General features: G+C 66.7%; 204 protein-coding genes, 3 pseudogenes and 2 riboswitches (2 of these 209 only partly in view). Of the genes and pseudogenes, 98 read left to right on the forward strand and 109 right to left on the reverse strand.

Going from position 1 to position 229008, the window contains the following annotated elements:
- The 5 genes from rpsR to pbN1_RS05985 all read right to left on the reverse strand — a co-directional run.
- Nucleotides 1-110, reverse strand: the 5' end (the start) of a protein-coding gene (gene rpsR / locus pbN1_RS05965; protein WP_053421062.1) for a 30S ribosomal protein S18. Its footprint begins 166 nt before the window's first position; only the first 110 of its 276 coding nucleotides appear in the window; the start codon lies at nt 108-110; its stop codon lies beyond the left edge, outside the window.
- A complete protein-coding gene (priB, locus tag pbN1_RS05970) occupies nt 70-426 on the reverse strand; it encodes a primosomal replication protein N (protein ID WP_169203760.1) in 357 nt (118 codons plus the stop codon). The genes rpsR and priB overlap by 41 nt, the downstream gene beginning before the upstream one ends.
- A 1-nt stretch (nt 427) precedes the next feature.
- Nucleotides 428-814, reverse strand: a complete 387-nt coding sequence (gene rpsF / locus pbN1_RS05975; RefSeq protein ID WP_011238126.1) for a 30S ribosomal protein S6 — start codon at nt 812-814, stop codon at nt 428-430.
- Nucleotides 815-937: 123 nt separating this feature from the next.
- A complete protein-coding gene (hrpA, locus tag pbN1_RS05980) occupies nt 938-5014 on the reverse strand; it encodes an ATP-dependent RNA helicase HrpA (protein WP_169203774.1) in 4077 nt (1358 codons plus the stop codon).
- 249 nt (nt 5015-5263) lie between these two features.
- Entirely contained in the window at nt 5264-5863 is a 600-nt protein-coding gene (locus tag pbN1_RS05985) for a Yip1 family protein (protein ID WP_169203761.1), read from the reverse strand.
- 225 nt (nt 5864-6088) lie between these two features.
- Between pbN1_RS05985 and pbN1_RS05990 the strand changes: the two genes are divergently transcribed.
- Together pbN1_RS05990 and pbN1_RS05995 are read left to right on the forward strand one after the other, a co-directional pair.
- Nucleotides 6089-6589, forward strand: coding sequence for a DNA-deoxyinosine glycosylase (locus pbN1_RS05990; RefSeq protein ID WP_169203762.1), 501 nt, complete (start codon nt 6089-6091; stop codon nt 6587-6589).
- Nucleotides 6586-7884 carry a TIGR03862 family flavoprotein gene (locus tag pbN1_RS05995; RefSeq protein WP_169203763.1) on the forward strand — a complete coding sequence of 433 codons (1299 nt, stop codon included), beginning with the start codon at nt 6586-6588 and terminating at the stop codon, nt 7882-7884. The genes pbN1_RS05990 and pbN1_RS05995 overlap by 4 nt, the downstream gene beginning before the upstream one ends.
- Before the next feature lie 12 nt (nt 7885-7896).
- Here pbN1_RS05995 and crcB read toward each other — a convergent pair whose 3' ends face one another.
- Nucleotides 7897-8292 (reverse strand): fluoride efflux transporter CrcB, encoded by a 396-nt coding sequence (crcB, locus tag pbN1_RS06000; protein ID WP_211161518.1) that lies wholly within the window; start codon nt 8290-8292, stop codon nt 7897-7899.
- Nucleotides 8293-8529: 237 nt separating this feature from the next.
- On the opposite strand from crcB, the gene pbN1_RS06005 reads away from it, so the two are divergent.
- The 6 genes from pbN1_RS06005 (at nt 8530) to pbN1_RS06030 (ending at nt 15097) form a co-directional block, all read left to right on the forward strand.
- Complete coding sequence (locus pbN1_RS06005) at nt 8530-10263, forward strand: glutamine--tRNA ligase/YqeY domain fusion protein (RefSeq protein WP_169203764.1); 1734 nt, start codon at nt 8530-8532, stop codon at nt 10261-10263.
- A 122-nt stretch (nt 10264-10385) separates the two neighbouring features.
- Nucleotides 10386-11558 carry an efflux RND transporter periplasmic adaptor subunit gene (locus tag pbN1_RS06010; RefSeq protein WP_169203765.1) on the forward strand — a complete coding sequence of 391 codons (1173 nt, stop codon included), beginning with the start codon at nt 10386-10388 and terminating at the stop codon, nt 11556-11558.
- A 7-nt stretch (nt 11559-11565) separates the two neighbouring features.
- The gene (locus pbN1_RS06015; RefSeq protein WP_169203766.1) at nt 11566-12264 is read left to right on the forward strand and encodes an ABC transporter ATP-binding protein; all 699 of its coding nucleotides are present in this window, start codon (nt 11566-11568) and stop codon (nt 12262-12264) included.
- On the forward strand, nt 12265-13473 hold the full coding sequence (locus tag pbN1_RS06020) for an ABC transporter permease (RefSeq protein WP_169119066.1): 1209 nt from the start codon (nt 12265-12267) through the stop codon (nt 13471-13473).
- Nucleotides 13470-14669: an ABC transporter permease gene (locus pbN1_RS06025; RefSeq protein WP_169203767.1), complete on the forward strand. Its 1200-nt coding sequence runs from the start codon at nt 13470-13472 to the stop codon at nt 14667-14669. The genes pbN1_RS06020 and pbN1_RS06025 overlap by 4 nt, the downstream gene beginning before the upstream one ends.
- Nucleotides 14670-14827: 158 nt before the next feature.
- Complete coding sequence (locus pbN1_RS06030) at nt 14828-15097, forward strand: hypothetical protein (protein WP_169203768.1); 270 nt, start codon at nt 14828-14830, stop codon at nt 15095-15097.
- Here pbN1_RS06030 and pbN1_RS06035 read toward each other — a convergent pair.
- From pbN1_RS06035 to pbN1_RS06085, 11 genes are all read right to left on the reverse strand, one after another.
- Nucleotides 15074-16303, reverse strand: coding sequence for a pseudouridine synthase (locus tag pbN1_RS06035; RefSeq protein WP_244857177.1), 1230 nt, complete (start codon nt 16301-16303; stop codon nt 15074-15076). The two genes, pbN1_RS06030 and pbN1_RS06035, sit on opposite strands and share 24 nt — an antisense overlap.
- Nucleotides 16304-16350: 47 nt before the next feature.
- Complete coding sequence (locus pbN1_RS06040) at nt 16351-16758, reverse strand: Na+/H+ antiporter subunit G (RefSeq protein ID WP_244857178.1); 408 nt, start codon at nt 16756-16758, stop codon at nt 16351-16353.
- Nucleotides 16755-17024 (reverse strand): K+/H+ antiporter subunit F, encoded by a 270-nt coding sequence (locus pbN1_RS06045; RefSeq protein WP_169203769.1) that lies wholly within the window; start codon nt 17022-17024, stop codon nt 16755-16757. Before pbN1_RS06045 ends, pbN1_RS06040 begins: the two co-directional genes overlap by 4 nt.
- Complete coding sequence (locus pbN1_RS06050; RefSeq protein WP_169203770.1) at nt 17021-17536, reverse strand: Na+/H+ antiporter subunit E; 516 nt, start codon at nt 17534-17536, stop codon at nt 17021-17023. Before pbN1_RS06050 ends, pbN1_RS06045 begins: the two co-directional genes overlap by 4 nt.
- On the reverse strand, nt 17533-19056 hold the full coding sequence (locus pbN1_RS06055; protein ID WP_169203771.1) for a monovalent cation/H+ antiporter subunit D: 1524 nt from the start codon (nt 19054-19056) through the stop codon (nt 17533-17535). Before pbN1_RS06055 ends, pbN1_RS06050 begins: the two co-directional genes overlap by 4 nt.
- A complete protein-coding gene (locus tag pbN1_RS06060) occupies nt 19056-19403 on the reverse strand; it encodes a Na+/H+ antiporter subunit C (protein WP_169203772.1) in 348 nt (115 codons plus the stop codon). Before pbN1_RS06060 ends, pbN1_RS06055 begins: the two co-directional genes overlap by 1 nt.
- Before the next feature lies 1 nt (nt 19404).
- Complete coding sequence (locus tag pbN1_RS06065; protein ID WP_210147671.1) at nt 19405-22248, reverse strand: monovalent cation/H+ antiporter subunit A; 2844 nt, start codon at nt 22246-22248, stop codon at nt 19405-19407.
- Nucleotides 22249-22402: 154 nt separating this feature from the next.
- On the reverse strand, nt 22403-23659 hold the full coding sequence (locus pbN1_RS06070) for a putative Na+/H+ antiporter (RefSeq protein ID WP_169203070.1): 1257 nt from the start codon (nt 23657-23659) through the stop codon (nt 22403-22405).
- 79 nt (nt 23660-23738) lie between these two features.
- Nucleotides 23739-24392 carry a LutC/YkgG family protein gene (locus pbN1_RS06075; protein WP_169203069.1) on the reverse strand — a complete coding sequence of 218 codons (654 nt, stop codon included), beginning with the start codon at nt 24390-24392 and terminating at the stop codon, nt 23739-23741.
- An 88-nt stretch (nt 24393-24480) separates the two neighbouring features.
- A complete protein-coding gene (locus pbN1_RS06080; RefSeq protein WP_169203068.1) occupies nt 24481-25923 on the reverse strand; it encodes a LutB/LldF family L-lactate oxidation iron-sulfur protein in 1443 nt (480 codons plus the stop codon).
- Nucleotides 25923-26663, reverse strand: coding sequence for a (Fe-S)-binding protein (locus pbN1_RS06085; RefSeq protein WP_210147672.1), 741 nt, complete (start codon nt 26661-26663; stop codon nt 25923-25925). The genes pbN1_RS06080 and pbN1_RS06085 overlap by 1 nt, the downstream gene beginning before the upstream one ends.
- Before the next feature lie 134 nt (nt 26664-26797).
- Between pbN1_RS06085 and pbN1_RS06090 the strand changes: the two genes are divergently transcribed.
- Complete coding sequence (locus pbN1_RS06090) at nt 26798-27532, forward strand: IclR family transcriptional regulator (RefSeq protein WP_211161481.1); 735 nt, start codon at nt 26798-26800, stop codon at nt 27530-27532.
- A gap of 24 nt (nt 27533-27556) precedes the next feature.
- Here pbN1_RS06090 and pbN1_RS06095 read toward each other — a convergent pair whose 3' ends face one another.
- From pbN1_RS06095 to pbN1_RS06105, 3 genes are all read right to left on the reverse strand, one after another.
- Nucleotides 27557-28630 (reverse strand): serine hydrolase, encoded by a 1074-nt coding sequence (locus tag pbN1_RS06095; RefSeq protein WP_169203067.1) that lies wholly within the window; start codon nt 28628-28630, stop codon nt 27557-27559.
- A gap of 159 nt (nt 28631-28789) precedes the next feature.
- A complete protein-coding gene (locus pbN1_RS06100; protein WP_169203066.1) occupies nt 28790-29920 on the reverse strand; it encodes a patatin-like phospholipase family protein in 1131 nt (376 codons plus the stop codon).
- 174 nt (nt 29921-30094) lie between these two features.
- On the reverse strand, nt 30095-32371 hold the full coding sequence (locus pbN1_RS06105) for an NADP-dependent malic enzyme (RefSeq protein WP_169203065.1): 2277 nt from the start codon (nt 32369-32371) through the stop codon (nt 30095-30097).
- 322 nt (nt 32372-32693) lie between these two features.
- Between pbN1_RS06105 and pbN1_RS06110 the strand changes: the two genes are divergently transcribed.
- Complete coding sequence (locus tag pbN1_RS06110) at nt 32694-34538, forward strand: phosphoenolpyruvate carboxykinase (GTP) (RefSeq protein ID WP_169203064.1); 1845 nt, start codon at nt 32694-32696, stop codon at nt 34536-34538.
- Nucleotides 34539-34845: 307 nt separating this feature from the next.
- Here the strand turns inward: pbN1_RS06110 and pbN1_RS06115 are convergent, their stop codons facing one another.
- On the reverse strand, nt 34846-37905 hold the full coding sequence (locus pbN1_RS06115; protein WP_169203063.1) for a sensor domain-containing protein: 3060 nt from the start codon (nt 37903-37905) through the stop codon (nt 34846-34848).
- Nucleotides 37906-38174: 269 nt separating this feature from the next.
- Nucleotides 38175-38789, reverse strand: coding sequence for a TetR/AcrR family transcriptional regulator (locus pbN1_RS06120; RefSeq protein ID WP_169203062.1), 615 nt, complete (start codon nt 38787-38789; stop codon nt 38175-38177).
- Between the two features lie 161 nt (nt 38790-38950).
- Here pbN1_RS06120 and pbN1_RS06125 point away from each other — a divergent pair.
- The 5 genes and pseudogenes from pbN1_RS06125 (at nt 38951) to pbN1_RS06145 (ending at nt 45811) form a co-directional block, all read left to right on the forward strand.
- Nucleotides 38951-40158, forward strand: a pseudogene (locus pbN1_RS06125) (efflux RND transporter periplasmic adaptor subunit).
- 10 nt (nt 40159-40168) lie between these two features.
- Nucleotides 40169-43330, forward strand: coding sequence for an efflux RND transporter permease subunit (locus pbN1_RS06130; protein WP_169203061.1), 3162 nt, complete (start codon nt 40169-40171; stop codon nt 43328-43330).
- Entirely contained in the window at nt 43330-44763 is a 1434-nt protein-coding gene (gene adeC, locus pbN1_RS06135) for an AdeC/AdeK/OprM family multidrug efflux complex outer membrane factor (protein ID WP_169203060.1), read from the forward strand. The genes pbN1_RS06130 and adeC overlap by 1 nt, the downstream gene beginning before the upstream one ends.
- Before the next feature lie 188 nt (nt 44764-44951).
- Entirely contained in the window at nt 44952-45323 is a 372-nt protein-coding gene (locus tag pbN1_RS06140) for a DUF6152 family protein (protein ID WP_169203059.1), read from the forward strand.
- Between the two features lie 8 nt (nt 45324-45331).
- Nucleotides 45332-45811, forward strand: a complete 480-nt coding sequence (locus tag pbN1_RS06145; RefSeq protein ID WP_169203058.1) for a hypothetical protein — start codon at nt 45332-45334, stop codon at nt 45809-45811.
- Nucleotides 45812-45874: 63 nt separating this feature from the next.
- Here pbN1_RS06145 and pbN1_RS06150 read toward each other — a convergent pair whose 3' ends face one another.
- The 4 genes from pbN1_RS06150 to pbN1_RS06165 form a co-directional block, all read right to left on the reverse strand.
- Nucleotides 45875-46402 (reverse strand): Dps family protein, encoded by a 528-nt coding sequence (locus pbN1_RS06150; protein ID WP_169203057.1) that lies wholly within the window; start codon nt 46400-46402, stop codon nt 45875-45877.
- Nucleotides 46403-46543: 141 nt separating this feature from the next.
- On the reverse strand, nt 46544-49312 hold the full coding sequence (locus tag pbN1_RS06155) for an Hsp70 family protein (protein ID WP_169203056.1): 2769 nt from the start codon (nt 49310-49312) through the stop codon (nt 46544-46546).
- Between the two features lie 5 nt (nt 49313-49317).
- Nucleotides 49318-51162 (reverse strand): Hsp70 family protein, encoded by a 1845-nt coding sequence (locus tag pbN1_RS06160; RefSeq protein WP_169203055.1) that lies wholly within the window; start codon nt 51160-51162, stop codon nt 49318-49320.
- Entirely contained in the window at nt 51159-51707 is a 549-nt protein-coding gene (locus pbN1_RS06165) for a DUF2760 domain-containing protein (protein ID WP_169203054.1), read from the reverse strand. The genes pbN1_RS06160 and pbN1_RS06165 overlap by 4 nt, the downstream gene beginning before the upstream one ends.
- A gap of 398 nt (nt 51708-52105) precedes the next feature.
- On the opposite strand from pbN1_RS06165, the gene pbN1_RS06170 reads away from it, so the two are divergent.
- The 6 genes from pbN1_RS06170 (at nt 52106) to pip (ending at nt 56199) form a co-directional block, all read left to right on the forward strand.
- Complete coding sequence (locus tag pbN1_RS06170; protein WP_169203053.1) at nt 52106-52834, forward strand: glutathione S-transferase; 729 nt, start codon at nt 52106-52108, stop codon at nt 52832-52834.
- A gap of 158 nt (nt 52835-52992) precedes the next feature.
- Nucleotides 52993-53928 carry a pyrroloquinoline quinone biosynthesis protein PqqB gene (gene pqqB / locus pbN1_RS06175; RefSeq protein WP_169203052.1) on the forward strand — a complete coding sequence of 312 codons (936 nt, stop codon included), beginning with the start codon at nt 52993-52995 and terminating at the stop codon, nt 53926-53928.
- Complete coding sequence (gene pqqC, locus pbN1_RS06180) at nt 53925-54692, forward strand: pyrroloquinoline-quinone synthase PqqC (RefSeq protein WP_210147673.1); 768 nt, start codon at nt 53925-53927, stop codon at nt 54690-54692. The genes pqqB and pqqC overlap by 4 nt, the downstream gene beginning before the upstream one ends.
- Nucleotides 54693-54798: 106 nt before the next feature.
- A complete protein-coding gene (gene pqqA / locus pbN1_RS21120) occupies nt 54799-54873 on the forward strand; it encodes a pyrroloquinoline quinone precursor peptide PqqA (RefSeq protein WP_081455968.1) in 75 nt (24 codons plus the stop codon).
- 61 nt (nt 54874-54934) lie between these two features.
- On the forward strand, nt 54935-55219 hold the full coding sequence (pqqD, locus tag pbN1_RS06190; protein WP_169203051.1) for a pyrroloquinoline quinone biosynthesis peptide chaperone PqqD: 285 nt from the start codon (nt 54935-54937) through the stop codon (nt 55217-55219).
- Nucleotides 55219-56199 carry a prolyl aminopeptidase gene (pip, locus tag pbN1_RS06195; protein ID WP_169203050.1) on the forward strand — a complete coding sequence of 327 codons (981 nt, stop codon included), beginning with the start codon at nt 55219-55221 and terminating at the stop codon, nt 56197-56199. Before pqqD ends, pip begins: the two co-directional genes overlap by 1 nt.
- Before the next feature lie 154 nt (nt 56200-56353).
- On the opposite strand, the gene pbN1_RS06200 is transcribed toward pip, so the two are convergent.
- Genes pbN1_RS06200 through pbN1_RS06215 form a run of 4 tightly spaced genes read right to left on the reverse strand, consistent with a single transcriptional unit; the run spans nt 56354 to nt 60705 of the window.
- A complete protein-coding gene (locus pbN1_RS06200; RefSeq protein WP_169203049.1) occupies nt 56354-56674 on the reverse strand; it encodes a DUF3325 domain-containing protein in 321 nt (106 codons plus the stop codon).
- Entirely contained in the window at nt 56667-58226 is a 1560-nt protein-coding gene (locus tag pbN1_RS06205; RefSeq protein ID WP_210147675.1) for a PepSY-associated TM helix domain-containing protein, read from the reverse strand. Before pbN1_RS06205 ends, pbN1_RS06200 begins: the two co-directional genes overlap by 8 nt.
- Before the next feature lie 9 nt (nt 58227-58235).
- On the reverse strand, nt 58236-58556 hold the full coding sequence (locus pbN1_RS06210; protein ID WP_210147676.1) for an iron transporter: 321 nt from the start codon (nt 58554-58556) through the stop codon (nt 58236-58238).
- 10 nt (nt 58557-58566) lie between these two features.
- Nucleotides 58567-60705 carry a TonB-dependent receptor gene (locus pbN1_RS06215; RefSeq protein WP_169204216.1) on the reverse strand — a complete coding sequence of 713 codons (2139 nt, stop codon included), beginning with the start codon at nt 60703-60705 and terminating at the stop codon, nt 58567-58569.
- A 262-nt stretch (nt 60706-60967) separates the two neighbouring features.
- On the opposite strand from pbN1_RS06215, the gene pqqE reads away from it, so the two are divergent.
- From pqqE to pbN1_RS06240, 5 genes are all read left to right on the forward strand, one after another.
- Nucleotides 60968-62113: a pyrroloquinoline quinone biosynthesis protein PqqE gene (gene pqqE, locus pbN1_RS06220; RefSeq protein ID WP_169204215.1), complete on the forward strand. Its 1146-nt coding sequence runs from the start codon at nt 60968-60970 to the stop codon at nt 62111-62113.
- 194 nt (nt 62114-62307) lie between these two features.
- Nucleotides 62308-62727: a urate hydroxylase PuuD gene (locus pbN1_RS06225; RefSeq protein WP_244857179.1), complete on the forward strand. Its 420-nt coding sequence runs from the start codon at nt 62308-62310 to the stop codon at nt 62725-62727.
- A gap of 4 nt (nt 62728-62731) precedes the next feature.
- Nucleotides 62732-63823, forward strand: a complete 1092-nt coding sequence (serC, locus tag pbN1_RS06230; RefSeq protein ID WP_169204214.1) for a 3-phosphoserine/phosphohydroxythreonine transaminase — start codon at nt 62732-62734, stop codon at nt 63821-63823.
- Nucleotides 63820-64623 carry a dihydroorotate dehydrogenase gene (locus pbN1_RS06235; protein WP_210147677.1) on the forward strand — a complete coding sequence of 268 codons (804 nt, stop codon included), beginning with the start codon at nt 63820-63822 and terminating at the stop codon, nt 64621-64623. The genes serC and pbN1_RS06235 overlap by 4 nt, the downstream gene beginning before the upstream one ends.
- Nucleotides 64624-64784: 161 nt before the next feature.
- The gene (locus pbN1_RS06240) at nt 64785-66683 is read left to right on the forward strand and encodes a sensor domain-containing diguanylate cyclase (RefSeq protein ID WP_169204143.1); all 1899 of its coding nucleotides are present in this window, start codon (nt 64785-64787) and stop codon (nt 66681-66683) included.
- 5 nt (nt 66684-66688) lie between these two features.
- On the opposite strand, the gene pbN1_RS06245 is transcribed toward pbN1_RS06240, so the two are convergent.
- Nucleotides 66689-68320, reverse strand: a complete 1632-nt coding sequence (locus tag pbN1_RS06245; RefSeq protein ID WP_169204144.1) for an isovaleryl-CoA dehydrogenase — start codon at nt 68318-68320, stop codon at nt 66689-66691.
- A 290-nt stretch (nt 68321-68610) separates the two neighbouring features.
- Here pbN1_RS06245 and pbN1_RS06250 point away from each other — a divergent pair, with 290 nt between their 5' ends.
- Together pbN1_RS06250 and pbN1_RS06255 are read left to right on the forward strand one after the other, a co-directional pair.
- Complete coding sequence (locus pbN1_RS06250) at nt 68611-69048, forward strand: MbcA/ParS/Xre antitoxin family protein (RefSeq protein WP_169117971.1); 438 nt, start codon at nt 68611-68613, stop codon at nt 69046-69048.
- Nucleotides 69045-69518 carry an RES family NAD+ phosphorylase gene (locus tag pbN1_RS06255; protein ID WP_169204145.1) on the forward strand — a complete coding sequence of 158 codons (474 nt, stop codon included), beginning with the start codon at nt 69045-69047 and terminating at the stop codon, nt 69516-69518. The genes pbN1_RS06250 and pbN1_RS06255 overlap by 4 nt, the downstream gene beginning before the upstream one ends.
- 5 nt (nt 69519-69523) lie before the next feature.
- Here the strand turns inward: pbN1_RS06255 and pbN1_RS06260 are convergent, their stop codons facing one another.
- A complete protein-coding gene (locus pbN1_RS06260; protein ID WP_169204146.1) occupies nt 69524-70597 on the reverse strand; it encodes a tellurite resistance/C4-dicarboxylate transporter family protein in 1074 nt (357 codons plus the stop codon).
- A 303-nt stretch (nt 70598-70900) separates the two neighbouring features.
- Here pbN1_RS06260 and pbN1_RS06265 point away from each other — a divergent pair, with 303 nt between their 5' ends.
- On the forward strand, nt 70901-71239 hold the full coding sequence (locus tag pbN1_RS06265; protein ID WP_169204147.1) for a nucleotidyltransferase domain-containing protein: 339 nt from the start codon (nt 70901-70903) through the stop codon (nt 71237-71239).
- A 45-nt stretch (nt 71240-71284) separates the two neighbouring features.
- On the opposite strand, the gene pbN1_RS06270 is transcribed toward pbN1_RS06265, so the two are convergent.
- Nucleotides 71285-72796 (reverse strand): extracellular catalytic domain type 1 short-chain-length polyhydroxyalkanoate depolymerase, encoded by a 1512-nt coding sequence (locus pbN1_RS06270; protein WP_169204148.1) that lies wholly within the window; start codon nt 72794-72796, stop codon nt 71285-71287.
- A gap of 202 nt (nt 72797-72998) precedes the next feature.
- Entirely contained in the window at nt 72999-73562 is a 564-nt protein-coding gene (locus pbN1_RS06275; protein ID WP_210147678.1) for a tetratricopeptide repeat protein, read from the reverse strand.
- Between the two features lie 286 nt (nt 73563-73848).
- On the opposite strand from pbN1_RS06275, the gene pbN1_RS06280 reads away from it, so the two are divergent.
- The 5 genes from pbN1_RS06280 (at nt 73849) to pbN1_RS06300 (ending at nt 78256) form a co-directional block, all read left to right on the forward strand.
- Nucleotides 73849-74268: a pilin gene (locus pbN1_RS06280; protein ID WP_169204301.1), complete on the forward strand. Its 420-nt coding sequence runs from the start codon at nt 73849-73851 to the stop codon at nt 74266-74268.
- 163 nt (nt 74269-74431) lie between these two features.
- Entirely contained in the window at nt 74432-75301 is an 870-nt protein-coding gene (locus pbN1_RS06285; protein WP_169204302.1) for an alkaline phosphatase family protein, read from the forward strand.
- A 36-nt stretch (nt 75302-75337) separates the two neighbouring features.
- Nucleotides 75338-76507 (forward strand): transposase, encoded by a 1170-nt coding sequence (locus tag pbN1_RS06290; protein WP_169204314.1) that lies wholly within the window; start codon nt 75338-75340, stop codon nt 76505-76507.
- Nucleotides 76508-76626: 119 nt separating this feature from the next.
- Nucleotides 76627-77793: a sulfatase-like hydrolase/transferase gene (locus pbN1_RS06295; RefSeq protein WP_169202982.1), complete on the forward strand. Its 1167-nt coding sequence runs from the start codon at nt 76627-76629 to the stop codon at nt 77791-77793.
- 106 nt (nt 77794-77899) lie between these two features.
- The gene (locus pbN1_RS06300) at nt 77900-78256 is read left to right on the forward strand and encodes a type II toxin-antitoxin system prevent-host-death family antitoxin (RefSeq protein ID WP_244857180.1); all 357 of its coding nucleotides are present in this window, start codon (nt 77900-77902) and stop codon (nt 78254-78256) included.
- Here the strand turns inward: pbN1_RS06300 and pbN1_RS06305 are convergent.
- From pbN1_RS06305 to pbN1_RS06315, 3 genes are all read right to left on the reverse strand, one after another.
- On the reverse strand, nt 78202-78540 hold the full coding sequence (locus pbN1_RS06305) for a nucleotidyltransferase domain-containing protein (protein WP_169202981.1): 339 nt from the start codon (nt 78538-78540) through the stop codon (nt 78202-78204). The genes pbN1_RS06300 and pbN1_RS06305 overlap by 55 nt on opposite strands.
- Nucleotides 78541-78601: 61 nt before the next feature.
- Nucleotides 78602-79198, reverse strand: a complete 597-nt coding sequence (locus tag pbN1_RS06310) for a GNAT family N-acetyltransferase (protein WP_244857181.1) — start codon at nt 79196-79198, stop codon at nt 78602-78604.
- On the reverse strand, nt 79195-79476 hold the full coding sequence (locus pbN1_RS06315; protein ID WP_169202980.1) for a type II toxin-antitoxin system TacA family antitoxin: 282 nt from the start codon (nt 79474-79476) through the stop codon (nt 79195-79197). Before pbN1_RS06315 ends, pbN1_RS06310 begins: the two co-directional genes overlap by 4 nt.
- A 139-nt stretch (nt 79477-79615) precedes the next feature.
- Here pbN1_RS06315 and pbN1_RS06320 point away from each other — a divergent pair, with 139 nt between their 5' ends.
- The 5 genes from pbN1_RS06320 to pbN1_RS06340 all read left to right on the forward strand — a co-directional run bounded on the left by pbN1_RS06320 (nt 79616) and on the right by pbN1_RS06340 (nt 81742).
- Nucleotides 79616-80272, forward strand: a complete 657-nt coding sequence (locus pbN1_RS06320; RefSeq protein ID WP_210147679.1) for a nucleotidyltransferase domain-containing protein — start codon at nt 79616-79618, stop codon at nt 80270-80272.
- Nucleotides 80273-80438: 166 nt separating this feature from the next.
- Nucleotides 80439-80741 carry a type II toxin-antitoxin system Phd/YefM family antitoxin gene (locus tag pbN1_RS06325; RefSeq protein WP_169202979.1) on the forward strand — a complete coding sequence of 101 codons (303 nt, stop codon included), beginning with the start codon at nt 80439-80441 and terminating at the stop codon, nt 80739-80741.
- Nucleotides 80742-80743: 2 nt separating this feature from the next.
- The gene (locus pbN1_RS06330; RefSeq protein WP_169202978.1) at nt 80744-81028 is read left to right on the forward strand and encodes a type II toxin-antitoxin system RelE/ParE family toxin; all 285 of its coding nucleotides are present in this window, start codon (nt 80744-80746) and stop codon (nt 81026-81028) included.
- 130 nt (nt 81029-81158) lie between these two features.
- Entirely contained in the window at nt 81159-81362 is a 204-nt protein-coding gene (locus pbN1_RS06335; protein WP_011236957.1) for a type II toxin-antitoxin system VapB family antitoxin, read from the forward strand.
- Nucleotides 81359-81742 carry a type II toxin-antitoxin system VapC family toxin gene (locus pbN1_RS06340; RefSeq protein WP_169202977.1) on the forward strand — a complete coding sequence of 128 codons (384 nt, stop codon included), beginning with the start codon at nt 81359-81361 and terminating at the stop codon, nt 81740-81742. Before pbN1_RS06335 ends, pbN1_RS06340 begins: the two co-directional genes overlap by 4 nt.
- Before the next feature lie 91 nt (nt 81743-81833).
- Here the strand turns inward: pbN1_RS06340 and pbN1_RS06345 are convergent, their stop codons facing one another.
- Nucleotides 81834-82439, reverse strand: coding sequence for an EAL and HDOD domain-containing protein (locus pbN1_RS06345; protein WP_244857182.1), 606 nt, complete (start codon nt 82437-82439; stop codon nt 81834-81836).
- 446 nt (nt 82440-82885) lie between these two features.
- Between pbN1_RS06345 and pbN1_RS06350 the strand changes: the two genes are divergently transcribed.
- The 3 genes and pseudogenes from pbN1_RS06350 to pbN1_RS21125 form a co-directional block, all read left to right on the forward strand.
- Nucleotides 82886-83164: a type II toxin-antitoxin system TacA family antitoxin gene (locus pbN1_RS06350; RefSeq protein ID WP_169202975.1), complete on the forward strand. Its 279-nt coding sequence runs from the start codon at nt 82886-82888 to the stop codon at nt 83162-83164.
- Nucleotides 83161-83664 (forward strand): GNAT family N-acetyltransferase, encoded by a 504-nt coding sequence (locus tag pbN1_RS06355; protein WP_169202974.1) that lies wholly within the window; start codon nt 83161-83163, stop codon nt 83662-83664. The genes pbN1_RS06350 and pbN1_RS06355 overlap by 4 nt, the downstream gene beginning before the upstream one ends.
- Before the next feature lie 107 nt (nt 83665-83771).
- A pseudogene (locus tag pbN1_RS21125) lies at nt 83772-84026 on the forward strand (patatin-like phospholipase family protein); the annotation flags it as partial.
- Here the strand turns inward: pbN1_RS21125 and nudC are convergent.
- From nudC to pbN1_RS06370, 3 genes are all read right to left on the reverse strand, one after another.
- Nucleotides 83987-84826, reverse strand: coding sequence for an NAD(+) diphosphatase (nudC, locus tag pbN1_RS06360; RefSeq protein WP_169202973.1), 840 nt, complete (start codon nt 84824-84826; stop codon nt 83987-83989). The pseudogene pbN1_RS21125 and the gene nudC overlap by 40 nt on opposite strands.
- Nucleotides 84827-84904: 78 nt before the next feature.
- Nucleotides 84905-86302: a heavy metal sensor histidine kinase gene (locus pbN1_RS06365; protein WP_169202972.1), complete on the reverse strand. Its 1398-nt coding sequence runs from the start codon at nt 86300-86302 to the stop codon at nt 84905-84907.
- A complete protein-coding gene (locus tag pbN1_RS06370; protein ID WP_169202971.1) occupies nt 86299-86979 on the reverse strand; it encodes a heavy metal response regulator transcription factor in 681 nt (226 codons plus the stop codon). Before pbN1_RS06370 ends, pbN1_RS06365 begins: the two co-directional genes overlap by 4 nt.
- A gap of 310 nt (nt 86980-87289) precedes the next feature.
- Between pbN1_RS06370 and pbN1_RS06375 the strand changes: the two genes are divergently transcribed.
- The 4 genes from pbN1_RS06375 to pbN1_RS06390 are packed head-to-tail and all read left to right on the forward strand — an operon-like array spanning nt 87290 to nt 89869.
- A complete protein-coding gene (locus pbN1_RS06375; protein ID WP_169202970.1) occupies nt 87290-88615 on the forward strand; it encodes a hypothetical protein in 1326 nt (441 codons plus the stop codon).
- A gap of 12 nt (nt 88616-88627) precedes the next feature.
- Entirely contained in the window at nt 88628-89038 is a 411-nt protein-coding gene (locus pbN1_RS06380; protein ID WP_169202969.1) for a helix-turn-helix domain-containing protein, read from the forward strand.
- A 14-nt stretch (nt 89039-89052) separates the two neighbouring features.
- A complete protein-coding gene (locus tag pbN1_RS06385; protein ID WP_169202968.1) occupies nt 89053-89325 on the forward strand; it encodes a hypothetical protein in 273 nt (90 codons plus the stop codon).
- A gap of 16 nt (nt 89326-89341) precedes the next feature.
- Entirely contained in the window at nt 89342-89869 is a 528-nt protein-coding gene (locus pbN1_RS06390) for a GIY-YIG nuclease family protein (protein WP_169202967.1), read from the forward strand.
- A 172-nt stretch (nt 89870-90041) separates the two neighbouring features.
- On the opposite strand, the gene pbN1_RS06395 is transcribed toward pbN1_RS06390, so the two are convergent.
- From pbN1_RS06395 to pbN1_RS06410, 4 genes are all read right to left on the reverse strand, one after another.
- Nucleotides 90042-92729, reverse strand: a complete 2688-nt coding sequence (locus pbN1_RS06395; protein WP_169202966.1) for a winged helix-turn-helix domain-containing protein — start codon at nt 92727-92729, stop codon at nt 90042-90044.
- Between the two features lie 65 nt (nt 92730-92794).
- The gene (locus tag pbN1_RS06400) at nt 92795-93016 is read right to left on the reverse strand and encodes a cysteine protease (protein WP_169202965.1); all 222 of its coding nucleotides are present in this window, start codon (nt 93014-93016) and stop codon (nt 92795-92797) included.
- On the reverse strand, nt 93013-93501 hold the full coding sequence (locus pbN1_RS06405) for a hypothetical protein (protein WP_169202964.1): 489 nt from the start codon (nt 93499-93501) through the stop codon (nt 93013-93015). Before pbN1_RS06405 ends, pbN1_RS06400 begins: the two co-directional genes overlap by 4 nt.
- Nucleotides 93502-93537: 36 nt before the next feature.
- Entirely contained in the window at nt 93538-94200 is a 663-nt protein-coding gene (locus tag pbN1_RS06410) for an acyl-CoA thioesterase (protein WP_244857183.1), read from the reverse strand.
- A 155-nt stretch (nt 94201-94355) separates the two neighbouring features.
- On the opposite strand from pbN1_RS06410, the gene pbN1_RS06415 reads away from it, so the two are divergent.
- Complete coding sequence (locus pbN1_RS06415) at nt 94356-94631, forward strand: coiled-coil domain-containing protein (protein ID WP_169202963.1); 276 nt, start codon at nt 94356-94358, stop codon at nt 94629-94631.
- 157 nt (nt 94632-94788) lie between these two features.
- Here pbN1_RS06415 and pbN1_RS06420 read toward each other — a convergent pair whose 3' ends face one another.
- Together pbN1_RS06420 and pbN1_RS06425 are read right to left on the reverse strand one after the other, a co-directional pair.
- Nucleotides 94789-96804 (reverse strand): 3-hydroxyacyl-CoA dehydrogenase/enoyl-CoA hydratase family protein, encoded by a 2016-nt coding sequence (locus pbN1_RS06420; protein WP_169202962.1) that lies wholly within the window; start codon nt 96802-96804, stop codon nt 94789-94791.
- A gap of 196 nt (nt 96805-97000) precedes the next feature.
- Nucleotides 97001-97909, reverse strand: coding sequence for a TetR/AcrR family transcriptional regulator (locus tag pbN1_RS06425; RefSeq protein ID WP_169202961.1), 909 nt, complete (start codon nt 97907-97909; stop codon nt 97001-97003).
- 250 nt (nt 97910-98159) lie between these two features.
- Between pbN1_RS06425 and pbN1_RS06430 the strand changes: the two genes are divergently transcribed.
- From pbN1_RS06430 to pbN1_RS06490, 13 genes are all read left to right on the forward strand, one after another.
- Nucleotides 98160-98849 carry a GntR family transcriptional regulator gene (locus tag pbN1_RS06430; RefSeq protein WP_169202960.1) on the forward strand — a complete coding sequence of 230 codons (690 nt, stop codon included), beginning with the start codon at nt 98160-98162 and terminating at the stop codon, nt 98847-98849.
- A gap of 117 nt (nt 98850-98966) precedes the next feature.
- Nucleotides 98967-100172 (forward strand): thiolase family protein, encoded by a 1206-nt coding sequence (locus pbN1_RS06435; protein ID WP_169202959.1) that lies wholly within the window; start codon nt 98967-98969, stop codon nt 100170-100172.
- A gap of 145 nt (nt 100173-100317) precedes the next feature.
- On the forward strand, nt 100318-101850 hold the full coding sequence (locus tag pbN1_RS06440) for an acyl-CoA synthetase (RefSeq protein ID WP_169202958.1): 1533 nt from the start codon (nt 100318-100320) through the stop codon (nt 101848-101850).
- A complete protein-coding gene (locus pbN1_RS06445; protein ID WP_169202957.1) occupies nt 101850-103976 on the forward strand; it encodes a hydantoinase/oxoprolinase family protein in 2127 nt (708 codons plus the stop codon). The genes pbN1_RS06440 and pbN1_RS06445 overlap by 1 nt, the downstream gene beginning before the upstream one ends.
- Nucleotides 103973-105670, forward strand: coding sequence for a hydantoinase B/oxoprolinase family protein (locus pbN1_RS06450; RefSeq protein WP_169202956.1), 1698 nt, complete (start codon nt 103973-103975; stop codon nt 105668-105670). Before pbN1_RS06445 ends, pbN1_RS06450 begins: the two co-directional genes overlap by 4 nt.
- The gene (gene iaaF, locus pbN1_RS06455) at nt 105667-106800 is read left to right on the forward strand and encodes a benzylmalonyl-CoA dehydrogenase (RefSeq protein WP_169202955.1); all 1134 of its coding nucleotides are present in this window, start codon (nt 105667-105669) and stop codon (nt 106798-106800) included. The genes pbN1_RS06450 and iaaF overlap by 4 nt, the downstream gene beginning before the upstream one ends.
- Nucleotides 106797-107213, forward strand: a complete 417-nt coding sequence (locus tag pbN1_RS06460; protein ID WP_169202954.1) for a cobalamin B12-binding domain-containing protein — start codon at nt 106797-106799, stop codon at nt 107211-107213. The genes iaaF and pbN1_RS06460 overlap by 4 nt, the downstream gene beginning before the upstream one ends.
- Nucleotides 107210-108823 (forward strand): acyl-CoA mutase large subunit family protein, encoded by a 1614-nt coding sequence (locus pbN1_RS06465; RefSeq protein ID WP_169202953.1) that lies wholly within the window; start codon nt 107210-107212, stop codon nt 108821-108823. The genes pbN1_RS06460 and pbN1_RS06465 overlap by 4 nt, the downstream gene beginning before the upstream one ends.
- Before the next feature lie 10 nt (nt 108824-108833).
- On the forward strand, nt 108834-109709 hold the full coding sequence (locus pbN1_RS06470) for an FAD binding domain-containing protein (RefSeq protein WP_169202952.1): 876 nt from the start codon (nt 108834-108836) through the stop codon (nt 109707-109709).
- Entirely contained in the window at nt 109693-110166 is a 474-nt protein-coding gene (locus pbN1_RS06475) for a (2Fe-2S)-binding protein (protein WP_169202951.1), read from the forward strand. Before pbN1_RS06470 ends, pbN1_RS06475 begins: the two co-directional genes overlap by 17 nt.
- Nucleotides 110167-110177: 11 nt before the next feature.
- Nucleotides 110178-112595, forward strand: coding sequence for a xanthine dehydrogenase family protein molybdopterin-binding subunit (locus pbN1_RS06480; RefSeq protein ID WP_169202950.1), 2418 nt, complete (start codon nt 110178-110180; stop codon nt 112593-112595).
- The gene (locus pbN1_RS06485; RefSeq protein ID WP_169202949.1) at nt 112592-113785 is read left to right on the forward strand and encodes a CaiB/BaiF CoA transferase family protein; all 1194 of its coding nucleotides are present in this window, start codon (nt 112592-112594) and stop codon (nt 113783-113785) included. Before pbN1_RS06480 ends, pbN1_RS06485 begins: the two co-directional genes overlap by 4 nt.
- Nucleotides 113786-114002: 217 nt before the next feature.
- Complete coding sequence (locus pbN1_RS06490; RefSeq protein ID WP_169202948.1) at nt 114003-115151, forward strand: ABC transporter substrate-binding protein; 1149 nt, start codon at nt 114003-114005, stop codon at nt 115149-115151.
- 104 nt (nt 115152-115255) lie between these two features.
- Here the strand turns inward: pbN1_RS06490 and pbN1_RS06495 are convergent, their stop codons facing one another.
- Both pbN1_RS06495 and pbN1_RS06500 read right to left on the reverse strand, forming a co-directional pair.
- Nucleotides 115256-115960 (reverse strand): PRC-barrel domain-containing protein, encoded by a 705-nt coding sequence (locus pbN1_RS06495; RefSeq protein WP_169202947.1) that lies wholly within the window; start codon nt 115958-115960, stop codon nt 115256-115258.
- 269 nt (nt 115961-116229) lie between these two features.
- Nucleotides 116230-116940, reverse strand: a complete 711-nt coding sequence (locus pbN1_RS06500) for a YlmC/YmxH family sporulation protein (protein ID WP_169202946.1) — start codon at nt 116938-116940, stop codon at nt 116230-116232.
- Nucleotides 116941-117154: 214 nt separating this feature from the next.
- On the opposite strand from pbN1_RS06500, the gene pbN1_RS06505 reads away from it, so the two are divergent.
- From pbN1_RS06505 to pbN1_RS06560, 13 genes are all read left to right on the forward strand, one after another.
- Nucleotides 117155-117688, forward strand: coding sequence for a TRAP transporter small permease (locus pbN1_RS06505; RefSeq protein ID WP_169202945.1), 534 nt, complete (start codon nt 117155-117157; stop codon nt 117686-117688).
- Between the two features lie 155 nt (nt 117689-117843).
- The gene (locus pbN1_RS20930; RefSeq protein WP_280516177.1) at nt 117844-118626 is read left to right on the forward strand and encodes a TRAP transporter large permease subunit; all 783 of its coding nucleotides are present in this window, start codon (nt 117844-117846) and stop codon (nt 118624-118626) included.
- Complete coding sequence (locus pbN1_RS20935) at nt 118623-119159, forward strand: TRAP transporter large permease subunit (protein ID WP_280516178.1); 537 nt, start codon at nt 118623-118625, stop codon at nt 119157-119159. The genes pbN1_RS20930 and pbN1_RS20935 overlap by 4 nt, the downstream gene beginning before the upstream one ends.
- A 61-nt stretch (nt 119160-119220) precedes the next feature.
- The gene (dctP, locus tag pbN1_RS06515; RefSeq protein WP_169203807.1) at nt 119221-120192 is read left to right on the forward strand and encodes a TRAP transporter substrate-binding protein DctP; all 972 of its coding nucleotides are present in this window, start codon (nt 119221-119223) and stop codon (nt 120190-120192) included.
- Between the two features lie 23 nt (nt 120193-120215).
- Complete coding sequence (locus pbN1_RS06520) at nt 120216-122387, forward strand: ferredoxin family protein (RefSeq protein WP_169203806.1); 2172 nt, start codon at nt 120216-120218, stop codon at nt 122385-122387.
- A gap of 10 nt (nt 122388-122397) precedes the next feature.
- Nucleotides 122398-123987 carry an indolepyruvate oxidoreductase subunit beta family protein gene (locus pbN1_RS06525; protein ID WP_169203805.1) on the forward strand — a complete coding sequence of 530 codons (1590 nt, stop codon included), beginning with the start codon at nt 122398-122400 and terminating at the stop codon, nt 123985-123987.
- 81 nt (nt 123988-124068) lie between these two features.
- Complete coding sequence (locus pbN1_RS06530) at nt 124069-125304, forward strand: NnrS family protein (RefSeq protein WP_169203804.1); 1236 nt, start codon at nt 124069-124071, stop codon at nt 125302-125304.
- 335 nt (nt 125305-125639) lie between these two features.
- Nucleotides 125640-125858, forward strand: a complete 219-nt coding sequence (locus pbN1_RS06535; protein WP_210147680.1) for a hypothetical protein — start codon at nt 125640-125642, stop codon at nt 125856-125858.
- Nucleotides 125859-126073: 215 nt separating this feature from the next.
- Nucleotides 126074-127234 (forward strand): glycosyltransferase, encoded by a 1161-nt coding sequence (locus tag pbN1_RS06540; protein ID WP_169203803.1) that lies wholly within the window; start codon nt 126074-126076, stop codon nt 127232-127234.
- 161 nt (nt 127235-127395) lie between these two features.
- The gene (locus pbN1_RS06545) at nt 127396-128571 is read left to right on the forward strand and encodes a DUF3616 domain-containing protein (RefSeq protein WP_169203802.1); all 1176 of its coding nucleotides are present in this window, start codon (nt 127396-127398) and stop codon (nt 128569-128571) included.
- 343 nt (nt 128572-128914) lie between these two features.
- Complete coding sequence (locus pbN1_RS06550; protein ID WP_169203801.1) at nt 128915-129172, forward strand: hypothetical protein; 258 nt, start codon at nt 128915-128917, stop codon at nt 129170-129172.
- Nucleotides 129173-129362: 190 nt separating this feature from the next.
- Entirely contained in the window at nt 129363-129875 is a 513-nt protein-coding gene (locus pbN1_RS06555; RefSeq protein ID WP_169203800.1) for a phasin family protein, read from the forward strand.
- 419 nt (nt 129876-130294) lie between these two features.
- The gene (locus pbN1_RS06560; RefSeq protein ID WP_244857184.1) at nt 130295-130978 is read left to right on the forward strand and encodes an HAD family hydrolase; all 684 of its coding nucleotides are present in this window, start codon (nt 130295-130297) and stop codon (nt 130976-130978) included.
- 168 nt (nt 130979-131146) lie between these two features.
- Here pbN1_RS06560 and pbN1_RS06565 read toward each other — a convergent pair whose 3' ends face one another.
- From pbN1_RS06565 to pbN1_RS06610, 10 genes are all read right to left on the reverse strand, one after another.
- A complete protein-coding gene (locus pbN1_RS06565; protein WP_169203798.1) occupies nt 131147-131551 on the reverse strand; it encodes a ribonucleotide reductase subunit alpha in 405 nt (134 codons plus the stop codon).
- Between the two features lie 70 nt (nt 131552-131621).
- Nucleotides 131622-132035 carry an iron-sulfur cluster assembly scaffold protein gene (locus pbN1_RS06570; RefSeq protein WP_169203797.1) on the reverse strand — a complete coding sequence of 138 codons (414 nt, stop codon included), beginning with the start codon at nt 132033-132035 and terminating at the stop codon, nt 131622-131624.
- Nucleotides 132032-133726 (reverse strand): NTP transferase domain-containing protein, encoded by a 1695-nt coding sequence (locus pbN1_RS06575; RefSeq protein ID WP_169203796.1) that lies wholly within the window; start codon nt 133724-133726, stop codon nt 132032-132034. Before pbN1_RS06575 ends, pbN1_RS06570 begins: the two co-directional genes overlap by 4 nt.
- 45 nt (nt 133727-133771) lie before the next feature.
- Nucleotides 133772-134488 (reverse strand): XdhC family protein, encoded by a 717-nt coding sequence (locus pbN1_RS06580; protein ID WP_169203795.1) that lies wholly within the window; start codon nt 134486-134488, stop codon nt 133772-133774.
- Nucleotides 134485-135621, reverse strand: coding sequence for a methylmalonyl Co-A mutase-associated GTPase MeaB (gene meaB / locus pbN1_RS06585; RefSeq protein WP_210147681.1), 1137 nt, complete (start codon nt 135619-135621; stop codon nt 134485-134487). The genes pbN1_RS06580 and meaB overlap by 4 nt, the downstream gene beginning before the upstream one ends.
- A 74-nt stretch (nt 135622-135695) precedes the next feature.
- Nucleotides 135696-136082 (reverse strand): hypothetical protein, encoded by a 387-nt coding sequence (locus tag pbN1_RS06590; protein WP_169203794.1) that lies wholly within the window; start codon nt 136080-136082, stop codon nt 135696-135698.
- Nucleotides 136083-136136: 54 nt separating this feature from the next.
- Complete coding sequence (locus tag pbN1_RS06595; RefSeq protein ID WP_169118408.1) at nt 136137-136529, reverse strand: RidA family protein; 393 nt, start codon at nt 136527-136529, stop codon at nt 136137-136139.
- A gap of 91 nt (nt 136530-136620) precedes the next feature.
- Nucleotides 136621-138591 (reverse strand): oxidoreductase, encoded by a 1971-nt coding sequence (locus tag pbN1_RS06600; protein WP_169118409.1) that lies wholly within the window; start codon nt 138589-138591, stop codon nt 136621-136623.
- A gap of 149 nt (nt 138592-138740) precedes the next feature.
- Entirely contained in the window at nt 138741-138986 is a 246-nt protein-coding gene (locus tag pbN1_RS06605; RefSeq protein WP_169203793.1) for a hypothetical protein, read from the reverse strand.
- 114 nt (nt 138987-139100) lie between these two features.
- Nucleotides 139101-140111, reverse strand: a complete 1011-nt coding sequence (locus pbN1_RS06610) for an AraC family transcriptional regulator (RefSeq protein WP_169203792.1) — start codon at nt 140109-140111, stop codon at nt 139101-139103.
- 170 nt (nt 140112-140281) lie between these two features.
- On the opposite strand from pbN1_RS06610, the gene tnpA reads away from it, so the two are divergent.
- From tnpA to pbN1_RS06625, 3 genes are read left to right on the forward strand one after another with little or no spacing between them, the layout of a single operon-like run.
- Nucleotides 140282-140587, forward strand: a complete 306-nt coding sequence (gene tnpA, locus pbN1_RS06615) for an IS66 family insertion sequence element accessory protein TnpA (RefSeq protein ID WP_169204298.1) — start codon at nt 140282-140284, stop codon at nt 140585-140587.
- A complete protein-coding gene (gene tnpB, locus pbN1_RS06620; RefSeq protein ID WP_011236213.1) occupies nt 140587-140946 on the forward strand; it encodes an IS66 family insertion sequence element accessory protein TnpB in 360 nt (119 codons plus the stop codon). The genes tnpA and tnpB overlap by 1 nt, the downstream gene beginning before the upstream one ends.
- A 28-nt stretch (nt 140947-140974) precedes the next feature.
- Nucleotides 140975-142591 (forward strand): IS66-like element ISAzo19 family transposase, encoded by a 1617-nt coding sequence (locus tag pbN1_RS06625; RefSeq protein ID WP_169204297.1) that lies wholly within the window; start codon nt 140975-140977, stop codon nt 142589-142591.
- Between the two features lie 153 nt (nt 142592-142744).
- Here the strand turns inward: pbN1_RS06625 and padI are convergent, their stop codons facing one another.
- Genes padI through pbN1_RS06675 form a run of 10 tightly spaced genes read right to left on the reverse strand, consistent with a single transcriptional unit; the run spans nt 142745 to nt 153518 of the window.
- Nucleotides 142745-144145, reverse strand: a complete 1401-nt coding sequence (gene padI / locus pbN1_RS06630) for an NADH-dependent phenylglyoxylate dehydrogenase subunit beta (protein ID WP_169203909.1) — start codon at nt 144143-144145, stop codon at nt 142745-142747.
- A gap of 4 nt (nt 144146-144149) precedes the next feature.
- Entirely contained in the window at nt 144150-145475 is a 1326-nt protein-coding gene (padH, locus tag pbN1_RS06635; protein WP_244857185.1) for an NADH-dependent phenylglyoxylate dehydrogenase subunit epsilon, read from the reverse strand.
- Nucleotides 145476-145497: 22 nt separating this feature from the next.
- Nucleotides 145498-146724, reverse strand: coding sequence for an NADH-dependent phenylglyoxylate dehydrogenase subunit alpha (gene padG / locus pbN1_RS06640; RefSeq protein ID WP_169203910.1), 1227 nt, complete (start codon nt 146722-146724; stop codon nt 145498-145500).
- Nucleotide 146725: 1 nt separating this feature from the next.
- Complete coding sequence (gene padF / locus pbN1_RS06645; RefSeq protein ID WP_169203911.1) at nt 146726-147016, reverse strand: NADH-dependent phenylglyoxylate dehydrogenase subunit delta; 291 nt, start codon at nt 147014-147016, stop codon at nt 146726-146728.
- Nucleotides 147013-147585, reverse strand: a complete 573-nt coding sequence (gene padE / locus pbN1_RS06650; RefSeq protein WP_169203912.1) for an NADH-dependent phenylglyoxylate dehydrogenase subunit gamma — start codon at nt 147583-147585, stop codon at nt 147013-147015. Before padE ends, padF begins: the two co-directional genes overlap by 4 nt.
- A gap of 29 nt (nt 147586-147614) precedes the next feature.
- On the reverse strand, nt 147615-148403 hold the full coding sequence (locus pbN1_RS06655; protein WP_169203913.1) for a cyclase family protein: 789 nt from the start codon (nt 148401-148403) through the stop codon (nt 147615-147617).
- Between the two features lie 11 nt (nt 148404-148414).
- Nucleotides 148415-149443, reverse strand: coding sequence for a formate dehydrogenase accessory sulfurtransferase FdhD (gene fdhD / locus pbN1_RS06660; RefSeq protein ID WP_169203914.1), 1029 nt, complete (start codon nt 149441-149443; stop codon nt 148415-148417).
- Nucleotides 149443-150345 (reverse strand): DmsC/YnfH family molybdoenzyme membrane anchor subunit, encoded by a 903-nt coding sequence (locus pbN1_RS06665; protein WP_169203915.1) that lies wholly within the window; start codon nt 150343-150345, stop codon nt 149443-149445. Before pbN1_RS06665 ends, fdhD begins: the two co-directional genes overlap by 1 nt.
- Nucleotides 150346-150369: 24 nt before the next feature.
- A complete protein-coding gene (locus pbN1_RS06670; protein ID WP_169203916.1) occupies nt 150370-150984 on the reverse strand; it encodes a 4Fe-4S dicluster domain-containing protein in 615 nt (204 codons plus the stop codon).
- Complete coding sequence (locus pbN1_RS06675) at nt 150984-153518, reverse strand: molybdopterin-dependent oxidoreductase (RefSeq protein ID WP_244857186.1); 2535 nt, start codon at nt 153516-153518, stop codon at nt 150984-150986. The genes pbN1_RS06670 and pbN1_RS06675 overlap by 1 nt, the downstream gene beginning before the upstream one ends.
- 1 nt (nt 153519) lies before the next feature.
- On the opposite strand from pbN1_RS06675, the gene pbN1_RS06680 reads away from it, so the two are divergent.
- A complete protein-coding gene (locus pbN1_RS06680; RefSeq protein WP_169203908.1) occupies nt 153520-153804 on the forward strand; it encodes a hypothetical protein in 285 nt (94 codons plus the stop codon).
- A gap of 22 nt (nt 153805-153826) precedes the next feature.
- Here the strand turns inward: pbN1_RS06680 and pbN1_RS06685 are convergent, their stop codons facing one another.
- The 13 genes from pbN1_RS06685 to pbN1_RS06745 all read right to left on the reverse strand — a co-directional run bounded on the left by pbN1_RS06685 (nt 153827) and on the right by pbN1_RS06745 (nt 170937).
- Nucleotides 153827-156619: a DEAD/DEAH box helicase gene (locus tag pbN1_RS06685; RefSeq protein WP_169203918.1), complete on the reverse strand. Its 2793-nt coding sequence runs from the start codon at nt 156617-156619 to the stop codon at nt 153827-153829.
- Nucleotides 156616-156804 carry a hypothetical protein gene (locus pbN1_RS06690; RefSeq protein WP_210147682.1) on the reverse strand — a complete coding sequence of 63 codons (189 nt, stop codon included), beginning with the start codon at nt 156802-156804 and terminating at the stop codon, nt 156616-156618. The genes pbN1_RS06685 and pbN1_RS06690 overlap by 4 nt, the downstream gene beginning before the upstream one ends.
- Before the next feature lie 65 nt (nt 156805-156869).
- Nucleotides 156870-158597 carry a site-specific DNA-methyltransferase gene (locus tag pbN1_RS06695; protein WP_169203920.1) on the reverse strand — a complete coding sequence of 576 codons (1728 nt, stop codon included), beginning with the start codon at nt 158595-158597 and terminating at the stop codon, nt 156870-156872.
- 72 nt (nt 158598-158669) lie between these two features.
- On the reverse strand, nt 158670-159710 hold the full coding sequence (locus pbN1_RS06700; RefSeq protein WP_169204321.1) for an IS630 family transposase: 1041 nt from the start codon (nt 159708-159710) through the stop codon (nt 158670-158672).
- Nucleotides 159711-159729: 19 nt separating this feature from the next.
- Nucleotides 159730-160041: a BRO family protein gene (locus pbN1_RS06705; protein WP_210147683.1), complete on the reverse strand. Its 312-nt coding sequence runs from the start codon at nt 160039-160041 to the stop codon at nt 159730-159732.
- A complete protein-coding gene (locus pbN1_RS06710) occupies nt 160034-160402 on the reverse strand; it encodes a HepT-like ribonuclease domain-containing protein (RefSeq protein ID WP_169202642.1) in 369 nt (122 codons plus the stop codon). Before pbN1_RS06710 ends, pbN1_RS06705 begins: the two co-directional genes overlap by 8 nt.
- On the reverse strand, nt 160395-160685 hold the full coding sequence (locus pbN1_RS06715; protein WP_169202641.1) for a nucleotidyltransferase family protein: 291 nt from the start codon (nt 160683-160685) through the stop codon (nt 160395-160397). The genes pbN1_RS06710 and pbN1_RS06715 overlap by 8 nt, the downstream gene beginning before the upstream one ends.
- A gap of 160 nt (nt 160686-160845) precedes the next feature.
- Nucleotides 160846-163851, reverse strand: a complete 3006-nt coding sequence (locus pbN1_RS06720) for an SNF2-related protein (protein ID WP_210147684.1) — start codon at nt 163849-163851, stop codon at nt 160846-160848.
- 46 nt (nt 163852-163897) lie between these two features.
- A complete protein-coding gene (locus pbN1_RS06725) occupies nt 163898-164092 on the reverse strand; it encodes a hypothetical protein (RefSeq protein ID WP_169202640.1) in 195 nt (64 codons plus the stop codon).
- 107 nt (nt 164093-164199) lie between these two features.
- The gene (locus tag pbN1_RS06730) at nt 164200-165504 is read right to left on the reverse strand and encodes a DUF1329 domain-containing protein (RefSeq protein WP_169202639.1); all 1305 of its coding nucleotides are present in this window, start codon (nt 165502-165504) and stop codon (nt 164200-164202) included.
- Nucleotides 165505-165522: 18 nt separating this feature from the next.
- On the reverse strand, nt 165523-167478 hold the full coding sequence (locus pbN1_RS06735; protein WP_342343976.1) for a DUF1302 family protein: 1956 nt from the start codon (nt 167476-167478) through the stop codon (nt 165523-165525).
- Between the two features lie 102 nt (nt 167479-167580).
- Nucleotides 167581-169956 (reverse strand): efflux RND transporter permease subunit, encoded by a 2376-nt coding sequence (locus pbN1_RS06740; RefSeq protein ID WP_169202638.1) that lies wholly within the window; start codon nt 169954-169956, stop codon nt 167581-167583.
- A gap of 9 nt (nt 169957-169965) precedes the next feature.
- A complete protein-coding gene (locus pbN1_RS06745) occupies nt 169966-170937 on the reverse strand; it encodes a YCF48-related protein (protein ID WP_169202637.1) in 972 nt (323 codons plus the stop codon).
- A gap of 437 nt (nt 170938-171374) precedes the next feature.
- Here pbN1_RS06745 and pbN1_RS06750 point away from each other — a divergent pair, with 437 nt between their 5' ends.
- The 3 genes from pbN1_RS06750 (at nt 171375) to pbN1_RS06760 (ending at nt 174040) form a co-directional block, all read left to right on the forward strand.
- Nucleotides 171375-172175 (forward strand): SDR family oxidoreductase, encoded by an 801-nt coding sequence (locus pbN1_RS06750; RefSeq protein WP_169202636.1) that lies wholly within the window; start codon nt 171375-171377, stop codon nt 172173-172175.
- Between the two features lie 150 nt (nt 172176-172325).
- Nucleotides 172326-173498 carry a methyltransferase gene (locus pbN1_RS06755; RefSeq protein ID WP_169202635.1) on the forward strand — a complete coding sequence of 391 codons (1173 nt, stop codon included), beginning with the start codon at nt 172326-172328 and terminating at the stop codon, nt 173496-173498.
- Nucleotides 173495-174040 carry a hypothetical protein gene (locus tag pbN1_RS06760; RefSeq protein ID WP_169202634.1) on the forward strand — a complete coding sequence of 182 codons (546 nt, stop codon included), beginning with the start codon at nt 173495-173497 and terminating at the stop codon, nt 174038-174040. Before pbN1_RS06755 ends, pbN1_RS06760 begins: the two co-directional genes overlap by 4 nt.
- A 258-nt stretch (nt 174041-174298) precedes the next feature.
- Here pbN1_RS06760 and pbN1_RS06765 read toward each other — a convergent pair whose 3' ends face one another.
- Both pbN1_RS06765 and pbN1_RS06770 read right to left on the reverse strand, forming a co-directional pair.
- Entirely contained in the window at nt 174299-174745 is a 447-nt protein-coding gene (locus pbN1_RS06765) for an SRPBCC family protein (RefSeq protein ID WP_169202633.1), read from the reverse strand.
- A gap of 621 nt (nt 174746-175366) precedes the next feature.
- A complete protein-coding gene (locus tag pbN1_RS06770) occupies nt 175367-175777 on the reverse strand; it encodes a hypothetical protein (RefSeq protein WP_169202632.1) in 411 nt (136 codons plus the stop codon).
- 61 nt (nt 175778-175838) lie between these two features.
- Here pbN1_RS06770 and pbN1_RS06775 point away from each other — a divergent pair, with 61 nt between their 5' ends.
- On the forward strand, nt 175839-176996 hold the full coding sequence (locus pbN1_RS06775; protein ID WP_169202631.1) for an ISAs1 family transposase: 1158 nt from the start codon (nt 175839-175841) through the stop codon (nt 176994-176996).
- Nucleotides 176997-177580: 584 nt separating this feature from the next.
- Nucleotides 177581-177856, forward strand: coding sequence for a hypothetical protein (locus pbN1_RS06780; protein WP_169202630.1), 276 nt, complete (start codon nt 177581-177583; stop codon nt 177854-177856).
- Nucleotides 177857-177872: 16 nt separating this feature from the next.
- Here the strand turns inward: pbN1_RS06780 and pbN1_RS06785 are convergent, their stop codons facing one another.
- The 4 genes from pbN1_RS06785 to pbN1_RS06800 form a co-directional block, all read right to left on the reverse strand.
- Nucleotides 177873-178343 (reverse strand): hypothetical protein, encoded by a 471-nt coding sequence (locus pbN1_RS06785; RefSeq protein ID WP_169118746.1) that lies wholly within the window; start codon nt 178341-178343, stop codon nt 177873-177875.
- Between the two features lie 262 nt (nt 178344-178605).
- On the reverse strand, nt 178606-179088 hold the full coding sequence (locus tag pbN1_RS06790; RefSeq protein ID WP_169202629.1) for a hypothetical protein: 483 nt from the start codon (nt 179086-179088) through the stop codon (nt 178606-178608).
- Nucleotides 179089-179135: 47 nt separating this feature from the next.
- A complete protein-coding gene (locus pbN1_RS06795; protein WP_169118748.1) occupies nt 179136-179561 on the reverse strand; it encodes a hypothetical protein in 426 nt (141 codons plus the stop codon).
- 36 nt (nt 179562-179597) lie between these two features.
- Complete coding sequence (locus pbN1_RS06800) at nt 179598-179885, reverse strand: hypothetical protein (protein WP_169118749.1); 288 nt, start codon at nt 179883-179885, stop codon at nt 179598-179600.
- 514 nt (nt 179886-180399) lie between these two features.
- Between pbN1_RS06800 and pbN1_RS06805 the strand changes: the two genes are divergently transcribed.
- The 3 genes from pbN1_RS06805 (at nt 180400) to pbN1_RS06815 (ending at nt 185216) form a co-directional block, all read left to right on the forward strand.
- On the forward strand, nt 180400-181014 hold the full coding sequence (locus pbN1_RS06805) for a tyrosine-type recombinase/integrase (protein WP_169118750.1): 615 nt from the start codon (nt 180400-180402) through the stop codon (nt 181012-181014).
- 349 nt (nt 181015-181363) lie between these two features.
- On the forward strand, nt 181364-183127 hold the full coding sequence (locus tag pbN1_RS06810; RefSeq protein ID WP_210147685.1) for an AIPR family protein: 1764 nt from the start codon (nt 181364-181366) through the stop codon (nt 183125-183127).
- 913 nt (nt 183128-184040) lie between these two features.
- A complete protein-coding gene (locus pbN1_RS06815) occupies nt 184041-185216 on the forward strand; it encodes an SRPBCC family protein (protein ID WP_169202628.1) in 1176 nt (391 codons plus the stop codon).
- Between the two features lie 144 nt (nt 185217-185360).
- Here the strand turns inward: pbN1_RS06815 and pbN1_RS06820 are convergent, their stop codons facing one another.
- The 19 genes from pbN1_RS06820 to pbN1_RS06910 all read right to left on the reverse strand — a co-directional run bounded on the left by pbN1_RS06820 (nt 185361) and on the right by pbN1_RS06910 (nt 204195).
- Nucleotides 185361-186656: a cobyrinic acid a,c-diamide synthase CobB gene (locus pbN1_RS06820; protein ID WP_169202627.1), complete on the reverse strand. Its 1296-nt coding sequence runs from the start codon at nt 186654-186656 to the stop codon at nt 185361-185363.
- A gap of 11 nt (nt 186657-186667) precedes the next feature.
- Nucleotides 186668-187267: a cob(I)yrinic acid a,c-diamide adenosyltransferase gene (gene cobO / locus pbN1_RS06825; protein WP_169202626.1), complete on the reverse strand. Its 600-nt coding sequence runs from the start codon at nt 187265-187267 to the stop codon at nt 186668-186670.
- A gap of 97 nt (nt 187268-187364) precedes the next feature.
- On the reverse strand, nt 187365-188396 hold the full coding sequence (cobD, locus tag pbN1_RS06830) for a threonine-phosphate decarboxylase CobD (RefSeq protein ID WP_169202625.1): 1032 nt from the start codon (nt 188394-188396) through the stop codon (nt 187365-187367).
- A complete protein-coding gene (cbiB, locus tag pbN1_RS06835; protein ID WP_169202645.1) occupies nt 188389-189351 on the reverse strand; it encodes an adenosylcobinamide-phosphate synthase CbiB in 963 nt (320 codons plus the stop codon). The genes cobD and cbiB overlap by 8 nt, the downstream gene beginning before the upstream one ends.
- A 76-nt stretch (nt 189352-189427) precedes the next feature.
- Complete coding sequence (gene cobJ / locus pbN1_RS06840; protein ID WP_169202624.1) at nt 189428-190369, reverse strand: precorrin-3B C(17)-methyltransferase; 942 nt, start codon at nt 190367-190369, stop codon at nt 189428-189430.
- The gene (locus pbN1_RS06845; protein ID WP_210147687.1) at nt 190369-190815 is read right to left on the reverse strand and encodes a cobalamin biosynthesis protein; all 447 of its coding nucleotides are present in this window, start codon (nt 190813-190815) and stop codon (nt 190369-190371) included. The genes cobJ and pbN1_RS06845 overlap by 1 nt, the downstream gene beginning before the upstream one ends.
- The gene (locus pbN1_RS06850) at nt 190812-191576 is read right to left on the reverse strand and encodes a cobalamin biosynthesis central domain-containing protein (protein WP_169202623.1); all 765 of its coding nucleotides are present in this window, start codon (nt 191574-191576) and stop codon (nt 190812-190814) included. The genes pbN1_RS06845 and pbN1_RS06850 overlap by 4 nt, the downstream gene beginning before the upstream one ends.
- Entirely contained in the window at nt 191573-192355 is a 783-nt protein-coding gene (cobI, locus tag pbN1_RS06855) for a precorrin-2 C(20)-methyltransferase (protein WP_169202622.1), read from the reverse strand. Before cobI ends, pbN1_RS06850 begins: the two co-directional genes overlap by 4 nt.
- Nucleotides 192352-193656, reverse strand: coding sequence for a precorrin-6y C5,15-methyltransferase (decarboxylating) subunit CbiE (cbiE, locus tag pbN1_RS06860; RefSeq protein ID WP_169202621.1), 1305 nt, complete (start codon nt 193654-193656; stop codon nt 192352-192354). The genes cobI and cbiE overlap by 4 nt, the downstream gene beginning before the upstream one ends.
- Nucleotides 193653-194813: a cobalt-precorrin-5B (C(1))-methyltransferase gene (locus pbN1_RS06865; RefSeq protein ID WP_169202620.1), complete on the reverse strand. Its 1161-nt coding sequence runs from the start codon at nt 194811-194813 to the stop codon at nt 193653-193655. Before pbN1_RS06865 ends, cbiE begins: the two co-directional genes overlap by 4 nt.
- A 7-nt stretch (nt 194814-194820) precedes the next feature.
- Nucleotides 194821-195501, reverse strand: a complete 681-nt coding sequence (locus pbN1_RS06870) for a precorrin-8X methylmutase (RefSeq protein ID WP_169202619.1) — start codon at nt 195499-195501, stop codon at nt 194821-194823.
- Between the two features lie 5 nt (nt 195502-195506).
- Nucleotides 195507-196388 (reverse strand): sirohydrochlorin chelatase, encoded by an 882-nt coding sequence (locus tag pbN1_RS06875; protein WP_169202618.1) that lies wholly within the window; start codon nt 196386-196388, stop codon nt 195507-195509.
- The gene (gene cobM / locus pbN1_RS06880) at nt 196381-197196 is read right to left on the reverse strand and encodes a precorrin-4 C(11)-methyltransferase (protein ID WP_425305755.1); all 816 of its coding nucleotides are present in this window, start codon (nt 197194-197196) and stop codon (nt 196381-196383) included. The genes pbN1_RS06875 and cobM overlap by 8 nt, the downstream gene beginning before the upstream one ends.
- 4 nt (nt 197197-197200) lie before the next feature.
- The gene (locus tag pbN1_RS06885) at nt 197201-197827 is read right to left on the reverse strand and encodes an energy-coupling factor ABC transporter permease (protein WP_169202616.1); all 627 of its coding nucleotides are present in this window, start codon (nt 197825-197827) and stop codon (nt 197201-197203) included.
- 152 nt (nt 197828-197979) lie between these two features.
- Nucleotides 197980-198192, reverse strand: a riboswitch (cobalamin riboswitch).
- Nucleotides 198193-198269: 77 nt separating this feature from the next.
- Nucleotides 198270-199718: a peptide-modifying radical SAM enzyme CbpB gene (cbpB, locus tag pbN1_RS06890; RefSeq protein ID WP_169202615.1), complete on the reverse strand. Its 1449-nt coding sequence runs from the start codon at nt 199716-199718 to the stop codon at nt 198270-198272.
- 11 nt (nt 199719-199729) lie between these two features.
- A complete protein-coding gene (gene cbpA, locus pbN1_RS06895) occupies nt 199730-199906 on the reverse strand; it encodes a modified peptide precursor CbpA (RefSeq protein WP_169202614.1) in 177 nt (58 codons plus the stop codon).
- Between the two features lie 108 nt (nt 199907-200014).
- Nucleotides 200015-200173, reverse strand: a riboswitch (cobalamin riboswitch).
- A 208-nt stretch (nt 200174-200381) separates the two neighbouring features.
- The gene (locus tag pbN1_RS06900) at nt 200382-202760 is read right to left on the reverse strand and encodes a xanthine dehydrogenase family protein molybdopterin-binding subunit (protein WP_169202613.1); all 2379 of its coding nucleotides are present in this window, start codon (nt 202758-202760) and stop codon (nt 200382-200384) included.
- Nucleotides 202757-203272, reverse strand: a complete 516-nt coding sequence (locus tag pbN1_RS06905; RefSeq protein ID WP_169202612.1) for a (2Fe-2S)-binding protein — start codon at nt 203270-203272, stop codon at nt 202757-202759. Before pbN1_RS06905 ends, pbN1_RS06900 begins: the two co-directional genes overlap by 4 nt.
- Nucleotides 203273-203325: 53 nt before the next feature.
- Nucleotides 203326-204195 (reverse strand): FAD binding domain-containing protein, encoded by an 870-nt coding sequence (locus pbN1_RS06910; RefSeq protein WP_244857187.1) that lies wholly within the window; start codon nt 204193-204195, stop codon nt 203326-203328.
- 491 nt (nt 204196-204686) lie between these two features.
- Here pbN1_RS06910 and pbN1_RS06915 point away from each other — a divergent pair, with 491 nt between their 5' ends.
- From pbN1_RS06915 to pbN1_RS06930, 5 genes and pseudogenes are all read left to right on the forward strand, one after another.
- The gene (locus pbN1_RS06915; RefSeq protein ID WP_169202611.1) at nt 204687-207635 is read left to right on the forward strand and encodes a chemotaxis protein CheB; all 2949 of its coding nucleotides are present in this window, start codon (nt 204687-204689) and stop codon (nt 207633-207635) included.
- Nucleotides 207636-207637: 2 nt separating this feature from the next.
- Nucleotides 207638-209872, forward strand: coding sequence for a putative bifunctional diguanylate cyclase/phosphodiesterase (locus tag pbN1_RS06920; protein WP_169202610.1), 2235 nt, complete (start codon nt 207638-207640; stop codon nt 209870-209872).
- A 118-nt stretch (nt 209873-209990) separates the two neighbouring features.
- Nucleotides 209991-210296, forward strand: a pseudogene (gene speD / locus pbN1_RS20745) (adenosylmethionine decarboxylase); the annotation flags it as partial.
- Between the two features lie 93 nt (nt 210297-210389).
- Entirely contained in the window at nt 210390-211265 is an 876-nt protein-coding gene (speE, locus tag pbN1_RS06925) for a polyamine aminopropyltransferase (RefSeq protein WP_244857248.1), read from the forward strand.
- Between the two features lie 359 nt (nt 211266-211624).
- A complete protein-coding gene (locus pbN1_RS06930) occupies nt 211625-212623 on the forward strand; it encodes a BON domain-containing protein (protein WP_169202608.1) in 999 nt (332 codons plus the stop codon).
- Nucleotides 212624-212729: 106 nt separating this feature from the next.
- On the opposite strand, the gene pbN1_RS06935 is transcribed toward pbN1_RS06930, so the two are convergent.
- A complete protein-coding gene (locus pbN1_RS06935; RefSeq protein WP_169202607.1) occupies nt 212730-213539 on the reverse strand; it encodes a proteasome-type protease in 810 nt (269 codons plus the stop codon).
- Between the two features lie 179 nt (nt 213540-213718).
- On the reverse strand, nt 213719-216016 hold the full coding sequence (locus tag pbN1_RS06940; RefSeq protein ID WP_169202606.1) for a bifunctional salicylyl-CoA 5-hydroxylase/oxidoreductase: 2298 nt from the start codon (nt 216014-216016) through the stop codon (nt 213719-213721).
- Between the two features lie 379 nt (nt 216017-216395).
- Between pbN1_RS06940 and pbN1_RS06945 the strand changes: the two genes are divergently transcribed.
- The 8 genes from pbN1_RS06945 to pbN1_RS06980 form a co-directional block, all read left to right on the forward strand.
- Complete coding sequence (locus pbN1_RS06945; RefSeq protein ID WP_210147688.1) at nt 216396-216752, forward strand: copper-binding protein; 357 nt, start codon at nt 216396-216398, stop codon at nt 216750-216752.
- A 156-nt stretch (nt 216753-216908) separates the two neighbouring features.
- A complete protein-coding gene (locus tag pbN1_RS06950; RefSeq protein WP_169203196.1) occupies nt 216909-218213 on the forward strand; it encodes a TolC family protein in 1305 nt (434 codons plus the stop codon).
- Nucleotides 218210-219781, forward strand: a complete 1572-nt coding sequence (locus pbN1_RS06955) for an efflux RND transporter periplasmic adaptor subunit (protein ID WP_169203195.1) — start codon at nt 218210-218212, stop codon at nt 219779-219781. Before pbN1_RS06950 ends, pbN1_RS06955 begins: the two co-directional genes overlap by 4 nt.
- Nucleotide 219782: 1 nt before the next feature.
- Nucleotides 219783-222956: an efflux RND transporter permease subunit gene (locus pbN1_RS06960; protein ID WP_169203194.1), complete on the forward strand. Its 3174-nt coding sequence runs from the start codon at nt 219783-219785 to the stop codon at nt 222954-222956.
- Nucleotides 222953-224275, forward strand: a complete 1323-nt coding sequence (locus pbN1_RS06965) for a TolC family protein (RefSeq protein WP_169203193.1) — start codon at nt 222953-222955, stop codon at nt 224273-224275. The genes pbN1_RS06960 and pbN1_RS06965 overlap by 4 nt, the downstream gene beginning before the upstream one ends.
- Nucleotides 224272-224901 (forward strand): hypothetical protein, encoded by a 630-nt coding sequence (locus pbN1_RS06970; RefSeq protein ID WP_169203192.1) that lies wholly within the window; start codon nt 224272-224274, stop codon nt 224899-224901. The genes pbN1_RS06965 and pbN1_RS06970 overlap by 4 nt, the downstream gene beginning before the upstream one ends.
- Nucleotides 224902-224924: 23 nt before the next feature.
- Nucleotides 224925-226061, forward strand: a complete 1137-nt coding sequence (locus tag pbN1_RS06975; RefSeq protein ID WP_244857188.1) for an efflux RND transporter periplasmic adaptor subunit — start codon at nt 224925-224927, stop codon at nt 226059-226061.
- 10 nt (nt 226062-226071) lie between these two features.
- A protein-coding gene (locus pbN1_RS06980; protein WP_169203190.1) for an efflux RND transporter permease subunit crosses the window boundary here: on the forward strand, nt 226072-229008 show its 5' portion. Its footprint extends 183 nt past the window's final position; only the first 2937 of its 3120 coding nucleotides appear in the window; its start codon is at nt 226072-226074; the stop codon falls past the right edge of the window.

Genomic DNA, 229008 nt, shown 5'->3' on the forward strand with positions numbered 1-229008 from the left:
ACTTCCTCGATCTTCTCCGCGGTGAAGCGGCAGAACTTGCGACGCTTGAACAGACCGCGGTTGCCGCGATCATCCTTTTTCTTGAACTTCGACTTGGGCTTGAAAGCCATTTTCATTTCCTTCCAGAAATTCGATCTTGCTCAGGTGCAGCACCGGTACCCGACTGCGAAGACTCTTCGCTGCGAGAAAGCCGGTGGCCCGTATCCTCATGCCGGGAGAGGCGCCTGCCAGCACGCTGGCCAACTCGCCGACCGCGACCGCCTGCAGTTCCACCGAAACGTCGCGGGCGATGCCACCCTCGTCCTGTTTCGATTCGTGCGCGAGGCCGCAAGCGGCGATCGGCACTCCTGCCGGGGTTCGACGCAACGGCAGCATCTCGGCTATCCGTGCATCGAGGCGCAGTTCGTTCGCCCCGGGCTCAGCCACCTCAGGCGGATTCGGCCTCGGCCGGCTTCGCTTCGTCGGTGGCCGGTGCGGCGGTCAGCGAACGCGACTTCTCTTCCTTCATCATCGGCGACGGAGTGGTCACGGCGGCCTTCGTCTTGACGACCAAGTGGCGCAGCACGGCGTCGTTGAACTTGAACGCATGCTCGAGTTCGCCGAGGGCTTCGCCGTCGCACTCGATGTTCATGAGCACGTAGTGGGCCTTGTGCACCTTCTGGATCGGGTAGGCCATCTGGCGGCGCCCCCAGTCTTCAAGGCGATGGATCTGGCCATTGCGCGCGGTGACGATCGCCTTGTAACGCTCGATCATCGCCGGGACCTGTTCCGACTGGTCCGGGTGAACGATGAATACAACTTCATAATGTCGCATGCAGACTCCTTGCGGGTTGATGTCAGCTCCCCGGCATGCGGACCGGTGGAGCAAGGGAAAGCCCAGCAGGATAGCAGGAAAGGCGCAGGGAATCAAAAGGCACGATCCGACCTCACGCTGCTGTCAACGCGGTCGCGCATCCCAGATCTTCTGCAGCCGCTTGACCGACATCGGCATCGGCGTCTTCAGTTCCTGAGCGAACAGCCCGACGCGCAACTCTTCGAGCAGCCAGCGGAATTCCTCGAGCGCCGGATCGGTGACGCCCGCCTTGCGTTTCGCGAGCAGCTCGCGCTCGAACGGCTGCGCGAGCGAGCGCCAGTCGGCGGCGAGTTGGGCGTCGCGCACCGGATTGTTGCGCAGCTTGTCGAGTCGCACGCCGGCCGCTTTCAGGTAGCGGGAAAATTCCGCCAGGCGCTCCCACGGGAACGCGAGCAGAAAGTTCTTCGGCAGCAGTTCGCGCACTTGCGACTGGATATCGGCGGCGACCTCGGGAAACGCGCGCAGCCCGGTCAGCCGTTTCTGCAGCGCCGCGTGCTCGGCGATCAACGCCGCGGCGAGGCGCGTGAATTCCTGCGCGACGAGCGTGACGCGCGGCTTGGCCTCCGCGCAGCGCCGCTCGAAGCTTGCGGCGTCGGGTGGCAGCGGATCGAGCAGGCAAGTGCGCGCGAGAGTTGCGGCGACGAGTTGCGCCTTGAGTTCGGCCTCGGTGCCGAACGGGATGAACGCGAGCGCCAGGTCACGCAGGCCCGGCAGCTTCTCGATCGCCCTGACCTGATCCTTCAGCACGAGCGTGAAGAGCCGCGCGAGCCCCTTGCGATGGACTTTCGCCGCTTCCTCGGGCGTATCGTAGGGGCGCAGCGAAACGCTGTCGCCGTCATCATGCAGCGCCGGGTAGCCGATGACGTCATGCCCGGCGACCTTTACTTCAAGCAGCTCGGGCAGCGGGCCGAAAGTCCATGCCGTGAAGCCTCCCAGAGCTGGGGATGCGGGAGATGAGGGCGGCTGGCGCTCCGCGCCCCCCATGGCGGCGCCGGTTTTTGCGCGTGCGACGCGGCTCGCGGGAGGCGTTGCTCCGCGAGGCAAAGCGTTGGACTGCTTCGCCGCTTCGTGTTCCGGCAACGCGATGCGCGCCGCGCGGAAGCGCTCGGCGACCTGGTCGCGCAGCCTCGTGCGCAATTCCGCGAGGTTGCGCGACTGGCCGAGCACGCGGCCATGCTCGTCGACGACGCGGAAGTTCATGAAGAAATGCGGATTGAGGTTTTCCGGGCGGAAGGACTCCATCGGCAGCTTCAGCGACACGCGCTCCTCGACGAAGCGTTGCAGCGCGCGCAGCAGCGCTTCGTCGCCATTGAACTCGCCCGCCTCGAACTGTTCGACGAAAGCTGCGGCGCTGTCGGCGATCGGCTGCAGCCGGTGGCGATGCCTCTGCGGCACGGTGCGCAGCAGCGCGGCGGCCTTTTCCCCGAGCAGGCCGGGCACGAGCCACTCGCAGCGATTCGCCGGCACCTGGTTCAGCATCGCCAGCGGCACGGTGAGCGTGACGCCGTCGTCGGGCTCACCGGGCTGGTGAAGGTACGTCAGTTTCAGCTTCTGGCCGAGCACGTCGAAGCTCGACGGGAAGCGGTCGGTCGTGATGCCTTCGGCCTCGTGGCGCATCAGCTGGTCGCGCGTCAGGTGCAGCAGCTTCGGCTCGGCCTGCTCGGCCGTCTTGCGCCAGCGCTCGAAGCTCGCGACATCCACGACGTCGGGCGGGAGCTTCGCGTCGTAGAAAGCAAAGATCAGCTCCTCATCGACGAGCACGTCCGGCCGCCGCGACTTGTGTTCGAGCCGTTCGATCTCGGCGACGAGCCGCCGGTTGTGTTGCAGGAAGGCCATGCCGCGCGCCGGCCCCTCGGCGATTTCGCCCTGCACGAGACCTTCACGGATGAAGAGTTCGCGGCACAGCGCCGGATCGGTGTCGCGGTAGCCGACCCCGCGCCGCGGGTAGAGCACGAGCCCGTGCAGCGTGCCGCGCTCCCACGCGCGCACCGCTCCCGACGCCTTCGACCAGTGCGGCTCGAAGACCTGACGTTTGACGAGATGACCGCCGACCTCTTCCAGCCATTCCGGCTCGATCCTCGCGAGGCAACGGCCGAAGAGCCTTGAGGTCTCGACGAGCTCGGCGCAGACGATCCACTTGCCGGCCTTCTTTGCCAGCGCCGACCCGGGATGCGGCCAGAAGCGGATGCCGCGCGCGCCGAGATAGCTGCCCGCCTGCGGGCCGCTCGCGTCCTCGATCTTGCTACCGACGTGACCGAGCAGGCCGGTCAGCAGCGCCGTGTGGAGCGGTTCGTACTGCGCCGGTTGCTGGTTTTCCTTCCAGCCATGCTCGGCGCACAGCGTCAGCAGCTGGCTATGCACGTCGCGCCATTCGCGCAGCCGCATGTAGGACAGGTGATGGCGCTTCGCCCACGCTTTCTGCTTGGCTCCGGACTCGTGCCGCAGCACTTCGTCCCAGGCTTTCCACAGGTTCCAGTACCACAGGAATTCCGAGCGCTGGTCCTGCTCGCCGCCGCGAAATTTCGCGTGCGCCTGGTCGGCGGCGCCGGGGCTCTCGGGCGAGCGCTCGCGCGGATCCTGCACCGACAGCGCGGCGGCGATCACGAGCACTTCTTTGATGCAGCCGCGGTCGCGTGCGGCAAGGATCATGCGACCGATCTTCGGGTCGAGCGGCAGCTTCGCGAGTTCGCGGCCAATCGGCGTGAGCTCGCGGACTTCGCCGTCGCGGGATGGCTCGTTCAGGGCGCCGAGTTCGACCAGCAGCTGGTAGCCGTCGGCGATCATGCGCGACAGCGGCGCATCGAGGAAGGGGAAATCCTCGACTTCGCCCAGGTGCAGCGACTTCATGCGCAGGATCACGCCGGCGAGCGACGAGCGCAGGATCTCCGGGTCGGTGTGCGCCGGGCGTTTCTCGAAATCCGCCTCGTCGTACAGCCGGAAGCAGATCCCGTCCATGACCCGGCCACAGCGCCCGGCGCGCTGCTTCGCGGCCGACTGCGCGATTTTCTCGATCTGCAACTGCTCGACCTTGTTGCGATGCGAGTAGCGCTTGACGCGCGCGAGGCCGGTATCGACGACGTAGCGGATGCCCGGCACCGTCAGCGACGTCTCGGCGACGTTCGTCGCGAGCACGACGCGCCGCCCGCGCCCCGGCGCGAACACGCGCGACTGCTCCTGCGCCGACTGTCGCGCGAAGAGCGGCAGAACCTCGGTACTGCCGGCGTGGTGCGCCTTGCGCAGCGCCTCGGCAGCCTCGCGGATTTCGCGCTCCCCGGGCAGGAACACCAGCACGTCGCCCGGCCCGCTGCGATGCGCCTCGTCGACGGCGTCGACGATCGCGTCGAAGAGATCCCGCCCCTGTCCCTTATCGCGGCGCGCAGCCTCACGGCGCGGGTCCGTCGCGGGCTCGTCGTCGTTCTCGACCGGCCGGTAGCGCATCTCGATCGGATACAGCCGCCCCGAAACCTCGATCACCGGCGCCGGCTTTTCGGGCGTGCCGAAATGGCGCGCAAAGCGGTCCGCGTCGAGTGTCGCCGACGTAACGATCACTTTCAGGTCGGGACGGCGCGGCAGCAGCGTCTTCAGGTAGCCGAGCAGAAAGTCGATGTTGAGGCTGCGTTCGTGCGCCTCGTCGATGATCAGCGTGTCGTACGCGGCGAGCAGCGGGTCGCCCTGAGTCTCGGCGAGCAGGATGCCGTCGGTCATCAGCTTGATGTGAGTCGCCGCGCCGATGCGGTCGGTGAAACGGATCTTGTAGCCGACCGCCTGGCCGAGCTCGGATTTCAGCTCCTGCGCGATGCGCGTCGCGGTCGCGCGCGCGGCAAGGCGGCGTGGCTGGGTGTGACCGATGAGCCCCGCGGCGCCGCGGCCGAGCGCGAGGCAGATCTTCGGCAGCTGTGTTGTCTTGCCCGAACCGGTTTCGCCACTGACGATGACGACCTGATGCGCAGCGATGGCGGCGGCGATCTCGGCGCGCTTCTGCGTGACCGGCAGCTCCGGCGGGAAGTCGGGGCGCGGCAGCGCCGACTTTCGTTCGGCGAGGGCTGCGCGCGAGCGCGTCAGCAACGCCTCGAGATCAGCCTGCGCGCGCTCCCGCCGGGCGCCCTGTGCTCGTCCGAGGTCGCGGGCGAGGCGCTGCAGTCGCGGGCGATCGGCGCTCAGGCAGTCGGCGAAGGATTGCCGTTCGCCGGCGTGGGCGGAAAGCGTGTCTATGGTTTTCAATATCGGGGTTGCCGGACAATAAGCGCGTCCGACGCCGGAAGAGGGAAATCGTTCCGGACGAGCCGGCGAGGACGGCCTTTCCGGTGGCGAGGCGGGATTATGCCAGAACGCGGCGGGGCCGCCGCATGGCGTGGGGTGCCGCCTGGAACGAGGGGCGGGACCTGCCGCCCCGCGCCGTCGGCGGCGGGATCAGCCGCGCAGGCCGATGATCATGCTCATCGCGAGCGCCAGGACGACCAGCAATGCCATCCACGCGATGATGCCGGCCATCAGCACGAAAGTGCCCATGACCCGGGCCTTGCTCTTGTCCTCAAGCCTGAACAGTGGATAGACGCCGTGGTAGATCAGCGCCGCCGAGGCAACCCACGCGACCGCGACGACGAGTGCGTTGAACCACGTGATCGGGACGAATAGCGCGAGCGCCGAAATCCACAGCGGCGTCGGCGCGACGGCCGCGAGCAGAAACGCGTTCTGGTAGGTCGGCGTCGCATCGACAACGTCCCCCATCTGCTGGATGATCGACGCCATCAGCGCGACCATCGCCAGCTCGGCGAGAAAGAACGCAACGGCCGCGGCGAGCGCTTCGCCAACCGTGATCGCCGGCACCAGCTCCGGAAACACGCCTCCCGGCATGACCAGCAACGCATACAGCAGCATTACCGGGGGGACCAGCGACATCGGTATAACGAACGTCGTGAAAAGCTTCCTCACGCTGGGGTGGATCTCGATCAGGTACTGCCAGCCCTCCCGGTACGAATAGAACATTTTCGGAAGATTGTGCGTGTTCATCGTCGACCTCCTCGGTTCGCGTGACGAGACTGCAGTTCGACCGTCCGGGGCTGCGAAAAGTCCCGCCTTGTTTTCATTGTAGACAACCGCGAAAATCCGGACCTGCCTACGCCTGCCGCCGCGGGACTGTTGCCACGGGACTTGCCGACAACGGAATCGCTCGGTACCTTGCGTCGCTTGCGCGCTGTCCTCGCGTGCCGCCCGGCCGACTTCCCCCGCTCCCCCATGTCCCGACTCGAAGGCTTTCCGCCGGTCGCCGCTCCCGGCGCCCACACCCTGATCCTCGGCAGCATGCCGGGCGCCGCCTCGCTGGCGGCGCTCGAGTATTACGCGCACCGCCGCAATCTCTTCTGGCCGATCCTCGACGAAGTGCTCGGCATCGATCCGGCGCTGCCTTATGCGGAGCGCACGCAGCGCCTGGCCGACGCGGGCTACGCGCTGTGGGACGTGCTCGGCGCGTGCCGCCGGCACGGCAGCCTCGATTCGAACATCGAGAACGACTCGATCGAGGTGAATGATTTCGCGACCTTCTTCGCCACGCACTCGTCGATCGATCGGGTGTTCTGCAACGGCATGACGGCAGAACAATGCTTCCGCCGCCATGTCCTGCCGGGGCTCGGAGCGCGCTTCGAATTCGATGTTCGGCGGCTGCCGTCGACGAGCCCGGCGAATGCCTCGATCCCATATGCGGCGAAGCTCGCGGCGTGGCGGGAGATCGCCCGATGAGCGGCGGCGGGGAACGCAGGGTCGCCGTCATCGGCGGCGGGCCGGCAGGATTGATGGCCGCCGAAATGCTTTCGTTGCAGGGTCATGCCATCGACGTCTTCGATGCAATGCCTTCGCTCGGGCGCAAGTTTCTCCTCGCCGGCATCGGCGGTCTGAATCTGACCCATTCGGAAGCGCCCGACGCCTTTGCCTCGCGTTACCGCGAACGGAGGCCCGAATTCGAGCGGCTGCTCGCGACGTTCGGCGCGGCCGCGCTGCGCGATTGGGCACACGGGCTGGGCATCGAGACTTTCGTCGGCAGTTCCGGGCGCGTGTTTCCAGTCGAAATGAAAGCTGCGCCGCTGCTGCGCGCGTGGCTGCACCGGCTGCGCGGGGCGGGGGTGCGATTTCACGTGCGCCACCGCTGGATGGGCTGGCAGTCAGGCGACGCCCTGCCGACGCACGGACTGCGCTTCGCGACCCCCGCCGGCGAGCGCCTCGTCGACGCCGACGCGGTCGTGCTCGCGCTCGGCGGCGCGAGCTGGGCGAGACTCGGCTCGGACGGCGCCTGGGTGCCGTGGCTGGGCGGGCGCAACGTCACGGTCGCCACGCTGAAAGCCACGAACTGTGGCTTCGACGTCGCCGCGCAAGATTCCCGTCGCGGCGCGGCCGGCACGGGCTGGAGCGAGCATTTCCGCGCTCGTTTCGCCGGCCAGCCGCTGAAATCCGTCGCGCTGAGCTTCACCGACTCGCAGGGCGAGACGCACCACCGTGCCGGCGAATGCATGGTGTCGGCGACCGGCCTCGAAGGCAGCCTGATCTACGCGCTGTCGGCGCCGCTGCGCGACACGCTCGCGGCGACCGGCATCGTCGAACTGTCGATCGATCTCGCGCCCGGCCGCACGCTCGAACGTCTCACCGAAGAGCTGTCGCGACCGCGCGGCGCGCGTTCGATGTCGAGCCACCTGCAGAGCAAGGCGGGGATTACCGGCGTCAAGGCCGGGCTGCTGCGCGAGTGCGTGGCTCCGGATGCGTTCGCATCGCCCGCCCGGCTTGCCGCCGCGATCCATGCGCTGCCGCTCAGGCTGGTGGCTCCTCGCCCGCTCGACGAAGCGATCAGCACCGCGGGCGGCGTGGTGTTCGAGGAACTCGACGAAGGCCTGATGATCCGCCAGCTCCCGGGGGTCTTCTGCTGCGGCGAGATGCTCGACTGGGAGGCGCCGACCGGCGGCTACCTGCTGACCGGCTGCTTTGCGACGGGTCGCGCCGCAGGCCTGGGCGCAAGCGCGTGGCTGGCGAGCGCGACGCGAAAGTAGGGTGTTCCGCGTTCAGCCGCGCCAAACGTTGAACGCGGTGTAGCCGACCCACGCCATCAGCAGCGACCCTGCGACATGGACAAGCGTGTGCAGCGCGAGCCAGCCCCATTCGCCGCGCTGCATCAGATGCAGGCCTTCGGCGGAGAACGTCGAAAAAGTCGTCAGCCCGCCAAGGAAGCCGGTCGTCAGCAGCAGCCTGAGCGCCGGCGGCATCTCGGGCACCGCGTGGATCCACGCCAGCGTGCCGCCCATCAGCAAGCCGCCGAGCAGGTTCGCCGCGAGCGTGCCGAACGGGATGGTCAGGAACATCGGATTCAGCAGCAATCCGAGCCCCCAGCGCAGCCAGGCGCCAACCGCCGCGCCGGCACCGACCGCGGCGAACGCCGACACCGTCACCGGCGACGTCATCGCCCGCACCCGCCCCACATGGCCTCTTCGCCCGTCGGGATGTACGTCCGGAAAATCGGAATCGGGTCGATCGGCTTACCAGCCATGACATTCCTGTGCGTGCATGAGCGCCGGCATTCTACCGGACGCGAGCGGCGCAACGCTCTGCCATCCGCCGCGGCAATTCGATTTCAACCGGGTGCGGCGGTAGAATCGCCGGCTTCCGGGCATTGCACCCATTCTTCGAGACTTCATCCCGTGTCCGACACTCCGAAATCCGGCACCACCGCAGCGCCTGCGAGCAACTTCATCCGCAACCTCATCGACGAGGACAACCGGGGCGGAAAATGGGGCGGCCGCGTCGAGACGCGCTTTCCGCCCGAACCGAACGGCTATCTGCACTACGGCCACGCCAAGTCGATCTGCCTGAACTTCGGCCTCGCGCAGAGCTACGGCGGCGCCTGCCATCTGCGCTTCGATGACACCAATCCCGAAAAGGAAGAGCAGGAATACGTCGATTCGATCATCGAGGCGGTGCATTGGCTCGGCTTCGACTGGGGCGAACACCTGTATTTCGCCTCGGACTATTTCGATCGCATGTATGCGTGCGCCGAATACCTGATCACTTCCGGCCACGCCTACGTCGAATCGCTGTCGGCCGAGGAGATGCGCGCGTATCGCGGTACGCTGACCGAAGCCGGGCGCGAGAGTCCGTACCGCAGCCGCAGCGTCGAGGAGAACCTCGACCTCTTCCGCCGCATGCGCGCCGGCGAGTTCGCCGACGGGCAGCACATCCTGCGCGCGAAGGTCAACATGGCCTCGCCGAACCTGAATCTGCGCGACCCGGCGATCTACCGCATTCGCCGCGCGACTCACCACCGCACCGGCGACGCCTGGTGCATCTACCCGATGTACACCTTCGCGCATCCGATCGAGGACGCGATCGAAGGCATCACGCATTCGCTGTGCACGCTCGAGTTCGAGGACCAGCGCCCGTTCTACGACTGGCTGCTCGACGCGCTCGCGACCGGCGGCTTCTTCCCGCGGCCGCTGCCGCAGCAGATCGAATTCGCGCGGCTGAACCTGACCTACGTCGTGCTCTCGAAGCGCAAGCTGATCCAGCTCGTCGATGAACACCATGTCGACGGCTGGGACGACCCGCGCCTGCCGACGCTCGTCGGCGCGCGCCGCCGCGGCTTCACGGCGGCGGGCTTCCGTCTCTTCGCCGAGCGCATCGGCGTGACGAAGTCGGATACGTGGATCGACCTCAGCGTGCTCGAGGAATGCATGCGCGAGGACCTCAACCTCGCCGCCGAGCGCCGCGTCGCGGTGCTCGACCCGCTGCGGCTCGTCATCACGAACTACCCGCCCGGGCACAGCGAGCAGTGCGAGGCGCCGAACCATCCGCTCAAACCCGAACTGGGCAAGCGGCCGATGCCGTTCTCGGGCGAGCTGTGGATCGAGCGCGAGGACTTCATGGAAACCCCGGCCAAGGGCTTCCACCGCCTCTACCCCGGCAACATGGCGCGGCTGCGTTACGGCTACGTCGTCAGATGCACCGGCTGCGAGAAGGATGCCGACGGCAACGTCACCGCGGTGCTGTGCGAGTATCTGCCCGACACGAAGTCCGGCACGCCGGGCGCCGACAGCGTCAAGGTCAAGGGCAACCTGCACTGGGTGTCCGTCGCGCACGCGTACGAAGCCCAAGTGCGGCTCTACGACCGGCTGTTCGCCCATCCCTACCCCGGCAACCGGCGCGAGGGCGATCCGGAGGATTTCGAGCGCAGCTACATCGACGACCTCAACGACACCTCGAAGCTGACGATCCACGCGCGGCTCGAACCGGCCCTCGCAAACGCCCGGCCGGAAGACCACTTCCAGTTCGAGCGCCACGGCTACTTCGTCGCCGACCGCATCGACTCGACCGCCGGAGCACCGGTCTTCAACCGCACCGTGACGCTGAAGGATTCGTGGAGCAAGACCAAAGGATAAGCGGTCTGGTCCGGGAGCGGCTCCGCACGGCCGCCGGGGCGTCCGGCCGCCGCAGCCCGCGCCGCGGTTGCGCCGCCGCGGGCATCGGCGGATCATCTGCGAAAAATGCCGATTGAAAGCCGATGACTCCCCTCTTTCGCCGCGTCCGCGCGGTTGTCGTCACCCTCCTCGTCCTTGCCCTCGTCGCCACCGCCATCTGGTGGTTCACCCGCCCTAAACCGGTCCCGGTGCTGCTCGTCGAAGTCGGGCATGGCGTCGTCGAGGCGACGCTGTCGAATACGCGCGCCGGCGAGATCGAGGCCTGCCAGCGCACCAAGCTGTCGACGATCATCGGCGGGCGCATCGATTTTCTCGGCGTCGAGGAAGGCGACCGGGTCGAAGCCGGGCAGGTACTGATGCGGCTGTGGAACGCCGACCAGGACGCCCGGCTGGCGGTCAACCGCGCGCAACTCGAGACAGCGCGCAAACGCGTGCAGGAAGCCTGCACGCAAGCCGACAATGCCGAACGCGAAGCGGCCCGCCAGACGGAGCTCTTCCAGCGCAATTTCATTTCGGCGTCGCGCGAGGAGCAGGCCCGCACCGAAGCCCGGGCGCGCCGGGCCGCCTGCGAAACCGCGCGCGCCGACACACGCACCGCCGAAGCGCAGATCGAGGCGACCGCCACCGACCGCCAGCGCACCGTGCTGATCGCGCCGTTTGCCGGCACGGTCGCGAAGATCACCGGCGAGCTCGGCGAATATTCGACCCCGTCGCCGCCGGGCGTGCCGACGCCGCCGGCGATCGACCTCATCGACGACAGCTGCCTGTACGTCAAGGCGCCAATGGACGAGATCGACGCGCCGAAAATCCATCCCGGCCAGCGCGCCCGCGTGACCCTCGACGCGCTGCCGGGAAAGGTGTTCGACGCGACGGTCAAGCGCATCGCGCCCTACATCACCGCCGTCGAGAAGCAGGCGCGCACGGTGGATGTCGACCTCGACTTTGTCCGGTCGGGCGAAGCGCGCGGCCTGCTCGTCGGCTACAGCGCCGATGCCGAGATCGTGCTCGAGGTGCGCGAGAACGTGCTGCGCATCCCCACCGCGACGCTGCAGGAAGGCAATCAGGTGCTGCTTTATCGCGAATCGGACGGCACGCTCGAAGCGCGCGAGATCAAGCCCGGGGTGGCGAACTGGGACTACACCGAAGTGGTCGACGGGCTCGCCGCCGGAGATCGCATCGTCAGCTCGCTCGAACGCGAGGGCATCGAGCCCGGCGCGCGGGTCGAGCCGGAAAACGACGGACGCGCGGCGCGCTGAAATGCCCATGGCGCAGATCGAGCTCTCCAGCATCGAACGCGTATTCAAGCTCGGCGACAGCGAAGTCCATGCGCTGCACGCCGTGACGGTCGCGATCGAGGCCGGCGAATACGTCGCCGTGATGGGCCCGTCGGGTTCGGGCAAGTCCACGCTGCTGAACCTGCTCGGCCTGCTCGACCGACCGAACGCCGGCACCTACCGGCTCGAAGGGCGCGACGTGACGACGCTCACCGCCGACGAGCAGGCCGAAGTCCGCCGCAACCGCATCGGCTTCGTGTTCCAGAGCTTCCACCTCGTGCCGCGGCTCACCGCCGCCGAGAACATCGCGCTGCCGCTGATGCTCGCCGGCGTGCCGCCCGCCGAGCGCGGCCCGCGCGTCGCCGAGGCGCTGAAGAACTTCGGTCTCGACACGCGCGCCGGCCACCGCCCCGACGAACTGTCCGGCGGCCAGCGTCAGCGCGTTGCAATCGCGCGCGCGACGATCATGCGCCCGGCGATGATCCTCGCCGACGAGCCGACCGGCAACCTCGACCGCGCGACCGGCCAGGACGTCACCGCATTGCTCGAGGACCTCAACGCCTCGGGCGTGACGCTGATCGTCGTCACGCACGACCCGGTGATGGGTGGGCGGGCGCGGCGCCGGCTGATGATGGAAGACGGCGCACTCGTCGCTGACCTGCATGCGGACGCCGCTTCACCCGCCTGAATGACGCCCGCCGACACCCTGCGCTTCGCGACGCGCGCGGCCACCGGCTACCCGCTGCGCACCGCGCTGATGATCCTCGCGATGTCGATCGGCGTCGCCGCGGTCGTGGTGCTGACGGCGCTCGGCGACGGCGCGCGCCGTTACGTCGTCAACGAGTTTTCCGCGCTCGGCAGCAACCTCATCATCGTGTTGCCCGGGCGTTCGGAAACTGGCGGCGTCGGCCTCGGCAGCCTGTTCACGAGCACGCCGCGCGATCTCACGGTGCGCGACGCGGCGGCGCTGCTGCGCGCGCCCGACGTGCAGCGCATCACCCCGCTGACACTCGGCAATTCCGAAATCGCGTACGGCGGACGGCTGCGCGAAGTGCTCGTGCTCGGCACCAGCGCGGACTACCTCGGTATCCGCGGCTACCGCATGGCGCTGGGGCGCTTCCTGCCGCGCGAGGATCTCGAACGCGCGTCGTCCGTCGCGGTGCTCGGCGCGACGCTGCGCGACGAGCTCTTCGGCATCGAGCCCGCGGTCGGCCGCATGATCCGCGTCGGCGACCGGCGGCTGCGGGTCATCGGCGTGCTGGAGAAGTCCGGCCAAGGGCTGGGCATGAACACCGACGAGCTGGTCGTCGTGCCGGTCGCGACGGCGCAGGCGATGTTCAACACCAACACCCTGTTCCGCGTGATGGTCGAAGCCCGCAGCCGCGACGCGCTCGCCTCGGCCCAGCGTCAGGTCGAAGACATCATGCGTACGCGCCGCGACGGCGAACTCGACATCACCGTGATCACGCAGGATGCGGTGCTCGGCACCTTCGACCGCATCCTCGGCGCGCTGACGTTCGCGGTCGCCGGTATCGCCGCGATCAGCCTGGCGGTCGCCGGTATCCTCGTGATGAACGTGATGCTGGTCGCGGTCACGCAGCGCACCGCGGAGATCGGCCTGCTGAAGGCGCTCGGCGCGACCGGTCGCAATATCCGGCTTGCTTTTCTCGCCGAAGCGGCGCTGCTGTCACTCGCCGGTGCGCTCGCCGGCCTCGCGCTCGGGCACCTCGGCGCGTGGGGGCTGCGGCTCGCGTTCCCGGTGCTGCCGGCCTGGCCGCCGGACTGGGCCGTGTATGCCGGGCTCGGCACGGCAATCGTGACCGGCGTCCTGTTCGGCGTGATGCCGGCGCGCCGCGCCGCGCGCCTCGACCCGGTGCAGGCGCTGGCGAAGCGATGAGCCTCGCCGACTTCCTCCAGCTCGCGCTGCGCTCGCTCGTCGCCCACCGGCTGCGCAGCTTCCTGACGCTGCTCGGCATCGGCGTCGGCATCGCCGCGGTGATCCTGCTGACCTCGATCGGCGAAGGCCTGCACCAGTTCGTGCTCAAGGAATTCACGCAGTTCGGCACCAACATCATCCAGGTCACGCCGGGCCGGCAGGGCGCGCGCGGTGGCCCGCCCGGGCTGCCGAGCACGACGCGCGAGCTCACGCTCGACGACGCCGCCGCGATCGCGCGCCTGCCGCTCGTCACCGGCATGACGCCGATCGTGTACGGCAACTCGGAGGTATCCGCGGCCGGGCGGGTGCGGCGCACCAGCATCTACGGCGTCGGCGCCGAGATGGACCAGCTCTTCTCGATGCGGGTCGGCATCGGCCGCTTCCTGCCGCCGGACGATCCGACCGGCGCGCGCGCCTTCGTCGTGCTCGGCGCGAAGCTCAAGCGCGAGCTGTTCGGCAATGCGAACGCGCTCGGCGAACGGCTGCGCATCGGCGGCGAGCGCTACCGCGTCATCGGCGTCATGGCGGAGAAAGGCCAGTTCCTCGGCGTCGATCTCGACGACACCGCCTACATTCCGACGGCGCGCGCGCTCGCACTGTACAACCGCGAAGGGCTGATGGAGATCAACGTCACCTACGCGGAGACGACGCCGGCTGCGGCCGTGGCGGAGGCGATCCGCACGCTGCTGGCCGCGCGCCACGGCCAGGACGACGTAACGCTGACGACGCAGGAAGACATGCTCGCGCGGCTGTCGAACATCCTCGGCATTCTCACTGCAGCGGTCGGCGCGCTCGGCGGCATCTCGCTCGCCGTCGGCGGTGTCGGCATCGTCACGATCATGACGATCGCGGTCACCGAGCGCACGAACGAGATCGGCCTGCTCGTCGCGCTCGGCGCGCGGCGCGCGACGATACTCGGCCTCTTCCTCGGCGAAGCGGTCGCGCTGGCCGCGATCGGCGGCGCGCTCGGCCTCCTCGCCGGAGCCGGGCTCGCGCAGCTCGTCGGGCTGCTCGTACCGGCGCTGCCAGTGCGCACACCGTGGCATTTCGTCGTCGTCGCCGAAGTGCTCGCGATCGCCATCGGCCTGCTCGCCGGCGTGCTGCCGGCGCGCAAGGCAGCGCGGCTCGATCCGGTCGAAGCGCTGCGGGCCGAATAGAAACAGCGCAACGGCTGAAGCGCAGGCGAAGCGCTTGTCCCCGGCAGTTTCATTGCGGCAGATCAAACGTCTGCGATCAGCCGCAGCGACCGCCTGCCACGACGGCTAGAGTGAATCGACGGATTCACTCTTCGCGCAACTGCAACATGGAGGTTGTCATGTGTTTCTTCGACTCGCCGGTCGGCCGCTGCGAGGCCGTCCGGGAACTGGTGCTGCTGGACGAGACCCAGCAGGAATGTGCGTGCGAGCACAGTTGCCCGCCCGGCTTCGACTGCCCACTGAAAGGCATCTTCACCGAACAATCCGGCGTCACCGATCCGGCAAGCCTGCCCTGCCGGCGGGCGCCGCCGCCCCGCGGCCCGAAAGTCCGCAGCACCCGGCTCGGCGACGAGGCGCAGCCGCGTTCAGAAGCGTTCGTCTTCTCGTAAAAAACGCCACTGCCCGAGCGGCAGGTCGCCGAGCTTGACGCGCCCGATGCGCACGCGCTTGAGGCCGACGACCTTCAGTCCGACCAGTTCGCACATCCGCCGGATCTGGCGCTTGCGGCCTTCGCGCAGCACGAAGCGAAGCTGATCCTCGTTGAGCCACTCGACCTTCGCCGGACGCAGCGTCCGGCCGTCGAGTTCGAGACCGTGATTGAGCAGCGCGAGGCCGCGTTCGTCCAGTCTGCCTTCGACTCGCACCAGGTATTCCTTCTCGACCTTCGAATCGTCGCCGATCAGCTGGCGCGCGATCCGTCCGTCCTGCGTCAGCACCAAGAGGCCGGTCGAGTCGATGTCGAGCCGCCCCGCAGGCGCGATCCCTTTCAGGTGCGAGGGATGGAAGCGCTGCGCATCGGCGCGGTCGAACTGGTTGTCCGGCCCGATCAGCGACACCGCCGGCTCGAAGCCCGGCTCGGGCTGGCCGGACACGTAGCCGACCGGCTTGTGCAGCAGGATCGTGACCTGCTCCATCTGACGGCGCTTCGCCTGCGCGGCGAGCGTAATCTCGGCGTTCGGGTCGATGCGGATGCCCAGCTCGCTGACCCGCTGCCCGTCGACGAACACCCAGCCACGCTCGATGATCTCGTCGGCCTCGCGACGCGAACACAGGCCGCGTTCGGACATGATTTTCGACAGCCGCACGCCTTCCGGCGCGTCGGTCTGCGCCGGCGAGGGAACGGACGGCGCGACGGGCCGGGGACGTACGGCGTCGGGAGCCCGTGACTGCGGGCGGTCCGAAGCGCGCCCGGCAGCGGGAGCATTCGCGGTCCTGCGAGCGGGAGCATCATTCGTGGTCCTGCGAGCGGGACCTTTACCGGTCGCGGAACGGGGAGGGTGAGGGGGATTCTTGCGCGGCCCCCCGGGCTTGCGATCGGAGTCTTTCGATGGGGCAGCCTGGCGCTCGGGAGGCTTTCCCGTGCCACGGCGATCGGCCGATGGCAGGAAGCGCGTGCGCAACCCGGATTTTCTCGCGGGCACGTCGTCGCCTGCGGCCACCGCATCGGAGGCCGCAGGCGGCTTGACGCCGAGGGTCATGCGGCGGGTGCCGGTTGCGGCCTCGTCGCGGGCGACGCTGCGGGAAGGCTTCGTTGTCGTGTCGTCCGTCTCGGCGGCGGGCCGGCCGGTATCTCCGGCGGTGGGGGAGCGTTTCATGGAAACCTGCAATCAGAAAAAGTCGGCCGCGCGGGGCCGGTGCCGAATCATACGCGCGGCGGCGGCTGCGGTCTGTCTTCCCGCGGCGATTCTTCGCCGGGTTCGTCGAACACGGTCCAGTCGCGCCCATTGCACGCCGGGGGAAAGTTCCGCTCGCGCTCCCCGTGGAGGTGGAGGTAGGCCTTCGCGAGGAAGTGCGCGCTGATCGGTGCGGTCAGAAAAAGGAATAGCGCGATGAGCAGTTCGTGCGCCGACACTTCGCCGTTGCGCACGATGACATGGATCATCGATGCGAGCAGCACGCCGCCGACACCGGCTGTCGTCGCCTTGGTCGGGGCATGCAGGCGGGTCATCAGGCCGGGCAGCTTGACGAGGCCGATCGAGCCCACCAGCGTGAAGCCGCTGCCGGCGACGATCAGCAGCGATACGATCAGTTCGCCCAGGGTTTCCATCATTCGATGACGTCGCCGCGCAGCAGGAAACGGCAGTACGCGATCGTCGAGATGACGCCGAACATCGCGAACAGCAGCGCAGCCTCGAAGTAGGTGCTCGTCGTCTGGCGGATCCCGTACAGGATGATCAGCGCGATCAGGTTCGTGACGATCGTGTCCGCTGCGAGCAGGCGATCGACAACCGTCGGGCCCGTCGCGAGCCGCCACAGGTTCAGCAGCAGCGCGATCGAGATCGCGGCGAAACCGAATGCGAGCGCGTATCCGATCATTCGAATATCTCCTTCAGCGGCACCTCGTAGCGTTCCTTCAGGACCCGCACCATCGCATCCGGATCCGGCGCATCGAGGCAATGCACAAGCAGGCTGCGGCGGTCGGCGGAGAGATCGCAGCTCACCGTTCCGGGCGTCAGCGTGATCGTGCCGGCAAAAACCGCGATCGCTTCCGGCCATTCCAGATCGAGAGGCACGACGATCCAGCACGGTTTGAGACGCGCGGCCGGGCGGAACAGGATCAATCGCGCGACGGCCACGTTGGCGACGAGGATATCGCGGAACACCCCGAGCAGATACGCGAAAACCTTGCCGCAGGCGCGCATATGCGGGCGCTGCGGCCAGAAGCTGCGGGTCGCGTGCGCAATGACGACGCCGAGCACCAGCCCGGCGAGCAGGCCGCCGACGGTGAAGCGGTTCTGCAGCAGCAGCCACAGCACCGCGAGCAGCAGCGCGAGGCGCGGATGCGGCAGCCAACCGGCAGGCGGGCGGCGGGAATGGTCGCCGGTCATTCGTTACCTCCCTCGGCCCCGAGAACCGCATCGATGTAGCCGGCCGGGGCGAACAGCTGTGCGGCGGTCGCATCGAGGTAACGTGTGACCGGGCCGGCAAACACCGCCATCGCGGCATTGACGGCGAGCAACAGTCCGGCTGCCGCGATCGTCAGCGCCGGGCGCGTCAGCTGCCGCGCGTCGAGCCGGCCGGGAAACGACGCACTCTTCCAGAACAGCGAGCTGCCGCCACGCGCGAAGCCGACGATCGCCAGCAGCGACGTCGACAGTATCAGGCTCCAGATCCAGTTCCGGTTGAAGGCGTCGCGCGCGGCGTCGAGAATCAGCAGCTTGCCGATGAAACCGGACATCGGCGGCAGCCCCGCCATCGCGATCGCCCCGAGCAGGAACAGCGCGCCGACGAGACCCGACTGCGCGAACGCCGGCGCCGCGGCGAGGGCGTCGCCGTGGCCCGGGCGGCGCTCCGCGACAAGATCGGCGACGAGGAACAGCGCGCCGGCGGCAAGGGTCGAGTGCAGCAGGTAGTACAGCGCCGCGGACAAGGCTGGCGGTGTGAACAGCGCGACCGCGATCAGCAGCGTGCCCATCGAACCGAGCACCGCAAAGCTGACCATCGCAGCGAGCCGGCGGGCAGCGAACATACCGAACATGCCGAGCAGCAGCGTCAGCATCGCCGCCGGCATCAGCCATGGCGCCGCAAGCCACGCCGCGTCGCCCGCCCCTTCGCCGAACGCGAGCGTGAACAGGCGGATGATCGCGTAGGCACCGACCTTGGTCAGGACCGCAAACAGCGCCGCGACCGGTGCCGGGGCATTCGCATATGTACCCGGCAGCCAGAAGTGCAGCGGCACCAGCGCTCCCTTGACGGCGAAGACCAGCAGCAGCAGCAGCGCCCCGCTGCGCAGCAGGGCCTGGTCGGCCGCCGCGACGCCGGGCACCTTGACGGCGAGATCGGCCATGTTCAGCGTGCCGGTGACGGCATACAGCAGTCCGACGGCGAACAGGAACAGCGCCGACGCTGCAAGATTGACGACGACGTACTGGACGCCGGCGGCCACCCGCCGCGCGCCGCCGCCGTGCACCATCAGGCCGTAGGATGCGATCAGCAGCACTTCGAAGAACACGAAGAGGTTGAAGAAATCGCCGGTCAGGAAGGCGCCGTTCAGCCCCATCAGCTGGAACTGGAGCAGTGCGTGGAAATGCCTGCCGCGCGTATCCCAGCCATTCACCGCGTACAGCAGCACCGCGAGGGCGAGCACCGCAGTGAGCAGCAGCATCAGTGCCGACAGGCGGTCGAGTACCAGCACGATGCCGAACGGCGCCGGCCAGCCGCCGAGGGCGTAGGTGCGGATGCTGCCGTCGCTCGCCAACCCCAGGAGCGCGATGGCGAGCAGCAACAGCGCGACCGCCGAGGCGATCGAAGCCGTCCGCGCCAGCGCGATGTCGCGACGCATCGTCAGCGCGATCACCGCCGCGATGACGGCCGGCAGCACGATCGGCAGGATGACTTCGTGCGTCATCAACTGCACCCTCCGTCGCCATTCCCGCCCGGCTCGTCGTCGACGCGGTCGCTGCCGCTTTCGACATAGGCGCGTGCCGCCATGACGACCACCACCGCGGTCATGCCGAACGAGATGACGATCGCGGTCAGCACCAGCGCCTGCGGCAGCGGGTCGGTGTAATCGCCGCCCGCGCGGATCACCGGCGGCAGGTCGACAGCGAGGCGGCCGGCGGCGAAGAGAAACACGTTGACCGCGTACGACAGCAACGCGAGCCCGAGCACGACCGGGAAGCTGCGAGCGCGCAGCAGCAGATAAACGCCTGCCGCGGTGAGCATGCCGACTGCGGTTGCGACGAGGAATTCCATCCTAGGCCTCCTGCCTCCGCGCGTCGGGAAGCCCTGGCGCCGGCGGTGCGTGCCCGGGTGCAGACTGGGGGTCGCGCCTGTCGATACGGCCGAAAGTCGCCAGCATCAGCATCACGGCGCCGACAACGGTCAGGAACACGCCGGCATCGAAGGCCATCGCGCTCGAGAATTCGACGACGCCGAGCAGCGGCGCCGCAACATGGCCGAAAGTGCTCGTCAGGAACGGATGGCCGACGACCCAGGCACCGACTCCGGTCGCCGCCGCGACCAGCACGCCGGCACCGATGACAACGTGGTGATCCGGGCCGAGCCGCTGTTCCGCCCACGCTGCACCGCCGGCGATGTACTGCATGATCAGCGCGATCGCGACGATCAGGCCGGCGACAAAACCGCCTCCCGGGGCGTGGTGACCGCGCAGGAAGATGTAGGCGGCGACGACCAGCGCGAGCGGCAGCATGACCCGCGCGACGACGGCCAGCATCAGCGGCCGGCGGTCCCGCGCGGGCGACGGCAGCGCCTCCTCCAGGCGGGCCGTCCTGACGAACAGGCGCTGCGCACCATCGAGCAACGCGAAAACCGTCAGCGCAGCGATGCCGAGGACGATGATTTCGCCGAACGTGTCGAAGCCGCGGAAATCGATGAGGATCACATTGACGACGTTCGCGCCGCCGCCTTCGGGAAGCGCGCGCTCGAGGTAATAACCCGACAAGGTCTCGAAGTCTCTTGTCATCACCGCCCACGCTGCACCGCCGCTGCCGAGCCCGGCGAGCACCGCCAGCGCCGCGTCGCGCAGCCGCCGCCCCCGACCGCTCTCGGCGGGAGTCGTCTTCGGCAGCACGTTCAGCGCAAGCAGCATCAGGATCACCGTGACGACTTCGACGGTGATCTGCGTCAGCGCGAGATCCGGGGCCGACAGGTAGAGGAAGGCGAAAGCGACGATGAGCCCGATCACTCCCACGCTCACCAGCGCCAGCACCCGCTGGCGGTGGAGCACGAGCACGGCCGCGCAACAGCCGGCGAGCAGCAGCCACGCGACGATCGCGACCGGGGTCGCCGGCAGCGTCTCGCGCATGCCCGGAGCATGGCTGCCGCTGAAGAAGCCGACGTTGCCGACGAACACCGCGCTGCCGACGAGGAACGCGAGGTAACGCCGCAGCGACCCGTTGTGCACGTCCACCGTCACCTGCCGACAGAACGCGACGATGCCGGTGATCGCCGCGTCGAACATCGTCTTGGCTTGCGGATGCGGCACGGCCTGCCACGCCTCCCGCAGCCGGCCGTGGCGCGACAGCAGGAAAAGACCGGCGGCCAGCGCGAAAACCGACATCGCGAGCGCGGGCGTTGCGCCATGCCACAGCGCAAGCTCGTACTCGGGCAGCGGCCCGCCGACGACCGCCGCCGCCGCCGTCGCGACCAGCGGTCCCGCGAGCGCTGCCGGAAACAGCCCGATCAGCACGGCGATCGCGACGAGCACCAGCGGTGGCAGCCACAACCCGGCCGACGGGTCCTTCAGGCTCTTGGCATAGCGCTCATGCCGTCGCGCGAAGAACACGTGCACGAGGTAGCGGAACGAATACGCGACCGAAAACATCGCCGCCACCGTCGCGACAAGCGGCACCACCCAGCCCTGCCCCGCCCATTGCGCCCGCGCGGCAGCATCGAGCATCATCTCCTTCGACAGGAAGCCGTTGAGCAACGGCACCCCGGCCATCGACGCTGCGGCGAGCGCCGCCAGCGTCGCCGTCACCGGCATCAGCGCCGCGAGCCCGCCCAGTTGGCGGATGTCGCGCGAGCCGACTTCGTGGTCGACGATGCCGGCGGTCATGAACAGGGCGGCCTTGAATGCCGCGTGGTTGAGGATGTGGAACACGCCGGCGACCGCCGCGAGCGGCGTGCCGAAGCCGAACAGCATCACCACCAGGCCGAGATGGCTGATCGTCGAGAATGCGAGCAACGCCTTGAGTTCGTCCTCGAACAGCGCGACGACGGCACCGATCAGCATCGTCGCGAGGCCGGTCGTCGCGACCACGTAGAACCACGCGTCGGTGCCGGAGAGTACCGGCCACAGCCGCGCCAGCAGGAACACGCCGGCTTTCACCATCGTCGCCGAATGCAGGTAGGCCGATACCGGGGTCGGCGCGGCCATCGCATGCGGCAGCCAGAAATGGAACGGGAACTGCGCCGATTTCGTGAAGCAGCCCCCAAGGATCAGCAGCAGCGCCGGCAGGTAATGCGGCGACGCCTGGATCAGGTCGCGCTGCTGCAGGATCACGGTCAGATCGAAGGATCCGGCGATGTCGCCGAGGATCAGCATGCCCGCGATCATCGACAGCCCGCCGGCGGCGGTCACCGCAAGCGCCATTCGCGCCCCTTGCCGGGCCTCGGGCAGGTGCCTCGAATAACCGATCAGCAGGAACGACGACAGGCTCGTCAGCTCCCAGAAGATCAGCAGCAGCAGGACATTGTCCGACAGCACGATGCCGAGCATCGCGCCTTGGAAGAGCAGGAGGCAGGCATGGAAGCGGCTGCCCGAGTCCCGTTTCGGCAGATAGAAACGGGTGTAGGCGATGATCAGCAGGCCGATGCCGAGGATCAGCACGGCGAAGAGGAAACCGAGCCCGTCGAGAAACAGGTTCGCGTTCAGGCCGAGTCCGGGAAGCCAAACCCACCCGGCCTGCACGACGTCGCCATCGAACACGGCAGGCGCGTGCGACAGCAGCAGCACGAAAGCCAGCAGGCTCACCGAGAAGGCCGCGAGCGCGGAGGCGGTGCTGCCGGCGCGTCCGAGCAGCGCCGGCAGCACCGCACCGGCGAATGGCAGCATCACGATCAGGGCAAGGCTCATGCCGGCTATCCTCCCCGACCTTCGGCAGGCCTCTAGCCGGCGCAGCGGCTGCGACGCGAAGACGGCTGGTCGTCCCCTTCCCCGGCCGCCGCTGCCGGTGGACGCATCCTCCGCCGCCGGCCGTCGATGCCTTGCACGACGGAAATAATCGCCATCACAGCAGCTGGAATGCCAGCACTGCCACCAGAGTCGGCGGCAGGGCCGTGACCAGCAGGCCCAGCGGGTTGATCGCCTCGTCGTCGAAATTGCCGCGCAGGATCGCGAAGCCCGCCGGGTTCGGCGCGTTCGCGATCACCGTCAGGCCGCCGCCGGTGACCGCCCCGGCCACCAACGAATACCGGAACGCTTCGTCCGTGCCTTCGACGAGCGAACCGAGATAGGTCAGCGCGGCGTTGTCGGTGATGGCGGTGAGCGCGGTGGCGCCGAAAAAGAGCGCCGTCGCATCCATGCCGGCAAGCACGTCCTGCAGCCACCACTGCTGCAGCGCCCCGAGCGTCACCAGCCCGGCGAGGAAGAAGCCGACCATCAGGCCTTCGCGCAGCATCAGGCGGTCGTGATAGTGCCGGTAGCCTTCGGCCACCCCGAGGAACAGCAGGAACAGGCCGACGAACACGATCGGGTGATGGGCGAAATAGACGATGCCGACGAGAAACGCGACGTGCGCGATGATCAGCGCCCAGGGCACGGTGCGATCCTTGCTCCGCGCATCGACCTTCAGCGCCTTCAGCTCCCGCGTGAACAGGAAGGTCGCGATGCCGGCGTTGACGAACACCGCGAGCGCTGCTTTCCAGCCGAAATGGCCGAGCATGTACCACATGTCCCAGTTCCACTTCCCCGCCACCATCAGCACCGGTGGCGCGGCGAAATGCGTCAGCGTGCCGCCGATCGACACGTTCACGAACAGCGCGCCGAGCGTGACGTACTTGAGCCGGTGCGAGATCCCTTTCGCGTAGAAGTTATCGCGCAGCATCAGCGCGGCCAGCGTCATCGCCGCCGGCTCGGTGATGAACGAGCCGAGCAGCGGCAGCGCCGCCAGACACACGAAATAGAACGCGACGCTGTCATTGAGCGGAATGTAACGGGCCAGAGCACGCGCGCCGATCTTGCACAGCTCGAGAATCGGCCGGCTCGCGGCAACCACCATGATGATGAACACGAACGCCGGTTCAGTGTAGTTCAGCCCTTCGAGATACGTCGTCGGGGCGCTCGCGCCGCCGGTCACGGCCATGAAAATGAGCAGCACGAACGCCCAGAAGCCGAACACGACCTCCACTTCGCCGAGCAGGTGCCAGATGCCGGCGTGATTGGGCTGGAGGTGAGCGAGATGCTCGAAGTACTTGGTCAGGAACGTGTGGGCGACCGCCACCGCGAACAAGCCGGTGCCGACCACTTCGAGCATCGAGGGATTCATTCAGGACCTTGCCATCGTCAAAAAATTGGAAGCGCCCGATTATAGGCGGTCGGGCGCCACGTTTCCGCCGCAAAAGCCGCTACTCGCCGCGCACGAGGACCAGATGCACGCGGTACGGGCCGTGCGCTCCGAGCACGATCGTCATTTCGATGTCGCCGGTGCGCGACGGACCGGAAATGAAATTCACCGCGCGCGGCAATTCGCCGATTTCGCTGCGCGCCAGCGCCCACGCCTCTTCCATCGCCGGGACGATGCGCGACATCGGGATCACCGCGACATGAGTCTCGGGCAGCAGGCTCGTCGCCGCCGGGGTGTGCGGGCCGGAACAGGTCATCAGCGTGCCGGTCTCGGCGATCGCGCAGAAACACCCAGTGACGCCGAGCAGATCCGTGTCGCCAGCGGCGCGCGTCTCCATCGCCAGGCCCGCCGCCGCCCAGTCCAGCCCGGCGAGCCCCGGCCACATGACCCCGCGGCGGCCGAGCGCGCGGGCGTCGAGATAACGGGCAACCGCGGCCGGCACGTCGGCGAGCGCTGCGACCTCGTCGATCGTGCTCGACATCCGCTCCGCCTCGCGACGGAAGCGGGCTGCGAGATCGGCGTCGAACAGCGGGCGCGGCCCGGCGCCGCGCGCGTCGCAGGCCGCTTTGACTTCGGCCCACGCCGCTTCCCGGTTACGCTCGCTGCGGCCCAGTGCGGCACGGATCCGCCCGAGGATGTCGTCACGCGCGTTCATTTTTCGCCTGCGCCGGTGGCATCCGCGAAGGACCGCGGGCGGCGCAATTGCGCCCCGGCCGCGCCGTGTTCGAGCAGCGCGCTGCGCCTCATCGCTTCGTCCTCCCCTCGTGCCGAACACGTTCGGCATACAGTTCGCGGAACGTCCGCCCTTCCGGCGCGGCCAGATCGCGGCCTGCCGTCCACTCCGGTGCGGCGCGCAGCGCCCGGATGCGGTCAGCGCCGCCGGCGAGCCGGCTCAGGTACCGCACCGCGGTCCGCGCCGCGAATCCGTACAGCGCCGGACGGCTCGCGACCCAGCCCCACAGCCGCAGCGCGAACCGTTCGCGCCACGGGCGCAGCTTCAGCTCGACCTGCTTCTCGCGCAGCTTGCGCAGCAGATCCGGCAGCGGAATCTTCACCGGACAGACCACGCCACACTGGTTGCACAGCGTCGAGGCGTGCGGCAGGTCGAGCGCGTTCCCGATGCCGGTATAGAGCGGCGTCAGCACCGAGCCCATCGGCCCCGGATAGACCCAGCCGTACGCGTGCCCGCCAACGCTCTGATACACCGGGCAGTGGTTCATGCACGCGCCGCAGCGGATGCAGCGCAGCATCGGCTCGAACTCGGTGCCGACGAGGCTCGCGCGGCCGTTGTCGACGAGAATGACGTAGAGGTGCTCGGGCCCGTCGAGATCGCCCTCGCCTTTCACTCCGGTCAGCACCGACACGTAGTTCGAGATGCGCTGCCCGGTCGCCGAGCGCGGCAAGAGCCGCATCAGCGTCGAGAAGTCCTCGAGCGTCGGGACGAGCTTCTCGATCCCGGTCACGACGACATGCACTTTCGGCAGCGTCGTCACCATGCGGCCATTGCCCTCGTTCGTCACGAGCGCGGCCGAACCGGTCTCGGCGATGAGGAAGTTCGCGCCGCTGATGCCCATTTCGGCGCTCATGAAATGCTCGCGCAGCACTTCGCGCGCCTCGCGCGCCATGCCGGCGATGTCGTCCTTTTTCGGCGTGTGGTGGGTGCGGGCGAAAAGCTCGGCGACTTCCTCCTTCGACTTGTGGAAGACCGGCGCGATGATGTGCGAGGGTGGTTCGTTGTCGTTGATCTGCAGGATGTATTCGCCCAGGTCGGTCTCGACCGGCTCGATTCCGGCAGCCGCGAGCGCCTCGTTGAGGCCGGCCTCTTCCGACAGCATCGACTTCGACTTCGCGGCTTTCGTGACGCCGTGGCGGCGGGCGATATCGACAACGAGCCGGCAGATCTCCGCCCCGTCACGCGCATACAACACCTCGGCGCCGCGGGCGCGGGCCTTGTCCTCGAAAGTCTCGAGCCACACGTCGAGATTGGCCAGCACGCGGTCGCGGATCGCGCTGGCGGCGTCCCGCAGCGCCTCGAAGTCGGCGCCGGGAGCGGCATCGTAGTCGGCCACGGCCTGCGCCCGCCCCTCGACAAAGCGGCTCTTGGCCTTGCCGAGGTTCGCCTGCAGCTGGCGGTCCGCGAGCTTGTCGCCGGCCCGCGCCTTGAAGAACATCGCCTGCGAGCGCATCAGTCTTCCCCGGCCAGCACCTCGGCGACATGCAGCACGCGCGTGCGCTCGTCGCCGCGGCGACGCAGCCTGCCCTCGATGTTCAGCATGCAGCCGAGATCCCCGAGCACCACCGCGTCGGCTCCCGTCGCCCGGATGTTGTCGCACTTGCGATCGACGACGCGCGTGGAGATGTCGCCGAACTTCACCGAGAACAGGCCGCCGAAGCCGCAGCACTCCTCGCTCGCAGCCATTTCCTTCAGCTCGACGCCCGGCATGTGCGCGAGCAGCGCGCGCGGCTGCGCCTTCACGCCTAGTTCGCGCAGCCCCGAGCAACTGTCGTGGTAGGTCACAGTGCCTTCGAAGTCGCCTGGCACGCCGCCTACGCCGAGCACGGAGACGAGAAAATCCGTCAGTTCGAACGTGCGCGCCGCCAGCGCCCGGGCACGCGCCGCGGCGGCCGGATCGTCGTCGAACAGCTGCGGATAATGGGCCCGGATCATCCCGCCGCACGACCCGGACGGAACGACCACGTAGTCGAGCCCATCGAATTCGGCGATCAGCTTCAGCGCCAGCGCGCGCGCGACGCGGGTGTCGCCGGAGTTGAAGGCCGGTTGTCCGCAGCATGTCTGGGTGGAGGGCACGACGACCTCGCAGCCCGCCGCTTCGAGCAGTCGCAGGGCGGCGAAACCGATGCGCGGGCGCATCAGATCCACCAGGCATGTCACGAACAGGCCGACGCGCATTTTCTCTTCCGTCATTCCGACAAACGCCATTTCATTTCACTAGGCGAAATTACGACGCCCGAGTAAACTGTACAAGTTAAGGAAAACCCGCAGTGACCCGCGTGACCTCTCCCCCCGAAACCAAGAATCCGATCCAGGTCGTCGAGCGCATGATGAAGCTGCTCGACGTCCTCGCCCATCACCCCGATCCCGCGCCGCTGAAGCAGATCGCACAGGAGACGGGGCTTCATCCCTCCACCGCCCACCGCATCCTCGGCGCGATGTCGCAAAGCGGTTTCGTCGAGCGGGGCGATGGCGGCACCTACCGTCTCGGCATCCGCCTGCTGGAACTGGGGAGCCTGGTAAAGTCGCGCATCTCGCTGCGCGAGACGGCGATGCCGGCGATGCTGAAGCTCCACGCGGCAACCGGCGAGAGCATCAATCTGGGCATTCGCGACGGCGACGAGATCGTCTATGTCGACCGCACGTCGAGCGGCCGCTCGGCCGTCCGCGTCGTGCATATCGTCGGCGCACGGGCCCCGCTGCACACCACTGCCACCGGCAAGCTCTTCCTCGTAGAGGACGGCCTGGAGTGCGTGCGCGAGTACGCGCGCCGCACCGGTCTGCCGGCCTCTACGCCAGGTTCCATCACCGACCCCGCCGCGCTGGAAAAGGAACTCGACAAGGTCCGCCGGCACGGCGTCGCGTTCGACCTCGACGAGGTCGAAAATGGCGTGCGCTGCATCGCTGCCGGCATCCGCGACGATTCCGGCGAACTGATCGCCGGCCTGTCGCTGTCGACCCCTTCGGAGCGCTTCAATCCCGACCGCGCCCCCCTCGTGCGCGAAGCCGCCGACGAAATCTCCCGTGCGCTCGGTTACGTCCCGAGCCGCAACTCCCACTGACGGACGGCGAGCAGCCCGGGGCGCCTAGCCGTTCCCGCCGGGGACGAGCCCCGCGACGCGCTGGGCGCCCACCGCCTCGAGCCACTTCTTGATCCGCACCGCATCCGCAGTGCGCGTGTAGCGCCCATCGGAATCCATCAGCACGATGATCACCGGCTGGTCGAGCAGCCGGGCCTGCATCACGAGGCAGCGGCCCGCCTCGCGGATGTAGCCGGTCTTCGACACGTCAATATCCCATTCGGGACTGCGGACGAGCGAATTGGTGTTGCCGAAGCGATGCATCCGGCCGCGGATCTCGACATGGTCTTCGCTGCTCGTCGAAAAGCGGCGGATCAGCGGATAGGTGGACGCCGCCGACACCATGCGGACGAGATCGCGCGGACTCGAGACATTGGCCGGATCGAGACCGGTGCTGTCGTTGAAATGCGTGTCGCCGAGCCCGACCAGCCGGGCCTTGACGTTCATCGCCTGGACGAACGCAGCGATGCCGCCCGGGTAGCTGCGGCCGAGCGCCGAAGCGGCGCGGTTTTCCGACGACATCAGCGCCAGGTGCAGCAACTGCTCGCGCGTGAGCCGGGTTCCGAGCGCGAGGCGCGACCCAGTCCCCTTGATCGTGTCGAGGTCGTCCTCGGTGATGACGATCTCTTCGGACAGGCTCTGCCCGCCGTCGAGGACCACCATCGCGGTCATCAGCTTCGTGATCGATGCGATCGGCAGTATCGAGTCGCTCTTCTTCTCGAGGATCACTTCGCCGGTCGCCTGGTTGACGACGACGAAGGCCGCAGAGCGCAGCTGCGGGTTACCCAGCCGGTCCACTTCGGGCCGGACCTGGACCGGTGCCATCGGCGCGACGAGGGCGACCAGCGAGCGGCGAGCGGACACCTTGCGCAACGTCGGCTTGCGTACCGCGGCCTTGCGCAGCGTCGTCGCCTTGGCAGTTTTTTTGCGTATCGTGTAGCGGACCGGCGCCTTTTTGGTCGCGGTCGGTTTGGCTGTCCGGACCCGCTCCTGCCCGGTCGCGGCGGCAGCGGGTTCGATCCCTCCGGTCTGCAGCAGGGCAAGACTCAGCAGGGCAACGGCAAGATGGCGGAAAGTCATGGTAGGCGAGCCGGAAAGTGCGCGGGACGACACTTTTATTTTTAATCAAATTAAGCAGATATCAAGTTTTTTTGAAGTGGATTCAAAAAAACCTCAGACACATTGTTACATCAACATGGCGAGATGGGTTGGCACTTACATAACTGACGGAAAAAAAGTTCACAGCCGCAGAAAAGCCGCCACCTCGTCCCGGCGCGCGAGGGTGTCCTGGAAGCCCATCTCCATCAGCGCGCGGGTGAAGGCGGGCTCGAACAGGAGGTAGGACAGCAGCGTCGAACCCTCGCGACGCATCGCGCCGACGCCGCGCAGCAGCGTTCGCAATGCCAGCGGCAGCGTGTCGCGATGACGGCCGGCGATCGCGTCGAGCCGTTTTGACGGCGAGATCACCAAGGTTTCGATCGGCCGCAACGCGAGGCCTGCCGCGTCGCGCTCGGCCGCGGTGAAGGCGTTCAGCGTCGTGTTGATGCGCTCCATGCGCTCCAGGTCGACGGCAAGCCCGTCGAGGAAGATGCTCGACAGCGCGTGGCCGGCGATCTGCGCGAGCGGCGGATAGTCTTCGGTGCGCTGACGCCCCTCTTCGGCGAGCCGGCCCGAACCGATCACCAGGATGCGCTCGGCCCCCATGTGGATCGCCGGGCTGATCGGGGCGAGCTGGCGCATCGAGCCGTCGCCGAAATATTCACGATTGATCTTGACCGCCGGAAACACGAACGGAATCGCGCTCGACGCGAGCAGATGCTCGATGCCGAGGCGCGTCGGCATGCCGACGCGCTGCGCGCGGCGCCACGGCAGCACTTCCGGGGCCGCTTCGAAAAATGCGAGGTTCTCGCCGGACGAGTAACCGGATGCGGCAACGCTGACCGCATGGAGATGTCCCGCCTCGATCGCGCGGCGGATCGCCGAGAAGTCGAGCACGCGCTCGAGCAGCGCGCGCAGCGGGCTGTTGTCGAGCAGCGAGCGCGGCGTCTGGCGTACCGCCCAGCCGAACATCAGCGCGCCGCCCCAGCGCAATCCGGTGCCCATCAGCGCCGCGGCGTCGGCCCGGTACACCTGCTCGACGTGGAAATTGCGCCAGATCCACGCCAGCTTGCGCACGCCGGCATTGAAGTCGGACGAAAACACCGCGAGCGCCGCGGCGTTGATGCCGCCCGCCGACGTGCCGCACAGGATCGGGAACGGATTTCCCGGCTGCCGCCCCCTGATCTTGCGGATCGCGGCGAGCACACCGACCTGGTAGGCCGCGCGTGCGCCGCCCCCCGTCAATACCAGCGCCGCCTTCCCTTCCGTCATGCGCCCCCCGCGTCGATCGCAAACATGCGGGGGAATGATGCCACGGGCGTGCGGGCGGCTGCGGCCGGCACGCCCGCAATCACGCCGCCTGCGGACTCAAGAAAACGCCGGGCCGCCCCGAGTTTTCTTGCCCCCTCGGGGGGCGGAAACGGCAAAGCCGTTTCCTGGGGGCGCTCAGGACTGGCCCTGCGCCGCCTCGACCGCCGTCAGTGCGGTCATGTTGACGATGCGGCGCACCGTCGCCGAGGGTGTCAGGATATGCACGGGCTTGGCCGCACCGAGCAGGATCGGCCCGATCGTCATGCCTTCGCCGGCCGCTGTCTTGAGCAGGTTGAAGGCGATGTTGGCGGCATCGAGCGTGGGGAAGATCAGCAGGTTGGCCGGCTCGCGCATGCGCGCGTTCGGGAAGATGCGCAGGCGCAGCTCGGCGTCGAGCGCGGCGTCGCCGTGCATCTCGCCTTCGACCTCGATCTCGGGATGGCGCTCGTGCATCAGGCGCAGCGCCGCGCGCATCTTCTCGGAGGTCGGCGAATCGGCCGAGCCGAACGACGAATGCGACAGCAGCGCGACTTTGGGCGTCAGGCCGAAGCGCGACATCTCTTCGGCTGCGAGCAGCGTCATCTCGACGATCTGTTCCGGTGACGGGTCGTAATTGACGTAGGTATCGGCGAGGAACACCGTGCGCCCGGGCAGGTTGACGACGTTCAGCGCGTAGCAGTTCTTCACGCCCGGCTTGCGGCCGATGACGCTCTCGATGAACTTCAGATGCAGCGCGTGCATGCCGTAGGTGCCGCAGATCAGGCCGTCGCCGTAGCCGTGCTTGAGCAGCAGCGAGCCGATCAGCGTGGTGCGCCGGCGCACTTCCTTCTTCGCGTAATCGACCGACACCCCGCGCCGTTCCATGATCTGGTGGAAATCGGTCCACAGCTCCTTGAAACGCGGATCGGAATCCGGGTTCACCAGCTCGAAGTCCTGCTCGGCGCGGATGCGCAGACCGAAACGCTCGACGTTGGCGACGACGATTTCCGGGCGACCGATCAGGATCGGGCGCGCGAGATTCTCGTCGACGACCGTCTGCACGGCGCGCAGCACGCGCTCGGATTCGCCCTCGGCGAAGATGATGCGCTTGGCCGTGCCGCGCGCGGCGGCGAACACCGGCTTCATGATCATGCCGGAGTGCCAGACGAAGTTGTTGAGCTGGCTGCGGTAGGCATCCCAGTCGCTGATCGGCCGCGTCGCGACGCCCGAGGCCATGCCGGCGATGGCGACAGCCGGGGCGATCTTGACGATCAGGCGCGGGTCGAACGGCCGCGGGATGATGTACTCCGGCCCGAAGCCGGACACTTTTTCGCCATAGGCCGCCGCGACGATGTCGCTCTGCTCGGCGCGCGCGAGCTCGGCGATCGCCTTGACGGCCGCGAGCTGCATCTCGTCGGTGATCGTCGTCGCGCCGACGTCGAGCGCGCCGCGGAAGATGAACGGGAAGCACAGCACGTTGTTGACCTGGTTCGGGTAATCCGAGCGGCCGGTCGCGATGATCGCGTCGTCGCGCACCGCCTTCACTTCTTCGGGCAGGATCTCCGGTGTCGGGTTCGCGAGCGCGAGAATCAACGGTTTCGCCGCCATCTTCGCGACCATCTCGCGCTTGACCACGCCGCCCGCGGACAGCCCGAGCAGCACGTCGGCACCCTCGATGACTTCGCTGAGCGTGCGCGCCGACGTCGGCTTCGCGTAGCGCGCCTTGATCGGGTCCATCAGCGTCGTGCGCCCTTCATAGACGACGCCTTCGATGTCGGTGACCCAGATGTTCTCGACCGGGATGCCGAGCTTCTCGAGCAGCCGCAGGCAGGCAAGCGCCGCGGCGCCCGCGCCGGAAGTCACGAGTTTGACGGTTTTGAGATCCTTGCCGAGCAGATGCAGGCCGTTCAGCACCGCGGCGCCGACGACGATCGCAGTGCCGTGCTGGTCGTCGTGGAACACCGGGATCTTCATCCGCTCGCGCAGCTTCGATTCGATGTAGAAGCACTCGGGAGCCTTGATGTCCTCGAGGTTGATGCCGCCGAAGGTCGGCTCGAGCGCAGCGATCATGTCGATCAGCTTGTCGGGATCACTCTCGGCGATCTCGAGGTCGAAGACGTCGATGCCGGCGAACTTCTTGAACAGCACGCCCTTGCCTTCCATCACCGGCTTGGCCGCGAGCGGGCCGATGTTGCCGAGACCAAGCACCGCGGTGCCATTAGTGACCACCCCGATCAGGTTGCTGCGCGCCGTCAGGTTCGCCGCTTCGGCCGGATCCTCGACGATCGCATCGCACGCCGCGGCGACACCGGGGGAATATGCCAGCGACAGGTCGCGCTGGTTCGACAGGACCTTGGTCGGCGTGACCGAAATCTTGCCGGGCTGCGGGTAGCGGTGATAGTCGAGAGCGGCGCTGCGAATCAGTTCATCCATTTCTGTCCCTTCCGTTATCGCGTGTTATATCGGGCATCGCCGGCGAAAGTAGGTCGCGCGGCGCTGGCTGCAGCAGGCCCCTTGGCTCGTGGCCAGGCGGATCCCTTCCCCCAGTATCGAAAGAAAACCTTTCAATCCCATTTCGGGCACCTGCCGGCCCGTGGCATAATATTAGGCTTTCGCCGACTGTGGTTAACCCTAGTAGTTTCCACAGTTCGGGAAACGGGGCGGTCACCACGACCCCTCGTCCCCGCCGGCCGCAAGGCTACAGGCTCGACCGACGGGACCGGTTCCGCTTCTGTAATCTGGAGAGCTCGTCGCCATGAATCATCGCTTTTCCGAGGCCGCCCTGGCCGCCACTCCCACCTATGTCCGTCACGAAGGCCTCAAGAAATGGGTCGCCGGCATCGCGGCCCTGACCGAGCCCGAGCAGGTCGTGTGGTGCGATGGTTCGGAGGAAGAATACGACCGCCTGTGCGCCGAAATGGTCGACGCGGGCATGCTGATCAAGCTGAACCCGGAAAAGCGCAAGAATTCCTACCTCGCCTGGTCCGACCCGTCCGACGTCGCGCGCGTCGAGGACCGCACCTACATCTGCTCGAAAGACAAGGCCGACGCCGGCCCGACGAACAACTGGGAAGACCCGGCCAAGATGCGCGAGACGCTCAACGGCCTGTTCGCCGGCTGCATGCGCGGGCGCACGATGTACGTGATCCCGTTCTCGATGGGTCCGCTCGGCTCGCCGATCGCACACATCGGCATCGAGATCTCCGACAGCCCGTACGTCGTCACGAACATGCGCACGATGACCCGCATGGGCCGCGCGGTGTTCGACGTGCTCGGCACCGATGGCGAATTCGTCCCCTGCGTGCACTCGGTCGGCGCACCGCTCGCCGAGGGCGAGCAGGACAGCCGCTGGCCGTGCAACCCCGACACCAAATACATCGTCCATTACCCCGAGACGCGCGAGATCTGGTCCTACGGCTCGGGCTACGGCGGCAATGCGCTGCTCGGCAAGAAGTGCTTCGCGCTGCGCATCGCCTCGACGATGGCGCGTGACGAAGGCTGGCTCGCCGAGCACATGCTGATCCTCGGCGTCGAGTCGCCCGAAGGCGAAAAGACCTACGTCGCCGCCGCGTTCCCGTCGGCCTGCGGCAAGACCAACTTCGCGATGCTGATCCCGCCGAAGAGCTTCGGCGGCTGGAAGATCACGACAATCGGCGACGACATCGCGTGGATCAAGCCGGGCAAAGATGGCAAGTTCTACGCGATCAACCCCGAATCCGGCTTTTTCGGCGTCGCGCCGGGCACCTCCGAGAAGACGAACTTCAACGCGATGGCGACGCTGAAGGAAAACATCATCTTCACCAACGTCGCGCTGACCGACGACGGCGACGTCTGGTGGGAAGGCATGAGCAAGGAAGCGCCCGACCACCTGATCGACTGGCAGGGCAACGACTGGACGCCCGAGATCGCGAAGGAAACCGGCCGCAAGGCGGCGCACCCGAACTCGCGCTTCACCGCGCCGGCCGCGCAATGCCCGTCGGTCGATCCTATGTGGGAAGACCCGCAGGGCGTGCCGATCTCGGCGTTCATCTTCGGCGGCCGCCGCGCGACGACCGTGCCGCTGGTGTATGAGGCGTTCAACTGGAACTTCGGCGTCTATATGGCGGCCACGCTGGGCTCCGAGACCACTGCCGCCGCGTTCGGCGCACAGGGCGTCGTGCGCCGCGATCCGTTCGCGATGCTGCCGTTCTGCGGCTACCACATGGGCGACTACTTCAACCACTGGCTGCGCATGGGCCACGTTGTCGAAGACACGCCGAAGATCTTCTGCGTGAACTGGTTCCGCATGAACGAGCGCGGCGAATTCATGTGGCCCGGCTTCGGCGAGAACATGCGCGTGCTGAAGTGGATCGTCGATCGCGTGCGCGGCCGCGTCGGCGGCAAGGAAACGGGCTTGGGCTGGATGCCGAAGTTCGAGGACATCGACTGGGCCGGCGCCGATGTCACGCGCGAGCAGTTCGAGGCCCTGACGAGCGTCGACGCCGACGCGTGGAAGAAGGAGCTCGCGCTGCACAAGGAATGGTTCGACAAGCTGCAGGACCGCCTGCCGCGCGAACTGGTGCTCAAGCGCGAACTGTTCGAACTGACGCTCGCGGTCTGACCCCCGCTGCCGGCCCCGCTCCGGCAGCCCGTGCGGGTGCAAGTCCCGCCACTTCGACCGGCTCGGCATGCCGCGGCTCTCCTAACCTCAACTGCTCGAACCGCCCGGTGCGGACCCGCATGCCGGGTGGTGTGGGAGGGGAACGGTCAGGACTCCTGACCGCCCCTATCCCGATTGCATGCCCGGCATGCCTCGCGCTCCCGCATACCCGGACGGCACTGGCAGCGTAAGGAAGAATGCGGGCAGCGGAACAGGGCGCGAGGGGAAGCCGTACGAGTTGGCCGCTTGGCGTCACAGGCGGGCGCCGCTAGGATTGGCTCCCCTTGCTCAGGAACTGCCGCGCGAACTCGTCGCGCGGCAGCGGCCGGCCGAGGAAATACCCCTGGGCCTGGTCGCAGCCGTGCGTTTTCAGATACGCCAGCGTGTCGCCGCTTTCGATGCCTTCGGCGACGACTTCCAGCCCCAGCGTGCGCCCGAGCGCGATGACGGCCTCGACGACCGCGCGGCTCGTCGAATCCTGGGTGATGCCCTGCACGAACGAGCGGTCGATCTTGAGCTTGTCGAGCGGCAGCGAACCGAGATGGACCAGACTCGAGCAGCCGGTGCCGAAGCCGTCGAGCACGACCTTGACGCCGAGCGCCCTGACCGCTGCGAGGATCTCGGCGGCATCATCCGCGTTGTCCATCACCGCGCTTTCGGTGATCTCGAGCTGCAAGGATGCCGGGTTCATGCCGCACTCGCGCAGGATGTCCGCGAGGCGCTGTGCGAAGCGCCGCTGCCGGAACTGGATCGGCGACACGTTGATCGCGATCGGCACCGGCTCCAGCCCCGCCGCGGCCCACGCGACGTGCTGGCGGCACGCTTCGGCAGTGACCCACTCGCCGACGGCGCCGATCAGGCCGGACGATTCGGCGACGGGAATGAAGAGCCCGGGACCGAGCGCCTCGCAGTCCTCGGCGCCAAAGCGAAGGAGCGCCTCGGCTCCCCTGATGGCACCGGTTCTCAGATCGATCACCGGCTGGTAATGCAGTGTGAACGTGTTTCTTGCGAGCGCCTGCTTGAGCCGCCCCTCCATCGTGGTCGACACGTCGTCGCGGTGTTCGAGGTCCGGCGCATATACGCAGTAAGCGCCGCCGCTGCAGTGCTTCGCCTGGTACATCGCCAGATCGGCGGCGCGGATCAGCGCGTCGACGGTCATGCCGTGCTGTGGAAACAGGCTGATGCCGATCGACGGTGAAACGGATACTTCAGCGTCGCGGATCACGAACGGCTGCGACACGCTTTCGACGACGTACTGCGCGATGTTCATCGCTTCCTGCGTCTGCTCGAGATAGGGCAGCAGGACGATGAACTCGTCGCCGCCGAGCCGGCCGACGATGTCTTCCTTGCGTACGCCCGCCTTCAGGCGGCACGCGACCTCCTGCAGCAGCCGGTCGCCGGCTTCGTGGCCGTAGCGGTCATTGACCGGCTTGAAGCGGTTCAGGTCGATGAACAGGAACGCACCCTGGCTGTGCTTGCGCCCGGCCGCCGCGAGCAGGTGCTCGGCATATTCGAAGATCAGCCGGCGGTTCGGCAGCGCGGTCAGCGGGTCGTGCAGCGCCGCTTCATGCGCGCGCTGTTCCGCCTGCTTGCGGTCGGTGATGTCGATGTTCATGCCGACCCATTTCTCGACCTCGCCGTCCACCCCGACGAGCGGCGCCGCCCTCACGTTGGCCCAGCGCCACTCGCGCCGGCGGTGATGCAGGCGAAGTTCCGTATCAAACACGCACCGACCGGCGACCGCCGCGCGCCATTCCACTTCGACGCGGGGGCGGTCGTCGGGATGAACCGCATCGAGCCACCCGAAACCCGCCATTTCCTCGAAGGTCTGGCCGGTGTAGGCGGACCAGGACGGCGAATGGACGACCAGGGCTCCTGCGGCATCGCCTTCCCAGACCGCCTGGGCGGTTTCCTCGACGAGCACGCGGAAACGTTCCTCGCTCTGGCGCAGCCGCTCGCTCGCGAGCTGCCGCGCGAGCGCAGTACCGGCGGCGCGCGCCAGCACCTCGAGCACCGCGACCTCCTCGTCGTCCGGCCGGTGCAGCTCGAGCCAGTACGCTCCGACGGCACCGGTGGGGATCGCACCGCCCACCGGAACCATCACCAGGCTGCGCTTCGATACCCCCTCCAGAACCGCCGGCGGCACGCGATCGTCGTCACGCACGTCGACGATCACCGCCGTCTCGCGGCGCCGGATCGCCCACTCCGTGACGCTCGCGACGAGCGGGTGGTGGCTCCGCTCCCACACCGGCCCGTTCGTCGCGCCCCTGCCGATGCAGCGGAAGCTGCCGTTGTCGAGTTCGACCGTGATGCCGTCCGCACCGGCGAGCTCCTGCGCCGCGCGCAGCAGCTGGTCCAGGAGTTCGGCGCTGCTGTCCGCGCGGGAGAGCCGCTCGAGCCCTTCGGACAGGCGGCGGAAGCGGACATGCCCGGCAAACAGCGCCGCTTCGGTGCGCACCTCGTCGGTGATGTTGCTGAACACGATCGCCACTTGCCGCTCGTCCGGCTTGCCGTAGCGGAACGCATAGACGTCGAACCAGCGGTCGAGCATCCCGGCGCGCCGCTGAAAACGGATCGGCTCTCCGGTGAGCGCCACTTCGCCGTAGATTTGATACCAGTGGGCTTCATGTTCCGGCACCAGCTCGCGCATCCGGCGGCCGACCACATCGACCAGGCCGGTGTGCTGCTCGAACGCCGGATTGACCTCGATGAAGCGGTAATCGACAGCTTTTCCCTGTCCATCGAAGATCATCTCGATGATGCAGACCCCTTCGTCGATCGATTCAAAGAGCGCCCGGTAGCGCGCCTCGCTCGCCTCCTGGCGCCGGCGGGCGAGGATCTGCGGCGTGTCGTCGATCACCGTCACCAGCACGCCGCCAATGCTCCCGTCCTCGCAACGGACCGGGCTGTAGCAGTTCGTCACGTACAGCGGCAGGGTGCCGTCGCTGGACGACTCGACGACCTGCTCGGAGAGCATGACTGCCTCGCCATCGGCCCTCACCTGGCGGCACAGCGGCTCGTGGACCTGCCACGCTCCGGTCCCGCTATCCCTCGCGGGGCGCCCGAGCGCGTCGGGATGGCGCGCGCCGAGCAGCGCCCGATAGCCATCGTTATAGATCTGGACGAGATCCTCACCCCACAGCAGCGCCGCCGGAAAGCCCGCCCCGAGCACCAGCGCGACGGCGGTTTTCAGGCTCGCCGGCCACTGCGCGACGGGGCCGAGCGTTGTCCGGCCCCAGTCGATGCGGCGCACGAGATTCCCCGTTTCGCCCCCGGGGGGCAGCCACTCCGGAGACGGAGCATGCCCGTCGCTGAGGGGGTCGTCCAAAGTACACCTCGTCTGTGAATCCTGCGCGCCGCCGCCGGGCGCAGACGCTCGACGTCCCGGCCTTCCCTGGCAGTGGGAACACTTGATTCCGCTGGAGATATTCATGAAAGGACAGGAATCCGTCCCGCGCAAGCTATGAGACTGAAACGTACCCGACCGGATTCAGTGCGCAAATACCTCGAAACAATGATTTTCATGCCTGCAGGATATTCCGGAAGCACATTCCGGCCACCACGGCTGCCCTCGACGGGCCGAGGAGAAGGCAGCGGTCAGGGGTTTTGGCTGAGCAGGTCGCGCAGCGCGCCCTGGAACAGCCGCACGACGACGCTGCGGTCGAGATCCGGGTTGCGGATGCTGCGACCCGCCAGCCCTTCGAACATCGCAGCGAGCACTTCGACCATGCCGGCGATCGTCGCGTCGTCGTCGTGATGGCCGCCCGCGCGGCGCATGTCGCGCAGCATCAGCGCAAGGCTGCCGCAGCAGATGCGGTCGGCCGACCGGACGATATCGGCGACATGCGGGTTGCGGGCGGCCTCGGCGAGAATCTCGAGATTGAGCCCCGCCGCGCGCGGCTCGAGATTGCGCTCGACGCCTTCGGCGACACGCTCGACCATCGCCTCCTTCATGTTGCACGCCGCACGCAGATCCGCAGTCAGCGCCAGCATATGTTCAAGATCCTGCGCGACGATCGCCGCGATGATCGCTTCCTTGTTCTCGAAGTAGTGATAGATATGCCCGGGACTCATGCCGGCGATTTTCGAGATCTGGGCGATGCTCGCACCGTGGAAGCCCTTGCTGCGAAAGCAGTCACCCGCGGCGGCGAGAATCTGCGCGCGGCGGACTTCGGCGCGCGGCGGGTCGGGAGGGGCGGAGTCGGGGGGCATTCGCAGGGTCTCCGGAGATATTGAAGATGTATTGCATCGATCTTGCACTGCGGAAAATCCTAACATAGAATGGTCATTCTAGAATAAACATTCTATTTTTGCACCCCACCCGGACGGTGCGCACTTTCCGGCACCGGTCCAACCATTTCGAGAGGCGATTCATGGGGATCAACGGCAATCGGCTGTTCCGGCCAGTGGCCATTGCACTGGCAAGCGCCGTGCTGCTCGCTGCCTGCGGGAGCGACAAGCAACAGGGCTCGGCAGACGCCGCTGCGCCCCCCCTCCTGCCCCGACAGTGACCGTCGTCACCGTACACACCGAAGCGGTGCCGCTCGTCGTCGAGTTGCCGGGGCGCACGGCGCCTTACCTGATCGCCGAAGTGCGTCCGCAAGTCACGGGCATCATCAAACAGCGCCCATTCACCGAAGGCAGCGACGTCAAGGCGGGCCAGGTGCTGTACCAGATCGATCCCGCGACTTATCAGGCTACCTACGCCAGCGCCAAGGCGAACCTCGCACGCGCCGAGGCGAATGTTTACGCCGCGCGCCTCAAGGCCGACCGCTACGCCGACCTGGTCAGGATCAACGCCGTGAGCAAGCAGGCTTTTGACGACGCCACGGCCGCGCTGCAGCAGGGCCAGGCTGAAGTCGCGGCCGCGAAGGCGGCGATCGACAAGGCGAAAATCGACCTCGAATTCACCCGCGTCACGTCGCCGATCGCCGGGCGCATCGGCCGTTCCGCGGTCACGCCGGGCGCGCTGGTGACGGCGAACCAGAGCCAGGCCCTTGCCACGGTGCAGCAGCTCGACCCGATCTATGTCGACGTCACCCAGTCGAGCAGCGAGCTGATCCGCATGAAGCGCGATCTGGCCGAAGGCAGGCTGCAACGGGCAAGTGGCAACAGCGTGCCGGTGCGCCTGGTGCTGGAGGATGGCAGCGTCTTCGGCGCCGAAGGCAGGCTCGCGTTTTCCGAGGTCTCCGTCGATCCAGGCACCGGCAGCGTGACGCTGCGCGCGGTGTTCCCGAATCCGCACGCCGAACTGCTGCCCGGCATGTATGTGCGCGCGCGGCTCCCGCAAGGCGTCAAGAGCGACGCCGTGCTCGTGCCGCATGCGGCGCTCAGCCACGATCCGCGCGGCAACGCCCAGGTCATGGTCGTCGATGGCGAAAGCAAGGTCGAGGCGCGCAGCGTCACCGCCGAGCAGTCGCTCGGCGACAAATGGGTCGTGACCGCCGGTCTTGCCGAGGGCGACCGGGTGATCGTCGAAGGGCTGCAGCGCGTGCGCCCCGGCGCGCAGGTGCAGGTGACCGAAGCCGGCGCCGTCCCGGCAGCAGCGGCCGCAACCCCTGCCGCCGCGCAGAAGAACTGAGGACGCGACGATGGCACGTTTTTTCATCGACCGACCGATCTTCGCGTGGGTCATCGCGATCGTCATCATGCTCGCCGGCGCGCTGTCGATCCTGACGCTGCCGGTGTCGCAGTACCCGTCGATCGCCCCTCCGACGGTCGTCATCAACGCCAGCTATCCCGGTGCGTCGGCGAAAGCCGTGGAGGATTCGGTCACCCAGATCATCGAACAGAAGATGACCGGTCTCGACGGCCTGCTGTACATGAAGTCGTCGTCGGATTCATATGGCCGCGCCTCGCTGACGCTGACTTTCGACGCCGGCACGAACCCCGACATCGCGCAGGTGCAGGTGCAGAACAAGCTGCAACTAGGCTTGCCGCTGCTGCCGCAGCCGGTGCAGCAGCAAGGCGTGCAGGTCGCCAAGTCGACCGCCAACTTCCTGATGGTCGTCGGCTTCGTGTCGCAGGACGGCAGCCTCAAGCAGGACGACCTGGCCGACTTCCTCGTCTCGTCGGTGCAGGATCCGCTGTCGCGCGTCACCGGCGTCGGCGAAGTCCAGGTGTTCGGCTCCCAGTACGCGATGCGGGTGTGGCTCGACCCGGCGAAGCTGGTGAAGTTCGGCCTCACGCCAGGCGACGTCCAGGCGGCGATCCGTGCCCAGAACAACGAAGTTTCCGCCGGCCAGCTCGGTGGTACGCCCGCGGTGGAGGGACAGGGTTTTACCGCGTCGATCACGGCACAGAGCCGGCTGGAGACAGTCGGGCAGTTCGAGGACATCCTGCTGCGCAGCTCGGCCCAAGGCGGCGAAGTGCGACTCGAAGATGTCGCACGCATCGAGATCGGCGCCGAGAACTACGGCACCGTCGGCCGCTACAACGGTCAGCCCGCGGCCGCGATCGGCATCAAGCTCTCCGCCGGCGCGAACGCGCTCGACACCGCGACGGCGGTGCGGGCACAGCTCGACCGGATGGCCCCGTACTTTCCCGCCGGCGTGGAGGTGGTGGTGCCTTACGACACCACGCCTTTCGTCGCGATCTCGATCCAGGGCGTCGTCAAGACGCTGCTCGAAGCGATCGCGCTGGTGTTCCTCGTGATGTACCTGTTCCTGCAGAACATCCGCGCGACGCTGATCCCGACGATCGCGGTGCCGGTGGTGCTGCTCGGCACTTTCGGCGTGATGGCGGCGTTCGGCTTCACGATCAACACGCTGACGATGTTCGGCCTGGTGCTCGCGATCGGCCTGCTCGTCGATGACGCGATCGTCGTCGTCGAGAACGTCGAGCGCGTCATGAGCGAGGAAGGCCTGTCGCCGAAGGAGGCGACGAAGCGCTCGATGGACCAGATCACCGGTGCGCTGGTGGGCATCGGCCTCGTGCTGTCGGCAGTGTTCATCCCGATGGCGTTCTTCGGCGGCTCGACCGGCGTCATCTACCGGCAGTTCTCGATCACCGTCGCCGCGGCGATGGCGCTGTCGGTGCTGGTCGCGATCATCTTCACGCCGGCGCTGTGCGCGACGATGCTCAAGCCGGTCGAGAAAGGCCACGAGCACGGCGAAGGCGGCTGGTTTTCGGGCTTCTTCCACTGGTTCAACGGGATGTTCGCGCGCAACACGCGGCGCTACGAGTCGACGGTCGGGCGCATCCTGCACCGCAGCCTGCGCTTCCTCGCGATCTATCTGGCGATCATTGCCGTGCTCGCGCTGCTGTTCCTGCGCATGCCGACCTCGTTCCTGCCCGAGGAGGACCAGGGCGTGATGTTCAGCCAGGTCACGTTGCCGGCCGGCGCGACGCAGGATCGCACGCTGGCGGTGCTGAAGAAAGTCGAGGACCATTTCCTCGAGACCGAAAAGGACACGGTGCGCTCGATCCTCACCGTGGCCGGTTTCAGCTTCGGCGGCAGCGGGCAGAACATGGGACTCGCGTTCATCAACCTGCAGGACTGGGACGAGCGGCAAGAACCGGGAATGGACGTCAAGTCGGTGGCCGGGCGCGCGATGGGCGCGTTCGCGCAGATCCGCGAAGCGATGGTGTTCGCGTTCGTGCCGCCGGCCGTGCTCGAGCTCGGCACCGCGAGCGGCTTCAACATTTTCCTGCAGGATCGCTCCGGCCTCGGCCACGATGCGCTTCTTGGCGCGCGTAACCAGTTCCTCGGCCTCGCTGCGCAGGACAAGCGGCTCGTCGGGGTGCGGCCGAACGGCCAGGACGACATGGCCGAATTCCGCCTCGACATCGACCACGCCAAGGCCGGCGCGCTCGGCGTCTCGGTCGCGGACATCAACGAGACGCTGGCAACAGCATGGGGCGGCACGTACGTGAACGACTTCCTCGATCGCGGCCGCATCAAGAAAGTCTATCTGCAGTCCGACGCGGACGCGCGCATGAAGCCTGAAGACCTTGCCAAGTGGTACGTGCGCAACCGCCAGGGCGAGATGGTGCCGCTGTCGGCCTTCTCGACCGCGCACTGGAAATACGGTTCGCCGCGCCTGGAACGCTATAACGGCCTGCCGGCAGTCGAAATCCTCGGCCAGGCTGCGCCCGGCCTGTCGTCGGGCGACGCGATGGCTGCGGTCGAGGAGATCGTCGCGAAGCTGCCTGCCGGCATCGGCTACGAATGGACCGGCACTTCGTACGAGGAGCGGCGCTCGGGGGCGCAGGCGCCGGCGCTGTACGCGCTGTCGCTGCTGGTGGTGTTCCTGTGCCTGGCGGCGCTGTACGAGAGCTGGTCGGTGCCGTTCGCGGTGATGCTGGTGGTGCCGCTCGGCGTGCTCGGGGCGCTGCTCGCGGCGAGCGGGCGAGGCCTGTCGAACGACGTTTATTTCCAGGTCGGCCTGCTCGCGACGATCGGCCTGTCGGCGAAGAACGCGATCCTGATCGTCGAGTTCGCGAAAGCGCAGATGGAGCAGGAAGGCAAGGAGCTCGTCGCCGCGACGCTCGAAGCGGTGCGCATGCGGCTGCGCCCGATCCTGATGACTTCGCTCGCGTTCGGCCTCGGCGTGCTGCCGCTGGCGATCTCGACCGGCGCCGGCTCCGGCAGCCAGAACGCGATCGGCACCGGGGTGCTCGGCGGCACCATCGCCGCGACCGTGCTCGGCATCTTCTTCATTCCGCTGTTCTACGTCGTGATCATCCGCGCCTTCCGCAAAAAACCCGCTCCGCCCGCAACCCTCGCGCCCGTCGCGGAGGAGGCCAAGTGATGACCCGACTGCGTATCCTGACGGCCGCACTCGCCGCCGCTGTCGCGAGCGCCTGCTCGACGCTGGCGCCGGACTACCAGCGGCCGCCAGCGCCGGTCCCGGCGTCCTTCCCGCAGGCGCCGGGCATGGTTTCGGCAGCCGCTCCCGCGGCCGACGCGCTGCCGTGGCGCGATTTCTTCGCCGCGTCCGGCCTGCGCGAGCTGATCGCGCTGGCGCTCGACAACAACCGCGACCTGCGCGTGACCGCTCTCAACATCGAGCGCGCCCGCGCGCAGTACCGCATCCAGCGCGCGGACCTGTTCCCGGCGATCGGCGCGAGCGGCGGCCAGACCGCGCAGCGCCTGCCCGCGGAGCTCGTGCGGGGCAGCGCCGCCGGCAACGGCAACGGCAACGGCGATGCGACGATCAGCCGGCAGTACAGCGCGACGATCGGCTTCTCGGTATGGGAGCTGGATTTCTTCGGCCGCCTGCGCAGCCTCAACGAACAGGCGCTGGAACTGTACCTCGGCACCGAGGAGGCGCGCCGCAGCGCGCAGATCAGCCTCGTCGCGGAAGTCGCGAACGCGTGGCTGACGCTCGCCGCCGACCGCGAACGCCTCGCGCTCGCCCGCAACACGTACCGGACGCGGCAGGAGTCGTTTGAACTGACGCGGCGCAGCTTCGAGGCCGGCGCGGTGTCGGCGCTCGACCTGCGGCAGGCCGAGACGCTGCAGGAAGACGCGCGCGCCGACGCCGCCCGTTTCGCCGCGCTCGTCGCGCAGGACGAGAACGCGCTCGCGCTGCTCGCCGGCACGCGCGTTCCGCCCGAGCTGCTGCCGCCGCAGCTCGCCGACACGCTGACCGCGGTCGCCGGGCTGCCGGCCGGCGTGCCGTCCGAAGTCCTCGTGCGCCGCCCCGACATCCTCGAGGCGGAGCGCCGGCTGCGCGCGGCCAATGCCAACATCGGTGCGGCGCGGGCCGCTTTCTTCCCGTCGATCATGCTGACCGCGGCGGCCGGCAGCGCGAGCAGCACGCTCGATAGCCTGTTCTCGAGCGGCTCCGGCACGTGGAGCTTCGTGCCGCAGATCCGCATCCCGATCTTCGAGGCCGGCCGCCTGCGCGCGAACCTCGACGTCGCCGAGATCCAGCGCGACATCAACGTCGCGCAATACGAAAGGGCGATCCAGGGCGCGTTCCGCGAAGTCGCCGACGCGCTGGCCGAACGCGCGACGCTCGCCGAGCAGCTCGACGCGCGGCGCCGCCTCGTCGAAGCGACCGCCGAGAGCTTCCGGCTGTCAGAGGCGCGCTACAAGGGCGGTGTCGACAGCTACCTCGGCGTGCTCGATGCGCAGCGCACGCTATACGGCGCCGAACTCGAGCTGATCGCCGTGCGCGAGTCCGACGCAGCAAACCGCATCGCGCTGTACAAGGCGCTCGGCGGCGGCTGGCAGTAAGGCTTTTTAGCACGCGGGGACGACGCGGCACCGGCGTGGCGGCGCCCTTCCTGGCAACCTCCCGGCACGCGCCGCAGCCGGCGCGCATTGAATTGTCCGTCTGCCGCGCGGTCGAATCGCGACCGGCGGGGGTGTGCACAGGCAGCAGGCGCGGCCCCGCGGGTCACGGTCCACTGGAGGGCGTCATCATGCGCATTCGATATCCCGGCCTCCTCACCGCATTCCTGGCCGCGCTCGCGGTGGCCGGCCCGGCGCTTGCGCACCACGGCTGGAACTGGGCCGAGCCCGGCAACTCGGAGCTCACCGGCGTCGTGAAATCGGTGCGGCTCGGCAATCCGCACGGGCGCGTGACGCTCGATGTCAGCGGCGAGCAATGGGTCGCGGAAGTCGGCCAGCCGTGGCGCAACGCGCGCGCCGGACTGCGGGACGAGATGCTCGTCGAGGGCGTGCGAGTGACGATCTCGGGTCATCGCTCGGCTCGCCCCGGCGAGAAACTCATCAAGGCCGAGCGCGTGATCATCGGCGACACGACGTACGACCTGTACCCTGACCGCGACTAGGGGTGGGAATGTTCGGCGAACTGCTCGCCGCGATCGATGCCTCGGCGCTGTCGGTCCACCTGCGGCATTCAATCTGGCTCTACCCCGTCGTCAGCGCCGCCCACATCCTCGGCATCGCGCTGCTGGTCGGGGCGATCGTGCCGATGGACGCGCGGCTGATCGGCCTGTGGCCGTCGCTGCCGGTGGCGCTGTTCGCGCGCACGATCCTCCCGTTCGCAGCCGGCGGCTGCATCCTGGCGATCGGCACCGGCACGCTGCTGTTCATCGTGCAGCCCGCCGATTACGCCGCGCTGCCGGTGTTCTGGACCAAGATCGGGCTGGTGCTGGCCGGCGTCGCCAATGCGCTTGTACTGCGGCGCACCGTGGCGTGGCGGCGCGTGATCGCGGAGACGACCGGCACGACGCAGGCGCTGCGGCTTTCCGGTAGCCTGTCGCTCGCGATCTGGCTCACGACACTGTTTCTCGGCAGGCTCCTCGGTTTCCTGTGACGGATGGCGGCGCGGCAGCGCACCCTCGGGCCCTGCCGGCCGCCCCGGTCATAACAACGGCGTTCAGTCTTCGAGCAGGCTGCGCAGCATCCACGCGGTCTTTTCGTGCACTTCGAGGCGCTGCGTCAGCAGGTCGGCGGTCGGCTGGTCGTTCGCGTCATTCACGACCGGGAACAGGCTGCGCGCGGTGCGCGCGGTCGCTTCCTGCGCGGCGACGAGGCTGCGAATCATGTCGAGCGCTTTCGGCACGCCCTCGATTTCCTTGATCGAAGCGCGCTCGACGAATTCCTTGTAGGTCCCCGGCGCGGGAAACCCGAGCGCGCGGATGCGTTCGGCGATCAGGTCGAGCGCGGTCCATTGCTCGGTGTATTGCTGCATGAACATCACGTGCAGCGTGTTGAACATCGGCCCGGTGACGTTCCAGTGGAAGTTGTGCGTCATCAGGTAGAGCGTGTAGCTGTCCGCGAGCAGCGCCGACAATCCGTCCGCGATCTTCGCACGGTCGACTTCGCTCAGCCCGATGTCGATCCTTGCTACCCCTCTTTCCACCTTCTCCTGCTTCTCCTGCTTGTCCTGCTTCTTCGATGCCATAGTGTTCTCCTTGTCGAAAGCAAACGAAAACCGGTGCATTGCACCTGCAGGACTATATACGGGATGCCGCGGCAGGACACAGGACGCAGGCATTATCGCGACGCGCGCAGCAAATGACGGCATGCCGGGAGGGTCGCGCGCTCAATGGTCGAGCAGTTGCAGGCCCGGCGGCAGCGATTCACCGAACGCGCGCCACTTCTCGGCCTCCTCGAGCACGACGACTTCGCGCACCATCGCGGTCCAGCTCGGCGGCGCGTTGATCGCCGCGAGCCGCCGCGCCACCTCGTCGCGCAGCTCGGCCGGCAGGTCGCGCGAGCGGTCGCCGGTCAGGCGCGCGATCTGGGCGGCGGCGAATGCTGCCGGCTCGATGCGCTTCCAGTCGAGCGCCAGGATCGCGTCGAGCCAGCGCGTCGCGACGTCGGCCGGCACGACGTTGTGCGCGCTGCCATACAGCGGCTCGCGCGCGCCGATGCGCCCGACCGCCCACCACGCATTCTGCTTTTCCGCCGGTTTCTGCAGCCGCTCGATCAGCCATTCGCCGATCTCGATGCGATGCTCGACTTCGACGCGCTCGAGCGACGCGGCCAGGCGCGCGAGATCCTCGAGACTGCCTCGCGTCCCGACCGGCTGGCGCGCGCGGCGCGCGGCGTCGTCGGCTTCGATCTGTTCGCCCGCCGCCTGCAGCACGAGCAGCTGTTCGGGCGCCGCCAGGCCTCCTGCCGCGCGCCGCCACAGCGTCCACCATTCCGACCAGTTCTGCCGCTCCCGCACGTACTGGATGCCCTGCCCGAACAGCGTCCACAGCTGCTCGACCCGCCAGTCGTCGAGCGGATAGCCGAGCCCGGGGCGCAGGCAGTAGCCGGCGAGGTTGAGCCACAGGCGCTCGTGCTCGGCCGAGCGGCGCCGCCGGCGCACGCGCTCCCACAGCACGTCGAACAATGCGCGCAGCAGCGGCACGTCCCAGCTTTCGCGCTTGCCGAGCAGGTGGTCGAGCTGGCCGCGCAGCTGACGCACTTCCTTGCCACTGAGGTCGTGCGAGCGCGAGCCGAAGACGCGCTCGACCGCTTCGACCGCGTCGGCGAAGCGCGGCGGCAGCGCCGCGACCGTTTCCGCCTGCGCCGCGCCGTCGCCGCGCAGCTGGAACGCGAGCAGCCAGCGGCGCGCGGGCTCGGCGAGGCTGACGCAATGCATGTCGAGCGTGCCGACTTCGGTCATCGCGGCGACGATCCGCACCGGCACGTCGACGGTACCGCTGCCGGCCGACGGGATGACGGTCGCGATCGGCGGCAGGCGCACGAAGTCGTCGCCGGCGATGTCGACGAGGTCGCCAGCTTGATGCGGCGTGTCGGCGGCCGACGACACGAGGTGGAACTGCACCGGCTGGCCGAGCTTCAGTGCGAAGCTGCGCTCGGGCAGATGGACTTCGACGGCTTCTTCGGTGCCGCGCGGCAGCACGCACACGCCGCGCCGCGACGGCCCGTCGCCCTCGATGACGAGGAAGTAGCTGCGCGGCGCACCTCCACCGATGCGCGGCCCCTGCCCGGCGCGCACCAGCGCGTATGCGACGGCGCCGCGTGCGACCGCGACGTCGGGGTCGTCGTTGTGCAACAGGCGCAGCGCCTGGCCGCGCCAGCCGCCGAGCACGTGCTGCAGCCGCTCGCTCAGCGCATGGGAGCGGAACACGCCGCCATTGAGCAGCACGGTGTCGGGCACCGGCAGCTCGGGCGCCTCGGGTGCGTCCGGCCCGAGCGCGTCGCGCGACGCGGCCGCGTGCCGCTCGAGAAACGCCGCGAGGTGGCGCGTGATCGCGGGATCGGCCGGATACGGCAGGCCGAACTCGACGATGCCGGCACGCCGTCGTGCGGGCCGGGCGTCGGCGCCCGCGCGGGGCAGGAAGCCGTCGACGATGAGATGCTCGACCTCGTCGCGTGCGAGCTCGACCGAGCGCGCGCCGCCGACGAGCCGGCTGCCGGCGCCGAGCAGCGTCACCGTCGTGCGCTCGGGCGCGGCCGGGCCGAGCAGTTGCTCCTTCGCGCCGCGGCAGCGCTGCAGGAGCTGCGAGAAGCGCGCCGCGGTCAGCTTGCCGTCGGCCGCGCCGAGGCGCGCCTCGACGACGTGCGCGAGCGCGAGATCCATGTTGTCGCCGCCGAGCATCAGGTGGTCGCCGACACCGATGCGCGCGAGGCGCGGCTCACCGTCCTCGACGGCGACGCGGATCAGCGTGAAGTCGGTCGTGCCGCCGCCGACGTCGCAGACGAGGATCAGCCGCGTCGCCTCCAGTTCCGCCGCAAGGCTCTGGCGGTGGCGGAACAGCCAGTCGTAGCACGCCGCTTGCGGCTCCTCGAGGAGGCGCAGCGCCGGCAGCTGCGCGAGCCGCGCCGCTTCGAGCGTCAGCGCCCGCGCCCCTTCGTCGAACGACGCGGGCACGGTGAGTACGACCTGCTGGCGCTCCAGCGGCGCGTCCGGGAAGCGCGCGTTCCACGCCGCACGCACGTGCGCGAGGTAGCTTGCGCTCGCCGCGACCGGCGACACTTTCGCGACGTCGTCGCCGGCGCCCCACGGCAGGATCGGCGCGCTGCGGTCGACGCCGGCGTGCGACAGCCAGCTCTTCGCGCTCGCGACGAGCCGCCCCGGCACCTGCGCGCCGAGTTCGCGCGCGAGGCCGCCGACGACGACCGGCGCGACGCCGGCGACATCGGCCGCCGCCCACGGCAGCTGCAGGTCGTCCGGACTCAGCTCGCCGGGTGCCGGGTGGTAGCGCAGCGACGGCAGCAGCGGTCGCGCCGCGACTTCGCCCGGGGCGACGAGCTGATCGATCGGCAGCAGCGCGATGTGCTCGTCGCCCGGCGCCGCGTACGCGACGACGGTGTTGCTGGTCCCGAGGTCGATCCCGACGAGGTAAGGCTTCACGGCATTCAGGTCTGTCCGCCGCGCACGTCGAACGACACTTTCCAGCGCGCGCTGCCGTCCGCCGGCAGCGCTTCGAGCTCCAGCGTGCCGGCTTCGGTGACGCGCGCATGCAGTTTCACGCGCACGATCTCGCCCGCGGCGCGGCCTTCGGTCGGCAGGCTGGCCTCGATCTCCTCGAGCTCCTGCAGCTCGTCGGGCGCCCAGAAGTCGAGCAGCGTGCCGACCTCGTCCTGGCGCCGCACCGACGAACCGAAGAAGCGGAAGCGCACCGGTTCGCCGACGACCAGGCCGAACTCCTGCGCCGGCAGCTGCGCCTGCGTCCCCTCCTCCATGCCGAACGGCGCCAGGCACAGCGCCTGGATCGGCGGCTCGACGCCCGGCACCGCCGGCATCGCGGACTCGACCGCGATGTAGTACGCCTGCGCGGTGCCGCCGCGGATGCGCACGCCGCGGCCGCGGCGCACGTAGCCGTAATACGCGGCGCCGCGCGCGACCGCGAGATCGAGGTCGGCGCGTTCGAGCACGCGCACCGGCGCGGCGCCTTCGGCTTCGAGCCAGCCGTTGAGCGTCGCCAGCACGCGATCGGCGAGCAGCCCGGACTTGAACACGCCGCCGTTGAACAGCACCGCGGTCGGATGCAGGAAGCTCGCGTCGGCAGGATGAAGCGCGCCGAACCCTTCGAGCTCGGCCGTCGCGCCGAGCTGGCGGCTCAGGAACGCTGCGAGGTGGCGCGTGATCGCCGCATCCTGCGCGTACGGCAGGCCGAGCTGCGTGAGGCCGGCGCGGGCGCGCGACAGCGGCCGGTCGGTGACCTCGGCCGGCGGAAAGAAGCCGTCGAGGATCGTCGCCGTCAGCGTCTCGCGGCCCAGCTCGGTGCGGATCGAGCCGCCAATGAGCTTCGAGCCGCGGCTCGGCACGACGATCGGCACGGCGTCGACCGTCGGGTCGCCGAGCAGCGTCTCCTTCGCGCCGCGGCACGCGTGCGCGAGCGCGCGCATCTGCCACGCGTCGAGCTGCGTGCCCGCTGCCGCGAGCTTGCGCGCGACCGCGTACGCGAGCGCGAGGTCCATGTTGTCGCCGCCGAGCAGGATGTGATCGCCGACCGCGACGCGGTGCAGTTCGAGGTTGCCGTCGCGTTCGACGACCGCAATCAGCGACAGATCGGTCGTGCCGCCGCCGACATCGACGACGAGGATGATGTCGCCCGGCTTCGCCTCGTCGCGCCAGTGCCCTTCGCTCATCTGGATCCAGCTGTACAGCGCTGCCTGCGGTTCCTCGAGCAGCGTCATGTGGCGGTAGCCGGCGGTGGCCGCGGCTTCCGCGGTCAGCTCGCGCGCGGCCGGGTCGAACGACGCCGGGATCGTCACGGTAATGTCCTGCTCGTCGAACGGCGCGTCGGGCTGCGCGTCGTTCCACGCGTCGCGCAGATGCGCGAGGTAGCGCACCGACGCTTCGAGCGGCGAAATCCGCGCGACCTCGTCCGGCGCGTCGCCCGGCAGGATCGCCGCCTTGCGGTCGACGCCCGGATGGCACAGCCAGCTCTTCGCGCTCGACACGAGGCGGATCGGCGTGCCGGCGCCGCGCGAGCGCGCGAATTCGCCGACGACATAGTCCTGCGCGCTCGTCCACGGCAGCGTCAGGTCGCCTTCGCCGAGCTCGTTCTCGTGCGGCAGGTAGAGGAAGGACGGCAACAGCGGCAGCGCCTCGACGGCGCCGGGGCCGGTCAGCTGCGGGATCTGCAGCACCTGCTGGGCGGCGTGCTCGCCGTCGCTGCCGGCAATGTCGACGTACGACAGCGCGCAGTGGGTCGTGCCGAGGTCGATGCCGATGACGAAACGCGGCTCGCTCATAGCTCCACCTCCGCCTGCGCGATGATCGTCGCGTCATGATGCTCGGCGAGCTTCGGCAGGCGCGCGTCGGTGACGCGCCAGCCGCGGTGGCTGATCGTGCCGGTGAACGGCGGCTTGCCGACGACATTGCCGGTGAGGCGGATCGCCGCGGCGTCGAAACCGTCGGCGAGCGTCACGCGGCTGCCTTCGGCGTCGGCGCACACCGGCTCGATGCTGAAATGCTCGCGCATCACCTTGCGGCAGCCGGCGTGCACCAGCCGCGCCGCGCCGCCGACATCGGCGTCGGAATAGGCCGCGATGTCCTCCTCGACGAAATCGATGAGGCGCGCTTCCCGCTGCAGCATGCCGAGCAGCTGCAGTGCGGCCTCGTGCGGCACTTCGCGCAGCGGACGGACGTCGGGGGCCGGGGCGGCCGGGGCGGCGACGTCCGCGCCCGCGCGCAGGCGCATCACCTGCGCGGCAAAGTCGGGCTTGGAGAGGATCGCGAAGAACGCGCCGAACGCGAGCGACAGTCTGCGCATGAAAGAAGGAGGGGTCTGAGCCATGAAAAGGTCCTGTAGGTCCTGTAGTGGTCCGGCAACGGCGGGGCCGGGATCGCGCGTGCCGGCGGCGGAATGCCCGCGCGCGGCAGCGGTTCGTGCCCCGGCCGGCGGCAATGTGGTCGGCGCCGCGCCTGCGCTCCCCGTCCGGGAACGGCCCGCCGCGCCGCAATTCAATTCCGGTTGTCGCGTCATCGACCGGGCGGGCTGGCCGACGCCGGGGATGGTGCGACGCAATATAGTCGATTCTTCGACTGGCGCCCACAATGACATCGGGACCGGTCGGGCGGCCGCCAGCGTGCGGATCGTACCATCCGGGCCGGTTTCGCGCGCCAGCCGCAGCACCACCGGTGACGCGGCCCGCGCCGATCACCGCAGCAGAACGCCCCCAGGAGAACGTCCTCATGCGCTACGAACTGTATTACTGGCCGTCGATCCAGGGGCGCGGCGAATTCGTTCGCCTGCCGCTCGAAGAAGCGGGCGCCGATTATGTCGACGTCGCCCGCCTGCCCGAGGAAAACGGCATGGGCGTGGCGGCGCTGCTGCGGCTGCTCGACGGCGGGTCGCTGGAACACGTGCCGTTCGCGCCGCCGTTCCTGAAGGCCGGCGACCTCGTGATCGGGCAGACCGCGAACATCCTGCTGTATCTCGGCCCGCGGCTCGGCCTCGCGCCGAAGACCGAGGCGGGGCGGCACTGGGCGCACCAGCTGCAGCTGACGATCGCGGACCTTGTCGGCGAGGTCCACGACACGCATCACCCGATCGCGAGCAGCCTGTATTACGAGGATCAGAAGCCCGAAGCGCAGCGCCGCGCGAAGGACTTCACGAAGAACCGGCTGCCGAAGTTCCTGCGCTATTTCGAGCAGGTCCGCGCGCAGAACAGCTTTCGCAGCGGCTACCTCGTCGGCGACACGCTGTCGTACGTCGACCTGTCGCTGTTCCAGATCGTCGAGGGCCTGCGCTACGCGTTCCCGCGCGCGATGTCGCGCCTCGAACCGGGCTGCCCGGGCCTCGTCGAACTTCACGACCGCGTCGCCCGGCGCCCGCGCCTCGCCGCCTATCTCGCGTCGGATCGGCGCCTGCCGTTCAGCGAAGAGGGCATTTTCCGCCATTACCCGGAACTCGACCGCTAGGCCGGCCCCGGCAAAGGCGGGGATTTCGTCAGCGTCAGCGCGGCCCTCGCCCGGCGCCTGGAAAAGCGCGCTGCGCCATGCGCGCCTCCAGAAAACCATGAGGCGCATTTCGCGATTCGACGTACGCGGGCCTTGCGACGGCGGCCGATATTGGATTCATGAAGATCCTCGTTCTCGGCTCGTCCGCCGGCGGAGGCTTTCCCCAGTGGAACTGCAACTGCCGCAATTGCCACGGCGTGCGCCACGGCACCGTCCGTGCCCGGCCGCGCACCCAGTCTTCGATCGCGGTGAGCAGCAACGGCGACGACTGGGTGCTGTTCAACGCCTCCCCCGACCTGCTCGCGCAGATCCGCGCCAACCCCTGCCTGCAGCCCGCCCGCGCGCTGCGTGACAGCGGCATCGCCGGGGTGGTGCTCATCGACGCCCAGGTGGACCACACCACCGGGCTTTTCATGCTGCGCGAAGGCCAGCCGCTGCCGGTGTGGTGTACCGCGCAGGTGCACGAAGACCTTACCACCGGCAACCCGGTGTTCAACGTGCTTTCACACTTCTGCACGGTCGTCTGGCACCCGCTGCAGGTGGCGCCGCCGACGCCTTTCACGGTGCCCGGCGTGGCCGGCCTGCGCTTCACGCCGGTGCCGCTCGCGAGCAAGGCGCCGCCGTATTCGCCGCACCGCGACGACCCGCATCCGGGCGACAACATCGGCGTGCTCATCGAGGACGCGACCAGCGGCCGCAAGGTCTTCTACGCGCCGGGGTTCGGCGCGATGGCGCCGCACCTGGAGCCTTATCTCGCCGGTTCCGACGGCGTGCTGCTCGACGGCACGTTCTGGAGCGACGACGAGATGATCCGGCTCGGCATCTCGACACGCACCGCGCGCGAAATCGGCCACCTGCCGCAATCGGGTGCCGGCGGCATGATCGAGCTGCTGGCCCGCTACCCGCGGCCGCGCAAGATCCTGATCCACATCAACAACACCAACCCGATCCTCGACGAGGACTCGCGCGAGCGTGCCGAACTGGCGCGGCACGGCATCGAAGTCGCCGCCGACGGCATGCTGCTCGATTTCGGCCCCGCTGGAGATTTGCAATGAGAATGGACCAAACGGAAGCCTGGAGCGCGGAGGCGTTCGAAGCCCGGCTGCGCGCCTTGGGCGGGTGTTACCACATCCACCACCCGTTCCAGGTGATGATGCACCGCGGCCAGTGCACCCGCGAGCAGATCCGGGCGTGGGTCGCGAACCGCTACTACTACCAGGTCAGCATCCCGATCAAGGATGCCGCAATCCTCTCGAACTGCCCCGACCGCGACGTGCGCCGCCACTGGGTGCAGCGCATCCTCGACCACGACGGCCACGGCGGCGAGGGCAACGAGGGCGGCGGCATCGAGGCGTGGATCCGGCTCGGCGAAGCGGTCGGCCTCGCGCGCGAAGAGATCGTCTCCGAGCGCCTGGTGCTGCCCGGCGTGCGCTTCGCGGTCGATGCCTACATCAATTTCGCCCGTCGCAGCACGTGGCAGGAGGCGGCGGCTTCGTCGCTCACCGAGCTCTTTGCTCCGACGATCCATCAATCCCGCCTCGATCACTGGCCGCAGCATTACCCGTGGATCGAAGCCGAAGGCTACGCGTATTTCCGCCGCCGTCTCACCGAAGCGCCGCGCGACGTCGTCAATGGGCTGCGCATCACCCTCGCTCACTTCAACACCCGGGCGCTGCAGGAGCGGGCGCTGGAGATCCTGCGCTTCAAGCTCGACGTGCTGTGGTCGATGCTCGACGCGATGACGCTCGCGCACTGCGACGTGCAGATCGCCGGCTGGGGGCGATACACGCCGATGGCCGGCGCGCCCGTCACATCATGATTTTCATGAGGCGATTGCGGCGAAATGCCGCTGGCTGCGACGGTGCGGCTTGCAAATAATGAATCAAGGCGCGGCAGGGTGCCGCGCCATCATCGAGGAGACAGACATGACCTGGGAAACCCCCGCCTACTGCGAAATTCGCCTTGGTTTCGAAGTCACGGCCTACGTGTACGTCCGCTGAACCCGGCCGGAGCGGAGCCGGCCTGCCGGTTCCGCCCGCTCCCCAAGGACGCCTTGCCGCCATGGAAACCACCGCCCTCTGCGCCGACGCCCGCCTGCGGCTGTCGCCGCATTTCATGTTCCGCTGGGAAGCGAGCCAGGACGCCTACATCCTGCTCTACCCGGAAGGCCTCATCAAACTCAACCCTTCCGCCGGCGAAATCCTCAAGCGCTGCGACGGCGAGCGCAGCCTCGCGGCGATCGTCGCCGACCTGCAGGCCGCATTTCCCGGTCATGGCGAAGAAATCGCCGCCAGCGTCCGGGCGTTCGTCGAGCTGGCCTGTGACAAGGGCTGGCTGCGCAGCTGATGCCCGCGGGCGCGCCCCCTCGCGCGCGCGACGCGACCCCTGTCGCGCCGCTCTTTGCCGCAACCCCGCCATTCGCCACGCATCGCCTGGCGGTCGGCGACGGCCACGTGCTGCACGTCGAGGAATGTGGACGTCCCGGCGGCCTGCCGGTGGTCTTCCTGCATGGCGGCCCCGGTAGCGGCTGCACGCCGGGCCAGCGCCGCCTGTTCGACCCCGGCCGCTTTCGCGCGGTGCTTTTCGACCAGCGCGGCTGCGGCCGCAGCACGCCCGCGGGCAGCCTGCGGGCCAACACCACCGCCCACCTCGTCGCCGATATCGAACGCATCCGCCACCTCCTGGGCATCGAGCGCTGGCTGGTGTTTGGCGGCTCGTGGGGCAGCCTGCTGGCACTCGCCTACGGGCAGGCGCATCCCGACGCAGTGTCGGGCCTCGTGCTGCGCGGCATCTTCCTCGGCTCGGCCGCGGAGCTGCGCCGCTACGCGCAGGGCGTCGCCACTCCCGCACTGCGCGCCTGGCAGCGCTTCGCCCAGGCCGTGCCGCACGGCGAGCGCGACGATCTTCTCGGCGCCTACACCCGTCGCCTGCTCTCGCGCCATCCACCGACCCGCGTTGCGGCCGCCCGGCACTGGCTCGACTACGAACGTGCGCTGATGGGCGAGGCGCCGCTCGTCGCCGGCCCCGACCCGCGGCAGCTCGCCAAGACGCGCATCCAGGCCCATTACCTGTCGCGGGGCTGCTTTGGCGACGCGGATCGCCTGCTGGCCGGCTGCGAACGTCTGCGGCACATCCCGGGCGCCCTCGTGCAGGGCAGCGCCGACCCGGTGTGCCCGCCGCAGGCCGCGGAACGGCTGCATCGGGCGTGGCCGCAAACCGAGCGGGTGACGGTCGAGGGGGCCGGCCACGGCGCGCTGCAGCCGGCCATCGCCGCCGCCTGCATCGCCGCGCTCGACCGCATCGCGCGTCGCGTCGCCGCTGCCTGACCGCTCTTTGGCCTGCACCGCCCGGCGTGCCCCGCTCTTCGCGCCGACAAGCGGCCCGACCGACGCCGACCCGGTACGAACACCTCGCCCTATGCAGCCGCGCTGCGCAACGGAATACAGCGCTCGGTCGTCAGCGCTCGCGATGAACGCTACCCTAGCGGAAGGCTCTGGCGACCGCAGCCAGCAGCTTCGGTCGCCAGCTCAGGGTGAGCGCGACCGCCGTCGCGACGGCCGTCAGTAGCAGGATCGCGAGGACGCTGCCGAAGGCCGCCCCGTCACGCATCACCGCCAGCGCGAAGGCAAGCACTAGGGCGGCATAGCCCACCACGCGTTGCAGGGCGCAGCGCCTCGGCGAAGCGGGCACCGCACCGGTCACGTCGCGCCAGTGGCGCGGCAGGGAGAGTGCCAGAAGCGCGAAGCCAAGGTAGCCCGCGGCGCAGGCGGCAACGAGGAGGAACCCAGCGAACTCAGCCACGACCGACCTCGGCCGCCAGAGCGCCAGCCTCCGCCGGTGCCGTCCTCCGTCCGGGCCGGCGGGCAGCACAGCCGGCGAGGAACGTGGTGAGGACCAGCACTCCATCCACGCCGGCCACCTCCCATCGACCGGCGGCGAGGGTGGCAGGCAAGTGGTCGCCGGTGGTGACGCCATTGAGCAACGCAGCCAGCGCGGCGAGCACGGCGATCGCCCACGCCTGCTCGCGCCAGGCCCGGTCCGCACGCCAGCCTGCGTGTCCGAAGGCGAGCGCCCAGGCGACGAAGAAAATCTGCATCTCGAGGAGCGCGCGCCCTGGGAGAGCCAGCGGCAGCAGCCGGTTGGCGACGAGGAACGCAAGCGTCGCGGCGATGAGGCCGACGCTGCTGCCCACCGTCAGCCCTTCGACCAGCCGCACGCCGCCCAGCCCGTGCCGGGCGTGACGAGCGCGCCGGGCTTCAAGCCAGAAAAGCAGGCCGGTGGCAATCATGAGGCAGCCGGAGAGTCCGGCGAGGAAATACAGCCCGCGCAGAATCCCGTGCTCGAACTGGATGAAATGCAAGCCGGCGATGAAGCGCTGCACGCGCATCACCGGCTGCGCCTCGTGGCGGTGGAGGACGGCACCGGTCGTGCCGTCGAAATAAACGGTGTCGAGATTCATGGTGATGTCGTCGGCAATGGAACGGCGCACTTCGACATAGGCCGCAGCGTCGCCCGGATGCCAGACGCGGACGAAATAGGGTCTTCCGCCCTGCCACTCCGCTTCCGCCGCGGCGAGCATTGCGTCGAGCGACGCGAGCGGCGCGGCCACGCCGGCGGGCGGTCTCCGCCAGCTGCCGAAGGCCTCGCGGTTGAAGGTTTCACGCGCGCCCGCCCCGACCTCGGCGTAGGCGGATTGCCAGGCGGCGGGAAAATAGACGGCAAAGAAAATGACGAGGCCGGAAAGGGTAACGACCGCGTGAAAGGGCAGCGCCAACACACCGGAGAGATTGTGCAGGTCGAGGGTGGCGCGCGGCAGCGCCCGTTCGGGGCGGAAAGTGAAGAAATCGCTGAAGACCCGGCGGTGGATGATCACTCCGGAGACCAGCAGGACCAGCATCGCCATGCCGGCAAGCCCTACCAGCCAGTAGCCGATGTCGAGCCACTTCAAGTGCAGGCGGAAGTGGAACGGAAAAAAGAAGCCGCTCGCACCGGCACTTCCGGCATCGGCAAGCAGCCGGCCGCTGGCCGCTTCCACATGACGGCGCACCGTGCCTCCGGCGCCATCCGGGTAGCGCAGCTCCATGGCAGGGGCGCGCGCGGAGGGAAGCCGTATCGTCCACTGCGGCGCGCCGGCGGCGAGTCGCTCGGCAACCGGACGCAAGTTGGCGTCGAGGGAAGGAAGCCCCGCGGGCGCCGGCGCAGCGAGCCGCGTCATCGGCATCATCCAGCGGTCGATCTCACGGTCGAAAACCGAGAGACTGCCCATCCAGAAAATGACGAACAGCAAGGCACCGAGCACCACCCCGGCCCAGGTGTGAAGCGCGGTCATCGACTGGCGGAAGGTCATGCCCATCCCAAACGATCAAGCGACGCCAAGGGGGGCGAGCCAGAGCAAGATCCCCTGGCAAAGGGCCGTGCCCCCCAGAAGCATCCCCCACACCCGCCCCTGGCGCGGTTCGGCGAAACCCCAGAGGAGCACCATGAGGTAAAGGATGAAACCCGTCATGGCGGCGACCACCACCGCTTCGCTGCGCGCGATGCCGAAAGTGAGGGGCAGCGCCCGGGCGACGAGCGCGACCACCGCGGCGGTGCAGGCGTAGCCGGCGCCCACCGCCGCCAGCACTCGCGCGGCAAGTGCGGCGTCCCTGCGCCACGTGGGTCGATTACGTCGTACCCGGGTCATGCCCTGTCCATCAGAAATCCACTTGGTAACCGACGGTGAAGGTACGGCCGCGGCCTTTGAAGTAGCGATCGTCGCGCGTGGTCGAATCGGCGCTCTGCGAGTAATAGGTCACGTAGTCTTCATTGAAGACATTCTCTACCCCGGCCGAGAGCCGACCCTCGGCCAGGCGGTAGCTTACCGACGCATCGACCAGGCTGTAGCCGTTGAAGTCCAGCTCCGGCTTGGGAAAATCGCGGTCGAAGGCGTGGCTCGCCTGCACCTGCGTGTCGAGCCGGTCGGACCACCGCGCCAGCCAGCTCAAGGTGAGCCGGTCGGGAGAAATGTTGGCACCGTCGAGGTCGGTATCCACCTTTCCGTCGCCGTCGGTGTCGGAACGGCCGTTCACCGCGGCATAGGCGACCTGCAGGCGATGGGCGTCGTTCACCTTCCAGCCGGCGCTGACTTCCACGCCGTCGATTTCGGTTTTTTCGCGGCGAACCTGGTACACCCCGCCGACATTGACGAGGCGCGAGCCCAGATCGGAATCGGACTCGAAATAGCTCAGTTCGAAGTCGACCGGCCCGCGCTTGATACGCATCCCGACCTCGCGGTTGTCGGTGACGATGGGCTGCAGGTCGAGGAAGTCCGCCACCGACTGGTTGGGCTTGTTGATCCCCCGCAGCACGCGGCCGACATCCGGCATGCCGAAACCCTCCGAATAGTTGGCGAAGAGCTGCGCCCAGTCGGTGGCCTGGAAGACGGCGCCGGTATTGAACAGCGTTTCCTCGAAGCTGGGATTGCCGCCCTGGACGGTGACCCCATTGGCCTTGTTGGTCGACCAGACGGTCTGAAAGGTGTCGACATCGAGCTTGGCGTACTCGCGGCGCACGCCGGCCTGCAGTTTCAGGCGCTTGTGAGGGCGGACCTCCGCCTGCACAAAGGGGGCGAAATTGCGGAAACGGGTCTCCGGCACCCACTCGCGGTCGGTGGCGATGAGCATCTGCCGGGTCGTATCCTGAAGGATGTCGACCCCGCCGGTCAGCATCAGGTGGTTGTCGAACAGCCCGTCGCGCTTCACGGTCAGCTTGGCGCCCAGCTTCTCCGACTCGTTCTGCGACTGGTCGAAAAGGGTGCCTGCCGGGGCAATTCTCGTATCCTGGAAGGAGGCTGCGGTGCTGCCGCCAAAGCGCGCGCGAAAGCGCTGGCTGTAGAGCTGGATGCCCAGCTCATTGTCCGCGAGGCTGGCATGGTTGTAGGCGAGACTGGTGGTGAGCACCTCGTTCTGCGGCGCGGCGCCTTGCGGCCTGCCCTTGATGGAGATCGCCGGAATGCCGGCACTGGCGTCGCCCGGCACGTTGAGGTAATCGTTGTTGCCCTCGAGCTGGAAGCGGTTCACGGTGAACGCCAGGTTCTGGTTGTCGTCCAGCCAGTAGCCGAGCTTGAGCATGAGATCGTGGCTGGTCGAATCCATGATGTCGCCCTGGGTGTTGTCCACCCCGATCGGCACGCCCCTGGCGTCGTAGAACAGGCCGCGCGTCTGCCAGGTGGCGGCAGCGAGGTAATCCCAGCTGCCGCTGCTGCCCTCGATGCGGTAATCGACCTTGTAGCCCGCCCCGTCGGATTCATAATCGGTGGGCGCGGAAAAACTGATCCCGGCGTGCTGGCGAATGGCGCCGGCGCGCGGACCGCGGGTGACGAAATTGATGATGCCGCCGGTGGCACCCAGGCCGTGCTCGGCACTGGCACCATGGATGATCTCGATGCGCTCGACCATCGAGAGGTCGATCGTGTAGCCGTCGCGCGAACTGTCGCGCAAGGGGTTGGACTGGGGCACTCCGTCGATGAGGAAGAGCGGATTGCGGCCGCGAAAGCTTTCGCCGGCATTGGAGAGCTTTTGCCGGCTCGGCGAATACGAGGGGAGCAGGTTGCTCAGCACCTGGGCCTGGTCGGTGGTCACGGCCAGCTGACGATCGATTTCCTCGCGCGTAATGATCGTGACCTTCTGCGGCGTCTCGCCCGCCACGCTGCCGGCACGCGTGGCGCTGACGGTCACCGCTTCCAGCTTCGTCGGCTCCTCGGCGAGGGCGGGACCGGCAGGTACGGCCAGAGCCGCCAGCACGGCAGCGGTCAGGACATTCAAGCCGAGGATACGTCCAGGGGGATGCTGCATCGATCACTCTCCATCTGCTCATTGGTTCGACTCAATGGCTGGCTGAGAGCGTCCTGCTCCGGGCTGGCTCGAAAGCGACGCATTCTAAGTGATATTCGTTCTCATCCGCAACGATGATGTGTCTTGAGCATCCACTCGATCCGGCTCCCGGCAGGGTTCGCCTCAAGAAAATCGCGAGCCCACTTTCACTCCTTTCTCGTATCGGTGCGCGAACCAGCCGCAAATAATGGCGGAAACCATCGAGGAAACAGGAGAGAACACCATGCCCAAGGAAACCGGCGGCCTCAGTCTGGACGGACAGGGCAAGCCGCTGTGGCTGTCGCTGGAGCTCACCTACCGCTGCCCGCTCAAATGCAGCTGGTGCAACAACCCGCTCGATTTCGAGGACTACGCCGCGAAGGAGCTGAGCACCGAGGAGTGGAAGAAGGTGCTGCGCGAATCCCGCGAGTTGGGCGCGCTGCAGCTCGGCTTCACCGGCGGCGAGCCGCTGCAGCGCCCGGACCTCGAGGAACTGGTCGCGTACGCCGACAGCCTGGGTTTCTACACCAACCTCATCACCTCCGGCATCGGCCTCGGCGAGGAGCGCCTGATCGCGCTGAAGAACGCCGGCCTGAAGCAGATCCAGCTGCCCTTGCAGGCAACCCGCGCCGACGTCACCGACGCGCTGGTCGGCGCCCGCGCCCACGCCCGCAAGCTCGAAGCGGGCCGCCTCATCAAGGCCCACGGGTTTCCGATGGTGCTCAACATGCCGGTCTTCCGCCAGAACATCGGCATGACCGGCGAAATGATCGAATGGGCGGCCGGACTCGGCATCGAGTACCTGGAATTCGCCAACATCCAGTACTACAACTGGGCGCTGATGAACCGCGACGAGCTGATGCCGACGCTCGAGCAGGTGCGCGAGGCCGAACAGGTCGTGCAGCAGTGGCGCGACAAGCTCGGCAAGAAGATGACGATCTATTTCGTCATCCCGGACTACTACGAGGGCCGCCCGAAAGCCTGCATGAACGGCTGGGGCGCGATCCACCTGACGATCGCTCCCGACGGCGTCGCGATGCCCTGCCAGGAAGCCCGCGTCATTCCCGGCCTGGAATTCGAGTCGGTGCGGGACCGGCCGCTGGCGTGGATCTGGCACGAGTCGCCGCTGTTCCGCAAATACCGCGGCCTCGACTGGCTGCCCGAACCCTGCGGTTCGTGCGCCGAAAAGGAGAAGGATTTCGGCGGCTGCCGCTGCCAGGCTTTCCTGCTGACCGGCGACGCCGGCAACACCGACCCGGCGTGCAGCCGCTCGCCGCGGCATCAGGTCGTGCAGGACGCGGTCGACGCCGTCACCAGGCCGCTGCGTTTTCGCAAACCGCTGGTGAGGCGCGCCGCCGGCGCGATGTCCACCGCGTTCCTGGAAAACTGAAATGCGCCACCCCTACGACACCGCCACCGGCACCATCGCGCTCGGCATCGCGCTCACCGCAGTCCTGGCCGCGCTCGTGCGCGTCCTCGCGGGCTGAGGCGCGGCATGGAGGCGACGCTCGACCTCGCGCTGCGCTGCGCTGGGCGCATTTTCTCGCCGGCATCATCTGGGTCGGCCACAACTATTCCAGCGTCGTGCAGCGCCCGACTTGGCGCCCGCTGACGGCCGCCGACCTCGTCGACGACCGCAGTCCGCGCTTCCAGGCGCTGCTTAATCGCGAACACGGCTTTTTCCGCTGGGCGTCGGTCGTCACCTGGTGCGCCGGCGTGCTGATGCTGTGGCAGCACGGCTGGCTCGCGGGCGCGGCCGGCCTGCAGGGCAGCCTCGCGCCGATCGGCATCGGCATGTACATCGGCACGCTGATGATGCTCAACGTCTGGTTCGTGCTGTGGCCGCACCAGAAGAAGGTGCTGGGCTTGGTGCCGGCAGGCATCGAGGAGCGCGTGCGCTGCTCGCGCATCACGCACCTGTCGTCGCGCACCAACACGATGCTCTCGATTCCGCTGCTCTTCTTCATGGCGGCGGGGAGCCACGGCGGCTTTCTGCTCGGCTGACGCGATGTCACCGTCGCCTGCGTTCAACTTCGCCGCCGGCCCCGCCCGCCTGCCCGACGCGGTGCTCGAGCGGGCGCGCGACGAACTTTTTACGCGCGGGGCGGACGGCGCCTCGGCGCTCGAACGGCCTTTCACCGGCGACGCGTTTCGCGCCACGCTCGCCCACGCCCGCGAACGCCTGGCCGAACTGCTGGCGCTGCCGTCGAACTACCGCATCCTGTTCCTCGCCGGCGGCGCCCTGCACCAGTTCTCGCTGGTGCCGATGAACCTCCTCGGCGACGCGCGTCACGCGGCCTACGCCGACTCGGGCTACTGGTCGCGCCGCGCGATGGCCGAAGGCGCTCGCTACGCCGACGTGACGCTGGCCGCCCGCCACGCCGGCCCGGTGCCGCTGGCTGCGCCGCCGCTCGGCCACTGGGCGCTGCCGGCCGGCTGCGCGTACTGCCACATCACGCCGAACGAGACCGTCGAAGGCATCGCCTACCCCGGTTTGCCGGACACCGGCGACGTGCCGCTGGTCGCCGATTGCACGTCGTGTTTCCTCACCGGTCCGGTCGATGTGTCGAGATTCGGCGTCCTCTACGCCAGCGCGCAGAAGAACATCGGCCCCGCCGGCCTCACCGTCGTGGTCATTCGCGAAGACCTGCTCGAGCGCCCCGCGCCACGGGTGCCCGCGCCGCACTGCTACCGGCTCCAGGCCGAGCACGACAGCTGCGTCAACACGCCCCCGACGTGGGCGATCCACGTTGCCGGCCTCGTTTTCGACTGGATCGCCGACGCCGGCGGCCTGGCGGCGATGGCCGCCGCGAACCGGCGCAAGGCCGAAAGGCTCTACGCGGCCATCGACGGCAGCGAAGGCTTCTACGCCGCACCGGTCGCGACCGGACATCGCTCAGGCTCCAACGTCCGCTTCCACCTCGCCGACGACCGGCTCACCGACACTTTCCTCGCCGAAGCCGAGGCGCACGGGCTCACCCACCTGCGCGGCCACCGCCAGGTCGGCGGGCTGCGCGCGAGCCTCTACAACGCGATGCCGGAAGCCGGCGCCGCAGCGCTGGCGGATTTCATCGCCGGCTTCGCGAGGCGTCACGGATGAGCCGCATCCGCCTGCGCTGGCACGACCGGCCGGGCTTGGCCGGGGGCATCGACAAGGACGGCACGCGGGCGGAGGAACTGCTGGGCCTGGGCTTCGGCAGCGTCGAATTCGGCACCGTCGCCGCGCACCTGCAAGCGCCTTTCAGCCTCGCGGCGCTGACCGCGCGCCTGGCCATCCTGCCGCCGCACCACCCCGACGGGAGCGCGATCGGCATCGGCATCGGCCTGTCGCCCGGCGCGGCGCCGGCGGACTTGCCGGCGCAGTGGCTTGCCGGCCTCCTCGGCGCGTGGCGGGTGGCGGACTACGTGAGCTTCAACCTCAGCGCGCAAGCCTGCCGGCCGCTGCTCGCCCGCGAGCACCTGCCGCTCATGGCCGCAGCGATGAAGTCGATCGCGGCCGAACGCGACCGCCTGCCGCGCCGGATCCCGCTGGCGCTCAAGTTTCCGCTCGGCACGGAAGGCGAGCCGCTGCCGGACGTCGCGGCAGCGGCGGCGCAGGCCGGCTTCGACGCGCTGACCGTGGTGCTCCCTGCCGCGGGCGGGCAGCTCTCGCGGCTGGCGCGCTTCGCCGCGCTGGCCCAGCGCATCGCAGACGGCCCGGCCCTCGTGGCGGTGGGCGGCATCCGCACCGCCGTCGATGTCTGTGCGGCCCGCGCCGCCGGCGCCGCCGGGGTGCAGGTCCATCGCGCCTTTGTCGACGCCGGGCCCGACTGCCTGCCGGCCCTCATCGGCGCGGGCGGCGGACGCCAGCGCGCGCCGGCCCTGCCGGGGATGACCGAAAAGGCCGGAACACCAGGCTGATCGTTGCGGGCGGGCGTCGGGCGGGGACGCCAGCGATAAATTCAGGCGAACCGCGGCACTTGGCCATACGGGCTTGATAGAATCGCGGGCCCAGGTATCGGCGCGCATCGAAAGCGGGTGTCATGGCGAAAACGGCCTCCATTGCTTCACCGAAAAGCACGGTGGAATTTCTTCGCACGCTGCCGCTGCAGCTTTCGGTATTTTTCCTGCTGCTGATCGGCGCCATCTGGGCCGGCATCTTCTTCGAGCTGAAGTACGCGCACGAGCGGGCGATCGCCAACACTCAGCGCGACACCGGCAATCTTGCGCGGGCCTTCGCCGAGCAGGTCAGGGCATCGGCGCGCGGCATCGATCTGTCGCTGCTCGCGCTGCGCGAAGAATGGCGGCGCAATCCGTCCGGCTTCCACGATGCGGTGCTGCACCAACAGAACTACTTCTTGCGCGACGTCAGCTTCCAGGTCGCCGTGATCGACGCCGACGGCGCACTCGCCTACAGCAATCTGGAACAGCCGGCCAAGCCGGTATCGCTGGCCGACCGGGAGCATTTCCGCGTGCATCGCGAGCGCAGGGCCGACGCGCTGTTCATCAGCAAGCCGGTGCTCGGGCGCGTGTCGAAGCGCTGGAGCATCCAGTTCACCCGGCCGATCCTCGCGCTGGACCGGAGCTTTCTCGGCGTCGTCGTGATGTCGGTGCCGCCGGAATATTTCTCGCGCTTCTACGACACCATCAGTCTCGGCGAGCACGGCACGGTGACGCTGCTGCGTTCCAGCGGCGACATCCTCGCGCGCTCCCCCGATCCGGCGCAAGGAATGGGCAAATCTCTCGCAGACCGGCCTTATCTCGGCACCGACGCGCCGGAAACCGGCAGCATCGCGTTACGGGCGCAGATCGACGGCATCGAGCGCCTCGCCAGCTGGCACCGGCTCGGCGAGTTCGGATTGGTGGTGGTGGTCTGCGAAGCGTTCGACAGCATCCTGGCGCCCTACCGCGCGCAGCGCCGCGCTTTCCTGATCAGCGGCGGCGCGCTCACCGCGCTGCTGCTCGCCTTCGGCTACAGCCTGATCGCCGGCCTGCGCCAGCGCGCCAGCGCCGTTGCGGCGCGGGCATCGATCGAGGAGCGCGACCGGTTGCTGGTGGCGGCGCTGGAAGCCGTAGGCAACGGCGTCGTGATCACCGATGCCGATGCCAGGATCGAGTGGGCCAATCCGGCCTTCGAGACGCTGACCGGCTACACGCCGGCCGAGGCACTTGGCCGGCGGCCGGCGGAACTGGTGCGCTCCGGCGTGCAGCGACCGCCGTTCTACGCCGCGATGTGGGACACCATCCTGGGCGGAAAAACCTGGCGCGGCGAGCTGGTGAACAAGCACAAGGACGGCAGCCTCTACGACGAAGAACTGGTCATCACCCCGGTGCGCGACGCCGTCGGCGCAATCAGCCACTTCGTCGGCATCAAGCAGGACGTCACCGAGCGCAAGCGGACCGAGGCGCAGATCCGCAACCTCGCGTTCTATGATCCGCTCACCGAGCTGCCCAACCGCCGGCTGCTGTTCGACCGTCTCGGCCACGCGCTGGCAGCCAGTACCCGCAGCCGGCGCTACGGTGCGCTGATGCTGCTCGACCTCGACCATTTCAAGACCCTCAACGACACGCATGGGCATGACGTCGGTGACCAGTTGCTGATCAAGGTGGCGCAGCGCCTGACGGCGTGCGTGCGGGAAAGCGACACCGTGGCGCGCCTGGGCGGTGACGAATTCGTCGTCATGCTCGAAGACCTGGATCACGAGGGGCAGGGCGCTGCAGCGCAGGCCGAGTCGGTCGCCGGGAAGATCCGCGAATCGCTCGGACGTCCCTATGCGCTGAAAGGCACCTGCGCCGGCCACTGCAATACCGCGAGCATCGGCATCGCGCTGTTCGTCGGCACCGGGTACGGCACCGACGACTTGCTCAAGCATGCCGACATCGCGCTGTACCAGGCCAAGGATGCCGGGCGCAACCAGATCCGCTTCTACGAGGGCACCATGCAGGCCGCGCCGGACAGCCGCGCGGCCGGTGAGAAATAACAGCCTCAGCCGGGCCACGCCCGGTCGATCAGCAGCGCCGCGGCGGCCGGCTCCGCCAGCAGGCCCGCGACCTGCCCGCTGCGCTGACCGAGGCGGCTGGCGATGAACGCCGCGGCGGTGGTCGCCGGCGCGTGCTTGAGCAACAGTGCCGCCTGGGCCAGCAGGACCAGCTGCATCGCGACGTGGCGCCCCCGCCACTGCATCTCGTCGGGCGAGCGCAGCAGCGCGGCCAGCTCGTTCAGCGTCCCGGCCAGCGTGGGCTCTGCGGCCACGACCGGCGACAATTCCCGCAGCAGCGCCTCGCTGCCGTCCGGCTCGCGCGCGACCGCGCGCAGCACGTCGAGGCACATCACGTTGCCGGAGCCTTCCCAGATCGAGTTCACCGGCGCCTCGCGGTACAGGCGCGCCATCGGGCCGTCCTCGACGTAGCCGTTGCCGCCCCACACCTCCATGCATTCAGCGACGAATGCGATCGCGCGCTTGCAGACCCAGAACTTCGCCGCCGGCGTGACGATGCGCCGCCACGCGCGCTCCAGCGGGTCGTCGCCCGCTTCGACCGCCTTCGCCAGGCGCATCGCCAGTATCGTCGCCGCTTCGCTTTCGAGCGCGAGATCGGCGAGCACGTTGCGCATCAGCGGCTGCGCGACCAGAACCTGCCCGAACGCCGAACGGTGGCGGGCGTGGTGGATCGCTTCGACCAGCGCGCGGCGCATCAGCGCGGCGCTGCCGAGCACGCAGTCGAGCCGGGTCTGCGCCGCCATCTCCATGATCGTCGCGATGCCGCGCCCCTCGTCGCCGACCAGCGTGCCGAAAGCGTCCTCGAACTCGACCTCGGCCGACGCGTTCGAGCGATTGCCGAGCTTGTCCTTGAGGCGCCGGATGCGCACGGCGTTGCGGCTGCCGTCGGGCAGCCAGCGCGGCACGAAGAAGCACGACGGCCCCGCGCTGGCCTGCGCCAGCACCAGATGCGCATCGCAGGTCGGCACCGAGAAGAACCATTTGTGCCCGACCAGCGCATAGTCCCGGCCGCCGGCGCCGAGCAGGCGCGCCCGCGTAGTGTTGGCGCGCAGGTCGGAGCCGCCCTGCTTCTCGGTCATGCCCATGCCGATCATCACCGAGCGTTTGCCCGCGAGCGGCACGTCCCGCCCGTCGTAGTCGCGCGAGCGGAACTTGTCACCGAGCACGCCGAACAGCGCCGGCTCCCGGCGCAGCACCGGGATCGACGCAAAAGTCATCGTCACCGGGCACAGCGAACCCGCTTCCGCCTGGCCATGCAGGAAGAACGACGCGGCCCGCGCGACGTGCGCGCCGGGGCGCGGCTCGAACCACGCCGAACTGTGCACGCCGTCGGCATACAGCATCCCGAGCAGGCGCGCCCACGCGGGGTGGAAATCGACGTCATCGACGCGCCGGCCGCAGCGATCGTACGCGACGAGCTCCGGCACGTGACGATCGGCCAGTTCCGCGAGCCGCTGCGTGTCGGCACTGCCGAGCACCTCGCCCTGTCCGCGCAGCGCCTCCGCGTGCCACCCCGCGCCTTCACGCACGACCGCCTCGCGCAGCGCGATGTCGGTGTCGAACAGGTTGCAGTCGCTCAGCACCGGTACCTGGTTGAAGACTTCATGAGTTCGCCACATGGGGCCTCCCGCCGCGACGCTTTCACCGTGCTTCAGCCTAGACATGCATGCTGCGGCCGGCAATCTCCCGGCAGTATCCCGGCTCGGCTCGCCGCGGCGCCGGCAATTTGGCGTGTTGCCGGACCCGGTTCCAGACGAGGCACCCGTCCGGAGATGTTTATGCGCATCCAGATGTTCATACAAATGCGCGCTGGAGCTGCTTTTCCAGGGCTTCTGAAGGTGTCATCTTCGTTGCACGGCTGCGCCACTTGGCACATCATTTGTTTATATTTGGCTCACAAGGTGACACCATGACTCAGACGCTCTCGCTGCAGGATCGATTGAGTGACAAGCTGAGTGGGGTCCTCGGCATGGACAGTGCAGCCGACGAGCTGACGTTGGCGCGGACCGATCGCAAGCGGCTGGGCGCGATGCTGCTTCGCACCCTGTCCGGCGAGCGTGTGCTGGAGCCCGCCGACGTCTATCGCGTGATCCCGCGCCGCACCTGGGTTCGGCGCAAGGGTGAAGGCACGCTGACTCCGGCCGAGTTCGATAGTCTGTACCGGCTGGTTCGGCTGCGATTGCTGGCCGACCTGGTCTTCGACGACCGCCAGCGCGCCCACGACTGGCTCCACACGCCGAAAACTCGTCTTGGCGGTGTCGCGCCGATGGATTTCGCGGCCGACTCCCTCGGCTTCGAGGCCGTGGAGAACTGGCTCCACGAGATTGATCAAGGGTACTTTGCGTGATCCTGTGGCGCATCAGCAACTACGCCGAGCTCTCTGGCGCCGGCGGACTGACGCACCCTGGCCGTTGGCACAACCGCGGCCGCCCGGTCGTATATCTGGCGGAAAGTGCGGCCGGTGCGTTGCTGGAGGCACTGGTCCACGTCGAGGCGACTCATCCCGGCGAGCTCCCGCGACACTACCAGCTGCTGGAGGTCGAAGTGCCCGACGGGGCCTCGATTGCCGATCCGGACTCGCCCGACGGTCTGCGGCTGGAAACTGGATGGCAGCACGAGTTCGCGGCGACCCGCCGCTGCGGAGACCGATGGCTCGCCTCCGGCACATCGCTGCTGTTGCGCGTGCCGTCCGCCGTCGTCGGGCGAACCTGCAACGTCCTGTTCAACCCGCTTCATCCCGGGGCACGGGAGTGCCGCATCGTGTCGGCATTGCGCTACCCCTTCGACGACAGGCTGCTCGGCAAACCAAAAGGTTAATGCCGCTATTGCCGGGCTGTGCCGAGGCGGCGCCACAGGTCGCGCACGACGCCGACGAACGCGGCGGTCCACGCGGCGAGCGCGGCATACAGGAAGATCGGCGGCACGAAGCCGAGGAAATCGAACCCCAGCGCGCCGGCCATCTGCTGCGTGCTCGCGGCGTACATGCCGAGCGGGAAGACCGCGCCCCAGTACAGCGGGTCGTACTTCAGCGGGAAGCGCTTGTAGATATGTCGCCACAGGCCGAGGATCAGCAGCATCGGGATCCACCACGTGCCCGTCGCCCAGTAGAAGACCGTGAACCCCTTGAGGAACGGCAGCAGCGAATGCAGGAAAGGCGCGTCGGGCGCGTTCGCGATCAGCAGCGAGCCGGCGAGCGTCGAGATCGCCATCGCGCCCATGTTGATCCAGTACGGCGGCGCGAGGTCGCCGGGCGAGAACAGGAAGAACGTGTAGCGGTAGAAGATCAGCGACATCATCCAGATGTAGAGCATGCCGCCCCACAGCCACATCGACAGCGCGAAAAAGTTTAGCTCCAGCCGGTAAGGCTGCTCGAGGTGGTTCGCGAGCAGCGCGCCGAGCACCGCGATCGACTGCGTCGCGACCACCGCGAGCAGCCAGCCGCCGCTGATGCCGCGGTCGAGCGTCGGCTTCTGCTCCTTGACGGTGAAGGCCGTGAAGATCGTGTAGGTCAGCCCGATCCACAGCGCGATCGCGACGAACCACAGCGCGAGCCCGACCGCTTCGCTGTCCGCGAGGATCAGGAACTGGCTGCCGAGGATGCCGGAGGCGGCGACGGCGGTGAAGAACCCGGGCCCGCGCAGGTGATCGACCATATCGCCGAAGAAGCGCTGCGGAAAGCGGACCATGCGCAGCACGAACAGCAGCGCGATGACGGCGTAGATGCCGACGTTGAGGACGAACAGCGCCTGCGCGAGGCGCGGCAGCGCGAGCAGGTGCGCGCCCAGCGAGATGATCCCGGTCGCCATGACCATGCCGAAGTAGGCCGGAGACATGCCTTCGAGATCCTGCAGCAGGCGCGCGCCGGCAAGCGTGCGTGCCGCCGGAACGGCGGTCATTCCTCGGTGCTCCGCGGCGACGATCCGCCACACGGGACGGACGGCATGCCGGGCGGGCGGGAAAACGCTCCCGGTGGCAGATCAAGCCCCGTGTGCCGGAACAACTTTCCGCTTGCTGGAAGCATTTCTTCTCCCGCGGCGTGCCGGATTCGGCGCAAAAAGCATATCACGCTCCGCGGCAGGCCCCGGAGGCGGATACGCGCCCCGCCGCATTGCCATGATGCGGATCAGCCATCCGGGCGATAGACTGTCTTTCGGTTTCCGGTGTTGAAGAAGACCCGACCAACGATGATGGAGTCGCCTGTGAACCGCATTGACCACTGCACAGAGGAAGCCATCCGGCGCTTCCTCATCTTGATCGGCAGCCGGTACGACACGGCAGGCGCGATCCTGTATGGCAGCCGGGCGCGCGGGACGCACCGCCCGGATAGCGATGCGGATGTCGCTGTGCTCCTTAAAGGGGAGCATCAAAGGGTGTTGACAACCACTCTGGCGATGGCGGACGTGGCCTATGACGTGCTACTTGAAACCGGCATCAACATCTCGCCGCTGCCAGTGTGGCTCGACGAATGGGAGCACCCGGAGAATTTCTCCAACCCCGCGCTGCTCCAGAACATCGCCAGAGAGGGGGTCAGGCTGTGAAGACCGAGAACTTGATGGCGAAGGCAAATAGGTTTCGTCGATTGGCTAGCCCTCGCAGCCCCGCGGCGGGCGGGCGTACCAGCGGCCCGGTTCGCCTTCGTACAGCGTGACACGCGACCAGAAATCCCAGCTGAAGCCGATGTCCTGCCGGTCGCCGGTGGTCAGCGCGCGGGCGAAGAACCAGCCGCTCGTGCTCGCGCGGCCAGCGACCACGTGGGTGCCCGGCGAGGCCGTGGCCTGCGCGCAGCTCATGCCGGAACCGCCGCGCGCGAGGACTTCGACCGTGCGGCTCGCCGACGCCGTGTTGCCGGCGCTGTCGGTTGCGCTGTAGGTGCACGCGTAGCGGCCCGGCCGGGCAGGGTCGACGCTGCTGCAATCGGCGCTGACCGTGAGCGCGCCGTCCTCGGGGTCGGTGGCCGTCGCGCCCGGATCGACGAACGCCTGCCCCTCTTCCAGCCGTAGCGGGTTCGCCCCGGCGATCGTGATGCGCGGGCCGCCGGGCTCGGCGGCGGCCGCGCGCGGATGGCGCTCGAAGAAATTCCACGCGATGTCCGGGAAACTCGGCCCGCGCCGGATCGACCACTTGCCGTCCCGCCCCTGTTCGCCGCCGATCCAGTAGTGGCCATGGTCGGTATCGGACGGGTTCGGCGTCGCCTGCGGGCCGTCGTAGAACACCGTCTCGACGACCGAGCGGCTCGCGGTGCCGCCGCCCCTCGTGAAGACGGAATGCCGGCAACCATAGTCTTCGTCGCCGAACACCGGGGTGCACGGCGTCTGCCGGGCCATCGCCGTCGCCGGCGTATCGTGCCCGGCCGCGCCGAACACCGTCAGCTGCGCGTCGCGCAGGTTGCGGCCGGCCGGCTGGACGACCGTGCAGTCGGCGTTGTTCTGCACCACCAGCAGCGGGATCGGGTAAGGGTCATCGACTTCGGCCTGCATGTCGGCGACGACGCGGCTGACCGGATGGAACGTGGCCCGCCCCGGGCACTGGCCCGACAGCGACACCGACGCCGAGTCTTCGCCGTACGGAATGCCGGCCACGCTCGCGGCCGCCGCCCAGTATTCGTTGTGCGCGACCGCCGCGACCACCGCCATCGCCGCGCCCGACGACAGGCCGGTGATGTAGCGGCGCGCCGGGTCGATGTCGAAGTGGCCCTCGACTTCGCGCGCGATGCGATGCAGGTCTTCCGGCTCGCCGCGCCCTTCGTGCTGGTGCGCGTCGAACCAGAACCCCCAGCAGTTGGTGTTGCGCAGGCCGTCGTAGCTGGTGATGCGCGGCGCGACGAGGATGAAACCGTAGCGTTCGGCCGCGGCGGCGAGTCCCCAGTCGCGCAGCACGTCTTCCTCGGTCTGCTGGCAGCCGTGCAGCGCCATGACCAGCGGCGCCGGCCCGCTCAGGCCGTCCGGGACATAGACCTTGTAGTGCCGGTCACGCGAGCCGGAATAGTCCTGTGCGCGGAACGTGAAGGATTCGGTCGTGCCGGCCACCGCCGCCGCGCCGCACAGGACCAGCAGCATCGCGGCCAGCGCATTTCGCCATACCCGTTTCACGCGCATCGACAAATCTCCCTGGGGCTCGCCGCGGAAGATCCGCCGCGATCGATCATCTCGCGCGTCCCGCCGCGCCGAAGCGACGCCGACGCTCCGGCCGCTGTGCTCCCCCTGCCCTGCGCCTTCACAGTAACGCAGCGCGCGTATTGACACTGTTTTGCGCCGCTTTTGGCACGTCGCGCAGATTACTTCGCGCCCCCCTTTCCGCTTACCTGCGAGCGGGATGCGCCGTCTCATTCAGCACGCGCAGGACGATCTCCCGGTCGATTGCGTCGAGGGCCGCTTCGAGGGCAGCGGGGTCGCGGGGGGGGGGGGTCGGGTTTCGTGTGAGGTATTGGATCATGCGGGGGGCCGTGGCATGGCCGCGGCTGGCCGCCCTCGCGATCCACTCCATCCCCGCCTTTTCGTCGGCCGGCACCCCGGTCCCGGCGATGTGGCAGCGGCCGAGCCAGTGCATGGCCTCGGGGCAATTCTGCTGGGCTGCGGCCTCGAGCCAGCGGACGGCCTCTTCGGGCAGGTTCTGCGCGAGGAACAGCAGCGCGAAGTCGCACTGCGCTTCCGCGATGCCGGCATCGGCATCGAGGATCAGCGCGCGATCGTCCGGCTCCAGGCGCAGCCGGGAGAGCGCCAGTGCATCGTCGAGCGCGACGAGCGTGCGCTCGCCGGCACCCAAGGTCTGTGTTCGCAGCAGGCCGTCCGCGACCCGGCGCCACAGCGTCCGCTTGCTGAGGCCCGAAAGCGCCGAGACGGTGTTCAGGGAGATGAAGTCCATCGTGGCTCCGACGCGGCGAGAAAGCGCGAGTTTAACTGCAGGCCCGGCCGGGCAAAACGGTTTCGCGAAACAGGAGCATCTCCGGCTGCGTCATGCCCGTCCTGCTGGCACGACCGGGTGTGCCATTCGAATGGCGTGGCACAGGTGGGGGTGTGCCACGCGCGACGGTGGCACACCCCAGGTCTGCCGGAATCCCGCTGTTTCCGGTGCCTCTCTCAGCTTGGCGCAGCCCTTGCTTTGTATGCTACAAGCGGAACTTTCCGTAGTCATCCAAGGGAGGTGCAAAATGAAAAAGGTGCAACAAGGTTTCACGCTGATCGAGCTGATGATCGTCGTCGCGATCATCGGCATTCTGGCGGCGGTGGCGCTGCCGGCGTATCAGGATTACACGGTTCGTGCCAGAGTATCCGAACTAGCCATTATGGCATCTGGCGCAAAAGCAACCGTGGGTGAAAACATCGCGAACAAGGGGGGCACGATCGACGGCACTGCTTGCAACGGTGTTGCCGTGTTCAGCACGGCAACAAAAAACACCGCATCTCTTGCCTGCGCGAACGGCACGATCACAGTGACCGGCACCGCCGACGCGAAAGCCGTGATTTTGACGTATGCTCCGTCGTCGGCGTCCGCAGGTATTACTTGGAAGTGCTCGTCAGCGGCGACAAATTACAAATACGTGCCTGCGGAATGTCGCCAAGCCGCATAATTTCAAGAAGACAAGGTCGGATTTGATTTCCTCCTGACCTAGCTCTAACCAAGAAGACCGCTAAGGCGGTCTTCTTGGTTTTCCGCCAAGATTGTCTAGCTCGGCAGTAAGTTTAGCCATAGGTTGGGAGATGATGTCAAAGTCGATAATCAGGACAGCGATCTTGACCCTGCAAAAAATCGCAGCTTTTCTTGCCTTTGCCCTTGCCTATTACTCACCAATTATTCTGGACTTGTCCGGCCAGACCACCAGCGATTCCAGGGTTCAAGCATTGCTCGGTGAGGCGTTAGCCACACCCGTAGTTCAGTGGGAACTGGTGCGAAACGCTCTCGGCCATCTTGTTCTCTTGGTGATTTGCTATGTGTTCCTCACACTACTTGCTCATCGCTTTACCCTGGCAACACACCTTTCCGCGCCAATCGCCAGACTGCTGTTCCTAGTTGTCGGTTGGATGCTGCTGGTAGCAGGCACGGCTGTTTTGTTCCCGACTTCTGACTATATATACGTTTATACCGCACTCGCACATCCGCATGTTGCGCTCGTGCTCGCCCTGTTACTTGGCACAGGAACAGCTTTCGGGCTCTGGCGGACACGAAAAACACTGCCACTTGCTGCTCCGTTAATCAGCGCATTCGTCGCGGCTGGCATCGTCGGCTGGAGCAGTTCGTTCGGCGCGAACGAAAAACTCCCTGCTAACGCGCGAAACATTATCATCATAGGCATCGATTCCTTGTCCGCTACTGCTTTCGAGGCGAACCGCCAATATCTTCCGAATTTGGCAGAACTTCTCGCGCAAGGAACTTCCTTCGAAAACGCCTACACCCCAATCGGACGCACCTTCCCAGCCTGGATGAGCATCCTGAGCGGCATGTCGCCCGCCGAACATGGCGCGGTATTTAACCTGCGCAATATAGAACATGTAAAGCGTAATGATTTGCTTACGCATGAGCCTCTTGCAAAAGGAGCTCTGCGTGGGGGATTTTTTGCGGCGGGAGGCAAAGGCGGAGAGGGCGGGCGGCCATTTCTGGCATGATGCGGTTACCAAGCCAAACATCATAACGCCCGCCCTATGCATGCTACCCAACGCAAACTGATCCTGCAACGCTGGAACGTGATTCAGCACGAACTGCTGCCCGAGTTGCAGAACGAGGTGGGGGCGCTGACGCCGAAGCTGGAGCGGGTCATCCACACCCTGGAATGGGTGCGCATCGAGGAATTCACGGCGACGACGTGGTGTGGCGTGGGGCGCCCGCCCTGTGAGCGGGCCTGGCTGGCAAACGCTTTCGTGGCGAAGGCGGTGCTGGGACTGACGACCACGGTGGGGCTGATCGAGCGCCTGATGGTCGATCGTGTGCTGCGGCGCATCTGTGGCTTCCCGCCGTGCCGGAAGCTGCCCTCCGAAGCCACCTTCTCGCGCGCCTTCGACGAGTTTGCCGAGAGGTGTCTGGCCGAACGGGTGCATGAGGCGCTCATCAAGGAACACCTCGGGGGGGCGCTGATCGGGCACCTCAGCCGCGACGGCACCGCGATCGAAGCACGCGAGCGCCCGGCCCACACCAGGGGTGCGGCGGCGACACCGGCGCCTGCGGCCCAATGGTCCCTGATGGCCGAGGAAGAAACCCCCGCGCCAACGCCCCCGGTCCCCGCGAAGAAACGCGGCCGCCCCCGGCGCGGCGAAGTCCGTGCCCCCGCCAAGGTTTCGCCCATCCAGCGCCAACGCCAGCAGAGCCTCACGCAGATGCTCGAGGACATCCCCGCGGTGTGCGACCGCGGCACCAAGTGCAATGCCCAGGGGTACAAAGTCAGCTGGAACGGCTACAAGCTGCACCTGGACACCGCCGACTGTGGCGTGCCGATTGCGGCGCTGCTGTCGTCGGCCTCGATGCACGACAGCCGCGCCGCCATTCCTTTGTCGCTGATCAGCGCGCAGCGTGTCACCAATCTCTACGACGTCATGGATGCCGCCTATTGCAGCTTCGAGTTGCATGAGCACTGCCGCAGCCTGGGCCATGTCCCATTGATTGACCACAATCCGCGCGGCGGCAAGAAAGAGGCGTTCGAGCCGGCCGACGCGATCCGTTACAACGAACGCACTGTCGCCGAGCGCAGCAATGCGCGGCTCAAGGATGAGTTCGGCGGTAACTCCGTCCGGGTCAAGGGCGGCACCAAGGTCATGGGGCACCTGATGTTCGGTGTCCTGGCGCTGTCCGCCGACCAGTTGATGCGATTGCGACAATGACACTGCGCACCGCAACGCCTGCCCTGACATCACTGCCATCAATGAGGCAGGACTCCCTGCGTCAAAAAATCGCAAAACCATGCCAATGACCTAGCCGAAAAGCCCTGCCGACGCCGCCAATGCGAAAATCGCGCTCCCGGCGAGCGAACGCCTCACTTTCACATTTCCGAAGTCGGACTTTTGCAAGAGGCTCGCATGCGCTGCAAGAGAATGGCTATCGGACGGTTTTTGCCATCGATGAAAGACGGTTTGCTAATATCGACGAATCCTTTGGCTTCGATCAAATCGTCGGCCCTAAGGCGGGGGCGCTGGATTTCTTACTACAGCGCATGAACGATACTCCCCTGACGAATTTGCTACTTCAGACGCGACTCGCCCAATGGGTCCTTCCGTTTTCTTACCTCAACACGGCATCTCATGCGAATTACAATTCACGAGGTTTCGTCGAGGAGGCTGTTGCGGGCAGCACCGAAACGAAACCGCTGTTTCTTGCAGTTCACTTCGAGTCGGCACATTTCCCCTTTAAAACCCGTCATGCCGCTCGGAAAATAGACTATTCGAATGATTTTATGGCTCGACATGTTGCAGCACTGACGGGGGTGGACGCCCAAGTGGGGCACTTGGTATCGCTGCTTGCCGCACGCGGAAGGCTTGAAAACGCCCTCGTGATCGTCCTCTCGGACCATGGCGAAGGACTGGGGGAAATCGAAGCGCAAACAACACGCGTCGGAGAACCTTACCTTGTGAGGGGATTCGGTCATGGCGGCAGCGTGCTCAGCGAGCATCAAAACCGGGTTGTTCTTGGTTTGATTCGGTTCCAGGGCGGGCAGCCCGTAGATGCCCCAGGTTTGCATCGAAACGATCTGGTTTCCCTCACGGATGTAAGAGACGTAATCGAACGTTTTGCATCCAGGGGCGAGATTCATCTCGAACCGAAGACAAACAGGTGCATCCTTTCCGAAACCGGATTGCGCTTCCGCGCCGCTGCAGACTACAAGACCTTGAACCCAGCCGAACTGGCAGCCGAAAGCGCGAACCATTACGAGATTGACGATGCCGGACGGATGCGGCTACGTGAAGACCGTCTGGCCCTCCTCGTTGCAGCGAAGGATGTGGCACTGAGGTGTACAAACAAGCTCACATATTTTTCGAACGTAGAAAATCGTCATTTTGCCTACTCGATCGATGCCAGCAGACGTTTGACAGAAATAGAGCCAGAAAAAACGGACGTCGCCCGCATCGAGGCATACCGCCAGAAGCTGGCCGATACTGCACACCCTTACTAACTTTCTCGTAAGTATGTCAGGAGGGCGTACGCGCGCGCTTCCGACTCGTCAAAGTAGCTGCAATAAATACGATCGCGTCCCTACTGGAGGACAGGCAATAAAAGTCATGTCGGCACGCGACGCCAAAAACCATTTCGGCGAGTTCCTTGACGCGGCTAGGAGGGAACCTGTCGTCGTCACCAAGAACGATCGTCCGGTCGGGATCATGATCTCCATCGAGGACGCCGCCGACATCCTGCTGCCGGAATTCCTGCTCGACAAGGATCCGGGATACGGCGGCTGGCTCTTCGGCAAGGTTTCGGCGACCCTCGCGCGCGTCGACGCGAAGGAGGCCCGCCTCCACGACCACGACGAGGCGATGGCCCGGCTGCGGGAGCGCCTGCGGGAACGCCGTCAATTGCCGATTGCTCACAGCCGAACCCCCTCACGATCGATGTTGTGCAGCAGAGTGGGATTCGAGTAGTTCTCAGGGTGCTCCCATTCATCGAGCCAGACCGGAAGTGGCGAGATGAGGATGCCTGTTTCGAGCAGAACATCGAAAGCGACATCCCCCATATCCAGCTTGGCGGTCAGGAAACGCTGATGCTCGCCGCGCAACAGCACGGCCACATCCGCATCGCTGTCCGGGCGGTGCGTACCCCGAGCACGGCTGCCATAGACGATGGCTCCGGCGACGTCATAGCGAGTGGCGATCAAGGTAAGGAAGCGGCGGACGGCTTCCTCGGTGTCATGGTCGATGCGATTCATACGAACCCCACAATGAAAGCCGGTTTTACGGCTTGGGCGACGTGTGGATCGAGAAGAAGATTCAAGGCCGCTCCCCACCCCTGAACAACGGGGCGACTTCCTCGTTGCGCGCGTCGAGGGTGTCGGGCACCTCGAACCCGCCCTTGGCTACGCCGATGCGCTTGCCTGCCGGGACGGTAGCCAGCGGCAGGAAAAGCGTCAACGGCGAGTCGGGCAGAGCGATGAAGCCATGATGCAGGTAGAAGGCCGCCGCCGCTTCATCCTTCGCATCGACCATCAAAGCGTAGGCGGCAATCTCGGAACGTGCGGCACGGTCGAGCGCATCGGCCAGCAACGCACCGCCCAGACCTTGCCCCTTGAAAGCCTGATCGACGGCCAAGCGGCCCATGCGAACCGCTGGCACGGTCGGATATCGCGGCAGCTTCTTGCCGGTGCTAGCCGGAAGATCGGCCAGCAGCAGGCTTGCTGACGCCAAGGTGTAGTAGCCCGCGATGCGCTGCCCCTCAGCCAGCGCCACGAAGCAGGCGGCCACGCGGCGGCGAACGTCCTGGGTGACTTGTTCCCGCAAGTAGCGGTCCAGCGGTTCGGAACCACTGTTGAACGTGGTACGGCCATGCGCGGCATCGAGCAGCGCGAGTTGGAACAGCGCGCTGCTCATTCAGCGCGCAACAGCTTGCTGCGACGAGCGAAGGCACGCTCCAAAGCCGGCGACGGTTGCGGCGGCGACAGCAGCGCCCGTGCAAAGCACTCCTGATCAGCCAGCGAAAGGCGGATGACTTCGGCCTGCTCGATGGCGCGTTGCGCGGCGTCCTGGACGGCAGCGACCACGAAATCGGTCATCGTGCGCCCTTGAAGTTCAGCGGCGCGCTTGAGCATCGCATGCAGATCGGTGCTGATCCGGGCTTCGAGGCGGGCGGTAGAAATGGCTGCAGGCATAGTGTTGTCCTCCTTGGGTAGTTATACGGCAAATTGCCGTACCGCCACAACCCTTAACGTACGGTTTTTCCCGTTTTCTGAGGCGACCCCTACTACATCGAAGCGGGTCCGGCAACGGCCGTTGTTCTTGACCAGATAGTTGAAAACACGCGCACTCGCATCAAACATCCCCTTTTTGGGGAGTATGATCCCCTTTATGAGGATGAATATTTCCGTCGCCGATGCACTCTTTTCCGGCCTGCAGCAGCGCCTGCTCGGGCTGCTGTTCGGCCAGCCTGACCGCTCGTTCTACGGCAACGAGCTCCTTCGCCTGACCGCCACCGGGCGGGGCGCCCTGCAGCGTGAGCTCGAAAAGCTCGTGGCGGCCGATCTTGTGACCGTCACCGCGGTCGGCAACCAGAAGCATTACCAGGCCAATCCCGCCTCCCCGGTGTTTGCCGAACTGCGCGGGATCGTCCTGAAGTCCGTGGGGCTCGCCGACGTGCTGCGGGCAGCGCTGGCCCCGCTGGCCGATCGCATCACGCTTGCCTTCGTGTTCGGATCGGTCGCCCGCGGCACCGACACGGCCGCGAGCGACATCGATCTGATGATCGTCGCCGAGGGGCTCGGCTACACCGATCTATTCGAAGGCCTGGCCGCAGCCGAGCAAACCCTCGGGCGCAAAGTGAACCCGACGCTCTACACCCCGGCCGAACTGGCCGAGAAGATCCGCACCGAAAACAACTTCGTCCTGCGGGTGCTGGAACAACCAAAAATCTTTCTGACAGGAAGCGAGCATGACCTCCCCGCTCGATAACCTCGTCCGCCTCAGCAAAGGGGGCTTGAAGGTCGAGATTCTGTAGGCTGGAAATGGTCTTTTTCTTTGGTGCGCCCTCCTCGCGGTACACGCGTCCGTTCGCCTTGCCGAAATGGACAAAGTAGCTACAATAAACACAATCACATCCCTACTGGAGGAGTTGAGCATGAAAGTCATGTCGGCGCGCGACGCCAAAAACCATTTCGGCGAGTTCCTCGACGCGGCCCGGAGGGAACCTGTCGTCGTCACCAAGAACGACCGTCCGGTCGGGATCATGATCTCCATCGAGGACGCCGCCGACACCCTGTTGCCGGAATTCCTGCTCGACAAGGATCCGGGATACGACGGCTGGCTCTTCGGCAAGGTTTCGGCGACCCTCGCGCGCGTCGACGCGAAGGAAGCCCGCCTCCACGACCATGACGAGGCGATGGCCCGGCTGCGGGAACGCAGGGCCGGCAAGACCGCGTAAGGATGGGGATCGTCTGGACGGAAGAGGCGATCGGCGACCTCGAAGAGATCCTCGCGTACTACTACGCCGAAGCCGGTCCGGCAACGGCGCAGGCGGTCCAGGAGCGCCTCGTCACCGAAATCGTGGCACTCACGACATTCCCCGAGAGGATCCGCACGAGCGGCCGCGTCCCCGGCGCCCGGGAACTTGTGGTGCGGCGCCTCCCGTACGTGGTCTTCGTCAAAGTGGTCCCCGCCGGCGTCGTGGTGCTCAACGTGGTACACACGGCGAGGAAGTTTCCAGAGTAATTACGCACGAGGGCACCTCGAACTCGCCCTTGGCTGCGCCCGCGGACTCCGCCTTCGTCCAGCTCTTGCGCCGCTCGTGAAGATGCGTATATTGACGCATAATGTCATCTTTTCTGATGATGGTGCTCGCATGAGAACGACTGTCACGATCGATGATGATCTGTACGAAAAGGCCCTGGAAGTGGCCGATCCGGCTATGGACAGGGCCGATCTCTTCCGCGAGGCGATGAAAACTTTCGTGCGAGTACAAGCCGCCAAGCGCCTTGCTGCGTTGGGGGGCACCATGCCGGAGATGCAGGATGTGCCGCGACGGCGCGGCGAGCCCTCGCAATGAAGGGTGTCCTGGTCGACACATCGGTATGGGTTGACCACTTCCGACAACGCAATGATGTTCTGGTGGACTTGCTCGATTTGGACCTGGCGCTGACGCATCCAATGGTCCTGGTCGAACTTGCCTGCGGAACACCACCCGCACCGCGAGTTCGGACACTCAGCGACATAGGGCTCCTTCAACAGACGCAACAGGCGAGTTTGCGCGAGGTGATGGACTTCATTGAACGCGAAAAACTGTATGGGCTTGGGTGCGGGCTGGTTGACATGGTTTTGTTGGCGTCAACGCTGATCACACCGGGCGCAGAGCTGTGGACACTGGACAAGCGCTTGGTCGCGCTGTCAGAACGGTTCGGCGTGATGCATCGGTCGATCTTGCAGTAGAAGCGCGACGATCAGGCGGCTCGACTCCATCCCGATCGGCCATTCAACGAGAAGATGGTGCGCTTCTATCAGGGGATTTCCGAAACACGCCTCACGCCCCCGCCAAGGCTGCCGGGCGGCCGAAGTGGAAGCCCTGGTAGAAATCGAAACCGAGCGCGCGGCAGCGGCGGGCGCGTTCGGAGGTGTCGACTTTCTCGGCGAGCAGCCGCGCCGGGTAGAGCCGCAGGCGGCGCACCAGCCGTTCGAGCGCGTCGGGATCGAGCTGCGGCACGTCGATCTTGATGATGTCGACGAGCCCGAGCAGCGGTTCACAGGCGGGCGTGATCGCGCAGAAGTCGTCGAGCGCGAGGCGATAGCCGAGGTGCTTGAGTTCGGCGCAGCGGTGCACGATCGCTTCGTCGACTTTGATCGTTTCGAGCAGTTCGAGGACGACGTCCTCTTTCGGCAGGCGTTCGACGCCGCGCCCGAGCAGGGTTTCGGCGTCGAGGTTGACGAAGGCGGCGCAACCGCCCATGACGCTGTGCACGCCGAGCCGGCCGAAAACGCGCGCGATCACCTGCGCGGTGGCGCGGGCGCCGTCGCTGACTCTTGCCTCGCCCGATCCGTCGTCGCGGAACAGCAGTTCATAGGCGATCACATTGCGCTTCTTGTTCAGGATCGGCTGACGCGCGACGAACACTTCGTTCTGGCTGCCCATGATTGTCTCCGTTGGCGTGGTTCGCGGCGGCATGTGTTGCCTCGACCGCCCTGCCCGGTGCTTTCCGGGCCATGACTGCATTCTTCCCCACTCCGGCTGAACGACTCCTGAAGGCGGCATTCAGTGCGCGTTCACTCTGAAAAAAATGACCAGACTCGATTTTTCTTCCTCGCAATAGGACGGAAACGAGAGGATGCCACCGTCCGGAGAAACCGCCCTGTCCTCGAATTGCGGGCGGATGCCGTATTGCCGCCGTCGATTCGGTATTGCATCAGGCCTGATGCAAACAGCGGGCCCGCCAGAAAACGCCTGCCTGGCACCGTTCGTAGCGCCCCTGGACGCTCGACGGCCGCGCCAGCGGAACGGTGGGCTTGCCGCAAACGTTTTATTTGTCAGGACACCATCCGGACGTTACCATCATTCAAGTCAGAGACTGGAGGCTGCCCATGACCACCTTGAACCAATCGAAAACCGAACGGATCGATGTCCGGGCGAGCGGCCCCGTCAAGCAGCTCCTGCAGGAAGCAGCGCGTGCTTGCCACAAGAACGTCAGCGAGTTCCTGCTCGATGCCGGCGTGACTGCGGCCAACCAGGCGTTGGCCGACCGTCGCCGTTTCGTTCTCAACGACGAGCAGTGGCAGGCATTCCAGCAGGCGCTGGATCGCCCGGTGCAGGCCAAACCGCGCCTGAAGAAACTGCTCACCGAACCTGGAGTGCTGCGTTGAGTGCAGCATATGAGCCGATATGCAAACTCAGTGCTGCAGACGCCGTCGAAGGTTTCGACTGTGGTCAGCCAGCACTGAATAAGTTTCTGCACCAGTACGCGCTGGTCAACCAGAAGGCCAACAGCGCGCAAACCTACGTCTGCCGCAGTGCCGGTGAGGTCGTCGGTTTCTACAGCCTCGCGGTAGGCAGCGTTGATCCCGAGTCGGCACCTGCGCGGGTGATGAAAGGCCTCGCTCGACACCCTGTCCCGGTGATGATTCTCGCGAGGCTGGCGGTGGACAAAAATCATCAGAGCAAAGGGCTGGGTCAAGCGCTGCTCAAGGATGCCCTGCAGCGCACCGCCCAGGCGGCCGACATCGCGGGCATTCGATGCTTGCTGGTGCACGCGAAGGACGACGCGGCGCGGCAGTGGTACGAGTCCTGGGAGTTCGAGCCGAGCCAGACCGACTCTTATCATTTATTCTTGATGCTCAAGGACTTGAAGGCTTTGTTAACGTGAAGACCCCCGGGGTCGAGGCTCCCGAATCAGGGATGTCGTAACAGACGCTCACCGCAAGTGCTCTCCAGAAGTACGTTCCTGTCGGTTGGCCGTAATGGAGATGCGAGATGGAAAAATCCACGGCGGAAAAACCCGAGGCAATCCCCGTTTCACTGATATTGAGCGGCGGCCTGGCGCTCGGCGCCTATCAGGCGGGCGTTCTGGAAGCGTTCGACGAGTCGGGGCTGCTCGACACCGTGGCGGCCGCGGGATCCTCGATCGGCGCACTGAACAGCGCCCTGTTCGTCGGCAATCCACCGGACAGGCGAAGCGCGCGGGGCTGCTACGGTGCGGTTTTCACGATCGACGCGACGGTTTCGTCGATGAGCCGGCGCGCGATGCTGAAGGGATGGGGCAGGCGCGGCAGGCGGTCGATGCCGAACCAGTCGGCAGCTTCGATCTCGCCGGGCTGCGGGACGATCTCGCCGCTGACGTAGTCGGCGACGAAGGCGATCATCAGCGAGTGCGGGAAAGGCCACGGCTGGCTGTCGAAATAGCGCAGGTTCGTGATCTCGACGCCGACCTCTTCGCGCACTTCGCGCTCCAGCGTCTGTTCGAGCGTTTCGCCGGGCTCGACGAAGCCGGCGAGCGCGCTGTACATGCCTTCCGGGAAATGCGGCGAGCGTGCAAGCAGCAGTTCGCGCCCGCGCCGCACCAGCCCCATCACCGCCGGCGACAGGCGCGGATAGCCCGCAAGCCCGCAATCCGGGCACACACGCGCCCGCTCCCCCTGCTTCAGCGCCGTCGCCGAACCGCAGCGGCCGCAATACCGGTGCGTGTCGTCCCACTCGATGATCTGGACCGCGCGCCCGGCGATCGTCAGCACCGTTTCGTCGATCCGCCCGAAAAGCCTTCGCAGGCCCTGCCATTCGACGTGTTCGGCCAGCTCGGGCGGCGCTTCAGCCGCAGCCGTGAAGCAGTCCCGCTCGCCGAGCCGGCCGAGATAGTGGCGGCAGCGCGCGGCGGCGACACCCAGTTCCTCCAGTTCGCCGCGGCTCGGGACGCGCGCTGACTCGCCTTCGCTGATCACGAGCAGACGGCCCGCGTTGAACACGAACCACAGGTCGCTGTCGCTCGCCTGCGGAGGTTCGGTGATTCCCGGCACAAAAGTGTCCATGCGCATTGGTTGATTCCCGCTGTTCATCATCGCTGGGCGACAGTCTCCACGCTTTGCGCGGCGGCCGGAAGTGCCGGCGCATCTTCAGGACGGCGCACGCTCGCGCGGCAGAAGCATGCCGAACGTCGTGACGCCATCGGCCGACTCGGCGCTCATCGTTCCGCCGTGCGCCTCGACGATCGCGCTAGTGATCGCGAGCCCGAGCCCCGCCCCTTCGCCGTGGCGCTGCCGGTCGGCGCTGGCACGATGGAAGCGCTCGAAGACCCGCGACAGCTGGTCGGCAGCGATCGTGTCACCGTGGTTTCGCACGCGCAGCGCGACTTGGGGGCCTTCGTCCGCGATCGTGATTTCGATCGTCCCGCCCGCATGCGCATGGCGGATCGCGTTCGACAGCAGATTCGAAATCGCGCGGCGCAGCATCAGCGCGTCGCCGCGCACCCGCGCGTCGCCGCGCACGTCCATCTTCACGCCGCGCTCCTCCGCGAGCGCTTCGTAGAACTCGACGAGGGCGCGGGCCTCGGTGGCGAGCGCGACCGTTTCGTCGGGATGCGGCAGGCGGCCGTTCTCCGCTTTCGCGATGAACAGCATGTCGCCGACCATGCGCGCGATGCGCTCGTATTCCTCGAGGTTCGACGCCAGCACGTCGCGGTATTCGTCGGCGCTGCGCGGGCGCGACAGGCACACCGCGGTCTGCGTCATCAGGTTCGAGACCGGCGTGCGCAGCTCGTGCGCGATGTCGGCGGAGAAGTCGGAAAGACGCTGGAACGCGGACTCGAGGCGGTCGAGCATGCCGTTGAGCGCTTCGACGAGCTCATGCACTTCGGTCGGCGCATCGGCCTCGGCCAGGCGCTCGCCGAGCCGCTCGGCCGACAGGCCGCCAGCGGTCGCGGTGACCCGGCGCAATGGCGCCAGGCCGTGATGCGCCGCCCACCAGCCGAGCATCGCCGCAACCGCCGCCGCGACCGAGATGCCGAGCCACAGCCCGCGGCGCATCGTGTCGAGGAATTGCGCGTGGTGCGTGATGTCGAGCCCGACCAGCGCGGTGACGCGGCTGCCCTCGCCCGCCGCGGACGGCAGCGCGAACGTCCTTTCCCTGCCGACGTAATGGCGCCCGTCCTTTTCCCAGCTCGCGACGCCCGCCGGCAGGCGCTGCCCCGCGAGCTGCGGCGCGCCGAAGTGGCCCGGATGGACGACGTAGATGATGCTGCCTTCGGCGTCGCGCAGCAGCACGCCGACCATGTCGTGGCCGACGAGCGCGTCATCGAGGCGCTGCGCAAGCGTGTCGCACGCCTCGGACGTCACGGAGGTCAGCAGGTGGTTCTCGATCAACGCGAGCTTGCCGAGCAGCTCATGGCTGTCGAGTTCGACGAAATGCGCCTCGACTGCGCGCCCGAGCACCACGCCGACGACGATCAGCAGGCTCGCCGCCAGCGCTGCGAACAGCAGCGCCAGCCGCGCCGTCAGCGACAACGGGCGCTTCACGGCGTCTGCGGCGCTTCGAGCACGTAGCCCATGCCGCGCACGGTGCGGATCAGCTTCGGCTCGAACGGGTCGTCGACTTTCGCGCGCAACCGCCGCACCGCGACTTCGATGACGTTGGTGTCGCTGTCGAAATTCATGTCCCACACCTGCGACGCGATCAGCGAACGCGGCAGCACTTCGCCCTGGCGGCGCAGCAGCAGTTCGAGCAGCGCGAACTCCTTCGACGTCAGGTCGACCTTCACGCCGGCGCGCGTCACCCGCCGACGCAGCAGGTCGAGTTCGAGGTCGCCCGCGCTGTAGATCTCCGGCTCCTTCGCCTTGCCGCGGCGCAGCAGCGTGCGCACGCGCGCCAGCAGCTCGGAAAACGCGAACGGCTTGACGAGGTAGTCGTCGGCGCCGAGCTCCAGCCCCCGCACGCGGTCCTCGACCTGGTCGCGCGCGGTCAGGAACAGCACGGGCACATCGCGCCCGCTGCGCCGCACCGTCTGCAGCACGCCCCAGCCGTCGAGCGACGGCAGCATCACGTCGAGCACCATCAGATCGTAGTCGCCGTCGAGCGCGAGATGCAGGCCGTCGAGCCCGTCGCGCGCGAGATCGACGACGAAGCCCGCCTCGGCCAGCCCCTGGCGCAGGTAATCACCGGTTTTCGGCTCGTCCTCGACGATCAGGATTTTCATTGCTCGTGTCCCCACTCTATCCGCCGCTGCGCGACCGCGAGCACATTCTGCCTTGGCACACGTCTGCACGAGCGGAGATTACAAAGATGTAATCGGCGCGTCAGCATCACGCCCACCCCCCGCTGAACCGGGTGACGAACGCGTCGGGTGGCTCGATCACCAGCGACTCGGTCTGGCCCCCGGGTGAAGCCGGCTCGGTTAGCCGAGATTCGTAGGCAACGGAGAAAAGAGTAGAAAAGCTTGCGCATCTCTAAAACGTTTCGTATTATTCGCTTCACAAACTCATACTGAAACAACTTTAGAGGGCAATATGGCAAACCTCCCGACCTTCGAAAACGTCCGCACCAGCGCCACTGCGCTGCTTTATTGCATCGCTCACACGCTAGACCTCCAGGTCCGGCAAGGCGGTGGGGCTGCTCTCCTAGGGATAGAGCCTTCCTTGCCGATGCAGGCCTGGCCGGCATATCAGGATTTCGATCTGTCCAGCATCGATAGCATGGACGGGCTCGAGACCGCCTACCGCTACGGCGCCTACGGCGAGATCGAAGGTTTCGTCGATGACGACTGCGAGGAGGGAAACCTCGGCCGGCTGAACTCGCTGCTCGAACTGGTCGACGCGAGTTATCTCATCCAGCGGAACTGGGGAGACATCGAAGACGCACACGGACCTCATGATCATGGCGCTGCGTTCCGCCAGATCGTCGAACTGGCCATGGCTCGTTATCAGCTCGATTACGCGCGGCATGTGACCCTGCCGCAGATCGCGCTGCTTGCGGATGTGAACGAGCGAAGCGTCCGAAATGCCCTCCACGCCGCCGGGGAATCCATGCTGGCAGCCACGCGGGATGAATATGGCGTCCTGGTTGTGGAAAAAACCGAAGCGCTTCGCTGGCTACGCGGTCGTCGTAACTTCAAGGAGACCGTGAGAATCGGCTCGTGGGGAAGCGACTTGCCGGGGAAGCTCGATATGGACGAAATCATGCCCTTCCTGCGAAACCGGCTCGAGGAACGGTTCTCGGTGGAGCATTTACGAGAGGTCCTTTCCCTTTCGGACGATGAAGCGGAAAACGGGGGGTTCGACAACGCCGGTAGCTCCTGCGGGTTGTCGGGTGAGCAAGTGCGCAAGTTGTTTGAGCAAGGTATCGACGAGCTCTCGCCGGATGACTGCCCCCTAATTGCGCAGATCCTGCTGATCGACAAGGCATGGCTGACGATGCAGGTAATGCGGGCGCGTTTCCCGGAAGCCATGAAGGAAATCGGACCGAGCCGGCCAACCGTTTCCGACCGTGGGATATCTCCTTTCAACGAGGAGGAAGCAACCCTCGACGTCATGTTGACTGACGCAGGCATCCGAAACGGCTACTTCGACATCGAGCGGCGATACGCCGACCGCCTTTTCCCGGCCGATTGCTTCGGCAGCCGCGGGGGCGATCAGAAGGCCGAGGAAGTGGCGCTTCATCACGATCTGAAAAATTCGCCCTACATGACCGACCTGAGAGTGAAAAGCGAAGCGCTGGTCAGTCCTCGCAAACGGTTCAGCGCTTATTTCACCGCACATTCTGCAAAGGCTGGCGACGTGCTCCGCATCAAGCGAACCGGCGAACGCACCTACGAACTCAACTATCTGGCGAAGTAAGAGGGGGATCAAATGAACAACGAATCTCAAGTCGCTCGATTCATCACCGGCCGCATCGAGGCGACCGGCAAGCTGCAGAAGGACATCGCGGAGAAGGTCGGCTTCGAGAAGCCGAACATGATCACGATGATCAAGCAGGGCAAGACCAAGCTGCCGCTCGACAAGGTCGGGCCGATGGCGAAGGCGCTCGAAGTCGATCCGGTCCACCTCCTGAAGTTGTGCATGGAGGAGTACCACCCGAACACGTGGAAAGCGATCGCGCCGCTCATCGGTGCGGCAGTGATCACCGCCGACGAACGCCGGATGCTCAACGCGCTACGCGCGTGGGCGGGCGGGCCGTTCCTCGCCGCGATGAGCGAGGAGCAAAAGCATTACTTCGAAAACTTCATGGCGTCGCTGCGCGCGCCGTCGTCGATCCAGTGAAGGAGGAAACCATCATGCGTACAAGCGAACACGCCAACATCCGCAGCCAGCAACGCGCTATCGCGCCGATGGTGATCGACCTGCTGCTGCAGTTCGGGACCGCCCAGCCCGCCGGCGACGGGGCATCGAAGGTATTCTTCGACAAAGCCGCGCGGCGCCGGGTCAAGGCGTACGCCGGATCGCTGGCCGGCCTCCTCGACGAGCACCTCGATGTGTACGCGGTGGTCGGCTCGGACAACACCGTCGTCACCGTCGCACACCGGATCGAGCGCATTCAGCGCCACTGACATAGGGAGAATACAAATGCTGATTACCCCCGCCATGCTCGACATGGAAAAAACCATCGAACTCATCGGCGCCCGCCAGGAGACTTTCTTCTACCGGGGAATGCACAAGCGACTGATAGATCATCGCGTCGTCAATGAACAACGCTGGAAGAACATAGCTGGCCCGTTGATTTATGCGGTAACCGACAAGAACGGAGTCATCCGCTACATCGGCAAATGGATCACAGCGTCGGCGCTGCATAGTCGCTGGGTTCGGCACAAGACTATTCACCACCAGGAGCGCGCCCGAAATCTCTACATTGCCGAGCTCGACGCCGGACGCGGCCCGCTCTCGGTCTGGTCGGTTTCCGTGTCGGAACTGAAGTCAAAGCTTCCGGCAAATGTTCAGAAGCGGGCGGATGAGGACGTCGCCGGTGCGCTGGAAGCTCTTTGGATACAAAGGTGGCGCTCCCAATTGTCGTGGAACCAGCGTGGCGAACCAGTACCAGCCGGGTTCGACGATGGAGATTACTGGCGCTGGTCCAAGCAGCCAGCTCAGGCCTGACAGCTCGAAGACATTTCGAGAACGTTCCAAGGGGCGGCGTGGCCGACATACCGCAGCTTCCGTCCGGGCGTGTCTCGTGCCGAGGCGTCCGCCGCGCGCCAACGAGGCGCGAGACACGCCCGGACGGGGGGCGGGCAGAAACCGGCGATGCCGAAAAGGGAAGGATCCGCCGCTACTCGATGATCCCCAGCAGCCGCGCACGATCCACCGCGTGGCGGCGGTTCGCGGCGTTGAGCTTGGCGAGGAGGTTCTTCATGTGCCATTTGATCGTCTCGGCGCCGACATCGAGCATTTTCGCGACTTCCTTGTTCGAGCGGCCGAGCGACAGCGCGCCGAGGATTTCCATCTCGCGCGCGGAGAGCTGCGCCGGGCGGTTTTTCGGGTCCGCCGTTTTGTGCCCGCTCGCTTCCGGCACCCAGCCGAAGCGGCAGCGTTCGGTCGCACGTTCGATGAACGCCGGCGTGATGCCCGCGCCCCTGGCGAGGCCGGAGCGGTCGAGGTCCGGCAGGCATTCGAGCGCCGCCGGCCAGTCGTCGGCGATGAGCCGGACGAGCCGGAAGGATTCGGCGAGGCTCAGCGCCTCGGCGAAGAGCCGCGCCGCGGCATCGTCGCCCGACCCTTCGCAGCACGCGGCAAGCAGCTTGACGGTGAGCTGGTCGCGCCCGCGCCGCAGCCGGGCGGCGATTCCACCCGCGCGCTCCAGCGCGAGCGCGGCCCCCTCGTCGTTGAAATCGAGCAGCGCGACGCGCGCGGCGGCGATCTCGCGGACCAGGCGCAGCTCCGCCTCCAGCCCATGATCCGGACGGTCCGCGCCGGCGACGATCTCGTCGATGGCGCCGAGCAGCATGCGGCACGACACCACCCGGTTGCGGATCGCGTGCTGGCGGAGCTGCTCGCCGAGGCTCGCGACGACAAGGCGCGGCTGGCCGCGCAGCTCGCCGATCGCGGCGAGGCTGTTCAGCGCATCGAACGCCTTCCCCTCGCGACCCTTCTGGTTCTCGTAACGCGCGAGCGTCAGGTAGGCGAGCATCACCGCGTCCGGCAGCGCCGCCTGCTCGATGAGATCGAGCCGGTTCGCGAGCAGCGCGCGCGCTTCGTCTTCGGCGCCGAGCTCCCAGCACGCCGCCGCGAGCCCCGCCGCCTGCATCGCCGCCGGCAGCGAGCGCCAGCCGGTGCTCGCCTCAGCGCGCTCGAGCGCGGCGCGGAAGACACCTGCCGCCTCGCTCGCCTGACCTTCGATCAGGTAGCTCAGGCCGACCGCGAACGCGCCGTACATCGCGTCGTAGAAGTTGCGCGCGCCGCGGCCCCGCCCGTCGGAAATCTGCTGGTAATAGCGCGCGCGGTCGGGGAAGCCGGTATGGATCGCGACGAACGACAAGGTATTGCAGTACAGCGGCCCGAGCTCCGGGTCGTAGCTCTCGATGCAGCCGCGCGCGCGAGTGTAGTCGTCGCAGTGGATCGCGACCGCCGAGCGCACGATGTTCGCCTGCAGCACGATCTCGGGCGTCACGCCCGGCCGCGCGAGGATCACGTCGGTCAGGCGCTCGGCGTCCTGCGGGCGGTAGCACAGCGCGCACGCCCACGCGGCCGTCAGCTGGATGCCTTCGCGCCGCGTGATCTCCTCCGGCGGCAGGCGGTCGAGCCATGCCAGGACCTCGACGATGCGCCCCTGCACGCCGAGGTGGCGCAGGCGCTTCTCGATCCAGTCCATCGCCTGCGTGCGCATGCCGGCAACGAAAGCGTGGTCGGCCGCCTGCTCGAGCATGTTGTGCGCGGCGAACCACTCGGCCGCGGTCGCGTGCAGCACTCGCAGCTCTTCGGCCGGCAGCGCTTCGAGGAGGCTGTGCAGGTACTCGATGAACAGCGGGTGCATGCGGTAGTTGTCGCCGTCGCCGCCGACCGAGGTCACGAGCCCGGTGTTCTGCTCGAGCCGTGACAGGATTTCGCCGCTGTCTGCGACGCCGCTCAGCGCCGCGCACAGCTCGGGATGCTGCGTCTTCAGGATCGACGCGCGCACGAGCATCGCGACGGCGTCCGGCTCCAGGCTTTCGAGCACGAACTGCGAGAAATAGCGCGCGATGTCGCCGGTCGCGCCCGAGAGCCCCGCGACCGTGCCCGCGACGTCGCTTTTTCGCGCCATTGCGGCCGTCGCGATCTGCAACGCCATCGGCCACCCTTCGGTGCGCTCGTGCAGCCGCGCGCAGGTCTCGATGTCGATGTCTTCGCCGAGGCGCCGGCGCAGAAAACCGATCGTGTCGTCGAGGCGCAGGCGCAGGTCCTCGGTGACGAACTGGGTATACAGGCCGTGGGCGTTCAGCTCTTCGACGGCAAACGGCGGATCGGCGCGCGAACTGGCGACGACATGGAAATTCGGCGGCGCGTTGCGGATCAGGTAATAGACGAACTCGACGGCGTGCTCGTCGGACAGCTGGTGCAGGTCATCGATGAGGACGTAGGTCGGGCGCGCGAGTTCGTGGATCTGCACGAGGACTTCGCTCGCGATCCACAGGTCGGCGCCCGACTGGCCGAGCTGGTCGAACGAACGCGCCGGCACGTCGAGCCCGACCGCGACGCGGATCGACGCCACCAGCGCCGGGATGAAGGTCGCGCTGTCGTCGCTCGCGTCGACCGTCAGCCAGGCGACGGCGGCGCCGCTCGCGAGCAGCTCGCGCCGCCACTGCACGAGCAGCGACGTCTTGCCGAAGCCCGCCAGCGACGTGATAACGACCAGCGGCTGCTCGGCCGTCTCGCGCAGGCGCTCGAGCAGGCGCGCCGGCGCGAGCGCCTGCTTGGCCGAATGCGGCGGCATCGTCTTGAGGGCAAAACGATACGGGATTGCTTCGGTGGTCTTGTTCCTCATGCAGCGTCCGTGCGTCGGTGATGCGGGAACGCCACGATAGCAGGTGGTCCCCCGGGGTCGAAGCCTCACGCGTCGGCGGGCGGCCTCGCTCCCGGCACGCTTGCCGACCCTTCCTTGCCGGTATTTTTCGCCCAGAACGCCTGCAGCGCCCGGTCGAACTCGGCAATCGCTTCGGCGGGAACCTGGCTGCCGCATTCGTAGCACGTGCCGTGCATGCGATCGAACCAGCGGCAGCCGCACTGTTCGCACGCGAGTTCCGGGGCGCCGGACGGGTTGTGGAAGATCATCGGCACGCTCCCAGGAAGGCCAGGCCGAGCGTGTCGAGGAACTCCTCGTAGCCCGCGTCCTGCAGTTCGAACTTCGTGCGCAGCACGAAGAACATGATGTTGCCCTGGCGGATCAGGCGCTTGATCGACGACAGCGTGTCGCCGTCGAGCGAGGCGTGCATCACCGTGAGCGCGACGTCGTCGGCGACGAACAGCAGGTCGACCCGCGCGTCCTGGAAGCCCGGATAAGGCTGCACGCTCGCGACCATGCCGCTGCCATCGGCCATCCAGCGCATCATCTCGACGTCGCTGCCGCTGTCGACGAGCCCCGCGACGTGCTTGCCCGGCTGGATGCCGGAGCCCGAGCGCGGCACGAAGCCGACCGACGAGCCCGGAATCATCTCGGTGAAAAGTTCGCAATGCCGGTCGAGCATCGCCTGCCATACGGGCGGTTCGGCAAAAACGCGCGACGCGGTCGCGTGCGGCGCATCCAGTTCAATCTGCATCTGAACCTCCATGCCTCATCGGGAGAATTCCCCTCATCACACTTTCTCCTCGCTCGAACATCCGTCGCGGCAGTAGCGCGCGAGGCCCGTACGGATCTCCGGCGGGATCGGGACCGATTTCATCGTTTCCAGGCAGCACACCACGAGTGTCTGCCGGGCCTTCAGCCGTATTTCGTCGCCGACGCGCCCCTGCACGTCGAGGTCGATCGCGCTGTTGCCGATCTTCGTCACCGTCAGCCCGAGCACCAGCCGGTCGCCGAGACGGCTCGGGCGGGAAAACGTGCAGTCCATCCTGGCCGTCGGGGTTCCCATCTTGCGCACCGTCACGAGTTCCGCGGAATCGACGCCGAGCCCGTCGGTGAACCAGTCCTCGACGAGGCCGTTGAGGAGGACGAAGTACTGCGGATAGAACACGATCCCGGCCGGATCGCAGTGCGCGAACCGGATCAGCTCCTCGCGCTCGAACATCGCCGATGCGGCGCACGGTTCGACGCCCGGCTGGACGTCCCGCTTCGGCGCCGCGGCAGGCCTCGCCGCCGGCCCGAACGGCAGGAAGCCGAGCAGCGTCTTCCACACCGGCGTCATCACTGCCGCCGCCGGTTTCGCACCGGCGTCCGCCAAGCGCGCCCCGCCCCGCGCGTGGCGCGCCGCCCCTTCGGGCACGATCCCTGTCGCCATCGCGTTGCCCAAAGCTGTCATGGTCTTCCTCCTTGCACGAGCCACCGGGACGACCGGGGCTGCTGAACATGGAGTGAATATAACGACGCCCCGTCGCCGCCACCCCCCCCACCCGGGAGGGGTGAAGAGTGCCTGCTCCGTCGCGCCTCAGCGACGGGGGTGCTATCCTTCGCCCCATGAGCACGATCACCTTCGATACGCACAAGTTCGTCAAGCAGCTTGAATCGGCGGGCGTTCCGGCCGCGCAAGCGGAGGCGTTCGTCAACGCCCAGCGCGACATCCTTGCCGAGGCGCTCGATTCCGCGTTGGCGACCAAAGCCGACGTAGCAGATCTCAGATCCGACTTGAAGCTGGAGGCAGCCGGTCTGCGCGGAGAACTGGGGACGATCCGCTGGATGATCGCCGCGCTCATCGCTCTGGCTGTCGCCAATTTCGCCAAGCAGTTCTTCTGACTTACTCAGAAATCAGCAAGTAGGACGACACCGTCGGCCCATATATTCATCGCAATAGATTGAAATCATTGACTTTCCAGCTTGAATTTGTCGCTTAAGTTCCTGTCTTCTGAGTAATTGTTTCTCGCACGTTCATGCGCGACTATGCATTAGCGCATTACGGCGTCTTCGTGAAGTCCGGCTTGCGCTTTTCCTGGAACGCGGTAATGCCTTCGCGCGCGGCGTGGGTGCAGGCGCTCTCGCCGAACGCGCGGTAGCCGACTTCCAGCGCCTCGTCGAGCGTGCGGGCCGAGGCCGCTTCGTGAATCGCGGATTCCATCAGGCGGATGACTTCGGCGCTCAGCACCTGGCCGTTCGCAGCTTTCGGCTCGATGCGGTCGAGCGGCGCGATGTCGATCGCACCGCTCGGAATCCCCGCCACTTTGCCCGACAGCCCTCTGACTCGCGCGACCGCTGCGCGCACCAGCCCCGGGTAGTCGGCGGCGAGTTCGTCGATGACGCCAAGTTCGAGCGCGCGGGCGGCCTTGAGGCGCTCGGCGCGGCGCAGCATGCCGTTGAACTCGCTCGACGCCTGCGGCCAACGCCGGTACGGCACGACCATCGCGCCGATGCCGTGCACGATGCCGAGCGTGACTTCGGGCAGCTGCATCCACGCGTCCTGCAGCGCGACGATGCCGTGGCAGCGGATCGCCAGTTCGAAGCCGCCGCCGAGCACCATGCCGTTGAGCGCGGCGACGACCGGCTTCTTCATGCTGTCCAGATACACCAGGAGGCGCGAGCAGTCGCGCGCGTACTGCGCGGCACCCGCCGCGTCGCCGAGCAGGCGCGGGAAGCGGCCGATGTCGGCGCCGGCGCAGAACGCCCGGTTGCCGTAGCCTGTGATGACGAAACCGGTGACTTCGGCGTCGTGTTCGTGCCGGCGGATCACCGACAGGATCTCGTCCGTCATCTCGTCGTGCAGCGCGTTCATCGCCTCGGGCCGGCGCAGCGTGATGACCTTGACGCCATCGACGTCGTCGACGAGCACGTGGCGCAGAAAGTCCTGGTACGCGGCAAACGCGCGTCGCGGCTCGGGCATTCCCGGCCGCTCCGCGCAGAAGCGTTCGACGATGCGCCCGGTCGTGTCGTCTCCGAGGTCGCGCATCAGATCGAGCGGTCCCTTGCGGAATCCGAGCGCCTGGCGGCAACCGAAATCCAGATCCGCCGGTTCGCCGATGCCGCGGTCGAGGATGTCCGCGCTCTGCGAGAACAGCACGCCGAGCAGGCGCTCGCGCACCGCCGCGGCGGTTTCGGGCGACACCGGCACCGACTTGCCGGGCGCCACCGTGAGCCAGCGATCGACCGAGCGGAAGACCGGCGCAGGTCGGTAGTGCGGGCCTTCGATCTCGGCCTGCAGCGTATTGGTCTCGGTGATGATCGGGTTGCCGTTCGCGAGGTTCAGCACGAAGAACGGGCCGGCATGGACGAACTCGGCGGCGACGCTGTCGATCTCGGCCGCGCTCGCACGCTCGAGCAGCAGCGCGGACTCGTTGCACCAGTTGTCGAAAATCCGGTCGAGCATGAAGCACACGACGTCGTCGGTGACGAGCGGCACTTTGCCGGTGCTGCAGAAGAGCCACCGCAGGTATTCGACGACTGCCGGCTCGGCCTTCTCCCAGCGCACGACTTCGACGACCGGGTTGCGCCACGCCGGGGCGAAGAAGTGCGTCACGGTGGCGCGCTCGGGGTGCCGCAGCTCGGCGAAAATCTGCGCGGCCGGCAGCGAACTGGTGTTCGACGTGATCAGTGCGTCAGGGCGCACAACCGCTTCGACGTCGGCGAAAATCCGGCGCTTCAGCGCGATGTTCTCGGTTGCCGCCTCGAGCACCCAGTCGGCATCGGCGATGTCGCCGTAATCGAGCGTGCCGGCGAGGTTCGCCGTCACCGCTCGGGCTTCGGCTTCGCTCATCTTGCCCTTCGCGACCGCCTTGGCCGCGTAATCGTGGAAGCGCTGCAGCGCGCGGTCGAGCGCCGCCTGCGAGACATCGACGAGAGTGAGCTTCAGCTCCGGCAGCGCGCTCTTGAGGTAGTAGCCGATGTCCGGCCCGATCGTGCCGGCCCCGATGACGGCGACCGCGCGCGGCATGGGGCGGGACGAGCCCGCGAGCAAGGGATTGGCGAACGGGAGTGCCATGCGTGGGTTCCTTTGGTGTCGAGTGGGTCCGTGACCGGATCGCGGCGATGCGAGCCGCTTCCAGCTTTTTGTGTATACAGTATCCCGTACTCTTCCGCGAAAACGCAACTTCAATGTATGCCGGCAATCGCTGCGGCAGATCCTCTGCTCGCTCGCGCCCGCCTGCCGTATGGCCAAACGGCTAGGCGTCGCGCCGCTATGGCGCTCGCTCGACGCCGTGGCGCAGCATGTCCACCATCGCGTCGGCGATCTCCTTCGGCGAGCGCCGGCCTTCGCGATACCAGATGTACACCCAGTTCATGCCGCTGAGCAGCAGCAGGCGCAGCAGCGTCCGGTCGGTGCCGGGCGCGAGCGGCAGCGCGTCGATGAGTTCGCGGTAGATATTTTCGTAGGCTTCGCGCACCGGGCGGATTTTCGCGAACAACCCGTGGTGGCGGATCATCGCGAGGTTGTGACCGGTGACGCGGTCGACCGGAGAGCCGGTCGCGATGCCGCCGACATGGACTTCGCAGGCCCGCATGAGGCGTTCCCACGGATCGCTGGTTTCGCCGATCGCCGCCGTCACCGCTGCCGTCAGGCGCCGGAAGCCTTCGCCGTGCACCGCCAGATAGAGCTCATCCTTCGATGAAAAATAGTGATAGACCGAGCCGGGCAGGAGCCCGACTTTGCGCGCGATGTCGCGGATCGAGCTGCGGTCGTAGCCCTGCTCCGCGAACAGCTCGGCGGCCGCATTGAGGATCACCTGGCGGCGGTCGATCGGTTGGTCGACCGCATCTCCCGCTTCCCGGGACGAGGCACCGCGGACGAGCCGTGCGGTGAGCGCGCCGCGTTCGAGCAGCCCGCGCTGCGTGTCGGTCAGCGCCGCGAGCCCTTCGCCCGAACTGCCGGCAAGCGCCCGCAGACGCTTGACCGCAGTCTCGAGGCCGTGCTTCTGCCAGATATAGCGCACACCGGACGGCGAGATCGGCAGCCCGGCCTGGCGCAGCCGCTCGGCGACCGCGGCCTGGCCGAGCGCCGGCTCATCGCGCGACAGCCGCAGGATCTCGGCTTCGACCGGGGAAGGCTGCGCGGCGCTGTGTTCGGAAACGGTCGGGGACTGAGTCATTGAAACCGGGTCACGGGAGGTCGGATTGGGACAGGATCATAGCGAGCACCGCGGCCCGATGCAGCAAATCGCGCAACTGCCGCGGTACAAGCGCCGGCCGGGAAGCGCTCGCCAAGCCCGTACCCCTCTCCGCCACGATTGCGTTGGCGCATATTCGTCCGCCTTCTCGCCTTTACACGCAAAAAAATACTGTATACAGTATTCATTCATTGGCCTCCCGGCCCCGCATTTGCCCTATAAGGTTCTGCCCATGGTTCCGTCACTCAAACCTGTCGAACGCCCCCTCGCACTCGGCGAGCAGGTGTATCACAAACTGCGTTCGCACCTGCGCAACGGCATGATCGTCGCCGGCCAGCCGCTGCAGGAAGTCCAGCTCGCCGAGCAGCTCGGCGTGTCACGCACACCGGTGCGCGAAGCGCTGCGGCGCCTGTCGAGCGAAGGCCTGCTGGTTTCCGACGGGCGCAGTTTCGTCGTCCCGGCGCTGACCCTCGACGACGTCAACGACATCTACGAGATCCGTTTCCTCGTCGAAACGGCGGCGATCCGCCGCATCGCCGCCTTCACGCAATCACCGGCGATGCGCCGCTCGATCGATGATGCACTCGCCGCGGCGGTGCGCGCGCACGAGGCGAACGACGCCGATGCCTTCCGCGAAGCCAACATCAGCTTTCGCGCCGCGTGGCTCGCGCTGGTGCCCAATCCGCGCCTCGTGCGGATCGTCGAACAGTACGCCGACCACATGCAGCGCATCCGCACGCTGACGCTCGGCGATGCGCAGATCCGCACGATCGTGCTGCGCGGGCTGAACCGCATCACCGCGGCGCTCGCCGTCGGCGATGGCGACACGGCGGCGGCGGCGATGCTCGAACATCTCGGCGAAGCCAAGCGCTCGTTCATCGCCGCGGTCGGCCTCGCCGACGAAGACCCGCAGCACCGGTAACGGGAACGCCCCAGAGGTCGGCCGCACGAACGGCGCCCGGGGACACGAAACGTACAGGAGGAGACAGACGATGCGCAGCAACCGCCACCGCACCCGCGCCCCGAAGCGCGCGCAAACATGAGCTACAAGGCCGAAATTCCGTACGGCGCGTACTGGAGCACGCCGTTCGCGCGCTGGCAGGGCAGCTTCGCGAATCTCCACAGCGTGCGCTTCGCGGCGCACGTCGCGCGCGAGGAGCTGGGCCGGCGCGCGATCGACCCCGCGCTGTTCGACTACGGCGTGCTCGGCTTCTCGGTGCCGCAACAGCATGCGTTCTACGGCCTGCCGTGGCTCACCGGCATGATTGGCGCGACCCGCGCCGGCGGCCCGACAATGATGCAGGCCTGCGCGACCGGGGTACGCACGCTGCTCGCGGCGGCGCAGGAAATCGAGTCGGACATGGCGAGCGTCGCGCTGGCGATCAACTGCGACCGCACGTCGAACGGGCCGCACCTCTATTACCCGAATCCGCGCGGGCCCGGCGGCACCGGGAGCGCCGAAGACTGGGTCATGGACAACTTCGGCTGCGACCCGCTCGGCGGCCATTCGATGCTCGCCACTGCCGAGAACGTCGCGTCCAAACATAGCGTATCGACCGCGCAGCAGCACGAACTGGTGTTGCGGCGGGAACAACAGTACGGCGACGCGCTGCGCGACGATTCGGCGTTCCTCAGGCGCTTCATGACGCTGCCTTTCGCGGTGCCGAGCGCGGACTTCCGCAAGACGGCAGCGACGCTCGACGGCGACGAAGGGACTTCCCGGTCGACGGCCGACGGGCTCGCGAAGCTGCGGCCCGTCATCGACGGCGGCAGCGTGACGTTCGGCGCGCAGACGCACCCCGCCGACGGCAACGCCGCGATCGTCGTCACGACGCCGGACAAGGCGCGCGAACTGTCGGCGGACCCGAAGATCGCGGTCCGCCTGCACGGCTTCGGCCTCGCCCGGACGGAACTTGCGTACATGCCCGAAGCGATGATCCCGGCCGCGCGCCGCGCGCTCGACCAGGCCGGACGCAGCATCGCCGACCTCGCCGCGATCAAGACCCACAACCCGTTCGCGGTGAACGACATCGTCTTCGCCCGCGAGACCGGCGCCGACCTCGCGAGGATGAACAACTACGGCTGTTCGCTCGTCTGGGGGCATCCGCAGGCGCCGATGGGCACGCGCGCGATCATCGAGCTGATCGAGGAGCTCGCGCTGCGCGGCGGCGGCTTCGGCCTCTTCACCGGCTGTGCGGCCGGCGACACGGCGATGGCGGTGGTGATCGAAGTATGTGACGCATAGGCAACGCAAGCTGCACGAGCTCCCCTGACGGGGAGCGACGAGAGGCGCAAAAGCGCCCGGACAGACGTACCCCGACCAGAGTGAAAACGTGTGTTTATAGAGGCGCAAAAAGCGCCCGTGACGAGACAACTGGAGGAGGAGTGGCATGGAGCTGTCCGAATGGATAGACCGCCACGCCGGGCTCGTGCCCGGCAAGACGGCAATCCGGTTCCCGGAGCGCGACCTGTCGTACGCGCACCTGGCGGAGCTGGTCGAGCGGCTCGCGTCGGCGCTCAACGCGTCCGGCGTGAGTCATCGCAGCTGCGTCGCGTATCTCGGCTACAACAGCCCAGAGATGCTCGCGGCGCTGTTCGCCTGTGCGCGGCTCGGCGCGCTGTTCATGCCGCTGAACTGGCGCCTGGCGGGGCCGGAGCACCGGCAGCTGCTCGCGGACTGTCCGCCGTCGGTGCTGCTCGTCGAGCCGCGCTTCGTCGCGCAGATCGACGCGTTCCGCGACGCGCTGGCGGGCGTGACGCTGGTCGCGTTCGACGCGCCGCCGCAAGGCTGGATCTCGTACGAGGCGCTGCTCGAGCGCAGCGGTGACGCGGTACCGCGCGACCCGGAAGTCGGGCCGCAGACGCCGCTGCTGATCTGCTACACGTCGGGCACGACCGGCAAGCCCAAGGGGGCGCTGCTGTCGCAGGGCGCGCTGGCGTGGAACGCCGCGAACAGCATCGACCTGCACGAGCTGACCGCCGACGACCGCATCCTGACGACGCTGCCGCTGTTCCACGTCGGCGGGCTCAACAACCAGACGACCCCGGCCCTCTACGCCGGCTGTACCGTGGTGCTGCATCCGAAGTTCGACGCCGACGCGACTTTCGACGCGATCGAGCAGGAACGCATCACGCTGACCGTGCTCGTGCCGGCGCAGCTCGAAATGATGATCGCCCGGCCGCGCTGGGAGACTGCCGACCTGTCGAGCCTGCGCATGATCACGACCGGCTCGACGATCGTCCCTGAGCGCTTGATCCGCGAAGTGCATCGGCGCGGCGTGCCGCTCGTGCAGATCTACGGCTCGACCGAGACCTGCCCGATCGCCGCGTACGTCAAGGCCGCAGACGCGCAACGCAAGGCCGGTTCGGCCGGTCGCGCAGCGCCGCACTGCAGCCTGCGCGTCGTCGGCGATGACGGTCGCGACGTGAAGCCGGGCGCGACCGGCGAAATCCTCGTGCGCGGCCCGAACGTCATGAGCGCTTACTGGAACGACCCGCAGGCGAGCGCCGCGGTGCTGGCCGACGGCTGGTTCCGCACCGGCGACATGGGCCACCAGGACAGCGACGGCTACCTCTGGGTCGACGGGCGCAAGAAGGAAATGATCATCTCCGGCGGCGAGAACATCTATCCCGCGGAGATCGAGAACCTGCTCGGCGAGTCGCCCGACATCGCCGAGGTGGCGGTCGTCGGCCGGCCCGACGAGCGCTGGGGCGAAGTCGTCGTCGCCGTCGTCGTGCCGCTCGAAGGCCGCACGCTCGACGCGGGGCACGTGCTGCAGCTGCTGGAAGGCCGCATCGCCCGCTACAAGCTGCCGAAAGAGGTGGTGTTCCTCGATGAACTGCCGCGCACCGCGCTCGGCAAGGTCAGGAAGGATGACGTGCGCCGGCTGGTCGCACGAAAAACGTTCATGGAGCAGACCTGATGACATTGAAGATCGGAATCGACGTCGGCGGCACCTTCACCGATTTCGTCGTCACGCGCGACGGAGCCGAGCCGGCGATATTCAAGTCGCTGTCGACGCCGGCCGACCCGTCGATCGCGGTCGTGAATGGGCTCGCCGACATCGCCGCGAGCATGGACCCGCCGCTGTCGCTCGAAGCCTTCGCACCGCTGATCGACACGATCGTCCACGGCACGACGGTGACGACGAACGCGACGCTCACCGGCAACGGCGCGAAATGCGGCCTCTTGACGACCGAAGGCGTGCGCGACGCGCTCGAGATGCGCCGCGGCGTGCGCGAGGAGCAATACAACAACCGCTACACGAACGTGAAGCCGCTCGTGCCGCGTTATCTGCGCGCCGGCATCCCGGGGCGGCTCGACCGCGACGGCAAGGAGGCGACGGCGCTCGACCTCGATGCAGTCGCGCAGGCGATCGAACTGTTCCGCCGCGAAGGCGTCGAGGCGGTGTCGATCTGTTTCATGAACTCGTTCGCGAACCCGGCGCACGAACAGGCCGCGGCCGAGCTCGTGCGCCGCGAGCTGCCCGACGCGTACCTGTCGGTGTCCACCGACTTGCTACCGTCGATCCGCTTCTACGAGCGCGTCAGCACGACGGCGCTCAATTCCTACGTCGGCCCGAAGCTCAACCACTACCTCGACCAGCTCGTCGGCCGGCTGAAGGGCATCGGCTTCGACGGCCTGCTCTTGATCATGCAGTCGAACGGCGGCGTGATCTCGCCGCAGCTCGCACGCGAAAAAGCGGCGCTGACGCTGCTGTCGGGGCCGGCCGGCGGACCCGGCGCGGGCCTCTTCTATGTCCGCACGCACGGCCAGAACCGCTGCATCATCACCGACATGGGCGGCACGAGCTTCGAGGCGTCGGTCGCGGTCGATACGCCGATGATCAAGAACGACGGCGAGATCGCGCGCCATAAAATCGCGCTGCCGATGCTCGACATCCACACCATCGGCGCCGGCGGCGGCTCGATCGGCTGGCTCGACGAAGGCGGCCTGCTGCGCATGGGGCCGCAGAGCGCCGGCGCCGATCCGGGACCGGCATGCTACGGCAAGGGCGGAAAACTCCCGGCGACGACCGATGCGAACGTCGTGCTCGGCTACCTCGACCCGGAGTTCTTCGCCGGCGGAAAAATGAAGCTCGACGTCGAGGCCGCGCGCGCCGCGATCGATGAGCACATCGCGACGCCGATGGGGCTCACGGTCGAGGAAGCGGCGGCCGGCATGTACCGCGTCGCGTGCAACAACATGGCGCAGGGCGTGCGCGAAGTGACGATCAAGCGCGGCTTCGACCCGCGCGAGTTCCCGTTCATCCCGGCGGGTGGCGCCGGCCCGATCCACTCGTGCCTGATCTGCGACGAACTCGAGATCCCGCTACAGATCGTGCCGCGCGAGTCCTCCGTGCTGTGCGCGTTCGGCATGCTGATGAGCGAGCTGAAGCACGACTTCGTGCGCACCTTCGTGTCGCGCCTCGACGCGCTCGACTGGCCGAAGCTCGCGCAGATCATCGGCGAGATGGCGTCCGGGGGCGCGCGCCAGCTGACCGAGGAGCGCATCCCGGACGCGCGGCGCCGCTTCGACGTCAAGCTCGACTGCCGCTACATCAAGCAGTACCACGAGGTGTCGTTCGTCGTGCCGGGGAATCTCATCGACGCGCACGACAGCGCGGGCATCGCGCGCGCGTTCCACGCCGAGCACAACCGGCTGTACGGCTACTCGCTCGAGCAGGAGGGGACGCCGGTCGAAGTCATCAACGTGCGCGTGCAGGCGATCGGCGTCACCGACAAGCCGGTCGCGCGCGAGGAACTGTGGGCGGGCGACGACGCGGCGCACGCCCTCAAGGGCCGGCGCGCCGTCTATATCCCCGAGACGAAGGCGTTCCGCGACGTGCCGGTCTATGACGGCCACCGCATGGGCCACGGCAACCGCATCGAGGGCCCCGCGATGATCGAGCAGGAAACCACCGCGATCTTCGTCAGTGCGTCGTACGACTGCGTGGTGGACGCGCTCGGCTCGTTCGCGCTGTTCAGGAAAGGCCGCGAGGACCTCGTGAAATCGTGCATCAAGGACAAGAAGGAGGCCCTGGCATGAGCGCCGTGACTATCGATCCGATCCTGCTCTCCGTCTATGCGCGGACGTTCCGCTCGATCACCGACGAGATGAGCATCTCGATGGAGCAGACCACCCGCTCGCCGATCCTGTGCGAGGCGAAGGACTACGTCACCGGGCTGTACGACGGCGACGGCAACATGCTCGAGCAGACCGAGAACCTGCCGATCCTCGCGTTCTCGTTGGCACCCGTGTGCAAGTACATCAAGGAATACTTCGGCGACGAGATCTACCCCGGCGACGTGATCTTCCATAACGACGTGTTCAGCCTCGGCAACCAGAACAACGACGTCGCGGTGTTCAAGCCGGTGTTCTTCGAAGGCCGGCTGGTCGCCTGGACCGCGGTCAAGGGCCACCAGGCCGACATCGGCGGCAACGTCGCGGGCGGCTACAACCCGAACGCAGTCGAAGTGTGGCAGGAGGCGCTGCGCATCCCACCGGTCAAGGTCGTCGAGAAGGGCAAGCTGCGCAAGGACGTGTGGAACCTGATCTTCGCCAACGTGCGGCTCGACATCGTGCAGCACGACATGAAGGCCGAGATGGGCGCCTGCACGGTCGGCGAGCGGCGGCTGCTCGAGCTCCTCGGCAAATACGGCGTGCCGAGCTACGAGGCGCACAAAGAGGCGCTGTTCGACGCGACGCGCAAGATGATGGAAGCCGAGATCGCGAAGATCCCGAACGGCAGCTACTCGGGCGAAGGCAAGGTGTTCTACGACGGCCGCCACGTCGGCTCCGAATTCACGATCCGCGTCGACATCGAGGTCAAGGACAAGGCCATCCGCTTCGACTATTCGCGCACCGACCCGCAGACCAACGGCTTCGTCAATGGCACCTTCACGTCGAGCGCGTCGGCGACGATCCTGACGCTGCTGCAGATGGTGAACCCGGACATCCCGCACAACGAAGGCATGGTGCAGCCGATCGAGATCGTGATCCCGGAAGGCACGATCCTGAACGCCGCGTACCCGAAAGCGACGACGTTCGGCAACCACCTGTGCCCACCGAACGCCGACGCGATCCAGCGCGCGCTGGCCCCGGTCATGCCGGACCGCGTCACTGCCGGCTGGAACAACCTCCTCGCGAGCCTCACGACCGGCATCGACCCGCGCAACGGCGAGAAATACGTCGATATCGGCTTCATGGGCCTCAAGGGCGGTTCCGGCGCGATGCTCGGCACCGACGGCTACGATCACATCGGCATGATCGACGCGTCCGGCGGCGTGCTCGACCAGGACTACGAGATGTTCGAGCAGCAGACGCCGCACCGCCTGATCCGCCACGAGCTCTTGACCGATTCGGCCGGCGCGGGCGAGTGGCGCGGCGGGCTCGGCGTCGAGACGATCTTCGAGATCGGCTCCGACGACACGCAGCTCGTGACGTTCGGCGACGGCGACTTCGAGCCGGCGTTCGGTCTCTTCGGCGGCGGCAGCGGCGGGCTGAACTTCATCCGCCTGCACTACCCGGACGGCACGACCGTCGTGCCGAAGAACAAGGATCTCATCACCGGCGTGCCGCGCGGCACCGTCTACCACCAGGTCGCGAGCGGCGGCGGCGGCTACGGCGACCCGCAGCGGCGCAGCCGCAAGCTGCTCGCCGAGGAGATCCGCAACGGCGTGATCTCGGCAGAGGCGGCGCGCGAGCTGTACGGCTTCGAACCCGAGGCAAGCGTGTCATGAACTTCGACCTCACCGACGAACAACGCGCGATCCAGGACACGTTCGCGCGCTTTTGCGACGAGCGCATCGCGCCGCAGGCCGCCGCGCTCGACGAGGCGCACGCGTTCCCGCGGGCGCTCTTTCGCGAGCTCGCCGAGCTCGGCTTCTTCGGCATGCGCTATCCCGAGTCCGTCGGCGGTTCGGGGCTCGCGCTGTCCGAGTTCTGCCTCGCGCTGACGGAAGTCGCGCGCGGCTCGATGTCGCTCGCCGGCGCGGTCGCGATGCAGTCGCTGATGGGGACGAAGTTCCTGCACGCGCTGGGCAACGCGGACATCGTCGAGCGTCTCTTCAAGCCGGCGCTCGCCGGCAACAAGATCGGCGCGATCTGCATGACCGAGCCGAACGCCGGCTCCGACCTGGAGTCGATCGCGACGACCGCGACCCGGGTCGATGGCGGCTATCTCATCAACGGCCAGAAGACGTGGATCACGTCCGCGCCGGTCGCGGACTTCTTCACTGTGTTCGCGCGCGCCGGGGACGAGAAAAAACTGACGATCTTCCTCGTCGAGAAGGACTTCCCCGGCATCACCGTCGGGCGCGAGATCCACAAGATGGGCGTGTGGGCGCTGCCGACGTCCGAAGTCGCGTTCGACGGCTGCTTCGTGCCGGACAGCCACCGCCTGTCGAAAGAGGAAGGCGACGGCGAAGGACATTTGAAGAAGACGCTCGCCGAGATCCGCATCATCACCGGCGCGATGGCGCTCGGCGTCGCGCGCGCGGCGCTCTTTGCTGCGGTGCGCTACGCCGGCGAGCGCCGCCAGTTCGGCAAGCCGATCAACCGCTTCCAGGCGATCCAGCTCAAGCTCGCCGACATGGCGACCGGGCTCGAAGCGGCGACCACCCTCGTCCACCGCGCCGCGTGGCTGTGTGACATGAAGCGCCCGCATCACAAGGAAGCCGCGATGGCGAAGCTGTTCGCGACCGAGACGGCCGCAAGCATCTGCGACGACGCGGCGCGCGTGCTGGCGTCGTACGGCTACGCGATGGAATACCCGGTGCAGCGGTATCTGCGCGACGTGCGCTTCACGCTGATCGGCGGCGGCACCAGTGAAATCCTGAAACTCGTCATTGCGAAGGAACTCAGCTCATGAACGATACCGGACAGCGCAGGATCAGGGTCCTGCTGGCGAAGCCCGGCCTCGACGGCCACGACCAGGGCGCGAAGATCGTCGCCCGCGCGATGATGGACGCGGGCTTCGAAGTGATCTACACGGGCCTGCGGCAGACGCCCGAGCAGGTCGGGCGAATCTCGCTCGAGGAGGACGTCGACGTCATCGCGCTCTCCAGTATGGCGGGCTCGCACCTGCCGTTCTGCCGCAAGTTGAAACCGCTGCTCGAAGAGAACGGCCTGCAGGACAAGCTGTGGCTGATCGGCGGCAACCTGCCGGCGCAGGACCACGACGCGCTGCGCGAGCTCGGCTTCAAGGGCATTTTCCCGACCGGCTCGAAGCTCGACGCGATCGTCGCTTATATCCGTGAGAACGTCCGGGAGCACGTCGCATGAACGACCGCGCGCAATCGACGCTGAAAATTGTCACGAACGAATCCGGGCTCGAAGTCAAGCCGCTCTACACCGCGGCGGACGTCGAGGAGAGCGGCGGCACGACGATGCTCGGCGAGCCGGGCGAATACCCTTTCACGCGCGGCATCCACCGCGAGATGTACCGCAAGCAGCCGTGGACGATGCGCCAGTACGCCGGCTTCGGCAATCCGCATGACACGAACCAGCGCTTCAAGTACCTGATCGCGAACGGCCAGACGGGCCTGAACGTCGCGTTCGACCTGCCGACGCAGATCGGGCTCGACTCGGACGATCCGCTCGCCTCCGGCGAGATCGGCCGCGTCGGCATGTCGGTGGACACCTTGCGCGACTTCGAGATCGCGTTCGACGGCATCGACCTCGACCGGATCACGGTGTCGATGACGATCAACGGCGCGGCCGCGATCGCGATCGCGATGTACCTCGCGATGGCCGAAAAACGCGGCTACGACGTCAAGAAGCTGCGCGGCACCGCGCAGAACGACATCCTCAAGGAGTTCATCGGCCGCGGCACATGGATCTTCCCGGTCGAGCCGTCGATCAAGCTCGTCGGCGACACGATCGAGTACTGCGCCGAGCACGCGCCGAAATACAGCCCGGTGTCGGTGTGCGGCTACCACATCCGCGAATCGGGCGCGACCCCGGCGCAGGAGATGGCCTACGCGTTCTGCATCGCGAAGGCCTACGCCGACGAAGTCATCGCGCGCGGCCTGGCGGTCGACGAGTTCGCCGGGCGGCTGTCGTACAACTTCAACATCTTCGGCAACCTGTTCGAGCAGGTGTGCAAGTTCCGCGCGGGCCGCAGCCTGTGGGCGAAGATCATGAAGGAGGAGTACAAGGCCGAAAAACCCGGCTCGATGTGGCTGCGCATGATCGCGGCCGGCGGCGGCGGCGGGCTGACCTTCGAGCAGCCGGAGCTCAACATCGTGCGCGGCGCGTACTACGCACTGATCAGCGCATTGTCCGGCACGCAGACGATGGCGCTGTGCTCGTACGACGAGGCCTACACGATCCCCACCGAGTATTCGGCACGCATCTCGCTGCGCACGATGCAGATCCTCATCGAGGAGATGGGGATGACCGAGACGGTCGACCCGCTCGGCGGCTCGTACTACGTCGAGACGATGACGAACGAGATGCGCAAGAAGATGGAAGAGATCATCGCCGAGACCGACGCGCAGGGCGGCATCGTCAAGCTCGTGTCCGAAGGGATCATCCAGGCGAAAGTCTCGGCGCAGGCGTACCAGATGCAGCGCGACATCGAGTCCGGCAAGTTCCCGAAAGTCGGCGTCAACCGCTACCGCAACGACAACGAGGAAGACCACCCGGTCGAGTTCCACCCGTACAACGAGGACGACGCGCGCGTGCAGGTGGACGGGCTGAACAAGGTGCGCGCCGAGCGCGACAGCGAGCACGTCGCGCGCACGCTCGCAGCCGTCAATGAGGCCGCCCGTGCCGGTGCGAACGTCATGCCGGCGATCGTCGCGGCGGTGAAGGCCTATGCCAGCGTCGGCGAAATCACGAAGGAACTGGTGAAGGTCTATGGCCGCTACCAGGAACCGATCCGCTTCTGAGGAATTGCGAATGACCCCAATCGAACAATATCTCGCGCCGGCCACTCTCGACGAGGCGGTCGGCATCCTGCAGCAGGGCGAAGTCACGATCCTCGCCGGCGGCACCGACGTGATGCCGCAGAGCAAGGCGGGACGGCTCGCGATCAAACGCACGCTGATGAACATCCGCCGCATCCCGGAACTGAAAGGCATCGCGCTCGACAATGACGCGATCCGCATCGGCGCGCTCACGACCATCACCGAGATCCTCAACGACCCGCTCGTCAAGGAATACCTGCCGGTGCTCGCCGAGGCCTGTGACCACTTCGCGAGCGACCAGATCCGCAACGCGGGCACGCTCGGCGGCAACATCGGCAACGCCTCGCCCGCCGGCGACACGCTGGTGCCGCTGCTCGTGCTCGATGCGGCGGTCGAGCTCGCCTCCAAAGCAGGTGGGGCGAACGGCAGCATCGCGACGCGCAGCATGCCGCTCGCCGAATTCTTCACCGGCCCGGGCCGCACGAAGCGTGCTGCAAACGAACTCCTGACCGCGGTGCGCATCCCGCTGCCGAAGCCGGGCCACGTCGCGCGCTTCTTCAAGTTCGGCACGCGCCCGGCGCTCGACATCTCGGCGATCTCGATCGGCATCGCCGGCGTGATCGCCGGCGGCGTGATCTCGGATGCGCGCGTCGCGTTCGGAGCCGTCGCGCCAACCCCGATCCGCGCGGCGCGCACCGAAGAGGCGCTCGAAGGCCGGCGCCTCGACGAGGCGACGATCGAAGCGGTCGCGAGCGCCGCGCGCGACGAGGTCAACCCGATCGACGACGTGCGCGCGACCGCGTGGTACCGCAAGGAACTGATCCACAACATGACGAAAAGGATTCTCGACCATGTCGCTCAAGCATGACATCGGCTTTACCCTGAACGGCGTGAAGAAGCGCGTCACCGTCGACGTCGGCATGACCGCGCTCGACATGCTGCGCGACGTCGTCGGGCTCACCGGCACGAAATACGGCTGCGGCGAAGGCGAATGCGGCGCATGCACGATCCAGGTCGACGGCCTGTCGATGAACTCGTGCCTGATGTTCGCGGTGGACTGCGACGGCCGCGACCTCGTCACGATCGAAGGGCTCGCCGCGGACCCGCGCGCCGACGCGCTGCGCGAAGCGTTCGTCGAGCACGGCGCGGTGCAGTGCGGCTTCTGCACGCCGGGCATGGTCGTGCAGGCCGCCCACATCCTCGCGACGCATCCCGACGCGGACGCCGAGACGATCAAGCGCGGTATCGAAGGCAACCTGTGCCGCTGCACCGGCTACAAGAAGATCGTCGACGCGATCGAATCCGCGTGCTGCGGCGGAAAATGAGGAGCGACGCGATGAATGTTGCAGAGAAGACCCATTTCATCGAGGCCGACACGCTGATCGGCAAGCGCATCCAGAAAAAGGACGCGCCCGAGAAGGCGGCCGGCAAGACGCGCTACATCCAGGACATGGTGCTGCCGGGCCAGCTGCACGCGAAGATCCTGCGCTCGGCGCGCGTGCATGCGCGCATCGTCTCGATCGACACGTCGGCGGCGAAAGCGCTGCCCGGCGTGCATGTCGTGCTGACCGCAGCGGACGTGCCGGACCAGCAGCCGATCGGCGTCGCGCGCGACCACCTGCCGCTCAAAGGCGAGCGCGTGCGCAGCCTGCGCGACGAGATCGCCGCGGTCGCCGCCGACTCCGAGGAGATCGCCGAAGCGGCGCTGAAGCTGATCCGCGTCGAATACGAGGATTTGCCGATCATCAGCGACCCGCAGGACGCGCTGAAGCCCGGCGCGCCGCTGATCCATCCGGAACCGCACGGCGCCGACGGCAAGCACCTGCATCTGAAGCCGAATGCGCCGATCGCCTTCGCCGGCAAGCCCGACAACATCGCGATGCAGTTCGACTACACGCACGGCGACATCGCGCAGGCCGAAGCCGAGTCCGACGTCGTGTTCGAGGACACGTTCAAGCTGCATTACGTGACGCACTGCTGCATGGGCGTGTCGGGCATCATCGCCGAGTTCGACGCGTCCGGGAACCTCCTGATGTACTCGAACACGCAGGTGCCGTTCCTGCACAAGCGCGAGTTCGCCGAATACCTGCACATGGACCCGAGCCGCATCCGCATCATCCAGCCGCCGATCGGCGGCGGCTTCGGCTCGAAGCTCGACATCTACCCGTTCGAAGTCATCTGCATCTTCCTCGCGCGCGCCGCGCAGCGGCCGGTGAAGATGGTGTTCTCGCGCGAAGAGGAGTTCCTCGCGTCGCCGACGCGCCAGCCGGTGCTCTTGACGCTGCGCTCCGGCTGCAAGAAGGACGGCACGCTGACGTTCCGCCAGGTCCACACGCTGCACGACAACGGCGCGTACACGTCGTGGGGTGCGACGACGCCGTTCGTCATGATGCAGACCTTCTCGTCGCTGTACCGCGTGCCCGCGTGCGACTACCACACGACCGCGGTGTACACGAACAACCCGTACGCCGGGTCGTTCCGCGGCTACGGCAACCTGCAGGCGACGTTCGCCATCGAACAGCACATGGACATGCTGGCGGAAGCGATCCAGATGGACCCGCTCGAGTTCCGGCTGAAGAACGCGCAGGACGCCGGCGAAGTCACCGGCCAGGGCATGAAGTTCAAGAGCTGCGGCTTCAAGGAATGCCTGACGACCGCGGCCGAACGCAGCCACTTCCAGGCGAAGCACCGCGACAACATCGCGCATCGCGGCGACGCCGGCCCGGTCAAGCGCGGCATCGGCATCGCGTCGATGCTGCACGTCGGCGGCGGGGCGAAGATCTACCCGTCGGACGGCTGCGGCACGATCCTGAAGCTCGACGACTTCGCCAACGTGACCTTGATCACCGGCGCGTCCGAGATCGGCCAGGGCTCGGAGACCGTGCTGTCGCAGCTCGTCTGCGAGGAGCTCGGGCTGCCGATCTCGGCAGTCACCGTCGTCAACAACGACACCGCGATCACGCCGTGGGACGTCGGCGTGCATGCGAGCCGCACTACTTTCATCGCCGGCAACTCGGCGATCGGCGCGGCGAAGAAGGCGAAGGCGAAGATCCTTGCGGCGGCGGCGAAGAAGCACGGCTGCGACGAGAGCGCACTCGACCTGCGCGGCGGCTTCGTCATCCAGGCCGACACCGGTGAGGCGGTCGTCGAGCTCGCGCGGCTGATGCGCAACCTGCACTTCTCCGACAAGGCCGAGCTCGTCATGACGACCTTCTACTACGAGCCGCCCAGCGTGCATCAGGACAAGGGCTTCAAGGGTGACGTGTCGGCCGCGTACGCGTGGGCGACGCAGGTCGTCGAAGTCGAGGTCGACACCGACACCGGCATCGTGAAAATGACGAAAGTCACCGGCGCGCACGACGTCGGCCGCGTGCTGAACCGCCTGGGGCTAGAAGGCCAGATCGAGGGCGGTGTCGTCATGGGCCAGGGTTACGCGCTGACCGAGAACCTGATCGTCGACAATGGCGTCACGCGCAACCCGAATTTCCGCGACTACAAGCTCGTCACCGCGCCGGAAATCCCCGAGATGGACATCTCGTTCATCGAGTCGATGGACGGCGAAGGCCCGCAAGGCGCGAAAGGCGTCGGCGAAGCGCCGTCAATCTGCATCGCCGCGGCCGCCGCGAACGCGATCTACAACGCGACCGGCGTGCGCATCGTCGCGCTGCCCTTCACGCCGGAAGCGGTGTATCGGGCGCTGCACGGCAAGGCCGAAAAACCGCACTTGCAAGCGTTGAAGGTGACGACGACATGAAAAGGCGCACCGTCCTCTCGATGGAGCAGGCGCTGTCGATGCCGTACGCGACGCTGCGCTTCGCCCAGCTCGGCTGGCGCGTGATCCGCCTCGAATCGACGCCCTCCGGTGGCGGCCTGCCCGGCGACCCGAACCGCTACATCGGCGCGAACGTCGTCGATGACGACCGGCGCACGTATTTCATCGCGCCCAACGTCGGCAAGGAGGCGATCGCGATCAACCTGAAGGAGCCCGACGGCCAGGCGCTGCTGCGGCGCCTCCTCGTCGAGCTCGACGTCGACGTGTTCTGCTGCAACACCGTGCCGCGCCGCTACGCGCAGCTCGGCATCGACTACGAGACGCTGAGCCGCACGAAACCCGACCTGATCTGGGCCGGCATCTCGGCGATGGGACCGGACTACCCGGACGCACCCGGCTACGACCCGGTGCTGCAGGCGATGGCGGGCTACATGGAGCTCACCGGCGACGCCGACGGCCCGCCGACGCTCGCCGGCGTGCCGATCGTCGACCTCAAGGCGGGCGACGAAGTCTTCGCCAACGTCATGCTGGCGCTGCTCGAACGCGCCGAGACGGGCAAGGGCAGCCGCATCGACGTGTCGATGCTGCAGGCCGCCGCGTCGTGGCTCATCACGACGCTGCCGCTGCTCGACTTCGATTGCCAGCCCGCGGAGATCACGCGCTGCGGCAACGCGCACCGCAAGTTCATCCCCACCAACGTCTACCCGACCGCGGACGGTTTCATCTACATGGCGATCGGCAGCGACGTGCAGTGGCGCCGGCTCACCGAGATCCCGAAGTTCGCCTCGCTCGGCGCTGCCCCGCGCGCGACGAACGAGGGGCGCCACAAGGAGCGCGACGCGATCCACCGCGACATGGCCGCGGTGACGACGCGCTTCGCGACGGCGGAGATCGCCGCGGATTTTCGCGACGCGACCATCCCGCACGCGCCGATCCACGACATTCCCGCGGTGCGCGACATGGAGGCGGTGCGCCGCCGCCTGACGACGACGCACACGCCCGGCGGCCGGCTCGTGCACATGCAGCCGATGGCCGTCGACGTCGCCGGCGCGAGCGGCGAACTATCATTTCCGGCCAAGTACGGGCAGGACACCTGCACGGTGCTGCGCGAAGCCGGCTACGCGGACGAGGCGATCGCGCGGCTGCGCGAACGGGGCATTGTCGCGGGGTGAGCGTGCCGCAACGCGCGGCACGCAGCGAAAGGCGGCTCGACTGCAGCGTGTCGAGCCGGCGCGGGCGCTGCACCGGGAGAGGCAGCCCGCGCCGTATTTCCCATGCATCCCGGAAAGCATTTTCCAGCGACAGCGAGGTAAGTCTTCCGAACCCTGAGTTCTTCACGCGCAGCAGCAATCCGGTCTTTTTGGTCCACACCGCAGGAGACAAGAAAACATGAAAATGAAAACGATGCTGATGGTCCTGTCAGGCCTTTTCCTGACAGCATCCCTGCCGGCCCACGCGCAGGTCAGAATCGGCGTGGTTTCGTCCGCGACCGGCCCGACGGCGCTGGTCGGCATTCCGCAGAAGAACACGGTGGCGCTGCTGCCGGCGAAGATCGGTGACCTGACGGTCGAGTACATCGCGCTCGACGACGCGAGCGACCCGACTGCGTCGGTGACCGCGGTCAAGAAGCTGATCTCGGAACAGAACGTCGACGCGATCATCGGGCCCTCCGGCTCGCCGAACGCGATGGGCGTGATCCAGTTCATCGCCGAGGCCGGCGTGCCGCTGCTCGCGCCGGTCGGCACCGCGGCGGTCGTCACGCCGATGGACGACAAGAAGCGATGGGTGTTCAAGACCACCCAGAACGACGACATCATCGCCAGGGCGCTGATGGAGCACATGGTCAAGAGCGGCGTGAAGACGATCGGCTTCATCGGCGTCGGCGACCCGTACGGCGAAAACTGGTACAAGGTGTTCTCCGCGCTCGCCGCGGCGAAGGGCATCCAGATCACCGCGAACGAGCGCTTCCAGCGCCAGGACGCGTCGGTCACCGGCCAGAGCCTGAAGATCCTCGGCGCGAACCCCGACGCGGTGCTCGTCGCCGCCGCCGGCGGCCCGGCGGTGCTGCCGCAGACGACGCTGCGCGACCAGGGCTACACCGGCCGGATCTACCAGACCCACGGCGCCGCGCTGCCGGACTTCCTCAAGCTCGGCGGCAAGAAGGTCGAAGGCACGATCCTCGCCGCGAGCCTGATGCTGGTGCTGCCCGAGATCGCCGACAGCAACCCGTCGAAGAAGGTCGCGACCGAGTACATCGCCGCGTACGAAAAGGCGTACGGCTCGCGGCCGGCGACCTTCGGCGCCAACGTCTATGACGCCGGCCTGCTGCTGCAGCAGGCGATCCCGCTCGCCGCGAAGACCGCGAAGCCCGGCACGAAGGAGTTCCGCGCGGCGCTGCGCGACAACCTCGAGCGGACTACCGAGCTGATCGGTACGCAGGGCGTCTACAACATGACGAAGGACGACCACAGCGGCTTCGACGAACGCGGCCGCGTGCTGATCGCGGTCAAGGACGGCGGCTGGACGCTGGCGAAATAAGCGTCATCGGGGCGGGGCGCTGCGGCGCCCGCCCGTCGCGCCCCTGCCGGTTGCGGGCCCGGTCGATGTGTTGCGCCGGGCGCGTGCTGGCGCAGAACCGCCGCTCACGGATAACCGGCGCTGCGCGTGACCTCGTCCCGCGTCATCGTCAGCCGCACCAAACCCGCCCCCCAGTCGATGTAATCCAGCGCTTCGACGGGGATCAGGACGTGCCCGCTCGCCACCCAGTTGCGCTTGTCGACGAGCAGGTAACCGACGCTCCAGTTCTCGTCGTCGATAAGGAAGTCCTCGACGGTGCCGATCGTGCCATCCATTGCCGCGATGTCGTACCCGACGACTTCGGCGCCGCTGCGCAGATGAGAGCGTTCAGCGGCCTCGATCTCGCGTTCGGCAATGGCTTCCAACTGGCGCCCCTCGTTCCCCGGCTGCAGTTGCGCCGTTCCGAGCAACATGCCGAACGGGCCGCCGGCCCGGCTGTGCGGGCCGTTCCAGTAAGGGTCATCGCGGTAATGGGCGGCATGCGTCATTTCGTAATGTCGCGAGACGGGGTGCCCGGTGTCGACGGGCGGGCTCTTCTCGATCTGCTCGCGGCTCAGGTTCGTCGGAATCGCTTCGCCGCTCCAGGCGCCCGGGCGAATCGCCCGCGGCGAGATCAGCACCTCGCGCCCGCGCAGCCAGTTCCCGGCCCTGACGACAAAATAGCGCACACCCCACCACTCGGCGTCGAAGTACACATCCTCGACGCAGCCGATCGTGCCGTCGGCGGCATCGATCGAGTAGCCCTGCAGCTTCGTAAGTCGATAGAACATCGCGGCCTCCTTTATGCCGCTGGTTGCAGCGAAAACCGCTCCGTCCGGCGGCCACGGTCTCATCATTTGCCGTGCCGGCTCGTTCAGCATCCCTTCGCGGCGCGCTGCTCGTCGCGGACGACGTCGGCAATGTCGTCTGGCACGTGTCCGCCAGCGGTGACGCAGCGGGCGCGAGGACGGCCGGAAGTGGGTGGTGAAGTTCTTTCAAGGCTCTGCAGTTCTTGCCGGACGGCCCCGGGCGGGCCGGCCCCGCCACCCATGTAGACCGTCTACGCTTTCGGTGCCTTCTCGACCTCTGCGCGCGGAATCTTCAGGCGCACTTCGCGCGTCGCCCAGTCGACCTTCGCAACGGTGTCGGTCGGCAGCCGCAGGTGGTCGCCGGACAGCCAGCGCGTGTCGATGACGATATCCGTGATCCTCCAGTCGCTGTCGTCGATGACGAAGTCCTCGACGTGCCCGGCCGGCCCGTCGGTCGCGACAAGGCGGTAGCCGATCACCTCCTCGCTGCTGCGAAGATGCGACTCGCGGGCACGCTGCTCGGCTTCCTTCAGCTCGCGCACCCGCTCGCCGGCGACCTCGCCTCGCGGTGTCGATGTCACCGACGGTCCGCCGCTGACCGGGTGCGGCGACGAACCCCACAGGTAAGGCCCGTCCCAGTAGAACGGGTAGCCGTAGTAGCGCGCGTGCGCTTCCTCGAACTGGCGTGACACCGGCATGTCCTGGTCCGCCCCCGGGCTGTTGCGCACCTGCTCGCGGGTTAGCGCGACCGCGACCTCCTGGTCGTTGCCGGCGTCACGCCGGATCGAGGACGGCGAGATCAGCACCTTGCGCCCGCCCACGCCGTCGTCGCCCGCCTCGACTTCGAGGTAGCGCACCACCCAGCGCGCGTCGTCCAGATACACGTCGCGCACCGAGCCGATCCTGCCGTCGCTGGCGACGAGATGTCGATCGAACAATTCGCCCTTCGCCCTGAGAAGCATGGCTGCCTCCTTGGATTTTGTGGTCGTAGACTGCGATCAGCAAACGGCGTTCCGCGCAGGGCGGGCATCCGGTATCTCGCAACCAGGCGCCGGTCGGGCAAGCCCGGCACGAATCCGGCCATCACCGGCCGCCGCCCCCCCTTCCGGGGGGTACGGAGACCGCGGGATGCGCCAATAATTTGTTTCCCATCCAGCACCGCCGCGAGGGCTCAGCATGGCATTGCAGGAAGCAGCGGCCGGGCAGGCCGTTTCGTTCGGCTCGCTCCGCTGCTGTTATTACCATCATCTGATGAGCGCCTGCGGCCTTGTCGCCGCGCTGCTGCTCGGCGCGATGGCGCTGCTGGTGTGCGCCGACGTCGCCCTACGCAACGTCGGCGGCGGGTCGATCGCGTGGAGCACCGAGATGACCGAGTACATCCTGATGGTCGCGACTTTCGTCGCGGCGCCGTGGCTGCTCTATCTCGGCGACCACATCCGCGTGGACGTCCTCGTCCGCGAGGTTTCGGCGCCCCTGCGGCTGCGCCTCGAACTCGGCACGGACCTGCTGTGCTTCGTCATCTGCGCGGTGCTCGCGTGGCAGGCCCTCGCCGTCGCCCGCGACGCCGCCGCGCAGGGCAGCCTCGTGTTCAAGGTGCTGGTCATTCCCGAGTGGTGGCTGAACATTCCGATGATCTTCGCGTGCACGCTGCTCGCGATCGAGTTCGCGCGCCGCTTCGTCCGCGCGCTGCCAGGCGCCGGAGGCAATTGAAGTGAAACAACCCCCACGCTCACTTTGTTCGAGGAGGGTCGGCTTTGCACAGCCGACCCGTTCGGCAGGCATGGCGCATTGCGCCGCGAAACCCCTGCCTCACCCCCCCAAGGGGGCGCAGGCCTCCCTTGGGGCGGCCCGGCGGGAGGCCTGACATGGAATGGTACTGGGCACTGCTGCTGATGCTCGGCCTGATGTTCGGGCTGATGGCGATCGGCGTTCCGGTGGCGTTCACGTTTCTCGGCGTGAACCTGGTCGGCGCGTGGGTCTTTCTCGGCGGCGAGGCGGGACTCGGCCAGCTCGTGCGTAACTCGGTCGGTTCGATCACCAGCTTCTCGCTGACGCCGATCCCACTGTTCGTGCTGATGGGCGAAGTGCTGTTCCACACCGGCCTCGCGTTCCGCGCGATCGAGGCGATCGAACGCCTGATCGCGCGTCTGCCCGGGCGCCTGTCGGTGGTGTCGGTGCTCGGTGGGACGACGTTCGCCGCGCTGTCCGGTTCGACGATCGCGAACACTGCGATGATGGGCGGCGTGATGCTGCCCGAGATGCTCAAGCGCGGCTATCACCCGACGCTGGCGATGGGGCCGATCATGGCCGTCGGCGGCATCGCGATGCTGATCCCGCCGTCGGCACTCGCCGTGATGCTTGGCAGCCTCGCAGGCATTTCGATCGCGCAGCTGCTGATTGGCGGCATCCTGCCCGGGCTCTTGATGGCCGTCTGCTTTCTCGCCTATGTCATCATCCGCTGCCGCCTCGATCCGCAACTCGCACCGATCGACGAAGCCGCGCCGGTGGCGGGCGCGTGGGCGCGCTGGAAACCGTTCGTGCGCGATGTACTGCCGCTGTTTTCGATCTTCGCCGCGGTCGTCGGCAGCATGCTCGCGGCTGGGCATCGCCGACCGAGTCGGCCGCGATCGGCGCGGTCGCGTCGGTGACCGCGACGATCTGCTACCGCGCGCTGACGCTGCGCGCGCTGCACAAGTCGCTGGTCGAAACCGCGCGGGTGTCGGTCGTGATCCTGTTCGTGCTCGTCGCCTCGACGACCTTCGCGCAGTTGCTGAGCTTCTCCGGCGCGACCAGCGGCCTGCTCGGCGTCATCAGCGAACTGCAGCTCTCGCCGCTGATGCTCGTGCTCGGCATGCTGCTGATCCTGCTCGTGCTCGGCTGCGTGATCGACCAGATCAGCATGATGATGATCACGCTGCCGTTCTTCATGCCGCTCGCGAACGCCGCCGGCATCGACCCGGTGTGGCTCGGCGTGATGATGCTGGTGTCGATGGAACTCGGACTGCTGACGCCGCCGTTCGGCCTGCTGCTGATGGTGATGCAGTCGGTCGCCCCGCCGCCGATCCAGCTGCGCCAGATCTACGCCGCCGCGACGCCGTTCGTGCTGATCGAGGTCGCCGTGCTCGGCCTCATCGTCGCCCTGCCCTGGCTCGCGGTCGGCCTGCCGCGGCTGATGCACTGACCCCGCGGCCCCTTTTCCGGCCCGGCCCGGCCCCGCCCCACCTCCTATGGAGAACGACAAGATGACTCCCACCACCCGCAAACTCGCCATCGGCGCCCTGATCGCACTGCTCGGCGGCGGTGCGCACGCCGCGGAAGTCACGCTCAAGGCGGTCAGCGCCTTCGGCCAGGACACGTTCTTCAACCAGCGCTTCAAGACCTTCGTCGAGAAGGTCAACCGCGAAGGCAAGGGCCTCGTGAAGATCCAGGTCGTCGGCGGGCCCGAATCGATCCCGCCGCTCGAAGTCGGCAACGCGGTGCGCGCCGGCGTCGTCGACTTCGCCAATACCACCGGCGTGTTCCATGCGACGCTGGTACCCGAAGCGATCGCCGGCTCGCTCGCCGAAAAACCGATCGCCGAGCTGCGCGCGAACGGCGGCCATGCGCTGCTCGACCGCATCCACCGCGAGAAGGGCAACATGGTGTGGCTCGCGCGCGTCTCCGACGGGCTGCAATACCACATCTACGCGAACAAGAAGATCAGCGCCGGCGATTTTTCGGGCTTGAAGCTGCGCAGCGTGCCGGTCTATCGCGCGTTCTTCCAGTCGCTCGGCGCGACGCCGCTGCAGGTGCCGCCGGGCGAAGTGTTCACCGCGCTCGAGCGCGGCGTCGTCGATGGCTACGGCTGGCCGTCGGTCGGGATCTTCGATCTCGGCTGGCAGGAAAAGACGAAATACCGCATCGAGCCTGGCTTCTACAACGTTGAAGTCGGCTTCTACATGAACCAGAACACCTGGAAGAAGCTCGACGACGCGCAGCGCGCATTCCTCGAAAAACAGGTCGCGTGGGTCGAGTCGCACAACGTCGACGATCTCGCCGCCGCCGACGCGGAGAAGGCGCGGCAGGCCGCGGCAAAGATCGAGAGCGTTCCGATTCCGGCCGAGCAGGTCGCGCAGTTCCGCAGCCGGGCATACGAGGCCGGCTGGAAAGGCATCGAGCAGGCGAGCCCGCAGCACGTCGCGAAACTTCGCGAGCTGTTCGGCAGCGGCCGCTGAACCGGCGAGCCCGGTTTCGAACCATGGCTGAGCGCTCGTTCAAGAAGGAAGTCGGGCAGCTGCGCATCCCCGCCGGCGAGGAGTTCCGCGGCGAAGGCATCCTCGCGGTGACGAAGGCGCTGCTGCAGTCGGGCGTCGGCTATGTAGCGGGCTACCAGGGTTCGCCGATCTCGCACCTGATGGACGTCCTTGCCGACGCGAAGGACATCCTCGACGAACTCGGCGTGCATTTCGAGGCGAGCGCGTCCGAGGCGACCGCGGCGGCGACGCTCGCGGCGTCGGTGATGTACCCGATCCGCGGCGCGGTGACGTGGAAATCGACCGTCGGCACGAACGTCGCGTCCGACGCGCTGGCGAACCTCGCGTCGGGCGGCGTCATCGGTGGCACGCTGGTCATCATCGGCGAGGACTACGGCGAAGGCTCGTCGATCATGCAGGAGCGCTCGCATGCGTTTGCGATGAAGTCGCAGATGTGGCTGCTCGACCCGCGCCCGAACCTCGAATCGATCGTGCAGGCGGTCGAGGACGGCTTCGAGCTGTCGGAAGCGAGCAACACGCCGGTGATGCTCCAGATGCGCATCCGCTCATGCCACGTGCACGGCCGCTTCATCACGCGCGAGAACCGCCGCCCGGCCTTCACGCTCGCCGAGGCGCTCGAGCATCCGAAGCGCGACGTCGGCCGCATCGTGCTGCCGCCGGCGTCCTTCACGCACGAGCACGAGAAAGTCCGCGAGCGCTGGCCGGCGGCGGTGAAGTTCATCCGCGAACGCAAGCTCAACGAGTTCTTCGACGGCGATTTTTCGGATATCGGCCTGATCCTGCAAGGCGGCCTCTACAACGGCGTGATCCGCGCGCTGCAGCTCCTCGGGCTGGCCGATTCGTTCGGCAACACGCGGATTCCGCTGTACGTGATGAACGTGACGTATCCGGTCATCGACGCCGAAGTGCTCGAATTCTGCGAGACCAGGCGTGCCGTGCTGCTGATCGAGGAAGGCCAGCCGGACTTCATCGAGCAGAACCTGCACGCGATCCTGCGCCGCGCGGGCTGTGCGACCGCGCTCGCCGGCAAGGACGTGCTGCCGATGGCCGGCGAATACACGACCGAAGTCATGCGCGACGGCATCCAGGCCTTCCTCGCCGCGCACGCGCCGCACGCCCTTGCCCCCGCGCCGACCGCAGTGGCCTCCCCGCCGCAGCCGGCCGCCGTGCCGCTGCGCTTCCACCCGAAGATCGCGGCGCTCGCGACCGTCGTGCCGGCGCGCCCTGCGGGGTTTTGCACCGGCTGCCCGGAGCGGCCGATCTTCGCCGCGATGAAGCTCGTCGAGGCCGACCTCGGCGAACACCACATCTCGTGCGACATCGGCTGCCACCTGTTCTCGATCCTGCCGCCGTTCAACCTCGGTGCGACGACGATGGGCTACGGCCTCGGCGCGGCGTCGAGCGCGGCGTTCAACGTCAAGGGCGGCAGGCGCTCGATCTCGGTGATGGGCGACGGCGGCTTCTGGCACAACGGACTGACCTCCGGAATCGGCAACGCGGTGTTCAACAAGTACGACGGCGTCATCGTCATCGTGGACAACTTCTACGCCTCGGCGACCGGCGGCCAGGACGTCCTGTCGTCGCGCGCCGACAACCCCAACCGCGCGACGAACAATCCGATCGAGGCCGCGGTGCGCGGCGTCGGCGTCAAGTGGCTGCGGGTCATCGACCGCACTTACGACGTCGCACGGCTGCGCGACGCGCTCGAAGAGGCGCTGACGACACCGGAGCCGGGCCCGAAAGTCATCATCGCCCAGTCCGAATGCATGCTGAACAGACAGCGCCGGGTGAAGCCGCTTTTCAACAGTGCGGTGAAGGCCGGAGAGCGCGTCGTCAAGGAGCGTTTCGGCGTCGATGCGGATGTCTGCAGCGGCGACCACGCCTGCATCCGCCTGTCAGGCTGCCCGTCGCTGACGTTGAAGGACAGCGGCGACCCGCTGAAAGAAGATCCGGTCGCGCACGTAGACAGCAGTTGCGTCGGCTGCGGCAACTGCGGCGAAGTCGCCGATGCGGCTGTGCTGTGCCCGTCGTTCTACCGCGCCGACATCATCCACAACCCGACGCGGCGCGACCGCCTGCTCGCGCGCGTGCGCGGCGCGGCGATCGGCTTCCTGCAACGCCGTCGCGCCGCGCGTCTCGCACGCTGCGCGCTGTGAGGAAACCATGATGAACCGCATCACTCTTCACCCCGGCACGCCGATCAGGATCGCGATCCTCGCGATGGGCGGCCAGGGCGGCGGCGTGCTCGCCGACTGGATCGTCGAGATGGCCGAGCGCGCCGGCTGGTGGGCGCAGACGAGCTCGGTGCCGGGTGTCGCGCAGCGCACCGGCGCGACCGTCTATTACCTCGAACTGCTGCCCGAGTCGGCGGCGCAAGCCGCGGGCCGGTCGCCGGTGCTCGCGATGATGCCGACGCCCGGCGACGTTGATCTCGTCGTCGCCGCCGAGCTGATGGAAGCCGGGCGGGCGATGCAGCGCGGCCTCGTGACGCCGGACCGCACGACGCTGATCACCTCGACGCACCGCAGCTACGCGGTCGCCGAGAAAGCCGCGCCGGGCAACGGCATCGCCGACCCGAACAAGGTCGTCGACGCGGGGCGTGCGGCGGCGAAGCGGCTGCTGTGCTTCGACCTGCAGCAGATGGCCGAGCGCGCCGGCAGCGTGATCTCGGCGAGCCTGTTCGGGGCGATCGCGGGCGCCAATGCGTTGCCGTTCGCGCGCACCGCGTTCGAGCAGACGATCCGCGAAGGCGGCGTCGGCGTCGAGGCGAGCCTGCGCGCCTTCGCCTTCGGCTTCGACGCGGCCGCGCAGGCTCCCGCGGACGTTGCGCCGATCGACACGTCGCGCCCGCCGCCGCAGGTGCCGGAGCGCGCGGCCAACCCGCAGGCGCAGGCGCTGCTCGACGCCGTGACACGCGACTTTCCGGCGGTCGCGCAGCCGATGCTCATCGCCGGCCTGCGCCGCCTGATCGACTTCCAGGACATCGCCTACGCTGCCGAATACCTGCGCACGCTGGGCACCTTGCGCGAGCTCGATGAACGCAGCGGCGGCGCGAACGACTGGGCGCTGACGCGCGCGGCCGCCCGGCACGTCGCGGTCGCGATGAGCTACGACGACGTGATCCGCGTCGCCGACCTCAAGACGCGCGGCAGCCGCTTTGCGCGCGTGCGCGACGAGGTCGGCGCGAAACCCGACCAGCTCGTCTACACGACTGAATTCATGCACCCGCGCCTCGAGGAAATCTGCGGCGCGTTGCCGGCCGGCCTCGGTCGCCAGCTCGAGCGCTCGAAAGCGTTCAGCAGCTTCGTCCGCCGCCATGTCGAGAAAGGCCGTCGCGTGCGGAGCGGAACGCTGATGGGGTTCCTCGCGCTGTACTGCGCGGCCGGCATGCGCCGGTTTCGCCGCGGCACCTTGCGCCATCAGGTCGAGACCGCGCATCTGCGTGACTGGCTGGCCCGCGCGACGCGCATCGCGCCTGCCGACTACGCGCTCGCCGTCGAGGTGCTCGAGTGCCGCCGGCTGATCAAGGGCTACAGCGGCACGCACGACCGCGGCGACAGACGCTTCACCCACCTGATGGACGCCGCCGACCAGCTGCTCGGCCGGGCCGACGCCGCCGCGACGCTGCACCGGCTGCGCGAGGCGGCGCTCGCCGACGAGGAAGGCCAGGCGCTCGACGCCCAGCTCGCGGGCCTTCTCCGCGGGCCTTTCACGCCGCTGGAAGAAACCCGCCGGCCGGGTTATGCCGCGGCCTGAGGCACCGCGGATCGAAAGCCGCTCGGCCACGCGCCGCCGTCATGTTCGTTGCGCACGCTGCCGCGCCCGGGGCCGAATAGAATGAAGCCCCTCGACGAATTTCCCGCTCCGCCCATGCCCCCGCCGCCATTCCCGTCCCTGTCGGCCCCCGTGTGGGCGAGCGCCTTCCGACCGTTCTACCTGCTCGGCGCGCTCTATGCACCGCTGCTGATGGCAGTCTGGGCGGGCGCGTATCTCGGCGCGTGGGGCATGCCGGTTTCGGCCACGACGCCGCTCGCGCTGTGGCACGGACACGAAATGCTCTTCGGTTTCGCCGCCGCGATCATCACCGGCATCGTGCTGACCGCCTTGCCGAGCTGGGCCGGCACGCCGGAAATCCGCGGCGGCCGGCTCGCGCTGCTGGTCGCGCTGTGGCTCGCCGGCCGGCTCGCGAGCTGGACGACGCCGTGGCTGCCGCCGCTGTCGGTCACCGTCGCCGACAGCCTGCTTTTCCCCGCGATGTTCGTCATGCTCGCGCCGCAACTGTGGCGCGCGGCAAATCCACTCTACCTGCTGCTCCTGCCAATCCTGGCCGCGCTCTTTGGCGCCAACCTCGCCTATCACGCCGGAATTGCCGGGACCGACCCGGCCCTGGCCGGCCTCGGCCTGCGCGCCGGCATCTATGCGGTGATCGTGCTGTACGTGCTGAAAGGCGGCCTCCTCACGCCGATCTTCACCGGCAACGCGCTGCGTGAGAAAGGCCGCGGCGACCAGGCGCCGTTCCATCCCGGCCTCGATGCCGCGGCAGTCGTCGTCGTGGTCGTGCTCGCCGTGCTCGATCTGGCCGCTGCGCCGGCACACTGGACCGGCGCCGCGGCATTCGCCTGCGCCTCGATCCACGCCTGGCGTGTCGCGCGCTGGCAGGGCTGGCGCGTCGCCGATGTGCCGCTCGTCCTCGTCATGCACCTCGGCTTCGCGTGGCTGATCTTCGCCTTCGCGCTGAAAGCCGCCGCGGAACTCACCGGCGTCGTCGCGGAAGCCGCGTGGCTGCACGCTTTCACCGTCGGCAGCCTCGGCATGATGATGGTCGGCCTGATGGTGCGCGTGAGCCTGCGCCACACCGGCCGCCCGCTCGCACTGCCGAACGCGATGCGCATCGCGGGCCTATTGCTGTTCGCTGCGGCCCTGGTCCGGCTCGCGGTGACAGTCCACGAACTCGGCGCGTGGGCGGTCGCGATTGCGGCGCTGCTGTGGAGCGCCGCGTTCGTGATCTACCTCGCGCGCTTCGGCACGATCCTCGCGGGCCCGAGCCTGTCGCGCGGCGGCGGCAAGCGCTAGGGCGGAGGGGGCAAGGCTCACACGCCGGGACCGCTCCGGAACGAGGCGACATCGTCGCCGGAAGATCGCGGCTCGTCCGGCGCGGGGAAAAGCGAATCGATCGGCACAAGTGTCGGGTTTCATCGAACGGATCGCCGAAAAGTGGCGGGATGCTCCCGTCACCCCCACCCCGAAAACCGGGACGAAATTCGCGAAAACAATATTTTCATCGTATTTTCAGACGTTTGGCCGCCTCTCCCAATCCACGGACCTATTGGCACACCTCGTGCTGAAGTCCAATCGAGCGCTGCACCGGCTCAGTCGAAACTTCAATGATCCGGACGAGGAGAAATGTCATGTCAAAGCTGACCATCGGGGACCTGCCGGTCACCACTAAACAGAAAGGCGAGGAAGGCGGGGCGATCCGTTCGTTGTCGCGCGAGGAACTGCACGAAATATGGGGCGGACGCTCCGTGGCGGTGACCGTCGATGGCACGAGCACCGGAACCGTGGACGACTTCGGTATCAACATGGCGATCTTCGAAGGTCGCATCAAGGGCTCGTACATCTTGTAACGGGCCCGGCCTCGCAGCGGCGGCGGGCAGTGCAGCAATCCGCCTGCCGCGCCAGCCTTGGGTCTCGTCGTTTGTCACGCCTGAACATCCGGCATGGCGGGCCTGCGTCATGCCAAAATCCAAGGATGCCGCTCTGTAATCGTCCCGCTACTGCACGGAAATGGCAGCGACACAGTCGGCGACTAGGATTGCGTGCTTCGACAGCGGAGCATGGCATGCGCGTAGCGTTGATCTCGGACGTCTATTTCCCACGAGTCAATGGCGTTTCGACGTCAATCGACACATTCCGCACCGAGCTTGCACGACAAGGGGTAGACAGCGTCCTGATCGCCCCCCGCTATGGCGCCGAACCTGACCTTGACGACGTTATCCGTTTGCCTGCCCGACCCGTGCTGCGCGATCCCGAGGATCGGCTGATGAGCTTTCGCGCGAGTCTCGCGCAAGGTGAGGCACTGCGGCGCCGCGGTGTCGATTTGCTGCATATCCAGACACCCTTCGTGGCCCACTACGCGGGCATCCGCCTTGCACGACAACTCGGCCTGCCTGCACTCGCCACCTACCACACGCTGTTCGAGGAATATCTGCACCATTACGTCCCACTGTTGCCGAGAAAGCTCACCGGGATTGTGGCCCGGGGTTTCTCGCGCGCCCAGTGCAATATGGTGGATCAGGTCATTGCCCCCTCGCAGGCGATGCAGGCGCGCCTCACTGCCTATGGGGTCCGGAGCCCCATCGAGGTCCTGCCCACGGGCATTCCGATTCAGGCATTCGCCCATGGTGAGCGCCGACGCTTCCGTCTGAAGCTGGGGATTCCCGAGGATCAGCCAGTTGCCCTATTCGTGGGGCGCGTAGCGCACGAGAAGAACATCGCATTCCTGATCGACGTCATCGAGCATGCCCGGGCGACGCTGCCTCGGCTGCTGCTGATGATTGCGGGTGAAGGGCCCGCGGAGCCGAGCTTGCGGCGCAGTGTGGAAGCCCGTGGTCTGAGCGACGCGGTCCGCTTCATCGGCTATCTCGATCGCGCCGAAGACCTGCCCGATTGCTATGCAGCGGCTGACCTGTTCGTTTTCGCTTCGCGCACCGAGACCCAGGGACTGGTCCTGCTCGAAGCCATGGCTGCCGGCTTGCCGGTGCTTGCGCTGGCCTGCATGGGGACTCGCAGCATTCTTGCGCCCGAACGCGGTGCGTGCATTGCCCCGGATGTCGTCGCAGGCTTTGCACAACAGCTCTGTCGGCTGCTTATCGACGAAGTGCAGAGGGCACGCCTTGCGAGCGAAGCACGCGTGTACGCGCGCGAGTGGTCGGACCAGACCATGGCCTCAAGGCTGGCCCTGCTCTACCGTCGCCTGATCGAAACCCGCAGTCCGAACTGAGCCGTAGCAGCGAGACGCCTCGATCTAAAGCAATGGAGATGGCGTAGCGTCGCTGGTTTCACTGCTGATTCCAGCGGGCTCGTTCTCCCCCAAGGCAAAGTGGCGCTCGCGACCAGTTCGTTCGTGTTTCAATCAGCTTCCCAAGCGTGAGGTTCCTACTCATGAAGCAGATCGGTGGTGCGACACTGGAGTTCGACCGCAGGTTGAGCATGCTCGGCGGGCGCAAGGCCTTGCGGCAAGGGCTATCTGTCGTTGCGCGGACAGGTAACAACCTGTGGCTGGCGAACGACGAGACAATCACGATAGAGCGACTCACGCTTTCGAAGGGGAGTGACAAGCACGAGCCGCGCTTCGCGGACCACCGGCAGTTTGCGCTGCACGACTATCTCAAGCTTCCGATCCCGCGTTCGGATTCCGGCGAAATCGACGAAGCCGACATCGAAGGCATCGACTTCAGTGGGGACTACCTGTGGCTGGTCGGTTCACACAGCCTGAAGCGCACGCGGCCGCGAGACGACGACTCGCCGCGACGAAGTGCCAAGCGCCTGGCAAAGCTCAGCCGGGACGGTAATCGCTTCCTGCTGGCCCGTATTCCCATCGTTGACGAGGGCGACGGCCCGGTTCCCCGAAAGAAGGTGAAGCTCGACGGGGAAATGCGCACCGCGGCAATCCTGCGCGGTGATGCGAAGGGGAACGATCTGATGGGCGCGCTGGTCGAGGACATCCATCTGCGCCCGTTCCTCAGCGTTCCAGGCAAGGACAACGGGTTCGACATCGAAGGACTGGCGGTCGTCGGCGAACGTCTGCTGCTGGGCTTGCGCGGACCGGTCCTGCGCGGATGGGCAGTGATCCTCGAAATCCTGCCGATCGAGGTCGCCGACAATCCCCGCGCCCTGAAACTGATGAAATTCGTGCCTGACAAGCAGCCCTACCTGAAACACTTTCTCCAATTGGATGGTTTGGGAATCCGCGACCTGTGCGTCCATGGCGAGGATCTGCTGATCCTGGCGGGGCCAACGATGGAACTGGATGGCCCCGTGAAGCTTTTCCGCTGGCCTGATGGCGCCAACTCCCCGCGGGAAGCTGCGGTCTGCCGCGACGACCTCGAGTTGCTCGGCGCAATTCCATATGGCCAAGGCGATGAGGCAGGCATGGACCACGCGGAAGGAATCACGCTGCTGGCGGACGACGGCGATCAGGTCCGGTCGGTACTGGTCGTCTACGACAGCGCTGCTCCCCGCCGTCAGTGGACCGAAGCGGAGACGGTCAGAGCCGACATCTTTGCATTACCGGAGCTGCATCCAACCATTGCCATCGGCGTCAAGGCCGATCCCTGAAAGACTGACCGAGTTTTTCGATCGCGTGTCGACCACAAGTCAGCGCCTGGCTCTCAATTTCCATCGCGCTGTTCCGGTTACCGCAGAACCAAGGCAAGCGGGAGCTGATCCGCTGCCCGCCGATCAGCCTTCCCGCCTCGCGCATGCGTCGTCCTACTGAAACGAGATTGCCATGTTCCGTTGATAGGGTGGGCAGGGTCAGTCATCGCAGACACCCGGGAGCGCCAATGAGGTGGAGATTCTTCGATCTGCAACGAATCATCGATGAAGTGTTCGTCGACGCCTGGCTCTATCCGTGGCAGCCGGATGCCGTTAATACCGGGACCGAAACCAATTCGAACGCATGAAAAGCCTGAATTCGATGTCGGAGACGCTATTTTGCCACTGCTGCCGCATTTACCACCCACGCGACGAGATGTGCCGCTATCTCACCCGGCACGGTTATCGGTGGCGCTGCCGGCGCTCAATCGAGGCCGCGCAGGGCAGCATCGCTGAACGTGACGCGTTCGGCAGGCAGCAAACCCAAATCAACCGTGATCTTGCGCGCCAGAGAGCAAAACGGCTATTCCTGTCCATGCAGGAAAGGCGATTATTGCTTTGAACCCACATGTGACGGGTAAATCGACGCTGTGGCTGACACCCTGTCGTGGTCGACTACGAACTCCGCCCTTCGCTCGACCGATGACAACAATTCCATAACGTCAGTCTGCTATGAAGATCGACGTGCTCCTGCCACGCAGGATCGCACGGAGTCGCCCTCTGATTGCAACCGCTTGCCAATGGAGCTTTCGATGATCGCCGCCGCTGAAAAATTCGCCAATACCAGTATCGCCAGCTTCGACACGATGACGGCCATGCTCAATGTAGCCTTCAACAGTACCGCGCATCTGACGGCGCTGAACTTTAGTACGTCGCGGTCCATGTTGCACGACGGGGCCAGCTGTGCCAGTGCGATGCTGGACGCCAGGAACACCGGAGAGATCTTCACGCACGAAACATCGCTGGGCCAATCCGTCATCGACAATGCACTCGCGTACATCCGTAGCGCGAACGAGATCGCCACCGAAGGGCACCAGGCGATCCTGCAACTCGTCGAGCCGCAGATCGCAGAGTTCAATCGGGAGATCACGAGAAACCTCGACAAGGCGGCAAAGTCCGTGCCGGCCGGATCGGAGCTCGCCTTCGCCGCAGTAATATCCGCGCTCCAGGTGGCCAAGCGTGCTACAGGGAGCGGCGAATCCGCCCAGGAAGGCTCGACGGAATCGCAGGAAGAAACTTCCCGTCCGACAAGGAAGTCGGCCTGACACAAAGTTTGGCGTAGCCGCACCCTCTGTAACAGGAGCCATCCGGAACGGGAGCTATCTGGAGCCGACCGGCTAGCATCTGACCTTCCTCTGCCCGATCCCTGCGCAACGGATGACGTTGCGCAGGGATTTTTTTCTATCCATCTCCGGGAAAGTGAAGCTGTCGCGCACCAGCTTCGGTTTCCTGACACCGTTTCTCTTGCCTTTCGCATCCTTTGCAGATGCTCCGCTTGCGCCAGCCACCACCGACAGCACTTGCACCTCGCTCGGGCGGTGACGCGAGCCCTTCGGAAGCGCCGGAAACCACAGGCGCCTGCAGGCGCCAACCGCCCCTCGCGGGAAGGCTGCTACAACATCCTTCTGTCACACTGATCAGTTAGCGTGGCCACGTGCCGATTTATCCCAATCACGATCGTTTGGTGATCTTCGATGCCGATGGCACGACCATCGACGCCTTTCATGCGGTTGAACAAAGTTTCCAGCGCCACGGCATGGCTCTCGGTCACCTCGATCGCTTCCAGAAGCGTCGCAAGCTATTTAAGTACCTTGGCGGCCTGCGCGAATTTCCGAACAATCTGCGGCGTCAGTTCGGCAAACAGAACCGCACGCGCCTGCTATCGACGCTGACCGAATTCTATCGCCACGAGGCGTGCCTGTACCCCGGAATCGACTCATTGCTGCACACGCTTCTGGCAACACCGAACGTCCGCGTCGGCGTGGTGACCCGTAACGTCACCTTTGAGCCGCAGGAAACGCTGACCTGCCTCTTCCGCCGGCACGGGATCGACACACGCGAATTTGACTTTCTCATCTGCCTCCCTTTGCGCGAGGACAAGACGCTGCACTTCAGGCGCACACGGGAACGCTATGCGATCAATCCGGCCCGTGCGTACGCGTGCGGCGACGAGTACAGCGACTACAGGGCGGCGATCGGAGCGGCCATGTGTCCCTTCGTGGTGGCCTACGGTGCCGAAGATCGGCAGCGCCTGAAGAACGTCTTCAGCATCCCGGAGGAGTGCATCATGTCCTCGCCCGAAGAATTTTGCAGCCGTCTGCTGCACACCCTGGATCTCCCGATACCAGGCATCCCGGAGAATGGATGAAGACCGTAGACCTGATCTACTTCAACACCGGAGGCGGGCATCGCGCTCCGGCCGTCGCCCTCGGCCATGTCGGGCGCTGACCGAATTGCGGGGCAGTCATCGCGCAGGTCGGTCGCCAGCCGGTCGATGACTCTTGTACCGTAGCCTTGTTCCCCCCAAGTCGGCCGATCAGGGCAGCCGGACCTGCTCCCCGTCCGGGCGATACATCAGCAGATGGCTGACCAGGCCGCCCTGGATCGACTTGATCATGGATTCCAGCGCTTTCTGCGTCGCCTCGTCGCTCGGTTCCTGATCTCCCTGCCCGCCCAGGCAGCCGACGAACACCATGTCCCAGGGTTTCCCCATGCGGCGTGATTCCTCGACCAGCTCGGCGAAGCTGTGGATTTTGTCGGTCTTCTTGTCCACGTACATCACCGGGGCGAGCGCGCCGCCCTGGCCGTTTTCGAAGCGGCGCTTCTCTTCCAGCGTCGCGCCTTCGGGCAGTTCCGCCCGGGCGAAAACGAACAGCAGCCGCTGCGGTTCGGGCTGCTGCCGCGCAGCCTCCAGGAGGCTTTCAAACCCTGAAATGACCATTTTCCTGCCCTTGCTGTGATGGAAACGAAGCGCATTCTGTCACAGCGCGCCCGGCTTGCGCGCCGCTTCCTCAGCCTGCGGCGACGGCCTTCGCGAGGGCTTCGAACGGGATCAGCACGCAGCCGTGGCGGCTGCGGTGCTGGCGCACCGGCTCGAACACCGCCAGTTCGGCCCACCCGTCCGGCCGCTCGCCGCCGGCGAGCATCGCCGCGACCCCGGCGCGCAGCGCCTCGGAGTCGGCCGCGGACAGGCCGACGCCGTGCAGACCGATCACCGACGCTGCGGCGCGGCACAGCAGGCAGCCTTTCACCTCGTGGGCGAGCGCGACGATACGCCCGTCGGCGACGCTGACTTCCATGCGCACGCGGTCGCCGCACACCGGGCTGTCGCGCATCGCCGAGCCCGACGGCGCGTCGAGCCTGCCGGCGCCGCACGCGGCCGCGGCGAGTTCCTTGATGCGCTGGTTGTAGAGGGCCTCAATCACGTGACGGGCTCCTCGACCATGCCGCTGCCGGACGCCGCGACCAGCGACGCTTCGGCCTGCGCGAGATCGCCGGGCCGGTCGACATCGACGAAGATCGCGTCGTCGTCGATCGCGATCCGCTTCACGCGGTCGGCGTTATGTTCGATGAGGCCGCGCGCGCCCTGGTCGCCGCAGATGCCCGCCATCGCGGCGAAGAACTCGCGCGGCCACAGAATCGGATTACCGCGGCGGCCGTCCTTCTCGGGCATGACGATCGACGGGGCCGCGGGGTCGAAGGCCGCGATGACGCGATCGACATGTTCGGCGGTGATCCGCGGCATGTCGCCGAGCAGCACGATCACCGCGTCGATGTCGTCCGGCAGCGCCGCGATGCCGTGGCGCAGCGAGCTCGACATGCCCTGCGCATGGTCCGGGTTATCGACGAGCGTCGCCCCGCTCGTCGCGAGCGCCGTCCCGACCGCTTCGGCTTCGTGGCCGACGACGACCGTCACCGACGCGGCGCGCGACGCGCGGGCCGCATTGACGGCGCGCAGCACCATCGGCACGCCGCCGACCTCGATCAGCAGCTTGTTGGCGGCGCCCATGCGCGACGACTGTCCGGCCGCCAGCACGAGCGCGGCGACGCGCGGGGCGCCCGGCCGGGGCGGCGGCGCTGCGGAACCTTCGCTGTCGCCGTCCTCCGCGTCTTCTCCCGCGGCGTCTTCCGCTTCGAGCGGACTGCGGATCAGGCCGCCGACGCCCAGGCGCATGATGTCCTCGCGCGTCGGGGCGAGCCCGGCGAGCAGCCGCTGCAGCACCCAATCGAGTCCGTTCGTGCGCCGCGAGCGGCCGCAGCCGGGCATGATCACGACCGGCACGCTGCCGACATGCGCCAGCACGAGCATGTTGCCCGGCTCGACCGGCATGCCGAAATGGTCGATCCGCCCGCCGGCGGCCGTGACCGCCGCGGGCGCGATGTCGTTGCGGTCCTTCGCCACCGTCGCGCCGCAGACGAGCACCAGCTCGCAGCCGGATGCGAGCGCCTGGCGCACCATCGCTTCGAGCGCCGCGCGCTCGTGCGCGCAGCGCAGCACCAGCGCGAGGCGGCTGCCGAGCGCGTCGAGGCGATGGCGCGTCGCGGCGACGGTTCCGGCGAAGATGCTTTCCTTCATGCCGGGAAGCTCGCTCATGATCAGCGCGACGCGGTGCGGCTTCAACTCGGCGACGCGCAGCAGCGGGCCGGCCGAGGCGATCTCGCGGCACGCCTCGATGAGGCTCGCCGGCACCGCGAACGGGATGATCTTGACGGTCGCGACGACCTGGCCCGGGCGTGCCACCGCGTGCTGCGGCAGCGTGCCGATCGCGACCGCCTCGTCGAGCAGGTTGAGGCGGTCGATGCGCTCGATGTCCACCTGCACGACGCCGCGCAGCGACGCGTGCAGGTTGCAGCGGCCGGTGTAGGGCGGGCGCGTCGCGGCATTCGTATCCGGCCCGGTCAGCAGCGCCGCGATCTGCGCCGCGGCGGCGTCTTCCGCGACATCGCCGGGCGCCAGGCGCGCGCCGAGGACGGTGTCGATGCCCGCCTCGCGCAGCCACGCGAGATCGGCATCGACGAGCGTGCGGCCCTTTTTCAGCGTCCTGCCGCCGGCCTTCAGGGTATGCGCGAGCATCACGCCCGCAGCCGCATCCGTGTCGAATTCACCGAAAATCATGGGGGTCTCCAGGACCGTGGCGGGTCCGTTCCGGGCGTGCTCCGGTCATCTTGCGCGATGCCTCGCCTGCACCACCTGGGCGAGGATCGCGACGGCGATCTCGGCCGGTGCGCGCCCGCCCAGATCGAGCCCGACCGGCGCATGGATGCGGGCAATCGCCTCCTCCAGCCCGGCCTCGGCGAGCCGCGCGACGCGCTTCGCGTGGGTCCGCGTGCTGCCGAGCGAACCGATGTAGAACGCGTCGCTCTGCAGCGCGACGATCAGCGCCGGATCGTCGAGCTTCGGGTCGTGCGACAGCGTGACGACGGCGGTCTGCGCGTCGATGCCGAGCCGCTCCAGCGCCTCGTCGGGCCATTCGGTCGTCACGCTGACGCCCGGCAGGCGCTGCGGCGTCGCGAACGCGCGCCGGGGGTCGACGACGATCACTTCGAAGCCGGCGATCGCGGCCATCGGCGCGAGCGCCTGCGCGATATGCACCGCGCCGACGATGACGAGCCGCGGCGCGCTGACGTGGCAGCGCGCGAACAGCGCGCCGTCGGCCGACGCCAGTGCGCCGCTGCGGTCGGCACGCAGGCGCTGGCGCGTCTCGGCGAGCTGCTCCGGCGTCAGCGCCAGCGCGCCGGAAAATCCGTCCTGGTTTTCGCTTTCGCTTTCCTCTTCGTGCACCAGTGCCTCTTCGCCGTCGGCAAGCCGCGTGACCACCGCCACCGGCCGCTTCGCGCGGCGATCGGCGAGAAGCTGCTCGAACATCGTCGCTTTCATTCGATCCGCTCCACGAGGACCTGCACCCGGCCGCCACACGCGAGGCCGACCTCCCACGCCTGCTCGTCGCTGACGCCAAACTCCAGCAGGCGCGGCGTGCCGTCGGCGATGACCTCTTTCGCTTCGCTGATGACGGCGCCCTCGATGCAGCCGCCGGACACCGAGCCCAGGAACGCCCCGCTCTCCTCGACCGCGAGATGGCTGCCTTCGGGGCGCGGCGACGAACCCCAGGTCCGCACCACGGTCGCGAGGGCGACGCCACGGCCCGCCGTACGCCAGCGCCGCAGCTGCTCGAAAAGTTCGTCGTCGGTCGCGGGCGCCGCCGGCATCGCGTCGCTCGCCCCCGAAGGGGTCGCGGCGCGCAGCCGCCGCCCGATGCCGATGACGTGCGCGTGCGCGTGCGCGTCGATCCGCTCCACGAGTTCGGCGATCCCTTCGCCGCTCGTCGCGACCGTGCGCAGCACCGGCACCGTCCAGTGTTCGTCGCGCTGCAGTCCGCCGCTCGTCTGCAGGTCGAGCATCGTGCGCGCGGCGAGCGGCGAGTCGCCCTTGTTCACGACGAGGATGTCGGCAATCTCGAGGATGCCCGCCTTGATCGCCTGCACTTCGTCGCCGAGTCCCGGCGGACACACGACGACCTTCGTGTCGGCGACGCGGCCGATCTCGACTTCGGACTGCCCGACGCCGACCGTCTCGACGACGACGACATCGAAGCCCGCGGCGTCGAACACATCGACGAGTTGCGCGGTCGTGCGCGACAGGCCGCCGAGGTGGCCGCGCGACGACAGCGAGCGGATGAAGACGCGCTCGTCGGCGCCGTGCCCGCCCATCCGCACGCGGTCGCCGAGCAGCGCGCCGCCGGTGACCGGGCTCGACGGATCGACGGCGACGACCGCAATGCGCCGGCCGCGCGCGAGCAATTCACCGAGGAGCGCATTGATCAGCGTCGATTTGCCGGCTCCCGGCGCACCGGTGATGCCGACGACGTGGGCACGGCCGCGGTGCGACGCGAGACTCGCGAGGAGTTCGGCGGCGCCGGGCCGGGCGTTTTCGATCGAGGTCAGCGCGCGCGCCAGCGCGGGACGCGACCCGCCGATGACTGCGACCGGATCGATGTCTTCGGAAAGGCTCATGGCTGCAGTGCCGTTTGTTTGACTTCCAACCATCTTGCCCGTGTGCGCGCGCTCGCGCAACCGCGCATGCGGCGTCAGTGCCGTGGAAACACGAGCCCGAAGTCCTCGACGAAATCGGACAGGCCGGCATCTTCGAGGGCTTCGAGCGTCCTCAGCATGTAAGGGTGCAGCTTGCCGCAGCGCACGAGCGGCGCGACCTGCGCGAGGCCGTCGGCGAGGAGCTCGGCGAGCGCGTCGCGGTCGGCGACAAGCAGCATCGCGACGTCGTCGCCGAACTCGCCGTCGTAGCCGCGCAATGCGACGCTCGCGCCGTCGCCGGTACCGCGCCAGACGAGCACGCTGCCGCGGCGCGCGGCGAAATCGTGCTTCGTCAGCACACCGACCGACGCGTCGGCCGCAGCGAGCCCCTCGCGGTCGAGCATCGCTTTCCAGCGCGCGCAATCCAGAATCGCATCGTTCATCTCGTCGTCCTCGGCGCCGCCCGGCGCGCGTGCGCCGGGCTCGTCGCGTCCCGTTCAGGCCGGCAGCATCGCCGTGACCTCGATCTCGACTTTCGCGCCCTTCTCGACGAAGCCGGCGACCTGCAGCGCCGTCATCACCGGGAAATGCTTGCCGATCAGCTCGCGGTACACGGCGCCGATTTCGGCCAGACGGGCGTTGTACTCGACGCTGTCCGCGAGATACCAGTTCATCCGCACGATGTGGGCCGGGCGCGCGTCGGCTGCGGCGAGGACCGCGACGATGTTGCTCAAGGCCTGGCGGACCTGGGCGACGAGATCGTCGCTGCGGAACTGCTCCTGTTCATCCCAGCCGACCTGGCCGGCGACGAACACCATGCGCCCGCTGGCGACGATGCCGTTTGAATAGCCCTTGGGACGTGCCCATCCGGGCGGTTGCAGAAATTGCATCAGTTCGGTCTCCTTCCGTTTTCGAGTGGGCAGTGCAACCGCGCCCGCTGTCTGGGTGCGGCTGCACTGCCGTTTGCGTGACGGCGCCGGCTTAGATCCGCACGCCGAGCCGGTAGCCTTCGTGGATCGCGGCGTCGAGTCCGCGCGCGATCACCGCGTCGCCAGCGCCGTGCAGCTCGTCGACCATCCACTGGAATTCGTGGAACAGGTCGTGGTTCGCCTTGCGCGGCCCGGACACGATGACAGTGTCGGCTTCGACGAAGACCTCCTCGCCTTTCGCGTTTCTCACCGTCGCGCCTTCTGCCGTCACTTTCGTCAGCACCGAAGACGTCAGCGTGCGGATGCCCAGTTCCTCGATCCAGGCCGAGTGGCGCCACTTGAACGACGGCATGACGTCGCCGGCGATGCGCTTGTCTTCCTCGACGAGCACGACTTCGTGGCCCTGCTTGCACAGCGACTCGGCCAGCGTCAGGCCGATCTTGCCGGCGCCGACCATGATCAGGCGCTTGCCCGGGGTGACCTTGCCGGTGGCGACGTCGAGCGCATCGACGAGCTGCTCATGGCCTTCAATGTGGCGATAGGCTTTCATATCGGTGCGCGAGCCGGCCGCGACGATGCAGACGTCGAACTGGTGCAGGATGCTGCGCATGAACTTCGCGTTGGCTTCGGTGTTGAAGCGCACGTCGATCTCCATCTTGCGCGCCATCGTCTCGTAGTACTTGATCACCGAGATCAGGTCGTCGGGCCGCGCCAGGTCGTTCGCGGCATACCCCGCGAGGCTGCCGCCGATGCGGTCGCCCTTCTCGAACACGGTGACGTCGTGGCCGCGGCGCTTGGCGGTGATCGCCGCTTCCATGCCGGCCGGGCCGGCGCCGATGATCATGATCTTCTTCTTCACCGCGGCCGGCGTGACGTGGTATTCGGGCTCGACTTCGTGGCCGAGCGCCGGGTTCATCGCGCAGGTGTAGGGCAGGTCGCGGAACAGGCGCGACAGGCAGTTGAGCGACCCGATGCAGCGGCGCACTTCGTCGAGCCGGTCTTCGGCCGCCTTGTGCAGCAGTTCGGGGTCGGCGAGCATCGGGCGGCACACTTCCCAGTAGTCGAACACGCCGTCGGCGATGCACTGATTGGCCATCACCGGGTCGGGCAGGCGGTTGCCGAACGTGATCAGCGTGTTCGGGAAGAGCTTCTTCGCCTTCGCCGACAGGTAGTTCCAGTGGCCGGGCGCGACGTCGCGGCCGATCGACGACTCGGGCGCTTCCTGCCAGCCGACCGTCACCGAGATCATGTCGACGCCCGAATCGACCGCCTGCTGCATCAGCTCGAAGCACTCATCCTCGCTGTTGCCGCCCCAGCGGTCCATCAGCTCGGCGCCGTTCAGGCGCACGACGAGCGGATGCTCGGGGGTGGCCTGCTTGATCGAATCGATCAGCTCGCGCATGAAGCGGCCGCGATTCTCGATCGAACCGCCGTATTCATCGGTGCGCTGGTTGGTGAAGCGCGAGTTGAAGTTCGCCAGCAGATAGCCCATGAAGCTCGTCACTTCGGTGCCGTCGAAGCCGGCGCGGATCGCGCGCTTCGCGGCGTCGGCATGCTGGCCGATGATCGCGCGGATCTGCTCCTTCGTGACTTCCCTGGGCGGGCGGAAATGCGGCAGCGTCTGCGGCACGACCGACGGCTGGATGCAGTAGCCGAGATCGATGCCGCCGTAGCGCCCGGCGTGCAGGATCTGCTGGATCGCGACCGCGCCGCCGTCGTGGATGTACTGCGCGATGGTCTCGAACTGCGGCAGGAACTTGTCGTCGAACAGCGCGACCTGGCGGAAGTAAGACTTGCCTTCGCCGAGCGGGTCGGGATACGCGCCCTGGTTCGTGATGATGCCGGCGCCGGTCGCGGCGATGACGCGCATGCGGGCGAGCTCGCGCGGGGTGATGTAGCCGTCGCGCGTGTTGTAGTTCGACACGCAGCACGCGCCGTACTTGACCATGTTCTTGGTCGGGTACTTGCCGATCTGGCCGGGTTTGAACAGGTGGGGGAGCTTGAGCTCGCCGGGTCGGGTCATGCGGGTCTCCAGTGGATTTCGTTGCTCATGAACGAAGTGTTGCGGGGATAGGGATAAAGACGGGGGGTAAAAACGGGGCTACGGGCCGCAGCGGGGCGCGCGCGGGAACTGCGCGACGCGCACCGCTCCATGCCGATTGCGTAGTGTCGTCACGCGGCGACGGCTGCGGACTTTCGTCCTGTCACCGGCGGAAGGGAGTCCATGAACGCCCTCAGGCTGTCGCCCTGCATCTCGCGGATGAGCGCGAGGACTTCGCCCAGCGACGAGGCGCACACGCACGAACAGACCGCGGGGAAGTCGCCCCTGCTGCGCGCCTCCGGCGCGGGCGCGTCGGCGGCCGCGTCCTCTTGCTCCAGTTCCTGAATGAGCGTCATCACATTGCCCAGTGCTGTCATGGCCTTTCCTCCTTCCACGAATCCACCTCGTCATCGAGGCGGCTGAATATGGATTCAATATAGCCATGCACTGTTTGCGGCACCCCCCCCATGCGGGAGGGGTTTTCGGGATGCTCAGCCGCGCGCCCTTTCGCGCGTCCGCGAAGGACATTCGCCGTACTTGTTGCGGTAGTCGGTGGCGAAATGGCCGAGGTGATGAAAGCCCCAGCGCATCGCGATGTGGGTCACGGTCTTGTCGGCCGAGCAATCGCTCCGCAGTTCGTCGTGGACCCGCTGCATGCGCACCGCTTTCAGGTAGGCCATCGGGGTCGTGTTGCGGAATTCGCGGAATCCCGCGAACAGCGCGCTGGTGCTGACCTTCGCGTACGCGGCGAGATCGCCGATCGTCAGCTCCTGGTCCGCGTGCGCCTCGATGAACTCCTCGACGCGCCGGACGTGGCGCGGCGCGATCGACTGCGGCGGGTTCAGCAGCTCGTCGCGGTAATTGTTCGGCTGCACCATCAGCAGCGTCGTCACGAGCAGGTGCTCGATCTGCGCCATCGCGAGCGACGAGCCCAGCGTCTCGGCCTCGCGCTCGAGTTCCGAGGCGAGATGCGACACGAGAACCTGCCAGCTCACGCCGCCCTGACTCGACATTTCCATGCCGAGCTTGAATTCGACCGGTTCGCGCAGCGCATGTCCGAGGTGCTGGGCACAGATGCTCTCGACGAGCGTGCGGTCGATCTTGATCATGATCTGATCGCAACCGACATATACCGTCTGCGACAGATGCTGCGTCGGCGTCACGACCGACGCGAGTTCCGGCGTGGAGCGGATCTGCTGCTTGCCGCAACAGATGTCCGCGTTGCCGGACATCGGCATCATCACCAGCACGAAATCCTTCAGGCAGCCTGCATCGATATCGACGGTCGGGCCGTAGCGCAACCGGTTCAGCGAAATGCCGCGGATCGGGGCGTGCTGCATGTAGGCATCGACATCCCTGCCCCGTCCGGAAATCTTGAGCTCATGCGGACAAAATATCTCGGCGACGCGGTCGCGCGCCTCGTCCGCATCCGTGGTCTTGAACAACGCGTAGCGGGAAAGCGGATCACGCCCCCCCAGCGTCCTCACGAGCGCGTGGGTCATCCTTCAGTCCTCCTCCTGCCTGCATTCCCTGCCTCGTTATTTTTTGTCCAGGCATGGGAATTCGAACCGGTGCGCAAGTTGGGGCGTAAGCGGTAACTGACCGGCGTTATTCCAGGGCACGTGATCGACGTGGACAATTGCCTCCAGGTTCAACAATGGAGGGATCGTTCATGGCAGGGGTGCTCAAGCGCAAATGGCGCCGGCGCAGCCGAGAGGAGTGGCAGGAGGTGTTCGCCCGCCACGGTTCGAGCGGGCTGAGCGTGGCGGCATTCTGCGCGCGCGAGTCGATCAGCGTCTCGAGCTTTCAGCGCTGGCGTGCGATCGTCGGGCCGGTGTGCGGCAAGGCCGTCGCGGTGGGGCCGGCTCGGCAAGAGGCGTTCGTCGATCTGGGAGTGCTGGGTTCGGGCGGCGCTTCGCGCTGGGAGTTGAAGCTTGACCTGGGTGACGGCGTGGTGCTGCACCTGGTGCGCGGCTGATGTTCTTTCCCGAAGGCGCGGTGCGGGTGCATCTGTACGGGCGCCCGGTCGACATGCGCAAATCCTTCGACGGCTTGTATGCGCTGGCGCGCCACGGCGTGGGACAGGATCCGTTGTCGGGGCATCTGTTCGTGTTCATCAACCGGCGCGCGACCCAGATGAAGGTGTTGTACTGGGACCGCAGCGGGTTTTGCATCTGGGCCAAGCGGCTCGAGTCGGGTCGCTTCGTGTCGGACTGGTCGCGGGCGACGAGCCGCGAGATGGACTGGACGGGGCTGAAGCTGTTGCTCGAAGGCATCGAGCCGGCACGCTTCAAAAAGCGCTTCGCGCTGCCCGCAAGTCACCGCAAACCCGCATGAATGCTGGCTTTTTTGGTAAAATGACGCCATGCCTCCGACGCCTTTGACGCAGCTGCCGACCCGTGAAGAAGCCGCCCGGTGGACGGCCGATCAGGTCGTCGAACTGGCGGGCGCGCATCTGGCGCAGCAGCGCCAGTTCGAGGTCATCAAAGGCGAATGCGAGGCGATGCGCCACCAGCTCGACTGGTTCCGGCGCCAGCTCTTCGGGGCGAAGAGCGAGAAGCGCCTCGTGGACGCCAACCCGCATCAGATGAGCCTGGGCGAGTTGCCGGTGCCCGAATCCTCGCCGCCGCCCCCCGGTCAGGACATTGCCGCCCACACCCGCCGGGCCCGCACCAGCGACTGCGCCAAGGGCGACGCATCGGCGCTGTTCTTCGACGAGGCCCGCGTGCCGGTCGAGACCATCGAGGTGCCCAACCCCGAGGCCGAGGGGCTCGCCCCCGACCAGTTCGAGGTGATCGGCGAAAAGGTCAGTCACCGCCTGGCGCAGCGCCCGGGCAGCTACGTGATCCTCAAGTACGTGCGCCCGGTGATCAAGCGCCTCGACACCCAGGCGATTTCCTGCCCGGCGGCACCCGGGGGGGTGATTCGCGGCAGCCGCGCCGATGTGAGCTTCGTCGCCGGGCTCATCACGGACAAGTTCTGCTACCACCAGCCGCTCTACCGCCAGCACCAGCGGCTCGGCGACAATGGCATCAGGGTGTCGCGCCCGTGGCTCACGCAGCTCACCCACGGGGCGCTCGCGCTGCTCGAACCGATCTTTACGGCCCAACTCGACTCGATCCGCGCGAGCCGCATCAAGGCGATGGACGAGACCCCGATCAAGGCCGGCCGTGCGGGCCCCGGCAAGATGAAGGGCGGCTACTTCTGGCCGGTCTATGGCGAACGTGACGAGATCTGTTTCGTCTATCGCGAGAGCCGCAAGGCGCAGCACATCGAGCAGATCCTGGGCACCGACCCGCCGCCCGAGGGGGCGGTGCTGCTCACCGATGGCTATGGCGCCTACGAACGCTATGCCGAGAAGTGCGGGCTCACGCACGCGCAATGCTGGGCGCACTCGAGGAGGAAGTTCTTCGACGCCCAGTCGGTCGAGCCCGAGCGCGCGGGCCGGGCGCTGGAGATGATCGGCAAGCTCTATGCGGTCGAAAAACGCATCCGCGAGGCCACGCTCGTCGGCGAGGCGTGCCGGGCGTACCGGATCGAGCATGCACAGCCCGTGGTCCACGAGTTCTTCGCCTGGGTCGATGCCCAGTTCGACACCCACGGCTTGCTGCCCAGCTCGCCGCTCACCACCGCCATGGCTTATGTGCGGGAGCGCCGGGCCGCCCTCGAGGTGTACCTGCGCGATCCTGAAGTGGCGATCGACACAAACCATCTCGAGCGGGCGTTGCGCGTGGTGCCGATGGGTCGTCGCAACTGGCTCTTTTGCTGGACCGAGGTCGGTGCCAAATACGTCGGTATCGCGCAGAGCCTGATCGCCACCTGCCGGCTGCACGACATCGATCCGTACGACTATCTGGTCGATGTGCTGCAGCGTGTCGGCCAACACCCCGCTGCCGACGTCGCGCAACTCACCCCCCGTCTGTGGAAGCAGCACTTCGCGGCCCACCCGCTGCGATCCGATCTCTTCGAAATCTCGAAGTAGGCAAGGACGCTCGTCAGTTACCGCTTACGTTGGGGCTTGCGTCTGGGCCGCTGCGTCGTGACAGACTCCGCCCGACGACTTCCGGCGTACAGAGTCCGGCCGATCGCAGCGACCGAACTTCTGTATACAGTGTACCTTCGCTCAAGACAAGGCTTATCGCCCTCCCGTCCGAGGGGGGATCGCGCCTGCCATGACAGCGGCGTCGGCGGTCGCATGCGCGCCGCATTCCACCCCGCGGCCGATGCGTGCGAGTTCGCCGAGCAGTTGCGCCTGCTCGGCGACGTGGCGCTCGATGTGCGCGATCTGCCCGGCATCGAGATGCTTGAACTTGCCGAGCAGCTTCAGGTACTCGGTCACCGGCACCGGGTCGTCGATCGAGCGGCTCAGGCGCATGCCGTGTTCGGGCTGGTACTCCCACAACACGGCGAAATTGCTCTCGACCGCCTTGCGCGCGACTTCGATGTTGCTCGCCGCGGGAAAGCGCCAGCCCGAGGTGCAGGGCGAATAGATATGCAGGTATGCGAAGCCGCGTTCGGACGCGGCGAGCGCCTTGTCGAGCTTTTCGTACAGATCCTCCATGAATGCGGTCGAGGCGGTCGCGACGTACTCGCAGCCGTGCCACATCATCAGCAGCGGCAGGTTCTTCGCGTCCTGCTTTTTGCCGCGCGACGTGCCGCTGACCGGGGTCGTCGCGGTCCACGCGCCGAAGCTCGTGCTGCCGGAGCGCTGCGCGCCGGTGTTCATGTAGCCTTCGTTGTCGACGCACACGAACAGGATCTCCTCGCCGCGTTCGGCCGCGCCCGACAGCGACTGGAAACCGACGTCGCCCGCGCCGCCGTCGCCGGCGAGCGCCAGCGCGGTGACGGCTCTCCCCTTGCGCTTGAACTGGCGGCGGATGCCGGTCAGCATCGACGCGGTATTGGTCAGCAGCGGATGGAACACCGGCACCTTGCTTCCCGCCATGCCGTTGTAGCCGACCGAACCCATGCCGGGAATGCATCCCGGCGGCGTCGCCAGCACCGTGTTCGGCCCGACGCGGCGCAGCGTGTGGCGCATGATGATCTCGGTGTTGCAGCCCTGGCAGCCGCCGAGCCCCGGCACGAACAGATCTTCGAGATCGCCCCAGCGGTTGAACAGGCGCGCGCTCGTGACGAACTTCAGCGCATCCTTCGGACAGGCTTTTACGCACGCGGGGTCACCGTTGCACTGGTCGCATTTCACGACGTGGCCGGCTTCCGCGCTGAACGCGATGCCGCCATAGACGCAGCCGGCGGTGCACAGCAGGCAGTTGACGCAGCGGTCACCGTCCCACGCGACGATGCCGTCCTCTCCTTTCGTCAGCGCGGCGGCGGGACAGTCCGCGACGCAGCGCGGGTCGCCGCACTGGCGGCACAGCGCGAGGCCGTGGGAGGCGGTCAGCGGATCGGGCACGATGCGGATGCGGGACTGGGCGTCGGCACCGTCCGTAGATTTCGCCTTTGCGCAGGCTTTCATGCATTCGCCGCAGCCGTCGCAGCGCTCCGCCTTGAAGGCGATGGTACTGGTCGCGCTCATTACGTCATCTCCACAGCGCGGACATCAGCGCGCGCGCGGTGTCCTCGGGGTTGGCGAGCAGCGCCTCGCGCCGCTCGCGAAGATCGGTCCTGCGCAGGATCAGCTCCCACATGATGCCCGGGTCGAACAGCACGTCGACGCCGAAGATGCCCTGCAGGCGAGCGTCGCGCAGCACGAGCTTGAGGTAGCCCGCGTCGTCGTGCCCGCCGCCGCGTGTAAGCACTTCCCAGTCCGCCCCCGCGTCGGCCGGCGCGTCACGTCCGACCGATAGCGCACGGCGACCGAAGAAGCTGTAGGTGTTGAGCGGGATGCCGCCCGGGTACGGCGCGGCCGCCGGGTCGCCGGCCATGCTCATGCCGGCGGTGCGGCCCTGCTCGACCGCATCCGGCAGGATGCCGCCGGCCGGCGTCGCATCATTGAAGAAGCTCGGCGTGCGGACGACGTCGCCCGCGGCCCACACGTTCGGCGCGCTCGCGCGCATGAATTCGTCGACGACGATGCCGCGCTCGAGCGCGACGCCGGACGCCGCGAGGTAGCCGGTCTCGGGCACGACGCCGGCCGCGACCAGCAGCAGCCCGGCGCTGCGTGCCTCGCCGTCGTCGAGATGCACCGCGCAGCCCGCGCCGTCGGGTTCCACCCGCGCGACGCGCCGCCCGGTCAGCACTTCGACGCCGTGCTGCCGGAACGCGCCGGCCACCAGCGCAGCGGCCTCGGCGTCGAAATAGCCCGGCAGCACCTGGCCGCGCATTTCGACGATCGTCACGCGGCAGCCGCTGCGCAAAAGGTTTTCGGCCGCGTGCATGCCGACGAGGCCCGCGCCGAGCACCACCGCATGCGTCGCCGCGCCGGCCGCATCGCGCAGCGCGAGCGCATCGTCGAGCGTGCGCAGCACGTGGAAGCGCACCGCATCCAGCCCTTCGATCGGCGGAATCGCGGGCGTTGCGCCGGTCGCGAGCAGCAGTTTTGCGTAGCCGATTTCCTTGCCGTCAGCCAACTTCAACGTCGCCCGCGCGGTGTCCACCGCGGTCGCGCGCGCCGCCTGCCGGTAGTCGACGCCGAGCGCATCGAACCAGCCGCGGCTGCGCAGCGCGAGGCGATCCTCGCGGCTCTTGCCGGACACGACGTAAGGCAGCACGGTCGGCGAATACGGCAGCACGGATTCGCGATCGAGAATCGCGACGCTGCCCGCCGCATCGTGCGCGCGGATCGCCCGCAGCGCCTCGAGGCCGGCGTGGCTCGCGCCGAGCACGAGGTAATCAAATCGCTCCAGCCCTGCTCGCTCCAGCCCTGCTCGTTCCAGCCCTGCTCGTTCCAGGCTTGCTCGTTCCAACTCGAATCGTTCCATGGGGATGTCAGTCCTGCGCGTTGAGCCAGACCGGCTGACGCGGGCACGGCCCGCTCAGCAGTCTCGCGGTTTCGGCAATCGCCCGGTCGAAGTGCGCCTGCGTCAGGTCCGCGCCGGCGAGCCCGCCGATCAGGCTCAGGCACGGAATGCGCGCGCCGCAGTGGTACAGCGCGGCGCGCGTCTCCTGATGGACCGGACCGCTGTTCCAGCCGAAGCACACCGCCCGGTCGACGACACCGACCGCACGCACTTTGTCGAGCGCGCAGACAAACGCATCAACCGGGAACGGCCGCAGCGTCTTGATCTTGATGAGGCCGACGCGCTCGCCGCGTTCGCGGGCGGCATCGACCGCGTCCTTGCCAGCACCGGCCATGCTGCCGATCGTGACGATCGCGTAGTCGGCATCGTCGAGGCGGTATTCCTCAACGAGCGGCGCGTAGCTGCGCCCGAAGCGCTGCGCCCATTCGGCGTGCGCGTCGACGATGACTTGAAGGGCGTTCTGCATGCCCTCGCAGTGTCCCTGGCGATAGCGCACGAACAGCGACGGCCCCGGCCCCGAAGAACCGCCGGTCAGCGGGTCGACGCCCATCGGGCGGTCGGGGTCGAGCGCAACGTGCCAATTGACGTCCGGCGTGCCGAGGAAGTCGTCCACTTCCTCCTGGTCGGGCAGCTCGATGCGCACGATGCCGTTCGACAGGTAGTTGCCGTCGTGATTGACGTTGACCGGCAGCATCACCGAGCGGTCCTCGGCGATCCGGTAGGCCATGACGATCGTGTCGAGCACTTCCTGCACCGTCTCGCAGAACAGCTGCACCCAGCCGACTTCGCGCACCGTCATCGCGTCCTGCTGGCCGCCCCACACGCACTGCGGCGAGATGCCGTCGCGATTGACGATCGACATGACGATCGGCAGGCGCAGGTTCGGCGTGCGGAAATACGGCTCGAACATGAACGCCAGCCCCTGCCCGCAGCTCGCCGTATAGGTGCGCGCGCCCGCGAGTGCGGCGCCGTGCAGCACCGACAGCACGCTGTGCTCGCCTTCGGCCTCGACGAGCTCGGCGTCGAGCACGCCGTCGGCGACGAACTGCGCGACGTACTCGGCGAGCGAGGACTGCGGCGTGATCGGATACACCGCCACCATGTCGGGGCGCGACAGTACCACGCCCCACGCAGCGGCCTCGTTGCCGTCGCAGACGAGCACTTTGGGCCGGGTTTTCTCGACAACCTCGTACATTTCAATCCTCTTCGTCGATCATCGCGATCGCGCCGTGCGGACACTCCTGCGCGCAGATGCCGCAGCCCTTGCAGGTGGCGAGGTTCATGTCGAACCAGCCGGCGCGCTCGACGACGCACTGCACCGGGCAGTACAGCCAGCACACCGCGCATTTCACGCATTTCCTCCGATCGACGACCGGGCGCTGCGAGCGCCAGTCGCCGGGCAGCATGCGGCTGTAATCGGTCGCGATCGGACACAGGTTGTCGGGAATCGCGCCCGGATCGAACAGCGGGACAGACTGCTTCTTCATGCCGCTTCCTTCCTGTCGATGCGGTGCACGACGGTGCGCGCATGCCCCAGCGCGAGCGCGCGCCGGTTCTGCACGAGGCCGGCGTCGCGAAAACTCGTCTCGACGAGCGCCTGGTCGAGCGCTTCGAGCGACACCAGGCCGGTCACGCGCGCGAACGCGCCGAGCATCACGGTGTTCGTGATCGGCCGCCCGAACACTTCGCGGGCGATCGCGACCGCGTCGCACAGCGCGACGGTCGCGATCGCCGGCGGGATTTTCAGTTCGCCGAGCGTGCGCCGGCTCGCCTGAACGAGCACGCCGCCTGCGCTCAGGCCGGCGAAGATGTCGACGACCCGCGGCAGCGACGAGTCGATGCACACGACGCAGTTCGGGGCGTAGATGTTCGTCATCGCCCGCATCGGGCGCTCCGAGATGCGCAGGTAGGCCGCGACCGGCGCGCCGCGCCGCTCGAAGCCGAACTGCGGAATCGCGACCACGTGCCGCCCTTCGGCCACCACCGCCTTCGCGAGGATTCCCGCGGCGAGCACCGTCCCCTGCCCGCCGCGCCCGTGCAATCGCACTTCAAACATGCCGTCTCCCGGTTCGATCCGTTTTCGTTTCAGGCCGGCGCGAGCGCCAGCACCCGCAACGGGCTGCCCGAGCCGCCGACCAGCTTCAGCGGCGAGGCGACAAGCACCGCGCCGGTGGCGGGGAGCTGGTCGAGATTGCACAGGCTGGCGAGCCCGAACTTGCCGTTGCCCTGCATGATGTTGTGCGTCCAGAACGGCGGATCGAACAGGAAGGCCTGGCCGGCGTCGGTGCCGACGGTCTCGACGCCGACGCCGAGCACGTCGCGTTCGAGCGCCAGCAGCTCGGTGGCGTCGCGGTCGAAGCCGGGCGAATGCGGCCCGTCCTCGCGGCAGTTCAGAAACTCCGCGGCGCCGACGCGCTTGGACCAGTCGCTGCGCAGCAGCACCCAGGCGTTCGGCGGGATGCGGCCGTGCCGGCTCTCCCACGCGAGCAGCGCGTCGCGCGTCAGCAGATGGTCGGGGTTCGCGGCGGCTTCGCTGCTGATGTCGATGACGCAGGCCGGGCCGACGAGGCGGCGCGGCGGTATCGTGTCGAGCGTGCCCTCGCTGCGATCCCGGCCGCTGATCCAGTGCACCGGCGCGTCGAAATGCGTGCCGGTGTGTTCGCCCATGCGCAGCGTGCGCCAGTACCACGCCGGGCCGCGGTCGTCGTAGTGCGAAATCGTCTCGAAGCTGACCGGCGGCGAATTCGAGAACGGCGGCGGCAGGTCAAGCACCGGCGTGTCCGGCCCGAGCGGCTGCGTCAGGTCCACGACTTTCACGGTACCCGCTTCGAGTTCCTCGATCAGCTGCGTCAGGACTGTTGCGTTCGATGACATCGTTGTTCTCCTCAATCTTCGGTGGTGAAGCGGACGGACATGGCCGTTTCGGGGATGCGCCCGGTGGCGCGCCGGTCTGGCGCGTCCCCGCGCGTTCGAGCCCGACGCAGCATCGGATCGCTGCCGGAGACGCATTCGCGGATGCGCTCGGGGTGGGTGTAGACGGTCGCACGATCGCCGCGCACGAAGCCGCACAGCGTGATGCCGAGCCGCTCGGCGATGTCGATCGCGAGCGAGGTCGGCGCGGACACCGCGGCGACGACTTCGAAACCGGCGCGCGCCGCTTTCGCGACCATCTCGTAGCTCAGGCGGCTCGACAGGACCACGCCGCAGCCGGCGAGCGCGTCTCCTCGCAGCAGGCACTTGCCGATCACCTTGTCGAGGGCGTTGTGCCGGCCGAGGTCTTCGGCCGCGGCGACGATCTGCCGCTCGGCCGAGAACACGGCCGCGGCGTGCGTGCCGCCGGTGCTGCCATACAGCGTCTGGCGGCGGCGCATACCTTCCATCAGCGCCGCGAAGTCGGCGCCGGCGAGCCGCAGCGTGTCGCCGACGCGGGGCAGATCGGCGACGCCGCTTTCGAGCGCCTCGCGCCCGCCGCACGCCCCGCAGGCGCTCGTCATCATCACGTCGCGGCGTTTGACGATGACCCGCTCGGGCGCGAAAAGCCGCATGCGCACGACGTCCGGCCGCTCCGGGCACAGCGCCATCGTCGCGATGTCCGAAAGGCCGGAAACGATGCCTTCGGTGAAGGCGAAGCCGAGCGCGAGCGCGAGCCGCTCGGGCAGCGCGACCTCGCCGAGCACGCCTTCGCCGGCGACGAAGCCGCCCGGCGCCGCCGCGCCTTCGGCGGGCGTCCACATCAGCGAGTAGAGACCGACGCCTTCGACGTCGATCGTCAGCACGTCCTCCTCGACGACGCTGCAGGCCGCCGGCACGGCGCCGGCGCAATCGGCCGACAGCCGGTTCGCGATGACGATCCGGCTGGCGCCGGAGGAATCGCACCCCGGGACTCGCGTGCAAAGATCGTCGCGGGCGTTCATCAGCGCTTGAAACCGTGCGCGAAGCTCATCACCGAGTCGTAGGCGCCGGCCTTGAACATCAGCACGCGAAACGCGTAATAGCCGGTCAGCTGCGCGCCCGCGACCGCGACCATCCACGCGAGCCGGTTCGGCGCGAACGCCATCATCAGCGCCGACACGACGAAGCCGAGCACGATGACGAGTGGAATGAACCAGCGCGCGAACTGCCCGCGCAGCAGCAGCCCGACCGCGTTGCGCCCGGCCTCGGAGCCGTAGCGCGCCCCGTGCAGCATGCTCAGCACCGTCACCAGGCCGAACAGCATCAGCGCGATCGCGGCGACCTGCAGCAGCCGCGTCGTCTCCCCGTGCTCGGCGAGCCAAGGCGTGTTGAAGCCGAGCACCAGCGTCAGCAGCACGCCGTTGAGCAGCGCGTAGGTGAGGCTCGCGATCGGCATCAGGCCGGTGTTCCACAGCGTGATCGCCGACGAATGCGACATCGCGAAGCCCTGGTAGATCATGATCACGAAGCACGCGAGCAGCGCGACCCCGCTCACCAGCGCCGACAGCGGGGCCGAAAGCCACGCGCCGTTCGCGTCGAGGATGTGCAGCGCGCCGGCGGCGACGAACACGACGATCGCGAGCAGCCCGCGGCTGATCCACGAGCTGCGCACTTTCGTGAACGCGCGCCAGCCGCGCAGCGGCTGCCCCAGATGCAGCAGATGGCCGCCGGCCTTGCCGAACAGCACCATCAGCAGGCCGACGGTCATGCCGGCGATGAAATCGAAGAACTGCGACACGAAATAGAGGCCGGCGCCGGCCTCGCCGAAAAAGAACGCGGTGGCCATATGCAGGCCCCACGCCTTCTGCATGCGGAAACCGACCCTGAAATCGTCGCTCGCGCCGCGCACCTTGCTCGCCATCATCGGAATTGCTCCTTTCGCTGCCGTTCAGTCGATATAGAAAACGCGCGGATTGGTGTTCTTCTCCGGCAGCGGCTGGCGCGCACGGTGCTCCTGGATCAGCTGTCTCGCGCGGCTGTCCGGGTCGTCGAGGTCGCCGAAGATGCGCGCTTCGGTCGGACAGGTCGCGACGCACGCGGGCTCCTGGCCGGCATCGACGCGCTCGTGGCAGAACGTGCATTTGACGACCGTGCCGACGGTGAAGCGCGCGAGGCCCTGCTCCTCGAACGGCGTCAGCCGCCCGTTGCCGAACAGCCCCTGGTTCAGCATCTCCGGCTCGAGCCTTGTCCTCTGGTCGTACGGACAGGCGACAATGCACGAGCCGCAGCCGATGCATTTGTCACGGTCCACCATGACGATGCCGTCGGGCCGGGTCCAGGTCGCGCCGGTCGGACAGACGCGCTCGCACGGCGCGTCCTCGCAGTGGTTGCAGATCGTCGGGATGTAGGTCCGCGTCGCGTGCGGATACTCACCGACCTCCTCAGACAGCGTCTTCGTGAAGAACACGCCGTTCGGCAGACTGTTCTCCTGCTTGCACGCGACCGCGCAGGCGTTGCAGCCGATGCAGCGCCGCAGGTCGAATACCATGCCCCACTTGGCCATCAGTGCCCCCTCCCTTGCCGGAATGCGGAGTTACCAGCCGCGACTTCGCGCGGCATCGCGGCGAGCTTCGTCAGACGCACCTTGGCGACCGTCTCCGGCTGCCCACTGCACGCGTCGGTGTGTTTCAGATTCGCCGGCAGCAGCTCGTTGAAGTTGCCTCCGCCGTGGCGCACGCCGGTGTTCTGCGTCGCGACCCTTGAGAGCGCGTTCGACACGCACACCGCGTCCGGATGCACGCCCTCGGACAGCGCGACCCGCGCGACGATGCTGCCGTACGGCGACTCGATGCGCACGACGTCGCCGTCATCAAGCCCCTTGCCGCGTGCCGTCGCCGCGTTCAGCAGCACCGCGGTGTGCACCGGGTCCTTGAACACGATGTCGTTGATCCACGGGTTGCCGATGCTCTCGCCGAAGTTGATCTGGATGTCCTTGAACGTGATCGCGTACAGGTCGAACCCGGACGGCTCCTGATGCACCGGATCGAGCACCGGGGTCGGCAGCGGCTGGTAGTCGCCCCACTCCCATTCGTGGCGGATCGGCACGTCGGCCGCTTCCATTTTTGCGCGCAGCGTGTCGCGTGCGGAAAGGATGTCTTCGATATAGAAGTGCAGGCGCATGCCGTCCCACGGCCGGTACCATTTTTCCGGGCGCCGCGGCGTCACCGCGTGGCCGTGCTCGACGTACCAGTCGAGATCCTTGCCGTTCCACAGCAGGCCCTTGCGCTCGGCGATCTCGCGGTCGGTGTATTTGCGGCCCGGCTCGAGCAGCAGTTCCGGCTTCTGGTGGAAGCCGTTGACGAAATTGAGGATGTGGTTCCAGGTCTCGAGCACGCCGAGGCGCTCGGAGATTTCGTAGAAGATCTCCTCCTCGCTCTTCGTGTCGTACAGCGGCGGCGTCGCCGGCTGGCGCAGGCACATGCCTTCGTGGTGCGGCGGCTCGATCATCGTCATGTTCCACGACTCCATCAGGTCGTGCGCCGGCAGGATGATGTCGGCCCATTCGTTGGATTCGTTCGGCAGGATGTCGATCGCGACGATGAAGCGCATCGCGCGCATCATTTCGTACCATTTTTCGCGGCTGCCGGAGATGTTCCACAGCGGGTTCGAATGGCACAGCAGCATCGTGTCCGGCTGGTAGTCGAGGCCGAACTTCTCGGGGTTCGCGAGCGTGTGTTGCGTGAGATGGCCGGGGTCGACGCCGATCGGGAAATAACCCATCAGATGGGTCTCGTTGGGCGGGTACGAGAACGGCACTTCCGGGTGCAGCTGGTGCGGCGCCGTCTTCATCATGCCGTTCTCGCCCGGAACGATCTGCCCCACGCCGCCGCGGATCTCCTGCATCTGGTCGTCGAGCGTCGCGCCGACGTGGCCGCCGGGCGTGTCGATCGCGCCGACGAGGAAGTTCACCAGCTTGAACGCCTGGTTCGCCATCGCGCTGTACTTGTGGCCCTGCGCGCCGCGATAGTAGTTGTACGCGGCCGGGCGCAACGGCAGCAGGCGCCCTTCGATCTCGATGAACGAGCCGATCTGCGCGGCCTTCGCGAACTCGCGCGCGATGCGGCGTGTCGTCGCGGCCGGCACCGTCGTCACCGCCTCCATCTGTTCCGGCGTGCACTCGCGCAGGATGTCCTTGAACTTCTGGAACGCTGGCTGGCAGGCCTTGCCGTCGACGTCATAGCTGCCTTCGAGCGCGAATTCCTTGACGCCCGGGTCGTCCCACAGTTTTGCGCGCGCGTCGACCGCGTCCCACACGTAGATCTTGCCGTCTGCGTTGCGCACGAAATAGCCGTCCGCGCCGACGAGATAGGGCGCGTTCGTGTCCTTCGTCAGGAACTTCGCGTCGTAGAGCTTCTCGTTGACCAGCACGTGGCACAGGCCCAGCGCAAACTGCCGGTCGGTCGCAGGGCGGATCGGCACCCACTCGTTCGCCTTCGCGGCGCCGATCGACAGGCGCGGCTCGACGACGACGACGCGCATGTTGCGCTCGACCCGCGCCTTCGCGACGTGGTTGGCCTGCGCGGCGGTGTGCAGGTGCGACGAGAAGCCGTCACCGCCGCCGTTGTTGATCCAGTAGTTGCAGTAATTGACGTCGTTGGCCGCGGCGAAGGACGAATGGACGAAGCCGTTCATCGGGTGATAGCCGCCGCCGCAGAAATTGCCGACCGAGGAGAAATAGTTCGCGTTGCCGAGCGCCGCCGGCCACGCCCACAGGAACAGCTTCTGGAAGTTGTTGATCGCCGGCAGTAGCTTGCGGCGGTCTTCATCCATCGTCCGCTTGAGCTCGCGCCCGACGATGTCGAGCGCCTCGTCCCAGCCGATCGCCTCCCATTTGGGATCGACGCCCGGGCCTTTGTCCGGATTCGTGCGCCGCAATGGCGTCCTGAAGCGCGCCGGATCGTAATGGCGCAGGATCGCCGCGTTGCCTTTCGGGCACAGGCGGCCGTTGTTGCTCGGACTGGTCGGATTACCCTCGACCTTGTTGACGACGCCGTCGTCGGTGATGTGGATGCGCGTGTTGCAGGAGTGGATGCACATCTTGCAACTCGAATTCAGCCACTTCCCCGGCTTCATCGAATTCTGCACAGGCTGCGTCGGGTTCGCCATTGCCGCTCCTCGGTGGAATTTCGCGTCTATTCGAGGAGCGACATTAAGGGACGCCGACCGGAGGGACTATCCCGTGATTGCGCCGCTTATCCGGGGACTGCGGATGTTTGCGTTTCTCTCTGATCTCCTTGCGGGTACCCCTGTTGGCGTGGGGCGCGGACGCCAGTACCTTCAAGGCTTCAATACCTTTGGCCTTGTCGTCAGCAGCTTTGATTAACAGCGTTCAACACGACAGTTGGTTACGATAAAGAGAGCGAATACCTCCCCGCCAAAGCGGTCACAGTCGCGTTATGGGCCACCGCATCATGCGGCACCAGCAAGTATTTCCACGGCTTGCCGCCCTGTGCCCGCGAATACTCGCTGGCATTCTTGCACCACGTCGCCGCTGCGTCGGCTTTGGCTTTCACGTCGCCAGCCTCCATGTCCTTGGCAGCTTTCGTCTCGATAATCAGGTTGTGATCGGCAGTCGCGGCAACGAAGTCGGGCACGTACTCGGGCTGGTTGGCGCCGGACCGGTAGTAGATGTTGAACTGCCCGGCAACGGGCCGGAACCAGCGCAGCGCGTCACGCTCCAGCACGCAGGCCAGAACACGTTCGGTGTCGGAATGAAACTTCTGCACCGGATAGGCGCACTTGCTGAAGCCGCCATACACGTACTGCGCGATCTTGCCTTTCTCGTCGGGGGCCTGATGCAGCGGCAGGATGTCACCTTCGGCGGTAAAGGCGCAGTGCTTGAGCGGCGTGAAGCCCTGGCTGATGACGATCTCGGATTCCGAAATATCTTCGTAGTAGTGCAGCGCCATCTGCAGATGGATGTTCTCGGCAATGGTCTTGCCGTAGTTGCCGAGGATGTTGTGCAGCTCGTCGTCGGTTTGCAGGTAGGTCTTGAAGTGCGCGACGGCTTGCCCGGCCAGCGCGTAGATCAATTCGGCGTGCTCGTCGTAGGACACGTCGTCGTAGTTGATGAGTTCGCGGACGATGTAGTTTTCCAGCTGCGATTCCAGCACCGTCGACGATTGCCCGTACAGCACCTGCTTGCCGGTTTTCAGGCCTTGGCCGACCAGCGCCATGTCTTGCGGCTGGAAGTTCATCTTCGACAGATCGAGCTTGAACGCCTTATAACCGCTCTTCACCGGGCCTTTCGGCTTGACCAGGATGCGCGGAATATCAATCGTGTGCTCGACCAGCACCGCCACCGTTTTCTGAACGATGTCGGCCACGGGGGACCGTCCCTCACTTGCCAGCACTCCCAGCAGGTCTCCCTGCTTGGGCAACATGCGTTCCTGCACGCGCTGCGTAATCTGCTGCTGGATGCTGGCCTGCGTCAGCGCTTGGGTACTGGCAACGAAGGGCTGGCCGCCCTGTCGCTCGCGGCTGATTTCAGCGATCACGTCCATGGCGACTTGGGCAATCTGCCGCTGTTCATCGGTCTTGAACACGGTTGTCGGCGCGGCCGTGCCATATTGCGCACCACCGGCATTAGCGCCGGGCACCTGCTGCGACCCTGCCGTCAACGTACCCAACATCGCATTAGCCGTGGGCTGCACCGAAATGCTCTTCAGAGTGCTGCCGCTGCCGGTATCCGGCGTCAGTACCAGTGCCTGCATGCGGATCGGCGAATCGCCGCGTCCGGCCTCGTCGATAACTTCCTGAAACTTGTCGTGGGCGATGATATTCAGGCGATCCACCACGTCGACACCGGTCTTGCGACCATAAGGCAAACGCAGGCCGCGACCGATGGACTGCTCGATCAGCGTGCGGGCATTGGCGGCACGCAGCGGAACGATGGTGTACAGGTTGGTCACGTCCCAGCCTTCTTTGAGCATGTTCACGTGGATCACGATCTCGGTCGGCTCGTCATAGCTTTCCACCGCCAGCAAGCGCCGGATCATTTCCTCTTCCTCGGCACCGGAACGGCTCGAATCGACCTGGATAACCTTGCCCTTGTAGCGGCCGCCGAAGAAGTCGTTGGATTCGATGGTCGCCATCAGCTGCGCAGCGTGCGTGGTGTCGCGGGCAATGACCAGCATGAAGGGCTTCACCGGACTGCTGCCGGGCTGCTGCGCCGAATTTTGGTAATAGTTCAGCAAATGGACCTTGGTTTCCTCATGGACGCGCACACCGTCTTGCAGCTTGATCGTTTCCAGCGCACCGGCGCTATGGGCGCTCGGGTCGAAGTTCTGCTGCGTGACGACTGCCGGTTCCTTGACGAAACCATCCTCGATGGCACGCGCCAGCGGGTAATCCATCACCACGTTCTTGAACGCTATGGTTTTGCCAACTGAGGTCCTGCCGCCAGTGCCTTCAACGAAAGGCGTTGCCGTCAGTTCGAGGCCGAGCAAGGGGCGCAACTCGTTCAGCGACCGAATCCCCGCGCTCGCCCGGTAGCGGTGCGACTCGTCCATGATGAGGACCAGATCATCGAGCCCGGCCAGATACTCGAAATAGCTTTGCCCAAGGTATTCCGACAGGCGCTTGATCTTCGGCGACCGCTTTTGCAACTGAGCGCCGCGTACCTCGGAATTGATCTTCGAGATATTGAAGATATTGACCTCGATGCCGCCCAGCAGACTCAGGCTGCCGCGCTGCTCGTAGTTGTCGCCGGTAATCACCTCGGGGGGCGTGCTGGCGAACTCGGCGATGCCCTTGAAGACATACTTGGGCGAGTTCGGCGAGAAGTCGCCGATCAGCTTGTCGTAGATCGTCAGGTTTGGCGCCAGCACGAAGAAATGCCTGTAGCCGTAGGCCGCATGCAGGTAGCTGATGAACGCGCCCATCAGGCGCGTTTTGCCGACGCCGGTGGCCAGCGCGAAACACAGGGACGGGAAATCGCGCTCGAAGTCGGCCAGAGTCGGAAACTGGCCTGCCAACGCATCCTGCATTGCCTTCAACTCTTCTGCCGACCGCGCCTTCGCGTCGCGCAGCGCGGGCACCTGATCGACCGCCCAATGCAGACGGCGCAGGCTTTCGGCTTGTGGCTCGCGCAGGCTCAGACGGCCACTGACCGAGCGAACGATGTTTTCCAGACTCATGCGCCACCCTTTTTGCGGAGATCATCCGCCGTAACTCGGACGATCTGCTTGCCGTGCACCACCACAATCGCCGTATCGGTCTGCACCGCCGCCTTGCGTGCCATCGCCGCCGCCCGTTTCATCGCCGCCACTGAGGTAACGAGATCCTTGTCCTTTGCCTTGCCGAGGTCATGCCGGGTCATCATCGTTCTCCCCATTCAAGCATTACGGGCTCGTCGCCCGAGTTGTCGTACAGCGCCCAGGCATCCACTCATTCGCCGCCGCCGTCAAAGAGGCCCGCTTGACCGGCGTCGACAGCCTTTGCGGCCTTATGCACGTTCGACGCAGGCGCAGCCGTAGTGACAGCCGGTTCGGGCGAAGAAGCCATCGGCAAATTCTCGACGTTCAGGCTGTAATCGTCATGCCCCCATTCGCAGCGGGACAAGGCCATCTTGGGAATCTTCTTCACCGTGAGATTCGGGTAACGATCCACATCGCCCCGAAATGCTGAACAGCAGACCAGCAAGCTGCGCTCTTCGCCGACTTCATCGCTCAAGGCCTGCAAAGCTTCCGGTGTAAGACTTTGAGTGGTGACATAGATGAAATCGTTTTCGGTGCTCTTGCCGTGCTGCCAGTAGTACGCATCGCTGGGCGCGTAGGTGAAGCCCTCCAACTTGCAGATCGCCGCCGCCAGCATTTCGGCGTTGTATTCCTTGTTGATGATCCACTGGCCCCAGCGGTCTCGTTGCAACAGGCTGGGGGCGAGGCGGTAGTAGCGGAAACCGCCGCCGCCTTTCCAATTCACGGCCTCGCTGATGCCGCCCTGGTCTTCGCCGTCGATGACTTTTTTCAGGCGCGGGATGATGTGCGTATGGCAGTGCTCGCCCAGCTCGATCATGATCCAGCGGCGGCCCATTTTGTGGGCGACCGCGCCGGTCGTGCCGGAACCGGCGAAGGAGTCGAGAACGAGGTCGCCGGGGTTGCTGGCAATGTGGATTATTCGGTGCAGTAACTCTTCCGGCTTGGGCGTTTCAAAGAATGCCTTCTCCCCAAATAACCCTTCCATATGCGCAGAGGCATGTTGATTGAGTCCGCAATCCGCCCAGATTGAGGGTGCAGTCATTCCCTGCTTAGCTTCAAACTTGAAAAGCTTCCGCATAGGCGTTGTTGCCGTGCCCTTAACACCCCAAAACAATCGACCATCGGCTTGTAGTCGTTCCATTTCATCTTTGCTGTGGCGCCAGCAAGTGCCTTCGCGAGGCCATACTTCTTGACCGGTGTACGGATTCCGTATCGCATAGAAAAGGCTCTCGACATATCGCCCGCCTTTACCGTTTGCAGTGGTATCGATCTTGCGAAAAGGACCGCGCGTGTCTGGGCCATTCGGCTCCGAAAAAACCTGATATTGCGCATCTGCTTTCTCTGTACGAGGCATAAGGTTGAATGCTTCTTCTGCCGCCGTCTTCTTGCTACTACCCGGCCGACTCTTTGCCCACACTAGAACGTGATCGTGAATCGATCCAATCTTGCGATCGTTCGGCGGTCCGTCGCGCTTCTGCCATGACAGGTCGGCGATGAAGCAATTGCGTCCAAAAACTTCATCCCCCAGGACTTTCAGATAATGCGCCTCGTTGTCATCGATGGTGATCCAAAGAGAACCATCTTCCCTCAGCAATCGTCGAATTATTTCAAGTCTGTCCCGAATAAGAGATAGCCAGATTGAATGCTCAACACCATCATCGTATTGGGCAAAAGCGCTGCCGGTGTTATACGGCGGGTCGATGAAGACGCACTTCACCTTACCTGTGTATTCCTGCTCCAAGGCCTTCAATGCCAACAGGTTGTCACCGAAGATAAGCTGGTTATCGAAAAAGTCGGCGCTGGTAACACGGTGCTTCGCGTGATAGCTCATCGAAGGATCGCCCAACAAAATGCGCGGCTCCAGCTTCGGACGCGCATCCTTGCCGATCCAAGTCAGTTCTAGTTTCTGTTTTGCCATTTTGATTTCAGTGGTACTTCACTCGCCGATTGTCGAAGGCAGGCTTATTAACCCGGCAATCAAATAGCTAATTTACTGGGCGTACCGAACGTGCTCATGGCTGAAATACGAACGCACTCGATCCGGCATCGCAGCAATGCGCTCCATGCAGGTTCGCGCCTTTTCAAGAAGTGCGGCGGCGGTCTTGGCAATTGGCCCGGAGCGTATCGTCGTCTTCAGATCCCGGTTCAGATACTCGTCGGGGTTGAGCTCAGGCGCGTACGGCGGCAGGTAAAACAGTTCGATCTTCTCGGCGTTCTCGGCGGCCCACTCTCGGACACGGTTGGCGCGATGCACGCGCAGGTTGTCGACGATCAGGAACACCTTACGCTGAGCGTCCTTAATCAGATCTTTCAAAAAGACGATGAAACGCTCGGCATCGATGGCCCCTTCGAAGAACGAGAAGCGCACCAAGCCCTGGTTGGTGATCGCCGAGATCATCGACGTCGATCCATGGCGACCGGCCGGCAGTCGAAGCTCAGGCGTCATCCCCGCCATCGAGTAGCCGCGCACCCAGTTCGCGTCCTGGCGAATGGCAGTCTCGTCCCCCCAGTAAATCTCGGCATCTTCGGCCTTGGCACGGGTGACGATCTGCGGGTACTCCTCCTGGAGCCACGCCTTGAGCCGGGCCGGATCCTGCTCGAGTGCGCGCTTGACCGGCCGCTGCGGGGTGAAGCCCCAACGCCGAAGGTACTCGCCGACAGTGCGAATGGGCATGTCGATACCGAAGAGCTGCTTGATGGCGAGCATGACCGCGCGGCGATTCCACAGCGCGAATTCGAGCTGCAGCTGGGCGGGATTCGAGCCAATGATCTTCAAGCGCAACTGCTCCTCTTGAACCAGCGTCAGTGTTCGCCCCGAGCCATGGCGACGGCCACGTTGTCCGCCCTTGATCACCGTATCGACGCTGTCGGCTTGGGCGCGACGCGCCCATTTCAACACGGTGCCGACATGAACCCCGCACACCTCAGCGATGTGCGCCCACGCGTAACCTTGCTTTCGCAGGACAAATGCTTGGCGGCGAATGTGCTCCAGTGCTTCGGGCGGGAGCTTGCGGGCGTCGATCTTTTCCATGCCCGAATTATATCAAAATCTATTTGATTGCCGGGTTAATAGTGCCTTCCAGTACGTTGACGGCGGCCGGATTTCGGCCTTGCTGTTCGCGCTGACTCCCGGAACCAAGGTCGACCATTTTGCCGGCGCCGGCAAAATGGTGTTCAGGGTCGTTGCCAGAGGTTTCGCAGGACGTCATCGCCCGTTTGACGGCATCCTCAAATCGCCGCCATTGGCTGTAACCGAGCATAGTCTGCAAGTCACGGGTGCTCCAGTACTCGGCGCCATGCTCGTTGGTCTGCCTCAGTTCCTCGAACGTCTTGGTGCCTTGCGTTGGCAGTTGTTTATTCATTGGTTCCCCCTGCCGTCCGATCCCTGAGTTCGCGCAGTTGTGGCAACAAGGCTGGAATGTCGCTTTGGATAATGCTCCACAAGGTGTCGTTGTCGATTCCGAGATATCCGTGGATCAGACGGTTTCGGGTGGCGATGATGAGCCGCCACGGCAACCGGGGATTGGCTGAGCGCACGGCATCCGGGATGTGCGTTGCGGCCTCGCCAATTAGCTCGAGATTGCGCACGGTGGCGTCGTAATTCAGCCCGCTGGCAACGAATCCAACCTGATCGAGTCCGTCGGTGTAAGCGATGACCTTTTCGGCGAAGCCGATCATGTCGTCGAGGTAGAAGCGCCATTCACGCGCTACGCTGTCAGACATGGACGGCCTCCTTTTCGACGAACGGACGCAGCTCGGGACGCAGAGCTTTCTCGGTCACGAGATCAATCGGCGCACCAAAGAGGTCTTCGAGGTAGAACTGAACGCCGAAGTAGCGCTCGGACGTTGCCGGGCCATCAAAGGCGACGAGGATATCAACGTCGCTATCGCTCCGGGCGGCATCGCGGGCGGTTGATCCGAACAGTGCAAGATCCGTTACCCCAAAGCGAGCCGTTAGCTCGGGTTTGCTGCGGGCAAGCAGTTCGATAGCGGTTGTTCTATTCATTGCTGCCTCCAATCTGTCTTCGTGGTCGGGCGGGTTGTCATGTCAATGTTCCAGATTATCCGGCTTGGCGTTCCTCTTTCAGTCCCGCATCTGACTAATACCTGGGGCGAATTCACATGCTACTGATCGCTTTGCCGGCGCCGGCAAAGCGATGTCGTTATTACGGTAGTTCCCATTCCACGGCAAACAGCCGGGTAGTCGTTACTTGCTGCCCCAACTGCTGCTCCAGTTCGTCGATCAGGCTGTCTCGCCGGGCCTGAATCTGATCCTGCCGGTCGAATAGCTCGCGCCGCTTCTTGTCGCGCTGCCCTTCAAGATCGCGCTGTTCTTTCTGGGCTTGCAACTTGTCGGCAAGGGTTGCCGCGCCCTTGCTCTTGGTGCGAGCTTCCTTGATCTGCCGGTCAAGCTCCTTGATTTCGCGCTCGAGGCCCACCTTCAGATCGTCGGCCCAGGCATCGAGCTTTTCCGTTTCCTGTGTGAAGAAAGTCAGATTGCGCGACTCGAGATCGGCAATCACCAGCGCCTTTTGCTGGTCGATTTGCTGCAGTAGTGCTGGCGGAATCGGCACATTGGCGGCGGCGAAATCGAGCATGTTCTGCTGCGCCGGGGCGAGGTCGTCGGAGCGCGATTGCTGAACGGGGGCGGCATCGACACGCGGTAACGGCACGGCATGGCCGGGCATGCCAAGCAGCCGGTCGGTCACGTCGGCATCGAAGACATTTCCGTTTGCATCAATGGCAGCGGCCAGCAGATGCTCTTCGGTCGCTCCAAGGGATTGAATGCGCAGATGCTCAACCATCAGCGTGCCGGTCTTGCCCCGCAGGGCTTCGATGACGGAGACCTTTGCCCCATAGGCGTTGTAGTCGAGCACCAACTTGCTGGGTGCCAACGGTACATGCTGGGCATGGTCGATCAAGCCCTGCGCGAGCGGGTGCGCCATGCGATAGATGTGCGCCTCTTCGTTGCGGCGCGGCAGTTCATAACGACCCAAGGGAATCGCGGTCGATTTTCCGTCCTGCACGCCGTCGGGCAAGCGGGTCAGCAGGAAGCCCGTATCGTCTGCGTCGAAGCTCGCATGCCCGTTCAGTGCGGCGCGGGTAAAACGCATCAACAGGCGTTCCAGCTTGCCGAGCGAGGCGCGGGCGTCCATGTTGCGCAGCCGCAGTCGCTCCTGCACATCTTCGTCGAAGTTTTCCAGCAACGCTTTGCGGGCGTTCAGCATGGCGTCGGAAATCTCGCCCGCCAGATCGAGTTGCAGTTGCTCGAAGGCGGTATGTATGGCCTCCGGGTGGCGGCAGGTCTGGTATATCTCGGCGATGCGGCGCTCGAAATCGACGCCGGACTCGACGGCACCCAGCACTTCGTCGCTGGCGCCAAAGACGCCATCGAAGAGCTGGAACTTCTGCGCCAGCAACTCATAGACGCGCCGGTCGGCGTCGTTGTCCCGATTCAGGAAGTTGACGACGACAACATCGTGCTTCTGGCCGTAACGGTGGCAACGCCCGATGCGCTGTTCGATCCGTTGCGGGTTCCAGGGCAGGTCGTAGTTGATGACCATCGAGCAGAACTGGAGGTTGATGCCCTCGGCGCCAGCCTCGGTGGCGATCATGATGCTGCCGCCTTTGCCAGACTCGTCGCGGAAGTAGTCGACCAGTGCGGCGCGGGTATCGGCGGTACGTGACCCTGTTACCCGGTCGGTGCCCGCGTGCCGTGCAGCCCAATCAGCATAGATTTCCTTCGCCTTGGCATCGTTGTTGCTGCCGTTGAAGAGCACCACGCCGGAGCCATGCTCGGTGCCTGCCAGTAGCTTCATCAGGTAGTCCTGCGTGCGGCGGGATTCGGTGAATACAATGGCCTTCTTGGCCGCGCCGAGTTCGTCCAGCTTTCCGAATGCGACATTGAGGGCTTGCAGCAATGCGGTGCCCTTGGCGTTCTCCGTGATGGAAATGGCGAGATTGCGAAACGATTCAAGTTCGCCGACTTCGGCCCGGATGGCAGCGATTTCCGCTGCGGTCGATACCTTGGTGCTGCCATCGGCGACGGCGTCTAGCTCGTCCGCCAGTTCGTCGAGAGCTTCGTAGTCCTGGTCGAGTTCGTCGGCAAGGTCGGTGGTTGCGGATTTTTCGTCGAGGGTCTGGGAGAGTTGGCCACTGAGCCGCTTGATGAGCGTTTCCAGCGCTCCGGCAATGGCGAAAGTCGAAGACGCCAACAGCTTGCGCAGGACCAGCGTGATCAGTTGCCGCTGGCTGTTCGGCAGGGCATACAACGATGGCCGCTGGAGGAATTCCGAGACGTAGTTGTAGAGCCTGGTTTCGTCGGCGCCGGGCACAAACTCTTGCAGCATCGGAATGCGCCGGGTGTATTTGACGTAGGCTTCGACCTGTCGGCGCAGCGTGCGCTTGCAGATCGGGGCAATACGGTTCTTCAGCGCGTCGAAACTGGCGGCGTCCCGCAGTTGCCCCCCCGGCTGCCCGAATTGCGCACGGAAGCTATCGAGATCGCCGAACACGCGCTCATCGACAAAGCTGACCAGTCCGTACAGTTCCAGTAAGGAATTCTGGAGCGGCGTTGCCGTCAGCAAGACCTTGTGCGGCAGCGTCAGCGCATCGCGCAGGATGCGGGCCGTCTTGTTTTCCGGCTTATAGACGTTGCGCAGGCGGTGCGCTTCGTCGATCACCACCAAGTCCCACGGCACGGACTGCACATCCTGGGCTTTGCCGGCGGCGAACTGGTAGGAGCAGATGAGCACGGTGGCGCCGTTGCCTGCGAGGTCGAACGGGTTGGTGGCGCCGTCCTTGATGGCTTGCCGGTAGGACTTGGCTTCAAGCAGCCCGGCGGCGATACCGAACTTGTCCGCCAACTCCTGATGCCACTGCTTGCGCAGGTTGGCCGGGGTGATGACCAGAATGCGGCGCTTGCGCTCGGCCCATTTCTGCGCGATCAGCAAGCCCGCTTCGATGGTTTTGCCGAGACCGACTTCATCGGCCAGGATGACGCCCTTGGACAGCGGGTTGCTCGTCGCGAACAGCGCGGCGTCGATCTGGTGCGGGTTCAGGTCGACTTGAGCATCCAGCAGCGCACCGGCCATGCGATCCATGGAATTGGACGCGGCACGGCGAGTCAGTTGATGCGCGAAATACGCCAGCTGGTGCGGGCTATAGGTCATCTCGTGTCGCTTTTCCAAGGATGACGGATAGTACTATGGCGTTGATCTATCGTCCCCAATGCCCCTCGAAGTCAAAAGATAGCTGCCGCTGGTGCCGAATGGCGAGGAGGTAAATCGCTCCGTCGATCAACGCATGGAGCAGCAGGTATTCCTTGAGGACGTCTTTGGTCAGGAATCGCTTGATCTCTTCAAGATTGCGCTCGAAATTGGCGGTGAATTTGACGACCGGCCGCTTCGCCATGCCTGGCACCCGATGAGTCAGGGGCTACGACGGCGTTTGAGGGATGAAGTTCGAGGGATAAAAAAAGGGGCGCTTGCGCACCCCCGATTTTCACGAGCCCCGAAAACTCAGTTGCTCCCCCGCATGTTCTGCACCGAAAAGAGCCGGGTCGGGCTCATGTCCTGCTCGAGATGGACCTTGAAGCTGCCGGTCGTGCAGTGCTTGGCCTGGACGTCGGTGATGCTGAAGCCGTCGTTGATCGCGACGCCGCGCCCGGCGTTCTTCGGCAGGTGGTTCTCCGAATCGGTGTAGGCGACGATGAAGGTCTTCCACAGTTCGCCCTTGCGGTCGTAGATCTCGTTGAGGCTGAGCGCGTACGTTTCGGCGTCCACGTAATGGGTGCGCCGGCTGATGACGTGGTTCGGGTCGACCGGCACCGAATCGATGACGTAGGTCTTGCGCAGCTGCCAGGTCACGTTCGGGAAGCACTCCCCCTCGCCGCCGAAATCGATGAACTTGAAGCCATCCGCCTCTTTGCGCTCCTCGGCGAGCTTCTGCTTGTTGTGCGCGTAGAACGGCACCAGCAGATTCACGGTCCCCTTGTACTCCCACTTCATGTCGCGCATGCGCCCGTTGTAGCCTTCGAAATCCTCCACCATCAGGTCCGAGCCGAGGAAGGGGTCGGTGACCTGGTTCGACGCGAGCCGGCGCACGCGGCGCTGGAAGCCGAGGTACAGATACACCTCGTCGAGCTTCGCGTCGTCGGAAAACCGGCTGATCAACAGCTGCGTGTCCTTCAGGTCCTGCGGCTCGTGCACTTTCAGGTAGCCGGAGCGCAGCAACTGCGCGGGGTTCGGCGACACTTCCGGGCGCGGCTCCTGATCGACGCGGTGCTTCCACTGGATGATGTGATATTCCTGCTTGAGGCTGCGTTCGGTCTTGCCGCTGGCCATGTTCTTGTAGTCCATGTACCACGGCCAGATCGTGTAGCTGTCGCCGATGCGGTTGTTGTGCTGGAAGTTCCAGAACACTTTTTCGCCGGCCCGCGCATCTTTCGCGTCGGGCTCCTGCGGGAACGGACGCCCGGCGATGAAGCCGGTGAGATCGCCGACGCTCGCGCCCAGGGCCGCCTTGCTGAGGTTGGCCCGCGTCGCGTCGATGTAGTTCCTGCTGATGCTGAACGAATAGGTCTCGCCGACCGTCAGCGTCGTCTGGCCGTTGCGGATGAACTGCGCCATGCTCGGGATCAGCGCCGCCTTGAACTGGTCCACGTTGCTCTTGTCGATCACCGTCCCCGGCGTGAGCCCGGCCACGGTCGGCACGCCGTTTTTGTAGGGGAAAAAGGACTTCTCCACGTCCGCGTCGGTGGCGGCTTGCGCGCCCCCGAGCAGACCGGCGGCGCACAGCACGCACGTCAATGCCTTCAGCTTCATTTGTCGATCCTCCCGAATCTAGAACGTGTATTGCAGGGTGAACTGGAGCTCGTCTTCTTTCTGGGCCATGCCGATCGGCCCGGCGCGGAAGCGCCCCAGCGGCTCGTAGCCGGACAGGCCGAGCGAGCCGTCGTTCGGCCCCTGGCCCGGCGAGGCCGAGAACGGATGGAAGGGGTTGCAGGTGCGGCAGTCGTCGAACTTGCGCGCGCCCGTGCCGACCTTGATGTTCGCGCCGACGGTGAGCTTGAGCTGGTCGGTGACCAGCCAGTCGATCGAAGGTGCGATCGCGGTCGCGTCGGCCCTGACGTCGTGGGCCATGATCACCTGCGGGCTGACCCGGTCGTTCATGTAGAAACCCTTCACGAGCAGCGTCACGATGTTGTTCTGCTCCCAGTCCGGCATGCCGACCTTGCCCAGCGGGCGCTGTTCGAGCTCGTGATCGAGCAGGTGCTGGCCGAAGAGCTGCCCGGAGATCAGGAACGCGCGGTCCTTGTTGAGGAACGGAATGAAGGTCGGCCGATCCCAGCCGATCACGTAGCGGAACACGCGCGACTCGGAAAAGAGCCGCTCGCGCAGGCCGTTCGGGAACTCCTCGCCGTGGGTCAGCGCCGCTTCGAGCCGGAACACCGACTTGATCGAATCGACCTGCAGGTCCATCGAGCCGCCGATCAGGTTGATGCGCGGGAAGTGGATGTCGAACGCGATCAGGTACGGATACGGATGCGGTTGCGGCACGGTGTCGACTGCGCCGACCGGATCGAACGGGTTTCGCGCCGGAATGCCGCCGCGCAGCGACGGCAGCTGCGAGCGGTAGGTCAGCGCGTTCAGCGAGAAGCCGACGCCGGCCTTCTGCCCTTCGAGCTTGACACCGAGCTGCGTGTTGCTGAGCGACCAGCTCGGCATGTGCGCCTTGCGGATGCCGATCTGGTTCGGCCCGAAGTCGGTCGCCGCGAGCCCCGGCAGGCCGAGGTTCGCGAAGTTCGCGACGGTGCCGCCGTTGTCCCACAGGTTCTTCATGCCGCGCATGAAACAGCCCGCGTCGAGGATCACGTTCGGCGTGCCGCACTGGCCGATGTTGTGCGGGCGGAACTTGTCGAAGTTCCACACCACCGCGAAGTTCAGATCATCGAAGGTCTCCGTCGGCCCGGCGCGGTACTCGGCCTGGGCGATCCACATCGGGATGCGGATATCCTGGAGTTCGTCGTAGATGTTGTTGCGCGAATAGTCGACCGGGTTGATCACGTCGAGCACGCGGAACAGGTCCGTGCGGCCCCACACGACCTGCTGCTTGCCGACTTTCAGGAACAGGCCGGCGCCGTTGTCGAGCGGAATCGTCCCGGCGAAATACGCCTCGCGGATGAAGTCCAGCCGATCGTTGAATTCGGGCGCCTCGAGCTCGCTGCGGTCGGCGTCGAGGTAGTCGTCGATGCAGCCGCGCGAGTCCTCGTCGCAGGGGCGCACCGGCACGCCGAACGCGACGCCGCCGTCGGTGCGGGCCAGATGCGAGCCGAGGACCTCCATCCCTTCATTCGGGTTGTAGCGCGGCGCGCTCGGGTCCGTCGCGTTGAAGCCGAACGCCCCGCCGCCCGGCAGCCCGGCGAGCCCTGCGGTCAGCGGGTTGGCGGCGCTGCCGAGCCCCCCGCCGTGCGGCACCGACTGGCCCGGGATGCCGACCGTGTTTTCGAGCTGCACCGCGTGGCCCGCGCGCTTGCCGTACTTGTCGTCATTCATGCGATAGACACCGTCGAAGGTGCCGCGCAGCTTCAGAAACATGCCGAAGTCGTCGAACGGGCCGCGCGCGCCGAGCTTGCGATCGACATCGACTTTGAGCGTGTTGCGAAATTTCGACAGGCCGACGTCCTTGCGGGCGAAGGTCGCGTTCTCGTAGGTCACATCGACCCGGGTGTCCGAATCGAGTTCGTTGCCGACTTGCGCCGCGGCCGGCTGCGCGATCCCCATCGCGAGCGTGACCAAGCCTGCCGAAACCAGACGCTTATCGTGTTTCGCCTTTGTTGAAGATGTCCCCACTTTGACTACCCCCCCTTGAATTGCTTGTAGTTATTCCGGGCAACAAACTCACGACACCTGCAGCACGCCGTCTTCGTCGAGATACGCCTTGGTGATGAACGCCGGCTTGAAGATCACGACCCACGCGGGCATCAGCAGCATTGCCGCCAGTGCGTTGAACACCAGCATCAGGCTCAGCAGCAGGGCCGAGTCGGCCTGGAAACGCAGGTCGGAAAGGAGCACCCACATGATCACGCCGGCGATCAGCGTCACCGCGGTGAACACGACCGCGAAGCCGGTAGTGCCCGCCGCGCGCAGCACCGCCTGGCCGAGGTCGCGGGTGGCCGCCATTTCCTCGCGGATGCGGTTCATGATGTAGATCGCGTAGTCGATGCCGACGCCGATGCCCACCGCGATGACCGGCACCGTATTGACGTTGATGCCGATGCCGTTGATCCCCATGTACGCGTAAGTCATCACCGTGGCGAACAGCATCGGCAGCACCATCAGCCAGCCGGCGTGCAGCGAACCGTAGAACACGGTGACGAACGCGAACGCGAGCACCAGCACCAGCGGCACGATCAGCCGGTTGTCGTCGTCGACCGCGTCGTTGATCGCGGCATTGACGCCGATCGCCCCGCCGCCGAGGCGGATCGAAAAGTCCTCGATGTCGCCGATCTTCTCGATCCCCGCCTTCGCGACATGGATCGCGCGCTGGATCGTGTCGGCCTGCTTGTCCTTGTAGTAGAAGACCAGGTTCGCGTCGGTCTCGTCGGCGTTGAGGAACTCGTTGAGCGCGCCCGGAATCGGACTCGCCGCCATGTAGGCGAACAGCAGCCCGCCGACCCCCGCGGGCGACTCGGGAATCTGGTTCCAGCGCGGGTCGGTATTGTGGATCATGCCGTTGACCGCGCGCACCAGGCCCGGCAAGGCCTTCGTCCCGCCGAGCGCCGGATCGAGCAGCATGTGGTTCTGGAAGCGCTCGATCGCCTGCAGCACTTCCGGACGCTTCAAGCCGCCTTTCTCGCCGGTGCGCGCGACGATGTACAGCTCTTCCGAACCGGGGAAGCGCGCGTTGATCGCCCGCGACGAGACGTTGTAGTCGTGATCCGGATACAGCAGCGGCGAGCCGGATTCGGCTTCGCCGATCGTCACCCGCGCGCTCAGCATGCCGCCCGCGACGAACAGTCCCGCCGCGACGAACAGCACCGTCGCGGCGCCCTTGCGGTGGGCGACGACGCCGAACAGCCGCAGCACCAGCTGGTGCGCCCAGCCGCGGCGGTTCTCGGTCTTCTTCGGTTGCGGCAACAACAGCAGCAGCAGCGGCACGACGAGCAGCACCGTGAAGAACACCGAGAACGCCCAGAATCCTGCGTAATAGCCGAGCTTGGTGTTGATCGGCGCGGCGCCGAGCGCGAGCACCAGGATCCCGACCGCGTCGACGACGATCGCGAGCGCGCCCGGGCGGAACAGGTCGTCGAAGGCGGCGCGCGCAGCCGTCCGGCTGTCCTGGCTCGTCGCCAGCTCGTCGTAGTAGCGCTCGACGAGCTGGATGCTGTGCGACATCGCGCGCGCGGCGATCAGGAACGGGATCACGAGGTTCAGCGGATCGAGATTCCAACCCATCTTCGCGACGAAGCCGAGCCCCCAGATCGACGACAGCGCGATGCCGACGAGCGGCACCGCGACGCCGTAGAAGCGGCGGAAATAGCCGACCAGCAGAGCGACCATCAGCAGCAGCGTGAACAGGAAGATCTGCAGGATCTGCGGCAGGTAGGTGTAGACCCAGCCGATCAGCACCGGCTGGCCGGTCGCGTGGATGCGGGTTCCGGCGACCTGTTCGCGCTCGCGCACCTGCTGCAGCTCCTGGAAGATCTTCTCGTAGTCGATCGTCCCGGCTTCGTTCATCTGCGCCTTGATCAGCGCCGCCTTCTGGTCCGGCGAGACGAGCAGGCCGTAGATGCGCGGATTGGCCATCACGTCCTTGCCGAACGCTTCGAGCTCGGCCGCGGAAAGCGCGCTTTGCTGCGGGTCGTAGTACGGCTGCGAGCGCATCTCCCCGCTTTCGGTGAGCCACACCTTGCGCGCGGTCCGGTGCGTGAGGCTCGAGACGAGGTTGTGATTGACGCCCGAAAGGCTGTCGACCGCCTGGGTCATCCGGTGGATCAGCGCCAGCGTCTCGTTGCTGTAGATCGTTCCGGACTCGACCTCGACCGCGACGACGATCTGGTTCGCGCCGCCGAAGGTGTCGCGGATCTCGTTGTGCAGCTTGATGTAGTCGTGGTTCTGCGGCAGCAGGTCGGCGAACTCGGTGTGCATCTTCAGCGCCGGGATCTGCAGCGCGAAAAACACGGTGATCAGGAAGATCGCGCCGAGGACGAGTTTCGGGAACGCGAAGATCCTGGTCTCCAGCTGGTGCAGCGCATGGGTGAATTGGTGTCGCACGGCCTCTCCTTACTTTTGGGTCACGGCGCTGGCGGTCATCGGGACGATTTCCACCATCCCCGCGCCGCCGGCGACGAGCAGCGCGTCGCCGTTCATCGAGAACGCGGTGCGCAGGTAGGGCGCGGCCCGCCCGCCCGCTGGCACCCATTCGCTGCCGGCCAGTTTCAGCACCAGGCCGTTCGCACCGACCGCGAACACGTCGTCGTTGTGCCGGGTCAGGCCGTACATCGGCGCACCGGTCGGGTTGCTCTGTTTCTCCCAGCTCGCTCCGCCATCGCGGGTGTGCAGGATCGTGCCGGCGAGCCCGCTCACCCACCCGGTGTCCGGATCGGTGAAGAGCGCGTCGTACGGGTAGAAATCGTTCGGAATCGGTGCGCCCGCCTGCCAGCTCGCGCCGCCATCCCGCGTCGTCATCAGGCTGCCGAATTCACCGGTGACGACGCCGTGAAGCGCGTCGATGAACTGGATCGTCGTGAACATCAGGTCCTCGCCGAGCGAGGTCGCCTGCCAGCTGGCGCCGCGGTCCGCGCTCGACAGGATCGTGCTGTCGCTGCCGACGACCCAGTACTGCCCGGCCGGATCGCAGGCGACGGCCAGCGGCGTCGCTTCGGTCGCGAGCGCCATGCTCGACCAGCTGCTCGCCGCGCCGTCGGCCACCCACACCCGGCGCTTGAAGTCGAGCGCGACGAAGCTGCCGTCCGGACACACCGCGACATCGACCAGCGACGCTTCGACGTCGACGACGTGACGCTGCCAGCGCTTGCCGGCATCGTCCGACCAGACGATGACGCCGTTGGCGCCGACCGCCACGAGGACGCGGGAATTGCCGACGCCGGCCTGGAACTGATCGGAGCGCAGCACCGGCCTGGCCTGTTCGATCGCAACGTCGCTCAGATTCGCCGATGCGCTGCAGCCGAGCAGCACGGCTTGGGCCAGTGCAAACGGAAATATTAGAGAACGGAATCGGTCAATACCTGTCATCAAGCCCCCTTGAGGTCTGCCAATGGCTCCCCGCGTTGCGGGAAGCGAATCATTCAGCTGGGGCTGGATATTCCCGTGCGCCGACCGAATCGGCGCGCAGAAACCGCCGGGCGACTGCTGGCCGATTGGGTTCCGGCTCTCGGTCTGTAAGGAAAGAATTCCTGATGCCGCGCGACGTCCTGAAGGCAAGGCCTTCGGCGACCGGTCGCTATCCACCAACTGCGGCGCCTATCCCCGGACTACCGATCGTTTGCGCGGCGTTGCGGCGTCGCGGGGCCGGGCGGCGACTGCCCGGCCCGGCCGGCAGCCCGCGGCGGCGGTTGCGAAGGAGTTGGCTCGCAGGCAGCATGCCGGAGGGCATCGACGCCCCGCGCGCCCACCGGCCCGCCCGACACCATCCGGCGATTCTTCCCCCTTCAACTTTTCGAGACTGCGATATGGATTTGCAACTGCAGGGCAAGCACGCCCTCATCTCCGGCGGCAGCAAAGGCATCGGATTGGCCTGCGCGAAAGGGTTCCTCGAGGAAGGCGCCAGCGTCAGTCTCGTCTCGCGCGAAATGACCAACCTGGAAGCCGGCAGGCAGGCGCTGCTCGCGGCCTCCCCGGACGCCGCCGGCCGCATCTTCCTCTACAGCGGCGATCTCCGGAGCGCGGATGCCGCCGCGGCCATCGTCAAACGGGTCGAAAGCGAGTGCGGTCCGGTCGACGTACTCGTCAATTCGGCCGGGGCCGCAAAACGCACACCGCCCGACGAGCTGACGCCGCAGCATTGGCACGATGCGATGGATGCGAAGTATTTCACCTACATCCACCTGATCGACCCGCTGGTCAAGCGCATGGCCGCGCGCGGCGCCGGCGTCATCGTCAACATCGTCGGCGCGGGCGGGAAAGTCGCCTTCCCGACCCACCTGCCGGGTGGTGCCGCCAATGCGGCACTGATGCTGGTCAGCGCCGGACTGGCCGCTGCATATGGCCCCCGGGGTGTGCGCGTCAATGCGGTCAACCCAGGCATCACGCTCACCGAGCGCATGAAGGAAGGGCTGGAGGCCGACGCCCGCCTGAACGGCATCACGCCGGCCGAAGCGCTCCAGCGCGCCAGTTCCGCGATGCCGCTCGGGCGTATCGCCACCCCGGAAGAAATCGCCAATGCGGTCCTTTTCCTGTGTTCGCCGAAAGCCGCTTACATTTCGGGGGCGATCCTGGCGATGGACGGCGCCGTCACGCCGATGGTCGTCTAGCGCGATGGAATCGGCCGCGGCAAACAGGAATGACGCACCGAAGTCCGGACATACGGACACGTGCAATCGCCGCATGCAGTGCCCTCCTTGGCCATTCCAGTCCAGCACTTCCCGGGTCTTCGTCGCATCCGAGTCCCGCCCGGCCCGACCATGAACCATCGTGAACGCCTTCTCGAACTGCAGTCGGTGCTGCAGCAGCACCAGTCGCTATGGCGGCCGCAGCCGTTTCACGTCCGGCGCCCCGAATGGTGCGCACAGTGGCCGGCGCTGGCCGAAGCGGTGCTCGGGCTCGACGAAGCCGCGCTCGAGCAATTCACCGCCGATCCCGCCGCGTGCCGTGCGTGGCTCACGCCCCGGCTGCCGGCAGCCGGCAGGCTCGAAGCCTTGTGCGACGTGCCGAAACTGGTCCCCCGCGTGCTGCCGCCCGTCGGCACCCGGTTCGACTGGTCGATTCCCGGACGCAAGCGCGAGCAGGTCGAAGCTTTCGCCGCGCACGGGCACGCCGCCCACGCGCCGCTGCTGGAGTGGTGTGCCGGCAAAGGGCACTTGGGAAGGCGCCTCGCGCTCGCCGACCGGGTGGCGGTCCGCTCGCTGGAGCTCGACCCGGCGCTGTGCGAAGCGGCGCAACGCCTCGCCCAGCGCGCGGGCGTCGAGCAGACGGTGCTGTGCGCCGACGCACTCGCGCCGGGATCGCGCGAACACGTCCGCGGCCACGCCGTCGTCGCGCTGCACGCGTGCGGCGAGCTGCACCGGACGCTGGTGCGCTCCGCCGCCGACGACCGCGCGCACAGCTACCGGATCGCGCCCTGCTGCTACCACCTCGGCGCCGACGACGGCTACCGCCCGCTGAGCTCGGAAGCTTCGCTGCCGCTCGACGCCGCGGCGCTGCGCCTCGCGGTGACCGAGACCGTCACCGCCCCGCGCCACGTGCGACAACGTCTCGCACGCGATCAGGCGTGGAAACTCGGCTTCATCGCGTTGCGCAACGCGCTCGAAGGCGAGGCGATCCGCCCTTTCCGCCCGGTGCCCTCACCCTGGCTGTCGGGCGACTTCACCGGCTTCTGCGAAGCCCTGGCGCAGCGCGAGCGCGTGCGCTTGCCGGCCGCGATCGACTGGACGCACTGGCTCGCGAGCGGCGAGCGGCGCCGCGCCGAAGTGCGGCGCTTCGAACTGGTGCGTCACGCGTTCCGGCGCGCGCTGGAGACGTGGCTCGTCATGGATCTCGCGCTGGGGCTCGAAGAGGCCGGGTTCGGCGTCGAGGTCGGCACCTTCTGCGCACGCGCGCTTACGCCGCGAAATCTGATGGTGCTGGCGCGGTCTTGAAGATCGCAACTCACCCGGATACTGGATGCTTATTTCGAGGAAAAGGAATGAATAGTCTGCGATGGGCGCTTTATGCAGCGCTCGCCTGCGTGGCACAAGCTGCAGGGGCGGCAGATCCGGCCGAGTGTCGGCGCATCGACGAAGACGCCGCACGGCTGGCATGCTACGACGAGGCGTTCAGAAGCGCGCAGACGGAGATCGTCTCCGAGCCATACACCGCGATCGACTTTCACGAGCTGTGGGTCAACCTCAGTGGCCACAGGGGAAAAAAGGTCGAGGTCGAAGGCGAGATTTCCAACTTGGCTGCGCCCGGCCTCGTGTCCTTCGGGAAGCAGTTGCCGAGCGCGAACACGATTCAGGTCAAAACCGACCAGCTCGACCGGGAGCTACGCCTGCGGATCCTGGAAACCTGCAACCGCTCTTGCGCGGTGATCGTGAAAGGCGTCGTCTCGACGCGCGGCCAGAATCACATCCTCGCCGATGACATCGTGATCAAGAGAGCGCTGACCCCGCTGGAGCGGCGCGAGCAAGGCCGGCGGTAGTAACGACGGAATTCGCGCCGCGCTCTTCACCTCGGCCGCGGCCCCTTGGTAGCACTGGCCGCTATTCCAATTGTCGGGATAGGCGCAGGGGTAACACAGCCAGGCGCCGGAACGGTTCCGCGCCATGGCACGGATGCAAGGGTCGTGCGGCGGCCGGCAGGCCTTGCACAGGCGGAAAATTCTGCATTGGGGTCATCCCGAACGACTGCCTCGTAATGACGGCCGCGCCATATCCCGCGGAAGGATCCGGGCTGGGTTTCAATCCGGAATTTCCGGCTCGACGAGCCGCGCCAGATGCTCGAGCGACTCCTGCCACCCGAGGTAGCAGAACTCCGGCGGAATCGCCTCCGGGATACCTTCCTGCACGATGTGCACCTCCGTCCCGCAGGCCACCGCGCGCAGGGTGACCGTCATCACCATTTCGCCGGGCAGGCCAGGGTCGTCGAACTTGTCCGTGTGGCGGATGCGTTCGTTCGGAATGAGTTCCAGATAGCTGCCGCCGAAGGATTGACTGTTGCCCGTGCCGAAATTCCTGAACGCCATCCTGAACGTGCCGCCAACCTTGGCATCCAGGTGGTCGACCTTGCAGGTGAAGCCGTTGGGCGGCAGCCATCGGGCGAGCGCTTCCGCATCGAGGAAAGCACGGTAGATCTTCTCGGGTTTTGCGCGCAGCACGCGGTGCAGGTGGACGGTACCGGTAGGCATGTTCTCTCCTTTCGTTGGGGTTGGATTCGGGGCCGTTGCCGCCCCTTCTCATACCTTAGTCGAACGGCAGGAAACCCAAGCGATAGTCACCCGAAATCCTTTGGTGCTCGGGATCACCCGCTCTGCCTCGGCGTGACAAGCCGAGCGGCTCCGGACAGTCATTCCTGTAATGGCTCAAGGGCGACTTCAAGGTTGAACGGCCTTCGACGCGGTCCACCCGGCGTCATCGACCACAGCGGCCGATCGGTCGGCACTGCCGAGAAGGGGGACGACCGCTTTGGGGAAATGTCCGTAAAGCGGAGCTTCCGGCTACGAGCGGTCGATCACCCAATCTCCAGCCCTGACACCAAAAAGGCCGCTTCACGCTGAAACCTGCCAGGTGCTCAATGAGTGCTACTCGGCCTGACCTGCCGTTGGCCTTGTGTTCGGTATCGGGCGGCAATGAGCGGGATACCCGTCGCTCAGCCGCCGCCCATGGTCAATGACCGCTTGCCCGCCCGATGAACTCGAACTTCCGACCCAATGCGGCCATACGCCCCATCGCGAAGCGGTCGTTCAATCCAGTTCCGCGTAGGGGGCAAATGTATTTAAACCACCCTATGTCGCCGCGCTGTCCTGTAATTAGATGCAGTGCTTGAACGCAAACGGACTCATCGTCCCTGCCTTTTTTAGCGAAAACCAGCCTGAAAAGAATTTTTGAGACACTCTTGATGCGTCCCGCGCCCAGGAAAATTTTTTCTCCTTCACTAGCTGCTCCAATGCGTCGTCGCTCAAGGCTAACCGAAGGATCATAAGTGACTTCTTTTCTTGGCCTACAATTTCAGCGCTGTAATTATTGATCTCAAGGGTGGTATCACTGCGTAATACCACGGCGCCGCGGCCAAGCTTAAGTTCGTGGTCTATCTGTCCTGCGAATTGACCAACAGGCACGATGATTTCGAGGAAGCGCTTGTTTGGCTGCCCGCTTGTCAGGGCTGCCGCAGCTACGCATTTGTCGTTGACCACTTGAAAATAGCGTTGACAATCAATCACTTGGCATACCCCTGTTCACAATCGGTGTTTTTGTGTAGCTTCCTGTCTTTTTGGGCGACCGATGGACATAGGGAAGCTGGCCGACATGGTGGAGGTTTTCGAGGGTCTCGAGGACTGGCGCAACGCGCAACAGACGCGGCACCGCTTGAGCGAACTGCTCACCGTGGCGGTGTGTGCAGTACTCAGCGGGGCGGACGACTTCGAGGAAGTTTCGCAGTGGGGCCAAGCCAAGCTGCCGTGGCTGCGCGGCTTTCTGCGGCTCGACTATGGGGTGGCTTCGCCCGACACCTTCGAGCGGGTGTTCGCGCTGCTCGACCCGAAGCAGTTCGAGCAGGCCTTTCGCACGTGGGTGGGTCGCATTATTCCGGCGCTCGGCCAGGACCAGGTTGTCGCCATCGATGGCAAGTCGAGCCGACGCACGACGAGCAAGGCGGCCGCCGCGCCGCTGCATCTGGTCAGCGCCTTTGCCGCCAACGTGGGCGTGGTGCTGGGCCAGACGGCGACGGCGGAGAAGTCCAACGAGATCACGGCGATTCCCGAACTGCTCAAGGTGCTCGACATCAACGGCTGCATCGTCACCATCGATGCGATGGGCACGCAGACCAAGATCGCGCGCGCCATCCGTGAGCGAGGCGCCCACTACGTGCTGTGCGTGAAAGACAACCACCCGAAGCTGCTCGACTCGATCATGTTCGCCGACATCGATCCGCGCGGTCCGCTGACACCGAGTTCGACGCATGAAACCACGAGCACCGGCCATGGACGGACCGAAGTGCGCCGCTGCACGGCGTATGACGCGACCGATCGGCTCCACAAAGCCGCGGCCTGGAAGGATGTGGCCAGCTTTGCCGTCGTCGAGCGCGTGCGTACGGTGGGCGAGCGCACCAGCACGGAGCGCGCCTACTACATCAGCAGTCTGCCGGCCGATGCCGAGCGCATTGCGCTGGCGATCAGAAGTCACTGGGAAGTCGAGAATCGTCTGCACTGGTGCCTGGATGTTCAGTTCGGTGACGACTACGCGCGCGGGCGCATCGGTCACATTGCCCATAACCTGGCGCTGGTGCGCCACATGGCGCTCAATCTCATCCGGCTCGACAAGTCCATCAAGACCAGCATCAAGACCAAACGACTGCTGGCCGCGACGTCCGATGAGTTTCGGGCCGCACTGCTCGGCTTCGAGGTGCCTGATGAGGATGATGATGAGGACGACGATTCATGATGAATGCGTAGCTGCGGGAGCCCTGGCCCGCTTGTGCATAGCAGACGGGCTCTTTGAATTGAGCCGGAATCATCCTGTATCTGCTCAACCTGCGCGACTAGGCCATTTGCGATTGGAACGAGAGACCACTCAGCCATCGGAGGCGTAATATCAGTAACAACTCGCATTGCCTCAAGAGCATTACGATCCAGAACAGCAATGTCTTCATGAGGGGCAGCCATCGCTGCAACGGTCACGAGCAGCGGATTCACGTCCATTTCGATCACATAGGCGACCAGCAACCCTGTCAGGAACTGACTCGTCGATAAGTCCAGCGAACTGAGTGTTTTGGCAAGGGGTGCCACAACGGCATCCGCGTTGAAGTGCTGGTGCACTCCATAGCGGCTTGTTGCATCCACCCAACGGCGCTCGCCACCGAGGAAAGCATAAGCGCACGCTGAGTAGCAATGGCCCGGTTCTACATCTTTGAGATGGGGCGCTTCCTTAATCTGTGCCGACACGGTACGTCCAATGGTCGTGGTGCATCCATGCTTTCGCAATGCGTAGCCTAGTCTAATGCCCTCCGTTAGCAACCCGCCGGGCGAATGCATGACCACCAACCGGCACATTTTGTCGTTGCGCTGCTGGACGAAGCGTTCGAATCGCTCAGCGGTTCCCTCCGTTATCTCGCCCGTAGCCGCAATCCACGCGCAACTACTGCAGTTTCCACCATTGTTAGCATCGTAAAAAACCATCTGACCGGCCGGTTCCACGGCGGATGCAGGTGCGATCGTTGCTCCAACAATCGTCGTGAGAGCCACAAGAACGAGGTGGAAATTCGTCATTTTGAGTTTTTGGTTATGACAAATGATCTGTTGTAGGTCTAAATCGGCTTTCTCAGTATCTCTTTTGGTAGTCCGCCTCAATGACAGCGAGCTCGGCTAGTTGATCCAAGACAGCCGTCGCATTTGTTAGCAGTGACTCGGTTCTGCTTGGATTGCTCCAGCCAGCACCGCCATGTTTTCCACCGTGGAACAAATTATTCCGCACCGTCTTGACCAGTCGAACAACTTTCGCCAAATCAGATCGGTAGTCCGATAGCTCTGTGACTCGCCATGTCAGCTGACTGTTTTCCCCCACCACTTGCGTCTCAGGAGGCGCTCGTAGCAACTCAATTGCGTTGCGAGAGGGGCTATATCCTTCACTCCACTTCGCTACAAACTCATCCCAGCCTGGTTCAGCTTTTTTGCCTACATCATGAGACCTTAAGTAGCCGTTCTCTTTAAGTGCAAATTCGAACCGGGAAAACCAATAAAAGAACTCGAATGCCCTGATCGATAATTCATTTGCGATTTCGTCTCTGCGCATTATCATCCTGGCAGTCTAGAGATTCTGTCCCCTCGAACGGCTGCTATCTTCGCATCCGTCAGGCCGGGCTCGACCCACAGCCGCTCTACCCTCAATGGGAAAGCGGACGCTCAACGACCAAGATCAGCCGTGCCGGCAGGCACCCGCTGGAGCGACGACAGGGGCGCAGGTGGTTCAGATTCAGTGCATTTACCAACACCGATCCGAGACATTGCGCCCCAACCAAATTCCGGCGGACACGATTTCGACTACAATAATGCGATCACAAATTTTGCAGATAGCATTCGTCATAGTCAATCGACCCTGCTGTTATTAGGAGCCCCTCGGCGTCGACCGTTGCGAAACTCATTTCGAGTGAATAACCTTTGGCGCGCGGTAAGAGCTTCAAGGATGTGAGGTATCGATAGGCCTTTGTTTGGTGAGTCGCCGTATGAAAGGTAAAGTGCACACCCCCTAAGCGGCCCACAGGCAAATTCTTGCTCGAAATTACTCGATCTTCATCTGTTTCGATCTTCCCATCCGGGCTATGCCCCTTCGTAACGAGCTTTGCTCCATCCCAGTTGATTCGAATTGGATCATCGACGCTCTTGGCAGGACCAACAACTAATTGGTTACAGGTCACAGCAAAAGGTGGCGGCGGCTCGGCTCGAGCACCCGCTGCCCCAAACATCAGCGGAATAAGGACTGAAAGGGCGTAGGTTTTCGTGGCAAGTGAGTCACTCCGCATAGTACAATACTCCGTCATGTTTGTTGGCTCGATGGAGGGGTTGGGGCGAGACGACCACTGACTGCTCACTTCGAATTGCGCGCAACAAGGTCTCGAGCCTTCATCGTTGGCAGCACCGATGAATGAAGAGAGCCGTCGTACCCGTTGCCCGATAGGCCGGCAGATAGCCTGCGCTCCTTACTTACCAGACCGTCACGCTCAAGCCGATTGAGCAAGGCCATCATTTCGTAGTGCGATACTTGGAAATGCTTCGTACATTGTTCCGTCGTGGGCGGCGCAATGTATCGCGACTTTGTTGCTGCCTTCTTGTGAAGGTACTCATCGGCCCAGACAACAAGTTGCCGCAGAATGCGGCTTTCTTGATGACTGAATCCCGGAAGAGGAAAGGCAAACGCCTCTTTGCTTTTCATGGTCGTTGTAAGGAAGATAACGTATCGCGTGACGCCCAACGTTCGACATGAGCGACGCCCGATGGAGGTGTTGGGCGTCATTGCACTTGATGCCTAACTTGCGTGACCGGACTGAACCTACCCGGACTTCTTTAACTTAAGCAGCGCCGAAACAGCAACTTGCGTGCATTCAGCGAGGGTTTGCGCAAAGTCTGGGTGCTCTGCGGCGAGTTGTTTGAGTAGAACTCGTAAGTCTTCAAGACCTACGCTGACCTGGATTTGCGTATCGCCACCGCCCTTTGACGGAAGCATGAAGCTGAATCGAAGGCCCTCGGCGCCGGTATGGCAGGAGACATCCTGGGTGCCACCAGACCAGTACGAGGACGTTACGCCACCGCGTTTGACTGCCGAGTGTTTTAGCTGCATTTGCGCTTCCTCATCGGTTCTCGTGTGACGCCCAAAATTGCTTTAGGGAGACTGCATTGCTGCATAACATGGGCAGCGTTCGATAACATCAAACCGCACAAGCCTCATGCCTTCTACGAAAATCGGCACTTAACATCATAGGTGACGCTTCTCGCCCCGAGCAACAGATCGCGAAAGCCGGCGGCGCCACAAACGCGAGCAGCATACCGTATATAGATGTGGAATGCCCGCTAGACGCGGCAAACTCTCACTGACTGTTCCTAGCCCGGCTGAGACCTCGGGAAGGCGATGGCCAGCATCTGGAGCACTCGCAGAGCAGCTCGTCGTCGGCGGAAGCCGCCTCTGTCGGGCGAACGACGGCTTATGAACCCGAGATCCACCTCAACGTCGGCTTAGCGGAAAAATCGTCACCGGCAGGTCCTGGCCGGCAGCACGAGTTGGCGGCTCTCCCTGTAAGCGGTCGGACGCTCGGGGGGGAACAATCAGGCTCCGATCAACAGCAAAGGAGTCTGACATGGAATCCTACGAGCGTCGGGAGCCCTGGAACAAGGGAAAGCTGGTGGGTCAGAAGGCGCCGCTCAAGCCCAAGGACATCTGGGCGATCCGCATCCACCTACAGAACGCGCATCAAGTGCGGGATCTGGCGCTGTTCAACCTCGCCATCGACAGCAAACTACGCGGATGTGACCTCGTCGCCCTGCGCGTTCGTGACGTGACGCATGGCAACCAAGTGCTGTCCCGCACGGCGGTCGTCCAGAAAAAGACGCAGCGGCCGGTCCAGTTCGAACTGACTGAGCCGACGCGAGCTGCAGTGGCGACATGGATCGAGAGGGCAAAGCTAAAGCCGGAGGACTTCCTCTTTCCCAGCAGGCTGCACCGTTCGCCGCACGTCTCCACCCGCCAGTATGCGAGGATCGTCGAACAATGGGTGACAGCGGCCGGCCTGGATCCATCCGCCTACGGCACGCATTCCATGCGACGGACGAAGGCGACCCTGATCTACAAGCGGACGAAGAACTTGCGGGCGGTTCAACTCCTACTGGGTCATTCCAAGCTGGAGTCCACAGTCCGATATCTTGGCATCGAGGTCGACGATGCCCTGGAGATCTCTGAGCAGATCGAAATCTGACCGTGGTTCGGCTGCTCGCCGAAAACCACTGAAGCGACGAGCGGCCGCTAACCGCCGGGAGGGTAGGATCGGCCAACGTCAGCCAGTCGCCCATCAGGCATAGCCGCCATTCAACCGGCGGCTCCACTCTGAAACCTATCGGGTAGCCGACTAAAATTCACCGGCCGACGCCGCGACTTGGCTATTACGCATCATCTAGCAGGTATTTCACCCCAGATGGACACTCGGGGCTACCTGGAAAGGTCCATGCGACTCACATTGATGTTCGCACGGTCGAATGAACCTCATTCAATCTTCATGCCATAATGAAGCGATGGACGTACAAGAGTATTTTGGGGGAGGCAGAGGCGTGTACGAGCTGATCAAGCAGCAGATTGATTCGTCGGAATATTTTCGGCAGAGGTTTTCTAACGACGGCCAACGGTTCGTCGCTTGGTATCTGCGAAACATCCTTTTTCGCGACATGAACGAGACTCGCGACGATATCACCGATGGCGGAAACGATAAACAGATTGACGCCATCGTTATTGACGATGACAGATCGCTCGTTCACATTGTCCAAGGAAAGTTCATCCAGGGCGGCGTAGTGGACGCCGAACCGTTGCGCGAAGTCTTGTCGGCTTGGCTGCAGATCAAGGACTTGGCTCGCCTGCAAAACGTCGCTAATGCAAAGCTGCAAAGGAAACTCGCAGAACTCGCCGCGGCGCTGGATGAGGACTACGAGGTTTCCTTCGAGCTCATTACTACCGGAGTCCTTACGGACGCGGCCAAGCATGACTTGGAAGCGTTTCAACAGGAGCTTGCTCGACTCAGCGAAAAAGACGACTTTGACGCAACAATTCATGTCATCGACCCCGACGAGTTGCGGCGACGCTACGAGTACGCGGTCGAGACGGATAACCCGAGCCTCAACTACGATTTGCAGCTTAAGGGCAGCAAATTCATGTTCCACGAGGTCGCTGGGACACCTGTGGTGATCGCTGCGCTGCCACTAAGTGAGTGCGTCAAACTCCCAGGGATTAAGGACGGTACGTTATTTCAGAAGAATGTTCGTCAGAGCTTGGGATCGAGTAACGCGGTCAACAAGGGGATTCGAAGCACAATCCTCGGCGACAAACGCTCGGACTTCTTCTTCTTCCATAACGGAGTCACGGCGCTCTGCAACAAACTGACGTTGGAGGGGGAAACTCTTAGCCTCAAAGGGTTGAGCGTCGTCAATGGATGTCAATCGCTCAACACGATTTTGTCGTGTAGTGAAACGGTTAAGAAGGTCGATGACGCATTCATTCTTTTCCGTTTCTATGAAATCCCGCAACGTGAGCGCGCGGATAAGATTTCGATTTTCACCAACTCTCAGAGTGCGGTGAAGGCGAGAGATCTCCGTAGCAACGATAAGCGGGTGTTGTCGATCAAGAAGGCGTACGAGCTACGTTACCCGAACGGATATTTCAGTACAAAGCGAGGGGAGACTGCGCCGGCAGAGAAAGACGCCGCCTATGTCGTCGACCTCTCTGGATTCGCCAAGAACTTGGTCGCCTGGCACACGCAACGCCCCAACCTCTCATATGGGGAAACGAAGATTTTTGATAAGTACTTCGAGACCCTGTTTAAGAACAAGGACTACCAGCCAGAGAACGTTTTTTCCCTCAGCAGCTGGATGAGCAAGGTGCTCGAAAACTGGGTTACCACCAACCCCCTGAACTTCAATGAGACGTTGCTGGCGATGAAGGCGTACGCACCGTACCATCATCTCTACGCGATAGGTATGTGCTTCTCGATTGCCAACAATCAGTCTGAGCGCGTGCCGAGTCCGAGCAGGTCCTACCAAGCTGCAGCTAAAGCAGGGATGATCGACGAGATTGTGAGGGTTGCGGGCACGAGTCTAAACATGGCTCTCGAAGCGGCCGCGAACGAACCACAACCGGCCAACCGCGTTTTTAGCCCGCAGAACTGGGTTAAGACAAAGGGATGCCTTGCTGGGATCAACGGCGCCATTCGAAACTACTTCAACATGTTGCCCATGATGCCGGGCGGAGCTGAGATCAAGAACAAGCTCAGTGAAGCGACGGCGCTAAAGGTGGAGGACTTCGAATACCGCTGGTCTGCCGATTGACGGCGAGGGATACCCTACTTCAAGCCCAAAGCCATAACCTACGTCGCCGTTGATTAATTTGTTCATGGCTTGGGGCTCCTTTGGCTCAGTTGCATGCCACGCGTAGGTCGCCTGGCTGTTCTTGGAGCGAACTAGCCGTCCGAATGGCGGCTGTGTCGAATCGACGACCGGCTGGTCGCACTCCGCGTTCGGTCTGCAGTCGGGTCCGGCTGTAGCCCGACGTGACAAGCGGTCAATGAGCTCCCTCAGCAGCTGACCGGCAAGTGACCGTCGCATTGCCGCCCGACACGGACCATCAGGCCAACGGCCGGTCAGGCCGAGGGGCCGTCTGTCAATTGCCGCTCTGGGTGACAGCTATGCTCAGGAACCTGCCATCGGACCATCCGAACGTCGAATGACAGCAGTGGATCGAAAGGGTGAGCTCGTCGGAGCACGGAACTGCCGTTCGCCCCGATTTTCGGGTCAATGGCCGCTAGCCGATCGAGACCGGCCCCTTCAGCGTCTGTTCCCGGGCGCTCACCTGATCCCCGTGGCGTTGCCCGCGATGATGACGCGCGCGCTCGTCCGGCCGATGGATGTGAGGAAGCGTCCCAAGGCGGGGCCGAGCGCGGGAGGCTGACCACGTTTACGCCGGACCGGAGCGCCCTGCGGAATTTGCACCCGCCCGCAATCTTTACAATCCGCAGCCGGCTGCGCCCCTCGCCGCGCTGCTTTCCGGCGTCCTCTGCGGCATTCCCGCAGGGAACGTTTCTTGCCCACGCCTCCTTCGTGAGCCCGCACCCGACCGACACGGCTGGCCGGGCGAGGCCGGCTTCGTCGCGGTAATCCCCGGCGCGACGGTGTCGACGGTGCCCACTTCACGAAGCCGGGGGCGTTGTTCCTGTCGTCGCAGCGGCCGGCAAGGAGGACTGGAATGAGAAACCATGTGAGTCGCGTCACGTCGGCAATCCGGGGGTTCGGTCTCGGGATGCTGGCGATGTATCTATTCGATCCCGATGTCGGCAGGCGCCGGCGCGCGTTTGTCGTCGATCAGTTCGAGAGCGCGCGCAACCGGCTGACCCACTTCGCCGACACCGCGTACCGCGACGCGGTCAACCGCAGCTACGGCATCGCGGCCCGGTTACGTCCGGGTACGGGCCGGTTGCAGCCGGTGACGGCACATCAGGTCGAGGAGCGCGTGCGTGCCCGCATCGGCAGGGTGGTGCGCAATTCACACGCGCTCAGGGTGCAGGCGCGCGACGACGGCACGGTGGTGCTGTCCGGGCCGGTGCTCGCGAACGAGGTGAACCGCCTGATGAGCGCGGTATGGTCGGTGCGCGGCGTCACGGGGATCGAGGACCAGTTACAGGTACACGAGCAGCCGGGGAACGTTTCCGCGCTGCAGGGGGCGCTTGCGCACGAAGGGCGCCGTGGCGCGGGAATGGCCGAGAGCTGGCCGCCCTCGATCCGGCTGCTCGCGGGGGTCGCGGGCGGCGCACTCGCGCTGGCCGGGCTGTCGCGCAACCGTCCGCTCGGCATGCTGCAGGCGCTGCTCGGCGGCGCGCTCGTCACGCGCGCGCTGGCAAACCGCAAGCTCGGCGAGGTCACGGGCATGTCGGGGCCACGCAACGTGCATATCGACAAGGAAATGTTCATCGCTGCCCCGCCCGAACGCGTCTTCGACTTCTGGCAGCACCAGGAGGATTTTCCGCAGTTCATGCGCAACGTCGAGGAAGTGCGGCCGACCGGCGAGGACTGCTGGCACTGGAAAGTCGCCGGCCCGTTCGGTCCGGTCGAATGGGACGCCCGGATCACCGAGCGCGAACAGAACCGCCGCCTCGCCTGGCACACGGTCCAGGGCGCACCGGTCGAGAGCGAAGGGCGCGTCGACTTCGAACCCGCCGGCGAAGGCACGCGGCTGCGGGTGTCGATGGACTACGCGCCCGCCGCCGGGGCGATCGGCCATGCGGCAGCGCGGCTGCTCAGGCGCGATGCGAAGACCGAGATCGATGAGGACCTGATGCGCGTGAAGTCCTTCCTCGAAACGGGCGTCGCCGCGCGCGATGCCTCGGCCAGACGTGCGGCCGAAGATGCTCAACGGCTGCACTGAGCCGGAGCCGGGCCGGTCGTCACCGGCTTTCGGCCTGCGGAAAAACTACGGCCGCCCCGGGGCGGCCGCTTTGTGCAGGGACGGCCGAAACTGGATTGGTTGATCGGAAACCCTGTTCGACCAAGGTTCATCCTCACGTGTCGCTTATCGCAAAAATATCCCTGCTGTGCCCTCCGGGTTGGACGGAAAGTAGAAGTGCAGGTAACTGGCCGTCAGGCGCGAGACGCGGTAGATCGCCTCGCCCGGCCGGCCCTTGAATCGCGCCGCCAGCGGGGTGCCGTGGGCGAGCGGCGCGAGCGGCGTCGCCGCCTTCGAGTAGTGGAAGGTATGGCCGGCGAAGCGGCCCTCGGGCAATTCGACGAGTTGCGTGCCGAGCGCCGACAGGCGGTCCTGCATGGCGACCTCGCCGGGAAGCAGTCCGCCCATCGCATGGGCGTGGCCCGCCTTGTCGCGCAGGGTCTCGAACAGGCTCATCATGCCGCCGCATTCGGCGAGCACCGGGCGGCCGGCCGCGACATGCCGGGCCAGCGCCTGCCACAGGGGACGACGCGACGACAGTTCGGCCGCGTGTAGTTCCGGGTAGCCGCCGGGCAACCAGATCGCGTCGCAGGTCGGCAGGGTATCGCCGGCCAGCGGCGAGAAAAATTCCAACCGGGCGCCAAGGGCGCGCAGGCAGTCGAGGTTGGCCGGATAGATGAAGCTGAAGGCGGCGTCGCGCGCAATCGCCAGCGTTTTTCCGGCCAGCAACGGGGCCACCCCCGGCGGGGTGACGGCGGGAAAGTCGACTGCCGGTGGCAGCTCGGCGGCGCCGGTGGCAGCGAGATGGTCGGCGATGCGGTCGAGGCGATGACCGAGGTCGGCGATCTCGATCGCCTGCAGCAGGCCGAGGTGGCGCTCCGGCAAGGCCGCCCCGGCGTCCTTCGGGATCGCGCCGTAGAAACGCATCCCGGCCGGCAGGCTGGTGCGCAGCAGCTCGCCGTGGCCGGCGCTGCCGACGTGGTTGGCGAGCACGCCGGAGAACGGCAGACCGGGCTGGAAGGTAGCGAGGCCGTGGGCGAGCGCGCCAAAGGTCTGCGCCATCGCGGCGGCGTCGATCACCGCCACCACCGGCACGCCGAAACGGCGCGCGATGTCGGCGCCCGAGGGCTGGCCGTCGAACAGACCCATCACGCCCTCGATCAGGATCAGCTCGGCGCCTGCGGCCGCTTCGGCCAGCCGCCACGCCGCGTCGGCCTCGCCGCACATGCCGAGGTCGAGGTTGTAGCAGGGCTGGCCGCTGGCGAAGGCGTGGATCTGCGGATCGAGAAAGTCGGGGCCGCACTTGAAGATGCGCACCGTCCGGCCCTGGCGGACGTGCAGGCGCGCGAGCGCGGCGGTGACAGTGGTCTTGCCCTGGCCCGAGGCCGGCGCGGCGATGAAGAGTGCGGGACAACTCGGCATGGTGATTCCGTTCAGAACTCGACACCGGGCATCGCCGGCACCCCGGCCTGGAAGGCGTGTTTGACCGCCGCGATCTCGCTCACCGTGTCGGCGGCCGCGACCAGCGCCGGCGGCGCCGCGCGGCCGGTCAGGATGACGTGCTGCATGGGCGGTCGGTCCTTGAGCGCGGCAATGACGGCGTCGAGGTCGAGCCAGCCGTATTTGAAAGCGTAGGTGATCTCGTCGAGGATCAGCAGGTCGATCACCGGGTCGGCCAGATAGGCCCGCGCCTGCGCCCAGGCGGCCTGCGCGGCGGCCGCGTCGCGTGCCTTGTCCTGCGTTTCCCAAGTGAAGCCTTCGCCCATGACGTGCCAGCGCACCTGCGGGTGGACGCGGAAAAACTCCTCCTCGCCGGTGTCCGAACGCGCCTTGACGAACTGCACCACGGCCGCCCGCTGGCCGTGTCCGAGTGCGCGCGCCAGTACGCCAAAGGCGGCCGAGGACTTGCCCTTGCCGTTGCCGGTGTGGAGCACCACCACGCCGCGTGCTCCCTGCGCGGCGGCGATGCGTGCGTCGATCACCTGCTTTTTGCGCGCCATGCGCTGGCGGTGGCGTTGATCGGCTTCATCCATCACGTTTCATATCCCCCTGTTGTAATTGTTACCGGTCGGCTACCACCATGCTCTTGCCGGCGTCGGAGGTGCAGCCCTGCACCATCAGCGCGGACGGTCATGCCGTCCCCCCGGAATCCTTGCACGCCGCCGGACCGGCCAGCGCACGAATCGCCGCTTCAAGGCGTTGCCAGTCGCGCTCCGCCCCCGGCAGGCCGAAGCGCAAGCCTCGGCAATCGGGGGCCACGAAATGGCGAACCAGGATGCCCTGGCGCGCCAGCGCAGCGGCGACCGATTCCGCCACCGGGGTGGGCAGCCAGACGAACAGCGGATGCACGCGCCGCGTGCCCTCCGGATCGAGCGGCGCGAGCAGCCGGGCGAGGCGTGCGCTGGCTTCGACCAGCGTGCGCCGCATGACGGCCTGCCAGGCCGTATCGGCCAGCGCCCGGCGCGCCAACGTGCGTGCCGGCCCGCACAGGGGCCAGGGGCCGGCCACCTCGCGCAGCGCGGCGAGGAGGTCCGGCCGGGCAGCGACGAAGCCGACGCGGGCGCCGGCGAGGCCGAAGAACTTGCCGAGCGAACGGAGGACGATCAGGTGCGGCAGGCGATCGCCGGCCAGTGTGATCACCGAATCGTCGGGCGTCGCGTCGATGAAGGCTTCGTCGACCACCAGATGGCCCCCACGCGCCTGCAGGCGTTCGGCGACGTCGATCAGGACCGCCGGCGCGATACAGCCGGCATCGGGATTGTTCGGCTGGCAAATCACGAGCGTATCGACCGTGTCCGCGACGGCGGGCAGCGCCGCGGCCGCAAAGCGGATCACCTCATGGCCGGCGCGCTGCCAGTGATGCGGGTGTTCGGCGTAGGTCGGCGCCAGCACGCCGACGCGACCGCGCGGCAGCAGGAAAGGCAGGCCCTGGATCGCCGGCTGCGAGCCGGCCAGCGCCACCAGCCGCGCGGTGCCGTAGTACGCCGCCGCGGCGTCGAGCAGGCCGTCGTCGTCTTCGGGCAGACGCAGCCAGTCCTCGGGCGCGATGGCCGGCACCGGATAACCGTGCGGACTGATACCGGTCGACAGGTCCAGCCAGTCGGCCTCCGGGATTGCGTAACGCCTGGCCGCAGCGCGACGCCGCCCGCCGTGTTCAAGCATGGAGCGCTCCCCAGACCAGCGCCGGCACGAAGCCGGCGAGCAGCCACAGGCCGATGCCGCGCCGAACCAGCGTCAGTGCACGTCGGATGTCGGCTGCCGTCGGCGCCGGTCCGACGCCCAGCGCCGGGCGTGCCTCGCGCTGCCCGTGATACACCGCCGCGCCACCCAGACTCACCCCGAGGCTGCCGGCGCCAGCGGCCATCACCGGGCCGGCGTTCGGACTGTCCCAGAGCGGCGCCTGGGCGCGCCAGCAGGCCAGCGCCTGCCCCCCGCGGCCGAGCACCGCGTAGGTCAGCGCGCAAAGGCGAGCCGGCAAGTAACCCAGCAGGTCGTCGACACGCGCCGCCGCCCGGCCGAAGTGAAGGTAGCGCTCGTTGCGGTAGCCCCACATCGCGTCGAGCGTATTGGCGAGGCGGAAGAGCAAGGCGCCCGGGCCGCCCAGCAAGGCGAACCAGAACAGCGCGCCGAACACCGCGTCGCTGCCGTTTTCCAGCGTCGATTCGACGGCGGCGCGGGCAACCGCCGGCTCGTCGAGCGCCGTGGTGTCGCGCGAGACGATGCGGCCCACGGCCTCGCGTGCGGCGGGCAGCTCGCCGGCGTCGAGTGCGGCGGCGATGGGCACCACGTGTTCGCGCAGGCTCTCTGCGCCGAGCGCGAAGTAGAGCAGGACGACATCGAGCGGCACCACCAGCCAGGCCGGCGCGATATTGCGCAGCCACAGCGCGAGGCCGGCAAAAGGCAGGACGGCCAGCGCCCAGGCGGCGATGCCGGCACTTTTTTGCCAGTTGTGCCGGGTCGGGAAGCGGCGCAACGCCGCTTCGATCCCTTGCGCCAGCCGGCCGAAACCGACCAGCGGATGAAAGCGGCGCGGTTCGCCGAACAGGCGGTCGAGCCCGACGGCGACGAGGGCGCAGAGCGGCAGCTGCAGCAATGGCAACAATTCGACCGCGGCCATCAGGAGCTCGGGATCGCCGCGTCCGGCACCGACCAGATAGACGGTCCCCGTGGTGGACATTGCCGCCGTCATCGGTTCAGGTCACGGCAGCCGGCTCGGCCAGCAGCTGTTCGATGTAGGTCAGCGGCAGGCCGAAGCGTTCGGCGAGCCGACTCGCGTCTTCCGCGCTGTCGCGCACCGTGGCGACGAAACCGTCGAGACCGGTGGACAAGGAACGGCCACGTTGCTCGCCTTCGCGCGTGTCGCCGCTTCCCACGTCGTATTTGTTGGTGTAGCCGCGCGGCGTGACCATCAGTCCAGCGCGCGCGAAAGTGTGGCTATTGCCGATCAGCACGGTGGACAACATGCCGATCTCGGCCTCGGCAAGCTGCGCCAGCGTCGTCAGTTCGACCTTCTGCCTGGCGCGGTAACCCGACTTGACGATGGCAACCGGCGTCCGCGGGTCGCGGTGGGCGAGGAAGAGGCTTTGCGCGTGCACGATCTGCTCGCTGCGGCGGCCGCTTTTCGGGTTGTAGAGCGCGACGACGAAGTCGGCCTCGGCGGCGGCGTTGAGCCGGCGCGCGATGACCGCCCAGGGCGTCAGCAGGTCGGACAGCGAAATCGCGCAGAAGTCGTGGGTCAGCGGCGCGCCGACCAGTGCCGCGCAGCTGTTGAGCGCCGAGGCGCCGGGGATCACCTCGACCGCAATATCCGATTCAGGATTCCAGCCCGCCTCGAACAGCACCTCGTAGGTCGGCCCGGCCATGCCGTAGACGCCGGCGTCGCCCGAGGAAATGAGCGCCACCTTGCGGCCTTCGCGCGCGCGCGCCAAGGCTTCGATCGCGCGGTCGATCTCCTCGGTCATCGACTTCCTGATCACTTCCTTGCCGGCCAGCAGCGGCTCGACCAGCTTGATGTAGGTGGCGTAGCCGATCACCGTGTCGGCGTCGAGGATGGCGGTGCGCGCCGCCGGCGTCAGGTGGTCGAGACTGCCGGGGCCGATGCCGACGAGAGAGATTTTTCCGGGCGCTGCATTCATCAGGCGATCCTCGCAATGGAGACGGTGGCGTTGCGGCCGTCGGGACCGCGCAGCCGGTGTTTTTCAATCAGCAGGGCGGCCGGTGCTGCGGCCGCCCCGGTGTCCGCACCGGCCGCCAGCAAAGCCGCGGCTTCCGACACCGACGGCGTGCCGGTATGGCGCAGCACGGTCGCCGAGGGGTTGGGCACCGTCACCGTGGCGAGTTGCGCCGCCGGGTAGAAGGTCAGCGGCCAGTCGCGCAGCGCGGCAAATTCGCGCAGGCCGGCCTCGTCGGCCTTCAGGTCGATACTCGCCGCCGCTTCGACGGCGAGCGCCGCGCCGGGGTGTCGACGCGCGATTTGCGCAAGCGCCGCATCGACGACATCGGCGATCGTCGCCGCCGGCGTGCCGCGATCACAGCCCAGGCCCAGCGCGAGGCGCAACGGGGTCACGGCGGGCGCGTTCATGCGCCCTCCGGCGGCGGCCGGTAGGTGACGAGCTTGCCGGCCAGCCGGTCGAGATGGGCGGCCGCCATCGCCGGGTCGCGCCGGCTGATCCAGAGCACGGCGGCAAAGGCGTCCGGGGCGACGTCGTCGAGCGAATCGAGCAAGTGCAGATTGGCCGGCAGCGGCGCCTCGCGCGTCCACCAGTGTTTTTCTCCCGCCTCCTGGACGATCGCGACCGGCGCGTCGTTGACCACCGCCGCTGCGGCGCGCGTCAGGTTGTCCTTGGGCGCCTCGATGGTCCAGCCGAACTCGCGGCCGAGCAGATCGACGGCGAGGGTTTCGCGGCTGTCGGACGCCGTCGTGAACACCGGCGTCGCGCCGAGCTTTTCGGCCAGCCGCGCCGCCAGCGCGTTGGCACCGCCGATGTGGCCCGACAACACCGGGATGACGAAGCGCCCGCCTTCGTCGAGCACCACCACGCCGGGATCGATGTCCTTGCCTTTCAGGTGCGGCGCGATCAGGCGCACCACGGCGCCCAGCGAAACGACGCAGACGATGCCGTCGAAGGCCGCGAACAACGCCGATACCTGATCGCCGGTCTTGCCGCTGAAACACGTGGCGGCACCCGGCGCGGCGGCCTCGGCTTCGGCGTGGAACTTCCCGGGCGCGAACAGGCGGGCGCCGGGCAGCGCCGCGACGACACGCCCGGCGTGGGCGATGCCGTGGCGCGTGATCGCGACGACCGCGACGCGCTCGGAACCGAAAGGCAGGTGGTGCTTCATGCCGCCTCGGCGCTCGCCACGGCTTTGCTGCGGCAACCGCGTTGCGTCGGTCGTTTCGCCCGGCCGGGGTTCTTCACCAGCATCAGCGACAGGTAGGGAATCGTTGCGCCGCGCAGCGACAACACGTCCGCCACGACACGCTCGTCGGGCGTGCCGACCTTTTCGACATACACCGCGTGCGGCGCGATGCCCCGCGCTTCGAGCAGGTCGAGCACCCCTTCCAGCATCGGCTTCACCTTCAGCAGCACCAGGCTGTCGAATTCGTCGAGCATGCGGTCGATGACCTCGACGCCGTACGAGGCTGGAAACACCGCCAGCGTCTCGTCGGCCTCGGCGATCGGGCGGCCGATGCGCGCCGCGCTGGCGCAATACGAGCTGACGCCGGCGATCACCTCGACCTCGATGCCCGGTTGCAGTTCGCGCACGGCGCGCGCCAGATGGCCGAAGGTCGAATACGTCGAGGCGTCGCCTTCGACCAGGAACAACACGTCACAGCCTTCGGCGAGCAGGCGCACGGTCTCGTCGGCGGCCTGCAGCCAGGCGCGCGCCAGCAGCTCGGCCTTGGTCGTCATCGGGAAGACCAGCGCCACCGCGTCGACCGGCAGCGCCAGGCCGGCGCGCAGCGCGATGTCGAGCGCGTAGGAGACCTCGCCCGCCTTTTTCACCGGGTAGGTCCAGCGCGCATCGCTGTTGAGTGCCTCCCAGCCGCGCCGCGTGATCAGGCCGGGGTCGCCGGGGCCGAGGGAGACGCCGATCAGGCGGCCGAATGATTTGCTCATGCAATTTCCTTGGTGGCGACGACGATCCACACCGGGTTCTGGGCAGCGAAGCGGTGCAGATCGAGGATCGGCTGGCTGCGCGCCGCCGAGAGTTGAACGATCTCCCACGCCGCGCCAGCTGCCTTGAGCGCGGCAGTCGCGGTGGCGAGGTTTTCGATCGTGACGAAATTCATGACCAGGCGGCCGCCGGGCGTCAGGCGGCTCAGGCAGAGGTCGATCAGCGTCGTCAGTTCGCCGCCCGAACCGCCGATGAACACCGCATCGGGGTCGGGCCAGGTGTCGAGGTGTTGCGGCGCCCTGCCCTCGACCAGCGTGTAGTTGAAAACTTGGAGGCGGCGCGCGTTCTCGCATGCGTTGGCGACGTCGGCGACGTTTTTTTCGATCGCGTAGACGTGGCCCTCCGGGCACAGCTGCGCCGCTTCGAGGCCGACCGTACCGGCGCCGGCGCCAATGTCCCAGACCAGCGCAGCGGGTTTCAGACGCAGCTTGGCGAGCGAGACGGCACGCACTTCGAGTTTGGTCAGCAGTCCTTTTTCAGGTTGCCGCTGGACGTATTCCGCGTCCTCGAAACCGAAGGCCGGACGCACCACGCGCGGCACGACACGGCGCAAGGCGACGACGTTGGGCTGCGGGAACTCGCGCTGTGCCACGTCGGCCGGGCTGAGGTCGGCAAACACGGCTTCGTCAGGCGCCGTCAGCCGCGCCGCAACGTCGATCCGGAAAGTGTCGCCCCATCCGGCAGCAACCAGCAGGCGCGCGATCCGGGCCGGGTCGTTGGCCGGCGAGGTCAGGCAGAGCAGCTTGTCGTGGCGGGCGATGGCGCGAGCCAGCGGCGCCAGGCCGTGGTCGTGGCGCGCGCCGGGAGTCCATTCGCCAGCATCGGCCGCGTGTACCGAAACCAGCCTGGCATCCTGCCAGGGCAGGCCGAGCCGCGCTGCGGCGAGCTGCAGGCTGGACAGCGCCGGCAGCACGACCACGCGCTGGCGGCCGAGTTTTTCGATCAGCGAAGCGGCGAGGCCGAAGCACAGCGGGTCGCCCGTGGCGAGCACGATCACGGTCAGGCGGTCGGCCAGCGCCTGCTCGACCCAACTGGCGACCGCCGCGATGCGACCGGTCGCATCGCGGCGTTCGGCCCGCGCCGGCAGCAGCGTCTCGACAGCGCGCAGTTGATGAGCCGCCCCGATCACCAAATCGCCCTTGTCCCACAGGGACTCCCTTCGGCCGAAAAGAATTTCCGGCAATGCCGCTTCCGGCCCTGCCCCGCCGTGTTCATGCACGCCGACGATGTAACAGGTGCTCACGAAGACTCTCCTTGCGATGCCCCCACGGCCTCGGCGTGGCGCAGCGTGACGATGGGCCGGCCTTCGAAGTCACAGACCAGGATGTCCAGTTCGAAGGCGCCCGGATAACGCGCATTCAGACTGGCCCAGGCGCGTTGTGCGAGCGCACGGTGGAAAGGCACGGCCAACCCGAGCGCGGCAAGTTTCTCGGCGGCGAAACGCCCGGTTTCGGCGGCGCGGATTTCCTCGACCAGCACCGGCGGCGCACCGATTTCGCTGGCCGCGCCGGCAAGCAGGTCGCGGTCGATGGCCTTGCGCCAGGCGTGCGTCACCGCGAGCCCCTGGGCGACCTTGGTCAGTTTGCCGACCATCGCGCCGAGGATGACGCGGCGGAAGCCGTATTTCTGCGCCGCATCGAAGGCCGCCTTGACGAAATCGCCCATCTGCACGAAGCAGGCCTGGGCCAGTTCGGGGTGTTCGCGCATCGCGCATTTCTCGGTCCGGCCGCCGGTCGTGAACACCACTGCCGGCTGGCGCTGCGCGGCGCCAACCTGCACGCCCTGCACGACGCTGGCGCGGAAGGCAGCGGTCGAGTACGGCTTGACGATGCCGGTGGTACCGAGGATCGAGATGCCGCCGAGGATGCCGAGCCGGGCATTGAGCGTCTTTTTCGCCATCGCCTCGCCGCCGGGCACCGAAATCGTCACTTCGAGACCGTCACGGTCCAACAGGTCGCCGGCGGCGGCGCGCACGTTGTCGGCAATGTTGGCGCGCGGCACCGGGTTGATCGCCGGACCACCGACTTCCAGCCCCAGTCCTTCCTGCGTCACCGTACCGACACCGGGACCGCCGCACAGCTTGACGCGGCCGGCCTCGCCCTGCAGGCGCCGCACATCGGCGGTCAGGTGCGCGCCATTGGTCGCATCGGGGTCGTCGCCGGCGTCCTTGACGACAACGGCGTGCGCCGAATCGGCATCGACCGCGCCGTCCGCGACCGCGAAACGGACGAGCTGCCCGTTCGGCAGCCGACAGTCGACGTGATCCGGCACCCGGCCGCTCACCAAGCCCAGCGTCGCGGCCCGGGCCGCCGCCGCCGAGCAGGCGCCGGTCGTGAAGCCGGTGCGGTTGCCGCGCCGGCGGACCGGCGCGCCCTTGCGGACCTTTTCGGCAGCATTCATGGAGAGATCAGCCGGCACGCCGCTGCCGGCTTTCGGCCAGCGACAACAGCGCATGCAGCGCCGCGACGACCAGCGTCGAGCCGCCCTTGCGCCCGCGACAAATGATCCACGGCACCTCCTGCACGCTGGCCAGCAGATCCTTCGATTCGGCCGCCGAGACGAAACCGACCGGCATGCCGACGATCAGCGCCGGGCGGGCACCCTCGTCGCGCACCAGCCGGATCACTTCGAGCAGCGCGGTCGGCGCGTTGCCGATGCCGACCAGCGCGCCGTCGAGCAGGCCCAGCCGCTGCGCCTTGCGCATCGCCTGCACGGCGCGCGTCGTGCCTTCGGCTTTCGCCGACTCGATCACATCGGGGTCGGAGATGAACTGGTGCGGCGTCAGCCCGAAATGGCGGAGGCGCGGCGCCGACAGGCCGACGTTGATCATCTCGACGTCCGCGACGATGGGGGCGCCGCCGCCGAGCACCGCCGCGAGACCCGCTTCGACCGCCCGCGGGTGAAATTCGGCCAGGCCGTTGAACTCGAAGTCGGCGGTGGCGTGGATCATGCGGCGCACGATCGGCCACTGCGCATCGGTATAAGGATGCGCGCCAACCTCGGCGTCGATGATCGAAAAGGAATCGTGTTCGATGCGCTGACCAGCGACGGTCAGCTGCTCGGTGACGGTATTGCAGAGCGTATTCATGGCGGTCAGGGGTGGTCGCAGCCGGCGCCGCAAGCGGGGGCCGCGGCGTGGACAGGGTGGTGATGGTGCGCGTGCGCGGCCTCGACGGCGCGACGGAAGCCGCAGCCGTCGCAGTCGAGCAGCTGCTCGCCGCTGGCGGCAGCCAGTGCGCGCGCATCGAGCAGCGCGAAGATTTCCTCGTCGAAGCCGAAGTAGGACCCGAGCGCGAAACTGAGCTGCGGATAGGCCGAGCGCAGCCGCTCGACCTGCTCGCCAATCCGTTCGATCAACACGCCGGTGAACAGATAGACCGGCTGGATGAGGATCTGCGTCATGCCGAGCCGGGCCTGCCGCTGGACCACCGTTTCGAGGCGCGGATGGGTGATGCCGGTGAAGGCGATGTCGACCAGGTCGTGTTCGCGCGCCTCAAACACCCAGCGCGCCAGCCGCGCCATCTCGCCGTTGGCGCCGGCGTCGGACGAGCCGCGACCGAGCAGGACGATGCCGGTGGTGCGCGGATCGGGCACCGCCAGTTCGCGCTGCAGGTGGTCGAGGCGGCGCTCGACAATCGCGAAGATGTCACGCCCGAGGCCCAGGTGCGGCGCGCAGACGAATTCGGTCGCCGGGTGGCGCAGCCGGGCCGCCTCCACGGCTTGCGGGATGTCCATCTTGACGTGGCCGGCGGCGTTGAGGATGAAAGGCAACACGACGACCCGCGCGCCGGACGGCGTGATCGCGGCGGCGCGGTCGAGCCCCTCCTCCATCAGCACCTCGGCGAGTTCGATGAAGCAGACCTCGATCCGCCATTCCGGGTGGCGTTGCCGCCAGTTTTTTGCCAGTTGTTCGATTTCCTCGTTGCCGGCGCGATGGCGCGAACCGTGGCCGATCAGGAGCAGGGTGTCATTCATGGACGGGTTCTCCGGTGGGCGCGTCCGCCGCGACGCTCGCCTGACGGAAGCGGTGCGCGAAGGCCGGGTCATAGAGTTTGGAGCGGGCGATCCCGACCCGGTCGCCGGCACCCAGCGTCGGGCTGGCGACGATCATCGCCTGGGCGCCGACCTTCTCGGCCTGGCACTTCTTCTTGATGTCGGCCAGCGTGCCGCGGATGATTTTTTCCTCGCCGGGCCAAGAGGCTTTCTGCACCACCAGCATCGGCGCGTCCTCGCGCCAGCCGGCGGCGCGCAGGGCGCGCTGCACCTCGTGCAGCAAGGTGATCGAGAGGTAGATGCACAGCGTCGAATGATGTGCCGCCAGCGCTGCGAGATCCTCGCCCGGCGGCATCGGCGTACGGCCGGCGACGCGGGTGAGGATCACGGTCTGCGTCACTTCGGGGAGGGTCAGCGTCTCGCCGGCCGCCGCCATCGCCGCCATCGCCGACGAGACGCCGGGCACCACGGCCCAGTCGATGCCGGCCGCGGTCAGGGGCCGCGTCATCTCGATCAGCGCGCCGTAGAGACCGGGGTCGCCGGTCTGCAGGCGGACGACGGTGTCGTGCCGGCCGGCGGCGTCGAGCAGCCAGGCCGTCATCGCTTCCAACGTCATGTCCTTCGAGTCGCGGATGACGCAAGCCGCCGGCGCGTAACGCGTCGCCGCGACATCGACCAGCGAACCGGCGAACAGGATCGCGCCCGCCCGTTCGAGCAGGGCGCGGCCCTTGACCGTGATCAGTTCGGGGTCGCCGGGACCGGCGCCGACGAACCAGACCTTGCCCGGCACGGCCTTAAGCCAGGCGCAGGTCGAAGCAGAAGCGCACGGCCGCATGGCCTTTGAAGCGCGCCAGGCCCTTGACGACGAGCAGCGTGAACACCGGTTCGACGATCAGTAGCGCGCCATAGGAGGCCGCGAAAGTCGCCCAGGCGGCGAGCGGCGTCGCCACTTCACCGATCGCCAGCCAGAAGCCGACCATCAGCGTTACGCCGCTGTAATACACGGCGTCGAGCTTGACGATGGTCTTCACGTCGAGTCCTTGCAGGCGCTGGCCGAGCGTGGCGTGGAGCAGGCACAGCGGGACGACCAGCGACAGCGAATTGACGCCCAGGTGGATCAGGTCGGCCGGCTCGAAAAGCAGGCCCTGCAGCAGCAGGCCGAGGGCGAAGCCGAACAGCGTCGGGATGAAGCCGAGCGTCAGGTAGATCGGCATCGCGCCGACGAAATGCAGTTCCGATGGTCCGGCCGGCAGGTGGAAGGCCTGCATGAAGAGGCTGAAGAACAGCGCCGCGAGCAGCGTGCGGACGATCAACTGCGGCCGCTTGACCAGATGGATCGACTGGCTGCCCAGCAGCGCGACCGCCGCGACGTTGGCGGCGAGGATCTTGGCGGAGGAAACGAATCCCGGTTCGATATGCATGACGACTCCCTGGTTGAGTGCAACGACGACATCGGCACAACCACGGAAGCAGAACGCTGGGGAACGGAACGCGGGAATCGATGACGGACACACCGCCGTGAATGAAGCTATCGCGCACCTGATCGCCGGCCGAACCCACACCCCGGGGTCATACCCAACAATCGATCAGGCCGGTCTTCTGGCTCGCCTTCTTCCTCCTCGGCCGGCCTTCCCGCGCAAGCGCAGTGGCGTAGTAGCAGAGTCGTCAGGCTTACAGCAGCGGGGGCTGCGCCGGAATGGCTGATGGTCACATCAGTTGCACCGGACTTCCCGTTTCACCCCGCCGCACGGAAGCACGACGAGGAACCTGGATCGAACAAGGTGCAGAGCATACCGCCGCCGGCCGCCGGCTGGCAAGCCCGCCCGAGTGGCAAGTCTTGACGGCCAGCGGGGAAGGCAGGAATCACGCCAGCATCAGGTCGAAACTGCTCTCGGTGCCGTCCTTCCAGCCGTCCCACAGGAAGTCGTCGGCCTTGCCGTCGGCGATCAGGCGGAAGGCATAGCGCGTCTGTTCCTCGTAGAAGCCGCAGAAGGCGCCGACCCGGTCCATGCCGCCGTTCATTTCGTGCGCCTCGGCCGGACACGGCGAGCCGCAGAAATGGCGGATCGCGCAAGTGCTGCATGGCGTGATGGCATCGACGTTGCGGCCGGTCACCTTGCGGAAGGCGTCGCTCTGCAACACCGCGTCGATGTCGTCGCTGAACAGGTTGCCGCCGCGGAAATCGTCGAGCCCGATGAACTCGCTGCACGGGAACAGGCCACCGTCGGGCGCCAGTGCGAAGAAGGCACGGCCGCCACCGCACGGCGAGATGTCGCACATCAGCCGGCGCGCCGTCGGCGCCAGGATGGCGAGCAGGATGTTGGCGAAATTCGCCACGACCAGCTTGCGCCCGCTTTCCCGGTACAACTGGTGGGTACGTTCGAGCGCGGCGATGAACCTATTTGCCAGCGCCGCATCGTCGGGACGCACCGTGCGCGCACCGGGGAGCGTGCAGCGCACGGCGTTGAGCATGCAGGTCGGGACTTCGCGGGCATGGAAGAGTTCGACCAGCGGCACCAGCTGGTCGAGGTTCTTTTCGGTGCACGTGGCAATCACACTCCACGAGGCGTAACCCTTGAGCGCGTCCATCGCGGCGAGCACCTTGTCATGCACGCTCTTGCCACCGAAGGTCAGCCGCGTGGCGTCGGTCGTTTCGGCGAGCGGACCGTCGAGCGAAAGGCCGATGCTGACCCCGTGCCCGGCCAGGAAGTCGATCGCGGCAGTGTCGAGCAGCGTGGCGTTGGTCTGCACACCGAAGACGAAGTCGTCCTTGAACGCCGCGATGGCCGGAAACAGCGCCTGCTGGTTCATCAGCGGTTCGGCCCCGTGAAAGATGATGCGCGGCAAACGTCCGGCCGGCATGGTCGCGGCGAAATAGGTCTTGAGCCGCCCCAACGCTTCCTGCAGGCGGTCGGCAGCCATGTGCGAACCGTTCCTGCGCATGCCTTCCGGGATGTAGCAGTAGGTGCAGTTGAGGTTGCAGCGCTCGGTCGGGTTGACGTAGGCCGCCGAAGGTTTGAGTTCGAAACGCAGCGCGTGCAGCTCGCGACCGAAAGCGGCCGACTTTTCGCGGTAACCGGCAAGCAGCGGGCCTTCGCCGAGCGCCTCGGCCAGGCGCTCCTTGCGCACCAGCGCCCAGAAGGCGGTGGCCGGGTCGGTGAGTGCCAGGTAGTCGGCGTGGCCGATGTCGAGCGGCAGCAGGCTGGGGCCGTTGCCGCTGTTGGCGTAGGCGCCGGCCGAGGGCGCGGCCGAACGCACGGGCGCAGCCGTCCCGCCCGCCGTGGTTGCGGCGGGGTTGATCACAGCAGTCATGGGACCTCCGCTTACGCTGTGGCGTCAGACTCAACGGCGTCCGGCACGGCGTCCGGACTCGCGGCGCGATCCATCAGGATGTAGTGCGACAGGCCGATGCCGTCGGCTTCGCAATGCTGGCGGGTGGCGATGATCGCCGGCTTGGCGCTGGTGATGGCGGGGATTGCTGCGGTCGTGGGGGATGTCATCCGATCTCTCCTTGCGTTTCCAGAAAACAAAAAGGGCTTCGCCGCGACGCTTTCCAGGCGTGCGGCGAAACCCCTTGCCATTGGTTTCGAAACTGCGAAGTCCGACAGGTCTTCTGGCTCTCGGATCAACCGGTTGGTCTGCGCCTTCCCATGACGATGCGTCATCACAGTGGCTGGTCGCCGCATGCCGCGCGACCTTGCAGATTCCGTCCCCGATTACAGCGGCGGGCCCGCCACGGAATTGGGCCGCGGCCCGCACCGTGTTCCGGGGCGGCTGGTCGGCGCGCCCCCTTTGTCGAAATCGACTCGCATTCTAGCGAGCGGCGAGAAATCGCGTCAAGGCCACACCGTGTGGCATCTGGGGCGCTTGGTACGGCTGCACTGAGCCGGAGCCGGGCCGGTCGTCACCGGCTTTCGGCCTGCGGAAAAACTACGGCCGCCCCGGGGCGGCCGCTTTGTGCAGGGACTGCCGAAACTAGCAAGCGCCCAGCCGTTCGCGCGACCCGCCCAGCCCTTTCTCGTTGATGCCTTTCAGCACTTTCTCGGGCGTGATCGGCGCTTCCATGAACTGGATGCCGAGCGCGTGATAGATCGCGTTCGCGACCGCCCCGACCGGGCTCACCAGCCCCGACTCGCCGACGCTTTTCGCCCCGAACGGCCCGACCGGGTCGGCGTTCTCGACGAGGATCGTCTTGATCTTCGGCATGTCGCTCGGGCCGAACATCTTGTAGTCGGTGAAGCTGTTGTTGAGCATCCGGCCCTGGCTGTCGTAATACGTCTCCTCGCTCAGCACGAAACCGAGCCCCTGCTGGATGCCGCCTTCGAGCTGCCCTTCGACCGCCGCCGGGTTGATCGCGCGGCCGATGTCGTGCGCGTTGACGAGTTCCAGCACGCGCACTTCGCCGGTCTCGGTGTCGACTTCGACTTCGGCGAACGACGCGCCGAAAGGCGGCGAGTTGTGCGGCGCGAAGAAGCTCACGTAGCCCTGGATCTGCCCCGGTGCGCCTTCCGGCTTGCCGGTCATCGGGTCGATGAAATGGTAAACCCCGGCGCGCGTGATGCTCTCGACGTCGATCGAGCGCGCCGGGTCGCTCTTCACGAAGATCTTCTTGTCGCGGATGTCGAGCTCGTCGGCGGGAACCTGCAGCGCCTCGCTCGCGCGGGCGAAAAGCTGCCGCTTGGCGTCCTCGCACGCGGCTTTCACTGCCGCGCCGCCGACGTAGATCGTGCGGCTCGCGTGCGCGCCGATGTCGAAGCCGGCGTCGGAGCCGGGATTCGCGAGCTGCACGTCGCCGAACGGGAAGCCGAGCGTCTCGGCGGCGATCTGCTTCAACGCGGTGTGCGAGCCCTGCCCCATGTCCGAGCACGCGAAGATCACTTCGGCGGTCGCGTCCTCGTTGATCTTGACGGTGCAGACGGTGTGTTCGAGCAGCATCGGCATCGCGCCGCTGGTGTGGTTCATCACCGCGCAGCCGACTCCGCGCCGCTTTGTGCCGGTCTGGTTCGCATATTTGCGGCGCTTTTCGGCCCAGTCGATCGCCGCGGCACCGCGGTCGAGGCATTCGTCGAGCGCGCATGACGGATAAGTCACGCCCGCGCACCAGCCGTCGTCGCCGACGCCCTTGTGCCATTTCTTGCGCCATTCGACCGGATCGGCGCCGACCTGCGCGCACGCGCGGTCGATCAGCTGTTCGAGCGCAAAGTTCGTCTGCGGGTTGCCGTAGCCGCGGAACGCGCCGGTCAGGCCCTGGTTGGTGAAGTACGATTCGCCCTTGTAGCGCAGCGCCGGAAACTTGTACATGCCGCCGAGCCACGCGCCGGCGGTGAAAGCGGTGCCCGACGCGTCGAGGTAATAAGCGCCCTTGTAGTTCTCGAAGCGCGCGTCGCACGCGAGCGGCGTGCCGTCCTTCCTGAGCCCGATCTTCATCCAGTACTTGCCCGGGTGGCGGCTCGGCGAGATCGCCCAATCCTCCTCGCGCAGCGTCTGCAGCTTGACCGGGTGGCCCGGCACCGCCATCGCCATTGCGCACGCCTGCGGCTCCGAAATCATCCCGAGCCGCGCGCCGAAGCCGCCGCCGATCACGGTCGCATTGATCTTGACGCGGCTCATCGGCAGCTCGAACAGCCGCGCGAGCTTCGCCTGCACGAGCTTGGGCATCTGCGACGACGTCCAGCACGTCAACCGCCCGCCGCTGTCGAGCTTGGCGATATACGCGTGCGGTTCCATTTGGCACTGCTTCTGCTTCGGCACGTAGAACACGTCCTCGACGACGATGTCGGCGTCCTGCATCGCCGCATCGACGTCGCCGCCGCCGAGCGCGTTGCCGGGGAACATCGCTTCGGGCAGCTGGAAAGCGCGGTTGCCGGGCTTTTGCGGCGTGAACTGGATCGCATCGGGCTGCTTCGACGCCGCGGCGCTCAGGTAGACCGGCAGCGGCTCGTACTCGACGATGACTTTCGCCGCGGCGCGCTCGGCGGCCTCTTCGGACCGGGCGATGATGCCGCAGATCGCGTCGCCCTGGTATTTGACGTGCGTCGTGAAGATGTCCTGGTCGTCGATGTCGCCGAGCAGGTCGTGCAGCTGCGCGGACACCATCAGGTCCATGACCGACGAGTTGTATTTGTTCCGCGTGACGTCCGCGGGGCCCAGCACCTTGACGACGCCGGGCGACTTCGCCGCTTGCGAGAGGTCGAGGCGGACGACGCGCGCGTGCGCATGCTCCCAGCAGCGCACCACCTTGCCGTACAGCATGCCGGGGAGCTGGATGTCGGCCGCGTAGAGCGCCTGGCCGGTCGCCTTGTCCTTGACGTCGACGCGCTGCGCGCTTGTGCCGACGATGGTTTCCGCGTTCATTGCGCCACCTCCTGACAGGCCGTGTCCGCCTTGACGGCGCGTCCCGGCGCGGTGCGGGCGGCTTTCTGCACCGCCTTGACGATTTTCTCGTAGCCCGTGCAGCGGCAGATGTTGCCTTCGAGCGCGTGGCGGATTTCGTGCTCGGTCGGGTCCGGGTTCTTCGCCAGCAGGCTGGCGGTCTTCACGATCATCCCCGGCGTGCAGTAGCCGCACTGGATCGCCGCCTCGTCGTTGAACGCCTGCTGGATGTGGTTCAGCTCGCCGAAGTGCGCGAACCCGGCCGCCGTCGTGATGCGCTTGCCGTCCATCGTCGCCGCGAGCGCGAGGCACGAATTGATCGCCCGGTCGTCGACGAGCACCGTGCAGGCGCCGCATTCGCCGGTGCCGCAGCCGTATTTGGTCTCGGTCATGCCGAGCTGGTCGCGCAGCACTTCGAGCAGCGTGCGATTGACCGCCACCTCGAGCTTGTATTCCTCTCCGTTGATATGGAGCGTGATCGTTGCATTCTTCATTCCTGTCTCCTCGTGAAGATCGGCGCGCGCCGATTCGGGTCGGTTCGGGTCGGTCAGGCGGCGCTGCACGCCTCCTCGATCGCGCGCTTGAGCAAAACGCCGGAAACCTGCCGGCGGTATTCGGCGGTCGAACGCTTGTCGTCGATCGGGCTGATTTCCGACGGCACCGACTCGACGAGGCGCGCGAGCAGTTCCGCGGTGAGCTCCCGGCCTTTGAGCAGCGCCTCGGTGTTCTTGAGCCGCAACGGCGTCGGCGCGACGCAGCCCATCGCGAAGCGCGCCTCGACACAGGTGTTGCCGAGCATCTCGAGCTGCACCGCGACGTTGAGCTTCGAGAGGTCGTCGTTGGTGCGCGTCATGCGCTTGAAGGCGCCGCGCGCGCCGACGGCCGGCGGCGGCAGGACGAGCTCGACCGCGAGCTCGTCGGGCTGGCGCGCGGTGACGCCGTACGACAGCCAGAAGTCGTCGATATCCACTTCGCGCCGGCCGGCCGTGCGCTGCAGCACGAGCTTGCCGCCGATCGCGTAGATCGCGCAGCTGCAGTCGCCGGCGGGCGACGCGCGCAGCAGGTTGCCGAGCACCGTCGCGGTGTTGCGCACCTGGCCGGTGGCGAAGATTTCGGCGGCGTGCCACAGCGCGGGGTAATGGTGCTTCACCTCGGGCTGCTCCAGCAGGTCCGCGATCGTCGCCTTCGCACCGATGCGCAGGCCTTTCGCCGCATCGAACACGACATATCCGAGCCCGGGGATGCCATCGAGGCTCATGACGTATTCCGGCGACTGCGTGAACTTCATCGCGACCAGCACGTCGGTGCCGCCCGCCATGACGGTGATGCGCTGCCGGTGCGTCGCCAGCAGTTCGGCCGCTTCCGCAAGACTCTTCGGCAGCAGAAGATCGAAGTCCGGCAATATTCGACTACTCATGGAGTGACTCCTTCGCGAGACGTGGGTGGAGAAAAAGGACGGTCGCCCTGGTTCATCGAGTCGTGAAACCTTTGCCCGGGAATCGGACAGACTCGCCCGGACGCGCAGGGACACCGCTCCGGGAACGCCAAAAGCCGATCCGGGTCATGCCTTCATCGGCGCGTGGATGGCCCTGTTGCGAATACCGCCATTGATACCGGCGCAGCGGCTTCGTCGCTATCCGCTGCATCCATCGCCTATCCTGAAAATTCCATGAAATTTCCGGTGCAGCCGAAAACGGCCCGGGACGCGAACTCATATAGAATTTCCCCGCTCCCGCGACACCGAACTGCCGGAAGGCCGTGCAGGGGTCGGACATCACGGAGCCGGTCGCGACAGGACACGAAGCGCACGGGTGGGGCGGGTACGCCGACTGTCGTGCACCGCATTGTTTCAACAGCATCCGGTCCGGCCTGGCGTTGCTTGCAGGGCCGCCGGGGTGGAACCCAACCATGAGTGAACAGAACCACGACCCGGACGATCGCGACGCGCCCGTGCTCCCGCGGTGGGAGTTCCCGATCGTCGGCATCGGCGCTTCGGCCGGCGGCCTCGAAGCCTTCAACGAGTTCCTCGACCATCTCGCGCCGGACCTCGGCATGGCCTACGTGCTGGTCCAGCATCTGGACCCGAAGCACCACAGCATCCTCGCCAGCCTGCTCGCGGGGCGCACGCACATGCCGGTCAGCGAGGCGGGCGACGGCATGCGGGTCGAGCGGGATCACGTCTACGTGATCCCGCCGAACACCAACCTGGCAATCCTGGGCGGCGTGCTGCACCTGATGCCGCCTGCCGAGACGCGCGCGCCGCAGCTGACGGTGGATTATTTTCTGCGCTCGCTCGCGCAGGACCAGGGCAGCCGCGCGATCGGCGTCATCCTTTCGGGCGCCGCGTCGGACGGCGTGACCGGCATGAAGATGATCAAGACCGAAGGCGGCATCACGTTCGCCGAGGACCAGGACAGCGCCCGCTACAGCAGCATGCCGGAAGCGGCGATCGCGAGCGGCTACGTCGATTTCGTGCTGCCTCCGGCGGAGATCGCCCACGAACTCGCGCGTCTCGCCGGGCGGGTTGCCGCGACGCCGCGCGAAGCGCCGGCCGTTCCCCCCGCCGACGAGCGGCACCTCGACAAGCTCTTCATCCTGCTGCGCCGGCGCACCGGCGTCGACTTCGCCCAGTACAAGCACACGACGATCCACCGCCGCATCCAGCGCCGCATGCTCGTCCACCGGCTCGACCGGCTCGCCGACTACGTCAGGCTGCTGCAGGAGCGGCCGGCCGAGATCGACACGCTCTACAACGAGATCCTGATCAACGTCACCGCGTTCTTTCGCGACCCGGCCGTGTTCGACGCGCTGGCGCGCGAAATCCTGCCGAGGATCATCGAACGCTGCGCCGGCGGCGGCGACCCGGTCCGCATCTGGGTGCCCGGCTGCTCGACCGGCGAGGAGCCGTATTCGATCGCGATCGCGCTGCTCGAATGCCTGGACGAAGCGGGCGTCCACCTGCCGATCCAGATCTTCGCCACCGACATCGACACCCACGCGATCAACACGGCGCGCGCCGGGCTTTTCCCCGACAGCATCGCCGCCGACGTGTCGCCCGCCCGGCTCGCGCGCCACTTCACGCACGACGAGCAGGGCTACCTGATCAGCAAGCAGATCCGCGACATGTGCCTGTTCGCGAAACAGAACGTCGTCAAGGACCCGCCGTTCTCGCGCCTCGACCTGATCAGCTGCCGCAACCTCCTGATCTACCTCGGTCCGGTGCTGCAGAAGAAAGTGCTGGCGCTGTTCCACTACGCGCTCAAGCCGGCCGGCTTCCTGCTGCTGGGCAGCGCCGAGACCATCGGCAAGCACGCCGACATGTACCGGACGCTCGACACGAAGCACAAGATCTACGCCAAGAAGGCGATCGCGGCGACGCTGCAGCTCGACTTTTCCGCACCGCTGTCGGCGTCGTTCAGCGTCGCCGAACCGGCCGCGCGCGAACGCGCCGCGCTGCCGCTCGCCGGCCGCGACCTGACGAAGGCCGTCGACCGGCTGCTGATGAAGAGATACTGCCCGGCGAGCGTCGTCATCAACGAACAGATGGACATCGTGCAGTTTCGCGGCCAGACCGGCGAGTTTCTCGAACCGGCGCCGGGCGAGGCGAGTTTCAACCTGTTGCGGATGGCGCGCGGCGCGCTCGCGATGGAGCTGCGCGAGATCGTCGGCGAGGCGTTCAGGACGCGCGCAGGGACGCGCAAGGAAGGCATCGCGTTGCGGCGCGGCGACGAGACGCTGCTCGTCGAGGTCGAAGTGTCGCCGCTCGAATCCGCCGCGCCGGGCTTCTTTCTCGTCGTCTTCCGCGCAGCGCACGGTGCGACACTTGCCCCGGGGAGCGCGAGCGCGCCCGGCGCGCAGCACGAGGAACGCCTGGCGATGCTCGAACACGAACTGGCGACGACCCGGGAATACCTGCAGTCGGTGATCGAGCAGGACGAGACGATCAACGAGGAACTGCGCTCGGCGAACGAGGAGATCCTGTCGAGCAACGAGGAACTGCAGAGCACCAACGAAGAGCTCGAAACAGCCAAGGAAGAGCTGCAGTCGGTCAACGAGGAGCTGTCCACCGTCAACGAGGAGCTCGAGACGCGCAACCGCGAGCTGTCGCAGCTCAACAACGACCTGTCGAACCTGCTCGGCAGCGTCAACGTCCCGATCGTGATCCTCGGTACCGACTTGCGCATCCGCCGCTACACGCCGCTGGCCGGGAAGCACCTGAATCTCGATGACCGCGACATCGGACGCGCGATCGGCGACATCGAACTCGGCATCCGGGTGCCGGATCTGCCGAAGCGCATCACGCAGGTCATCGACACCGTCACGGTGCAGGAGATCGAAGGCCAGGCGCGCGACGGGCGCTGGTATTCGATCCGCGTGCGGCCGTACAAGACGATCGAGAGCCGACTCGAAGGCGCGGTCGTCGCGTTCGTCGACATCGACGACACCAAGCGCGCGCTGCAGATGGCGCAGGAGGCCCGCGACTACGCGCAGGGCATCGTCAACGCGGTCCGGCACCCGCTGCTGGTGCTCGACAAAAACCTCAAGGTCGTGTCGGCGAATCCGGCGTTTCTCGACACGTTCCGGGTCGCCCCGCTGGAGACGGTCGGCAACCTCCTTTACCATCTGGGCAACGGCCAGTGGGGGATCCCACGGCTGCGCAAGGCACTCGAAGGGGTATGCACGCACGGCGAGGGGTTCGAGGATTTCGTCGTCGAGCATGACTTCGAGGCCATCGGGCGGAGGCGCGTGCGCATCAGCGGCCGGCCGATAGACGCGGCCACGGGGCCGCCGTTCCTCGTGCTGATGCAGATCGAGGGCGGCGCCGATAACGCCGGCCTCGCGCCGGACAAGGAGTAGCCATGGACGACGGGTATGGCGAGGACGGCAAGTCCAGGGATGAGCTGATCGCGCGCATCCGCGAGCTCGAAGCGCGCCTCGCAGCACTGCGCGACGGTGCGGACCTCTCGTCCGTCGTCGAGGAGCTGCGGGTGCACCAGATCGAGCTGGAAGCGCAGAACGAGGAACTCATCGAGGCGCGGCGGGCGCTCGAGGACGCCCGTGACCGCTACAGCGACCTCTACGATTTCGCCCCGGTCGGCTACATGACGCTCGACGAGAGCGGCGCGATCCTCGAGATCAACCTGACCGGCGCGCGCCTGCTCGGGCAGGACCGCGCGCAGGTGATCGGCATGCCGCTGAGCGGCTGGCTGCCGAACGGCGCGACGGCGCAGCTGTTCGGCCACCTGCGCCGCGTGATGTCGGAGCCGGGCCGGGTGTTCGACCACCTGCCGCTGCGCACCTCACCCGCTCGCGAGAGCCTGATCCGCCACGTGCGGCTCGAGAGCGTCGCATTTGGGCAGTATGGCAGCGGGCGCCTGTGCCGCACCGCGCTCGTCGACCTCAGCGACCGCAAGCGCGAAGAAGACCGCCTCAACCTGATCGCCCAGGTGTTCGAGCGCAGCACCGACGCAATCATGATCACCGACAGCCTCAACCGCATCGTGTCGGTCAATCGCGCCTTCACCGCAGTCACCGGCTACTCGGCCGACGAAGTGCTCGGCCGCAACCCGAAACTGCTCGCCTCGGGCCGCCATGATCGGGATTTCTACCGCGAGATGTGGAGCGCGATCGAACGCCACGGCTCATGGAGCGGCGAGATCAGCAATCGCCGCAAGAACGGCGAGATCTACAACGAATGGCTGACGATCCACGCGGTGCGCAACGAGGCCGGCGACATCGAGAACTGCATCGCGATCTACGCCGAGATCACCGACCAGCGGGCGGCCGCGTCGCGCATCCGGTTCCTCGCCCATTACGACCCGCTGACCCTGCTGCCGAACCGCGCGCTGTTGCAGGACCGTATGCAGCAGGGCCTCGCCCACGCCGCCCGCGAGGGAACGCGGGCGGCGGTGCTGTTCCTCGACCTCGACCGCTTCAAGACGATCAACGATTCGCTCGGCCACCTCGTCGGCGACCACCTGCTGCAGGAAGTCGCCAAGCGTCTCAAGGCCAGCGTGCGCGAGGACGACACGGTGGCGCGCCGCGGCGGCGACGAATTCATCGTGATGCTGCCGCACGTCGACTCGGCCGAACAGGCGGCGCATGTCGCCGGGAAGATCATCGAGGCGATGGAGCAGAGCATCCCGGTCAACGGCTACGTGCTGAACGTCTCGTTCAGCATCGGCATCAGCGTGTTCCCCGACGACGCGACGGACCCGGACACCCTGATCCGCAACGCCGACATCGCGATGTACCGCTCGAAAGCCAGCGGGCGCAACCAGTTCCAGTTCTTCACTGCCGACATGAACGCGCATGCGCTCGAGCGGCTCGCGCTCGAAAACGACCTGCACCGGGCGATCGAACGCGGCGAGTTCAAGCTCGTGTTCCAGCCGCAGTTCGACGGCAGCGGCGACATCGTCGGGACGGAGGCGCTGCTGCGCTGGCAGCATCCTCAACGCGGCCTCGTCATGCCCGCGCAGTTCATTCCGGTCGCCGAGGAAACCGGGCTGATCGTGCCGATCGGCGCGTGGGTGCTCGAACGCGCGTGCCAGCAGACGCGCGCGTGGCGCGAGGCCGGGCTGAAGAAGATCACGGTGTCGGTGAACATCTCGGCGCTGCAGTTCTCGCAGAAGAACCTTCTCGACCTGATCCGTCGGCTGCTCGCCGTGAGCCACATCGAGCCCGGCACGCTGGAACTCGAGCTGACCGAAAGCGTGCTGATGCACGATCACGTCGCGACTTCCGGCCTGATGAGCGAGCTCAAGGAAATGGGGGTACGGATGTCGATCGACGACTTTGGCACCGGCTACTCGTCGCTGAGCTATCTGCGCAGCTTTCCGATCAGCAAGCTGAAGATCGACCAGTCCTTCGTGCGCGACCTCGGCGACGGCGGCGACGGCGGCGATGCGGGCGCGATCACCGGCGCGATCATCGGGCTGGCGAAAAACCTGAACATGCGCGTGATTGCCGAAGGCGTCGAAACCGCGCAGCAGGCGAGCTTCCTGCGGGCGCAGTGCTGCGACGAATTCCAGGGGCATTTCTTCAGCAAGCCGGTGTCGGCAGAGAAACTCGCCGAACTCCTGCGCGCCGGCTAGATTGGCGAGGGCGGCGCCGAGGCCCTCGCCCAAGATCACTTTTGCAGGAATATTAAATACTTGGTGCATGCTAATATTTCGTCATTCATCCGAATTCTGACGAGATATCGAACGGCCGATGAACGGACTGCACCTGATTGCCGACCTGTATCGCTGCGGCGCCACCGCCGCGGCGCTGACCGAGCGCGAAGCGCTCGAAACCCTGTGCGTGACGCAATGCCGGGAAGCCGGGCTGACCCCGCTCGGCTCCTATTTCTATCAGTTTCGCGACGAAAGCGGAGCAGCCGCCGGCGTGACCGGGACCGTCGTGCTGGCCGAATCCCATTTGGCGATCCACACCTGGCCGGAGTCGGGCGGCGTCACGCTCGACGTATACGTCTGCAACTTCTCGCGCGATAACGGCGATCGTGCGCGCGTGGTCTATCGCGCAGTCATCGACGCCCTGCGGCCGGGCGAGATCGTCGCGCACGAGGTCGTGCGGGGCCGCCTGCCGGAGAAAGCCGCAGCCACCGGCCCGCTGCCGCTCCCCGCTGTCGATGGCGTGATTTTCGAGCAGCTCAACGAGGACGCCGGCTATTTCACGCGCGGCGGAACGCTGATCGAGAAGGGCCGCTCCCGCTACCAGGAGTACGAGGTCTGGGAAACCCCGCAGTTCGGCCGCCTGTTCCGGCTCGACGGCTGCTTCATGACGTCCGAGCGCGACGAGTTCCATTATCACGAGAACCTGATCCAGGTGCCGTGCATCGCCCATCCCGCTCCGGCCCGGGCGCTGATCCTCGGCGGCGGCGACGGCGGGTCGGCCGAGGAGCTGCTGAAGCAGCCGACGATAGTGAAAATCGTCATCGCCGAACTCGACGAGAAAGTGATCGAGATCGCGCGCCGGCACCTGCAGGCCGTCCATCGCGGCGCCCTCGACGACCCGCGCGTCGAACTGCGCATCGGCGACGGCTTCCGTTATGTCATGAAGGAAGCCCCGGTCGCCGCCGAGCGCTTCGACCTGATCGTGCTCGACCTGACCGACCCCGTCGGTCCGGCCGAAGCGCTGTACTCGGAAGATTTCTTCCGCGGCTGCCGCGCACTGCTCGCACCAGGCGGCGCGATCAGCCTGCACATCGGTGCACCGATGTTCCAGCCGGAGCGTCTGCGAACGCTCGTCGCCAGGCTGCGCCAGGTGTTCGCCATCGTCCGCCCGTATTTCCTCTACGTCCCGCTGTACGGCACACTGTGGGGTTTCGCGACCGCCTCCGACACGCTCGACCCGGCCGCGCTGAACGCCAAAGAAGTCGACCGCCGCCTCGCGGAACGGCGAATTGGCGCCTTGCAGCACTACAACGGTGCGGTTCACTGCGCCCAGTTCGCGCTGCCGAACCACCTGCGCGCGCTGCTGGGCTGATCGCCGAGGATCATGCGATGGGACCAGTGGCCGTCGTGGCGGCAGAACCGGTCTTCGCGTTGCCGTCGGGCAAGCCGTTGAAATCGGCGAAGAGATCGGGCTGTGCGTCGGCGGCACCCAGCCCGCAGAAAACTTACAAGCCTGTGTAACTTTTTCCTGACTGATTTTGCCGCGCCTGCGTGGGCTGAGGCCCCGCATCCACAGAAGCAAACCCTTCACTTGTCACGCCCCCTGTTTGCCAGCCGGGGCACGCCTATTGCTCAGAATGGGGAGGAAACCGATGGGCGGTCGAAGCCGTCCACTTTCCGCCGGGGGGGTATCGGAACCCCGTTTGTTGTCGCCACCTGAGGAGACAGAACATGAAATCGCAGCGCCAAAAAGGCCAGCGTAAGCAGGGCTACGGACAGCAGGATTACGAAGAAGAGGAATTCGGCCAGCAGGGCGGCCGCCAATCCCAGCAAGGGTTCGGTCAGCAGGGCTGGGGGCACCAGCAGCCGCAGCAGGGTTTCGGCCAGCAAGGGTACGGCCAGCATCAGCAGGGTTACGGGCAACAGGGCTATGGCCAGCAATATGACCAAGGTTATGGCCACCAAGGCTACAGGCAGCAGCCACAGCAGGGTTTCGGACAGCAGGGCTGGGGCCAGCAACACGAACAGGGGTTCGGGCAGCAAGGCTACGGCCAGCAGGGCGGCTATGGCCAGCAGGGCTTCGGACAGCATCAACCACAGCAGGGTTTCGGACAGCAGGGCTGGGGCCAGCAGCACGAACAGGGATTCGGGCAGCAAGGCAGCTTTGGTCAGCAAGGCGGCTACGGCCAGCAGGAGTGGGGCCAGCAACCGCAGCAGGGGATGATGGGCACGCAGACGTCGCAGACGGGCCGCGGCTACGGCGGCATGCAAGCCTCGTGGGGTCAGTCCGAGCTGTCGCGCAGCCGCAAGGGGCCGAAGAACTATGCCCGGTCGGACGAGCGCATCCGCGAGATGGTATGCGAGCGTCTGGTCGAGGACCCGGGGGTAGACGTGAGCGAGGTGAGCATCAACGTGAAGGACGGTTGCGTGGAATTGGAAGGCACCGTGCCGAGCCGCCAGATGCGTCATCGCATCGAGGACGTGGTCGATGAGTGCTGGGGCGTGCAGGACATCGAGAACCGCATCCGGGTGCAGCCGCAGTCGCAGTCGCAGTCGTGGTCCCAGCAATCGCAGTCCGGCCAGCAGCGCGGCCAGGAATCGCAGAAGGCGAGCGGCAGCGAACACGGCCAGAGCGGCTCCTCATCAGGCGGATTCTCCGGCATGTCCGGTTCCTCCAGCAGCAAGTCGGGCTCGAGCGAATCGAGCCGCGGCAAGAACAAGGAGGATTAGGATTCGACTCGATTCGACTCGACTCGACTCGACTCGTCCCTGCCGTCCGCCCGCCTGTCGGGCGGCGAGAGGCCGGCCGCGCGATCGATTGTCCGGCCGGCCCCGCCTAGCTTTCGCCTTCGCGCTTTTCGCCGCGCGGCGCGCTGAGGCAGGTGTTCTGCCGCAACGCCTCCGCGGTGAGCTGGATGTTCTCCCAGTCCGGATCGGGCAGTGCGCCGAATGCCTCGCGCAGCCGTTGGCTCCAGAGCTTGCGGATCAGCGCGAAATAGGCGTTGTCCTCGCGGATGACGCAGTAATGGCCGACGCGCAGCGCGTCGCGCTGATAGACCAGCAGGTCGAGCGGCAGGCCCACCGAGAGGTTCGAGCGGATGCTCGAATCCATCGACACGAGCGCGCATTTCACCGCTTCGTCGAGCGACGTCGCGTGCGTGACGATCCGCACGATGATCGGCTTGCCGTACTTGGATTCGCCGATCTGGAAATACGGCGTCTCCTGCGTCGCCTCGGTGAAATTGCCGGCGGCATAGAGCTGGAACAGGCGCGGCTCCTCGCCCCGGATCTGGCCCCCGAGCAGCAGCCCGGCCGAAAAATCGACGCCGAATTCCTTCAGCGATTCGGCATCACGCGCGTGGACTTCGCGCAGGCAGTCGCCGACATGCTTGGCCGCCTCGAACATTGTCGGGACGTTGCACAGGTTCCTCCCCCCGCCCGATTCGATCCGTTCGCGCAGCGTGTTGACGACGGACTGGCTGATCGACAGATTGCCCGCCGTCATCAGCACCAGCACCCGTTCGCCGTGGCGCTCGAAGAAATGCATCTTGCGGAAAGTGTTGATGTGATCGACGCCGGCATAGGTACGGGAGTCGGACAGGAAGACGAGACCTGCGTCCAGACGCATGGCGACACAATATGTCATGAGCCCCCCGGGTGCGAGCGAAGGAATCCCGCGGGGCTACCCGCGGCCGCCGGTGTCACGTCGGAATTCCCCCGGGTTAACGGATTACATCGGGCACAGCACGCAAAACTGTTCGGTTAGACCGGGCCAGCGGCGTTTTGTGCTGTGCCCGGGCTCATGTCCGAAGCAAGACCGGCTCCCTACCCGCGCCGCAGATTCGTCTCGTACTGGCTGCGCGCGGACAGATACTGCTTCGGCCATGCGACGTCGCCGAAGCCGATCTTCGCCGCTTCATGCAGTGTCCAGGCCGGGTCGGCGAGGTGCGGGCGCGCGATCGCGCACAGATCCGCGCGGCCTGCGGCGATGATGCTGTTCGCGTGATCGGCCTCGTAGAGCGCGCCGACGGCGACCGTCGGGATGCCGGCTTCGTTGCGGATGCGGTCGGCGAACGGCGTCTGGTACATGCGTCCATAGACCGGCCGGTCGCCTTTCCACACCTGGCCGGACGAGCAGTCGACGAGGTCGGCGCCGGCGTCCCTGAAGAGACGCGCGAACTCGACCGCGTCGTCGCCGGTGTTGCCGCCGGGGAACCAGTCGTGGCACGACAGGCGCACCGACATCGGGCGGTCCTGCGGCCACACTGCGCGCATCGCGCGGAACACTTCGAGCGGGAAGCGCGCGCGGTTTTCGTGTCCGCCGCCGAATTCGTCGCTGCGCCGGTTCGTCAGCGGCGACAGGAAGCTCGACAGCAGGTAGCCGTGCGCGCAGTGCAGCTCGAGGATGTCGAAGCCTGCCTCGGCGGCCATCTTCGTCGCGCGGACGAAGTCGTCGCGCACGCGCTCCATGTCGTCGCGCGTCATCTCGCGCGGCACCTGCGAATGCGGCAGGTACGGCAGCGGCGACGCGGACATCAGCGGCCAGCCGCCGGCTTCGAGCGGTTCGTCGATGCCTTCCCACGCGAGCTTCGTCGCGCCCTTGCGCCCGGCGTGGCCGAGCTGCATGCCCATTTTCGCGCCCGAATTCGCGTGGACGAAATCGACGACGCGCTTCCATGCATTGACGTGCTCGGGCTTGTACATCCCCGCGCAGCCCGGCGTGATGCGCGCGTCGGGCGACACGCAGGCCATCTCGGTATACAGCAGCCCGGCGCCGCCGAGCGCGCGCGAGCCGAAATGCACGAGGTGGAAGTCGTTCGCGCTGCCGTCGTCGGCCGAGTACATCGCCATCGGCGACACCACGACGCGGTTCGCAAGCGTCAGGCCGCGCAGCGTGAAGGGCGTGAACATCGGCGGCGGCGCCTCGCCGGCCTGCACTGGCAGGCCGGCGCTGCGGGCGAACCAGCGCTCGTAGCCTTCGAGCCAAGCCGCGTCGCGCAGGCGCAGGTTCTCGTGCGAGATGCGCTGCGAGCGCGTCAGCATCGAATACATGAACTGCTCGGGTTCGAGCGTATCGCAGTAGCGCGCATCGCAGACCTCGAACCATTCCATCGCGTTCCACGCGGCGTTCTGCAGCCGCAGCACGTCGATGTTGCGCGCCGCCTGGTAGCGCGCGAGCACCGCCGGGAGGTGGTCCGGCGTGTCGCCTTCGTCACGGAACAGCCTTGTGAGCTCGATCGCGTCCTCGATCGCGAGCTTGGTGCCCGAGCCGATCGCGAAATGCGCGGTATGCACCGCGTCGCCCATCAGCACGACGTGGCTCCTGCCGTTGTCGTGGTGCCACTGCTCGCACTTGACGCGCTGGAAGTTCAGCCACGCCGAGCCGCGCAGGTGGCGCGCGTTCGTCATCAGCGGATGACCGTCGAGATGTTTCGCGAACAGCTTCTCGCAGAACGCGATCGACTGCTCCGGGTCAGCGCGGTCGAGCCCGTGCGCTTTCCAGACGTGCTCGGGACATTCGACGATGAAAGTCGTCGTGGTGTCGTCGAACTTGTAGACGTGCGCCTGGAACCAGCCGTGCGCGGTCTTCTCGAACAGAAAGGTGAAGGCGTCGAAGAGCTTGTTCGTGCCGAGCCAGATGTAGCGGTTCGGCCGCGTGACGATGTCCGGCCTGAAGACTTCCGCATACTTGTTGCGGATGCGCGAGTTGATGCCGTCGGAGGCGATGATGAGGTCGGCGTCGGGAAACTCGCTGTCCGACTCGACGTCGCGGTCGAACACCAACTCGACGCCGAGTTCCTCGCAGCGCGCCTGCAGGATGTTGAGCATCTTCTTGCGCCCGATGCCGACGAAACCGTGGCCGCCGCTGCGGATCGTGCGGCCCTTGAAATGCAGCTCGATGTCGTCCCAGTGGTTGAACGCGACGCGGATCGCGTCGGCCGTCACCGGGTCCCATTCGCACATGTTGTCCATCGTCGCATCCGAGAACACGACACCCCAGCCGAACGTGTCGTACGGCCGGTTGCGCTCGACGACGGCGATCTCGTGCGCCGGGTTCAGCTTCTTCATCAGGATCGCGAAATACAGCCCCGCGGGTCCGCCGCCGATACACACGATGCGCATGTCAGGTCTCCTTCGTTCGTTACGCTTGCGAACGCGAGGCTGGCGCCGTCCCTGCAGGGTCCGGCCGAGCCGCGCCACAGCGACAATTTGCCGCACGCCGGCAGGTGGCGCGCCCCCTTTCACGGGGGGGCGGGCCGATGGGGAATGGCGGGGGAATAGCGTTGTTCCGCTCGACAGCGGGAGCTGTCCTGTACAAAGATTCGCCTTCTGCATGGAATACGCCGATCCACACACATCGCATATTTCTTCCCGTCTGCCGGCCGCGGGTTCGCTGCCTCGCGGCCCGGGCCCAGCTGACAAAAATGTAATCTCCCCGTCAGCCTCCGGTCGGTATTACGACCTCATACTTCATTCCACCCGCCGAAACACAGGATCCATGATGCTCATCACCCGCCCTCTCGCCACGTTCGCCCTCCTCGCCACGCTCGCCGCTGCCGGTCCGGCCTTTGCCATGAACGGGCACGGACACGATGCCGCTCACGGTGCCGCGATGCCCGTCGCCGACGCAAAAGCTTCGTTGTCGGAAGGCACCGTCAAGAAAGTCGACAAGGGGACCGGCAAGATCACCATCAGCCACGGCCCGCTCGAGAACCTGGGCATGCCGCCGATGACGATGACCTTTCGCGCGACCGACCCGTCGATGCTCGACGCGGTCAGGGAGGGCGACAGGATCCGCTTCGCCGCGCAGCGCGTCGATGGGGTGTTCACGGTGACGAAGCTGGAAATCGCGAAATAAGGGCCAAATAAGGGCGAAGAAATAACGGCGAAACAGGCGTGACGCCGCCGGAGCCGGACGGCGTTGCGGCTGCGGCTCGCGCGACCCGCCGTTTCGCCTTCGGGCACCTTTCCCGCCCACAGACCCCGGCCACCCCCACCCCTTTCCGGACATCCGATGAAACCGCTTATCGCCGGCCTGCGTTCCCTGCGTCTGGCCGCGAGCGTCGCCGTGCTCGCGGCGAGCGCCTTCGGCCACGCGCAGGACACCACACTGCCCTCCGCCGCCGCGGCTCCCCTCGGCGCCGACCTCCCCGGCCTGATCGAATACGCCCGCGTGAACAACCCGGCCTTCGCCGTCGACCGCGCCGAAGCGGCTGCCGCCCGCGAACGTGTCGAGCCCGCCGGCGCGCTGCCCGATCCGAGCTTCCAGGTCGAGCTGATGGACTTCACGAACCGCATGCGCGGCGGCCCGACGACGCTCGTGCCGGGCGAAGTCGGCGAAACGCGCTACCGCGTCATCCAGCCGCTGCCGGCGTGGGGGAAACGCGAGCTCGCCGAGCGCGCGGCGGGAGCCCGCGCGGACCAGGCAGAGGCGGCCCGCGACGCGGCGTGGGCGAACATGGCCGCCGAGATCAAGGCGGCGTGGCTGCGCTATTACGCCGCCGACCGCGAGGCGGGGCTCAATCGCGACGCGCTGGCGCTGCTGCAGAGCCTCGAGGAGATCACGCTGTCGCGCTACCGCCTCGGCCTGCTGCCGCAGCAGGCGGTGCTGCGCGCGCAGCGCGAGATCACCTCGCAGCGGCTCGCGCTCGTCGGCGTCGAACAGCGTCGCCGCGGCACGGCGTCGGCACTGAACGCGCTGCTCGGCCGCGCACCCGGCAGCGCCCTCGCCGCGCCGCAGGAACCGCCGCCGCTGCCGCAGGCGGTCGCCCTCGCGCAGCTCGTCGAACGCACGCGCGCGACCCATCCGGCGATCGCCGCCGAAGCGCGCGGCATCGACGCGGCACGCTTCGAACGCGACCGCACGTGGCGCGACCGCTACCCGGACTTCAGCGTCGGGCTGACGAACAACCGCCCGCGCGGCGGCGAAGGTTCGTGGGACGTGATGTTCGAAGTCATGATCCCGCTGCAGCAGTCGGCGCGGCGCGCCCGCGAGCGCGAGGCGGCGCTGATGGTCACCGCCGCCGACCAGAGGCGCGCTGCGGCCGAAGCGCGGCTCCTCGGCGAGCTCGGCAGCGCGTACGCCGCGTTCACCAGCGGCCACGAGACGCTGCAGCTCCTGCGCGGCACGCTGACGCCGCAGGCCGAAGCGACGCGCGACGCGACCCGTGCCGCGTTCTCGACGGGGCGCGTCGACTTCGACACCGTGCTCGAAGCCGAGCGCCAGCTCGTCGATACGCGCATGGCGCTGCTGCAAGCCGACGTGGACACCCGCCTGGCGCTCGCCGAAATCGAAAAACTTGCAGGAGAACAGCCGTGAAGCCCGCCGTACGACTTTCCCTCGCGGCGGTCGCCGTCGCGCTCGCGCTCGGCACCGGCTACTGGGCGGGCAGCCGCCGCGCCGACCCTGCTCCCGCGGCCGGCGGCACCACGACGGCCGCCGAAAGCACGGCCGCAGGCGCCGGCAGCGAACGCCAGATCCTCTATTACCGCAACCCGATGGGCCTGCCCGACACCTCACCGGTGCCGAAGAAGGACTCGATGGGCATGGACTACCTCCCGGTCTATGCCGACGACAAGCCCGACGACAGCGGCGCCGTCGTCGTCAGCCCGGCGCGCGTACAGACGCTCGGCGTGAAGACCGCCGTCGCCGAGATGCGCGTCGTCGGGGCCGCAGTGCGCGCGGTCGGGCGCGTCGAGCTCAACGAGCGCGCGGTCGTCGACGTCGCGCCACGCTTCGAAGGCTGGATCGAGCGCCTGCACGTCAATGCGGTCGGCGACCCGGTGCGCCGCGGCCAGCCGCTGTTCACGATCTACAGCCCCGAGCTGCTGTCGGCCAGCGAGGAACTGCGCATCGCCGAGCGGCTACAGCGCGACAGTGCCGCCACCGACCCGATCGCATCGGAAGCGGCGCGCCGGCTCGCCAACGCGACGCGCGAGCGCCTGCAGAACTGGCAGGTCGGCATGCCGCGTGGCAGCGAGATCGCGCAGCGCCAGACTTTCCATTCGCCGGCGAACGGCGTCGTGCTCGAGAAGAACGCGGTGCAGGGCGCGCGCTTCATGCCCGGCGAAGCGGTCTATCGCATCGCCGACCTGGCGAAAGTGTGGGTCATCGCCGACATCTTCGAGCGCGACCTCGCGCGCGTGCGCGTCGGCCAGCCGGCGAGCGTAACGCTCGACGCCTTCCCGGACCGCCGCTTCGACGCGAAAATCGGCTATCTCTACCCGACGCTGAACGTCGAGACGCGCAGCACCCGCATCCGCCTCGAACTGGACAACCGCGAAGGCCTGCTGCGCCCGGGCATGTTTGCGCACGTCGAGCTCGCGTCCGGCTCGCCGACACCGCGCGTGACCGTGCCGACGTCCGCGGTCATCGACGACGGGGTGCGCCAGGTCGTGCTGATCGCGCTCGACGAAGGCCGCTTCAAGCCACAGCCGGTGCGCCTGGGCGAGCGCGGCACGGAGCACGTCGAAGTGCTCGAAGGCGTCGAGGCCGGCGACCGCGTCGTGACGTCGGCGAACTTCCTCATCGACTCCGAAAGCCAGCTGAAGGCCGCGCTGTCGAACCTGACTGACGCCGCCCCGGCCCCGGCCGCAGCGCCGGCAACGTACGAGGCCGAAGGAACGTTCGACGCCGTCGATCCGGCGACGAACACCGTCACGCTGACGCACGGCGACATCCCCGCGCTGCAATGGCCGGCGATGACGATGGACTTCACGGTGGCGTCGCTCGACCTCGTCGCCAACCTCGCGCCAGACACGCCTGTTCGATTCGAGTTCGAGCAGCGCCAACCGGGCGAATTCGTCGTCACGCGCATCGAGAAGGCCGGTCAGTCGGCGACCGGCAAGGCCTCGCCGCCGTCGGCCCCCGCGCACGGGAGCCACTGACATGCTCGACCGCCTCATCGACTGGTCCGCGAAGAACGTCTTCCTCGTGCTGCTCGCGACGCTGTTCGTCATCGGCGGCGGGCTGTACGCGGTGAAGAACACGCCGCTCGACGCGCTGCCGGATCTCTCCGACGTGCAGGTGATCGTGTTCACCGACTTCCCCGGCCAGGCGCCGCAGGTCGTCGAGGACCAGGTCACGTACCCGCTGACGACCTCGATGCTCGCCGTGCCGCGCGCGAAAGTCGTGCGCGGCTTCTCGATGTTCGGCGCGTCCTACGTCTACGTGATTTTCGAGGACGGCACCGACATCTACTGGGCGCGCTCGCGCGTGCTCGAATACCTGTCGTCGGTCGCCGGCCGGCTGCCGCAGGGCGTCGCACCCCAGATCGGGCCGGATGCGACCGGTGTCGGCTGGGTCTACCAGTACGCGGTGACCGGCAAGAACCTGTCGCTCGCCGAGACGAGGAGCCTGCAGGACTGGTACATCCGCTACCAGCTGACGAAAGCCGGCGGCGTGTCGGAAGTCGCAAGCGTCGGCGGCTTCGTGCGCGAATACCAGGTCACCGTCGACCCGCACCGGCTCGCGACCTTCGGCCTCGCGCTCGACGACGTCAGCCGCGTGATCCGCGAGTCGAACCGCGACGTCGGCGGGCGCGTCGTCGAGATGGCCGAGAAGGAATACATGGTGCGCGGCCGCGGCTATCTGCGCGGCGCCGACGACATCGCGAACCTGGTGCTGAAGAGCGCAGGCGGCACGCCGGTGCGCGTCGCCGACATCGGCCGCGTCGAGCTCGTGCCGGCCGAGCGCCGCGGCATCGCGGAGTTGAACGGCGAAGGCGAAGTCGCCTCCGGCATCGTCATGGCGCGCTTCGGCCAGAACGCGCTCGACGTCATCGCGAACGTCAAGGCGAAGATCGCCGAGATCGCGCCGGGCCTGCCCGAAGGCGCCGCGATCGTGCCGGTCTATGACCGCTCGACGCTGATCGAGCGCGCGATTGCGAACCTGAAGTGGACGCTGCTCGAAGAGAGCCTGATCGTCGCGGCAGTCTGCGTGATCTTCCTGCTGCACGTCAGGAGCGCGTTCGTCGCGATCATCACGCTGCCGCTCGGCATCCTCATCGCGTTCATCGCGATGCGTTTTCTCGACCTGGGCTCGAACATCATGAGCCTCGGCGGCATCGCGATCGCGATCGGCGCGATGGTCGATGCCGCGATCGTGATGATCGAGAACGCGCACAAGCGCCTCGAGCATCTGCCGGAGCACGCGACGCAGGCCGACCGTACGCACACGATCATCCACGCGTGCAAGGAAGTCGGGCCGGCGCTGTTCTTTTCGCTGTTGATCATCACCGTGTCCTTCCTGCCGGTGTTCACGCTCGAAGGGCAGGAAGGGCGGATGTTCTCGCCGCTCGCGTTCACGAAGACTTTCGCGATGGCGGGCGCGGCGATCCTGTCGGTGACGCTGGTGCCGGTGCTGATGCTGTTCTTCGTGCGCGGGCGCATCCTGCCGGAGGCGAAGAACCCGGTGAACCGCTTCCTGATCTGGGTCTACCGGCCGATCATCCGCGGCGTGATGCGACACAAAGTGCTGACGCTCGTCGCCGCGGTGGCGGCGATGGCCGTGACGGTGTTCCCGGCGCGCCAGCTCGGCTCCGAGTTCATGCCGACCTTGAACGAAGGCACCCTCTTCTACATGCCGGCGGCGCTGCCCGGCATGTCGGTGACCGAAGCCGGGCGGCTCTTGGCGACGACCAACCGCATCATCAAGACCTTCCCCGAAGTCGAGTCGGTCTACGGCAAGGCCGGCCGCGCGCTGTCGGCGACCGACCCGGCGCCGCTCGAGATGTTCGAGACGGTCGTAAACCTCAAGCCGCAGACCGACTGGCGGCTAGGCATGACGACCGACAGGCTGATCGCCGAGATGGACGCAGCGCTGAAATTCCCCGGCGTCGCGAACTCCTGGACGATGCCGATCAAGGCGCGCCTCGACATGCTCGCGACCGGCATCCGCACGCCGATCGGCGTCAAGGTGTTCGGCAACGATCTCGCGACGATCGAGCAGGTCGCGAAGGACGTCGAGGCCGCAGTCCGGAATGTCCCGGGTGCGTCCAGCGCATATGCCGAGCGCGTCAGCGGCGGCTACTACCTCGACATCGTGCCGCGCCGTGACCAGCTCGCGCGCTACGGGCTGACGGTCAATGCGTTGCAGGAAGTCGTCGCGACTGCGCTCGGCGGCGACATGGTCACGACCGCGGTCGAAGGGCTCGAACGCTACAACGTCACGGTGCGCTACCCGCGCGGCCTGCGCGACGACCCGCAGCGCATCGCGGCCGAAGTGTACGTGCCGACGACGAGCGGCCCGATCCCGCTCGGCCAGCTCGCCGACGTGCGGCTCACGCGCGGCTCGCCCGGCATCCGCACCGAGAACGCGCTGCTCGCCGCGTACGTATACGTCGACACGCGCGACGCCGACCTCGGCGCGTTCGTCAAGCGCGCGCAGCAGGCGGTCGCCGGAGAGGTGACGTTCCCGCCCGGTTACTACGCGACCTGGAGCGGCCAGTTCGAGTACATGGAGCGCGCGAAGGAGAAGATGAAGGTCGTGCTGCCGCTGACGCTCGGGCTGATCTTCGTGCTGCTGTACCTGAACTTCCGGCGCCTGACCGAGACCTTGATCGTGATGCTGTCGGTGCCGTTCGCACTGGTCGGCGGCGTGTGGCTGATGTGGTGGCTCGGCTACCAGATGAGCGTCGCGGTCGCGGTCGGCTTCATCGCGCTCGCCGGCGTCGCAGCCGAGACCGGCGTCGTGATGCTGATCTATCTCGACCAGGCATGGAAGACGATCCGCGCGACGCGGCTGGCCTCCGGCCACGAGCCGACGGTCGCCGACCTGTACGAAGCAATCATGGAAGGCGCCGTCGAGCGCGTGCGGCCGAAGATGATGACGGTCGTCGCGATCATGGCCGGCCTGTTGCCGATCATGTGGGGCACGGGCACCGGTTCCGAAGTGATGAGCCGCATCGCCGCACCGATGGTCGGCGGCATGATCTCGTCGACGGTGCTGACGCTCGGCGTGATCCCCGCGCTGTATGCGCTGGTCAAGCAGTGGCAGCTGCGGCGGGAGCTCGGATCGCGAACCGCGCCGCTCGCGGTGGCGCCGGCCGAGGCGCCCCGATGAACGCGAGGTCGCCGGGCGCGCCGAAGAGCCGTTTCCCCGAGCATCGTTTTCACGCGCCGACGTTCGCGGCAGCTGAGCTCGCATGGACGAAGATGTCGCGATCACTCTGCGCCGTCGGCACGCTTTGGCTGGTCGGGCTCGCGAGCACGGGTGCCGTGGCGGCGCAGTCGGCGGCGGACGCGGCGATGCCGACGATCCGGCTGGCCGTGGAAGCCGCCTGGTCGCGCAGCGCAGCCGGCCGCGCCGCCGGCGCCCGCCGCGACGCGCTCGCCGCGCGGCGCGATGCGGCCGCGAGCTGGACGCCGGAGCCGCCGAGCATGACCGTGTCGCAGCGCAGCGACCGCTTCAACCGCAACGACGGCATGCGCGAGCTCGAGGCCGAGCTCGAAGTGCCATTGTGGATGCCCGGCACGCGCGCGGCCGCCGCGGCCGTCGCCGCGGCCGAAGGCGACGCGCTCGACGCCGGGCTCGAGCGCGACCGGCTCGACATCGCCGGAGAAGTGCGCGAAGCGGTGTGGTCGCTGCGGCTCGCGCAGAACGACATCGAAGCAAACCGGCGACGCGTCGCCGAAGCCGAGGCGCTCGCCGCGGACGTGCAGCGGCGCGTCGACGCCGGCGAGCTCGCGCGCATCGATGCGAACGGCGCCCGAGCGGCCCTGCAGCAGGCGCGCGCCGCGCAGGCCGAGGCCGAGAGCCGGCTCGCGCGCGAGCAAAGACTTTTTCGCGCGCTGACCGGCCTCACGGAGATCCCCGCCGACAACGAAACCGCGCCGGCCGACAGTGACATCGACCGCCATCCGGCGCTGGTCGGCTGGCGTCGCGCGGCCGACGCGGCGCGTGCGCGGGTGCACGAAGCGAACGCCGCGACGCGCGACGCGCCCGAGCTGATCGTCGGTTTTACGCGCGAGCGCGGCGAGGTCGGCGCGCGATACGAGAATACGACGACGATCGGCGTGCGCGTGCCGTTCGGCACCGACGCGAGAAACCGCCCGCGGATCGGCGCGGCGAACGCCGAATGGGTCGAGGCCGAAGCGCTCGCCGCGCAGCAACGCGAGCGCCTGCTCGCCGAGCGCGACGCCGCGCGCGACGAGCTCGAGCAGGCCCGGCGCGTCGTCGACTTCGCCGCCGAGCGCGCGCGGCTCGCCGCCGACACGCAGCAGCTCCTCGCGAAAGCGTTCGACCTCGGCGAAATCGACCTGCCGACGCGGCTGCGCGCCGAAAACGAGCGTTTCGACGCCGAGCTCGCGCTCGGCCGCGCCCGCCTCGAGCTCGCCCGCGCCGCCTCCCGTCTAAACCAAGCTTCCGGACTGCTGCCATGACGCTCAAATCCAGTTCCCTCTTGCATTTGCGCCTTCGCACCGTCCGCTGCATCGGCGGCCGGATGCGCAAGCCATCGTGCCTGCTCGCGCTGCTTGTCGCGCTCGGGGCCACCGCGCCGACGTTCGCCGGCCCCGGGCACGACGGCGGCCACGACCACGACGAGGCGCCCGTCATCGTCGCCGGCCCGGCGCTGCCGCGCTTCGAGGCGCATTCGGACCTGTTCGAGGTCGTCGGCACGGCCCGCGACGGCGCGTTGTCGCTGACGCTGACGCTCGATGCGTACGCGACGAACGAGCCGATCGCCGGCGCCCAGATCGAGCTCGAGTCCGGCGCGTACAAGGCGGTCGGCGAGTTCGACGCGACGCAGCAGCGCTACCGCTTCGCCGGCGGACCGCTCGCCGAGCCCGGCACCCACGCGATCACGCTGACGATCACCGCCGGTGACGACGTCGATCTGCTCGCCGCCGATTTCGTCATGCCGCCGGCGCAAGCCGAAGACGCGGGCAGCGCCGCGCCCGCGTCGCGCAGCCGCCTGCTGTGGCTCGGAGGCGGCCTCGTCGCCGCGCTCGCGCTCGCGTTCGGCGCCCGCAAGACGCTGCGGCGCCCCGGCAGCGCATCAGCGTGATGAACAACGAGAGGAGCCGTCCCGTGAAGCAGATTTCCCCCCGCGCGGCATGCGTCGTCGCCGCGATCGCGGCGCTCTTCGCCACACTGGGCGCCGTCCCCGCGCTCGCCGATGCCGGCCACGACCACGGCGGCGAGGCGCCGCTCGTCGGCAGCCCGAACGCGCCAAAGCGCCAGCCCAACGGCTCGGTGTTCCTGCCGAAGCTGGCGCAGCGGCAGCTCGGCGTGCGCACGATCGTCGCCGAAGAACGGGAGCTGCCGCAGAGCCATCAGTGGGTCGGCCGCGTCGTCATGGACCCGAACGCTGGCGGCAAGGTGCAGCCGACCGTCGCCGGACGCATCGAAGCCGGCCCGCGCGGGCTGCCGGTGCTCGGTCAGGCGGTGAAGAAGGGCGAGGTGCTCGCGGTCGTGCGTCCGTCCGCCGGTGCGATCGAACGCGCCGAGCAGCGCGCGCAGGCCGCCCAGCTGCGCGCGAGCCTCGCGCTCGAAAAGCAGCGGCTCGCGCGCCTCGAAGCGCTCGAAGGCAGCGTGCCGCGCAAGGAAGTCGACGCGGCGCGCTTTGAGGTCGCGAGCCTCGGCGAGCGGCTCACCGCGATCGGCGGCAGCCTGACGACGACCGAGTCGCTCGTCGCGCCGGTCTCGGGCGTCATCGCGACGAGCGACTCGGTCGCCGGGCAGGTCGTCGAGGCGGGCCACGTGCTGTTCGAGATCGTCGACCCGGCGCGCCTGCAGGTCGAGGCGGTCGCGCACGACGCGACGCTCGCGGCATCGGTCGCCGGCGCGTCGGCGTCGGTCGACGGCGGCCGGACGTCGTTCCCGCTCGCGTGGATCGGCGCGGGGCGCGCGTTGCGCGACCAGGCGCTGCCGGTGCTATTCCACACCGTCGACGGCAACGTGCCGCCGCTGAACCTCGGCCAGCCGGTCCAGGTCGTCGTGCAGACGCGCGAGCGGATCCGCGGCATCCCGGTGCCGGCCGCGGCGCTCGTGAAAAATCCGGCGAACCAGGAGATCGTCTGGGTGCATACGTCGGCCGAGCGCTTCGCGCCGCGCACGGTGCGCTACCGCATGCTCGACGGCGCGACCGCGAGCATCACCGCCGGACTCGCCGCCGGCGACCGCGTCGTCGTCGAGGGCGCGCCGCTCGTGAATCAGGTCCGCTGAAGGGTCCCGCATGTTCGACTGGCTGGTGCATCAATCCCTGCGCAACCGCCTGATGGTGCTCGCGCTCTCCGCGGTCATGATGATCTACGGCGGCCTCACGCTCGTGCGCACGCCGGTCGACGTCTTCCCCGACCTGAACCGCCCGCAGGTAACGTTGCAGATCGAAGCCGGCGGCATGGCGCCCGAAGAGGTCGAGCAGCTCATCACGATCCCGCTCGAAGTGTCGATGAGCGGGCTGCCCGGCGTAGCCGCGGTGCGCTCGGTGTCGTCGGTCGGCCTCGCCTTCGTCTATGTCAGCTTCGACTGGAGCGTCGATATTTACCGCGCGCGCCAGATCGTCAACGAGCGCTTCACGACCGTGCGTGACCAGCTCCCCGCCGGCATCGAGCACGCGGCGATGGGGCCGATCAGCTCGATCATGGGCGAGATCCTGCTGATCGCGATGCCGATCGACCCTTTGCGGATCGATCCGATGGCGACGCGCGAATACGCCGACTTCGTGCTGCGCCCGCGGCTGCTGGCGGTGCCCGGCATCGCCCAGGTGATCCCGATCGGCGGCGAGGTGCGCCAGTACCAGGTGCAGCCCGACACCGCGCGCATGGCCGCGCTCGGCGTCACCGTCGACGACATCGCGGGCGCGCTGCGCGGCTTCTCGGCGAACACCAGCGGCGGCTTCCTCGAACTCAACGCGCGCGAATACCTGATCCGCCACATCGGCCACACAACGCAGCTCGCCGACCTCGAACGGCTGCCGGTCGCCGCGCACGACGGTCGCAGCATTCTGTTGAAGCAGGTCGCGGCGGTGAGCTTCGCGCCGGCGATCAAGCGCGGCGACGCCGGCTTCAACGGCCAGCCGGCGGTAATCCTGTCGGTGCAGAAGCAGCCCGACGCGGACACCGTGAAGCTCACGCGCGAGGTCGAAGCGGCGCTCGGCGAGCTGAAGAAGTCGCTGCCCGCCGGCATGGACGCGCCGCGCGTGACTTTCCGCCAGGCGAACTTCATCGAGTCGTCGATCGGCAACCTGCAGGGCAAGCTCGTCGCCGCTTCGGCGATCGTCGCGGTCGTGCTGTATCTGTTCCTCGCGAACCTGCGCACGACGCTGATCTCGCTCGTCGCGATTCCGGCCTCGATCCTGACGACGGTGCTGGTGTTCCGCTACTTCGGCATGTCGATCAACACAATGACGCTCGGGGGCCTCGCGATCGCGATTGGCGAACTCGTCGATGACGCGGTCGTCGGCGTCGAGAACGTGCTGCGGCGCCTGAAGCAGGACCGCCAGCGCGGCGCCGAAGGGCACGCGCGGCTCAACCCGCTGGAAGTCATCGGCAAGGCGACGCTGGAAGTGCGCTCGGCGATCGTCTATGCGACCTTCATCATCGTGCTGGTGTTCGTGCCGCTGTTCGCGCTGCCGGGTATCGAAGGGCGGCTGTTCATGCCGCTCGGGGTCGCGTACATCACGTCGATCCTCGCGTCGATGCTGGTGTCGGTGACGCTGACGCCGGTGATGGCGTTCTATCTGCTGCCGCGCATGACTAGCCTCGACCACGGCGAGCCGAAGCTCGTGCAGTGGCTGAAGGCGCGCTACGCGAAGGCGCTCCACTGGGGCTTCGAGCATGCGCGGCTGCTCGTCGCCGCCGCAGCCGTCGCGGTGCTCGCCGCGCTCGCGCTCGTGCCGTTCTTCCCGACGACCTTCCTGCCGCCGTTCAACGAAGGCACGGTGCTCGTCGGCCTGCGGCTGAACCCCGGCACGACGCTGACCGAGTCGGTGCGTATCGCGCAGCAGGCGGAGCTCTCGATCCGCGAGGTGCCCGAAGTCGTGCATGTCGGCCGCCGCTCGGGCCGCGCCGAGATGGACGAGCATGCCGAGGGCGTGCATTCGTCGGAGCTCGACATCGCCCTCGGGCCGAGCGAACGCCCGCTGGACGACATCTACGCCGACATCCGCGCGCGGCTCGCGAGCCTGCCGGCGAACATCGGCATCGGCCAGCCGATCAGCCACCGCATCGACCACCTGCTGTCGGGCGTGCGCGCGCAGATCGCGATCAAGATCTTCGGCGACGATCTCGACACGCTGCGCGCGCAGGCCGACGCGCTGCGCGGGCGGCTCGCCGGTATCGAGGGCCTGGCCGACCTCGAGATCGAAAAGCAGGTGCTAACGCCGCAGATCAAGGTGCGCGTCGACTTCGACGCCGCCGAAGCCTATGGCCTGCCGCCGTCGAAGCTGCTCGCCGAGCTGAAGATGCTCGTCGACGGCGAGCGCATCACGCAGGTCATCGAAGGCAACCGGCGGTTCAACCTGGTGCTGCGCCTGCCGGATGCCGCGCGCTCGGTCGGCGGCCTCGCCAACGTGCTGATCGACACGCCCGCCGGACGCGTGCCGCTCGCGAAACTTGCGCACATCGACGAATCGGACGGCCCGAACCAGATCAGCCGCGACGACGGCAAGCGCCGCATCGTGCTGTCGGCGAATGCGTCGCAGCGGCCGCTGTCCGACGTCATCGCCGACATCCGCGGCGTCATCGCCGACACGCCGCTGCCGGAAGGCTACTTCGTCGACCTCGGCGGGCAGTTCGAGGCGCAGGAGGAATCGAGCCGCCTGATCGGCTTGCTGTCGCTGGTGTCGGCGGCGATGGTGTTCCTCGTGCTCTACAGCCGCTACCGCAGCACCGCGCTCGCGCTGATGATCATGGCGAACATCCCGCTCGCGCTGGTCGGCTCGGTGATCGGCCTGTGGCTCTCCGGCCAGCCGCTGTCGGTCGCCGCGCTGATCGGTTTCATCACGCTCGCCGGCATCTCGACGCGCAACGGCATCCTGAAGGTCAGCCACTACATCAACCTGTGCGCCTTCGAGGACGAGAAGTTCGACCAGAAGATGCTCATCCGCGGCTCGCTCGAGCGCCTGACGCCGGTGCTGATGACCGCGCTCGTCGCCGCCTTCGCGCTCGCG

The sequence above is a fragment of the Aromatoleum bremense genome (assembly GCF_017894365.1).
Lineage (GTDB): Bacteria > Pseudomonadota > Gammaproteobacteria > Burkholderiales > Rhodocyclaceae > Aromatoleum > Aromatoleum bremense.

Bases quoted from the DNA above. Each gene is read 5' to 3' on its own strand.
- pbN1_RS06290 (WP_169204314.1), top strand. From the start codon at position 75,338: ATGCATGCTACCCAACGCAAACTGATCCTGCAACGCTGGAACGTGATT.
- pbN1_RS06300 (WP_244857180.1), top strand. From the start codon at position 77,900: ATGTCGGCACGCGACGCCAAAAACCATTTCGGCGAGTTCCTTGACGCG.
- pbN1_RS06695 (WP_169203920.1), bottom strand. From the start codon at position 158,597: ATGGCAAAACAGAAACTAGAACTGACTTGGATCGGCAAGGATGCGCGT.
- pbN1_RS06915 (WP_169202611.1), top strand. From the start codon at position 204,687: ATGAGTGAACAGAACCACGACCCGGACGATCGCGACGCGCCCGTGCTC.
- pbN1_RS06790 (WP_169202629.1), bottom strand. From the start codon at position 179,088: ATGACGGAGTATTGTACTATGCGGAGTGACTCACTTGCCACGAAAACC.
- cobJ (WP_169202624.1), bottom strand. From the start codon at position 190,369: ATGAATGCAGCGCCCGGAAAAATCTCTCTCGTCGGCATCGGCCCCGGC.
- cobO (WP_169202626.1), bottom strand. From the start codon at position 187,267: ATGGATGAAGCCGATCAACGCCACCGCCAGCGCATGGCGCGCAAAAAG.
- pbN1_RS06380 (WP_169202969.1), top strand. From the start codon at position 88,628: ATGAACAACGAATCTCAAGTCGCTCGATTCATCACCGGCCGCATCGAG.
- pbN1_RS06555 (WP_169203800.1), top strand. From the start codon at position 129,363: ATGATCGCCGCCGCTGAAAAATTCGCCAATACCAGTATCGCCAGCTTC.
- pbN1_RS06415 (WP_169202963.1), top strand. From the start codon at position 94,356: ATGAGCACGATCACCTTCGATACGCACAAGTTCGTCAAGCAGCTTGAA.
- pbN1_RS06335 (WP_011236957.1), top strand. From the start codon at position 81,159: ATGAGAACGACTGTCACGATCGATGATGATCTGTACGAAAAGGCCCTG.
- iaaF (WP_169202955.1), top strand. From the start codon at position 105,667: ATGAACTTCGACCTCACCGACGAACAACGCGCGATCCAGGACACGTTC.
- rpsF (WP_011238126.1), bottom strand. From the start codon at position 814: ATGCGACATTATGAAGTTGTATTCATCGTTCACCCGGACCAGTCGGAA.
- pbN1_RS06590 (WP_169203794.1), bottom strand. From the start codon at position 136,082: ATGAACGATGCGATTCTGGATTGCGCGCGCTGGAAAGCGATGCTCGAC.
- pbN1_RS06870 (WP_169202619.1), bottom strand. From the start codon at position 195,501: ATGAATACGCTCTGCAATACCGTCACCGAGCAGCTGACCGTCGCTGGT.
- pbN1_RS06305 (WP_169202981.1), bottom strand. From the start codon at position 78,540: ATGAATCGCATCGACCATGACACCGAGGAAGCCGTCCGCCGCTTCCTT.
- pbN1_RS06705 (WP_210147683.1), bottom strand. From the start codon at position 160,041: ATGAATAAACAACTGCCAACGCAAGGCACCAAGACGTTCGAGGAACTG.
- pbN1_RS06235 (WP_210147677.1), top strand. From the start codon at position 63,820: ATGAGCCGCATCCGCCTGCGCTGGCACGACCGGCCGGGCTTGGCCGGG.
- padI (WP_169203909.1), bottom strand. From the start codon at position 144,145: ATGAGCGCGACCAGTACCATCGCCTTCAAGGCGGAGCGCTGCGACGGC.
- pbN1_RS06545 (WP_169203802.1), top strand. From the start codon at position 127,396: ATGAAGCAGATCGGTGGTGCGACACTGGAGTTCGACCGCAGGTTGAGC.
- pbN1_RS06030 (WP_169203768.1), top strand. From the start codon at position 14,828: ATGTGTTTCTTCGACTCGCCGGTCGGCCGCTGCGAGGCCGTCCGGGAA.
- pbN1_RS06820 (WP_169202627.1), bottom strand. From the start codon at position 186,656: ATGCCGAGTTGTCCCGCACTCTTCATCGCCGCGCCGGCCTCGGGCCAG.
- nudC (WP_169202973.1), bottom strand. From the start codon at position 84,826: ATGCGCATGGACACTTTTGTGCCGGGAATCACCGAACCTCCGCAGGCG.
- pbN1_RS06905 (WP_169202612.1), bottom strand. From the start codon at position 203,272: ATGAAGAATGCAACGATCACGCTCCATATCAACGGAGAGGAATACAAG.
- pbN1_RS06670 (WP_169203916.1), bottom strand. From the start codon at position 150,984: ATGGCCAAGTGGGGCATGGTATTCGACCTGCGGCGCTGCATCGGCTGC.
- pbN1_RS06605 (WP_169203793.1), bottom strand. From the start codon at position 138,986: ATGACAGCACTGGGCAATGTGATGACGCTCATTCAGGAACTGGAGCAA.
- pqqB (WP_169203052.1), top strand. From the start codon at position 52,993: ATGAAGATCCTCGTTCTCGGCTCGTCCGCCGGCGGAGGCTTTCCCCAG.
- pbN1_RS06565 (WP_169203798.1), bottom strand. From the start codon at position 131,551: ATGGTCATTTCAGGGTTTGAAAGCCTCCTGGAGGCTGCGCGGCAGCAG.
- pbN1_RS06160 (WP_169203055.1), bottom strand. From the start codon at position 51,162: ATGAGCGAGCCGCGTTTCGTCATCGGCATCGACCTCGGCACGACCCAC.
- dctP (WP_169203807.1), top strand. From the start codon at position 119,221: ATGACTCCCACCACCCGCAAACTCGCCATCGGCGCCCTGATCGCACTG.
- pbN1_RS06170 (WP_169203053.1), top strand. From the start codon at position 52,106: ATGCGCTACGAACTGTATTACTGGCCGTCGATCCAGGGGCGCGGCGAA.
- pbN1_RS06600 (WP_169118409.1), bottom strand. From the start codon at position 138,591: ATGACCCGACCCGGCGAGCTCAAGCTCCCCCACCTGTTCAAACCCGGC.
- pbN1_RS06780 (WP_169202630.1), top strand. From the start codon at position 177,581: ATGCATGACCACCAACCGGCACATTTTGTCGTTGCGCTGCTGGACGAA.
- pqqE (WP_169204215.1), top strand. From the start codon at position 60,968: ATGCCCAAGGAAACCGGCGGCCTCAGTCTGGACGGACAGGGCAAGCCG.
- pbN1_RS06270 (WP_169204148.1), bottom strand. From the start codon at position 72,796: ATGCGCGTGAAACGGGTATGGCGAAATGCGCTGGCCGCGATGCTGCTG.
- pbN1_RS06055 (WP_169203771.1), bottom strand. From the start codon at position 19,056: ATGACGCACGAAGTCATCCTGCCGATCGTGCTGCCGGCCGTCATCGCG.
- pbN1_RS06395 (WP_169202966.1), bottom strand. From the start codon at position 92,729: ATGAGGAACAAGACCACCGAAGCAATCCCGTATCGTTTTGCCCTCAAG.
- pbN1_RS06035 (WP_244857177.1), bottom strand. From the start codon at position 16,303: ATGAAACGCTCCCCCACCGCCGGAGATACCGGCCGGCCCGCCGCCGAG.
- pbN1_RS06875 (WP_169202618.1), bottom strand. From the start codon at position 196,388: ATGAATGACACCCTGCTCCTGATCGGCCACGGTTCGCGCCATCGCGCC.
- pbN1_RS06970 (WP_169203192.1), top strand. From the start codon at position 224,272: ATGACGCTCAAATCCAGTTCCCTCTTGCATTTGCGCCTTCGCACCGTC.
- pbN1_RS06480 (WP_169202950.1), top strand. From the start codon at position 110,178: ATGAATGTTGCAGAGAAGACCCATTTCATCGAGGCCGACACGCTGATC.
- pbN1_RS06280 (WP_169204301.1), top strand. From the start codon at position 73,849: ATGAAAAAGGTGCAACAAGGTTTCACGCTGATCGAGCTGATGATCGTC.
- padF (WP_169203911.1), bottom strand. From the start codon at position 147,016: ATGAAGAAGCAGTCTGTCCCGCTGTTCGATCCGGGCGCGATTCCCGAC.
- pbN1_RS06725 (WP_169202640.1), bottom strand. From the start codon at position 164,092: ATGGCGAAGCGGCCGGTCGTCAAATTCACCGCCAATTTCGAGCGCAAT.
- pbN1_RS06370 (WP_169202971.1), bottom strand. From the start codon at position 86,979: ATGAAAATCCTGATCGTCGAGGACGAGCCGAAAACCGGTGATTACCTG.
- pbN1_RS06490 (WP_169202948.1), top strand. From the start codon at position 114,003: ATGAAAATGAAAACGATGCTGATGGTCCTGTCAGGCCTTTTCCTGACA.
- pbN1_RS06215 (WP_169204216.1), bottom strand. From the start codon at position 60,705: ATGCAGCATCCCCCTGGACGTATCCTCGGCTTGAATGTCCTGACCGCT.
- cbiB (WP_169202645.1), bottom strand. From the start codon at position 189,351: ATGGCCGCGGTCGAATTGTTGCCATTGCTGCAGCTGCCGCTCTGCGCC.
- pbN1_RS06210 (WP_210147676.1), bottom strand. From the start codon at position 58,556: ATGACCCGGGTACGACGTAATCGACCCACGTGGCGCAGGGACGCCGCA.
- pbN1_RS06425 (WP_169202961.1), bottom strand. From the start codon at position 97,909: ATGACTCAGTCCCCGACCGTTTCCGAACACAGCGCCGCGCAGCCTTCC.
- pbN1_RS06250 (WP_169117971.1), top strand. From the start codon at position 68,611: ATGACTCAGACGCTCTCGCTGCAGGATCGATTGAGTGACAAGCTGAGT.
- pbN1_RS06090 (WP_211161481.1), top strand. From the start codon at position 26,798: ATGATGAAGCTGCTCGACGTCCTCGCCCATCACCCCGATCCCGCGCCG.
- pbN1_RS06550 (WP_169203801.1), top strand. From the start codon at position 128,915: ATGAAAAGCCTGAATTCGATGTCGGAGACGCTATTTTGCCACTGCTGC.
- pbN1_RS06260 (WP_169204146.1), bottom strand. From the start codon at position 70,597: ATGACCGCCGTTCCGGCGGCACGCACGCTTGCCGGCGCGCGCCTGCTG.
- pbN1_RS06750 (WP_169202636.1), top strand. From the start codon at position 171,375: ATGGATTTGCAACTGCAGGGCAAGCACGCCCTCATCTCCGGCGGCAGC.
- pbN1_RS06100 (WP_169203066.1), bottom strand. From the start codon at position 29,920: ATGACGGAAGGGAAGGCGGCGCTGGTATTGACGGGGGGCGGCGCACGC.
- pbN1_RS06470 (WP_169202952.1), top strand. From the start codon at position 108,834: ATGACCCCAATCGAACAATATCTCGCGCCGGCCACTCTCGACGAGGCG.
- cbpA (WP_169202614.1), bottom strand. From the start codon at position 199,906: ATGACATCCCCCACGACCGCAGCAATCCCCGCCATCACCAGCGCCAAG.
- pbN1_RS06575 (WP_169203796.1), bottom strand. From the start codon at position 133,726: ATGATTTTCGGTGAATTCGACACGGATGCGGCTGCGGGCGTGATGCTC.
- pbN1_RS06610 (WP_169203792.1), bottom strand. From the start codon at position 140,111: ATGACCCACGCGCTCGTGAGGACGCTGGGGGGGCGTGATCCGCTTTCC.
- pbN1_RS06275 (WP_210147678.1), bottom strand. From the start codon at position 73,562: ATGGACTTCATCTCCCTGAACACCGTCTCGGCGCTTTCGGGCCTCAGC.
- pbN1_RS06165 (WP_169203054.1), bottom strand. From the start codon at position 51,707: ATGGCTCAGACCCCTCCTTCTTTCATGCGCAGACTGTCGCTCGCGTTC.
- pbN1_RS05990 (WP_169203762.1), top strand. From the start codon at position 6,089: ATGTCCCGACTCGAAGGCTTTCCGCCGGTCGCCGCTCCCGGCGCCCAC.
- pbN1_RS06460 (WP_169202954.1), top strand. From the start codon at position 106,797: ATGAACGATACCGGACAGCGCAGGATCAGGGTCCTGCTGGCGAAGCCC.
- pbN1_RS06065 (WP_210147671.1), bottom strand. From the start codon at position 22,248: ATGAGCCTTGCCCTGATCGTGATGCTGCCATTCGCCGGTGCGGTGCTG.
- pbN1_RS06625 (WP_169204297.1), top strand. From the start codon at position 140,975: ATGCCTCCGACGCCTTTGACGCAGCTGCCGACCCGTGAAGAAGCCGCC.
- pbN1_RS06435 (WP_169202959.1), top strand. From the start codon at position 98,967: ATGAGCTACAAGGCCGAAATTCCGTACGGCGCGTACTGGAGCACGCCG.
- pbN1_RS06110 (WP_169203064.1), top strand. From the start codon at position 32,694: ATGAATCATCGCTTTTCCGAGGCCGCCCTGGCCGCCACTCCCACCTAT.
- pbN1_RS06700 (WP_169204321.1), bottom strand. From the start codon at position 159,710: ATGGAAAAGATCGACGCCCGCAAGCTCCCGCCCGAAGCACTGGAGCAC.
- meaB (WP_210147681.1), bottom strand. From the start codon at position 135,621: ATGAGCCTTTCCGAAGACATCGATCCGGTCGCAGTCATCGGCGGGTCG.
- pbN1_RS06715 (WP_169202641.1), bottom strand. From the start codon at position 160,685: ATGAATAGAACAACCGCTATCGAACTGCTTGCCCGCAGCAAACCCGAG.
- pbN1_RS06945 (WP_210147688.1), top strand. From the start codon at position 216,396: ATGCTCATCACCCGCCCTCTCGCCACGTTCGCCCTCCTCGCCACGCTC.
- pbN1_RS06405 (WP_169202964.1), bottom strand. From the start codon at position 93,501: ATGCAGATTGAACTGGATGCGCCGCACGCGACCGCGTCGCGCGTTTTT.
- pbN1_RS06315 (WP_169202980.1), bottom strand. From the start codon at position 79,476: ATGCCTGCAGCCATTTCTACCGCCCGCCTCGAAGCCCGGATCAGCACC.
- pbN1_RS06950 (WP_169203196.1), top strand. From the start codon at position 216,909: ATGAAACCGCTTATCGCCGGCCTGCGTTCCCTGCGTCTGGCCGCGAGC.
- pbN1_RS06045 (WP_169203769.1), bottom strand. From the start codon at position 17,024: ATGATCGGATACGCGCTCGCATTCGGTTTCGCCGCGATCTCGATCGCG.
- padG (WP_169203910.1), bottom strand. From the start codon at position 146,724: ATGTACGAGGTTGTCGAGAAAACCCGGCCCAAAGTGCTCGTCTGCGAC.
- pbN1_RS06805 (WP_169118750.1), top strand. From the start codon at position 180,400: ATGGAATCCTACGAGCGTCGGGAGCCCTGGAACAAGGGAAAGCTGGTG.
- pbN1_RS06530 (WP_169203804.1), top strand. From the start codon at position 124,069: ATGAAGCCCCTCGACGAATTTCCCGCTCCGCCCATGCCCCCGCCGCCA.
- pbN1_RS06850 (WP_169202623.1), bottom strand. From the start codon at position 191,576: ATGAAGCACCACCTGCCTTTCGGTTCCGAGCGCGTCGCGGTCGTCGCG.
- pbN1_RS06140 (WP_169203059.1), top strand. From the start codon at position 44,952: ATGCGCATTCGATATCCCGGCCTCCTCACCGCATTCCTGGCCGCGCTC.
- pbN1_RS06350 (WP_169202975.1), top strand. From the start codon at position 82,886: ATGACCACCTTGAACCAATCGAAAACCGAACGGATCGATGTCCGGGCG.
- pbN1_RS06340 (WP_169202977.1), top strand. From the start codon at position 81,359: ATGAAGGGTGTCCTGGTCGACACATCGGTATGGGTTGACCACTTCCGA.
- fdhD (WP_169203914.1), bottom strand. From the start codon at position 149,443: ATGAACGCCCGCGACGATCTTTGCACGCGAGTCCCGGGGTGCGATTCC.
- pbN1_RS06400 (WP_169202965.1), bottom strand. From the start codon at position 93,016: ATGATCTTCCACAACCCGTCCGGCGCCCCGGAACTCGCGTGCGAACAG.
- pbN1_RS06690 (WP_210147682.1), bottom strand. From the start codon at position 156,804: ATGATGACCCGGCATGACCTCGGCAAGGCAAAGGACAAGGATCTCGTT.
- pbN1_RS06730 (WP_169202639.1), bottom strand. From the start codon at position 165,504: ATGAAGCTGAAGGCATTGACGTGCGTGCTGTGCGCCGCCGGTCTGCTC.
- pbN1_RS06800 (WP_169118749.1), bottom strand. From the start codon at position 179,885: ATGCAGCTAAAACACTCGGCAGTCAAACGCGGTGGCGTAACGTCCTCG.
- tnpA (WP_169204298.1), top strand. From the start codon at position 140,282: ATGGCAGGGGTGCTCAAGCGCAAATGGCGCCGGCGCAGCCGAGAGGAG.
- pip (WP_169203050.1), top strand. From the start codon at position 55,219: ATGCCCGCGGGCGCGCCCCCTCGCGCGCGCGACGCGACCCCTGTCGCG.
- pbN1_RS06150 (WP_169203057.1), bottom strand. From the start codon at position 46,402: ATGGCATCGAAGAAGCAGGACAAGCAGGAGAAGCAGGAGAAGGTGGAA.
- pbN1_RS06085 (WP_210147672.1), bottom strand. From the start codon at position 26,663: ATGACGGAAGAGAAAATGCGCGTCGGCCTGTTCGTGACATGCCTGGTG.
- pbN1_RS06385 (WP_169202968.1), top strand. From the start codon at position 89,053: ATGCGTACAAGCGAACACGCCAACATCCGCAGCCAGCAACGCGCTATC.
- pbN1_RS06390 (WP_169202967.1), top strand. From the start codon at position 89,342: ATGCTGATTACCCCCGCCATGCTCGACATGGAAAAAACCATCGAACTC.
- pbN1_RS06295 (WP_169202982.1), top strand. From the start codon at position 76,627: ATGCGAAAATCGCGCTCCCGGCGAGCGAACGCCTCACTTTCACATTTC.
- tnpB (WP_011236213.1), top strand. From the start codon at position 140,587: ATGTTCTTTCCCGAAGGCGCGGTGCGGGTGCATCTGTACGGGCGCCCG.
- pbN1_RS06060 (WP_169203772.1), bottom strand. From the start codon at position 19,403: ATGGAATTCCTCGTCGCAACCGCAGTCGGCATGCTCACCGCGGCAGGC.
- pbN1_RS06525 (WP_169203805.1), top strand. From the start codon at position 122,398: ATGAACCGCATCACTCTTCACCCCGGCACGCCGATCAGGATCGCGATC.
- pbN1_RS06430 (WP_169202960.1), top strand. From the start codon at position 98,160: ATGGTTCCGTCACTCAAACCTGTCGAACGCCCCCTCGCACTCGGCGAG.
- pbN1_RS06920 (WP_169202610.1), top strand. From the start codon at position 207,638: ATGGACGACGGGTATGGCGAGGACGGCAAGTCCAGGGATGAGCTGATC.
- cbpB (WP_169202615.1), bottom strand. From the start codon at position 199,718: ATGACTGCTGTGATCAACCCCGCCGCAACCACGGCGGGCGGGACGGCT.
- pbN1_RS06025 (WP_169203767.1), top strand. From the start codon at position 13,470: ATGAGCCTCGCCGACTTCCTCCAGCTCGCGCTGCGCTCGCTCGTCGCC.
- pbN1_RS06785 (WP_169118746.1), bottom strand. From the start codon at position 178,343: ATGCGCAGAGACGAAATCGCAAATGAATTATCGATCAGGGCATTCGAG.
- pbN1_RS06015 (WP_169203766.1), top strand. From the start codon at position 11,566: ATGGCGCAGATCGAGCTCTCCAGCATCGAACGCGTATTCAAGCTCGGC.
- pbN1_RS06450 (WP_169202956.1), top strand. From the start codon at position 103,973: ATGAGCGCCGTGACTATCGATCCGATCCTGCTCTCCGTCTATGCGCGG.
- pbN1_RS06795 (WP_169118748.1), bottom strand. From the start codon at position 179,561: ATGACGCCCAACACCTCCATCGGGCGTCGCTCATGTCGAACGTTGGGC.
- pbN1_RS06505 (WP_169202945.1), top strand. From the start codon at position 117,155: ATGGCATTGCAGGAAGCAGCGGCCGGGCAGGCCGTTTCGTTCGGCTCG.
- pbN1_RS06075 (WP_169203069.1), bottom strand. From the start codon at position 24,392: ATGAACGCGCGTGACGACATCCTCGGGCGGATCCGTGCCGCACTGGGC.
- pqqD (WP_169203051.1), top strand. From the start codon at position 54,935: ATGGAAACCACCGCCCTCTGCGCCGACGCCCGCCTGCGGCTGTCGCCG.
- pbN1_RS06910 (WP_244857187.1), bottom strand. From the start codon at position 204,195: ATGAGTAGTCGAATATTGCCGGACTTCGATCTTCTGCTGCCGAAGAGT.
- pbN1_RS06675 (WP_244857186.1), bottom strand. From the start codon at position 153,518: ATGTGCATCCACTCCTGCAACACGCGCATCCACATCACCGACGACGGC.
- pbN1_RS06375 (WP_169202970.1), top strand. From the start codon at position 87,290: ATGGCAAACCTCCCGACCTTCGAAAACGTCCGCACCAGCGCCACTGCG.
- padE (WP_169203912.1), bottom strand. From the start codon at position 147,585: ATGTTTGAAGTGCGATTGCACGGGCGCGGCGGGCAGGGGACGGTGCTC.
- pbN1_RS06020 (WP_169119066.1), top strand. From the start codon at position 12,265: ATGACGCCCGCCGACACCCTGCGCTTCGCGACGCGCGCGGCCACCGGC.
- pbN1_RS06520 (WP_169203806.1), top strand. From the start codon at position 120,216: ATGGCTGAGCGCTCGTTCAAGAAGGAAGTCGGGCAGCTGCGCATCCCC.
- adeC (WP_169203060.1), top strand. From the start codon at position 43,330: ATGACCCGACTGCGTATCCTGACGGCCGCACTCGCCGCCGCTGTCGCG.
- pbN1_RS06495 (WP_169202947.1), bottom strand. From the start codon at position 115,960: ATGTTCTATCGACTTACGAAGCTGCAGGGCTACTCGATCGATGCCGCC.
- pbN1_RS06440 (WP_169202958.1), top strand. From the start codon at position 100,318: ATGGAGCTGTCCGAATGGATAGACCGCCACGCCGGGCTCGTGCCCGGC.
- pbN1_RS06865 (WP_169202620.1), bottom strand. From the start codon at position 194,813: ATGAATGCTGCCGAAAAGGTCCGCAAGGGCGCGCCGGTCCGCCGGCGC.
- serC (WP_169204214.1), top strand. From the start codon at position 62,732: ATGTCACCGTCGCCTGCGTTCAACTTCGCCGCCGGCCCCGCCCGCCTG.
- pbN1_RS06775 (WP_169202631.1), top strand. From the start codon at position 175,839: ATGGACATAGGGAAGCTGGCCGACATGGTGGAGGTTTTCGAGGGTCTC.
- pbN1_RS06325 (WP_169202979.1), top strand. From the start codon at position 80,439: ATGAAAGTCATGTCGGCGCGCGACGCCAAAAACCATTTCGGCGAGTTC.
- pbN1_RS06420 (WP_169202962.1), bottom strand. From the start codon at position 96,804: ATGGCACTCCCGTTCGCCAATCCCTTGCTCGCGGGCTCGTCCCGCCCC.
- pbN1_RS06245 (WP_169204144.1), bottom strand. From the start codon at position 68,320: ATGTGGCGAACTCATGAAGTCTTCAACCAGGTACCGGTGCTGAGCGAC.
- pbN1_RS06485 (WP_169202949.1), top strand. From the start codon at position 112,592: ATGAAAAGGCGCACCGTCCTCTCGATGGAGCAGGCGCTGTCGATGCCG.
- pbN1_RS06940 (WP_169202606.1), bottom strand. From the start codon at position 216,016: ATGCGCATCGTGTGTATCGGCGGCGGACCCGCGGGGCTGTATTTCGCG.
- pbN1_RS06665 (WP_169203915.1), bottom strand. From the start codon at position 150,345: ATGATGGCGAGCAAGGTGCGCGGCGCGAGCGACGATTTCAGGGTCGGT.
- cobD (WP_169202625.1), bottom strand. From the start codon at position 188,396: ATGCTTGAACACGGCGGGCGGCGTCGCGCTGCGGCCAGGCGTTACGCA.
- pbN1_RS06930 (WP_169202608.1), top strand. From the start codon at position 211,625: ATGAAATCGCAGCGCCAAAAAGGCCAGCGTAAGCAGGGCTACGGACAG.
- pbN1_RS06205 (WP_210147675.1), bottom strand. From the start codon at position 58,226: ATGGGCATGACCTTCCGCCAGTCGATGACCGCGCTTCACACCTGGGCC.
- pbN1_RS06120 (WP_169203062.1), bottom strand. From the start codon at position 38,789: ATGCCCCCCGACTCCGCCCCTCCCGACCCGCCGCGCGCCGAAGTCCGC.
- pbN1_RS06935 (WP_169202607.1), bottom strand. From the start codon at position 213,539: ATGACATATTGTGTCGCCATGCGTCTGGACGCAGGTCTCGTCTTCCTG.
- pbN1_RS06685 (WP_169203918.1), bottom strand. From the start codon at position 156,619: ATGAGTCTGGAAAACATCGTTCGCTCGGTCAGTGGCCGTCTGAGCCTG.
- pbN1_RS06095 (WP_169203067.1), bottom strand. From the start codon at position 28,630: ATGACTTTCCGCCATCTTGCCGTTGCCCTGCTGAGTCTTGCCCTGCTG.
- pbN1_RS06580 (WP_169203795.1), bottom strand. From the start codon at position 134,488: ATGAAAGCGACGATGTTCGAGCAGCTTCTCGCCGATCGCCGCGCGAAG.
- pbN1_RS06105 (WP_169203065.1), bottom strand. From the start codon at position 32,371: ATGGATGAACTGATTCGCAGCGCCGCTCTCGACTATCACCGCTACCCG.
- pbN1_RS06900 (WP_169202613.1), bottom strand. From the start codon at position 202,760: ATGAACGCGGAAACCATCGTCGGCACAAGCGCGCAGCGCGTCGACGTC.
- pbN1_RS06475 (WP_169202951.1), top strand. From the start codon at position 109,693: ATGTCGCTCAAGCATGACATCGGCTTTACCCTGAACGGCGTGAAGAAG.
- pbN1_RS06815 (WP_169202628.1), top strand. From the start codon at position 184,041: ATGAGAAACCATGTGAGTCGCGTCACGTCGGCAATCCGGGGGTTCGGT.
- pbN1_RS06330 (WP_169202978.1), top strand. From the start codon at position 80,744: ATGGGGATCGTCTGGACGGAAGAGGCGATCGGCGACCTCGAAGAGATC.
- pbN1_RS06655 (WP_169203913.1), bottom strand. From the start codon at position 148,403: ATGTCATCGAACGCAACAGTCCTGACGCAGCTGATCGAGGAACTCGAA.
- crcB (WP_211161518.1), bottom strand. From the start codon at position 8,292: ATGACGTCGCCGGTGACGGTGTCGGCGTTCGCCGCGGTCGGTGCCGGC.
- pbN1_RS06960 (WP_169203194.1), top strand. From the start codon at position 219,783: ATGCTCGACCGCCTCATCGACTGGTCCGCGAAGAACGTCTTCCTCGTG.
- pbN1_RS06465 (WP_169202953.1), top strand. From the start codon at position 107,210: ATGAACGACCGCGCGCAATCGACGCTGAAAATTGTCACGAACGAATCC.
- pbN1_RS06535 (WP_210147680.1), top strand. From the start codon at position 125,640: ATGTCAAAGCTGACCATCGGGGACCTGCCGGTCACCACTAAACAGAAA.
- pbN1_RS06040 (WP_244857178.1), bottom strand. From the start codon at position 16,758: ATGATGGAAACCCTGGGCGAACTGATCGTATCGCTGCTGATCGTCGCC.
- pbN1_RS06755 (WP_169202635.1), top strand. From the start codon at position 172,326: ATGAACCATCGTGAACGCCTTCTCGAACTGCAGTCGGTGCTGCAGCAG.
- pbN1_RS06845 (WP_210147687.1), bottom strand. From the start codon at position 190,815: ATGAACGCGCCCGCCGTGACCCCGTTGCGCCTCGCGCTGGGCCTGGGC.
- pbN1_RS06345 (WP_244857182.1), bottom strand. From the start codon at position 82,439: ATGGGCAGCCAGAACGAAGTGTTCGTCGCGCGTCAGCCGATCCTGAAC.
- pbN1_RS05985 (WP_169203761.1), bottom strand. From the start codon at position 5,863: ATGAACACGCACAATCTTCCGAAAATGTTCTATTCGTACCGGGAGGGC.
- pbN1_RS06720 (WP_210147684.1), bottom strand. From the start codon at position 163,851: ATGACCTATAGCCCGCACCAGCTGGCGTATTTCGCGCATCAACTGACT.
- pbN1_RS06885 (WP_169202616.1), bottom strand. From the start codon at position 197,827: ATGCATATCGAACCGGGATTCGTTTCCTCCGCCAAGATCCTCGCCGCC.
- pbN1_RS06765 (WP_169202633.1), bottom strand. From the start codon at position 174,745: ATGCCTACCGGTACCGTCCACCTGCACCGCGTGCTGCGCGCAAAACCC.
- pbN1_RS06595 (WP_169118408.1), bottom strand. From the start codon at position 136,529: ATGCAATTTCTGCAACCGCCCGGATGGGCACGTCCCAAGGGCTATTCA.
- cobI (WP_169202622.1), bottom strand. From the start codon at position 192,355: ATGAGCAAATCATTCGGCCGCCTGATCGGCGTCTCCCTCGGCCCCGGC.
- pbN1_RS06965 (WP_169203193.1), top strand. From the start codon at position 222,953: ATGAACGCGAGGTCGCCGGGCGCGCCGAAGAGCCGTTTCCCCGAGCAT.
- pbN1_RS06070 (WP_169203070.1), bottom strand. From the start codon at position 23,659: ATGAATCCCTCGATGCTCGAAGTGGTCGGCACCGGCTTGTTCGCGGTG.
- pbN1_RS06540 (WP_169203803.1), top strand. From the start codon at position 126,074: ATGCGCGTAGCGTTGATCTCGGACGTCTATTTCCCACGAGTCAATGGC.
- pbN1_RS06745 (WP_169202637.1), bottom strand. From the start codon at position 170,937: ATGACAGGTATTGACCGATTCCGTTCTCTAATATTTCCGTTTGCACTG.
- pbN1_RS06080 (WP_169203068.1), bottom strand. From the start codon at position 25,923: ATGCGCTCGCAGGCGATGTTCTTCAAGGCGCGGGCCGGCGACAAGCTC.
- pbN1_RS06710 (WP_169202642.1), bottom strand. From the start codon at position 160,402: ATGTCTGACAGCGTAGCGCGTGAATGGCGCTTCTACCTCGACGACATG.
- pbN1_RS06050 (WP_169203770.1), bottom strand. From the start codon at position 17,536: ATGACCGGCGACCATTCCCGCCGCCCGCCTGCCGGTTGGCTGCCGCAT.
- pbN1_RS06010 (WP_169203765.1), top strand. From the start codon at position 10,386: ATGACTCCCCTCTTTCGCCGCGTCCGCGCGGTTGTCGTCACCCTCCTC.
- pbN1_RS06500 (WP_169202946.1), bottom strand. From the start codon at position 116,940: ATGCTTCTCAGGGCGAAGGGCGAATTGTTCGATCGACATCTCGTCGCC.
- pqqC (WP_210147673.1), top strand. From the start codon at position 53,925: ATGAGAATGGACCAAACGGAAGCCTGGAGCGCGGAGGCGTTCGAAGCC.
- pbN1_RS20930 (WP_280516177.1), top strand. From the start codon at position 117,844: ATGGAATGGTACTGGGCACTGCTGCTGATGCTCGGCCTGATGTTCGGG.
- pbN1_RS06145 (WP_169203058.1), top strand. From the start codon at position 45,332: ATGTTCGGCGAACTGCTCGCCGCGATCGATGCCTCGGCGCTGTCGGTC.
- pbN1_RS06130 (WP_169203061.1), top strand. From the start codon at position 40,169: ATGGCACGTTTTTTCATCGACCGACCGATCTTCGCGTGGGTCATCGCG.
- pbN1_RS05995 (WP_169203763.1), top strand. From the start codon at position 6,586: ATGAGCGGCGGCGGGGAACGCAGGGTCGCCGTCATCGGCGGCGGGCCG.
- pbN1_RS06410 (WP_244857183.1), bottom strand. From the start codon at position 94,200: ATGACAGCTTTGGGCAACGCGATGGCGACAGGGATCGTGCCCGAAGGG.
- pbN1_RS06445 (WP_169202957.1), top strand. From the start codon at position 101,850: ATGACATTGAAGATCGGAATCGACGTCGGCGGCACCTTCACCGATTTC.
- pbN1_RS06310 (WP_244857181.1), bottom strand. From the start codon at position 79,198: ATGAGCAGCGCGCTGTTCCAACTCGCGCTGCTCGATGCCGCGCATGGC.